At 63.3% G+C, this 223,074-nt stretch carries 215 protein-coding genes, 2 tRNA genes and 12 pseudogenes (1 of these 229 only partly in view); 124 read left to right on the forward strand and 105 right to left on the reverse strand.

All coding sequences use genetic code 11. From position 1 onward, the window contains the following. Window positions 1-162: 162 nt before the first annotated feature. Entirely contained in the window at window positions 163-924 is a 762-nt protein-coding gene (locus tag ACYG9Y_RS24935; protein ID WP_023681263.1) for an ABC transporter permease, read from the reverse strand. After that, window positions 921-1,847 (reverse strand): ABC transporter ATP-binding protein, encoded by a 927-nt coding sequence (locus ACYG9Y_RS24940; RefSeq protein ID WP_023692970.1) that lies wholly within the window; start codon window positions 1,845-1,847, stop codon window positions 921-923. The genes ACYG9Y_RS24935 and ACYG9Y_RS24940 overlap by 4 nt, the downstream gene beginning before the upstream one ends. 269 nt (window positions 1,848-2,116) lie before the next feature. Here ACYG9Y_RS24940 and ACYG9Y_RS24945 point away from each other — a divergent pair, with 269 nt between their 5' ends. After that, window positions 2,117-3,478: a cytochrome ubiquinol oxidase subunit I gene (locus ACYG9Y_RS24945; RefSeq protein ID WP_023739829.1), complete on the forward strand. Its 1,362-nt coding sequence runs from the start codon at window positions 2,117-2,119 to the stop codon at window positions 3,476-3,478. Between the two features lie 108 nt (window positions 3,479-3,586). Then, window positions 3,587-4,591, forward strand: a complete 1,005-nt coding sequence (locus tag ACYG9Y_RS24950; RefSeq protein WP_023739830.1) for a cytochrome d ubiquinol oxidase subunit II — start codon at window positions 3,587-3,589, stop codon at window positions 4,589-4,591. A gap of 246 nt (window positions 4,592-4,837) precedes the next feature. Here the strand turns inward: ACYG9Y_RS24950 and msrA are convergent, their stop codons facing one another. From msrA to ACYG9Y_RS24965, 3 genes are all read right to left on the reverse strand, one after another. Then, entirely contained in the window at window positions 4,838-5,563 is a 726-nt protein-coding gene (msrA, locus tag ACYG9Y_RS24955; protein WP_023681259.1) for a peptide-methionine (S)-S-oxide reductase MsrA, read from the reverse strand. 111 nt (window positions 5,564-5,674) lie between these two features. Continuing rightward, window positions 5,675-5,959 carry a hypothetical protein gene (locus tag ACYG9Y_RS24960; RefSeq protein ID WP_023681258.1) on the reverse strand — a complete coding sequence of 95 codons (285 nt, stop codon included), beginning with the start codon at window positions 5,957-5,959 and terminating at the stop codon, window positions 5,675-5,677. Window positions 5,960-6,038: 79 nt separating this feature from the next. Beyond that, on the reverse strand, window positions 6,039-6,710 hold the full coding sequence (locus tag ACYG9Y_RS24965; protein WP_084014380.1) for a DUF1223 domain-containing protein: 672 nt from the start codon (window positions 6,708-6,710) through the stop codon (window positions 6,039-6,041). A 199-nt stretch (window positions 6,711-6,909) separates the two neighbouring features. Here ACYG9Y_RS24965 and ACYG9Y_RS24970 point away from each other — a divergent pair. From ACYG9Y_RS24970 to lepA, 4 genes and pseudogenes are all read left to right on the forward strand, one after another. Further along, a pseudogene (locus ACYG9Y_RS24970) lies at window positions 6,910-7,885 on the forward strand (IS5 family transposase). 222 nt (window positions 7,886-8,107) lie between these two features. Beyond that, a complete protein-coding gene (locus tag ACYG9Y_RS24975; protein WP_023681256.1) occupies window positions 8,108-8,479 on the forward strand; it encodes an endonuclease domain-containing protein in 372 nt (123 codons plus the stop codon). A 132-nt stretch (window positions 8,480-8,611) separates the two neighbouring features. Continuing rightward, window positions 8,612-9,587 (forward strand): annotated as a pseudogene (locus ACYG9Y_RS24980) (IS5 family transposase). A 209-nt stretch (window positions 9,588-9,796) separates the two neighbouring features. Continuing rightward, entirely contained in the window at window positions 9,797-11,602 is a 1,806-nt protein-coding gene (gene lepA, locus ACYG9Y_RS24985; protein WP_023687530.1) for a translation elongation factor 4, read from the forward strand. Window positions 11,603-11,758: 156 nt separating this feature from the next. Here the strand turns inward: lepA and ACYG9Y_RS24990 are convergent, their stop codons facing one another. Then, window positions 11,759-13,762: an NACHT domain-containing protein gene (locus ACYG9Y_RS24990; protein ID WP_156929796.1), complete on the reverse strand. Its 2,004-nt coding sequence runs from the start codon at window positions 13,760-13,762 to the stop codon at window positions 11,759-11,761. Window positions 13,763-14,182: 420 nt separating this feature from the next. Here ACYG9Y_RS24990 and ACYG9Y_RS24995 point away from each other — a divergent pair, with 420 nt between their 5' ends. From ACYG9Y_RS24995 to ACYG9Y_RS25005, 3 genes are all read left to right on the forward strand, one after another. Then, window positions 14,183-14,332, forward strand: a complete 150-nt coding sequence (locus ACYG9Y_RS24995) for a hypothetical protein (RefSeq protein WP_245260497.1) — start codon at window positions 14,183-14,185, stop codon at window positions 14,330-14,332. 294 nt (window positions 14,333-14,626) lie between these two features. Further along, window positions 14,627-14,974, forward strand: a complete 348-nt coding sequence (locus tag ACYG9Y_RS25000) for a hypothetical protein (RefSeq protein WP_023740306.1) — start codon at window positions 14,627-14,629, stop codon at window positions 14,972-14,974. Between the two features lie 314 nt (window positions 14,975-15,288). Further along, window positions 15,289-15,660 carry a hypothetical protein gene (locus tag ACYG9Y_RS25005; RefSeq protein WP_023710358.1) on the forward strand — a complete coding sequence of 124 codons (372 nt, stop codon included), beginning with the start codon at window positions 15,289-15,291 and terminating at the stop codon, window positions 15,658-15,660. Window positions 15,661-15,854: 194 nt separating this feature from the next. On the opposite strand, the gene ACYG9Y_RS25010 is transcribed toward ACYG9Y_RS25005, so the two are convergent. After that, on the reverse strand, window positions 15,855-16,175 hold the full coding sequence (locus tag ACYG9Y_RS25010; protein WP_023681249.1) for a hypothetical protein: 321 nt from the start codon (window positions 16,173-16,175) through the stop codon (window positions 15,855-15,857). Between the two features lie 163 nt (window positions 16,176-16,338). On the opposite strand from ACYG9Y_RS25010, the gene mbfA reads away from it, so the two are divergent. Continuing rightward, window positions 16,339-17,322 (forward strand): iron exporter MbfA, encoded by a 984-nt coding sequence (gene mbfA / locus ACYG9Y_RS25015; protein ID WP_023681248.1) that lies wholly within the window; start codon window positions 16,339-16,341, stop codon window positions 17,320-17,322. 160 nt (window positions 17,323-17,482) lie between these two features. On the opposite strand, the gene ACYG9Y_RS25020 is transcribed toward mbfA, so the two are convergent. From ACYG9Y_RS25020 to ACYG9Y_RS25030, 3 genes are all read right to left on the reverse strand, one after another. Next, entirely contained in the window at window positions 17,483-17,827 is a 345-nt protein-coding gene (locus tag ACYG9Y_RS25020) for an antibiotic biosynthesis monooxygenase family protein (protein ID WP_023740308.1), read from the reverse strand. Further along, complete coding sequence (locus tag ACYG9Y_RS25025) at window positions 17,824-18,180, reverse strand: NIPSNAP family protein (RefSeq protein WP_023740309.1); 357 nt, start codon at window positions 18,178-18,180, stop codon at window positions 17,824-17,826. The genes ACYG9Y_RS25020 and ACYG9Y_RS25025 overlap by 4 nt, the downstream gene beginning before the upstream one ends. An 85-nt stretch (window positions 18,181-18,265) precedes the next feature. Continuing rightward, a complete protein-coding gene (locus ACYG9Y_RS25030; RefSeq protein WP_023681245.1) occupies window positions 18,266-18,469 on the reverse strand; it encodes a DUF1127 domain-containing protein in 204 nt (67 codons plus the stop codon). A gap of 69 nt (window positions 18,470-18,538) precedes the next feature. Between ACYG9Y_RS25030 and ACYG9Y_RS25035 the strand changes: the two genes are divergently transcribed. Next, on the forward strand, window positions 18,539-19,258 hold the full coding sequence (locus ACYG9Y_RS25035) for an ArsR/SmtB family transcription factor (RefSeq protein ID WP_023740310.1): 720 nt from the start codon (window positions 18,539-18,541) through the stop codon (window positions 19,256-19,258). A 111-nt stretch (window positions 19,259-19,369) separates the two neighbouring features. On the opposite strand, the gene ligD is transcribed toward ACYG9Y_RS25035, so the two are convergent. Next, entirely contained in the window at window positions 19,370-21,880 is a 2,511-nt protein-coding gene (gene ligD / locus ACYG9Y_RS25040) for a DNA ligase D (protein ID WP_023749324.1), read from the reverse strand. An 11-nt stretch (window positions 21,881-21,891) separates the two neighbouring features. Beyond that, the gene (ku, locus tag ACYG9Y_RS25045; protein ID WP_023749323.1) at window positions 21,892-22,758 is read right to left on the reverse strand and encodes a non-homologous end joining protein Ku; all 867 of its coding nucleotides are present in this window, start codon (window positions 22,756-22,758) and stop codon (window positions 21,892-21,894) included. A gap of 344 nt (window positions 22,759-23,102) precedes the next feature. Between ku and ACYG9Y_RS25050 the strand changes: the two genes are divergently transcribed. The 3 genes from ACYG9Y_RS25050 to ACYG9Y_RS25060 all read left to right on the forward strand — a co-directional run bounded on the left by ACYG9Y_RS25050 (window position 23,103) and on the right by ACYG9Y_RS25060 (window position 24,173). Beyond that, on the forward strand, window positions 23,103-23,252 hold the full coding sequence (locus tag ACYG9Y_RS25050; protein ID WP_196813601.1) for a hypothetical protein: 150 nt from the start codon (window positions 23,103-23,105) through the stop codon (window positions 23,250-23,252). A gap of 179 nt (window positions 23,253-23,431) precedes the next feature. Then, window positions 23,432-23,857, forward strand: a complete 426-nt coding sequence (locus ACYG9Y_RS25055; RefSeq protein ID WP_031253426.1) for a thiol-disulfide oxidoreductase DCC family protein — start codon at window positions 23,432-23,434, stop codon at window positions 23,855-23,857. 61 nt (window positions 23,858-23,918) lie between these two features. Then, on the forward strand, window positions 23,919-24,173 hold the full coding sequence (locus ACYG9Y_RS25060) for a hypothetical protein (protein ID WP_023749321.1): 255 nt from the start codon (window positions 23,919-23,921) through the stop codon (window positions 24,171-24,173). On the opposite strand, the gene ACYG9Y_RS25065 is transcribed toward ACYG9Y_RS25060, so the two are convergent. Next, a complete protein-coding gene (locus tag ACYG9Y_RS25065) occupies window positions 24,136-24,597 on the reverse strand; it encodes a RidA family protein (RefSeq protein ID WP_023687546.1) in 462 nt (153 codons plus the stop codon). The genes ACYG9Y_RS25060 and ACYG9Y_RS25065 overlap by 38 nt on opposite strands. Window positions 24,598-24,832: 235 nt before the next feature. On the opposite strand from ACYG9Y_RS25065, the gene ACYG9Y_RS25070 reads away from it, so the two are divergent. Both ACYG9Y_RS25070 and ACYG9Y_RS25075 read left to right on the forward strand, forming a co-directional pair. Further along, the gene (locus tag ACYG9Y_RS25070) at window positions 24,833-25,201 is read left to right on the forward strand and encodes a YciI family protein (RefSeq protein ID WP_023681239.1); all 369 of its coding nucleotides are present in this window, start codon (window positions 24,833-24,835) and stop codon (window positions 25,199-25,201) included. A 7-nt stretch (window positions 25,202-25,208) separates the two neighbouring features. Beyond that, on the forward strand, window positions 25,209-26,453 hold the full coding sequence (locus tag ACYG9Y_RS25075; RefSeq protein WP_352535221.1) for an RNA polymerase sigma factor: 1,245 nt from the start codon (window positions 25,209-25,211) through the stop codon (window positions 26,451-26,453). Between the two features lie 9 nt (window positions 26,454-26,462). Here the strand turns inward: ACYG9Y_RS25075 and ACYG9Y_RS25080 are convergent, their stop codons facing one another. The 3 genes from ACYG9Y_RS25080 to ACYG9Y_RS25090 form a co-directional block, all read right to left on the reverse strand. Next, window positions 26,463-27,089: a glutathione S-transferase family protein gene (locus tag ACYG9Y_RS25080; protein ID WP_023706962.1), complete on the reverse strand. Its 627-nt coding sequence runs from the start codon at window positions 27,087-27,089 to the stop codon at window positions 26,463-26,465. A gap of 199 nt (window positions 27,090-27,288) precedes the next feature. After that, entirely contained in the window at window positions 27,289-28,263 is a 975-nt protein-coding gene (cysK, locus tag ACYG9Y_RS25085; protein WP_023692952.1) for a cysteine synthase A, read from the reverse strand. A gap of 177 nt (window positions 28,264-28,440) precedes the next feature. Beyond that, window positions 28,441-29,058, reverse strand: a complete 618-nt coding sequence (locus ACYG9Y_RS25090) for a LysE family translocator (RefSeq protein WP_023692951.1) — start codon at window positions 29,056-29,058, stop codon at window positions 28,441-28,443. Window positions 29,059-29,237: 179 nt separating this feature from the next. Here ACYG9Y_RS25090 and ACYG9Y_RS25095 point away from each other — a divergent pair, with 179 nt between their 5' ends. Continuing rightward, on the forward strand, window positions 29,238-30,143 hold the full coding sequence (locus ACYG9Y_RS25095) for a hypothetical protein (RefSeq protein ID WP_155927230.1): 906 nt from the start codon (window positions 29,238-29,240) through the stop codon (window positions 30,141-30,143). A 24-nt stretch (window positions 30,144-30,167) separates the two neighbouring features. Here ACYG9Y_RS25095 and ACYG9Y_RS25100 read toward each other — a convergent pair whose 3' ends face one another. The 3 genes from ACYG9Y_RS25100 to hrcA all read right to left on the reverse strand — a co-directional run bounded on the left by ACYG9Y_RS25100 (window position 30,168) and on the right by hrcA (window position 32,945). Further along, the gene (locus tag ACYG9Y_RS25100; protein ID WP_023692949.1) at window positions 30,168-31,517 is read right to left on the reverse strand and encodes a PQQ-dependent sugar dehydrogenase; all 1,350 of its coding nucleotides are present in this window, start codon (window positions 31,515-31,517) and stop codon (window positions 30,168-30,170) included. Window positions 31,518-31,622: 105 nt separating this feature from the next. Then, on the reverse strand, window positions 31,623-31,823 hold the full coding sequence (locus ACYG9Y_RS25105) for a hypothetical protein (protein ID WP_023672050.1): 201 nt from the start codon (window positions 31,821-31,823) through the stop codon (window positions 31,623-31,625). Window positions 31,824-31,859: 36 nt separating this feature from the next. After that, on the reverse strand, window positions 31,860-32,945 hold the full coding sequence (hrcA, locus tag ACYG9Y_RS25110; RefSeq protein ID WP_023681233.1) for a heat-inducible transcriptional repressor HrcA: 1,086 nt from the start codon (window positions 32,943-32,945) through the stop codon (window positions 31,860-31,862). 155 nt (window positions 32,946-33,100) lie between these two features. On the opposite strand from hrcA, the gene rph reads away from it, so the two are divergent. From rph to ACYG9Y_RS25140, 6 genes and pseudogenes are all read left to right on the forward strand, one after another. Continuing rightward, entirely contained in the window at window positions 33,101-33,817 is a 717-nt protein-coding gene (rph, locus tag ACYG9Y_RS25115; protein WP_023726746.1) for a ribonuclease PH, read from the forward strand. A gap of 190 nt (window positions 33,818-34,007) precedes the next feature. Further along, a complete protein-coding gene (locus ACYG9Y_RS25120; RefSeq protein WP_023698063.1) occupies window positions 34,008-34,418 on the forward strand; it encodes a VOC family protein in 411 nt (136 codons plus the stop codon). Continuing rightward, entirely contained in the window at window positions 34,418-35,065 is a 648-nt protein-coding gene (gene rdgB, locus ACYG9Y_RS25125) for an RdgB/HAM1 family non-canonical purine NTP pyrophosphatase (protein WP_023726744.1), read from the forward strand. The genes ACYG9Y_RS25120 and rdgB overlap by 1 nt, the downstream gene beginning before the upstream one ends. Next, a complete protein-coding gene (gene hemW / locus ACYG9Y_RS25130; RefSeq protein ID WP_023740320.1) occupies window positions 35,065-36,222 on the forward strand; it encodes a radical SAM family heme chaperone HemW in 1,158 nt (385 codons plus the stop codon). Before rdgB ends, hemW begins: the two co-directional genes overlap by 1 nt. A gap of 6 nt (window positions 36,223-36,228) precedes the next feature. Continuing rightward, a pseudogene (locus ACYG9Y_RS25135) lies at window positions 36,229-36,548 on the forward strand (low molecular weight protein tyrosine phosphatase family protein). 190 nt (window positions 36,549-36,738) lie between these two features. Beyond that, window positions 36,739-36,873 (forward strand): annotated as a pseudogene (locus ACYG9Y_RS25140) (EamA family transporter); the annotation flags it as partial. A gap of 79 nt (window positions 36,874-36,952) precedes the next feature. Here the strand turns inward: ACYG9Y_RS25140 and ACYG9Y_RS25145 are convergent. Further along, window positions 36,953-37,138, reverse strand: coding sequence for a hypothetical protein (locus tag ACYG9Y_RS25145; RefSeq protein WP_023687558.1), 186 nt, complete (start codon window positions 37,136-37,138; stop codon window positions 36,953-36,955). A 173-nt stretch (window positions 37,139-37,311) separates the two neighbouring features. Between ACYG9Y_RS25145 and rsmI the strand changes: the two genes are divergently transcribed. The 3 genes from rsmI (at window position 37,312) to ACYG9Y_RS25160 (ending at window position 39,992) form a co-directional block, all read left to right on the forward strand. After that, window positions 37,312-38,220, forward strand: coding sequence for a 16S rRNA (cytidine(1402)-2'-O)-methyltransferase (gene rsmI / locus ACYG9Y_RS25150; RefSeq protein WP_023749683.1), 909 nt, complete (start codon window positions 37,312-37,314; stop codon window positions 38,218-38,220). Next, entirely contained in the window at window positions 38,213-38,590 is a 378-nt protein-coding gene (locus ACYG9Y_RS25155; RefSeq protein WP_023749682.1) for a YraN family protein, read from the forward strand. The genes rsmI and ACYG9Y_RS25155 overlap by 8 nt, the downstream gene beginning before the upstream one ends. A 205-nt stretch (window positions 38,591-38,795) precedes the next feature. Further along, window positions 38,796-39,992 carry an IS256 family transposase gene (locus ACYG9Y_RS25160; protein WP_352609019.1) on the forward strand — a complete coding sequence of 399 codons (1,197 nt, stop codon included), beginning with the start codon at window positions 38,796-38,798 and terminating at the stop codon, window positions 39,990-39,992. 122 nt (window positions 39,993-40,114) lie between these two features. Here ACYG9Y_RS25160 and ACYG9Y_RS25165 read toward each other — a convergent pair whose 3' ends face one another. Beyond that, window positions 40,115-40,921, reverse strand: coding sequence for an undecaprenyl-diphosphate phosphatase (locus ACYG9Y_RS25165; RefSeq protein WP_031253734.1), 807 nt, complete (start codon window positions 40,919-40,921; stop codon window positions 40,115-40,117). A 169-nt stretch (window positions 40,922-41,090) separates the two neighbouring features. On the opposite strand from ACYG9Y_RS25165, the gene ACYG9Y_RS25170 reads away from it, so the two are divergent. The 8 genes from ACYG9Y_RS25170 to ACYG9Y_RS25205 all read left to right on the forward strand — a co-directional run bounded on the left by ACYG9Y_RS25170 (window position 41,091) and on the right by ACYG9Y_RS25205 (window position 49,749). After that, window positions 41,091-41,783, forward strand: coding sequence for a glutathione S-transferase family protein (locus ACYG9Y_RS25170; RefSeq protein WP_023672063.1), 693 nt, complete (start codon window positions 41,091-41,093; stop codon window positions 41,781-41,783). After that, window positions 41,764-42,918, forward strand: a complete 1,155-nt coding sequence (gene queG, locus ACYG9Y_RS25175) for a tRNA epoxyqueuosine(34) reductase QueG (RefSeq protein WP_023740363.1) — start codon at window positions 41,764-41,766, stop codon at window positions 42,916-42,918. The genes ACYG9Y_RS25170 and queG overlap by 20 nt, the downstream gene beginning before the upstream one ends. Then, window positions 42,915-43,817: an SDR family oxidoreductase gene (locus ACYG9Y_RS25180; RefSeq protein ID WP_023740364.1), complete on the forward strand. Its 903-nt coding sequence runs from the start codon at window positions 42,915-42,917 to the stop codon at window positions 43,815-43,817. The genes queG and ACYG9Y_RS25180 overlap by 4 nt, the downstream gene beginning before the upstream one ends. Window positions 43,818-43,889: 72 nt before the next feature. Then, on the forward strand, window positions 43,890-44,972 hold the full coding sequence (gene mepA / locus ACYG9Y_RS25185; protein WP_023740365.1) for a penicillin-insensitive murein endopeptidase: 1,083 nt from the start codon (window positions 43,890-43,892) through the stop codon (window positions 44,970-44,972). Window positions 44,973-45,123: 151 nt separating this feature from the next. Continuing rightward, window positions 45,124-46,143, forward strand: a complete 1,020-nt coding sequence (locus ACYG9Y_RS25190) for a glucokinase (RefSeq protein WP_023740366.1) — start codon at window positions 45,124-45,126, stop codon at window positions 46,141-46,143. Window positions 46,144-46,423: 280 nt separating this feature from the next. After that, entirely contained in the window at window positions 46,424-48,283 is a 1,860-nt protein-coding gene (locus tag ACYG9Y_RS25195; RefSeq protein ID WP_023681221.1) for an ABC transporter ATP-binding protein, read from the forward strand. Then, window positions 48,280-49,101, forward strand: coding sequence for a 4-hydroxy-tetrahydrodipicolinate reductase (dapB, locus tag ACYG9Y_RS25200; protein WP_023740369.1), 822 nt, complete (start codon window positions 48,280-48,282; stop codon window positions 49,099-49,101). Before ACYG9Y_RS25195 ends, dapB begins: the two co-directional genes overlap by 4 nt. A gap of 27 nt (window positions 49,102-49,128) precedes the next feature. After that, window positions 49,129-49,749: a 2,3-bisphosphoglycerate-dependent phosphoglycerate mutase gene (locus tag ACYG9Y_RS25205; protein WP_023749686.1), complete on the forward strand. Its 621-nt coding sequence runs from the start codon at window positions 49,129-49,131 to the stop codon at window positions 49,747-49,749. A gap of 76 nt (window positions 49,750-49,825) precedes the next feature. Here ACYG9Y_RS25205 and ACYG9Y_RS25210 read toward each other — a convergent pair. Next, window positions 49,826-51,015: pseudogene (locus ACYG9Y_RS25210) on the reverse strand (integrase core domain-containing protein). Window positions 51,016-51,343: 328 nt separating this feature from the next. Between ACYG9Y_RS25210 and ACYG9Y_RS25215 the strand changes: the two are divergent. Beyond that, a tRNA-Leu gene (locus ACYG9Y_RS25215) sits at window positions 51,344-51,428 on the forward strand. Window positions 51,429-51,529: 101 nt separating this feature from the next. On the opposite strand, the gene ACYG9Y_RS25220 is transcribed toward ACYG9Y_RS25215, so the two are convergent. The 3 genes from ACYG9Y_RS25220 to ACYG9Y_RS25230 all read right to left on the reverse strand — a co-directional run bounded on the left by ACYG9Y_RS25220 (window position 51,530) and on the right by ACYG9Y_RS25230 (window position 52,660). After that, a complete protein-coding gene (locus ACYG9Y_RS25220; RefSeq protein ID WP_023672069.1) occupies window positions 51,530-51,874 on the reverse strand; it encodes a low affinity iron permease family protein in 345 nt (114 codons plus the stop codon). A 198-nt stretch (window positions 51,875-52,072) separates the two neighbouring features. Continuing rightward, window positions 52,073-52,381: a DUF1236 domain-containing protein gene (locus ACYG9Y_RS25225; protein ID WP_023710337.1), complete on the reverse strand. Its 309-nt coding sequence runs from the start codon at window positions 52,379-52,381 to the stop codon at window positions 52,073-52,075. Window positions 52,382-52,429: 48 nt separating this feature from the next. Further along, the gene (locus ACYG9Y_RS25230; protein WP_032903368.1) at window positions 52,430-52,660 is read right to left on the reverse strand and encodes a hypothetical protein; all 231 of its coding nucleotides are present in this window, start codon (window positions 52,658-52,660) and stop codon (window positions 52,430-52,432) included. Between the two features lie 206 nt (window positions 52,661-52,866). On the opposite strand from ACYG9Y_RS25230, the gene ACYG9Y_RS25235 reads away from it, so the two are divergent. The 5 genes from ACYG9Y_RS25235 to ACYG9Y_RS25255 all read left to right on the forward strand — a co-directional run bounded on the left by ACYG9Y_RS25235 (window position 52,867) and on the right by ACYG9Y_RS25255 (window position 59,729). Further along, window positions 52,867-53,166 (forward strand): DUF1236 domain-containing protein, encoded by a 300-nt coding sequence (locus ACYG9Y_RS25235; protein ID WP_023740232.1) that lies wholly within the window; start codon window positions 52,867-52,869, stop codon window positions 53,164-53,166. Between the two features lie 74 nt (window positions 53,167-53,240). After that, window positions 53,241-53,447: a hypothetical protein gene (locus ACYG9Y_RS25240; RefSeq protein WP_023681214.1), complete on the forward strand. Its 207-nt coding sequence runs from the start codon at window positions 53,241-53,243 to the stop codon at window positions 53,445-53,447. A gap of 932 nt (window positions 53,448-54,379) precedes the next feature. Next, entirely contained in the window at window positions 54,380-57,523 is a 3,144-nt protein-coding gene (locus tag ACYG9Y_RS25245; protein WP_050593168.1) for an amino acid permease, read from the forward strand. 233 nt (window positions 57,524-57,756) lie between these two features. Further along, window positions 57,757-59,424 (forward strand): FAD-dependent oxidoreductase, encoded by a 1,668-nt coding sequence (locus ACYG9Y_RS25250; RefSeq protein WP_023740229.1) that lies wholly within the window; start codon window positions 57,757-57,759, stop codon window positions 59,422-59,424. Further along, on the forward strand, window positions 59,424-59,729 hold the full coding sequence (locus tag ACYG9Y_RS25255; RefSeq protein WP_023672079.1) for a UBP-type zinc finger domain-containing protein: 306 nt from the start codon (window positions 59,424-59,426) through the stop codon (window positions 59,727-59,729). The genes ACYG9Y_RS25250 and ACYG9Y_RS25255 overlap by 1 nt, the downstream gene beginning before the upstream one ends. A 39-nt stretch (window positions 59,730-59,768) precedes the next feature. On the opposite strand, the gene ACYG9Y_RS25260 is transcribed toward ACYG9Y_RS25255, so the two are convergent. The 6 genes from ACYG9Y_RS25260 to ACYG9Y_RS25285 all read right to left on the reverse strand — a co-directional run bounded on the left by ACYG9Y_RS25260 (window position 59,769) and on the right by ACYG9Y_RS25285 (window position 65,370). Next, entirely contained in the window at window positions 59,769-59,960 is a 192-nt protein-coding gene (locus ACYG9Y_RS25260; RefSeq protein WP_196814852.1) for a hypothetical protein, read from the reverse strand. A 132-nt stretch (window positions 59,961-60,092) separates the two neighbouring features. Further along, entirely contained in the window at window positions 60,093-61,274 is a 1,182-nt protein-coding gene (locus ACYG9Y_RS25265; RefSeq protein WP_023698084.1) for a trans-sulfuration enzyme family protein, read from the reverse strand. Next, window positions 61,271-62,704: a pyridoxal-phosphate dependent enzyme gene (locus ACYG9Y_RS25270; RefSeq protein WP_023740228.1), complete on the reverse strand. Its 1,434-nt coding sequence runs from the start codon at window positions 62,702-62,704 to the stop codon at window positions 61,271-61,273. Before ACYG9Y_RS25270 ends, ACYG9Y_RS25265 begins: the two co-directional genes overlap by 4 nt. Window positions 62,705-62,931: 227 nt before the next feature. Then, complete coding sequence (locus tag ACYG9Y_RS25275) at window positions 62,932-64,299, reverse strand: FAD/NAD(P)-binding protein (protein WP_023672083.1); 1,368 nt, start codon at window positions 64,297-64,299, stop codon at window positions 62,932-62,934. A 16-nt stretch (window positions 64,300-64,315) separates the two neighbouring features. Continuing rightward, on the reverse strand, window positions 64,316-64,792 hold the full coding sequence (locus ACYG9Y_RS25280; protein WP_023692934.1) for an RrF2 family transcriptional regulator: 477 nt from the start codon (window positions 64,790-64,792) through the stop codon (window positions 64,316-64,318). Between the two features lie 416 nt (window positions 64,793-65,208). Then, the gene (locus ACYG9Y_RS25285) at window positions 65,209-65,370 is read right to left on the reverse strand and encodes a hypothetical protein (RefSeq protein WP_023740227.1); all 162 of its coding nucleotides are present in this window, start codon (window positions 65,368-65,370) and stop codon (window positions 65,209-65,211) included. 232 nt (window positions 65,371-65,602) lie between these two features. Here ACYG9Y_RS25285 and tauA point away from each other — a divergent pair, with 232 nt between their 5' ends. The 4 genes from tauA (at window position 65,603) to ACYG9Y_RS25305 (ending at window position 68,688) form a co-directional block, all read left to right on the forward strand. After that, window positions 65,603-66,616 carry a taurine ABC transporter substrate-binding protein gene (gene tauA / locus ACYG9Y_RS25290; protein ID WP_023710332.1) on the forward strand — a complete coding sequence of 338 codons (1,014 nt, stop codon included), beginning with the start codon at window positions 65,603-65,605 and terminating at the stop codon, window positions 66,614-66,616. A 160-nt stretch (window positions 66,617-66,776) separates the two neighbouring features. Further along, complete coding sequence (locus ACYG9Y_RS25295) at window positions 66,777-67,568, forward strand: taurine ABC transporter ATP-binding protein (RefSeq protein ID WP_023740226.1); 792 nt, start codon at window positions 66,777-66,779, stop codon at window positions 67,566-67,568. After that, window positions 67,565-68,425, forward strand: coding sequence for an ABC transporter permease subunit (locus tag ACYG9Y_RS25300; RefSeq protein WP_023740225.1), 861 nt, complete (start codon window positions 67,565-67,567; stop codon window positions 68,423-68,425). Before ACYG9Y_RS25295 ends, ACYG9Y_RS25300 begins: the two co-directional genes overlap by 4 nt. A gap of 80 nt (window positions 68,426-68,505) precedes the next feature. Continuing rightward, window positions 68,506-68,688, forward strand: a complete 183-nt coding sequence (locus tag ACYG9Y_RS25305; RefSeq protein WP_023672089.1) for a hypothetical protein — start codon at window positions 68,506-68,508, stop codon at window positions 68,686-68,688. 136 nt (window positions 68,689-68,824) lie between these two features. Here ACYG9Y_RS25305 and ACYG9Y_RS25310 read toward each other — a convergent pair whose 3' ends face one another. Next, window positions 68,825-69,112, reverse strand: coding sequence for a GIY-YIG nuclease family protein (locus ACYG9Y_RS25310; RefSeq protein ID WP_023710330.1), 288 nt, complete (start codon window positions 69,110-69,112; stop codon window positions 68,825-68,827). 283 nt (window positions 69,113-69,395) lie between these two features. On the opposite strand from ACYG9Y_RS25310, the gene ACYG9Y_RS25315 reads away from it, so the two are divergent. From ACYG9Y_RS25315 to ACYG9Y_RS25330, 4 genes are all read left to right on the forward strand, one after another. Then, complete coding sequence (locus ACYG9Y_RS25315) at window positions 69,396-70,349, forward strand: sulfonate ABC transporter substrate-binding protein (RefSeq protein WP_023740224.1); 954 nt, start codon at window positions 69,396-69,398, stop codon at window positions 70,347-70,349. A 69-nt stretch (window positions 70,350-70,418) separates the two neighbouring features. After that, window positions 70,419-71,588, forward strand: a complete 1,170-nt coding sequence (gene ssuD, locus ACYG9Y_RS25320) for an FMNH2-dependent alkanesulfonate monooxygenase (protein ID WP_023702435.1) — start codon at window positions 70,419-70,421, stop codon at window positions 71,586-71,588. Beyond that, entirely contained in the window at window positions 71,585-72,361 is a 777-nt protein-coding gene (locus tag ACYG9Y_RS25325; RefSeq protein WP_023740223.1) for an ABC transporter permease subunit, read from the forward strand. Before ssuD ends, ACYG9Y_RS25325 begins: the two co-directional genes overlap by 4 nt. A 7-nt stretch (window positions 72,362-72,368) precedes the next feature. Continuing rightward, window positions 72,369-73,172, forward strand: a complete 804-nt coding sequence (locus ACYG9Y_RS25330) for an ATP-binding cassette domain-containing protein (protein WP_023740222.1) — start codon at window positions 72,369-72,371, stop codon at window positions 73,170-73,172. 320 nt (window positions 73,173-73,492) lie between these two features. Here the strand turns inward: ACYG9Y_RS25330 and ACYG9Y_RS25335 are convergent, their stop codons facing one another. Further along, window positions 73,493-73,678: a hypothetical protein gene (locus ACYG9Y_RS25335; RefSeq protein WP_023740221.1), complete on the reverse strand. Its 186-nt coding sequence runs from the start codon at window positions 73,676-73,678 to the stop codon at window positions 73,493-73,495. Between the two features lie 310 nt (window positions 73,679-73,988). Between ACYG9Y_RS25335 and ACYG9Y_RS25340 the strand changes: the two genes are divergently transcribed. From ACYG9Y_RS25340 to ACYG9Y_RS25355, 4 genes are all read left to right on the forward strand, one after another. Next, window positions 73,989-74,348 (forward strand): septal ring lytic transglycosylase RlpA family protein, encoded by a 360-nt coding sequence (locus ACYG9Y_RS25340; RefSeq protein ID WP_023672096.1) that lies wholly within the window; start codon window positions 73,989-73,991, stop codon window positions 74,346-74,348. Window positions 74,349-74,600: 252 nt separating this feature from the next. Then, window positions 74,601-75,878, forward strand: a complete 1,278-nt coding sequence (locus tag ACYG9Y_RS25345) for a polyhydroxyalkanoate depolymerase (protein WP_023740220.1) — start codon at window positions 74,601-74,603, stop codon at window positions 75,876-75,878. 192 nt (window positions 75,879-76,070) lie between these two features. Beyond that, complete coding sequence (locus ACYG9Y_RS25350; RefSeq protein ID WP_023672098.1) at window positions 76,071-76,688, forward strand: transglutaminase-like cysteine peptidase; 618 nt, start codon at window positions 76,071-76,073, stop codon at window positions 76,686-76,688. A 336-nt stretch (window positions 76,689-77,024) separates the two neighbouring features. Next, on the forward strand, window positions 77,025-77,231 hold the full coding sequence (locus ACYG9Y_RS25355; protein WP_023672099.1) for a hypothetical protein: 207 nt from the start codon (window positions 77,025-77,027) through the stop codon (window positions 77,229-77,231). Between the two features lie 95 nt (window positions 77,232-77,326). On the opposite strand, the gene ACYG9Y_RS25360 is transcribed toward ACYG9Y_RS25355, so the two are convergent. The 4 genes from ACYG9Y_RS25360 to ACYG9Y_RS25375 form a co-directional block, all read right to left on the reverse strand. Then, complete coding sequence (locus tag ACYG9Y_RS25360; RefSeq protein ID WP_023686054.1) at window positions 77,327-77,695, reverse strand: helix-turn-helix domain-containing protein; 369 nt, start codon at window positions 77,693-77,695, stop codon at window positions 77,327-77,329. After that, window positions 77,695-78,213 carry a Smr/MutS family protein gene (locus tag ACYG9Y_RS25365; RefSeq protein ID WP_023740219.1) on the reverse strand — a complete coding sequence of 173 codons (519 nt, stop codon included), beginning with the start codon at window positions 78,211-78,213 and terminating at the stop codon, window positions 77,695-77,697. Before ACYG9Y_RS25365 ends, ACYG9Y_RS25360 begins: the two co-directional genes overlap by 1 nt. Continuing rightward, window positions 78,210-79,310, reverse strand: a complete 1,101-nt coding sequence (mltA, locus tag ACYG9Y_RS25370; RefSeq protein WP_023740218.1) for a murein transglycosylase A — start codon at window positions 79,308-79,310, stop codon at window positions 78,210-78,212. The genes ACYG9Y_RS25365 and mltA overlap by 4 nt, the downstream gene beginning before the upstream one ends. A 79-nt stretch (window positions 79,311-79,389) precedes the next feature. Beyond that, the gene (locus tag ACYG9Y_RS25375) at window positions 79,390-80,094 is read right to left on the reverse strand and encodes a Tim44/TimA family putative adaptor protein (RefSeq protein WP_023672103.1); all 705 of its coding nucleotides are present in this window, start codon (window positions 80,092-80,094) and stop codon (window positions 79,390-79,392) included. 196 nt (window positions 80,095-80,290) lie between these two features. On the opposite strand from ACYG9Y_RS25375, the gene ACYG9Y_RS25380 reads away from it, so the two are divergent. Continuing rightward, window positions 80,291-80,791, forward strand: a complete 501-nt coding sequence (locus ACYG9Y_RS25380; protein WP_023714414.1) for an FxsA family protein — start codon at window positions 80,291-80,293, stop codon at window positions 80,789-80,791. 164 nt (window positions 80,792-80,955) lie between these two features. Further along, a complete protein-coding gene (gene secB / locus ACYG9Y_RS25385) occupies window positions 80,956-81,456 on the forward strand; it encodes a protein-export chaperone SecB (protein ID WP_023672105.1) in 501 nt (166 codons plus the stop codon). Window positions 81,457-81,716: 260 nt separating this feature from the next. On the opposite strand, the gene dnaQ is transcribed toward secB, so the two are convergent. From dnaQ to ACYG9Y_RS25410, 5 genes are all read right to left on the reverse strand, one after another. Next, window positions 81,717-82,421, reverse strand: coding sequence for a DNA polymerase III subunit epsilon (gene dnaQ, locus ACYG9Y_RS25390; protein WP_023698097.1), 705 nt, complete (start codon window positions 82,419-82,421; stop codon window positions 81,717-81,719). Between the two features lie 125 nt (window positions 82,422-82,546). Continuing rightward, on the reverse strand, window positions 82,547-83,131 hold the full coding sequence (gene coaE, locus ACYG9Y_RS25395) for a dephospho-CoA kinase (protein ID WP_023698098.1): 585 nt from the start codon (window positions 83,129-83,131) through the stop codon (window positions 82,547-82,549). Window positions 83,132-83,158: 27 nt separating this feature from the next. Further along, window positions 83,159-83,986: a shikimate dehydrogenase gene (locus ACYG9Y_RS25400; RefSeq protein WP_023740217.1), complete on the reverse strand. Its 828-nt coding sequence runs from the start codon at window positions 83,984-83,986 to the stop codon at window positions 83,159-83,161. Next, window positions 83,979-84,578, reverse strand: a complete 600-nt coding sequence (locus tag ACYG9Y_RS25405; protein WP_023698100.1) for a Maf-like protein — start codon at window positions 84,576-84,578, stop codon at window positions 83,979-83,981. Before ACYG9Y_RS25405 ends, ACYG9Y_RS25400 begins: the two co-directional genes overlap by 8 nt. 58 nt (window positions 84,579-84,636) lie before the next feature. Next, complete coding sequence (locus ACYG9Y_RS25410; RefSeq protein WP_444849057.1) at window positions 84,637-85,551, reverse strand: pyruvate, water dikinase regulatory protein; 915 nt, start codon at window positions 85,549-85,551, stop codon at window positions 84,637-84,639. Window positions 85,552-85,858: 307 nt separating this feature from the next. Between ACYG9Y_RS25410 and hemE the strand changes: the two genes are divergently transcribed. From hemE to yddG, 4 genes are all read left to right on the forward strand, one after another. Further along, entirely contained in the window at window positions 85,859-86,890 is a 1,032-nt protein-coding gene (gene hemE, locus ACYG9Y_RS25415) for a uroporphyrinogen decarboxylase (protein ID WP_023740216.1), read from the forward strand. Beyond that, the gene (gene hemJ / locus ACYG9Y_RS25420) at window positions 86,890-87,432 is read left to right on the forward strand and encodes a protoporphyrinogen oxidase HemJ (RefSeq protein WP_023740215.1); all 543 of its coding nucleotides are present in this window, start codon (window positions 86,890-86,892) and stop codon (window positions 87,430-87,432) included. Before hemE ends, hemJ begins: the two co-directional genes overlap by 1 nt. Before the next feature lie 163 nt (window positions 87,433-87,595). Then, entirely contained in the window at window positions 87,596-88,861 is a 1,266-nt protein-coding gene (gene rho / locus ACYG9Y_RS25425) for a transcription termination factor Rho (protein ID WP_023672113.1), read from the forward strand. 170 nt (window positions 88,862-89,031) lie between these two features. Then, the gene (yddG, locus tag ACYG9Y_RS25430) at window positions 89,032-89,958 is read left to right on the forward strand and encodes an aromatic amino acid exporter YddG (RefSeq protein ID WP_023740214.1); all 927 of its coding nucleotides are present in this window, start codon (window positions 89,032-89,034) and stop codon (window positions 89,956-89,958) included. 278 nt (window positions 89,959-90,236) lie between these two features. Here the strand turns inward: yddG and ACYG9Y_RS25435 are convergent. Continuing rightward, window positions 90,237-90,407: pseudogene (locus ACYG9Y_RS25435) on the reverse strand (DUF255 domain-containing protein); the annotation flags it as partial. A 32-nt stretch (window positions 90,408-90,439) separates the two neighbouring features. Between ACYG9Y_RS25435 and mnmE the strand changes: the two are divergent. The 5 genes from mnmE (at window position 90,440) to ACYG9Y_RS25460 (ending at window position 96,400) form a co-directional block, all read left to right on the forward strand. Continuing rightward, window positions 90,440-91,762, forward strand: coding sequence for a tRNA uridine-5-carboxymethylaminomethyl(34) synthesis GTPase MnmE (mnmE, locus tag ACYG9Y_RS25440; protein ID WP_023740212.1), 1,323 nt, complete (start codon window positions 90,440-90,442; stop codon window positions 91,760-91,762). 317 nt (window positions 91,763-92,079) lie between these two features. Beyond that, window positions 92,080-93,954 (forward strand): tRNA uridine-5-carboxymethylaminomethyl(34) synthesis enzyme MnmG, encoded by a 1,875-nt coding sequence (gene mnmG, locus ACYG9Y_RS25445; RefSeq protein WP_023740211.1) that lies wholly within the window; start codon window positions 92,080-92,082, stop codon window positions 93,952-93,954. Further along, complete coding sequence (gene rsmG / locus ACYG9Y_RS25450; RefSeq protein WP_023740210.1) at window positions 93,951-94,583, forward strand: 16S rRNA (guanine(527)-N(7))-methyltransferase RsmG; 633 nt, start codon at window positions 93,951-93,953, stop codon at window positions 94,581-94,583. Before mnmG ends, rsmG begins: the two co-directional genes overlap by 4 nt. 66 nt (window positions 94,584-94,649) lie before the next feature. Further along, window positions 94,650-95,447: a ParA family protein gene (locus ACYG9Y_RS25455; protein WP_023672118.1), complete on the forward strand. Its 798-nt coding sequence runs from the start codon at window positions 94,650-94,652 to the stop codon at window positions 95,445-95,447. A gap of 62 nt (window positions 95,448-95,509) precedes the next feature. Then, window positions 95,510-96,400: a ParB/RepB/Spo0J family partition protein gene (locus ACYG9Y_RS25460; RefSeq protein WP_023740209.1), complete on the forward strand. Its 891-nt coding sequence runs from the start codon at window positions 95,510-95,512 to the stop codon at window positions 96,398-96,400. A 272-nt stretch (window positions 96,401-96,672) separates the two neighbouring features. Here ACYG9Y_RS25460 and ACYG9Y_RS25465 read toward each other — a convergent pair. After that, window positions 96,673-97,787 (reverse strand): annotated as a pseudogene (locus ACYG9Y_RS25465) (IS256 family transposase). Window positions 97,788-97,964: 177 nt separating this feature from the next. Next, complete coding sequence (gene holA / locus ACYG9Y_RS25470; protein ID WP_023740157.1) at window positions 97,965-99,008, reverse strand: DNA polymerase III subunit delta; 1,044 nt, start codon at window positions 99,006-99,008, stop codon at window positions 97,965-97,967. 512 nt (window positions 99,009-99,520) lie between these two features. On the opposite strand from holA, the gene ACYG9Y_RS25475 reads away from it, so the two are divergent. The 5 genes from ACYG9Y_RS25475 to ACYG9Y_RS25495 all read left to right on the forward strand — a co-directional run bounded on the left by ACYG9Y_RS25475 (window position 99,521) and on the right by ACYG9Y_RS25495 (window position 105,869). Beyond that, window positions 99,521-100,750: a 3-methyl-2-oxobutanoate dehydrogenase (2-methylpropanoyl-transferring) subunit alpha gene (locus ACYG9Y_RS25475; RefSeq protein ID WP_031253617.1), complete on the forward strand. Its 1,230-nt coding sequence runs from the start codon at window positions 99,521-99,523 to the stop codon at window positions 100,748-100,750. 2 nt (window positions 100,751-100,752) lie between these two features. After that, window positions 100,753-101,766 carry an alpha-ketoacid dehydrogenase subunit beta gene (locus ACYG9Y_RS25480; RefSeq protein ID WP_023672171.1) on the forward strand — a complete coding sequence of 338 codons (1,014 nt, stop codon included), beginning with the start codon at window positions 100,753-100,755 and terminating at the stop codon, window positions 101,764-101,766. A 2-nt stretch (window positions 101,767-101,768) separates the two neighbouring features. Next, window positions 101,769-103,172, forward strand: coding sequence for a dihydrolipoamide acetyltransferase family protein (locus ACYG9Y_RS25485; RefSeq protein ID WP_023740155.1), 1,404 nt, complete (start codon window positions 101,769-101,771; stop codon window positions 103,170-103,172). 235 nt (window positions 103,173-103,407) lie between these two features. Beyond that, entirely contained in the window at window positions 103,408-104,796 is a 1,389-nt protein-coding gene (gene lpdA / locus ACYG9Y_RS25490; protein ID WP_023740154.1) for a dihydrolipoyl dehydrogenase, read from the forward strand. A gap of 206 nt (window positions 104,797-105,002) precedes the next feature. After that, window positions 105,003-105,869, forward strand: a complete 867-nt coding sequence (locus tag ACYG9Y_RS25495) for a glycosyltransferase (protein ID WP_023702534.1) — start codon at window positions 105,003-105,005, stop codon at window positions 105,867-105,869. A gap of 162 nt (window positions 105,870-106,031) precedes the next feature. Here ACYG9Y_RS25495 and ACYG9Y_RS25500 read toward each other — a convergent pair whose 3' ends face one another. Further along, window positions 106,032-107,135 (reverse strand): saccharopine dehydrogenase family protein, encoded by a 1,104-nt coding sequence (locus ACYG9Y_RS25500; RefSeq protein WP_023710313.1) that lies wholly within the window; start codon window positions 107,133-107,135, stop codon window positions 106,032-106,034. A gap of 120 nt (window positions 107,136-107,255) precedes the next feature. On the opposite strand from ACYG9Y_RS25500, the gene ACYG9Y_RS25505 reads away from it, so the two are divergent. Beyond that, entirely contained in the window at window positions 107,256-107,714 is a 459-nt protein-coding gene (locus tag ACYG9Y_RS25505) for an Lrp/AsnC family transcriptional regulator (protein WP_023702536.1), read from the forward strand. Window positions 107,715-107,892: 178 nt separating this feature from the next. Here ACYG9Y_RS25505 and ACYG9Y_RS25510 read toward each other — a convergent pair whose 3' ends face one another. The 5 genes from ACYG9Y_RS25510 to ACYG9Y_RS25530 all read right to left on the reverse strand — a co-directional run bounded on the left by ACYG9Y_RS25510 (window position 107,893) and on the right by ACYG9Y_RS25530 (window position 114,211). Beyond that, window positions 107,893-109,926, reverse strand: a complete 2,034-nt coding sequence (locus ACYG9Y_RS25510) for an aldo/keto reductase (protein WP_023740153.1) — start codon at window positions 109,924-109,926, stop codon at window positions 107,893-107,895. 27 nt (window positions 109,927-109,953) lie between these two features. Next, window positions 109,954-111,033, reverse strand: a complete 1,080-nt coding sequence (locus ACYG9Y_RS25515) for an ABC transporter ATP-binding protein (protein ID WP_023726711.1) — start codon at window positions 111,031-111,033, stop codon at window positions 109,954-109,956. A gap of 13 nt (window positions 111,034-111,046) precedes the next feature. Continuing rightward, window positions 111,047-111,883, reverse strand: a complete 837-nt coding sequence (locus ACYG9Y_RS25520) for a carbohydrate ABC transporter permease (protein WP_023672164.1) — start codon at window positions 111,881-111,883, stop codon at window positions 111,047-111,049. Further along, window positions 111,880-112,740, reverse strand: coding sequence for a carbohydrate ABC transporter permease (locus ACYG9Y_RS25525; protein WP_023672163.1), 861 nt, complete (start codon window positions 112,738-112,740; stop codon window positions 111,880-111,882). Before ACYG9Y_RS25525 ends, ACYG9Y_RS25520 begins: the two co-directional genes overlap by 4 nt. A gap of 202 nt (window positions 112,741-112,942) precedes the next feature. After that, on the reverse strand, window positions 112,943-114,211 hold the full coding sequence (locus ACYG9Y_RS25530) for an ABC transporter substrate-binding protein (RefSeq protein ID WP_023740152.1): 1,269 nt from the start codon (window positions 114,209-114,211) through the stop codon (window positions 112,943-112,945). A gap of 106 nt (window positions 114,212-114,317) precedes the next feature. Here ACYG9Y_RS25530 and ACYG9Y_RS25535 point away from each other — a divergent pair, with 106 nt between their 5' ends. After that, a complete protein-coding gene (locus tag ACYG9Y_RS25535; protein ID WP_023706782.1) occupies window positions 114,318-115,187 on the forward strand; it encodes a helix-turn-helix domain-containing protein in 870 nt (289 codons plus the stop codon). A gap of 192 nt (window positions 115,188-115,379) precedes the next feature. Here the strand turns inward: ACYG9Y_RS25535 and ACYG9Y_RS25540 are convergent. The 4 genes and pseudogenes from ACYG9Y_RS25540 to ACYG9Y_RS25555 form a co-directional block, all read right to left on the reverse strand. Further along, a pseudogene (locus tag ACYG9Y_RS25540) lies at window positions 115,380-116,767 on the reverse strand (HAMP domain-containing sensor histidine kinase). Window positions 116,768-116,791: 24 nt separating this feature from the next. After that, complete coding sequence (locus ACYG9Y_RS25545) at window positions 116,792-117,463, reverse strand: winged helix-turn-helix domain-containing protein (protein WP_023740151.1); 672 nt, start codon at window positions 117,461-117,463, stop codon at window positions 116,792-116,794. Between the two features lie 120 nt (window positions 117,464-117,583). Then, on the reverse strand, window positions 117,584-118,204 hold the full coding sequence (locus ACYG9Y_RS25550) for a cytochrome b (protein ID WP_245260308.1): 621 nt from the start codon (window positions 118,202-118,204) through the stop codon (window positions 117,584-117,586). Then, window positions 118,205-118,897: pseudogene (locus tag ACYG9Y_RS25555) on the reverse strand (COG4705 family protein); the annotation flags it as partial. Window positions 118,898-118,953: 56 nt separating this feature from the next. Between ACYG9Y_RS25555 and ACYG9Y_RS25560 the strand changes: the two are divergent. Further along, entirely contained in the window at window positions 118,954-119,586 is a 633-nt protein-coding gene (locus ACYG9Y_RS25560) for a methyltransferase family protein (protein ID WP_023740150.1), read from the forward strand. Here the strand turns inward: ACYG9Y_RS25560 and ACYG9Y_RS25565 are convergent. Both ACYG9Y_RS25565 and ACYG9Y_RS25570 read right to left on the reverse strand, forming a co-directional pair. Continuing rightward, the gene (locus tag ACYG9Y_RS25565) at window positions 119,580-119,795 is read right to left on the reverse strand and encodes a hypothetical protein (RefSeq protein WP_023672157.1); all 216 of its coding nucleotides are present in this window, start codon (window positions 119,793-119,795) and stop codon (window positions 119,580-119,582) included. The two genes, ACYG9Y_RS25560 and ACYG9Y_RS25565, sit on opposite strands and share 7 nt — an antisense overlap. Continuing rightward, window positions 119,792-120,547 (reverse strand): COG4280 domain-containing protein, encoded by a 756-nt coding sequence (locus tag ACYG9Y_RS25570; RefSeq protein WP_023706786.1) that lies wholly within the window; start codon window positions 120,545-120,547, stop codon window positions 119,792-119,794. Before ACYG9Y_RS25570 ends, ACYG9Y_RS25565 begins: the two co-directional genes overlap by 4 nt. Before the next feature lie 59 nt (window positions 120,548-120,606). Here ACYG9Y_RS25570 and ACYG9Y_RS25575 point away from each other — a divergent pair. Both ACYG9Y_RS25575 and ACYG9Y_RS25580 read left to right on the forward strand, forming a co-directional pair. Further along, window positions 120,607-120,793, forward strand: a pseudogene (locus tag ACYG9Y_RS25575) (ABC transporter permease); the annotation flags it as partial. A gap of 90 nt (window positions 120,794-120,883) precedes the next feature. Next, window positions 120,884-121,885, forward strand: coding sequence for a LacI family DNA-binding transcriptional regulator (locus ACYG9Y_RS25580; RefSeq protein WP_023740149.1), 1,002 nt, complete (start codon window positions 120,884-120,886; stop codon window positions 121,883-121,885). A gap of 6 nt (window positions 121,886-121,891) precedes the next feature. Here the strand turns inward: ACYG9Y_RS25580 and ACYG9Y_RS25585 are convergent, their stop codons facing one another. Continuing rightward, on the reverse strand, window positions 121,892-122,953 hold the full coding sequence (locus ACYG9Y_RS25585) for an ornithine cyclodeaminase (RefSeq protein WP_023740148.1): 1,062 nt from the start codon (window positions 122,951-122,953) through the stop codon (window positions 121,892-121,894). Further along, window positions 122,950-123,885, reverse strand: a complete 936-nt coding sequence (gene rocF, locus ACYG9Y_RS25590) for an arginase (protein ID WP_023740147.1) — start codon at window positions 123,883-123,885, stop codon at window positions 122,950-122,952. Before rocF ends, ACYG9Y_RS25585 begins: the two co-directional genes overlap by 4 nt. A gap of 146 nt (window positions 123,886-124,031) precedes the next feature. On the opposite strand from rocF, the gene ACYG9Y_RS25595 reads away from it, so the two are divergent. The 4 genes from ACYG9Y_RS25595 (at window position 124,032) to ACYG9Y_RS25610 (ending at window position 128,667) form a co-directional block, all read left to right on the forward strand. Further along, the gene (locus tag ACYG9Y_RS25595; protein WP_023685065.1) at window positions 124,032-124,472 is read left to right on the forward strand and encodes an Lrp/AsnC family transcriptional regulator; all 441 of its coding nucleotides are present in this window, start codon (window positions 124,032-124,034) and stop codon (window positions 124,470-124,472) included. A gap of 589 nt (window positions 124,473-125,061) precedes the next feature. Continuing rightward, window positions 125,062-126,276 (forward strand): glycosyltransferase family protein, encoded by a 1,215-nt coding sequence (locus ACYG9Y_RS25600; RefSeq protein ID WP_023740146.1) that lies wholly within the window; start codon window positions 125,062-125,064, stop codon window positions 126,274-126,276. A 1-nt stretch (window position 126,277) separates the two neighbouring features. Beyond that, complete coding sequence (locus ACYG9Y_RS25605) at window positions 126,278-127,522, forward strand: glycosyltransferase (protein WP_023740145.1); 1,245 nt, start codon at window positions 126,278-126,280, stop codon at window positions 127,520-127,522. Further along, window positions 127,519-128,667 (forward strand): glycosyltransferase family protein, encoded by a 1,149-nt coding sequence (locus ACYG9Y_RS25610; RefSeq protein WP_023740144.1) that lies wholly within the window; start codon window positions 127,519-127,521, stop codon window positions 128,665-128,667. The genes ACYG9Y_RS25605 and ACYG9Y_RS25610 overlap by 4 nt, the downstream gene beginning before the upstream one ends. Here ACYG9Y_RS25610 and ACYG9Y_RS25615 read toward each other — a convergent pair. Then, window positions 128,645-129,316 carry a class I SAM-dependent methyltransferase gene (locus ACYG9Y_RS25615; protein ID WP_081726163.1) on the reverse strand — a complete coding sequence of 224 codons (672 nt, stop codon included), beginning with the start codon at window positions 129,314-129,316 and terminating at the stop codon, window positions 128,645-128,647. The genes ACYG9Y_RS25610 and ACYG9Y_RS25615 overlap by 23 nt on opposite strands. Before the next feature lie 266 nt (window positions 129,317-129,582). Between ACYG9Y_RS25615 and ACYG9Y_RS25620 the strand changes: the two genes are divergently transcribed. The 3 genes from ACYG9Y_RS25620 to ACYG9Y_RS25630 all read left to right on the forward strand — a co-directional run bounded on the left by ACYG9Y_RS25620 (window position 129,583) and on the right by ACYG9Y_RS25630 (window position 133,762). Then, the gene (locus ACYG9Y_RS25620; RefSeq protein ID WP_023706793.1) at window positions 129,583-132,297 is read left to right on the forward strand and encodes an ABC transporter transmembrane domain-containing protein; all 2,715 of its coding nucleotides are present in this window, start codon (window positions 129,583-129,585) and stop codon (window positions 132,295-132,297) included. A gap of 34 nt (window positions 132,298-132,331) precedes the next feature. After that, the gene (locus ACYG9Y_RS25625) at window positions 132,332-132,799 is read left to right on the forward strand and encodes a cyclic nucleotide-binding domain-containing protein (RefSeq protein WP_023672144.1); all 468 of its coding nucleotides are present in this window, start codon (window positions 132,332-132,334) and stop codon (window positions 132,797-132,799) included. A gap of 111 nt (window positions 132,800-132,910) precedes the next feature. Next, a complete protein-coding gene (locus ACYG9Y_RS25630; protein WP_023740142.1) occupies window positions 132,911-133,762 on the forward strand; it encodes an MBL fold metallo-hydrolase in 852 nt (283 codons plus the stop codon). A gap of 1 nt (window position 133,763) precedes the next feature. Here the strand turns inward: ACYG9Y_RS25630 and ACYG9Y_RS25635 are convergent, their stop codons facing one another. Together ACYG9Y_RS25635 and ACYG9Y_RS25640 are read right to left on the reverse strand one after the other, a co-directional pair. Further along, window positions 133,764-134,522: a polysaccharide deacetylase family protein gene (locus ACYG9Y_RS25635; RefSeq protein WP_023740141.1), complete on the reverse strand. Its 759-nt coding sequence runs from the start codon at window positions 134,520-134,522 to the stop codon at window positions 133,764-133,766. Next, on the reverse strand, window positions 134,519-135,607 hold the full coding sequence (locus ACYG9Y_RS25640) for a glycosyltransferase family 4 protein (RefSeq protein ID WP_023740140.1): 1,089 nt from the start codon (window positions 135,605-135,607) through the stop codon (window positions 134,519-134,521). The genes ACYG9Y_RS25635 and ACYG9Y_RS25640 overlap by 4 nt, the downstream gene beginning before the upstream one ends. Window positions 135,608-135,681: 74 nt before the next feature. On the opposite strand from ACYG9Y_RS25640, the gene ACYG9Y_RS25645 reads away from it, so the two are divergent. From ACYG9Y_RS25645 to ACYG9Y_RS25675, 7 genes are all read left to right on the forward strand, one after another. Then, a complete protein-coding gene (locus ACYG9Y_RS25645; RefSeq protein WP_031253616.1) occupies window positions 135,682-136,860 on the forward strand; it encodes a DUF3095 domain-containing protein in 1,179 nt (392 codons plus the stop codon). A 303-nt stretch (window positions 136,861-137,163) separates the two neighbouring features. Then, the gene (locus ACYG9Y_RS25650) at window positions 137,164-138,504 is read left to right on the forward strand and encodes an adenylate/guanylate cyclase domain-containing protein (RefSeq protein WP_023672139.1); all 1,341 of its coding nucleotides are present in this window, start codon (window positions 137,164-137,166) and stop codon (window positions 138,502-138,504) included. 152 nt (window positions 138,505-138,656) lie between these two features. Continuing rightward, complete coding sequence (locus tag ACYG9Y_RS25655) at window positions 138,657-140,552, forward strand: ABC transporter ATP-binding protein (protein WP_023740138.1); 1,896 nt, start codon at window positions 138,657-138,659, stop codon at window positions 140,550-140,552. Continuing rightward, window positions 140,549-142,447 (forward strand): ABC transporter substrate-binding protein, encoded by a 1,899-nt coding sequence (locus tag ACYG9Y_RS25660; RefSeq protein ID WP_023740137.1) that lies wholly within the window; start codon window positions 140,549-140,551, stop codon window positions 142,445-142,447. Before ACYG9Y_RS25655 ends, ACYG9Y_RS25660 begins: the two co-directional genes overlap by 4 nt. Before the next feature lie 2 nt (window positions 142,448-142,449). After that, entirely contained in the window at window positions 142,450-143,448 is a 999-nt protein-coding gene (locus tag ACYG9Y_RS25665; protein WP_023672136.1) for an ABC transporter permease, read from the forward strand. Continuing rightward, a complete protein-coding gene (locus ACYG9Y_RS25670; RefSeq protein ID WP_031253615.1) occupies window positions 143,445-144,626 on the forward strand; it encodes an ABC transporter permease in 1,182 nt (393 codons plus the stop codon). Before ACYG9Y_RS25665 ends, ACYG9Y_RS25670 begins: the two co-directional genes overlap by 4 nt. Window positions 144,627-144,773: 147 nt before the next feature. After that, a complete protein-coding gene (locus ACYG9Y_RS25675) occupies window positions 144,774-145,253 on the forward strand; it encodes a class I SAM-dependent methyltransferase (RefSeq protein ID WP_023740136.1) in 480 nt (159 codons plus the stop codon). Between the two features lie 15 nt (window positions 145,254-145,268). Here the strand turns inward: ACYG9Y_RS25675 and ACYG9Y_RS25680 are convergent, their stop codons facing one another. Continuing rightward, window positions 145,269-146,684, reverse strand: a complete 1,416-nt coding sequence (locus tag ACYG9Y_RS25680; RefSeq protein WP_023685078.1) for an adenylate/guanylate cyclase domain-containing protein — start codon at window positions 146,682-146,684, stop codon at window positions 145,269-145,271. A 298-nt stretch (window positions 146,685-146,982) separates the two neighbouring features. Between ACYG9Y_RS25680 and ACYG9Y_RS25685 the strand changes: the two genes are divergently transcribed. The 3 genes from ACYG9Y_RS25685 (at window position 146,983) to ACYG9Y_RS25695 (ending at window position 149,832) form a co-directional block, all read left to right on the forward strand. After that, complete coding sequence (locus tag ACYG9Y_RS25685; RefSeq protein WP_023706798.1) at window positions 146,983-147,804, forward strand: hypothetical protein; 822 nt, start codon at window positions 146,983-146,985, stop codon at window positions 147,802-147,804. A 136-nt stretch (window positions 147,805-147,940) separates the two neighbouring features. Continuing rightward, window positions 147,941-148,459, forward strand: a complete 519-nt coding sequence (locus ACYG9Y_RS25690; protein ID WP_023698122.1) for a GNAT family N-acetyltransferase — start codon at window positions 147,941-147,943, stop codon at window positions 148,457-148,459. Next, the gene (locus ACYG9Y_RS25695; RefSeq protein WP_031196757.1) at window positions 148,459-149,832 is read left to right on the forward strand and encodes a hypothetical protein; all 1,374 of its coding nucleotides are present in this window, start codon (window positions 148,459-148,461) and stop codon (window positions 149,830-149,832) included. The genes ACYG9Y_RS25690 and ACYG9Y_RS25695 overlap by 1 nt, the downstream gene beginning before the upstream one ends. A gap of 20 nt (window positions 149,833-149,852) precedes the next feature. On the opposite strand, the gene ACYG9Y_RS25700 is transcribed toward ACYG9Y_RS25695, so the two are convergent. Then, complete coding sequence (locus ACYG9Y_RS25700; RefSeq protein ID WP_023740135.1) at window positions 149,853-151,616, reverse strand: adenylate/guanylate cyclase domain-containing protein; 1,764 nt, start codon at window positions 151,614-151,616, stop codon at window positions 149,853-149,855. 289 nt (window positions 151,617-151,905) lie between these two features. On the opposite strand from ACYG9Y_RS25700, the gene ACYG9Y_RS25705 reads away from it, so the two are divergent. Both ACYG9Y_RS25705 and ACYG9Y_RS25710 read left to right on the forward strand, forming a co-directional pair. After that, window positions 151,906-155,190 (forward strand): adenylate/guanylate cyclase domain-containing protein, encoded by a 3,285-nt coding sequence (locus ACYG9Y_RS25705; RefSeq protein ID WP_023740134.1) that lies wholly within the window; start codon window positions 151,906-151,908, stop codon window positions 155,188-155,190. Window positions 155,191-155,209: 19 nt separating this feature from the next. Further along, on the forward strand, window positions 155,210-155,890 hold the full coding sequence (locus tag ACYG9Y_RS25710; protein ID WP_023672127.1) for a redoxin domain-containing protein: 681 nt from the start codon (window positions 155,210-155,212) through the stop codon (window positions 155,888-155,890). Window positions 155,891-155,910: 20 nt separating this feature from the next. Here the strand turns inward: ACYG9Y_RS25710 and ACYG9Y_RS25715 are convergent, their stop codons facing one another. Together ACYG9Y_RS25715 and ACYG9Y_RS25720 are read right to left on the reverse strand one after the other, a co-directional pair. Next, entirely contained in the window at window positions 155,911-157,938 is a 2,028-nt protein-coding gene (locus ACYG9Y_RS25715) for an SAM-dependent methyltransferase (RefSeq protein ID WP_245260494.1), read from the reverse strand. Window positions 157,939-158,261: 323 nt separating this feature from the next. Next, a tRNA-Gly gene (locus ACYG9Y_RS25720) sits at window positions 158,262-158,336 on the reverse strand. 216 nt (window positions 158,337-158,552) lie between these two features. On the opposite strand from ACYG9Y_RS25720, the gene ACYG9Y_RS25725 reads away from it, so the two are divergent. The 4 genes from ACYG9Y_RS25725 (at window position 158,553) to ACYG9Y_RS25740 (ending at window position 161,194) form a co-directional block, all read left to right on the forward strand. Then, window positions 158,553-159,050 (forward strand): prolyl-tRNA synthetase associated domain-containing protein, encoded by a 498-nt coding sequence (locus ACYG9Y_RS25725; protein ID WP_023672125.1) that lies wholly within the window; start codon window positions 158,553-158,555, stop codon window positions 159,048-159,050. An 80-nt stretch (window positions 159,051-159,130) separates the two neighbouring features. Continuing rightward, window positions 159,131-160,138, forward strand: a complete 1,008-nt coding sequence (gene trxA, locus ACYG9Y_RS25730; RefSeq protein ID WP_023736734.1) for a thioredoxin — start codon at window positions 159,131-159,133, stop codon at window positions 160,136-160,138. Window positions 160,139-160,249: 111 nt separating this feature from the next. Next, the gene (locus ACYG9Y_RS25735; RefSeq protein ID WP_023685086.1) at window positions 160,250-160,921 is read left to right on the forward strand and encodes an LON peptidase substrate-binding domain-containing protein; all 672 of its coding nucleotides are present in this window, start codon (window positions 160,250-160,252) and stop codon (window positions 160,919-160,921) included. Window positions 160,922-160,951: 30 nt separating this feature from the next. After that, on the forward strand, window positions 160,952-161,194 hold the full coding sequence (locus ACYG9Y_RS25740; protein ID WP_023687636.1) for a Trm112 family protein: 243 nt from the start codon (window positions 160,952-160,954) through the stop codon (window positions 161,192-161,194). Between the two features lie 121 nt (window positions 161,195-161,315). Here the strand turns inward: ACYG9Y_RS25740 and ACYG9Y_RS25745 are convergent, their stop codons facing one another. The 3 genes from ACYG9Y_RS25745 to ACYG9Y_RS25755 are packed head-to-tail and all read right to left on the reverse strand — an operon-like array spanning window position 161,316 to window position 167,042. Then, entirely contained in the window at window positions 161,316-164,588 is a 3,273-nt protein-coding gene (locus ACYG9Y_RS25745; protein WP_023740132.1) for an error-prone DNA polymerase, read from the reverse strand. Continuing rightward, the gene (locus ACYG9Y_RS25750) at window positions 164,585-166,063 is read right to left on the reverse strand and encodes a DUF6504 family protein (protein WP_023740131.1); all 1,479 of its coding nucleotides are present in this window, start codon (window positions 166,061-166,063) and stop codon (window positions 164,585-164,587) included. Before ACYG9Y_RS25750 ends, ACYG9Y_RS25745 begins: the two co-directional genes overlap by 4 nt. Then, window positions 166,005-167,042 carry an ImuA family protein gene (locus tag ACYG9Y_RS25755; RefSeq protein WP_023740130.1) on the reverse strand — a complete coding sequence of 346 codons (1,038 nt, stop codon included), beginning with the start codon at window positions 167,040-167,042 and terminating at the stop codon, window positions 166,005-166,007. Before ACYG9Y_RS25755 ends, ACYG9Y_RS25750 begins: the two co-directional genes overlap by 59 nt. A 229-nt stretch (window positions 167,043-167,271) precedes the next feature. Between ACYG9Y_RS25755 and ACYG9Y_RS25760 the strand changes: the two genes are divergently transcribed. Then, window positions 167,272-167,694, forward strand: coding sequence for a metallopeptidase family protein (locus tag ACYG9Y_RS25760; protein ID WP_023702572.1), 423 nt, complete (start codon window positions 167,272-167,274; stop codon window positions 167,692-167,694). A gap of 163 nt (window positions 167,695-167,857) precedes the next feature. On the opposite strand, the gene ACYG9Y_RS25765 is transcribed toward ACYG9Y_RS25760, so the two are convergent. Together ACYG9Y_RS25765 and ACYG9Y_RS25770 are read right to left on the reverse strand one after the other, a co-directional pair. Further along, complete coding sequence (locus tag ACYG9Y_RS25765) at window positions 167,858-168,064, reverse strand: DUF1737 domain-containing protein (protein WP_023673921.1); 207 nt, start codon at window positions 168,062-168,064, stop codon at window positions 167,858-167,860. 63 nt (window positions 168,065-168,127) lie between these two features. Further along, a complete protein-coding gene (locus tag ACYG9Y_RS25770) occupies window positions 168,128-169,024 on the reverse strand; it encodes an HpcH/HpaI aldolase/citrate lyase family protein (protein WP_023740129.1) in 897 nt (298 codons plus the stop codon). Window positions 169,025-169,646: 622 nt separating this feature from the next. Here ACYG9Y_RS25770 and ACYG9Y_RS25775 point away from each other — a divergent pair. The 4 genes from ACYG9Y_RS25775 to ACYG9Y_RS25790 are packed head-to-tail and all read left to right on the forward strand — an operon-like array spanning window position 169,647 to window position 174,646. Next, on the forward strand, window positions 169,647-171,173 hold the full coding sequence (locus ACYG9Y_RS25775) for a DUF4153 domain-containing protein (protein WP_023740128.1): 1,527 nt from the start codon (window positions 169,647-169,649) through the stop codon (window positions 171,171-171,173). Between the two features lie 4 nt (window positions 171,174-171,177). Continuing rightward, window positions 171,178-171,873, forward strand: coding sequence for a response regulator transcription factor (locus ACYG9Y_RS25780; RefSeq protein ID WP_023736741.1), 696 nt, complete (start codon window positions 171,178-171,180; stop codon window positions 171,871-171,873). After that, window positions 171,861-173,456: a sensor histidine kinase gene (locus tag ACYG9Y_RS25785; protein ID WP_023740127.1), complete on the forward strand. Its 1,596-nt coding sequence runs from the start codon at window positions 171,861-171,863 to the stop codon at window positions 173,454-173,456. The genes ACYG9Y_RS25780 and ACYG9Y_RS25785 overlap by 13 nt, the downstream gene beginning before the upstream one ends. A gap of 23 nt (window positions 173,457-173,479) precedes the next feature. Next, entirely contained in the window at window positions 173,480-174,646 is a 1,167-nt protein-coding gene (locus ACYG9Y_RS25790) for an NAD(P)/FAD-dependent oxidoreductase (RefSeq protein ID WP_023740126.1), read from the forward strand. A gap of 203 nt (window positions 174,647-174,849) precedes the next feature. Here the strand turns inward: ACYG9Y_RS25790 and ACYG9Y_RS25795 are convergent, their stop codons facing one another. Continuing rightward, entirely contained in the window at window positions 174,850-175,578 is a 729-nt protein-coding gene (locus ACYG9Y_RS25795; protein WP_023740125.1) for a DUF72 domain-containing protein, read from the reverse strand. Between the two features lie 144 nt (window positions 175,579-175,722). After that, window positions 175,723-176,148 carry a GNAT family N-acetyltransferase gene (locus ACYG9Y_RS25800; RefSeq protein WP_023687647.1) on the reverse strand — a complete coding sequence of 142 codons (426 nt, stop codon included), beginning with the start codon at window positions 176,146-176,148 and terminating at the stop codon, window positions 175,723-175,725. A 167-nt stretch (window positions 176,149-176,315) separates the two neighbouring features. Here ACYG9Y_RS25800 and leuD point away from each other — a divergent pair, with 167 nt between their 5' ends. From leuD to leuB, 5 genes are all read left to right on the forward strand, one after another. Next, window positions 176,316-176,921, forward strand: coding sequence for a 3-isopropylmalate dehydratase small subunit (gene leuD / locus ACYG9Y_RS25805; RefSeq protein ID WP_023694556.1), 606 nt, complete (start codon window positions 176,316-176,318; stop codon window positions 176,919-176,921). A 64-nt stretch (window positions 176,922-176,985) separates the two neighbouring features. Next, the gene (locus ACYG9Y_RS25810; protein WP_023740124.1) at window positions 176,986-177,909 is read left to right on the forward strand and encodes a hypothetical protein; all 924 of its coding nucleotides are present in this window, start codon (window positions 176,986-176,988) and stop codon (window positions 177,907-177,909) included. A 307-nt stretch (window positions 177,910-178,216) separates the two neighbouring features. Then, the gene (locus tag ACYG9Y_RS25815) at window positions 178,217-178,600 is read left to right on the forward strand and encodes a RidA family protein (protein WP_023683820.1); all 384 of its coding nucleotides are present in this window, start codon (window positions 178,217-178,219) and stop codon (window positions 178,598-178,600) included. 13 nt (window positions 178,601-178,613) lie between these two features. Then, window positions 178,614-178,964 (forward strand): VOC family protein, encoded by a 351-nt coding sequence (locus ACYG9Y_RS25820; protein WP_023740123.1) that lies wholly within the window; start codon window positions 178,614-178,616, stop codon window positions 178,962-178,964. Between the two features lie 148 nt (window positions 178,965-179,112). Then, window positions 179,113-180,216, forward strand: a complete 1,104-nt coding sequence (gene leuB, locus ACYG9Y_RS25825) for a 3-isopropylmalate dehydrogenase (protein ID WP_023740122.1) — start codon at window positions 179,113-179,115, stop codon at window positions 180,214-180,216. Between the two features lie 8 nt (window positions 180,217-180,224). Here the strand turns inward: leuB and ACYG9Y_RS25830 are convergent, their stop codons facing one another. From ACYG9Y_RS25830 to ACYG9Y_RS25850, 5 genes and pseudogenes are all read right to left on the reverse strand, one after another. Further along, complete coding sequence (locus ACYG9Y_RS25830; protein WP_245260091.1) at window positions 180,225-180,623, reverse strand: MarR family winged helix-turn-helix transcriptional regulator; 399 nt, start codon at window positions 180,621-180,623, stop codon at window positions 180,225-180,227. 49 nt (window positions 180,624-180,672) lie between these two features. Continuing rightward, entirely contained in the window at window positions 180,673-181,101 is a 429-nt protein-coding gene (locus tag ACYG9Y_RS25835; protein WP_023708789.1) for an SRPBCC family protein, read from the reverse strand. A gap of 193 nt (window positions 181,102-181,294) precedes the next feature. Then, the gene (locus tag ACYG9Y_RS25840; protein WP_023740120.1) at window positions 181,295-182,017 is read right to left on the reverse strand and encodes a DUF805 domain-containing protein; all 723 of its coding nucleotides are present in this window, start codon (window positions 182,015-182,017) and stop codon (window positions 181,295-181,297) included. A 201-nt stretch (window positions 182,018-182,218) separates the two neighbouring features. Then, window positions 182,219-183,408, reverse strand: a pseudogene (locus ACYG9Y_RS25845) (integrase core domain-containing protein). A gap of 265 nt (window positions 183,409-183,673) precedes the next feature. Next, on the reverse strand, window positions 183,674-185,515 hold the full coding sequence (locus tag ACYG9Y_RS25850) for a DEAD/DEAH box helicase (RefSeq protein WP_023738032.1): 1,842 nt from the start codon (window positions 185,513-185,515) through the stop codon (window positions 183,674-183,676). A gap of 422 nt (window positions 185,516-185,937) precedes the next feature. On the opposite strand from ACYG9Y_RS25850, the gene ACYG9Y_RS25855 reads away from it, so the two are divergent. Continuing rightward, on the forward strand, window positions 185,938-186,972 hold the full coding sequence (locus ACYG9Y_RS25855) for an aspartate-semialdehyde dehydrogenase (protein WP_023671698.1): 1,035 nt from the start codon (window positions 185,938-185,940) through the stop codon (window positions 186,970-186,972). Between the two features lie 225 nt (window positions 186,973-187,197). Then, entirely contained in the window at window positions 187,198-187,650 is a 453-nt protein-coding gene (locus ACYG9Y_RS25860; protein ID WP_023671699.1) for a GNAT family N-acetyltransferase, read from the forward strand. A 3-nt stretch (window positions 187,651-187,653) separates the two neighbouring features. On the opposite strand, the gene ACYG9Y_RS25865 is transcribed toward ACYG9Y_RS25860, so the two are convergent. Continuing rightward, on the reverse strand, window positions 187,654-188,061 hold the full coding sequence (locus ACYG9Y_RS25865) for an ACT domain-containing protein (protein WP_023738031.1): 408 nt from the start codon (window positions 188,059-188,061) through the stop codon (window positions 187,654-187,656). Between the two features lie 357 nt (window positions 188,062-188,418). On the opposite strand from ACYG9Y_RS25865, the gene ACYG9Y_RS25870 reads away from it, so the two are divergent. The 3 genes from ACYG9Y_RS25870 (at window position 188,419) to ACYG9Y_RS25880 (ending at window position 189,787) form a co-directional block, all read left to right on the forward strand. Next, window positions 188,419-188,829, forward strand: a complete 411-nt coding sequence (locus tag ACYG9Y_RS25870) for a DoxX family protein (protein ID WP_023738030.1) — start codon at window positions 188,419-188,421, stop codon at window positions 188,827-188,829. A 14-nt stretch (window positions 188,830-188,843) separates the two neighbouring features. Next, window positions 188,844-189,371, forward strand: a complete 528-nt coding sequence (locus ACYG9Y_RS25875; RefSeq protein ID WP_023738029.1) for an SRPBCC family protein — start codon at window positions 188,844-188,846, stop codon at window positions 189,369-189,371. 152 nt (window positions 189,372-189,523) lie between these two features. Beyond that, complete coding sequence (locus tag ACYG9Y_RS25880; protein WP_023683830.1) at window positions 189,524-189,787, forward strand: YMGG-like glycine zipper-containing protein; 264 nt, start codon at window positions 189,524-189,526, stop codon at window positions 189,785-189,787. Between the two features lie 87 nt (window positions 189,788-189,874). Here the strand turns inward: ACYG9Y_RS25880 and ACYG9Y_RS25885 are convergent, their stop codons facing one another. The 7 genes from ACYG9Y_RS25885 to ACYG9Y_RS25915 all read right to left on the reverse strand — a co-directional run bounded on the left by ACYG9Y_RS25885 (window position 189,875) and on the right by ACYG9Y_RS25915 (window position 196,475). Continuing rightward, the gene (locus ACYG9Y_RS25885) at window positions 189,875-190,720 is read right to left on the reverse strand and encodes an acyl-CoA thioester hydrolase/BAAT C-terminal domain-containing protein (RefSeq protein WP_023738028.1); all 846 of its coding nucleotides are present in this window, start codon (window positions 190,718-190,720) and stop codon (window positions 189,875-189,877) included. Window positions 190,721-190,807: 87 nt separating this feature from the next. Further along, window positions 190,808-191,209, reverse strand: a complete 402-nt coding sequence (gene rpsP, locus ACYG9Y_RS25890; RefSeq protein ID WP_023671705.1) for a 30S ribosomal protein S16 — start codon at window positions 191,207-191,209, stop codon at window positions 190,808-190,810. A 104-nt stretch (window positions 191,210-191,313) separates the two neighbouring features. Further along, window positions 191,314-191,640: a chorismate mutase gene (locus ACYG9Y_RS25895; RefSeq protein WP_023671706.1), complete on the reverse strand. Its 327-nt coding sequence runs from the start codon at window positions 191,638-191,640 to the stop codon at window positions 191,314-191,316. Window positions 191,641-191,647: 7 nt separating this feature from the next. Next, window positions 191,648-193,234, reverse strand: a complete 1,587-nt coding sequence (ffh, locus tag ACYG9Y_RS25900; protein ID WP_023671707.1) for a signal recognition particle protein — start codon at window positions 193,232-193,234, stop codon at window positions 191,648-191,650. Between the two features lie 383 nt (window positions 193,235-193,617). Then, entirely contained in the window at window positions 193,618-194,568 is a 951-nt protein-coding gene (locus tag ACYG9Y_RS25905; RefSeq protein ID WP_023738027.1) for a CPBP family intramembrane glutamic endopeptidase, read from the reverse strand. Window positions 194,569-194,715: 147 nt separating this feature from the next. Next, window positions 194,716-195,315 carry a DUF1236 domain-containing protein gene (locus tag ACYG9Y_RS25910; protein WP_023671709.1) on the reverse strand — a complete coding sequence of 200 codons (600 nt, stop codon included), beginning with the start codon at window positions 195,313-195,315 and terminating at the stop codon, window positions 194,716-194,718. Between the two features lie 62 nt (window positions 195,316-195,377). After that, a complete protein-coding gene (locus ACYG9Y_RS25915) occupies window positions 195,378-196,475 on the reverse strand; it encodes a zinc-binding metallopeptidase family protein (protein WP_023738026.1) in 1,098 nt (365 codons plus the stop codon). Between the two features lie 293 nt (window positions 196,476-196,768). Between ACYG9Y_RS25915 and ACYG9Y_RS25920 the strand changes: the two genes are divergently transcribed. Continuing rightward, on the forward strand, window positions 196,769-197,566 hold the full coding sequence (locus ACYG9Y_RS25920; protein ID WP_023671711.1) for a lytic murein transglycosylase: 798 nt from the start codon (window positions 196,769-196,771) through the stop codon (window positions 197,564-197,566). 99 nt (window positions 197,567-197,665) lie between these two features. Here ACYG9Y_RS25920 and ACYG9Y_RS25925 read toward each other — a convergent pair whose 3' ends face one another. From ACYG9Y_RS25925 to ACYG9Y_RS25935, 3 genes are all read right to left on the reverse strand, one after another. Then, window positions 197,666-197,974 (reverse strand): hypothetical protein, encoded by a 309-nt coding sequence (locus tag ACYG9Y_RS25925; RefSeq protein ID WP_023694543.1) that lies wholly within the window; start codon window positions 197,972-197,974, stop codon window positions 197,666-197,668. A 185-nt stretch (window positions 197,975-198,159) separates the two neighbouring features. Further along, window positions 198,160-198,582 (reverse strand): hypothetical protein, encoded by a 423-nt coding sequence (locus ACYG9Y_RS25930; RefSeq protein WP_023710248.1) that lies wholly within the window; start codon window positions 198,580-198,582, stop codon window positions 198,160-198,162. A gap of 139 nt (window positions 198,583-198,721) precedes the next feature. Continuing rightward, a complete protein-coding gene (locus ACYG9Y_RS25935; protein ID WP_023738025.1) occupies window positions 198,722-199,954 on the reverse strand; it encodes an argininosuccinate synthase in 1,233 nt (410 codons plus the stop codon). A 188-nt stretch (window positions 199,955-200,142) separates the two neighbouring features. On the opposite strand from ACYG9Y_RS25935, the gene ACYG9Y_RS25940 reads away from it, so the two are divergent. Next, window positions 200,143-200,784, forward strand: a complete 642-nt coding sequence (locus tag ACYG9Y_RS25940) for a LysE family translocator (protein ID WP_023671715.1) — start codon at window positions 200,143-200,145, stop codon at window positions 200,782-200,784. Here ACYG9Y_RS25940 and ACYG9Y_RS25945 read toward each other — a convergent pair. From ACYG9Y_RS25945 to ACYG9Y_RS25965, 5 genes are all read right to left on the reverse strand, one after another. After that, window positions 200,756-201,223: a hypothetical protein gene (locus tag ACYG9Y_RS25945; RefSeq protein ID WP_023694539.1), complete on the reverse strand. Its 468-nt coding sequence runs from the start codon at window positions 201,221-201,223 to the stop codon at window positions 200,756-200,758. The two genes, ACYG9Y_RS25940 and ACYG9Y_RS25945, sit on opposite strands and share 29 nt — an antisense overlap. After that, complete coding sequence (gene rlmN / locus ACYG9Y_RS25950) at window positions 201,220-202,452, reverse strand: dual-specificity RNA methyltransferase RlmN (protein ID WP_023710246.1); 1,233 nt, start codon at window positions 202,450-202,452, stop codon at window positions 201,220-201,222. Before rlmN ends, ACYG9Y_RS25945 begins: the two co-directional genes overlap by 4 nt. 110 nt (window positions 202,453-202,562) lie before the next feature. Beyond that, the gene (locus tag ACYG9Y_RS25955; protein WP_023671718.1) at window positions 202,563-203,066 is read right to left on the reverse strand and encodes an invasion associated locus B family protein; all 504 of its coding nucleotides are present in this window, start codon (window positions 203,064-203,066) and stop codon (window positions 202,563-202,565) included. A 314-nt stretch (window positions 203,067-203,380) separates the two neighbouring features. Then, window positions 203,381-203,743: a YkvA family protein gene (locus ACYG9Y_RS25960; protein WP_023738024.1), complete on the reverse strand. Its 363-nt coding sequence runs from the start codon at window positions 203,741-203,743 to the stop codon at window positions 203,381-203,383. A 119-nt stretch (window positions 203,744-203,862) separates the two neighbouring features. Beyond that, window positions 203,863-204,159, reverse strand: coding sequence for a 4a-hydroxytetrahydrobiopterin dehydratase (locus ACYG9Y_RS25965; protein ID WP_023738023.1), 297 nt, complete (start codon window positions 204,157-204,159; stop codon window positions 203,863-203,865). A 104-nt stretch (window positions 204,160-204,263) separates the two neighbouring features. Between ACYG9Y_RS25965 and ACYG9Y_RS25970 the strand changes: the two are divergent. Then, window positions 204,264-204,790: pseudogene (locus ACYG9Y_RS25970) on the forward strand (low molecular weight protein-tyrosine-phosphatase). On the opposite strand, the gene thpR reads toward ACYG9Y_RS25970, so the two are convergent. Both thpR and ACYG9Y_RS25980 read right to left on the reverse strand, forming a co-directional pair. After that, window positions 204,694-205,290 (reverse strand): RNA 2',3'-cyclic phosphodiesterase, encoded by a 597-nt coding sequence (gene thpR / locus ACYG9Y_RS25975; protein WP_023738021.1) that lies wholly within the window; start codon window positions 205,288-205,290, stop codon window positions 204,694-204,696. The pseudogene ACYG9Y_RS25970 and the gene thpR sit on opposite strands and share 97 nt — an antisense overlap. Window positions 205,291-205,560: 270 nt before the next feature. Further along, window positions 205,561-206,223, reverse strand: coding sequence for an arylesterase (locus ACYG9Y_RS25980; protein ID WP_444849036.1), 663 nt, complete (start codon window positions 206,221-206,223; stop codon window positions 205,561-205,563). Window positions 206,224-206,309: 86 nt separating this feature from the next. On the opposite strand from ACYG9Y_RS25980, the gene ACYG9Y_RS25985 reads away from it, so the two are divergent. The 4 genes from ACYG9Y_RS25985 (at window position 206,310) to ACYG9Y_RS26000 (ending at window position 211,239) form a co-directional block, all read left to right on the forward strand. After that, on the forward strand, window positions 206,310-207,011 hold the full coding sequence (locus ACYG9Y_RS25985) for an ABC transporter ATP-binding protein (protein ID WP_023738019.1): 702 nt from the start codon (window positions 206,310-206,312) through the stop codon (window positions 207,009-207,011). Next, window positions 207,011-209,560 carry an ABC transporter permease gene (locus ACYG9Y_RS25990; RefSeq protein ID WP_023738018.1) on the forward strand — a complete coding sequence of 850 codons (2,550 nt, stop codon included), beginning with the start codon at window positions 207,011-207,013 and terminating at the stop codon, window positions 209,558-209,560. The genes ACYG9Y_RS25985 and ACYG9Y_RS25990 overlap by 1 nt, the downstream gene beginning before the upstream one ends. 239 nt (window positions 209,561-209,799) lie before the next feature. Then, a complete protein-coding gene (locus tag ACYG9Y_RS25995; RefSeq protein ID WP_023671726.1) occupies window positions 209,800-210,540 on the forward strand; it encodes a Bax inhibitor-1/YccA family protein in 741 nt (246 codons plus the stop codon). Between the two features lie 117 nt (window positions 210,541-210,657). Further along, entirely contained in the window at window positions 210,658-211,239 is a 582-nt protein-coding gene (locus ACYG9Y_RS26000) for a GNAT family N-acetyltransferase (RefSeq protein ID WP_023738017.1), read from the forward strand. Between the two features lie 162 nt (window positions 211,240-211,401). On the opposite strand, the gene ACYG9Y_RS26005 is transcribed toward ACYG9Y_RS26000, so the two are convergent. From ACYG9Y_RS26005 to acnA, 3 genes are all read right to left on the reverse strand, one after another. Then, the gene (locus tag ACYG9Y_RS26005; protein WP_023683844.1) at window positions 211,402-211,788 is read right to left on the reverse strand and encodes a DUF2794 domain-containing protein; all 387 of its coding nucleotides are present in this window, start codon (window positions 211,786-211,788) and stop codon (window positions 211,402-211,404) included. Between the two features lie 609 nt (window positions 211,789-212,397). Next, complete coding sequence (locus ACYG9Y_RS26010) at window positions 212,398-213,177, reverse strand: DUF1223 domain-containing protein (protein ID WP_023683845.1); 780 nt, start codon at window positions 213,175-213,177, stop codon at window positions 212,398-212,400. 420 nt (window positions 213,178-213,597) lie between these two features. After that, a complete protein-coding gene (gene acnA, locus ACYG9Y_RS26015) occupies window positions 213,598-216,288 on the reverse strand; it encodes an aconitate hydratase AcnA (RefSeq protein ID WP_023738016.1) in 2,691 nt (896 codons plus the stop codon). A gap of 285 nt (window positions 216,289-216,573) precedes the next feature. Between acnA and ccmA the strand changes: the two genes are divergently transcribed. From ccmA to ACYG9Y_RS26035, 4 genes are all read left to right on the forward strand, one after another. Further along, window positions 216,574-217,182 (forward strand): heme ABC exporter ATP-binding protein CcmA, encoded by a 609-nt coding sequence (gene ccmA / locus ACYG9Y_RS26020; protein WP_023738015.1) that lies wholly within the window; start codon window positions 216,574-216,576, stop codon window positions 217,180-217,182. 229 nt (window positions 217,183-217,411) lie between these two features. After that, on the forward strand, window positions 217,412-218,077 hold the full coding sequence (gene ccmB, locus ACYG9Y_RS26025) for a heme exporter protein CcmB (protein ID WP_023824364.1): 666 nt from the start codon (window positions 217,412-217,414) through the stop codon (window positions 218,075-218,077). 122 nt (window positions 218,078-218,199) lie between these two features. Next, a complete protein-coding gene (gene ccmD / locus ACYG9Y_RS26030; protein WP_023738014.1) occupies window positions 218,200-218,391 on the forward strand; it encodes a heme exporter protein CcmD in 192 nt (63 codons plus the stop codon). Continuing rightward, window positions 218,388-218,969 carry a DsbE family thiol:disulfide interchange protein gene (locus ACYG9Y_RS26035; RefSeq protein WP_023726030.1) on the forward strand — a complete coding sequence of 194 codons (582 nt, stop codon included), beginning with the start codon at window positions 218,388-218,390 and terminating at the stop codon, window positions 218,967-218,969. The genes ccmD and ACYG9Y_RS26035 overlap by 4 nt, the downstream gene beginning before the upstream one ends. A gap of 185 nt (window positions 218,970-219,154) precedes the next feature. On the opposite strand, the gene ACYG9Y_RS26040 is transcribed toward ACYG9Y_RS26035, so the two are convergent. Then, window positions 219,155-219,322, reverse strand: coding sequence for a hypothetical protein (locus ACYG9Y_RS26040; protein ID WP_023671737.1), 168 nt, complete (start codon window positions 219,320-219,322; stop codon window positions 219,155-219,157). A 286-nt stretch (window positions 219,323-219,608) separates the two neighbouring features. On the opposite strand from ACYG9Y_RS26040, the gene ACYG9Y_RS26045 reads away from it, so the two are divergent. Together ACYG9Y_RS26045 and ACYG9Y_RS26050 are read left to right on the forward strand one after the other, a co-directional pair. Then, entirely contained in the window at window positions 219,609-220,529 is a 921-nt protein-coding gene (locus tag ACYG9Y_RS26045) for an SMP-30/gluconolactonase/LRE family protein (protein WP_023738013.1), read from the forward strand. 165 nt (window positions 220,530-220,694) lie between these two features. Then, window positions 220,695-220,901 (forward strand): tautomerase family protein, encoded by a 207-nt coding sequence (locus ACYG9Y_RS26050; protein WP_023683852.1) that lies wholly within the window; start codon window positions 220,695-220,697, stop codon window positions 220,899-220,901. An 84-nt stretch (window positions 220,902-220,985) separates the two neighbouring features. Here ACYG9Y_RS26050 and ACYG9Y_RS26055 read toward each other — a convergent pair whose 3' ends face one another. The 5 genes from ACYG9Y_RS26055 to ftsY form a co-directional block, all read right to left on the reverse strand. Further along, complete coding sequence (locus tag ACYG9Y_RS26055; protein ID WP_023738012.1) at window positions 220,986-221,534, reverse strand: NADPH-dependent FMN reductase; 549 nt, start codon at window positions 221,532-221,534, stop codon at window positions 220,986-220,988. A 58-nt stretch (window positions 221,535-221,592) separates the two neighbouring features. Continuing rightward, entirely contained in the window at window positions 221,593-222,111 is a 519-nt protein-coding gene (locus tag ACYG9Y_RS26060; RefSeq protein WP_460223149.1) for an MSMEG_1061 family FMN-dependent PPOX-type flavoprotein, read from the reverse strand. Next, entirely contained in the window at window positions 222,074-222,229 is a 156-nt protein-coding gene (locus tag ACYG9Y_RS26065) for a hypothetical protein (RefSeq protein WP_245260380.1), read from the reverse strand. The genes ACYG9Y_RS26060 and ACYG9Y_RS26065 overlap by 38 nt, the downstream gene beginning before the upstream one ends. Window positions 222,230-222,289: 60 nt before the next feature. Beyond that, window positions 222,290-222,961: a septation protein A gene (locus ACYG9Y_RS26070; RefSeq protein WP_023715760.1), complete on the reverse strand. Its 672-nt coding sequence runs from the start codon at window positions 222,959-222,961 to the stop codon at window positions 222,290-222,292. A gap of 61 nt (window positions 222,962-223,022) precedes the next feature. Next, a protein-coding gene (gene ftsY / locus ACYG9Y_RS26075) for a signal recognition particle-docking protein FtsY (RefSeq protein WP_023738011.1) crosses the window boundary here: on the reverse strand, window positions 223,023-223,074 show its final stretch. The gene runs 1,934 nt beyond the window's last position; only the last 52 of its 1,986 coding nucleotides appear in the window; the start codon falls outside the window, past its right edge; its stop codon occupies window positions 223,023-223,025.

Genomic DNA, 223,074 nt, shown 5'->3' on the forward strand with positions numbered 1-223,074 from the left:
TGCCCCCAGCAAAACTGTTGATTTGACCGGCGCACGGGCGATCGCCTATTTGCATGTCGCTCAAAAGTGGTCCCGATTTGAGCAAACGACATGCATAAAAACAAAGACCTAATGCGCGTCGCCTGAGTCCGTTCAAACGCGACGCGCTTTAGAGCGGCAGGGTCAGTTGCGCAGCCGGTAGCCGGTGCGGAAGATCCAGGCGACGATGGCGATGCAGATGGCGAGGAACACCATCGTCATGCCCAGGCTGACGGCGACCGAGACATCGGACTTGCCGTAAAAGCTCCAGCGGAAACCGCTGATCAGGTAGACGACCGGGTTGAACAGCGTCACCGTGCGCCAGGTCTCGGGCAGCATGTTGATCGAATAGAAGCTGCCGCCGAGGAAGGTCAGCGGCGTGATGATCAACAGCGGCACCAGCTGCAATTGCTCGAAGCTTTTCGCCCATATGCCGATGATGAAGCCGAACAGGCTGAAGGTCACCGCCGTCAAGACAAGGAAGGCCAGCATCCAGAACGGATGCTGGATGGTGAGCGGCACGAACAGCGAGGCCGTCGCCAGGATGATCAGGCCGAGGATGATCGACTTGGTCGCGGCGCCGCCGACATAGGCGATGACGATCTCCAGATACGACACCGGCGCCGACAAGAGCTCGTAGATGGAGCCGACGAATTTCGGGAAATAGATGGCAAAGGAGGCGTTGGAGATCGACTGCGTCAACAGCGACAGCATGATCAGGCCGGGCACGATGAAGGCGCCGTAGCTGATGCCGTCGATCTCGGTGATGCGCGAGCCGATGGCCGAGCCGAAGACGACGAAATAAAGCGATGTCGAGATCACCGGCGAGACGATGCTCTGCAGCACGGTGCGGAACGCACGCGCCATCTCGACCCGGTAGATCGCCCATACTGCTCGCCAATTCATGGCTCTTGCCTCAACAGATTGACGAAGATCTCCTCGAGCGAGCTGTTTTGCGTGTCCATGTCGCGGAACTGGATGCCGGCCGTCTCGAGTTCGCGCAGCAGCGATGCGACGCCGGGGCGTTCGCTCTGGTTGTCATAGGTGTAGGTCAGCTGTGTGCCATCGCCCGACAGCTCCAAGGCGTAGTGCGAGAATGCATCGGGAATGGCGGTGAGCGGGTTGCGCAATTCGACGATCAGGCGCTTGCGGCCGAGCTTGCGCATCAGTTCGGCCTTGCCCTCCACCAGGATGATCTCGCCGCGGTTGATGACACCGACACGGTCGGCCATCGCCTCGGCCTCTTCGATATAGTGCGTGGTGAGGATGATGGTGACGCCATCGTCGCGCAGCCGCCGCACCATCGCCCACATGTCCTGGCGCAGTTCGACGTCGACGCCGGCCGTGGGTTCGTCGAGGAACAGGATGCGCGGCTCATGTGACAGCGCCTTTGCAATCATCAGCCGCCGCTTCATGCCGCCCGACAGCGTGATCGCCTTGGCGTCCTTCTTGTCCCACAACGACAGGTCGCGCAGCACCTTTTCGACGAAGCCCGGATTGGGCGCCTTGCCAAACAGGCCGCGGCTGTAGGTTACGGTTGCCCAGACGCTCTCGAACGCGTCGATGGTCAGCTCCTGCGGCACCAGCCCGATCAGGCTGCGCGCGGCGCGGTAGTCTCGGTTGATGTCGTGGCCGTCGACGGTCACCGTTCCCGACGAACGGTTGACGATGCCGCAGACGATCGAGATGAGCGTCGTCTTGCCGGCGCCGTTCGGCCCCAGCAGCGCGAAAATCTCGCCGCGTTCGATGTCGAGGTTGATTTCCTTCAGCGCCTTGAAGCCGGTGGCGTAGGTCTTGGTGACCCCGGAAATCGAAATGATGGAAGGCAAATTAGTGGAAGACATGAGGCCGAAAACGACTGTTTGAAAGAGGCGGGGATTATTATTGCGCTGAATGTCGGTGCGCACGGCGCGAAGTCAATGCCGCTGCTGACAATTGTGAACAAACGTTCCCCTTTTGCCGTTTCGTCATGGGGGTATCGGGGCACTGACGGATTGATCCCATCTGCTGCGACAACGCGCCCCGCGTGACGCCAAGCCGCTTTGACCGGACCGCATCCGCCGCCTATTCTGCGCTAACAACAGCAGCCGGAGCCCGCATGGACCCGCTCATCCTGTCGCGAATGCAGTTCGGGGCGAATATCTCGTTCCACATCCTGTTTCCGACCATCACGATTGCGCTTGGCTGGGTGCTGCTGTTCTTCAAGCTCCGCTACAACGCCACCAATGATTCCGCCTGGATGCGCGCCTATTTCACCTGGGTGAAAGTGTTCGCGCTGTCCTTCGCCATGGGCGTGGTCTCCGGCGTCACCATGAGCTTCCAGTTCGGCACCAACTGGCCGGGCTATATGGAAAAGGTCGGCAACATCGCCGGGCCGCTGCTTGCCTACGAGATCCTCACCGCCTTCTTCCTCGAAGCGGCCTTCCTCGGCATCATGCTGTTCGGCTTCCGCCGCGTCTCCAACCGCGTCCACACGCTGGCGACGGTATTGGTCGCCGGCGGCACCACGCTGTCGGCCTTCTGGATCATCGCGCTGAACTCCTGGATGCAGACGCCGGCCGGCTTCGAGATGATCGACGGCAAGGCGCATCCCGTCGACTGGTGGGCGATCGTCTTCAACCCGTCCATGCCCTACCGTCTGACGCATATGCTGCTTGCCTCCGGCCTGACGGTGTCGTTCCTGATCGCCGGCTTGTCGGCGCTGCGCTACCTCACCGGCGACCGGTCGGAATCGATGTGGAAGGCGCTGCGCACCGGCGTCTTCACCGCCGCCATCCTAATCCCGATCCAGATCTTCGCCGGCGACCAGCACGGGCTGAACACGCTGGAGCACCAGCCGCAGAAGATCGCCGCCATGGAGGCGAACTGGAACACCGGCCCCAACGTGCCGCTGGTGCTGTTTGCGCTGCCCGACGAGGCGGCGAAGGAAAACAAATTCGAGATCGCCATTCCCGACGGCGCCAGCCTGGTGCTGCGCCACGCCACCAGCGGTATCGTGCCGGGGCTCAACGACTATCCCGGCCTGCACCCGCCGGTGTTCCCAGTGTTCTGGGGCTTCCGCATCATGGTCGGCACCGGCATTTTGATGCTCATCGTCTCGTGGTCGGCGACCTTCTTCCTCAAGCGCCGCCACAGCCTGCCGAGGCCGCTGGCCATGCTGATGGTGCCGATGGCGCTGTCGGGCTGGCTGGCGACGCTGGCCGGCTGGTACACCACCGAAATCGGCCGCCAGCCCTGGCTGGTCACCGGCGTGCTGAAAACCGCCGACGCTATCGGCCCGGTCGCCGGCAGCCATGTCGCGCTGACGCTCGCCATCTATCTCCTCCTCTATGTGCTGCTGCTGATCGCCTATCTTGGCGTGCTGGTGCACCTGGCGCTGAAGGCCGCCAAGGACGGCGATACCTCGCCGCTGCCGGGCGTCATGAAGACGGCGATGTCGCAACCGGCCGCAGCGGAGTGAGGAATGGTCCGCGTAGCGGACGAAAAGCCAACGATTTGGCTTTTCGAATGACGAACGCCCGGAGCAATAGCGAAGGGCAGAACCGTTGATGAGAGGGATGACAGACCGATGAGCTTCGACTGGCCAACCGCGCTGCCCCTGATCTTCGCCGGCCTGATGGGCCTCGCCATCCTGATCTACGTCATTCTCGACGGTTTCGATCTCGGCATCGGCATCCTGTTCTCGGTCGCCGAAGATGCCGAGCAGGACACCATGATCGCGGCAATAGGCCCGTTCTGGGATGCCAACGAGACCTGGCTGGTGCTGGCCGTCGGCCTGCTCCTGGTCGCCTTTCCGCTGGCGCATGGCGTCATCCTCACCGCGCTCTACATTCCGGTCTTCGTGCTTTTGGTTGGCCTCATCCTGCGCGGCGTCGCCTTCGATTTCCGCGCCAAGGTGCCCGCCGGCAAGAAGCACCGCTGGAACCGCATTTTCTTCCTCGGTTCCGTCATCGCCTCGCTGGCGCAAGGCTATATGCTCGGCGTCTATGTGCTTGGCCTCGATGTCGGTTTTGGCGGCATCGCTTTCGGGGCGCTGGTGGCGCTCTGCCTGTCGGCGGCCTATGCAGCGATGGGCGCGGCCTGGGTCATCTACAAGACCGAGGGCGAATTGCAGAGGAAGGCGGTGGCCTGGCTGCGCACGGCCCTGGTGCTGACCGCGCTCGGCATGGCGGCGGTGTCGCTGGCGACCCCATTTGCCAGTCCGCGCATCTTCGCCAAATGGTTCGTCTGGCCCGAAATGCTCTATCTGTCGCCGCTGCCGATCCTGTCGGCGCTGCTGTTCCTGTGGCTGTGGCGGCAGACCTTCCACCTGCCCAAGCCCGACGATCGCCACGCGCTGCGGCCGTTCCTGACGCTCGCCGCCATCTTCGCGCTCGGCTTTGCCGGGCTTGCCTGGTCGTTCTACCCCTTCGTGGTGCCCGAGAGGCTGACCATCTGGCAGGCGGCGTCGGCGACGGAAAGCCTGGCCATCATCCTCGCCGGCACGGTGGTCGTGCTGCCGGTGATCATCTTCTATTCGTTCTATGCGTATCGGGTGTTTGGGGGCAAGGCGACGGATCTGACGTATGATTGAAGGGCTCTCTAATCGCGGTTTGCGCGAGGCACCCCCCTCTGGCCTGCCGGCCATCTCCCCCTCAAGGGGGGAGATCAGCTCCTCACTGCGGCCTTCGCCAACCTTGCAAGATGAGCACCGTCAGCGACGCTGCCAATCTCCCCGCATGAGGGGGAGATGCCCGGAAGGGCAGAGGGGGGTGCTGTCCCGCTGGCGTCTCAGGTAGGGCGTCGCCGCTCTCTGCGTCCGGCCAAGTCCTATCGCCCCTCAGCTCTTCCCCGCCAGCACCAGCACCGGTTTCTCGCTGTACAACCCCGGGAACAGCGACTTCAAATTCGCCACCTTGGGCAGGTCGTTGTAGACGATGTAGGGGTAGGTCGGGTTCAGCGTCAAAAAGTCCTGGTGATATTCCTCGGCCGGATAGAAGGTTTTGCCCGTCTCCAGCGTGGTGACGATGGGCTTGGCAAACACCTTCGCCTGGTCGAGCTGGGCGATGTAGCTCTGGGCGATCTTCTGCTGCGCATCGTTCTCGGCAAAGATGGTCGAGCGGTACTGGGTGCCCGAGTCGGGGCCCTGGAAGTTCAACTGCGTCGGGTTGTGGGCGACCGAGAAATAGACCTGCAGCAGCTGGCCGTAGGTCACCTTGGACGGATCGTAGGTGATCTCGACCGATTCGGCGTGGCCGGTGCGGCCGCTGCCCACCGTTTCGTAGACGGCGTCATCCTTGGCGCCGCCGGTGTAGCCGGAGACGGCCTTGGTCACGCCCTTGACGTGCTGGAACACGCCCTGCACGCCCCAGAAGCAGCCGCCGGCGAAGATAGCCTTCTCGCTGCCGCTGGCGGCCTTCTCGTCCACTGCCGGCGGCGGGATCACCACCGCGTCCTCGGCCGAACGCGCCGGGCTCTGCCAGAAGGCAGCCGCCGCGGCGGCGACGATGAGCGCGGCAAGCGCGCTCTTGAAGATCGGCGTTCTCGTCCTTGCAATGCCGGTCATGTCTGATCTCCTTGATGGTGGCGAAGACTATACGACAGAACGTCCCGCCTGGTTTCTCAAATTGCCGTGCGCCGGCCCGGCCATTGTGCGGCCGGGCCATGGGACCAAGCCTTATTGCGCGGGCGCCATGGCGTCCGCCGGCTTCATCGCATCCGTTGCGGGCTTCATCGCATCAACCGGCTTCATGGCGTCGGTGGCGGGTTTCATTGCATTCGTCGCCATTGGGTCGGCGGGCTTCATGGCACCGGTCGCCGGCGCCATGGCATCGGTCACGGGCTTCATCGCATCGGTGGCCATCGCCGGCTTCATGGCGTTGGTCGCTTCGTCGGCACGGGCGCCGGCGGCGAAGCCGGTCATCGAAAGCGCAAGGGCGAGCGCGGTCAGGGTCTTGGTCATGATGGTATTTCCTCCTTGAAGAGGGCGCGCGGATGCGAGCCCGGTTATGCCGCGCTAGCGGCGTTGCGTAGAAAAAGAATCAGTCGGCGGCTGCAGCCAGGATCGGCCCACCACCCGGCGACTGCACCAGCACCGCGGTGCTCAGCCCGCCGCTTGCCGCCGGCAGCGGCAGCGTGGTGGCGTCGCCGCTCCAGCTGCCGAGTTTCTCCAGCGAGTGCACGACATTGGCATGCGGCAGCGTGCGGCCGGTGTTCTCGCCGCGCGCCACCGGCACTTCGACGACGCCCTTGTTGTAGCGGACCAGCCAGACATCGGCGCGGCCGGCCGGCGCGGAACCGGCGCCGATGCTGATCTTGCCGCCGTCGAGCGACAGCGTCGGCCCGTTCGTGTGACCGCTCGCGGAAATCAGCTGCTCGATCTCGCCTGATGCCGCGCCCACCGCATCGGCACCGCCATTGACCACCACCTGCGGCGTGAACGGGCCGGAGCGGCCGAGCGACGGCTCATAGCGCACCTGGCGCTGGGTAAATTCCTCGCGGCCGAAAATGTCCTTCCAGCCGAGATAGTCCCAGTAGGTGACGTTGAACGACAGCGCCAGAACGCCCGGCTGGTCCTTGACCTTGATCAGGTTGGCATTGGCCGGCGGGCAAGACGAACAGCCCTGGCTGGTGAACAATTCGACCACGGTGAGCGGCTGGGCGAAGGCGGCGCCGCCAAGCATCATCAGCGCCGCGCCTGCGGCAACCAGCATGCCGGCGCGTTTTGGGTTAAGTCCAGTCATCGGGGGTCTCCGTTGCGGCGGGTTCATCCCACACTTCGTCGCTGCCCGAGGCTTCGTTACATGGTTCACCGCTTCGTGATTGGGGGCGGACGCGTCGTTGCCTTCTCCCCTTATGGGACTGTTGCAAAATTGGGTGGATGTGATTCCCTGTTGAAACGGGGATTTTGCGATGACGACAAAGCCGAGCGGTCAGTTCAGTTTTGTAGAGGCTCTGCTGCCGCAGGGTCTTGGTCGGAGCGGACGACTGGACCGGCTGTCGTCGCTGGTGAAGTGGTATCGCTTCGAGAAGATCCTGGCGCGGCTGCGCTCGCCAACTGGGGCGGGGCGGCCTGCGTACAATTCGCTGGTGATGTTCAAGGCGCTTCTGCTGCAATCCTTGTATGGGCTGTCGGACAACGAACTGGAGGGAGGCGCTCGCCGATCGGCTGTCGTTCCGCCGCTTCGTTGGACTGACGCTCGAGGAGACGGTGCCCGACCACACCACGCTCAACCGCTTTCGCAATCTTCTCGTGGAGGCCGGGCTTCTGGAGAAGCTGTTTGGCGAACGGGACCATCAACTGGACAAGGCCGGGCTGATCCTGCGGCGCGGCACGATGCTCGATGCCACGGTGATCGAGACGGCGGCGGCACGGCCGCCCAGTGGGGCCGCGCACGAAGCGGGCGATGCCGGCGATCCCGATGCCGGCTTTACACGCCGGCAGGGCAAGCCTGGCTCCTCCTACGGCTACAAGGCCCATGTCGGCGTCGACCAGGGTTCTGGTCTGATCCGCCGGGTGAGGACGACAGCAGCCAACGTCAACGACACGGTCGAGGCGGATCATCTGATCTGTGGCGACGAAGGCGCGGTGCTGGCGGATGCGGCCTATCACACCAAGGCGCGCGAGCTGTCGCTGAGGCAGCGCGGGATCAAGCCGCGGCTGATGCGGCGGGCCAACAAGCATCATCCGCGCCTGCCGGCGCGCCTGAAGCAGTTCAACCAACTGATCGCCCGGCAACGTTTTGCCGTCGAGACGACCTTCGCCACCTTGAAGAACCGCATGCGACTTTGCGCCATCCGCTATCGCGGTCTGGCCAAGGCGGCAGGACAGGTTCTCATCGCCGCCATGGCCTTCAACATGCGTCGCTGGGTGACGCTGGCGACATGATCTAGGGTCGCACTGCGCCCGAAATCCGCCGAATACGCCAACTCCTACCCCATCTGGCCACAAACCAGCGCCGGAAACCACCTCGCATTGCCCTTGCCGTCTCTCTCCACGCCCAAAGCCTATAACGCAACGGGCCCCTTGTGGGAGAAGGTGGATCGGCGCGAAGCGCCGAGACGGACGAGGGGTGTTCCAGCGGAGTGAGACGTTGGTTAATCTAACGTCATGCCACATCAGCCCGTCGCTCCTGCCAAACGAAACTTTGCCCGTTCGCTCCGACGTGAAATGACGGAGGCGGAAGACAAACTGTGGCACGAACTACGTGACCGCAGGCTCGATCGGATCAAATTTCGGCGCCAAGTTCCTGTTGGAAAATACGTCGCCGATTTCGCTTGTCTTGAATCACTCCTCATCATCGAGATCGATGGGAGTCAGCATGCGGACTCAGAGTCAGACCAGGCCCGTAGAACGGAACTGGAGGCGAGAGGCTTTCGTGTGTTGCGCTTTTGGAACGACGATGTCCTGAAAGACATGGACAGCGTCTGCACCACGATAATCGCTTATGTAAGGGATGTCAGTTTGCAGCCATGGCGGTGAAAGAACGCCGGCGTCAAGCTGGAACACCCCTCATCCGTCTCGGCGCTGCGCGCCGATCCATCTTCTCCCACAAGGGGACTGTTGCAAAATTGGGTGGATGTGATTCCCTGTTTTTGAAACGGGGATTTTGCGATGACGACAAAGCCGAGCGGTCAGTTCAGTTTTGTAGAGGCTCTGCTGCCGCAGGGTCTTGGTCGGAGCGGACGACTGGACCGGCTGTCGTCGCTGGTGAAGTGGTATCGCTTCGAGAAGATCCTGGCGCGGCTGCGCTCGCCAACTGGGGCGGGGCGGCCTGCGTACAATTCGCTGGTGATGTTCAAGGCGCTTCTGCTGCAATCCTTGTATGGGCTGTCGGACAACGAACTGGAGGGAGGCGCTCGCCGATCGGCTGTCGTTCCGCCGCTTCGTTGGACTGACGCTCGAGGAGACGGTGCCCGACCACACCACGCTCAACCGCTTTCGCAATCTTCTCGTGGAGGCCGGGCTTCTGGAGAAGCTGTTTGGCGAACGGGACCATCAACTGGACAAGGCCGGGCTGATCCTGCGGCGCGGCACGATGCTCGATGCCACGGTGATCGAGACGGCGGCGGCACGGCCGCCCAGTGGGGCCGCGCACGAAGCGGGCGATGCCGGCGATCCCGATGCCGGCTTTACACGCCGGCAGGGCAAGCCTGGCTCCTCCTACGGCTACAAGGCCCATGTCGGCGTCGACCAGGGTTCTGGTCTGATCCGCCGGGTGAGGACGACAGCAGCCAACGTCAACGACACGGTCGAGGCGGATCATCTGATCTGTGGCGACGAAGGCGCGGTGCTGGCGGATGCGGCCTATCACACCAAGGCGCGCGAGCTGTCGCTGAGGCAGCGCGGGATCAAGCCGCGGCTGATGCGGCGGGCCAACAAGCATCATCCGCGCCTGCCGGCGCGCCTGAAGCAGTTCAACCAACTGATCGCCCGGCAACGTTTTGCCGTCGAGACGACCTTCGCCACCTTGAAGAACCGCATGCGACTTTGCGCCATCCGCTATCGCGGTCTGGCCAAGGCGGCAGGACAGGTTCTCATCGCCGCCATGGCCTTCAACATGCGTCGCTGGGTGACGCTGGCGACCTGATCTAGGGTCGCACTGCGCCCGAAATCCGCCGAATACGCCAACTCCTACCCCATCTGGCCACAAACCAGCGCCGGAAACCACCTCGCATTGCCCTTGCCGTCTCTCTCCACGCCCAAAGCCTATAACGCAACGGGCCCACAAGGGGAGAAGGCAAGGGCACCGCCACCCCGCTTGCCCCTGCAACCCGCCCCTGCTAAAGCCGCCCCATCATGAGCACGCCTCTCGACCACATCCGCAATTTCTCCATCGTCGCCCATATCGACCATGGCAAATCCACGCTTGCCGACCGGCTGATCCAGTCCACCGGCGGGCTGGAGCTGCGCGACATGAAGGAGCAGGTGCTGGACTCGATGGACATCGAGCGCGAGCGCGGCATCACCATCAAGGCGCAGACGGTGCGGCTGAAATACCGCGCCAACAATGGCGAGGACTATATCCTCAACCTGATCGACACGCCCGGCCATGTCGACTTCGCCTATGAAGTGTCGCGCTCGCTCGCCGCCTGCGAAGGCTCGCTGCTGGTCGTCGACGCCTCGCAGGGTGTCGAGGCGCAGACGCTGGCCAATGTCTACCAGGCCATCGACAACAATCACGAGATCGTCGTGGTGCTGAACAAGGTCGATCTGCCGGCCGCCGAGCCCGAGCGCATCCGCGAGCAGGTCGAGGAAGTCATCGGCATCGACGCCTCCAACGCCGTGCTGATCTCGGCCAAGACCGGCCTCGGCATTCCCGATGTGCTGGAGGCCATCGTCCACCAATTGCCGCCGCCGCGCGAAGGCGATGCGTCAGCACCGCTGAAAGCCATGCTGGTCGACAGCTGGTACGACGCTTATCTCGGCGTCATCGTGCTGGTGCGCATCATCGACGGCGTGCTGAAGAAGGGCGCGACCATCCGCATGATGGGCACCGGCGCAAAACATCTGGTCGAGCGCACCGGCGTGTTCACGCCGGCCCGCATCAATGTCGACGAGCTCGGCCCCGGCGAGTTCGGCTTCTTCACCGGCTCGATCAAGGAAGTGGCCGACACCCGCGTCGGCGACACCATCACCGAGGACAAGCGCCAGACCGCGCATGCGCTACCCGGCTTCAAGCCGGCGCAGCCGGTGGTGTTCTGCGGCCTGTTCCCGGTCGACGCCGCTGATTTCGAGGATCTGCGCGCCGCTGTCGGCAAACTGCGCCTCAACGACGCCTCCTTCTCCTATGAAATGGAAACCAGTGCGGCGCTCGGCTTCGGCTATCGCTGCGGCTTCCTTGGCCTCTTACATCTCGAAATCATCCAGGAGCGGCTGGAGCGCGAGTTCAACCTCGACCTCATCGCCACGGCACCGAGCGTCGTCTACCGGCTGCTGCTGACCGACGGCTCGATGAAGGAGCTGCACAACCCCGCCGACATGCCCGATGTGGTCAAAATCTCGGCCATCGAGGAGCCGTGGATCCGCGCCACCATCCTGACCCCCGACGACTATCTCGGCGGCATCCTGAAGCTTTGCCAGGACCGGCGCGGCATCCAGGCCGACCTGTCCTATGTCGGCAAGCGCGCCATGCTGATCTACGACCTGCCGCTCAACGAAGTGGTTTTCGACTTCTATGATCGCCTAAAGTCGATCTCCAAGGGCTACGCCTCCTTCGACTATCATCTGACCGACTACAAGGAAGGCGATCTGGTGAAGATGTCGATCTTGGTCAATGAGGAGCCGGTCGACGCGCTGTCCATGCTGGTTCACCGCACGGCGGCGGAAAAGCGCGGCCGCCAGATGTGCGAGAAGCTGAAGGAGCTGATCCCGAACCACCTGTTCAAGATCCCGATCCAGGCCGCGATCGGCGGCAAGGTCATCGCCCGCGAAACCATCTCGGCGCTGCGCAAGGACGTGACCGCGAAGTGCTACGGCGGCGACGTGTCCCGCAAGCGCAAGCTGCTCGACAAGCAGAAAGAGGGCAAGAAGCGGATGCGCCAGTTCGGCAAGGTGGATATCCCGCAGGAGGCGTTTATCCAGGCGCTGAAGATGGGTGACTAAACTGAAGCCCCTAAAGCGACGATGCGAAAACCCAAACCGAGTCTTTTGAAAGGCTAAGCTCGGCTAACATACGGCCAGCCCGCCCCGACTCGCTCCTGATAGGTATATAGAGATTTCCGCTATCACCTTTTTCTTTTCGAAGCATTTGCTCGCTGATTAATCTAGACAGTATTTTGTCCAGAACGTTTTGCTTAACGAGTTTCCCGAGCCCTCGGAGCAACGCTTCTTCCTTCCTACCTGCCGAATTCGCGAAGTGGTGGCTACAGACGAGTACCCTTCTATCGAATTGTTTCTCAGCCAGACAGGAATAGCGGCAGGACTCGAAATTCCTTCAAGGACGCCAATGACATTCTTCTCAAAGCGCACATTGGTCACCGCGGCACTCGCTATGATGCACCGCTCTATCACGCTGTTGTCTACTTGAATGCCGGTCACGCGAGCATGAGAAAAGTCGACAATCGACGCGTAGCCGCCATCGATATAAATGCCGCCGAAGTCGATATCTGAAATACCACTTAATAATATGGAACAAAATACGTCCAAAATCATCGTCTTATTGTTCGACTCATAGTTTGCCTTGCAGTAGGTTAGGGCATCTTCAATTAAATTTAATTCCAGAAGTTTACGGCCGCAAATTAACAGGCCACTTTCTCCTAATGGATTTGTCCAAGAAAATGACGACGCACGGTCATCTTTTCTGTCGACGATAAAAACAACGTCGATGGCCCGGAGGCCGTCTAGCAGGTAGGTGTCCACAAATCGCCTCTCCTCGCTGTCCGCTGCCGTGCGCCCGAGGCCCGGGAGCCGTTGAAGAAGGGCGCTTGCTTGCTCAATAGGGGCATGGCCGACGACCCTTTCGAAGGCCGCCTGAATATCGGCTAGAGATATCGGGCCTACATTGGCGCTTTTGGTCCGAGTGGCAGAAGCCACCTCAACAAGAATCCTCTTAATCGTCTCGACATCAAACGATGGGTGAATTTTTGCTTCGCGCTCGCATATGGCATTCAACAAAAGATCCCAAAATCGGATGGGGTCGAGCTCGTCGGTCAAACTGGCGCCCGTGTCCCCCAGGACTCTAAGGAAGAACTCGCAACTCAACGGCTTTCGAGGCAGCCATTCAGGGATATCCTCGGCATATCCATTTAGGCTCATAAACTCAGCAATCTCGTCAAATGTGAATTCGTCTTTCGAGCGTATCAATTGTACGGAAGAAACTCCGAGCCCAAACGCCGAAAAAAGTTCATCATTGCTGTCAAAATAGTGGTCTCGACCGCAGATCAGCACGCCTCCCTTTTGATGAGAAATTAGATCTCGTACACCAGCCAGAGCGTCTGATCGGAGGGATCTTAGAGCGTCTGAGTCATCGCTCCAGAGCTGAACCCCAAGCTCATCAAATCCATCGAGAAGCAGGACAAGCATCCCGCTGGTGTAGGCCTTGAAGAACGCGTCTATACTAGAGTTCAAGCCAACGTCTTTGACATGCCGTTGAATTATCTCGTATCTGTCCTTCAGGCCCCAGCATTTTCTGAGATCTATCGCCAACGGAAATTTCAAGTTCGACCAAGCTTCCGTGGCTAAGGTCTTATAAACATGCTCGATGCATTTACTCTTTCCGGTACCATACTCACCAGTTAGAACAACAACCTTGCCTGATGCGACAAGTTTACTGACGTTTGAGGCGTCAAGCTCACTTCCATTCTCAGCGACGAGGCTAACTACAACGTACTGTTTCGTATCCTTATTGCCCGTCGCCGGATCAATCGCGCTTCCGAATGGGGCATTTCGTCGGATGGCGTCGTATGCATCAAATGGCAGGAACCTAGTCTGAAAATCATCTATGCTTAGGATGTCGATATTGATCTGCTTTCCGGCTGCGAGCATCGCTGGCGTCGGTGTATAAGACGTCACGCACAAGCAGTCAGTAGTAATAAACCCGCTATTGAAATTGACATTTCTGACGTGGACTAGTTTATTAATATCTTCCTGGATTTTCTTTATATCTTTCTTCTCCGTAACCTCTATTGCGACATGGTGTTTTTCATCGATGTGGGCATAGGCATCAATTTGGCGTCCGTGCACGAGATTTGATCGAAATTCTCTCCCCCAAATTGCAGCAGCGGACCGACGAACACTTCCTTCAAGGTCTTTCCAGGTAGCCACTGCGATTCTCCATTTTCGACATAAGTTCCTATCAATCCAGACATTGTCAAATGACTCTGAAACGTATTTATCGCCAAGACGCGAAGGGGCCAGTTCCTCTCCGGTGTTTCGGTTCACTTCCGTCCGTCTCACTCCGTTCGAAATCTGCAACAGTAGGCCCATCATGACCTTCCAGGTCATCGCCTCATTGTCGGCGCGATCGTTGCCTGCGTGTTTGGCGTTTCGGGTGTTGGCCTGTTTAAGGCCAGCAGCGGGCTCGATACCGGCGTCGAGGTTGATGCCTGACGCTGCTGCTCGCCGGCAATGCGGCAGGCCTTGAGGCCAGCGTGCCCTCCTATGTCGGCGGCATCTCGCTGTGGGCGGCGGCGCTCGTCCTGATCGGCGCGTCGAGCACTTTTGCGCTGTGGATGCGGCCCACCGGTGCGCCATCCTGTTTGTCGTGACGGTGGCCATGGTGCTGTGGGGCGCGCCCTGCTGCCGACCTCCGCACCGCTGCCTGCCGCCGGCTGTCCGTTCCTGGTGCTGCCGTTTGCCGGCTGGATCTGGACGTTGCTGAAGTCGCCGAGGTGATTGACGCGATCCGGCCGCTGGCGCCGCATGTGAAGTGGGGCAGTAGGGGGCGTAGGGTATCACGAGGCCGCCCCCTCATCCGGCCGCTTCGCGGCCACCTTCTCCACGCTGGGGAGAAGAGGCGAGCACCAGCGCCGAGCGAGCTCCTCTCCCCTCGGGGAGAGGTCGGATTGCCCCGAATTGCCTTTCGCAATTCGGCTGGCAATCCGGGTGAGGGGGACTTGCCTAGCCGTGGCTCTAGGCCCGGCCCTCGCGGCGTGCGACCCTCGCATCTCCGATTCGGGACCGCCCATCATGCTCCGCCTCACCCTTGCCGCCCTCCTCATCGCCACGCCGGCGCACGCCGCCGACATGGCGTTCTTCGTCAAGAACCTGCGTAGCCAGGCGGTGGCGGTGGAGTTGTTCAGCCGTGACCGCAAGATGTCGTGGCCGGGCGGCGACCAGGTGTTTTTGATCGAGCCCAGCTCGCAGAAATCGGTGCCGATCTCGTGCAATTCAGGCGAAAACATCTGCTACGGCGCCTGGGTGAATGGCAATGATGCGATCTCGGCTGGGGTCGGGCCGGACAATGACCAGCCTTGCGACAATTGCTGCTTCATCTGCGTGGAGAAGACGACCGAGACGATCGATCTGGTTGAGTGAGGGGCGGGGCGCCGAAGCTGCTGATCTCCCCCCTCGTGGGGGAGATGTCCGGCAGGACAGAGGGGGGCGCGAAGGATCGCCAGCGTATGGATCAGCAAGCCTAAAATTGAAATGACGCGGCTGCAGGAATGAGAGGTCGGCGGGACAGCGCCCCCCTCTGCCTTGCCAGGCATCTCCCCCACGAGGGGGGAGATCAGCAGTTCCGCCCTTTCCCAATCCCCCCAAAATCAGTCAGCCGCTCCCCTTCAATGTCAGCCGCCATCATGCGATGCTGATTCCCTCGGCCGGGGGGCCGATTTGCCTCGGGGGTTTCAATGTCTTTCACCATCACGCGCCGCATCTTCGTCGCGCTGTCGCTTGCCGCGATGTTTGCGCCGGCCGCGCACGCCGCCGACATCACCTTCGCCGTCAAGAACAGCCATCCCAACGCCATGCGCCTCGAGCTCTACAGCCAGGACCGCGACTATGTCTGGCCGGGCAACGACAAGGATTTCTATCTCGACGATGGCGAGACCAAGCAGATCCCGGTGTCGTGCGACGAGGGCGAGTCCATCTGCTACGGCGCCTGGGTCGACGGCGACGAGGGAACCTATTGGGGCGTCGGCCCCAACAACAAGGAAAAATGCGAGGATTGCTGCTACACCTGCAATGGCGGCGAGACGGAGGAAATTGAACTGACGCCGTAGGGCGGGCGAAGCTGCTAATCTCCCCCCTCGAGGGGGAGATGTCGCCGAAGGCGACAGAGGGGGTCGCCTCGCGTGAAGCGCTAGCCCTCCATCTGCCGCGCAGGACGTCGAGCCCGGTCGGACCGACCCCCTCTGCCTTGCCAGGCATCTCCCCCTCAAGGGGGGAGATCAGATGTCGCTTCGGCTTTCGCCAATTATCCCAGCAACGCCCTCTGCCGCTTCGGCCCGCCCGCCTTGCGCCAGGAATTGAACCGGTGCGTGGCGGCGGCAAACGAGATCTTCATCTGCTGGGCGACCGAATAGCGCGACTTGCCTTCGTCGAACAGGCGGTAGCAGCACTCGACGCCCTCCTCGGTCAGCTTGCCGTCGGGCGCCTTGTTGTGCGGATTGGCGGGGTCGAATTTTTCGACCTGCTGTTCGACCAGGCCTTTCAGCCGCTGCAAATCGGCCTCGATGCTGGCGATAAGATCGAGGACGGGTTTCGGATCGAAGTGGTCGTGCGGCTTTGCCGTCATCTTGCTCATGCCTTTCGCTTGCGTGTCGCGACAATATAGGTGAACATTTGCCGATAATGAAGGGTGCGCTGCAATTCGGCGCTTCAACATTTCTTGACTGGCGATTGACCGCGGAGACTGCAGCGCCTAGTTTAGAATTGTTCTAAACTGGGGTGGATTTCTCATGCTTTCCCGTGTCTTCGGTTTCGGCCGCCGTCCTTTCGAAACGCTGTCGGAACAGGAGATCCTGGCGCTGGCAATTTCGTCCGAAGAGGATGACGGGCGCATCTACCGCGCCTATGCCGACGGGCTGGCGGACAGTTTTCCGCAATCGGCGAAAGTGTTCGAGGCGATGGCGGAGGAGGAGGACGGCCATCGCGATTCCCTGATCGAGCTTTACCGCAAGCGTTTCGGCGAGCGCATTCCGCTGCTGCGCCGCGAGCACGTGAAAGGCTATTACGAGCGCAAACCCGACTGGCTGGTGCGGCCGCTCGGCATCGAGCATGTGCGGCGCCAAGCCGAAGAGATGGAGCGGCAGGCCTATCGCTTCTATGTCGAAGCGGCCAAGCGCACCGGCGATGCTTCGACGCGGAAACTGCTCGGCGACCTGGCCGCGGCCGAGCAAAGCCATGAGAATTCGGCGCATCGGCTGGAGCAGAAACTTGTGCCTGGCGAGGTGAAGGACGAGGAAGCCAGCGCCGAGCAACGCCAGTTCATCCTGACCTATGTGCAGCCGGGACTGGCCGGGCTGATGGACGGCTCGGTTTCGACATTGGCGCCGATCTTTGCCGCGGCGTTTGCCACGCACGACACCTGGCAGACGCTGCTGGTCGGCCTCGCCGCCTCGATCGGCGCCGGCATTTCGATGGGCTTTACCGAAGTCGCTTCCGACGACGGCAAGCTGTCGGGGCGTGGCTCGCCGATCAAGCGCGGACTGACCGTCGGCATCATGACGACGCTGGGTGGCCTCGGCCACGCGCTGCCTTACATCATCCCGCATTTCTGGACGGCGACGGCGGTGGCGGCCGTCGTGGTGTTCTTCGAATTGTGGGCGATCGCCTTCGTGCAGAACCGCTACATGCAGACGCCGTTCCTGCGCGCAGCGTTTCAGGTGGTGCTGGGCGGGGCGCTGGTGTTTGCGGCCGGGGTGCTGATCGGGAATGCGTGAGCGCCAAGCGCCCCCTCACCCAGCCTCCGCTTCGCTCGGCTGACCTCTCCCCGAGGGGAGAGGAGATTTTCGACGCCTGCGCCAGTCTCTTCTCCCCAGCGGCGAGAAGGTGGCCGCGAAGCGGCCGGATGAGGGGGCCTGGCGCGACGCCGATACCTAGTCACCCGTTCACCGCCCTGCTGTCCGCCGGCGCTTCATCCCTCTCCGTCAGCCCATAGTCCCGCACCACATGCGCAATGCGCAGCCGGTAGCCGGCAAAGATTCCGCCACGGCCGGCCTTTTGCGCCTGCCGGTGCTCTTCCGTGTTGCGCCATGCCTCGACCGCTTCCTCGTCGCGCCAGAAGGACAGCGACAGCACGCGGTTCGGGTCGGCCAAGCTCTGGAAGCGCTCGATCGAGATGAAACCGTCTATGCCGTCGAGCAGCGGCCTGAGTTCCGCGGCGATGCCGAGATAGGCATCGCGCTTTCCCTCAGCCGGTTGCACCTCGAAGATGACAGCGATCATATCTCCTCCTTGACCGCGGTCTGGAACAGGTGCCGCGGTCCATGCGGCCCCGACACCAGCTTCAGGAAGATGCGGTCTTCTTTCAAGATGAACTTTTCGCGGCGGGCGAATTCGTAATTGGCCTTGCCCGCGGGATCCGTGGCAAGCCGGGCGCGATAGGCTTCGTAGGCAGCGAGGCTGTCGATGTTGTAGGCGGCGTAGGCGGTGGTGGCCGAGCCCTCGTGCGGGGCGTAGTAGCCGATCAGATCGGCGCCGCAGCGCGGGATCGCCTGGCCCCAGGCCTTGGCATATTGCTCGAAGGCCGGCTTGCCGAACGGGTCGATCTCATAGCGGATGAAGCAGGTGATGGTCATCGTGATCTCCTTGGGTTTCGCGTGGATAGTTCGAGCGGCGTCGAAACGTTATGCCGCAGTGTCTGCTAAGCAAAAGCGCTGGCGGTCAGGCCTGCCAGAAGGATTTTGCGCATTCGCGGCGCACATCCTCACGGGTCAGGCCGAGATCGCGCAGCAGATGGTCGTCGATCTCCGCGAGATCGAGCCGCTGCAGGTGGCGGTCGTACCAGCGGGCGAGCAGCCGCCGTTGCAGCCAGGTGACGAACGGGAACGGCCGGCGGTCGGCGAATGGGGCGGAAGCGGTTGGCATCGGCGTTCTCCTTGATCCCGCCCGACAATAATGCTTATCTGACGAGAATGCTTCGATGGAGACCTAACTATGCGTGAAGGACCCGACATTGCCCGCATTGCCAGCCTGGTCGGCGATCCGGCGCGGGCAAACATGCTGAATGCGCTGATGGGCGGCACGGCTTTGACGACCAGCGAACTGGCGCTGGAGGCCGGCGTCTCGCTGCCGACGGCGTCCTCGCATCTGTCGAAACTGATGGAGGGTGGGCTGCTGACCTTGGCCAGCCAGGGCCGGCATCGCTATTACGGCCTCGCAGGGCCGCAGGTGGCAGGCATGATCGAGGCGATCACCGGGGTGGCCGAAGCGGTCGGCCCCAAGCGCGTGCGGCCCGGCCCGCGCGACGGCGCGATGCGCGTCGCCCGCGTCTGCTACGACCACCTCGCCGGCGAACATGCGGTGGCGATGCTCGACCGGCTCCTCGCGCGCGGCATCCTGTTGCGCGACGACAAGGAGATCAGGCTCGGGGAGATCAGGCCGGGGCAGATCCGGCCGGGGGAGATCAGGCTCGGGCCGTCGGCGGCGTCATATTTTTCGGCCCTCGGTATCGATGTCGGCGTCAAGCCGCGCCGGCCGGTCTGCCGCGCCTGTCTCGACTGGAGCGTGCGCCGCTCGCACCTCGCGGGAACGCTCGGCGCGGCTATTCTGGACAAGATCCTGTCGGAGAAATGGGCAAGGCGGGAGAAGGACAGCCGCGCGGTGGTGTTTTCACCGCCGGGGAAGCAGGCGTTCGAACGGGTGTTTTTGGCGTAGAGGTTCGGCAGCGCTAATTGGGCGACGCTGGCGGGACAGCACCCCCCTCTGGCCTGCCGGACAGAGGGGGGTGTGACGGAACGCTTGCGTAGCAGGTGAGGCGCGCGACGCTCACCCCCGCTTCAGCACCTTCCCCTGCTTGAAAAAGTCCACCCACGGATCGGCCTCCGCTAGTTCCTTCAGCGTCGTCTTGTCGCCGATCGGGAAGGAATTCGGCGCCAGCCCCTTTTCAACCTCCGCCCACGTCACCGGGATCGACACCGTCGCGCCCTTCTTGGCGCGGGAAGAGTAGGGCGCGACGGTGGTCGAGCCCCTGCCGTTGCGGAGATAGTCGACGAAGATTTTTCCGGTGCGCGCCTTTTTCGACAGCGTCGCCGTGTAGCGGTCGGGCGCGGCCTGCTCCAGCGCCTTGGCGAAATCATGCGAGAAGGTTTTGACTTCCTCCCAATCCGCCGAGGGTTTCAGCGGCACCAGCACGTGATAGCCTTTGCCGCCTGACGGCTTGACGAAGTTCGGCAGCGACAGATCGTCAAGCTTGCCTCTGATGTCGAGTGCGGCCTCGCGCACTGCCTTTACGTCGACGCCTTCATCGGGATCGAGATCGAAGATGATCTGATCCGGCCTTTCCAGCTCCTCGATCTTGCAGCCCCAGATGTGGACCTCGACCACGCCGTACTGGACCAGAGCGGCAAGGCCGTCGAAATCGCGGATGAACAGGATTTCCTCGCCATCGGTCGGATCCTTCATCCGGGCGATCTTGTCGCTCATGCCGGCCGAAGCATGTTTCTGGAAGAAGCGCGGGCCGCCGATGCCATCCGGCGCCCTGACCAGGCTGAGCGGCCGGTTGACGATGAACTGCTCCATGCGCGGCCAGACCAGCGCGTAGTGTTCGAGCAAGTCCTGCTTGGATATTTTTTCCTCGGGCCACAGCAGCTTGTCGGGATGGGATAGTTTTACGCTGGTCGTGATCGTCGCGGGCGCCTTAGCCCCGGCGGCCTTGCCGGCGCTGCTTGCCGCCGGCTTTGCCTTGTTCGCCGCCTTCGATGGCTTTTCCTGCACGACTTCCTCCGCCGGCTTGTCCTCGCGCAGTCCCTGGAACGACGCGTGGCGTATTATACGGTCCGAGGTCCAGCTGCGGAACTCCACTTCGCCGACAAGTTCGGGCCTGACCCAGACCAAACCCTTGCCCTTTGGCACCGCGGCGGCAAAGGGCGAGGCGTCTGCCTTCAGCGCATCGAGTTTTTTCTTCAAATCGGTGGCGCTCCTGGCTGTGAAGCCCGTGCCGACGCGGCCGGCATAGTGGAGCTTGCCGCCCTCGTGGTAGCCGACCAGCAGCGAGCGCAGGCCGCGGCCGGTCTTGTCCGAGGGCAGATACCCGCCGATGACGAATTCCTGGCGGGCCGTGCATTTCGACTTCACCCAGCTTGGGCCACGGCCGCTCCGGTAGGGAGCATCGGCGCGCTTGGAGACGATGCCTTCGAGGCCCATGCGGCAGGCGTGCTGCAGCATGATCTTGCCCGGTTCCGCGAAATGGTCGCTGAAGCGAACAGCGGCATTTTCGGCCGTCTCGCCGAGCAGCTCCTGCAGCGCCTGCTTGCGCTCGACCAGCGGCTCGCGGCGCAAATCCTTGCCGTCAAGCCGCATCAGGTCGAACACATAGTAGGTGAAGCGGTCGGTTCGATTGGCGGAGAGATCCTGCTGCAGCAGCGAGAAAGACGAAACGCCGCTGTCGGCGAGCACGACGATCTCGCCGTCGATGATGGCGTCGCTGCATTTCAGCTGGGCGAGTTCCGCGACGATCTCGGGGCCGAATTTCTCCGTCCAGTCGAGGCCGGTGCGGGTCAGCAGCCGCACCTCCGTGCCGGCGATCTGCGCCTGCATGCGGTACCCGTCGAACTTCACCTCATGCAGCCAGTCCTCGCCGGGCGGCGCCTCGCGCTCCAGCGTCGCCAGCTGCGGCTCGACGAAGTCGAGGCGCTTGCCGGCTTTCGCCTTGCTGGATGCCGCGGGCTTGTTGGAGTGCCAGACCTTCGGCTTCTTGCCGTCGGCGGTCTTGCCTTCCGCGACCTCTTCGATGGTCAGGCCGGACTTCACCGATTTCGGTGCGTCCTTCAGGATATCCTCGCCGGGGCGGGCGGCGGCATCCTCGGATTTGATCAGCAGCCAGTTGTCGCGCTTTTCGCCCGGGCGGGGTCTTAACCTGACCAGATGCCACCGCCCATTCAGCTTCTGGCCGTTGAGTTCGAAGTCGATATGGCCCTTCTTCATCGCCTTGGCCGGGTCGATCTCTGGCGTCCATGTGCCTTCGTCCCAGACGATGACGGTGCCGCCGCCATACTCGCCCTTGGGAATGGTGCCCTCGAAGCCGGCATAGTCGATCGGGTGGTCCTCGACATGCACGGCCAGCCGCTTTTCGTGCGGGTCGAGGCTCGGGCCTCGCGTCACCGCCCAGCTCCACAACACGCCCTCATGCTCAAGGCGGAAATCATAGTGCAGCCTGGTCGCGTCGTGCTTCTGGACGACGAAGATGCCGCCGGGCTGCTTGCCGCGCGCGACCTTGCCCGCCGGCTCGGCCGTCTTCTTGAAATCGCGCTTGGACTGATATTGTTCGAGGCTGGCCACGGCGCCGACCCTCAAGCCGACTTGCGCTTGGGCGCAGAAGCTTTCGCCTTGCCGCTTTTTGCCGCCGGCTTGGCCTTCTTCGCCGGGCCTTCCGCCTGGCCGCCATCGGACAGGCTCTTCTTCAGCGCGTCGAACAGATTGACGACATTGGACGGCTTGGGCGCGGCCTGCGCTTTCGGAGCCTTCTTGCCGGCCTTCTTGGCGCGGATCAGTTCGAGCAGCGCGTCCTCAAACTTGTCCTCGAATGTCGACGGATCGAACTTCCCCTTCTTCTTGTCGATGATGCGTTCGGCCATATCGGTCATCTCCTGGTCGGTCTTCACCGCCTTGATGTCGCCGAAGATGCTCTCCGGCTCCCGCACCGTGTTGCCGTAGCGCAAGGTGGTCAGCACCATGCCTTTGCCGCGCGGCTCGATGACCACGGGCCGCTCGCGGCTATAGAGCACGACGCGCGCCAGCCCGGCCATCTTCTTGTCCGCCATGGCATCGCGAATGACGGCAAAGGCCTCCTCCGACACCTTGTCGGCGGGCGTGACATAATAGGGCGTGTCGAGATAGATCTGCTCTATCGAGGCTTTGTCGACGAAGCCATCCAGCGCCATCGTGTGCGAGGACTCGATCTGCACCGCTTCGATCTCTTCGTCCTCGATATAGACGAACTCACCGGGGCTCACCTCATAGCCCCTGATCTCGTCGCCATCGCCCAGCGGCTTGCCGGTTTCAGAATCGACATAGATGCGCTTGACCGTGTTGCCGGTCTTGCGGTTGAGCACCCGGAACGAAACTTTTTCGGCGTGGGTGACGACGTTGGTCAGTTCGACAGCGCAGGTGACCAGCGACATTTTCAGATAGCCCTTCCAGGCGGGGCGAGGTGCCATGGCGAACTCCTGCGCGATGCGGTTCAAGCGAGAACGGGCAAGGCCCGTTCCGGTTCCGGGCGCGCAACCAGCGGCATTTCGGCAGCGGGCATGGAAATTTCGAGAGGCTCGCCAATCTGAAACAGAACCGCGCCCAAGCGACATTCAGACGAAACATATGTGATGCAAAAGTCACAATGCCGGAAATGGCGACGAACCACACCGAAAGACCCCCAAACAGCCGCATTCCGGCCACGAAGCATGGGGTTTTCGACCAAAGATTAACATCGTGTTCACCGACTATTCACGCCTCGACACTATGATCCCCGCAATCGGACGGGACATCCGAAAATCGGGACAGGGACTTGAGTAAAATGAAATTCTGGGGCCACATCGCCGGCTATGCCGCCGCCATCCGCGAGTTCATCGCGCCGACCTATCGGCCGGAGCGCTACTACATGCGCGGCCCGGGTCCGGCCTGCGCCCGTCGCGGCAGCTCGCTCGGCGCGCATTGATCATGACATTCGAAACGCGTCACGACAGCCGGATCTGCAGACCGGAGGCCGATCCCCGCGCAACCACCTATCGCGCCGAGCGCCCCGCGCTGGCCGCGAGAAGCCGTGCGACAACGCCGCGACTTTGATCCCGCTGCCGGCGGGCTTAGTGTCTGAAGACACAAGCTGCCGGACGTCCCGTGACTTCTTCTCCTGAACCCTTCGATGCCAGCCAGCCATTGATCGTTTTCGACGGCGTCTGCGTGCTGTGCTCGGGCTTCGTACGCACGGTGGTCGGGCTCGACCGCAAAAACCGCTTCCGCTTCGCCACGGCGCAGTCGCCCTTCGGCGAGGCGCTGTTCCAGAGATACGGGCTGCGCACCGACAGCTACGAGACCAATCTGGTCCTTGTCGGCGGCGCTCCCTTCATCCGGCTGGACAGTTTCATCGCGGTGATGGCCGAACTCGGCTGGCCGTGGCGGGCGGCGAAGGCCCTGCTGCTCATCCCGCGCCCCTTGCGTGACTGGCTCTACGAACGCATCGCCAAAAACCGCTACGCCATGTTCGGCCGCAAGGACAGTTGCGAGATCCTGTCCGCCGCGATACGTGCGCACGTGATCGGCTAATCACATGTCACCCAAAAGTGACCTCGGTTCCGGGAACGACATACGCAAAAAGAGCGGCGCGATGAGGCTTCTGGTCGTTGGCGGCTATGGCATTTTCGGCGGCCGCATCGTGCAATTGCTGGAGAGCGAGCCACGCCTGATCCTGCTCGTCGCCGGGCGCTCACTGGCCAGAGCCGAGGCCTTGTGCAACGCCCGCACCGGCGCGGCGGCGCAGCTCGTGCCGGCGCGCTTCGATCGCAACGGCGACCTCGCGCAAGGCCGGCCTGTTCGTTCGCGCCTCAGTCCGGCAGCGCCGCGACGGCGACGATCTCGATGACGATGTCTGCCTGGGCAAGCGCTGCGACGCCGATTACCTCCGAAGGCGGCGGATTGTTGTCGCTACAATGCTTCGGACAATGCTCGGCGAAAAACGCGTCCAGCACGTCGAGACGAAAATTAGGCGAGCTGAGGACGCCGCCGTCGGGAAATGGCCCTTTGACGAAAAAGGTCAGCCTGATGAGATGGTCGAGCCCGCTGCCAAGTTCTTCCAGATCCGATTTGATGTTGCCGAGAACTTCCCGCCACTGCGCCGCGGCATCGCCGGCGAAGCCGCCACCCTTCTTGCCGGCCGGATCGTAGTCAGCCGATGTCGCGGTGTTGCCGCAGAGATAGACGGTGCCTTTCGCACCGCTGACGACCGTGCCTTTGCCCCATGGCATCAACCGGCCGTTCTTGAATTTCTTGTGGGTCACGAGTTCCATTCTCTTCTCCCATGCCTCGTGTGACGTGCCCGCCAACGACGGAGGATAGTGCTGTGCGGAGCCACGGCCAGTCCGCTGCCGGTCATCCGCCAGCAGACGGAGGAACATCTGGTCCTTGCGAAATCTCCTGGCGGAGGCGAAAGTTTTTTCTGAAGCCCGTCGAAATCGGCCGCCGCCGCGCGACATACGTCTGGCCCCGCTAGGACGCGGCCTTCGAAACCACGGGAGAAGACCCATGCGATACATGCTTTTGATCAACAGCGACGAAGCCGCGCAGGCGAACACGCCAATCGAGAAGGCTCAGCAGATGAGCGCAGCATATGCCGCCTATACCGAAGCGTTGAAGAAATCCGGCGCATGGCTCGCCGGCGAACGGTTGCGCCCGACCCAGGCGACCACCTCGGTGCGGATCACAGACGGCAAGACCAACGTGATCGACGGCCCCTATGCCGACACCAAGGAGCAGCTTGCCGGCTTCTACATGATCGAGGCGGCCGATATCGATACCGCCATCGACTGGGCGGCGCGCTGTCCGGCGGCGAGCGCCGGCACGGTCGAGTTGCGGCCGATCTGGGAAATGGCCGACTACATGCCCAAGAAATGACACCGTGATGGACAATCGCCCGGAGATCGCGCGGGCGGCGGCCGAAGCGGCCGCCCGGCAGAGTTACGGCAAGCTGGTCGCCTGGCTAGCGGCGCGCACCCGCGACGTGGCCGGCGCCGAGGACGCGCTGGCCGAGGCCTTCGCCGCGGCGCTGGAGCGCTGGCCACAGACCGGCGTGCCCGACAAGCCGGAAGCATGGCTGCTGGCCGTGGCGCGCCGGCGGCGCGTCGACGCGGTGCGCCGTCGGCTGACCAGCGAGGCGAGCCGCGACCATCTCAAGCTGATGGCCGAGGAGATGGAGGCGAGCATGGAAGACGAAGACCTTCCCGACGAACGTCTCAGGTTGATGTTTGCCTGTGCGCATCCGGCGATCGAAGCCAGCGTGCGGGCGCCGCTGATCCTGCAGACCATTCTGGGTTTCGACGCGGCGACGATCGCCTCGGCCTTCCTGGTTTCGCCGGCGACGATGGGCCAGCGTCTGGTGCGCGCCAAGAGCCGCATCCGCGAGATCGGCATTCCGTTCCGCGTGCCGGATCGCGCCGAACTCGGCGAGCGGCTGGGAACGGTGCTGGAAGCGATCTACGCGGCTTTCGCCGAAGGCTGGACCGACCCGGCAGGGACCGAGACGAGAGCGCGCAATCTGGCGACCGAAGGCATCTGGCTCGGGCGGCTGGTGGCATCGCTGATGCCGGACGAACCGGAAGCGCTCGGCCTGCTGGCGCTGATGCTGTTTGCCGAGGCGCGCCGCCCGGCGCGGCGCGATGCGGCTGGAGATTATGTGCCGCTCGCCGAACAGGATTGCCGTCTTTGGGATCACGCGCTGATCGACGAAGCCGAGGCGCTGCTGGGCCACGCCGCCACCATGGGCGTCATCGGCCGCTACCAGCTCGAAGCGGCGGTACAATCGGTGCATGCGACGCGGCGACGGACCGGCCAAACCGATTGGGCGGCGATCCGTAACTTCTACGATGCGCTGTCGGCGATATCAGGCTCGCCGGTGATTTCGATCAACCGCGCCGTGGCGATTGCCGAGGCCGAAGGGGCGGCGGCAGGACTGGCGGCGCTCTACGTGCTGGGCGACGACAAGCGGCTCAACGACTATCAGCCCTATTGGGCCGCTCGCGCCGGCCTGCTGGCCAGGCTCGGCAATGCGGCGCAAGCGGTCGAAGCCTATGACCGGGCGATCGGCCTTGAACGCGACCCCGCCGTGCGCCGCTTCCTGCAGGCGAAACGGGCGATCCTGCGAAATTGAAGCGTCCGTTCAGGCCGGCCACATCTCATGCGTGGTGTTGAGCCGTTTCATCAGCGGATGCGCGCGCAGCGCCGACCATAAGCGTTCGATGTTCGGCCAGTCGGCTCGCGCCTTGTCCATATCGGGGTGCCAGGCCACCAGCATGACGAGGTAAATGTCGGCCAGCGACATCGCGTCGCCGACCAGCCAGCCGCGCCCCTCGAGGGCTGCATCGACAATGGCGAAGCCGCGGTCCATCTCGGCAATGGCTGCCTGCTTGACGGCTTTCTTGCCGTCGGCATCGGTGGTGTAGCGATGGGCATAGTAGAGGCGCAGGATGGCGGGGTAGAGCACCGATGACATGAACGCCATCCAGCGCAGGAAACCGGCGCGATCCGGCGATCCGGCGGCCGGCGCCAGACCCGCCTCCGGATGGCGCTCGGCAAGCAGGATGCAGATCGCCGCCGATTCGGTTATCGATTGACCGTTGGGCAAGGTCAGCACCGGAACCTGGTTCAACGGGCTGATGTCGAGGAAAGCCGGGTCCGGCGGATCCTTCTTGGGCACATCGATCTGGTCGAATTGCGCGTTTGCCAGCGCCAATGCGGCCTCGACGACAAAACCGCCGCTGCCTGGGCGCGTGTAAAGTTTGTACATGAGATTCTCCCCCTGCCCACACGAAGCAGGCCGGGGCGATTTGACCCTGAAGCCGCCTCCCGCTCAAGCCGGTGGCGGACGCCACAGCCGGGTTTTCTGCGGTCCAGCCATGAGACTTCCGATGTCGGAGGGACAGCACCCCCCGATGCCCGGCAGGGCGGAGGGGGATGCGAAGGATCCCCGCTATCCCGTTGAGACGTTAAGCGCCTAGCCCGTCGAACAGGATCGTCGACAGATAGCGCTCGGCGAAGGACGGGATGATCACCACAAGGTTCTTGCCCTTGTTCTCCGGCCGCGAGCCGACGACGATCGCCGCTTGCAGGGCGGCGCCCGACGAGATGCCGACCGGCACGCCTTCAAGGCGGGCGACGAGGCGGGCGTTGGCGACCGAATCCTCGTTGGAGACCTTGACGATCTCGTCATAGATCGAAGTGTCGAGGATCTTTGGCGCAAAGCCGGCGCCGATGCCCTGGATCTTGTGCGGGCCGGGCTGGCCGCCCGACAGCACCGGCGAGGCCTCCGGCTCGACGGCGACGACATGCACCGAGGGCTTGCGTTGCTTCAGCACCTGGCCGACGCCGGTGATGGTGCCGCCGGTACCGATGCCGGCGACGAAGATGTCGACCCCGCCATCGGTGTCGTTCCAGATCTCCTCGGCGGTGGTGCGGCGGTGGATCTCCGGATTAGCCGGGTTTTCGAACTGCTGCGGGATGACGGCGTCGGGCAGGGTGGCGGCCAGCTCGTCCGCCTTGGCGATGGCGCCCTTCATGCCTTTCGGCCCTTCGGTCAGCACCAGTTCGGCGCCGAGCAGCGCCAGCATCTTGCGGCGCTCCACCGACATGGTTTCGGGCATGGTCAGGATCAGCTTGTAGCCCTTGGCGGCGGCGGCGAAGGCGAGCGCGATGCCGGTATTGCCCGAGGTCGGCTCGATCAGCGTCGTCTTGCCGGGTTTGATCCGGCCCGACGCTTCCAGCGCCTCGATCATCGAAACGCCGATGCGGTCCTTGACCGAGGCGATCGGATTGAAGAATTCGAGCTTGGCAAGAAGGTTGGCAACGACGCCCTTCTCCTTGGCGAACTTGTCGAGCCGCACCAGCGGCGTGTCGCCGATCGTCTCGGTGATCGAGTTGTAGACACGGCCGCGGCCGGGCACGCGCGCGGAAGGCTTGTTCATTGGTTTCGCTCCCAAATCAGATCAGGCAATTGGCGTCGGCGGACAGAATAAGGCTTTCGCCCGCGCAAGATAGGCTGCCGGCCGAAAATATCGAGTGGGCCGCTTGCTGAAAACGCTTGCCTTCCGAAGCCGCATTTCCGGATGGACCGATCGGCGGAATGAATTGCCTGAACCGATCTACTGACGTGCGGCAATGGCTGCGGCCGCGCCCACCATGAAGCCAGCGGCGGTGCGGTTCAGCGCCTTCAGCGCGCGCGGCGATTTCAGGAACCAGCGCGCCTTGGCGGCCAGCGCCAGATAGGGCACAAGCACCACGAAGAGCACGATAACGGTGAGCGCGACCAGGATGCCGTAGTCGGCGAGCGTGATGGTCTTCAGGTCGACGATGGTCGGCGTGATGGCGAGGTAGAAGATCATCGTCTTCGGGTTGCCCAGCGTGACGGTGAGGCCGGCAAGGAAGCTCGATACCAGGCCGCCCTTGCCTTTCCTGGCCTCGACAGTCTCGGGCGTGATCCCGGCCGTCCAGAAACGCCAGCCGAGGAAGGCGAGATAGGCGACGCCCAGCCATTTGATGACGAGAAACACCATGCCGAAGCTTTGCGCGACAAAGGCAAGGCCGAGCACCACCGCGGTGAGATAAATGAGGTCGCCGAGCATCAGGCCGAACGACATCGCCAGCGACGAGCGGAAGCCGGATCCGAGCGCCCGCGCCACAAGCGCGGTGACGCCGGGGCCGGGAATGGCGGCGGCGATGCCCAGCGCAGCACTATAGGCAAGGAAGCCGGTGAGGGTCATGACGGTCGCACCTCGTGAAACGACTCTGATGCCATGAAAAGCCTGCAACGGCAAAACGGATTCGATTGCGCCAAGCAGGACATGAAAGCCGGTCATCATCGCCTGAAAGCGAGAGATGGTTCACTTACGCCTCGAAGGCGGTCGGCTATCTCGCATGGCTCCGAACGGCAGGAGCACCCATGTTAGCCAAAAGACTTCACATCCAGCTTATGAAGTGGATGCCCAACAACTATTCCGAAGCACGCGGTCACGTCCACGAGCTGGAATGGTATCTGTGGTTCGAGGGGCGTCAGGCTTTCAGCCTGTTCGACAAGGGCGATAGCGATGTCGTTCCGCAGACTGGATATTTTACCGACAGCCGGGACCCTGGCGCTCACCCCATTCGTCCGATGATCTATCCGCTGGTAGTCAACAACCGGTTCAAGGTGCGACTGGTGGCGATGGAGCGTGACGGACCGCAAAAGATAGACCCCGACGACACCGCCAAAGGCGAATTCTACATCGACCTCGACACCAAATATCCGCCGGTCTCCGACTGGCGCATCATCCCTGCCGATCCGCGCAGTACCGACCTCAACGTGGAAGCGTCGTTCCAGCTGCAATGGCTGGACTATGTCGATACCGCCGAGATTGCCGAGGATGGCCCGCCACGCATCATCGACAAGTCCAACTATCCCTATCCGTGGGGCGCCAATGTGATGGTGTTCGAGCACTGGCTCGGGCTTGGCCGCAAGGCGCCGCTCAAACTCATCGACCCGAACCGCGCATCGCGCCGCGAATACTGGATGATCAATGGCAATGCGGCCCGGCGCATGGTGCAGGACCTCTATCGCTTCAACGTCAACCAGCTTGGCGTCGCCAACGACACCATCAGCAGTGTTTACGTGCCGAAGCTCAATGCCGGCCACGTCACGGTGACGCTTTACGAACACGATTTCAGCGACGGCCGCTTCGCGCAAGGGGCGAAGAAGTCCTTCGGCTCGGTCGGCCTCTTCAATCTCAGGGATACCGGTTTCGATGACCGCGTCTCATCGGCCGAGGTGATCCATACCTATCCCAAGGTGATCCATCGGGACGTGCATTAGGGCCGGATTGCGCTGTTCGCCGGCTCAGGATGGGCCATCGACATGGGTGATGCGCCAGATGGTGCCGTTGCCATCCTCGGTTACGATAAGCGCGCCGTCCTTGGCCACCGCGACGCCGACCGGCCGGCCCCAGACGGCGTCGTCGGAGAGGACGAAGCCGGTGATGAAATCCTGGTACTCGCCGGTCGGCTTGCCGTCGCTGAATCTCAGCCGCACCACCTTGTAGCCGGTCCTCATACCACGGTTCCAGGAGCCGTGCAGGGCGACGAAGGCGTCACCCTTGTACTCTGCCGGGAAATTGCCGCCGTCATAGAAGGCGATGTTGAGCGGCGCCGAATGCGCCTGCATCAGCACGTCGGGCACGGTGACCGAGCCGGCGAGGTCTGGGCGCGCGCCCTCGTGACGCGGGTCCTCGTTGGCGCCGATATAATACCAGGGCCAGCCATAGAAGGCGCCGTCCTTGACTGAGGTGGCATATTCGAACGGCACATCGTCGCCGAGACCGTCGCGCTCGTTGACGACACACCACAGCGCGCCGGTGGCCGGCTGCACGGTCATGCCCGAGCAATTGCGCAGGCCGGTAGCGAGGATGCGGCCATTCTTGCCGTCGGGGCCGAAGGCCAGCACGTCGGCACGGCCATCCTCGGAACCCCAGGTGGCGCCGAGTGGCTGTGATTTTGCCCAGGCGTCAAGGCCGCCCTTCGGTGCCTTCTGCATGCCCTCCGCGACGTTCGATCCGGAGCCGACCGAGAGATACAGCGTCTTCCCGTCCGGCGAGAAGGCGATATCGCGGGTCCAGTGGCCGCCGGTAGGGATGTCGGAGACAATCGTCTCCGGTTCGCCGGAGGCTTTAAGGTCGCCGTCGCGGTAGGCGTAGCGGACCACGCTGTCGTTGTTGGCGACGTAGACCCATTGCGGCTTGTCGCCAGGCGGGTAGAAGGCGATGCCATAGGGCTGGTTGAGATTGTCGGCAAAAATGCCCTCTTCGGCCGGCTTCGCGCTACCCTTGGCCAGCCGATAGACGCGGATCTGGTTGGCGTCACTGTCGGCGACGAACAGGTCGCCGTTCGGCGCCACGCGCACGACCCGCGGATTGGAAATGCCGGAAGCAACCAGTTCGGCCGAAAACCCAGGCGGCAGGACGGGCTTCGCGCCCTCGGGCCGATCGCCGAGGCCGGCGCTGTTGGAGGCGGATCCGGTGATGTTGGGTCTTTTCAGATCATCCGGCCTAATCAGCCGGCGCACACCTGGCTTGTCGGCCTTCCAGTCGCCGAAAGCGTCCTTGCCGGTCAGCAGCAGTTGATCAGCCTGCTGGGCGAAGGCGCTGGTGGCCAGAAGCAGGGCAAGGCCTGCGAAGCCGGCAATCCGGATCATGCTGTTCTCCTCGAACTCGCGCCGTCGGCGCGTCACGACAAGGGAGATATTGTGCGGCCGCCGCAAAAGAGAAGCGTGCGCGCGCAGATTCGACGAGAGAACCGCTCAACTTTCCTCTTCGACGTCCAGATCGTCGTCGAGACGCTTTTCCAATGCGACAAGATCTTCCGGCAGCGGCAATCCCATGGCGCGCATTTCGCGCAGTTTTTCGCGCAGCTGCTCCTGGATTTCGTGCTCGTCCTCCGGCTGGTTGACCATTTCTTCGAGCAGCATGCTGATCTGGGCCTTGAACGATTCAAGCGCCATTCTGCGCCCTCCTTTACGGTGATCACGGCTTCGGAATTATCTTAACATCCGGGTAATCAATTGGGCCGTGTAGTCGACCATCGGCACGATGCGGGCATAATTCAGCCTGGTCGGGCCGATGACGCCGAGCGCGCCGACGACGCGGGCGTCCTTGTCGCGGTAAGGTGCCACGACCAGCGACGAGCCGGAGAGCGAGAACAGCTTGTTTTCCGAGCCGATGAAGATCCGCACGCCGGGGCCGTCCTCGGCGAGGTCGAGCAGCTGGATCAGCCCGTCCTGCGTCTCCAGATCCTCGAACAGGTGGCGCAGCAATTCGATATCGGCCTGGGCGGTGACGTTTTCGAGTAAATTGGCGCGGCCGCGCACGATAAGGCGCGCCGGCAGGCCGCTGTCGGCGCCGGCCCACACCGCCAGGCCTTTCTCGACCAGGTCCTGCGACAACGTGTCCAGCGCTGCCCTGGTCTCGTCCTTGATGCGGGCGATCTCGATGCGCGCCTCGGCGAGCGTGCGGCCCCTGATATGGGCGTTGAGGAAGTTGGAGGCCTCGTGCAGCTGCGAGACGGTGATGCCGGCCGGCAGGTCGACGACGCGGTTCTCGACATCGCCATTCTGCGACACCATCACCGCCAGCGCCTTGGTCGGCTCGAGCTGGATGAACTCGATGTGCTTCAGCGCCACCTCGTTCTTGGTGGCGAGCACCAGGCCGGCGCCGCGCGACATGCCCGACAGCATCTGGCTGGCCTCGGTCAGCATGTGTTCCAGCGTCGCGCCCGAGCCGGAGGCGCGCACCTGCGCCTCGATGACCCGGCGTTCCTCGTCGGAGAGATCGCCAAGCTCCATGAAGGCATCGACGAAGAAGCGCAGGCCGGTCTGGGTCGGCAGGCGCCCGGCCGAGATATGCGGGGCATAGATCAGGCCGAGATGTTCGAGGTCGCTCATCACATTGCGGATGGTGGCCGGCGACAGCGACGACGGCAGGATGCGCGACAGGCTGCGCGATCCCACAGGCTCACCGTCCTTCAAATAGGATTCGACGATGCGCCTAAAAATGTCGCGCGAACGCATGTCGAGCGATTGCAGCGCGGGCGCCAGCAGACTGGGTTCGGTGACTGCCTTGGTCATTCGAGCCAAAAACCTCCGGCTCAAGGATATAGACTTCCATCGCCCCCGCGCAACCCGGCGTCTGTGCCAGATCGCCCGGCCTTTTCCTTTGCGCCATGGGCTGCATGCGTCTACAAGCCGCCGACGCAACCGTAAAAGAACAGAAAGAGGCCTCGATGCGCCCTTCTAAACGCCAAGCCGACGAAATGCGCGCCATCTCCTTCGAGCGCGGCGTCTCCAAACACGCGGAAGGCTCGTGCCTGGTGAAATTCGGCGACACGCATGTGTTGTGCACGGCGAGCCTGGAGGAAAAGGTGCCGGGCTGGATGCGCAATTCCGGCAAGGGCTGGGTGACGGCCGAATACGGCATGCTGCCGCGTTCGACCGGCGAGCGCATGCGCCGTGAAGCCTCGGCCGGCAAGCAAGGCGGCCGCACGCTCGAAATCCAGCGGCTGATCGGCCGCTCCTTGCGCGCCGTTGTCGACCTGCAGGCACTGGGCGAACAGCAGATCACCGTCGACTGCGACGTCATCCAGGCCGATGGCGGCACCCGCACGGCCTCGATCACCGGCGGCTGGGTGGCGCTCTACGATTGCCTGCGCTGGATGGAAGCGCGGCAGATGGCCAGTGTTGCCAAGGTGCTGAAGGACCATGTCGCGGCAATTTCCTGCGGCATCCACGACGCCAAGCCGGTCATCGACCTCGACTATATCGAGGATTCGTCTGCCGGCACCGACGCCAATTTCGTCATGACCGGCAAGGGCGGCATCGTCGAGATCCAGGGCACCGCCGAGGGCGAGCCGTTCTCGGAAGGTCAGTTCGCGGAGCTGATGGGGTTGGCCAAGAAGGGCATTCAGCGGCTGGTGAGCTTGCAGCAGATGGCTGTGGCCTGATTGAATTTAACGTGATGACGTCGGCGATCCTTCACACCCCCCTCTGGCCTGCCGGCCATCTCCCCCGCAAGGGGGGAGATCAGAGGTCGCTACCGTTTTCGCCAACCATCAACGTTGAGACGCCGCCAGCGGAACTGCCAATCTCCCCCCTTGCGGGGGAGATGCCCGGCAGGCCAGAGGGGGGTGCCTGATGCAACCCTCCGCTATTCTTGAGTCAGCGCTTTACGTCACGGATCTCGCCGCTGCCGAAGCCTTCTACTCCAACGTCCTCGGCCTCCCTCTCCTCGGCAAGGTCGACGGCCGCCATCTCTTCTTCCGCTGCGGCCCGGGCGTGCTGCTGGTCTTCAACGCCGAAGCCACCAAAATCCCGCCGGCGCCCGATGCGCGGCTGAAAGTGCCGCCACATGGCACGGTCGGCGAGGGCCATCTCTGCTTTGCCGCAAGTGCGGATGAACTCGCACAGTGGAAGGCGCAACTTGAGGCGAAAAACATCGCCATCGAAAGCGAATTCGAATGGCCGCAGGGCGGGCGCTCGATCTACATACGCGACCCCTCGGGCAATTCGATCGAATTCGCCGAGCCAAGGATCTGGGGCCTTTGATGCATTCTCTCGATGGAAAGAAGATCGTCGTTGCCAGCCACAATGAAGGCAAGCTGCGCGAATTCGCCGACTTGATGGGTCCGTTCGGCTTCGAGGCGAAGTCGGCAAAGGACTACGGCCTGCCGGAACCGGAGGAGACCGGCACCACCTTCGAGGAAAACGCCTACATCAAGGCCTTCGCCGCGGCTAAGGCGACCGGCCTGCCGGCGCTGTCGGACGATTCGGGCCTGTGCGTCGACGCGCTCGACGGCGCTCCCGGCGTCTACACCGCCAATTGGGCCGAAGCTCCCGATGGCAGCCGCGACTTCGGCATGGCCATGCAGCGCACCGAAGTGGCCTTGCAGGAGGTCGGCGCCGCCGAGCCAGCGCAGCGCAAGGGGCGGTTCGTCGCCGTCATCTGCCTGGCCTTCCCCAATGGCGAGGCTGAATATTATCGCGGCGAAGCTGAGGGAACGCTGGTGTGGCCGCCGCGCGGCGAACTCGGCTTCGGCTACGACCCGGTGTTTTTGCCCGACGGTTTCGACAAGACGTTCGGCGAGATGAGCGCTGAGGAAAAACACGGCTGGAAGCCCGGTCAGCCGACGGCGCTGTCGCACCGCGCCCGCGCCTTCCAGAAATTCGCCCGCGCCAGGTTAGGCTCAGCTTAATGTCGCTGGACCGCAGCCCGGGCTTCGGCGTCTACATCCATTGGCCGTTCTGCGCGGCCAAATGCCCGTATTGCGACTTCAACAGCCATGTCCGTCACCAGCCGGTCGACCAGGAGCGCTTTGCCCGCGCCTTCGAGACCGAGCTGAAGACCATGCGCGAGCGCACCGGGCCGCGCGAAGTGACCAGCATCTTTCTCGGCGGCGGCACACCGTCGCTGATGCAGCCGCAGACGGTGGCGGCGGTGCTGGACGCCGTGGCGAAGAACTGGACGGTGCCCGACGGCATCGAGGTGACGCTGGAAGCCAATCCATCTTCGGTCGAGGCCGAGCGCTTTCGCGGCTACCGCGCCGCCGGCGTCAACCGCGTGTCGCTCGGCGTGCAGGCGCTGAACGACAAGGATCTGCGCTTCCTCGGCCGGCTGCACAATGTCGACGAGGCGCTGCATGCAATTGGCCTGGCACGGGACATATTCCCAAGACTTTCCTTCGACCTGATCTACGCCCGCCCCGGCCAGACGCTGGACGACTGGCAGGTGGAGCTCGAACAGGCGATCGGCCATGCCGCCGACCATCTATCGCTCTACCAGCTGACCATCGAGGAAGGCACGCCGTTCCATGCGCTGCATGCGGCGCACAAGTTTACCGTTCCCGACAATGACCGGGCCGCCGATCTCTATGCGCTGACTCAGGAGGTCACCGCGGCGCATGGCCTGCCGGCCTATGAGATTTCCAACCACGCCAGGCCGGGCGCCGAGAGCCGGCACAATCTGACCTATTGGCGGTATGGCGAATATGTCGGCGTCGGACCGGGCGCGCATGGCCGCTTTATCGAGAACGGCCACCGTGTTGTGACGATCGCCGAGCGGATGCCGGAGACCTGGGCCAATCTGGTGGAGGCCAGGGGCCATGGCGTCACCGGCGGCGAGATCCTGACGCGCTCCGAAGAGGCCGACGAGTTCCTGCTGATGGGGCTGAGGTTGGCCGAAGGCATCGCCCTTTCCCGCTACGAGGCGTTTTCCGGGCTCGGCCTGTCGAGCGCCCGGCTGACCGTGCTGCAGGATGAGGGGCTGGTGGCGCCGATCGGCAATGCCAGGCTACGCGCCACGCCAGCCGGCATGATCGTGCTCGATGCCGTGGTGGCGGATTTGGCGCGGTAGATCGCGATGAAGAACGTGCTGTTCGTCTGCAGCCAGAACCGCTTGCGCAGCCCGACCGCCGAGCAGGTGTTCTCCAAACGTAGATCGAGGTCGCGTCGGCCGGCACCAACCACGACGCCCACACGCCGCTGACGCATGAGCTGGTCGCCTGGGCCGACATCGTCTTCGTGATGGAAAAGGCGCACCGCACCAAGCTGCAGAAGAAATTCAAGGAGAGCCTGAAGAAGGCCCGCGTCATCTGCCTCGACATCCCGGATGATTACGGATTCATGGATCCGGAGTTGGTGCGATTGCTGGAGGTGAGGGTGACGCGATACCTAGGCTGACTGATGTGGTTGGGGCGTTCCACGCCCGCGTTCGCCATCCTCGGGCTTCACCCGGGATTCATGCCGCGAGGTTAAGGCGCTGCAGCGGTTCAGAATTCTGCGCCGCTGCATCCTTCGGCAGAGGTCACGGAATGGATCATAGGGTCTGCGCCGCGTCACTTCGCTCCTTGCTTCGCCCTAGGATGACGATGTTGCACCGATCGACAAACTAAGCGTCGTGCTTGAAGCGGCGCTTGCCGCGGTGTTTCTCGGCATGCGCCTCTCCGGTCCGGGCCGGCTTGGCGTCGCTCTTGTCCCGGCGGACGCTGTTCTGGTCGTTCATCGGATGCGGCGGCGCGCCTTCGCGGGCGCTCTTCGTTTCAAGACGGGTGATGAAGATATCGAAACGATTGGGCATCGTACGGTCAGTGCTCCGTCGTGCTGTCCGGTTTGTTGTCCGAAAGCCTGACATTCGTCGGCAAGGCGGTGGCCGCCCGACTGGCCAGGCCGGTGTCGCTTTCGGCGAGCGCACGCTTGCCCTTTCGCGCAGTGAAGCGCTTGCGCTCGGCATAATAGGGCTCGAAAACGTCCTGCAATTCCAGGCTGTCCATCCTGTCCTCCTCCTCAAGAGACTCAGGTATTCAATCCGCCAGCCACGCTTTCGTTCCCCACTGTGGCAAAGACATGGCCGCCGGGTTACATCGGCGTCAGGTTTGGCTCGACGTTCGGGAGTTTTGCAACCCGGCGCAGGCCGTGCCAAACAGGGCGAAATGGAGAGACCCCGGTGACCGGCGAGAAGCAAAGCTATGTGATCGGGCAGACCGAGATCGCGGTCCGGTCGCTGGCGCCGGCGCTGTATCTGGTGGCGACGCCGATCGGCAACCTCTCCGACATCACGCTGCGCGCGCTGGAGACGCTGGCCGCCGCCGACATCGTCGCCTGCGAGGACACTCGCGTCTCGCGCGTGTTGCTCGATCGCTACGGCATCCGGCGGCGCACCACCGCTTATCACGAGCACAACGCCGGCGAGGCCGGGCCGAAGCTGATCGCGGCACTCGAGGCCGGGCAGAGCGTGGCGCTGATTTCGGATGCCGGCACGCCGCTGATCTCCGACCCAGGCTACCGGCTGGTCGGCGAAGCGCTGGAGCGCGGCCTGCGCGTGGTGCCGATCCCCGGCCCATCGGCGCCGCTGGCGGCGCTGACCGCGTCGGGCCTGCCGTCCGACGCCTTCCTGTTTGCCGGGTTTCTGCCGGTGAAATCAGGGCAGCGGATGACAAAGCTGGAAACGTTCAGGGCGGTGCCGGCAACGCTGATCTTCTTCGAGTCGCCACGCCGGCTGGCCGAAACGCTGGTTGCGATGGTCGAGGCGCTGGGTGGTGGGCGCAAGGCCGCCATCGGCCGCGAGCTGACCAAGACTTTTGAAGAGATGCGGACGGGAACGCTGCAGGCGCTGGCCGACCACTATGCGGCGGCTGACACGCCGAAGGGCGAGATCGTCATCTGCGTCGGGCCCGCCGAGATCAAGGCCGATCAACCCGCCGACATCGACAGGCTGCTGCTGTCGCTGGCCGCCGAAATGCCGGCGTCCAAGGCGGCGGCGGAAGCGGCGAAGATGACAGGCGGGCAGAAGCAGTCGCTCTACCGCCGGCTGCTGGAACTCAGGGATGCGGTTGGAGAAGGCGAAGGTGGCTGAGCGCCCGGCCGCCAGCCGCCAAAAAGCCTATCGGCGCGGCCATCGCGGCGAGTGGCTGGCGGCAGCGGCGCTGATGCTGAAAGGTTATCGCATCCTCGCCCGCCGGCATCGCACCCGCTTCGGCGAGATCGACCTGATCGCCAGGCGCGGCGACCTGGTGCTGTTCGTCGAGGTCAAGGCGCGGCGCACGCTGATGGAAGCGATGGAGGCGATCGGCCACGAATCGGAGCGCCGCATCGAAGGCGCCGCCGACATCTGGCTGTCGCGGCAGCCGGACTACGGCAGATTGTCGATGCGCTTCGACATGGTGGCGGTGCTGCCCTGGCGCTGGCCGGTGCATGTCGAGAACGCGTTTTTTGGGAGGAGTTAGCGGCCTTTACCCTCCCCCTTGTGGGGAGGGTCGGTGAGCAAGCGACGCGACGCGTCGTTGGCGAAACGGGGCGGGGGTGTGGCGCCCCCACCCCGATCCGCTTTGCGGGGTAGTGTGCTGAGAGTTCTGCAAATTCGCTGAGAGGGGGCGGTCATGGCAGGCTGGTGATTGTTCACGTCACTGATTCCCGCGAAGGAACGCCACCATGACCAAGACTGAAGTTAAGACCGCCAGCGCTGCCGTCAAAGACATTTTGCTTTCGAACCCGGATGGATTGCACGAAGTGCTCCGTGCGGTGATGCAGGAGGTGCTTGAGGCCGAGATGGACGAGGCGCTGGGTGCCTCGAAGAGCGAGCGCACGCCCGAACGGCTTGGCTATCGCTCGGGCTATTACGGCCGTACCCTTGTGACGCGGGTCGGCAAGCTCGAGCTGCGGGTTCCGCAGGACCGGGCCGGGCGCTTCTCCACCGAGCTGTTCGAGCGCTACCAGCGTTCCGAGCGGGCCTTGGTGGCGACACTGGCCGAGATGTATGTCCAGGGCGTGTCGACCCGCAAGGTGAAGGCGATCACGGAAGAACTGTGCGGCCATGCCTTCTCGGCCTCGTCGATCTCGGCCATCAACAAGCGGCTGGACGAGAGCCTCGCTGCCTTTGCCAGGCGCCCCCTTCAAGAGCCGTTTCCTTACCTCATCCTCGATGCGCGCTACGAGAAGGTGCGTGAAGCCGGTGTTGTCATGAGCCAGGCGGTGCTGATCGCGGTCGGTATCGACTGGGACGGAAGGCGCCAGATCCTGGCCGTGGAGATGGCCAATCGCGAGAGCCGCTCGGCTTGGAGGGACTTCCTCGTCGGCCTCAAGGCGCGCGGCCTCAAGGGCGTCGAGTTGGTCGTGTCCGACGATCACGCCGGCCTGGTGGCAGCGATCGGCGAGGTGATCCCCGAAGCCGCCTGGCAACGCTGCTACGTGCACTTCCTCAGGAACGCGCTCGATCATCTGCCGAGGAAGCACGGCGACGACTGCCTGCAGGAATTGCGCTGGCTCTACGACCGGCGCGATCTCGCAGAGGCCAGGGCTGATCTTGCCGCATGGCTTGCCAAATGGTCGGCACGCTATCCGCGCCTGACAGGCTGGGCCGAGGATGCCATCGAACAAACCCTGACCTTCTTCAGGCTGCCGAGACAGCACCACAAGCATCTCAAATCCACCAACATGCTGGAGCGGCTCAACGAGGAAATCCGCCGGCGCACCTATGTCGTGCGCATCTTCCCCAATACCGAAAGCTGCCTGCGCCTGGTCAGGGCCTTGGCCGTCGAGACCAATCAAAACTGGATGGAGGCCAACCGATACATCAACATGGACGACCTGCGCGAGCACAAGAAGCTCGCTCTGCGCCAAGCCGCATGACCAGCATCATGGCTGCCCCATTTTGCAGAACTTGACGCACACAACCCTTTGCGGATCGACTGACCGGGGCGAGCCGCCTGTCTCGCCCGTCCTTCGGACCCCCACAAGGGGGAGGGTAAAGCTCACCCCCAAATGAAAAGCGCCACCAACCCAACCGCTCCCACCACCAGGCGCCACCAGCCGAACAGCGAATAGCCGTTGCGCGAGACGTAATCGAGCAGGAAGCGGACGACGATCAGCGCGGTAACGAAGGCGGCGATGAAGCCGATGGCGATGACCGGCAGGTCGGCGCTGCTCAGCACGTTGCGGTTCTTGAACAGGTCGAAGGCGAAGGCGCCGACCATGGTCGGGATGGCGAGGAAGAAGGAGAATTCCGCCGCCGCGCGCTTGTCGACGCCCAGCAGCAGCGCGCCGACGATGGTCGAACCGGAGCGCGACGTCCCGGGGATCAGCGACAGGCACTGGAACAGGCCGATCTGCAGGTAAAGCCTTGTCGGGAAGCGCTCGACGTCGCGGTAGACCGGCTGCAGCTTCATGCGGTCGACGGCCAAGAGCACGACTCCGCCGATGATCAGCATGATGCAGATCAGCCTTGGCGATTCGAACAGCACCGTCTTGATGAAATCATGCGCCAGCGCGCCGATGATGGCGGCCGGCAGGAAGGCAATCAGGATGCCGATGACGAAATGCCGCGTCAGCCGATCATGCGGCAGGTCGAGCAGCATCTGCCACAGACGGCGGAAATAGACGCTGAGGATCGCCAGGATGGCGCCGAGCTGGATCAGGATCTCGAACGCCTTGCCGGTGGAATGGAAGCCGAGGAAATGGCCGGCGAGCAGGATATGGCCGGTCGAGGAGACCGGGATGAACTCGGTCAGCCCCTCCAGCAGGCCGAGCAGCAGGGCTTCGACGATGGTGTGGCTATCCATGGCAACCTCGGCATTCAAGGGACGGAAGGAAACGGCTGGCAAAAGGGCTTGCTTGTCACGGCGCGGAAGTCCCCCTATAGGTCGCAGCACCGTGACGGCCGCATGACGGGCCGCCAAGACTTACCGGTGCGGACGGCGATTCGCCAGTGCGCCTTAATATCGCGGAATCATGCTGACGCTTTTCCATCACCCGATGTTCGCCACCTGCCGCTTCGTGCGCCTCGCCTTCGGCGAATATGGCGAGGAGCTGGCGCTGATCGAGGAAAAGCCGTGGACGCGGCGCAAGGAGTTTCTGGCGCTGAACCCGGCCGGCACCTTGCCTATCCTGCTGGCCGAGGGCGACGTGCCGATCGTCGGCGCCATGGTGATCGCTGAATATCTCGACGAAACGCGCGGTGTCCTGAAGCGCGACAAGCGCCTGTTTGCGGAAGACCCGATGCAGCGCGCCGAAATCCGCCGCCTGACCGACTGGTATCTCAACAAGGCCGAGAGCGAAGTGACCCGGCATCTGGTGCGCGAGCGCGTGCTGAAGCCGGTGATGCCGGAAACGGCGGGCGGCGGTTCCCCCGATTCGGCGGCAATCCGCGCGGCGCGCGCCAACATTCGCCAGCACATGAAGTACACCAACTGGCTGGCCGGCACCCGTCATTGGCTGGCCGGCAGCAAGGTCACCTATGCCGACCTGGCGGCGGCCGCGACGCTGTCGGTGCTGGATTATCTCGGCGAGATCGATTGGCGCGAGCATGCCGCGGCGCGCGAATGGTACACGCGGGTGAAATCGCGGCCGTCGTTCCGGCCGCTGCTCTCCGACCGGGTGCGCGGCCTGTCGCCGGTGTCGCATTATGCGGACCTCGACTTCTAGAAGCCAAACCCTGCGCGCGCTGATCGACGCCGAGGCGCGGCGCGCCGGCTTCGATGCGGTTGCCGTCACCACGCCCGATGCGATCCCGCTGGCGCCAGCCAGATTGGCCGAATTCGTCGCCGATGGTTTTCACGGTTCGATGGCGTGGATTGCGGCGACGCTTCAACGCCGCAGCGAGCCTTCGACGCTGTGGCCCGAGGTGCGCTCGATCATCGTGCTGGCAATGAATTACGGCCCCGACCACGATCCGCGTGCGCTGCAGGCAAGGCGCGATCTCGGCGCGATCTCGGTCTATGCGCAAAACCGCGACTATCACGAGGTGATGAAGGGCCGGCTGAAGGAGATCGCCGGCAAGATCGTCGCGCGGGCCGGCGGCGACGTGAAGGTTTTCGTCGATACGGCGCCCGTGATGGAAAAGCCGCTGGCTGAGGCCGCCGGGCTCGGCTGGCAAGGCAAGCACACCAACCTGGTCAGCCGCGAGCACGGCTCCTGGCTGTTTCTCGGCACCATCTTCACCACGGCTGAGCTCACGCCCGATGCGACCGAGGTAGACCATTGCGGGTCCTGCCGCGCCTGTCTCGACGCCTGCCCGACCGACGCCTTTCCGGCGCCCTACCGGCTCGATGCCCGGCGCTGCATCTCCTACCTGACCATCGAGAACAAGGGGCCCATCCCGCAAGAATTCCGCGAAAAGATCGGCAACCGCGTCTATGGCTGCGACGATTGTCTCGCCGCCTGCCCGTGGAACAAGTTTGCCCGCGCCGCTTCGGAAGCCAAGCTTGCTGCCCGCGACGAACTGCGCGAGCCGCCGCTCGGCGAGCTGTTGCAGCTGGACGACACGGCGTTCCGGTCTTTCTTCTCGGGCTCGCCGATCAAGCGCATCGGCCGCGATCGTTTTGTCCGCAACGTGCTGGTTGCGGCCGGCAATTCCGGCGATACTTTGCTGGCTGACCCTGTCCGCACCCTCCTTGGCGACGCCTCGCCGCTGGTGCGCGGCGCGGCGATCTGGGCGCTGGCGCGGCTGGTGACGGCCGCCGAATTCAACGGGCAGGCGGCGATCTACTTGAAAACCGAAACCGACACGACAGTGCAGGACGAATGGCTGTCCGCATTGCCAATTGAGGCGCACGCATGAGCGAAAAACAGGTTTTTATCTTCGGCGCCGGCTATTCGGGCAAAGCCTTTGCACGGGCCAATGCGGAGGCGATTACGATCTTCGGCACCACGCGCTCGGCCGAGAAATTCGAGGCATTGCGTCAGGCCGGCATCGCGCCGCTGCTGTTTCACGGCGCCCTGACACCTGAAATCGGCGAAACGCTGGAGACCACCACCCATCTTGTCATCTCCGTAGCCCCGGAGGAGGCCGGCGACCCTGTGCTTCTCGCCGCGCGCAAGGCGATCGAGGCGATGCCGGCGCTTCGCTGGATCGGCTATCTTTCGACCGTCGGCGTCTATGGCAATTATGACGGCGCCTGGGTCGATGAAACGGCCGAGTGCCGGCCGGTGTCGAAACGCTCGTCGATGCGAGTGGCGGCCGAGCGAGACTGGCTGCAGCTTGGCCTCGATACCGGCAAGCCGGTGGCGATCCTGCGGCTTTCCGGCATTTACGGGCAAGGACGCAACGCGCTGGTCAATCTGGAAAACGGCACGGCGCGGCGGCTGGTCAAGCCCGGCCAGGTGTTCAACCGCATCCATTGCGACGACATCGCCGGCGCGCTCTGGCACCTCATCGGTGGCAATAGAGGCGGCATTTTCAACGTCACCGATGACGAGCCGGCGCCGCCGCAGGATGTCGTCACCTATGCCGCTTCGCTGATGGGCGTCGAGCCGCCGCCGGAGATTCCTTTCGAGACCGCCCAACTTTCGCCCATGGCGCGGTCCTTCTATGGCGAGAACAAGCGCGTCGCCAACGCCGCGATCAAGGCAGCGGGCTACCGGTTCCGCTATCCGGACTACCGCCAGGCGTTCGACCGAATGTGGGCCGACGGCAGCTGGCGCGACGGCGAGCCGCGCAGCCCGATGAACGGCGGATAATCGAAACGCGAGCCCGAGCGTGATATGATTCGGTGTCGCCGACTTTTGCAGCGGGGGTTCATGACGATTTCAATGCGATCCTTGACCGGCAGACGGCCGTTCCTGACGGCGGCGCTGGCGATCGTGGCGCTGGCCGGGCTGGTGGCGGGCGCAATCACGGCCGAGCCACGGGCAAAAGACCTGTTCGGCGCCAAGAAGCTGCCGGCGGTGGCTGCGGCGCAATCCTTCGGCTTCTATTCAAAGGGCTGCTTCACCGGCGGCGTCGCCATTCCGATGGACGGCCAGAACTGGGAGGTGATGCGTCCCTCGCGCAACCGGCGCTGGGGTCATCCAACGATGATCGCGCTGATCGAGAAGCTGTCGCGCGATGCCGCCGCCGACGGCTGGCCGGGGCTTCTGATCGGCGACATTTCGCAGCCGCGCGGCGGCCCGATGCTGACCGGGCACGCCTCGCACCAGATCGGCCTCGACGCCGACATCTGGCTGACGCCGATGCCCGACCGCAAGCTTACGACCCAGGAGCGCGAAAACATCAGCGCCACGCTGATGGTCGACGACAAGACGCATCTGGTGAAGGACAGGCTGTGGAAGCCGATACATACCAAGCTGTTGAAGCGCGCCGCGAGCTATCCGGAAGTCGAGCGCATCCTGGTCAATCCCGGGATCAAGAAGAAGCTGTGCGACACCGTCACCGGCGACCGTACCTGGCTGAGAAAAATCCGGCCGTTCTGGGGCCATGACTATCATTTCCACATCCGCATCGGCTGCCAGCCGGGCTCGCCCAACTGCAAGGGGCAGGAAGCGACGCCCGACGACGACGGCTGCGGCAAGCCGCTGGCCTGGTGGTTTACCGAGGAGCCGTGGCGGCCCAACAAGAACCCGGACGCGCCCAAGGCGCGCGACCTGATGACGATGGCGAACCTGCCGAAACAATGCCAGTTCGTGCTCGACCAGCCCGATGCCGACTCGGCCGAAGCCGTCACCTATCGCGGCGGCGGCGTGCCGATGGCCGCCAGGGCGCCGGAACCCGACGCGCCTCCGCCTATTGCGGGCAATGCGGGCGGCTTGCCTGGCGCAGCCAACGCCTTCACCGCCACGCCGGAGATCGGCATTCCCCTGCCGAGGCGACGGCCGCCGGCAAACGTCGGACAGTGATGGCGAACTGACGCTTTCCCTTTCCGGGGCCATGCGCTAGTCAATCGATTGAACACCGGGCGATTGAACACCGGGCGATTGAACACCGGGCGATTGAACACCGGGCGATTGAAACGGTCGCAACGGCGCCGCAAAGGGGACGAGCAAGAGCATGTCAGGCGACGACGACACCGCGTTGCGGTTTCCAGTGCTGATCGGCGACATCGGCGGCACCAATGCGCGCTTTTCGATCGTGCTCGACGCAAATTCGGAAGCCGGTGAGCCGCATATCGTGCAAACCGCCAATTTCGCCACCATAGACGAGGCGATCCAGGCGGCGGTGCTCGACCGGTCGTCCATCCGGCCGAATTCGGCAGTGCTGGCCATCGCCGGGCCGGTCGATGGCGACGAGATCCCGCTTACCAACTGTCCCTGGGTGGTGAAGCCGAAGCAGATGTTTGCCAATCTGGGCCTGGGCGACATCGTCGTGCTCAACGATTTCGAGGCGCAGGCGCTGGCCGTCGTGGCGCTCGGCGAAGAGCATATGGAAAAGATCGGCGGCGGCGCGCCGGAGGAGAATGCCGGGCGTGTCGTGCTCGGTCCCGGCACCGGCCTCGGCGTCGCTGGGTTGGTTCATGCCCTCCACCACTGGATACCGGTGCCTGGCGAAGGCGGCCATATGGATATCGGTCCGCGGACGCCGCGCGATTTCGAGGTGTTCCCGCATATCGAAAAGCTGGACGGCCGCATTTCGGGCGAGCAGATCCTGTGCGGGCGCGGTCTGGTCAATGTCTACCGGGCGGTCGCCAAGGCCGACGGTAAGCCGGCGCCGTTCGCCACGCCGGCCGAAATCACCGGGGCGGCTCTGGCCAAGACCGATGCGGTCGCCGAGGAAGCGCTGGCGCTGTTCGTCACCTGCCTCGGCCGCACCGCCGGCGATCTCGCACTGGTGTTCATGAGCCGCGGCGGCGTGTTCTTGACCGGCGGCATCGCGCAAAAGATCGTTCCGGCACTGAAGGAGGGCAATTTCCGCGCCGCCTTCGAGGACAAGGCGCCGCACAGCGCGCTGATGGCCTCGATGCCGGTCTATGTCATCACCCACCCGCTGGCGGCGCTTCTGGGCCTTGCCGCCTATGCCCGCAACCCGTCGCTGTTCGGCGTCCAGACCGCGGGGCGGCGCTGGCGGGCATGATCCATTTCGTCCCGAAAACGGGTCTTTTCCTGGAAATGGCTGCCGCTTTCGTGACCCTGACCTCGGGCCGCGATGAAGTTTCGCCATAGGCAAGCCGTAGCCGGGGCGCTAAGAGGGGGCCGAATTCCAGCCTGGCATCCCTAGAGCCGGATGATTTCAGATCGAATCGACCTGAAATCTGAATCCGGCTCTAAATCAAAGAGATAGAGCATGATGTCGTCCGAAAACCGCTTCACACTTCTCGGCATCATGCTCTAGCAAACCACGAAGCGCCCGCGATTTGACCGCTCAAAGTCCACTCAAACTGAAAGTCCAGCCAGCTGAGGTCACTGCGGTGCTGCGCCGCATCCTGGCCGAAAACGGTAGTGAATATCGCTGGACCTATGTCGTTGCCGTCGGCTGCCTGCTGATTGTTTCCGCCACCACCGCCTTCACGGCGTGGATCATGGCCCCGATGATCAACGAGATCTTCTACGAACGACGCGGCGACATGATCGTCTGGATCTGCGCCGGGTTCATGGCCGCCTCCGTGCTGCGCGGCTTCGCCGGTTACGGCCAGGCGGTCGCGTTGGCCAAGATCGGCAACAATCTGGTCGCCCGCTACCAGAAGCGCAGCTTCGACCACCTGATGAAGCTCGGCGTCGACTTCTTCAACGATACGCGTTCCGGTCGGCTGGCGGCACAGGTCAACGAGAATGTCGGGGGCGTTCGCGATCTGCTGTCGCTGACGCTGACCTCCATCAGCCGCGACGCGGTCTCGCTGATCGCCCTCGTCGGCGTCATGATCTACCAGGATCCGGTGTTGTCGCTCAGCTCGCTGCTGATCGGGCCGCCGCTGATCTGGGCCGTCGTCTACATCACCCGCCGATTGCGGCGCATCAACCGGGAATCGGTGCTGATCAACTCGCGGCTGAACGGGTCCGTGCAGGAGGCCACCCAAGGCATTGCCATCGTCAAGGCCTTCACTCTGGAAGCCGAGCTGGCGCGCCGGATCGGCATCATGGCCGATACGGCCGAGCAGCGTAACAACAAGATCGCCCGGGTCGCGGAGCGGCTGTCGCCGATTTCCGAGATTTTGGGCGGTCTCGCCATTACCTCCGTCCTTGCCTATTCCGGCTACCGGGCGCTGGTGCTCGGACAACCACCAGGCGCTGTGTTTTCCTTCATCACCGCGCTGATCATGGCCTACGATCCGGCACGGCGCCTGGCTCGTACGCAGGTCGGTATGGAACGTGCCCTGGTCAACGCCCGGATGATTTACGAGCTGCTCGACCTGGAGCCTAAACAGGGCGATGCGCCCGACGCGGTCGAAGCCAGGATCACCACCGGCGAGGTTCGCTTCGACAATGTGACGTTCGGCTACAGCGCCGACATGCCGGTGATCAGGAACCTGAGTTTCACCGCCGCGGCCGGCAAGGTTACGGCGGTGGTCGGGGCCTCGGGCGCCGGCAAGACGACGCTCGTGGCGCTGCTGCAGCGCTTCTACGATGTCGACAAGGGTTCGATCGAGATCGATGGTCAGGACATTTCCAAAGTCACCAAGCACTCGCTGCGCGGCTCGATCGCCTATGTCTCGCAGGCCCCCTATCTGTTCGAAGGCAGCATACGCGACAACATCCGTTTTGGCCGACTTTCGGCGACCGACGCCGAGATCGAGCGGGCGGCGGTGCTGGCGGCGGCCGACGAGTTCATCCGTCAGCAGCCGCAGGGTTACGACACGCCCGTCGGCGAGGGCGGCTCGACACTTTCCGGCGGCCAGCGCCAGCGCGTCTCGATTGCGCGGGCGATCGTGCGCAACGCGCCGATCCTTTTGCTCGACGAAGCGACCTCGGCGCTCGACAACGAGGCCGAGGCGCGCGTCCAGGAGGCGTTGACCCATGTGATGGAAGGGCGCACCACCATCGTGATAGCGCATCGCCTGTCGACGGTCGTCAACGCCGACCACATTATCGTGCTTGAAGAGGGGCGCCTGGTCGAGGAAGGCACCCATGCCGCACTGATGGCCGATCCAAACAGTGTCTACGCCCGCTTCCACCGCATTCAAGGCAAGAACGGACTGGGGCTTGTCGACGACTCGAAGCCCGTCCAAACTCCGGTCCGGCGCAGCCGCGCCAAGAAGGCGGTGGGGAGAACAGCATGAGCGAATCCGGCGAAATGGGCCTGGTGGTGGTGGGGGCGGCCGGCCGCATGGGCCAGACGCTGATCCGCGCCATCCATTCGATCCCCGGCGCCCGCGTCGTCGGCGCGGTCGAACGAACCGGATCGCCCTATCTCGGCAGGGATGCGGGCGAGCTTGCCGGCATCGGCATCATCAATGTGACGATCGGCGACGATCCGCTGCCGGTGTTCGCCAAGGCCGACGGCGTGCTCGATTTCACCATGCCGGCAGCCACCGTCGAATTCGCAGGCTATGCCGCGCAGGCACGCATTGCCCATGTCATCGGCACCACCGGCTGCTCGGCGGAAGACGACGCCAGGATCGAGGCCGCGGCGCGCCACGCGACGATCGTCAAATCCGGCAATATGAGCCTCGGCGTCAATCTTCTGGCGGTGCTGGTCGAGCAGGCCGCGCGCGCGCTCGGTCCAGAGGATTTCGACATCGAGATCCTCGAAATGCACCACAAGCACAAGGTCGACGCGCCCTCGGGCACCGCCTTGCTGCTCGGCGAAGCGGCGGCGGCGGGACGCGGCATTTCCCTTGCCGGCAAAGATGTGCGGTCACGCGACGGCCATACCGGCGTGCGCAAGCCAGGAACCATCGGCTTTGCCAGCTTGCGCGGCGGCTCGGTGGTCGGCGACCACAGCGTCATCCTGGCCGGAACCGGCGAGCGCATCACGCTGTCGCACCATGCCGAGGACCGCGCCATCTTTGCCCGCGGCGCCGTCAAGGCCGCGCTCTGGGCGCGCGGTAAAAAGCCCGGACTTTATTCCATGCGGGACGTGCTCGGCTTGAGCTAAACTATCCATAATTTGGAAGGAGCAAACATGTCGGGAACTCTCGTGCTCGTGCGCCACGGCCAGAGCGAATGGAACCTGAAGAACCTGTTCACCGGCTGGCGCGATGTCGACCTTACCGAGCAGGGCCACAAGGAGGCCAAGGAAGCCGGCCAGAAGCTCAAGGCACGCGGCTTGAAATTCGACATTGCCTTCACCTCGGCGCTGATCCGGGCGCAGAAGACCTGCCAGCACATTCTCGACGCGGTCGGCCAGAGCGATTTGAAGACGATCCGCGACCAGGCGCTGAACGAGCGCGACTATGGCGATCTCTCCGGCCTCAACAAGGACGACGCGCGCCAGAAGTGGGGCGAGGAGCAGGTGCACATCTGGCGCCGCTCCTACGACGTGCCGCCGCCCGGCGGCGAAAGCCTGAAGGACACCGGCGCCCGCGTCTGGCCCTATTACCTGCACGACATGCAGTCGCATGTTCTGAAAGGCGGCACCGTGCTGGTCGCCGCGCATGGCAATTCGCTGCGCGCACTGATCATGGCGCTGGACGGCAAGAGCGGCGAGGAGATCGTCAAGCTCGAGCTCGGCACCGGCGTGCCGGTGATCTACGAGCTCAACGCCGATTCCACTGTGGCGTCGAAGGACGTGCTGGAGGGGTGAGGTTTTCGGCCAACTCATTCGCCGAGTCGGCGCTGCCCCTCATTGAACCGGATACATAGGTGACACTTCTCTCCCCCTATGCGTCCGCCGCAGCGCCAAGCGGATTGGTTGGCGCGGCGCTGCGGCGGACAAGCTTCATGTGCCGTGTGTCGATGAAGCCGAGCGGGTGGGCATGGAATGAGAGTGTCCATTGTCCGTCTTCGGTCTCCAACGCAGCGACCGGTTCGCCCGCCAGCGCTTGCGAGACATATATGAAGCCGCCATTCCATCGGATCTCGCCATTGTGGCGCACGCGGCGGACCGAGGCCTCGGCCGGATAGACGGGCTCGGGTGGTGTCCTGGGCATGGCGCGCTGTGAGGACCGGTAGTGCTGGGCGGGCGTATCCATGCCCAGCGCCTCATGGGGACGTTCCTCATTGTAGCTGTGGCGGAAGGTCTCGAAGGCCTGGCCCTGTGCCGTTCGGTCGGCTTCCGGTGCCTCGGCCATCGGCAGCATGGTCAGGTGAAAGCGCTCGTGACGTCCGTTCTGCTGTGGCCTGCCGGGTGCGATCCGCTCAAGGTGATGCCGAGCTTGATGAAGCGCACGACAAGCGGCGTCAGTCCGGTGACGCCGGCCGATGCGAAGGGTGGGCCATTGTCGCTTCTGAACCGATCTGGCAGGCCATGCTCTTCAAACAGCCGCTCAAACACCGGCCAGGCTTCGCTATCGGCCGTCGACCCCGTCGCTTCGAGCGCCAGGAGGTAGCGGCTCGACGCATCCATCACCGTCAAGGGTTCGCAACGCCAGCCGTCGCGGGTCCGGAACCAGCCCTTGTGATCGCCAGTCCACACCGCGTTCGGTTCTTGCGGCTGTGGCCAGGGTCCATTGCCGCAGGCCCGTAGCCGTGGCCGCTTGCGGGCGCGGACAAGCCCATGCCGCGCAAGGATCGCGCCGACCGTCGAGGCTGAAGGCCACATGAACTCGGGAGCCGTGCGCCTGAGCCGTGCCACGATCTTCTTTGGACCCCAGAGCGGATGCAGCTCCTTGGCCGCCACAATCCGCTCAACCAGGTCCTGAGCTGTCGCCCGGCCATGATTGAGCGGGGCTCGCGGCAGGTCGTGCAAACCCTCAGGCCCAAACGTCCGATAGCGTCCTAGCCATTTGTAGCCGTTCTTGCGTGAGATCCCGTAGGCCGCACAAAGCGCAACCATCGTCTTATCCCTAGAAAGACACTCCACAACAAACCGTAGCCGCTCGTCCATGATGCCAGTCTCTCGCCAAACCATCGCCGGTCCTCCGGCGGACAAGAAAACTGTCACCCATGCTATCGGTCCATTCTGGTACCTATCTATCCGGTTCGGACACCGGGCATTTCTCCCCGTATAGTGACGGAGAGAAAGGGCTGGCCGCAGCCTCGGCGCTCTTCTTGTGACGCGGGTGACTGGCGAAAATTCATCGATGAGAGCGCCCCTCTTCCCGTCACTGAACGGGGAGAGGATGCCGGCAAGCGGGTGAGGGGCGGCGCTGACCCCCGGGAAACTAAGCCGGCAGGCAGCGGCCCTCGAAAAAGCGCGTTGACACATATCGTTTGCCCGCTTACATGAGCCCGCACCAGCCCAGATGGCGGAATTGGTAGACGCGCACGGTTCAGGTCCGTGTTCCGCAAGGAGTGGAGGTTCGAGTCCTCTTCTGGGCACCAAATTCCCGTTTCGGATAAGTCCGAAATGATTTAGACGCGAAGCAAAAAAGCCCGGTTCCCGGGCTTTTTTGCTGATGGATGACAGATAGTCCAGCGGAGGGTCAATGCGGCGGGCGAACCGCTTTCATTGCTTCTTCTTCGAGTGTCTGGAGCTTCTCCCGAATCTCCTCCGGCTCGGCATGCTCCAAGCCGACGACATCGTTTCTGGTCTCATTCAGCGAAACGATAATCTCATCAAGCTTGGCGTGAATGGCGGCCGTGTCGCGGTAACCCTGGATCAGCACAACGCCGGTGATCACGATGGCCGCTACCGACAATGCGTAGGTGACCACATTCGTCAGGCCGAATGGCACCAACGCAGTACAGAGCAGCATGGCTACAAGAAGGACATAGAAGCCCGGTGGCCGGGATAGAAAGTCGCCCATCACAAAGAGGAAGCGGTTCATATCCAGGCCGCGGTCAAAAATGCCACGAGTGCGGTGACGGCTACGCAAATTGGAATTGCCGCGAGTAAGGCAGCTTCCAGGACCCAAGTTTCCTTGTCGCTAAACATCAGACATCCTCCCGTTGAGAAAAGGCTGCCCGTAGACTTTCACAGGGCAGCCACAGCCCGCCGCTCCAGACCGGAGCGGCGGGCTCGCGCGTTATTCGATGATCTGCACGACCTTGCGCGTGTCGGGATCGACGAGAACCGCATGATCTCCGACAACCGTATACTTGTAGCGGACATCCGGAACGTCGATTGCGTGGAGCTCGACAGTGTCTGGAAGTGCCGTGCCGACATTGAGTTCGACGCCGAGCAAACTGACTGAGGCCAGCTTCTGCTTATGGATATATTCGCGAACGACCGTCTGTTGTTCGGGCTTGAGAACAATAACGTCCTCGGCAAACGAGGTGCCGATGCCCGCCATAAGGAGGAGGGCGCCGGTGGCGCTGACGAAATATTTAGTCATGGGAATTTCCTTTTCATAGGTCAGTTCGGAAGCGTGGATACGAGCAGATCAGCCGCCACTCGCAGGGGCTGGGGCAGGTGCCGCAGGCTTTGCGGGTACAGCCGGAGCTTCCACCTTTGGCGCTTCAACCTTGACGTTGATATCCTTGCCGCCGTCGCCGCGGATATTGATGACGCCGGTAAAAATAAGCAATACTACGACTGCAATAAGTGCAAGAACAACGGCAATCGCAGTGCCGCCACCACCACCAGAATTAACAACAGTTGGGCCGTCGGCCATGTGTTCCTCTCCTGTTTTATTTAGTTGCATTTGGGAAACGCCTGCCCCACTTGAACGTTCCGCCTCGGGACTTGGGTCTTAGCTGATATCCGACTTTGGTCTGGTTCGCCGCAGACTGAAGTCACAGGAACAATCTGGCTGATCTCAAGTTCGGTCCCTCGGCGAACAGGCGTGGTGCCGTCGCCGGATTACGCGAGGAGAAAACCATGAAAATCCACTTTGCAAGTGCCGCTGCAGGCTTGTTGCTTTTGGCTGGCGTCGGCAGCGCCGCAGCTCAGGATGTCGTCATCACACCGGAGCAGGATACGGTCGTCCGCGAATACGTAAAAAAGCAGCCGCTGGCTTCGGTGAAGATCCCGGGCGTGGAGCTGAACGTCGGCAGTGCCTTGCCTGATACGGTCGAGCTGCACGAAGTTCCCAACGTCAAATACCGCTACGTCGTGGTCGACAACCGCACCGTCCTGGTCGATCCCAGCACCCGGAAAATTGTGAAGGTCTACGACTGATCGAATAGCTGCCGCCCGCCGCCGGCCATGGCGGCGGGCAGCGGATTTCACATTGCGCTCCAGGATGATCGAAGATGATCGATGACGTCGAGACATCGCCAGCCCTTGATACCCGCTTGGGTTCTCTCAGGGCGAGAATGCGCGATGCGCGCATAACAGAGGCCGACATGAAGACCTTTCAGAAAGTCGCATCCATCATGGTTGGCGGCAGTGGCCGCATCAGCGGCGATGACCTGATTGCAGCGTCGTTCGTCCTCGAGGACCAGCCGGAAGGCTTGTGAGGCGGAGTACTCACGTGTGCAGGCTCCCGCAACGCTGATCCCAAGTGTTCTGGTGCTGAACACATTCCTGCTACGGGCCGGCGTCGAAGGCGTGCCCGCTGGCGAGGTCGCGTCGCGCTCAAGCATCGTCCAGAACACCATGTCGCCGCATGTGACGATACTCGGCCATGCTAGCCGATGCGGGCGCCATAGAAAATCACCGCGGCCGGCAGAACCGGGCAGGCCGGTCCAGAGCGTCGCCACGCCTATGGTCAGAAATGTCACCGAGGCCAGTTTGGTGCAGATCGGATGATGGTAGCGAGCGATCGCCATATCGACCGTACGGGCGCCGGCCTGGGAAGGACCCACCAGCGCGCCAAGGCCGACCGCCGCGCCCAGCGTGGTCGGCGCGCTGTTTGCCCTGCAACGCGGGGCTATGCGGCGTGCTCGCACAAGTTAGCTCCAACTTGAGGCACGGCGTGAAGTCTCGGTGCTTGCCCCCACGATGGCGAGGTACGAAGTCAACAGCGGTCAATGTGCTTAGCGATCTACAGTCGACTTCAGCCGCCGTTTCGAATGATGGCGCCCCGCAATCACGAGATTTGTCGATAATAATCAATATTAGGCTGTATTCGCGACTATCCCTCATAGTGGGCGATTAGATAAAATTGATATGTATCCCGGATCGGAGGAGATCGATCCATTCGGGCCGGCATCAGCATGATTGAACCGCAGCTACCGCAAGTTGACAGCGATCATCGGGCGGATCTGGTTTGGTACGAAGTCTTAATACGTCTCACCTAAGGTCCAACTTTGACTTCGGGAGCGCGACGTTCGACAGACATATCTCCGCAGGTTACATTCGCCAGTCAGACAGCGCTCCGCACTCGAATGGATGTCTCTGAATGCCGGGCCTCACGCCTTCACGACCGCACCCGAGAACCTTGGGATGGATGGGCACGACAGCGCTCGCCATGGGTGGCAGCAATCAAAGCCTGTTTCTGATTGCCGCCCTTTTTGTCGGTCAGGGGAATATTCCCGGTCAAGGAAGCGCTGCGGTTCCTTTGCTCGTTGTTGGTCTGCTTCTAGGCTGGGCCGCCGCGCCTGCGTGGACCGAATTGGTTCTCATGTGGCCAAACCGCGTCGGCGGTATCTCTGCAGCGTGCGCCGAAGCCTTCCGACCTTACAGTCCCGTTCTCTCGGCTCTGACGGGCACCTGCTATTGGTGGGGTTGGGTGCCGACCTGCGGACTGACAGCGGTTCTTTCAGCGTCTGCAATCCAGCAATGGTACCTGCCGGGCCTCCCCGTGGAGGCGGTCGCCTGCGGGCTCATCGCATTCTTTACGGCGGTCAACCTGTGTGGAATCAAGTGGGTGGTCCAACTGGCGATCCCGATCGCCACTGCCTCCGCGACGCTTGCGTTTCTCTCATCCCTCGTCCCGGTCATCAGTGGCTCGGTCGACTGGCGGCAGGCGACGGATTTTGCCCTGACCAGCCCGTTTACCGGCCTGTTCGGCGATATCACGTCGGTGATGGCGGGACTGTACCTGATCGGGTTTGCCGCACCGGCATTTGAGGCTGCAGCCTGCCATGTTGGCGAAACCATCGATCCCAACCGCAACATTCCTCTGGCGATGTGGGCCAGCGCCGCAATGGCCGGCGTCTATTTCCTGGTCCTGCCGGTTGTCTGGCTGGGTGTGCTCGGGCCGGAGCCGCTCGGCACCGACCTCGCCATAGCTCTCGGGCCCACCTTTGCGCCCTTGTTGGGGAGTTTCGGCAAGGCGGCCGCCATCTGGCTCATCATGCTGAACATGTTCCATGGAACGTTGCAGCCATTGGCAGGCGCCGCGCGGACCCTTGCGCAGCTGAGCGAAGACGGCCTGCTGCCGAGCTTCCTGGCCAGGCGCACCTCAACAGATTGTCCCTGGGCGGCAACGCTGCTCACAGCTGCCGCGGCAATCGGCTTCATGCTGTGCGGGTATCCGCTCTGGATGATCGCCGCGGCCAATTTTACGTACCTGATCAGCATCTGCATGCCAAACATCGCAGTCTGGCTCTTGCGCCGTGATAGTCCCGAAGCCGAGCGACCCTTCCGGGCTCCCAGGGGAACGATCATCCTTGGCGTAGGCGCGGCTGCAATATGGCTGTTGACCGCCATACTGGGATTTCAGCAATTTGGCCTTCCTACCGTCCTGTTCGGTCTGGCTTTGGCATATTCGGGTGCTGCGCTCTACGCCTGGCGCGCTATGGAGGATCGATACGCACTCGGTCTACCCTTGCTGCCACATACGCTTCACCTGAAGCTTACCGGAGCCATGCTTTTTGTGCTCGTGCTTGACGGTGCCGGCTATTTCCTGGCGATCGGCAGCGTTCCCCAAGGCGACACTTCATTGGTAGCCGCGCTGGAGGACATTTTTGTCGTTGTCGCGCTGCTGACCATCAGCGTTGGCCTGATCTTGCCGGGAATGATCACCCATTCGGCGACCGAGGTGAGCAACGCGGCAAAGCGTCTGACATCCGGAACGCTGAAGGATTTCTCTCTCGCCATGGTCGCCCTGGGGCGGGGAGACCTCGCTGCGGCGCATGCCTCCGTGAATATCATGCCGGTTACGGTAAACTCTCGTGACGAACTTGGAGAGATGGCCGAAAGCTTCAACCTGCTCCAGGACAAGGTGAGGGAAGCCGCCCACGGCCTGGACGACGCGCGCGAGAACATGAACGTAGCGCGCACCGAACTGATGGCACGGCACGAGGAAATCGCGCATCTCGCGCACCACGATCCGCTTACCGGCCTGGCGAACCGAGCCGCGCTTGCAGCACACCTGGCCACGACGCTCGAGCGCGCAAAAGCAACGCACGCCAGCTTTGCCGTCTTCAGCATCGACCTTGACCATTTTAAAGAGGCGAACGACGTTTTCGGGCACGCCGCCGGCGACGATCTGCTTTGCACCATTTCCCGGCGTCTCCAAACCGCGGCGCCTGAGGCCTTTATCGCGCGCATGGGTGGCGACGAATTCACGGTTGTCCTGGCCATGGATGACCGGTCCGCGAGTGCCAAGGACGTTGCGGACCGTCTGTTCGAATCGGCGGCAGGCAAATTCGAAATCCGGGGCCAGCACATTTCGATCGGGGTGAGCATCGGGGCGGCGATCTATCCGAAAGACGGAGAGAATGCAGCGGCGCTGATGGCAAATGCCGACGCAGCGCTCTACCGGGCCAAGGCGGACGGTCGTCGAATGGTGCAATTCTTCGATCCTGAGATGGATAAGCGGCTAAGAGAGCGCTACGCCTTGCAGCGAGATTTGCGCTCTGCGGTCGCCCATGGCGAACTTGTGCTTCATTATCAGCCGCAAGCCAGGATGGACGGCGAAATCTTCGGCTTCGAGGCACTCGCCCGATGGCACCATCCAAAGCATGGGCTCATCTCCCCAAACGCGTTTGTCTCGCTTGCCGAACAGGATGGCACGATCGTTGAGATAGGTGAATGGACGCTCAGGCAGGCGTGCAGAGACGCGGCCTCCTGGCCCTCACCGCTGCAGATCGCCGTGAACCTCTCTCCCGTGCAATTCCGTTTCGGGGACCTGGTAGGCCTCGTTCACTCTATCCTCTACGAGACCGGCCTTGCTCCAGGGCGGCTGGAACTGGAAATCACGGAAGGGGTTCTCATCCGCGACCGGGCAACTGCCTTGTCGGTTTTGCGGAGGTTGAAGGCGTTGGGCGTCAGGGTCTCGATGGATGATTTTGGCACGGGATATGCCTCGCTGTCCTCGTTGCAGGCGTTTCCATTCGACAAGATCAAGATAGATCGCAGTTTTGTTTCGGGTGTCGGTTCGAATGTCCAATCGGCGGCCATCGTGCGCACGATACTCAGCCTGGGGAATGCGCTGACCTTGCCTGTCATCGCGGAGGGTGTCGAAACAGAGGACGAGCGTGCCTTCCTGATGAAGGAAGGATGTCCCGAAATCCAAGGATATCTGGTGGGGCGCCCGCATCCGATAGCGCTCTACAAAGATGTGACGAATGGGATTTCGCCACGATCTGCCTTCGGGGAGCCCGAGGATACCACCGCACCTCAGGCGCTTGGCGTAACGCGATAGCCCGGCGCCGACCGTCGGCGCGCTGCTCTTGCAGCATACTGGTGAGCGAGGACTGCTGGCGGTACTGCTCGGGCTCGCCCTTATAAAGGTCGCACTGGTCGGCGCGCTGTTTGCCTTGCAGCGCGGGGCCATGCGAAGCTCCGAACCAGCTGGCGCGGGAGCCACCTCCCCTTCCGGCCAGTCCCCCAACAAACCACTTCAAACCCGGCGGCCGTGGCGCTACGCTCGCACCTATGGCCCCACCCACCCAGCCGATCACCGTCACCCGCCGCGACCAGATGTTTCCCATCCTGGGCGACGCCGATATCGAGCGCATGCGCCGGTTCGGCGAGGCGAGTTCCTATGCCGCCGGCGAGCACATCGTCACCGCCGGCACCGTGGCGCCGGGGCTGATCGTCATCCTGTCGGGCACGGTCGATATCACCCAGGATGCCAGGCCCGGCCGGCGCGAGACCATCGTCACTCATGGTCCCGGCAATTTCATCGGCGAGCTGGCGCAGCTTTCCAGCCGGCCGTCGCTGGTCAATGCGGAGGCGGCCGAGCCGGTCGAGGCCTTCGTCATCCCCTCGCAGCGGCTGCGCGACCTGCTGGTGCAGGAGGCAAGCCTTGGCGAGCGGATCATGCGGGCGCTGATCCTGCGCCGCGTCGGGCTTCTGGAAAGCGGCTCGAGCGGGCCGGTCGTCATCGGCCCGGCCGGCAATGGCGACACGCTGCGGCTGCAGGGATTTCTGCGCCGCAGCGGCCAGCCGCACCGCGCGCTCGATTCCGACAGCGACCCGTGCGCCAAGACGCTGATTGAGCATTTTCATGTTGACCCGCACCATCTGCCGATCGTGCTCTGCCCCAACGGCAAGCTGATGCACAATCCCGGCGAAACCGAACTTGCCCGCTGCATCGGCCTGCTGCGGCCGATCGATCCCGACATGGTCTATGACGTCGCCATTGTCGGGGCCGGGCCGGCGGGGCTGGCGGCCGCGGTCTATGCGGCATCCGAAGGGCTGTCGACCATCGTGCTCGATTGCCGCGCCTTCGGCGGCCAGGCCGGCGCCTCCGCGCGCATCGAGAACTATCTGGGTTTCCCCACCGGCATTTCCGGCATGGCGCTGATGGCGCGCGCCTACAACCAGGCGCAGAAATTCGGCGTCGAAATAGTCATCCCCGACGAGGCCAAGCTGCTCGGTGCAGCAGGCGAGGGCTACACGCTTACCGTCGGCGACGGTGAAAGCCTGCGCGCACGCACGGTGGTGATCGCCAGCGGCGCGCGCTACCGCCGCCTCGACATCGCCAAGCTGGCCGAGTTCGAGGGCACGTCGGTGCATTACTGGGCCTCGCCGATCGAGGCGCGGCTATGCACAGGGCAAGAAGTGGCGCTGGTCGGCGCCGGCAATTCGGCGGGGCAGGCGGCGGTCTATCTCGCCAGCCAGGTGCGCAAGGTGACGATGCTGGCGCGCCGCGGCGGCCTCAGGGAAACCATGTCGCGCTATCTGGTCGAGCGTATCGAGGCGCAACCCAACATCGAGGTGCTTGGCGAGACCGAGATCGAGGCGCTGGAAGGCGAAGGCGGCAATCTCACCCAGTTGCGTTGGCGCAACCCCGGCGGCGTCGAGATGCGGCCGATCCAGCATCTCTTCCTGTTCATCGGCGCCGACCCCAACACCGATTGGCTGGCTGGGTGCGATATCGCGCTCGACGCCAGGGGCTTCGTGCGCACCGGCGCCGACATAGGGGCGGGCCAGATGGAGACCAGCCGCAGCGGCGTGTTCGCCATTGGCGACGTGCGCTCCGGCTCGGTCAAGCGGGTCGCCGCCGCCGTCGGCGAAGGCGCCCAGGTGGTGGCTGCCTTGCACGCCTATCTCGCGCGACCCGACGCAGCAGCGCCCGAACTGGCCAGGAGAGCATAATGGATGAATGCAAACACACGCGCGACATCAAGACGGTGACGCCGAGCGCGCTCGGCTGCGAGGAATGCCTGAAGAGCGGCTCGATGTGGGTGCATCTCAGGCTCTGCCGCACCTGCGGCCATGTCGGCTGCTGCGACGACTCGCCCAACCGCCACGCCACCAAGCATTTCCACGCCACCAAGCACCCGATCATCGAAGGCTACGACCCGCCGGAAGGCTGGGCCTGGTGCTTTGTCGACGAGGCGTTCATCGATCTGGAAGGCGACGTGACGCCGCAGAACGGCCCGATCCCGAAGTTTTTCTGAGGCGGCCGTTCCCGGGCAGGCAAGCCGACGGCCGTGCCGCTATTTCACCGAGCCCGTAACCGTGCGGTCGAGGGCGTCGGAACTGTGGTCGTTGCCGGCAAGAGCGGCAATGATCAGAAGGCTGGCGACGACCGGGACAAACAGGATGGCCACGCGGGCCTGCACATAAAAAATGGCGCGCCATTCGCTGCGCTTTTCCGGGTTGTTGTCCATCACACTCACTCTCGCCATGCCTCCCCGGGGCGGGACATAGCGGCGAAGAGTTAAGCAAAGGCTGCTGAATGTGTTAACGCGCGGCGGATTGGGATTTAATCTCGACGGTCAGCGCCGCCCCTCATTGTCATCGGTACGCATCCGGTACGCCTACCCCCGCAGCGCCTGGTCCAGGTCGGCGATCAGATCATCGCCATCCTCTATCCCCGCCGACAACCGCACCAGCGAATCCGAAATGCCGATTTCCGCGCGCTTTTCCGCCGGGATCGAGCCGTGCGTCATCAGCGCCGGGTGTTCGATCAGGCTTTCGACGCCGCCGAGGCTTTCAGCCAGCGTGAACAGTTGCGTCCGTTCCAGGAAGCGTTTGGTGCCGGCGAGGTCGCGGTCGAGGTCGACCGAGATCATGCCGCCGAAGGCATGCATCTGTTGGACGGCGATGGCGTGCTGCGGATGGCTGGCCAGGCCGGGATAGACGACGCGGCGCACATCTTTTCGCGCCTCCAGCCACTGCGCAATCTTCAGGCCGTTCGTGGAATGCCGCTCCATCCTGAGCGCCAGTGTCTTGATGCCGCGCAGCGCGAGAAAACTGTCGAAGGGACCGGAGATGGCTCCGATGGCGTTCTGCAGGAATTTCAGCTGGGCGGCGAGGTCCTTGTTGTCGCCGACGATGGCGACGCCGCCGACCATGTCGGAATGGCCGTTGAGATATTTCGTCGTCGAGTGCACGACGATGTCGATGCCGAGTTCCAGCGGCCGCTGGATGTAGGGGCTGCAGAACGTGTTGTCGGCGACCGTCAATACGCCCTTGCGCCTGGCGAGTGCCGCAACGCCTTCGAGGTCGACGATGCGCAGCAGCGGATTGGTCGGAGTTTCGACCCAGAGCAGTTTTGTCTCCGGGCGAATCGCTGCTTCCACCGCCGCCAGATCGGTGAAGTCCACAAAACTCACCTGCAGATTGGCCGAGCGCTTGCGCACCCGCTCCATCAGCCGGAACGAGCCGCCATAGATGTCGTCGGTTGCAACGATATGGGCGCCGCTGTCGAGCAGCTCGAGCACGGTCGAGATCGCCGCCAGGCCGGACGCGAATGCAAAGGCGGCCGAGCCGCTTTCGAGATCGGCCACCGCGCGCTCGAAGGCGAAGCGGGTCGGGTTTTGGCTGCGGGCGTACTCGAACCCCTTGTGCACGCCGGGCGACTGCTGGCCATAGGTCGAGGTCGCGTAGATCGGCACCATCACCGCGCCGGTCAGCGGGTCATGGCTCTGGCCGCCATGGATGGTGCGCGTGGAAAAAGCCAGGCGGTTCTTGCCCGATGGGGGTGTTTCAGCAGTCATCGTGCGCGCCTCAAATGGTTGATCAGGTCGATACGGGTTATCAGGCCGACGAACTCGTCGCCATCGAAGATGATGGCGACCTCGTTGCGGTCGAACACCGGCAGCAGCGCATCCAGCGTCTGGCTGGCCTGCAGCGTGTGCAGATTGGAGGTCATGGCGGTGCGCACCGGAGCGTTGAAGCGGTCCCAGCGGCCTTCATAGGGGCCGTCGACCTTGGCCAATATATCGCCCTCATCGATAATGCCGACCAGCTTGCCATTGTCCAGCACCGGCAGCTGCGAGACATCGGAGCGGCGCATGCGGCCATAGGCGTTGAGCAGGCTTTCGTCGGGGCCGACATAAACGGTGTCGCCGGTGCGGTGCGAGCGCATGACGAGGTCGCGCAGATCGCCATGCTGTTCCTGTTCGGCCAGCCCCTGCTCGGCCAGCCAGAAATCGTCGAACACCTTGGACAGATATTTGTTGCCGCTGTCGCAGACGAAGGTGACGACGCGTTTTGCTGTCGTCTGCTCGCGGCAATAGCGAAGCGCGGCCGACAGCAGCGTGCCGGAAGACGAGCCGGCGAGAATGCCTTCCTTCGAAAGCAGGTCCCGCACGGCCAGCATGCTCTGCTTGTCTGGGATGGAATAGGCTTTCCTGACCAGCGACAGATCGGCATTGGGCGGCACAAAATCCTCGCCGATGCCTTCGACGGTCCAGCTGCCGGCCTCTTCCATCTTGCCGGTCTTGATCAGCGGCGCCAGCACCGATCCGACGGGATCGGCCAGCACCATTTCGGTCTTCGGCGATGTTCTGGCGAAGTAGCGGCCAAGCCCGGTCAGCGTGCCGCCGGAGCCGACGCCGGCGACCACGGCGTCGAGGTCGCCGTCGAGCTGGGCAAGGATTTCCGGTCCGGTGGTGGTCTCATGCGCCTCGGGGTTGGCCGGGTTGGCGAACTGGTTGGCGTAGAAGGCGCCGGGCGTTTCCGATGCGATCTTCTCGGCCATGTCCTGGTAATATTCGGCATGGCCCTTGCCGACATCGGAGCGCGTCATGCGCACTTCGGCGCCGAGCGCGCGCAGATGCTGAATCTTTTCGCGCGACATCTTGTCGGGCACGACGAGGATGATGCGGTAGCCCTTGGGGATGCCGACCTGGGCGAGGCCGAGGCCGGTATTCCCGGCGGTCGCCTCGACGATGGTGCCGCCGCGCTTGAGCTTGCCTTCCTTCTCGGCCGCGGCAATCATCGACAGCGCAATGCGGTCCTTGATCGAGCCGCCTGGATTCTGGCTTTCCAGCTTGATGAACAGCCGGCACTTGCCGGTGTCGAATTTGGTCAGTTCGACCACCGGCGTCTGGCCGATGAGGTCGAGCACCGAGGCGTAGGGCGGACGCAGGCGGGATAACGCGCCGTCCGAACTGCCTGGCGCAGCTATTCCGTGCTCGCTCATATCGATGTGCTCCCTTGAACAAGCGACCGCCTCGGGGGCAGAGCGGCAGCGTAGCTTCTTTTCCGGCCGTTTGCAGTCGGAAAGAAGGTAGATCGTGCCAATCAACCGGCGAGAGGGGGAATGGAATTCCAGTTTTAGGCCGGCTTTGGACTCAAGCCCAACACCCTCCGTAGCGATCCTTCCCACCCCCCTCTGAGGGGCGTGCTATCCCGCCGACGTCAACAGCTTTACCCTAGCAGCTGCTTGCTCAGCCTAGCGCATTGCACGCGGATGTCGGGGATGGCGTCGATCTCGAAGAAGGTGCCGCGGGTCAGCGGCCCGACGGCGAGGATCTTGGCCGATGCGGTGCCGTCGCCGGCGATGATTTCGCACTTGGCCGTTACATCGAGGCCAAGCCGCAGCGGGTCGGGCCGCGCCAGGCCGCGGTCGACCAGCGAGCGCACGACGCTGTTCGACGTCGTCGAGATGTCGCGGGCGATGCCGGTGCAATCATAGATGCGGGCGACCTGCAGCGTTTCCAGCGCCTTTGTGTGGCGAGACTGGATGCCGACGGTGAATCCATCGCCAGCCTCGATGCCGACGACACGGCCGGCGACCGGGCGGATGCGGCCGGTGCGCACCGCCTCGGTGACGCGGGCATGCACCTCGGGCGCCAGCCGATGGCGATGGATGTCCCACCAGGCCTTGGTGTGCTCGACGAAGCGGCGCTTGGCCGAGGACGGCCAGTTCTGCCAGATCTTCTGGTTGAAGGGTCGCAGCCCATCGACGACGTCGCGCCAGTCGATGCCGGCCTTCTGGTTTTCGCGGATCAGGTCGCGGAACCAGCCGACGAAATAGGAGAGCTGCGTGCCGAGCGGAATGTCGGCGACGTCGAGCTTGATCGGGTTGCCCTTGCGGTGGGGCGACGGCAGCAGGCCGCGCCGCGACACGGCGACGATCTCGCCGCGATGGCCGCGCTGCTCGAGCGACAGAAAGGCATCGACCATGCTGAGCCCGGTGCCCAGCACCAGCACGCGGGCTTCAGGATCGAGCGCGGTGTCGGCCTCGGTGCCCATGCGGATTGCGTGCCCTTGGCCGGCGCCGGGCTGCTCGTCATGGCCGGTGGCAAGCACCGCCAGATGCGCGACGACGCTGGTGCCGTTGGCCAGCACAACTTCGACGCCGGACGATGTCGGCGAGATCGACAGGCTTTCCTCGCGAATCAGCCTGAGACGGCCGGTTTCCTTTTCGCGCGCTTCGAGCTCGTCGAGCACTTCCTTGAGGTAGCGGGCATAGACGCTGCGCGGTGCATAGAAGGGTGTCTGCGGCGTCTGTTCCTGGCTTATCAGGCCGCGCCCCTGCAACCAGCGCCAGAAATTCAGGGGATCGTCGGCATAGGCGCTCATCCCCGCGGCGCTGACATTCAGCACGTGCGCCGATAAGAGCGTCGAATAGGCGATGCCCTGGCCGAAATGCGGACGCTTTTCGATCAGCGTGACGCGAAGGTCCGGGTTGGGCGACTTCAGCAGATGCGCGGCCAACACGACGCCGCTGGCGCCGCCACCGACGATGATGATCGAGCTGCGGATGATCGAATTGGCGCGCGCGACGCTCATGCGAGCACGCTCAGGATCAGGCGGGGACCTTTTGCGCCGGCGCAAGCTCGTCGATGTCCCTCGCGACCGGAAGGTCGTCGAGGACGATGTCGCGCATCTCGGCCAGCGTGCGCTGGTCGAGCACCTCGGCGATCGCCTGCCGGACCTCGAGCATCAGATGTCGGACTTGGCATGTCGCCTCATTGCAGTCTTCACAGCGCTGATACTGAGTGCGGCTGGCGCAGGGGATGGGCGCCAGCGGTCCGTCGAGGACGCGCACGACATGGCCGACCTTGATCTCGTCGGCCGGGCGCGCCAAGCGATAGCCGCCATCCTTGCCCTTGCGGCTCTGGACGAAACCGGCATTGCGCAATTCGCCCAGAATGGCGTCGAGGAATTTCTTCGGAATGTTGTTGCCGCTGGCGATGTCGCCGACAAAGGCGAGCTGTCCCGTCGGCAGTTGCGCCAGATGGACCAGCGCCTTGAGGCCGTACTTGCCTTTTTTGGTGAGCATAGACCGAATGTTTCTCTGTCAGGCGATGGCCCAAAACCATCGGTTGCGAAACGCCTGACGTGCCTCCCCGCCGCGTGCAAGCTGCTTCGACACATAAATTCTACTGACATGATATACAAGCCGAGAAACCTTGATTTTGCTTCGTTTTCACGCCGCAGGGGCCACTTTGGCAAGGCTTTGTGCCGTTAAGGTCACAGCCAGCCGCGAGCGATAGCGGCGATGAGCGGCGGCTCCTGCTCCCAATGTCGATAAGATTACTATACTTACCGTCGAACACGCGGAACGTGTTTTCAAATCAACCGTCTTTTACAGCATGGATTTGCGCCATTTGGGGCTTTGCCAGGAATTTTGGGTCGCAGCCCGCGGATCGGCGAAACATGACTCCCGACAACTCGGGCGCCGCCCTGCGCCCGATATCAGGACGCCGCGTTGTCGCTCTGAGACCGGGCGGCCTTGGCGGCCACCGGCACGCCGCTTGAGCGCAGCATCCAGCGGTGGCCGTCGCTGCGGAAGTCGGTGAGGCTCAACGGCTCGACATCGATCCTGCGGCAGGCCGCAAGCGGCGCGCCGAGCACCAAATCAGGCCTCTTCCGTAGCCAGGGTTGGCAGGACCACCAACTCTTCAGCACCTTTCGGGCGCCGTTTGCGTTTGCGCACGGTTCGACACGGGCCGGTCACCGCGCCCGCATCAGCCGGTGGTTTTTTTCTAACAAGTGCTTCTTGCTTGGAAGGATTTAACTCTACAAGAATGATAGAATTAGCTGACTATGAACAGGCATCCGGTTTTTCTCATTTTTCATGGAGCCTTTCATGTCCAGCATTTCGCGACGCATTGTCCTCCTGTCGTCGGCAGCTTTGGCGGGTGCGGCCTTCCTCGGCCCGGCCCAGGCGCAGGACCTCAACATCACCATCGGCTACCAGACGGTGGTCGAACCTTCCAAAGTAGCGCAGGCCGACGGCGCCTATGAAAAGGCGACCAAGGCCACGATCGACTGGCGCAAATTCGATTCGGGCGCCGATGTCATCGCCGCCGTTGCATCCGGTTCGGTCGATATCGGCTATGTCGGCTCGAGTCCGCTGGCCGCGGCCGCCAGCCGCGAACTGCCGATCCAGACCATCTTTGTCGTCGGCCTGATCGGCCAGTCCGAGGCGCTGGTCGCCCGCAATGGATCCGGCATCGAGAAGATCGCCGACCTCGCCGGCAAGAAGGTGGCGGTGCCGTTCGTGTCGACCACGCATTACAGCCTGCTTGCCGCGCTGAAGCACGAAAACGTCGACCCGAAGTCGGTCGAAATCCTTAATCTCAGGCCACCGGAAATAGCCGCCGCGTTCGCTCGCGGCGACATAGACGCGGCCTATGTCTGGGATCCGGCGCTCGGCCAGATCAAGACGACAGGCAAGGTGGTGCTGGATTCCTCGCAGGTTGCCGCCTGGGGCGCGCCGACCTTCGACGCCTGGATCGTGCGCACCGACTTCGCCGAAAAGAACCCGGACGCCGTGCGCGATTTCGTCAAGGTGACCGGCGAATCCTATGCCCAGTTCCTGGCCAAGCCCGAGGCATGGTCGGTTTCGTCGCCGGAAGCGGCCAAGATCGCCAAGATCACCGGCGCCAAACTGGAAGAGGTGCCGCAGCTCCTCAAGGGTTACGTCTTCCCGACATTGGAAGAGCAGGCTTCCGACAAATTCCTCGGCGGCGGCACGGTCAAGGCGATCGAGGCAGCTTCGGCCTTCCTCAAGGAGCAGGGCAAGATCGACGCCGTGCTGCCCGACTATTCGAAATACGTGTCGTCGAAATACGTGACCGAGGCTCTGGCCTCGAACTGATCTTCTGTTTTACGCAATTCCGGACGGAAAACCGCTTCACACTTTTCCTGGAATGCTCTGAACACGCGCGGTTTCCTCTTCCCTGACGCCGCGTGCTGCCTGTCCCGGATCCGCTTAACGAGGGCCGGGGCAGGCTGATTTTCTTCCGGAGCCCCTTTTCATGCCGCATCTCGTACTCGACCCGCATCTCGTACTCGACAAGGTCTCGGTTCACTATGACGGCCAGGCAGCGCCGGCGGTCGACCGAGTTTCCATCGATGTCGCCAAGGGCGATTTCGTCGTGCTGGTCGGCCGCTCCGGCTGCGGCAAGACCTCGCTGCTCAATGTCACCGCCGGCCTGGTCGAGCCCGCGCGCGGAGTCGCCACGATCGGCGGCAGGCCGATCACCGGCCCAGGCTCCGACCGGGCGGTCGTGTTCCAGAACGATGCGCTGTTTCCCTGGCTGACGGCTCGTGAAAACGTCGCCTTTGCGCTCAGGCTGCGCGGCGTGCCGCGAGCCGAGCGGGCGCGCCGCGCCGACCAGTTGCTGGCGCTGGTCAAGCTTGACGGCGTCGGCGACAAACGCATCTGGGAATTGTCCGGCGGCATGCGCCAGCGCGTCGGACTCGCCCGTGCACTCGCCGCCGAACCGGAATTCCTGCTGCTCGACGAACCGCTCGGCGCACTCGATGCGCTGACGCGCGAGCGCATGCAGACGACGCTGCTCGACCTGTGGACCGCAAGCCGGGTTGGCGTGCTGATGGTCACGCATGGCATCGAGGAGGCGCTGGTGCTGGCCACAAGCATCGTCGTGCTGGCGCCCGGACCGGGCCGCGTGGTGCGGACATTCGAGACCGGTTTCAGCCGGCGCTATGCCGCAGGCGAGCCGATCCGCGCCATCAAGGCCGATCCAGCCTTTGCCGCGGCGCGCGGCGATCTGACCGATGCGATCTTCGAAGGAGAGGCGGCATGAGCGTCACCTCCTACAGCGAGCGGCCAGCCACCGGGACCGGCGAGGCCGATGCCATTTCGGTGCCGTGGTCGCGGCCGGTGCGGAAGCGGCGCGGGGTTTCCTCGCGGGCGATCAGCGCCGTCACCATCCTGGCCGCGCTGGCGGCATGGGCGCTGTCTGCGCGCCTGCAACTGGTGTCGCCGGTGTTCCTGCCGTCGCCCGCTGCCGTGTGGACCAAGTTCATCGTGGTGATCAAGGACGGCTTCGTCGACGCGACTTTGCTCCAGCACATCGTCGCCAGCCTCGGCCGCGTGTTCGCGGCGCTGCTCGCGGCCATCGTCATCGGCGTTCCGGCTGGGCTGGCTATGGGCATTTCGACGGTCGGGCGCGGCATCTTCGATCCCTTGCTCGAATTTTTGCGGCCGATCCCGCCGCTCGCCTATCTGCCGCTGGTCATCATCTGGTTCGGCATCGGCGAGCCGTCAAAGATCCTGGTGATCGCCATTGCCATGCTGGCGCCCGTGGCGCTGTCGACGGCCTCGGGCGTGCGCGGTGTCTCAAAGGAGCGCATCGATGCGGCCCGTTCGCTTGGTGCGACGCAGCGCCAAGTGGTGCGCCATGTCATCCTGCCCAGCGCGCTGCCGTCGATCCTCACCGGCCTGCGCATCGCGCTCGGCGCCGGCTGGTCGACGCTGGTTGCAGCCGAGCTGGTGGCGGCAACGCGCGGCCTCGGCTTCATGATCCAGTCGGCCGCCCAGTTCCTGGTCACCGATGTCGTGGTGATGGGAATAGTGGTGATCGCGACAATAGCCTTCGTGCTGGAATTCATCATCCGCCGGATCGAGCGTCAGCTGGTTCCGTGGGCGGGAAAGGAATGACAACAAGTTTCTGCCGGTTTGACCGGCTGCTTCCCTTCGCAGCACGGCGACCGCCGATCCGGAACAGAAGGAGTGATGTCATGACCCAGTCCACCGCGGTGCTGTTCGCCCACCTCGGCAACTGGCTGCTCGCCTGGCGGGAGAACTCGTCGTCACAGCCGCAACCGAAATCGCCGGCCCCCGTGCAACTCGACGCCGAACGCGACCGCCTGCCGCCACGCGACGAGGGATTTTACTGGGCCTGGCAGTATTGGTCGCAGTGAGGTGATGGTGATTAGCGCCAGCCTTCGCGATTTCGTCATCCTAGGGCGAAGCAAGGAGCGAAGCGACGCGGCGCAGACCCTAGGATCCATGCCGAGACGCTGATGCTACGCTCCAGGGGAGCAACAAACCGGGCGCCTACCACCCGGTTCCGCGAAACAGCTCAAACCACTCCGGATTGGCCTTCTCTATCAGTTCGATCTTCCACTGTCTCGGCCATCGCTTCAGCGACTTCTCGCGTTGAATGGCATCGGTGATGTCGAAGAATTCCTCATACCAGACCAGCCGTTGAACACCGTAGCGGCTGGTGAAGCCTGCGCCCTGGCCGGATTTGTGTTCAGGCATGCGGCGGGCGAGATCGTTGGTGACGCCGATGTAGATCGTGCCGCGTTTTTGGCTTGCAGTCATGTAGACGTAGCCGGTCATGGTTTCAGGGTATCGAGCCTCGGTTCGCGCACAAGCGACATTCTGATCCGTTCCACTCTACGGCAAACGTCACGGCATGGATCCTAGGGTCTGCGCCGCGTCGCTTCGCTCCTTGCTTCGCCCTAGGATGACGAGCGCTGGGTTCTGAAGAAAATATTTCCACGTCAAGCAGCCAACTCGCAAAATCGTTTCTCTACTAAATTTATAGACCTACCTAGCCTTGTCTCTCATCCACGGCAGGGAGCCCTTCCCGGCGCCGGTTCGCAGCGAAGGAAGAGGGATCATGTTCAGCCTGACCAGACGCGTTTTCGGCCTTGGCCTTTTGGCGGCGGGCATTGCTGCCTCGCTCAGTGCCTCGGCGCAGGAGTTGAAGCAGCTCAACATCGGCTATCAGAAGACCGGCCTGCCGGTCATCGCCCGGCAGCAGCAGGCGATCGAGAAGGCGCTGAGCGACAAGGGTGTCGCGGTGAAATGGGTCGAATTCACCGCCGGCCCGCCGCTGGTCGAGGCGCTCAATGTCGGCGCCATCGATGTCGGCTGGACCGGCGACGCACCGCCAATCTTCGGCCAGTCGGCCGGCGCCAACATCGTCTATGCGGCGGCACTGCCGGCCAATGGCGACGGCGAAGCGATCTTCGTCAAGCCGGCATCGCCGATCCAGTCGCTCGCCGACCTCAAGGGAAAGCGCATCGGCGTCGGCAAAGGCACCAGCGCGCACAATCTGCTGGTCGCGGCACTCGAAAAAGCAAACATCCCCTTCGACCAGATCACCCCGGTCTATCTCAGCCCGGCCGATGCTGCGGCGGCTTTCGCCAGCGACCAGATCGATGCCTGGGCGGTCTGGGATCCGTTCTACGCCATCGCCGAGACACGCTACCAACCGCGCGTGCTGGCGCGCTCCAGCGAGGTGCTGAAGGTGAACACCTATTTCCTCGCCAACAAGGATTTCGCCAAGGCGCATCCGGAGACGATCGCCACGACGATATCGGCGCTCGGCGTGGCGGCGAAATGGGCGGACGCGAACCGCGACAAGGTTGCCGCGGCGCTGCATGAGGTGACCGGCGTGCCGCTCGATGCACAGACGATCGCGGCCAACCGCACCAAATTCGGCATCTTCCCGATCACCGACGAGATCATCGCCGGCCAGCAGGCGACAGCCGATCGCTTCTACAAGCTCAAGCTGATCCCGAACGCGGTGCGCATCTCCGACGCCGTGTGGACCGCACCGGGCAATTGAACTTTCTTGTGTGGCGCCGGGCGGAAAACGCCCGGCGCCTTTGCCGTTTCAAGCTTCAGGGATTTCGCCATGACCGCTTCATCAAGCCCGCAAGCCGGCCCGCTCGATTTCTTCTGGTTCATCCCGACGCATGGCGACGGCTCCTATCTCGGCTCCGAACAGCAGCAGCGGCCGCCGGAGTTCGCTTACTTCAAGGAGATCGCACAGGCCGTCGACCGGCTCGGCTTTCCCGGCGTGCTTTTGCCGACCGGGCAGAATTGCGAGGATTCCTGGATCACCGCCTCCGGCCTTGCAGCGCTGACGGAAAAGCTCAAATTCCTGGTGGCGCTACGGCCCGGCGTGACGTTGCCCACCTTCGCGGCGCGCCAGACGGCGGCGCTCGACCGGCTGAGCAATGGCCGCCTGCTGCTCAATGTCGTGGTCGGCGGCAACCCGACCGAGCTTGCCGGCGATGGCGTGTTCCTGCCGCATGACGAGCGCTATGCGCAGGCGCAAGAGTTCCTGACCATCTGGCGCGCGCTGGTGTCGGGCGAGAGCGTCAACTTCAACGGCAAATATTACCGCGTCGACAATGGCCGCCTTGACCTTCTGCCGCAACAGGAGCGGCCGCCGCTCTATTTCGGCGGCTCGTCCGATGCCGGCCAGGAGCTCGCCGCCGATCTCGTCGATATGTACCTGACCTGGGGCGAGCCGCCGGCGCAGGTGGCGGAAAAACTCAGCGCGGCGCGCAAAAAGGCTGAACGGCGCGGCCGCAAACTGCGTTTCGGCATCAGGCTTCATTTCATCGTGCGCGAGACCGAGGAAGAGGCCTGGCGCGCCGCCGACCGGCTGATCAGCCACGTCACCGATGCCCAGATCGAAAATGCCCAGGCCCGCTTCACCAGGGAGATGGACTCTGTGGGACAGCGGCGCATGGCCGAACTGCATGGCGGCCGCCGCGACAGGCTGGTGGTTTCGCCCAATCTGTGGGCCGGCGTCGGCCTGGTGCGCGGCGGCGCCGGCACAGCTTTGGTCGGCTCGCCCGAGCAGATCGTCGAGCGCATCCGCGAGTATCAGGCGATCGGCATCGACACCATCATCGGCTCCGGCTACCCGCATCTCGAGGAAGCCTACCGCGTCGCCGAGCTTCTGTTCCCGCGTCTCGGCCTGGGCACCAGGCGGGCACGGGCGCATGAGAACATCGCCAATGAATTCGCCGTCGGCTTCCACGGCGCCAACCGCCTTCAGGCGTCGTCATGAGCCTGGCTCAACGGGTCAAACAGAACGGCATCGGCTGGCTGCTGCCGGCGTTGGTCATGCTTGGCTGGGAAGCCGCCAGCCGCGCCGGCGTGATGCCGGCCAATGTACTGCCGGCGCCGAGCGCGGTGGCCGAGGCCTTCTGGCGGCTGACGCTGTCGGGCGAGCTGATACAGAACATCGGCGTCAGCACGCTGCGCGCGCTGGCCGGCTTTGCCATCGGCGGCTCGATCGGCTTTGCACTCGGCCTTGCCAACGGGCTGTCGGCGCTCAGCCGCGGCCTGACCGACACGACGCTGCAGATGATCCGCAACATCCCGCATCTGGCGCTGATCCCGCTGGTCATCCTGTGGTTCGGCATCGACGAGGAAGCAAAACTGTTCCTGGTGGCGCTCGGCGTGTTCTTCCCGATCTACGTCAACACGCTGCTCGGCATCCAGAGCGTCGACCCGCATCTGGTCGAGATGGGCCGGGTCTACGGCATGGACCGCCGCGCGTTGTTTTTTCAGGTGATCCTGCCCGGCGCGCTGCCGGCGATCTTCGTCGGCCTGCGCTATGCGCTGGGCATCATGTGGCTGACGCTGATCGTTGCCGAAACCATCTCGGCCAGTTCCGGCCTCGGCTACATGGCCATGCAGGCACGCGAATTCCTGCTGATCGATGTGGTCGTGCTGTCGATCCTGATCTATGCGCTGCTCGGCAAGCTTGCCGACAGCTTCGCCCGCCTGCTCGAGCGGCTGTCGCTCGGCTGGCATCCCGCCTTCCAGAACGCCTGAGGGTTCGATGCCAACCGCCAGCCTGACCGCCATCCGTTCCTTCGTCGCCGCGCCGGAACCGTCACGGCCGGAGGAGGCCGTCGAAAGGCAGCGCGCCTTTGCCTTCAAGGGCATGGAAAAGCGCTTTGGCGACAAGGTCGTGCTCGACGGCATCGATCTCGATGTGCCCGTCGGACAGTTTGTGGCCGTCATCGGCAAGAGCGGCTGCGGCAAGAGTACGCTGTTGCGGCTGCTGGCCGGGCTCGATCGGCCAACCGCTGGATCCCTTACATTCGGGCCGGAGGCGAAGGCCGGCGCCGGGGAAGAGAGCCGCTTCATGTTCCAGGAGCCGCGGCTGTTGCCCTGGGCCAGCGTGGTGAAAAACGTCGAGGTCGGGCTGACCGGGCTTGCCACCGGTGCGGAAGCCAGGCGGCGCGCGCTCGCCATCCTGGGTGAAGTCGGCCTCGCCGACCGCGCCGACGAATGGCCCTCGGTGCTGTCGGGCGGCCAGAAGCAGCGCGTGGCGCTGGCGCGCGCCCTGATCGGCCAGCCTCGGATCCTGGCGCTCGACGAGCCGCTCGGCGCGCTCGATGCGCTGACCCGCATCGAAATGCAGCAGCTTCTGGAACGCATCTGGCTGGAGCAAAAATTCACCGCGGTGCTGGTCACGCATGACGTCGCCGAGGCGGTTGCGCTCGCCGACCGGGTGGTGGTGATCGAGGACGGCCGCATCGCGCTCGATCTCGACGTGTCGGTGGCGCGGCCGCGCCGGCGCGGTTCGGTCGAGCTTGCCAGGCTGGAGGGCAGGATTCTGGATCAGCTGTTCGGGTAGTGCTGTCGCGGGCAGGGCATTCTATCCGAACCGGATAGATAGGTAACAGAATGGACCGGCAATATGGGGTGGCTGTTTTCTTGCTCGCCGGGTTGGCCCTGTTTGCGACTGCGGGTTTGACCAGCGCCTTCCCCCACTCCGTCACCGCTTCGCGGCGCCACCTCTCCCCCCTCCGGAGGGAGAGGTGGGGAGCCAGGCCGCATAAGTTCGCGCCCCTGCAAGGCTCGCGCCTTTCCTCTCCCCCGTCGATCGGGGGAGAGGTGTCGAGCGAAGCTCGACGGAGTGGGGGTCGATCTGTGGCGGTCGACTTTCGTCGCAACTCACCCCGGCGAACGGCTCGCCCATACCAGCCCGGCGAAACCGACCAGCATGGTCACGATGCCGATATAGAGCCATTGCGACTGGCCGGTCATGAAGCTGCCGCCGACCACGCCAATGCCTTGCAGCGACCACAGCGCGCCGATGGTCAGTACGATCAGAGCCAGCAGATATCTGAACAGTCTCATCGCCAAGATTCCTTTCCGAAGTCGATCGTCAACTGCGCCATGACCGTGATGACAGAGCGAAAGGACGGCGCCCAATCGCGCTCTCTTCTACTTGTACTATAACGTCCTGCCTTGCTCACGGAATCTGTGAAACAGCTCGCAATATCGCCGGCGATACGGCCGCGCCACACGAAAGATGCCTGACAAACTGTTTCCCAGCGACTCCAAACGTGTGCCGGTGCCACGGAACTGCCCGATGCTTGCCGCATTTCCCGCCTTATTCGGCACTTAACGGCTGGGGTCTGTCGAAAACGGAGCCAATCCCCCCAACATGAAGAAAACAAACCAGACCGCGCTTGTCGCGGTAACGATCGCGGCTGGCCTAATGGTCGGTGCATCCGCCTCCTCCGCCGCCGGCCAGTGCGGCCGCGCCTCCTGGTACGCACTGCATTCCAGGACCGCCAATGGCGAACGCATGAATCCGTCGGCGCTGACCGCCGCGCACCGCAGCCTGCCTTTCGGCACCAAGTTGAAAGTGACCAACCAGAATAATGGCCGCAGCGTCATCGTGCGCATCAACGACCGCGGCCCGTTCATCAAAGGGCGCGTGCTCGATCTGTCCAAGGGTGCCGCCGGCCAACTCGGCTTCATCGGCTCCGGCCATACCTCGGTGTGCATGGCGCGCGTCTAGATCTGTCCAAGTCCGGCCCGATCGGGCCGGACACATCCTGCCCCGTCGTCCAACAGCCTTGCATTTTGCAGTGCACATTGAGCCGGCTGCACCCGCCCAACGCGGTTTCTCAAGGCCTTGGACGAAAAATTGGCATATGTCACGCCACGTGACGTATTGCATCGCAGCAATATCTTGTTAACCTCCGCGCGAGACATTCAAGGCTCGGCGCTGTCCGTCGTCCCTTCGGTCACGGCAGCTGCGGAGTACCTGATGTTCTATCAGCTCTATGAAATGAACCATGCCGCCTTGCAGCCCGCGCGGCTTTATGCCGATGCAGTGCGGCTGTTCTACACCAACCCGCTCAATCCGTTTTCGCATACGCCGTGGGGCCGCTCGGTCGCTGCCACCGCCGAACTGTTCGAGCGCACGACGCGCCGCTACAGCAAGCCGCATTTCGGCCTGAGCAAGACCGTGGTCGACTGGAAAAGCGTCGAGGTCAGCGAAAAGACCGTGTGGTCGCGGCCGTTCTGCAATCTCACCCGCTTCGAGCGGTCGGTGCCCGACGGGCGCAAGGCCGACCCCAAGCTTCTCATCGTGGCGCCGATGTCGGGCCATTATGCGACGCTGCTGCGCGGCACGGTCGAGGCGATGCTGCCCTATGCCGACGTGCACATCACCGACTGGGTCGATGCCCGCATGGTGCCGGTGACCGACGGCCATTTCGACCTCGACGATTATATCGACTACATCATCGACATGCTGCATGCGCTGGGGCCGGACACCCATGTGATGGCGGTGTGCCAGCCTTCGGTGCCGGTGCTGGCGGCGGTGGCGCTGATGGAAAAGCGCGGCGATCCCTTCGTGCCCTCGACCATGACGTTGATGGGCGGGCCGATCGACACCCGCCGCAATCCGACCGCGGTCAATCTTCTGGCCAAGGAAAAGGGCATCGACTGGTTCCGCGACAACGTCATCATGCACGCGCCCTGGCCGGTGCCGGGCTTCGGCCGCGAAGTCTATCCGGGCTTCCTGCAGTTGTCGGGCTTCATGAGCATGAACCTCGACCGGCACATCACCGCCCACAAGGACTTCTTCATGCACCTGGTCAAGCATGACGGCGACAATGCCGAGAAGCACCGCGATTTCTACGACGAATATCTGGCGGTGATGGACCTGACGGCGGAATTCTATCTGCAGACCGTCGACACGGTGTTCGTGCGCCATGCGCTGCCCAAGGGCGAGATGACGCATCGCGGCGAGGTTGTCGACACCAAGGCGATCCGCAATGTCGCGCTGTTCACGGTCGAAGGCGAGAACGACGACATTTCCGGTCTCGGCCAGACCCAGGCCGCCCACGATCTCTGCCCCAACATCCCGGCTGACCGGCATGCGCATTACATGCAGCCGGCCGTCGGCCATTACGGCGTCTTCAACGGGTCGCGATTCCGCTCGGAAATCGTGCCGCGCATCGTCGATTTCATCACAAGCTACGGCCGCCAAACACGCGTAGCGGTGAAACCCAAGCTGGTCCGCTCCGCCAAAGGCTGAGGCTCGATCCGGCTGCAGCGTGCATTGCCCGCAAAAGCGGGGCGATTTTGCGCGCCACAGGCGTTCTGTTGCACAATAGACGCTGTTGGGCGGGCGCGGGTAACCATGCCGAAGAATCTGGCTCCCCCGATAATTGACACGGAGTGTAAATCCCCTTTAACCTTTCGTTAAGAACAAGGGCGAACGGGGACAATGACTTCCTCACCGATGGCACGGACGCTGCGCTTGTGGGCGGCAGCAGGGCTGGCGATCTCTGCGTGCTGGGCAGTGCCGGCACTTGCAGGCGGCGCCATGGCGACGGGCGGCATGACCTCGCAGCCGATCGGCCACTATGATTTCTGTAAAACCCAGCCCGGCGAATGCTCGATCCGGCCGAGCAACCTCAACCCCGCCGCGATGACCGACGCCTTCATGCGCAAGCTGATCAACGTGACGTCAAGGGTCAACGCCGCCGTCAAGCCGATGAGCGACTACGACATCTATGGCAAGGACGAGGTCTGGGCCTATCCCGACAAGGGCGTCGGCGATTGCGAAGACTATGTGCTGGAAAAGCGCCGCCAGCTCTCGCGCTCTGGCGTGTCGCTGGCCGATCTCTTGATCACCGTCGTGCGCAAGCCGGACGGCGAAGGCCATGCCGTGCTGACGGTGCGCACCGACAAGGGCGACTACGTCCTCGACAATCTGACCGACAAGGTGAAGATCTGGGACGCCACCGGCTATCGCTTCCTCAAGCGGCAGGCCATCGACAACACCGGCCGCTGGGTCTCGATCCGCGGCGGCCAGCAGGTGCTGGTCGGCGCGGTTCAGTAAATAAGGACGATGCATGTGAGCGCGTCGCTGCGAACAGCTTCGTGGGAAGCCCGCGGCTAATAACTTTCACGAGATAACCGCAAGTCGGCGCTGCCCCTCATTGCCCTGCCGGGCATTTCTCCCCGTATAGTGACGGGGAGAAAGATGCTGCCATCGGTGATTTCGCCAATCGTCAACGTTGCAAAATAGGCGCAGCGCGGCGGATGAGGGCAGCGCTGACCTCGAAATCTTATCTCTCGAAACGCCTCCTCAAAAAGTTTCGCTACCTGCGTGAACCAAACCGTCTCCAGCGGCGACACACAGCCGTAAACAGAAACCCAACCATGGAGACTTCAAATGACTGCTTTCCTGCGTAATGCTTTCCTCGCCGCCATCGCGGTATCGTCCCTGGCCGGATCCGCTATGGCCGACCAGACCGGCTGCGCCAAGAACAACCAGTGGGGCAATCGCTGTTGCGATCTCACCTCGGACTGCCTGGGTGGCGGCCGCGGCGGCGATCATGACAGCACTGGCGGCCGTGGCGGCCAGGCCGGCGCGAAGTAATCTCGCTATATGCCCGCTGGCTAACGGCCGGCGGGCATCGCCTTCAGGATGAAATGCCGGCGCTATTGATGAGCATTCGTGGCCTTGGCGCCGCCCTACTTACGCCGCTCCAGTGCGGCCCGGATCGAGGCGGTGATGCGGGCAAGCTCGGCTTCGCTCAGCTTCTCGATGTTCTCGGCCAGGAGATTGGCCAACTCGGTGGCGGCAGGACTGAGGCCGGACGTATCGAGTCTCACCCGCGGATGTGAGGCCTCGGCCAGACGCGCCAGCTCTTCGGCATCGTCCCAGATGACGTTGAAATAGCCGATGATCTTCTGGATCAGCGTCCAGGTCGGCGCGCCGCGGCGGCCATGTTCCAGCGCCGACAGATAGGCGGCGCTGACTCCGATCGCCTGCGCCATGTCCTTCTGGCGCAAGCCGCGCTCGGCTCGAAGCGCCCGCAGTTTTTCGCCGAACGGCGTCATCAGCGGGTTCGCCTGAGCCGAACGTAGAGCGCGCCCGAACCGCCGTGGTTGCGGGCGGCGTGATCGTGGCTGGAGACCAGCGGCCGGAAGGCAGGCGTCGACAGCCAGGCAGGCACGGCGCGCCGCAAGACGCCGTCGCCGCCCAACGACGACCCTTTTCCCGTAATGACGAGGACATAGCGGATGCCGCCGGCATGGGCCCGGTGCAGGAACGAAAACAGCAGCGAATAGGCCTCGTCCTGGGTCATGCCATGCAGATCGACGCGGCCTTCGATCGGCAGCCGGCCTTTCCTAAGCTTGTCCAGCGTCGGTTCGTCCAGCGCATGCGAAACATGCTGCGCCTTCGGCTTGGCGGCGAGGACCGGACCGACAGCGACCGGCGTCTGTGCCGGCTTAGGGTCGACGACGATGTCGGGAATGTCGACCGCGGTCCGGCCCTTCAGCGGTCGGGCGGTGCGCGCCACCAGGTTCCACAGCACCCGGTCGTCTTCATTGAGTTTATCGGGACGCTTGCTCATCGATTCGATTCCGAAACGAGAGCGCGTGGAACCAAGGCATAGAAATCGGCCGCGTTGCGAACGACGCCGGCGATCTCGCCGGCCGCATCCCCGGAGCCGGCGAACAGATCGCCCCGCGCCGGTCCGGTGATGGCCGAGCCGGTGTCCTGCGAAATCATCAGCCGCCGGAACGGTTTTCCGTCGAAGGCGGTCAGCGACGGAGCGTCGATGTAGAAGGGGGTACCGAATGTGTGCAGCAGCCGGTCGACCGCGAGCGAACGGCCCGGCGTCAACGGCACCTTGGCGGCGGCGATAGGACCGAGTGCGGCATCGTCGACATCGGCTTCGCGAAAGAAGATGTAGGAGCGGTTCTGCCAGAGGATCTCGTCGATGCGGTCTGGATGCGCCCTGAACCAGGCGCGGATAGACTGCATCGTCACTTTTTCCAGTGGGATTTCGCCGAGTTCGGCGAGAATCTTCCCCGGACCGCTGAAACGTTGGCCGGATTTGGCGGCGTAGGTGACGCGGCAAAGCCGGCCGTCGGTCATCTTCAGCCTGGCCGCACCTTGCACATGGATGAAGAAGACGTCGACCTTGTCGGCAAGCCAGGCGATTTCCAGGCCTTGGCCGGCCAGCGCGCCTCTCTCGATCTCACTGCGGTCGAAATACTCCACCAGGCCCTGCGGCGTATCGCGGGCGAAGGCGAGATAGTCGTCCATGCCCTTGGGGCGGTTGGCATCATCGATGTCGACGAGATCGGAAGGCCGCGCCAGCAGCGGCACCGTGAATTCATCCGTGCGCACTGGTGAGGCCTCGACTTCCGGCTCGTAGAAGCCGGTGACCAGGCCGGGGTTTTCGGATCGAATCTGGACCGGGGCGAAATGGCGCTCGAAAAAACCCTTGGCCGCCGACCGATTCGCCGGCGAAACGGTACGCGCCTCGTCATAAGCGCCGGCAAACGCGTCGAACCGGACGCCCAACGAACCGGTGCGGTAGGGCTTGTTCAGGACATGAAAGGCCGAACGGCGGAAGGCTTCGAAAGCGGGCAGATGGTCATCGGAATTCCAACCGGGAAGATCATCGAAGGACTTTTCCACGAAAAGCGGCGAGAGCGACACCTCAGCCTCGCCACTGCCCATGTTTGCCTGCATGTCGCTATCCCAAAAAAGCTGCCCGCGCCGGGCGACATGCATAGGCTCAGTCTTCTTCCTCGGTGGCGACCAGCTTCCAGTTCGGATCGCGCGAGCGTGTGTCGCGTGCGAAGGTCCAGACATCCTTGACCTCGGCCACCGTCTCGGGATCGCCATCGATGACGGCACCCGCCTTGTCGCGGGTCGCCGAAATCAGTTCGCTCACGATGCGCAGCGTGATGTGGGCCTCGCCGCCCTTCATCTCGGCCGAGACGATGTCGGCCTTGTCGATGCCGACGAAGGAGGACTGGATCTTTTCGGCTTTCGCCTCGCGGTCGCCAATCGCGGCAACGAAGCCGTCAAAAACCTCGCGCGACAACAGGTTCTTCAGCGTTTTTCGGTCGCCATCGGCATAGGCCATGACGATCATCTCATAAGCCATCTTGGCGCCGTCGACGAAGACTTTGGGGTCGAAGGAGGGATCATTATCCTTGATCGCGCGCAGGCCCTTGTTGAGGTCGGTGTCGGGCTTTGCGAAGGCATCGATGGCCGCATAGGTCTCGGCAGCCGTCTCGCCCGGCATGCGCTTGCGTGGCAGCGAAACCACATTTTCGGGCTTCTGGGTCGCGTCCTTCTCGGTGCGGCTGGCCGTGTACGGATCGAAGGGCGGGCGCTCGCTGCCCGTGCGGCGGCCAAGCACGTTGCGCAGCTGGAAAAAGATCACCACCGCCGCAATCAGAAAGAAAATGGTGCCGAAGTCGAAGAATCCCATATCTTTCGCCAATCAATCCCTGACCTGGCCGGGACCGCCAGCCAATCGGGCGGCGGTCGCATGGCGTTAAACATGCAAAGCATATAGAACGCATGGCGCAATCATTCAAATCAAAGGCAGGCATACCTATCTAACGGCCTCAGTGCCAGCGGCGATTATGCGCCGCCCGGCAAACATGGAAACGATCGGTCAAGACTTGCGCATTTCCTTCCTTCCTCTGTTCCTGCTTGCGCTGCCGCTGCTGGAAATCGCCGGTTTCGTCATTGTCGGCCGCGAGGTCGGGGCGCTCGCCACGGTCGGCCTGGTGCTGGCTTCAAGCATTGCCGGCGTGCTTCTGCTCCGGCACCAGGGTTTTGGTGTCATGGCGCGGGTCCGCGCCGAGATGGCCGGCGGCGGCGACCCCAGCCGCCAGCTCGCGCATGGCGCCATGATCGTGGTCGCCGCCATCCTGTTGATCATCCCCGGCTTCATTACCGATATTATCGGCCTGCTGCTGTTCCTGCCGCCGGTGCGCGACCTTGCCTGGCGCAGGCTCAAGGGCCGCATCGTCGTCGCGACCGATTTCACCGCCGGCGGTTTTCGCGGCAGGTCGCGCGACAAGGTCATCGACCTCGACGACGGCGACTATTCGCGCGAGGACGATTTCAAGCGCGGTCCCGACCATAACTCGCCGTGGCGCCGCCTGAAGGACGACTGACCGTCGCCTTGAGGACGACTGACCGTCGCCTTCAGGACGACTGAGGCTACATCGACCCCTTCGGCCTGAAGGCGGCAAACCTTGTCTTGTCATGCCGACCATGCTAGCCAACGCCCGATTTCAATTCGGTCAGCGCTGCTGTCCAGGCAAAAGGAACAAGGCTCATGGCCAGCAAAGATGACGCGCCGGTCGGCGCCGCCAACGGCAACGGCGAAACGGCGCAGCCGTCGCTCAACGTGCTTGCCCAGTATGTGAAGGACCTGTCCTTCGAAAGCCCCGGCGCGCCGAACTCGCTGCGCGGCCGCGACAAGGCCCCCGGCATCGCGATCAACGTCAATGTCAATGCCAACCCGCTCTCCGACAAGCAGTTCGACGTCAATCTGACCTTGAACGCCAAGGCGTCCTTCGACCAGGAAGTGCTGTTCAATGTCGAACTGGTCTATGGCGGCGTCTTTGCCATCGCCGGCTTCCCGCAGGAGCACATGCTGCCCATCCTGTTCATCGAATGCCCGCGGCTTTTGTTCCCGTTCGCCCGCCAGATCATCGCCGAAGCCACCCGCAATGGCGGCTTCCCGCCCCTGATGCTCGACCCGATCGATTTCGCCCAGATGTTCCAGCAGAAGCTGGCCGAGGACCAGGCGGCATCCAAGGTCAAGGTGAGCTGAAGGCTCGCGTCGCGCGCATGAATTGAAAGTCCGGCTTCGTGCCGGGTTTTGTCTACTGAGATGCTGGCGGGACAGCACCCCCCTCTGCCTTGCCAGGCATCTCCCCCTCAAGGGGGGAGATGGCCGTCATCGCGACCTTCGCCAACTTTAGACGTTGCAGGAATGGGCTGGAGCGGCGAAGCTGCTGATCTCCCCCCTTGAGGGGGAGATGGCCGGCAGGCCAGAGAGGGGTGTGACGGAACGCTACCTCCGCGATCCGCTCACCCCGCCGCCACCTTCAGCCACAGCGCCTTTTCACCGAGCGTCGCCACCAGCCCCGCATGCGCCGCTCGCTCGCCCTCGGTCAGGCGCGGCGGCAGGGCAATTGGCCTGGCGGCGATCGAGATGTCGATATCGGCAACGTCGCCATTGCTGTTGAGCTGCACCACGACGGCGTCGAGGACAAGTGCGGCCTGCTTGCCGCCGATGAGTTCGATGTAGACTTCGGCCAGGAGCTCGGAATCGAGCAGCGCGCCGTGCTTGGTGCGGTGGCCGTTGTCGATGCCGTAGCGGCGGCAGAGCGCGTCGAGCGAATTGGGTCCCATAGGGTGCTTGCGCCGCGCCAGCGCCAGCGTGTCGACGACGCGCCCGGTGTCTATGGCCGGCTGGCCGAGCCGCCCGAATTCCGTGTTGAGGAAGCCGATGTCGAAACTGGCGTTGTGGGCGACGAGCTTGGCGCCGTCGGTGAAGGCGAGCCATTCCTCGGCGATTTCGGCAAAGGTCGGCTTGCCGACGAGGTCGGCGGCGCTGATGCCGTGCACGGCTTGCGCCTCGACATGGACGGCGCGCCCCTGCGGATTGATGAATTTGTGGAAGGTGCGGCCGGTCGGGAAGCGGTTGACCAGCTCGACGCCGCCAAGCTCGATGATGCGGTCGTCGCGCATGTCGAGTCCGGTGGTTTCGGTATCGAAAATGATCTCACGCATAGAATCAACCTACTCCTGGAGGAGTAGAATCATGGAGCGGAACAAAATGGCAATGGGTAATGCCGACAGCCTGCCGTCAGGGGCCTGATGGGCGCGACTTATCCCCCAGGAGTTAGCAGGCGAGCTCAGCGTCCTGAGAGCTCGGCAATGATCGCGCCGACCGCGGTGCGGGCGGCGTCCATGCCTTCACCGGTGTCGATGACGAAATCGGCCTGCCGGCGCTTTTCGGCGTCGGGCACCTGCTTGGCCAGGATTGCCGCCAGCTTTTCCTCACTCATGTCAGGACGCGCCAGCACGCGGGCGCGCTGGATATCGGCCGGCGCGGTGACGACGACGACCTTGTCGACACGGTTGCGGCCGCCGGTTTCGAACAGCAGCGGAATGTCGAGCACGACGAGCGGCGCGCCGGCGGCGCGGTGCCTTGCCAGAAAGGCATCGGCATCGGCCCGCACCAGCGGATGGACGATCGCCTCCAATGTCTTCAGCGCAGCAGCGTTGCCGAGCACGCGGCGCGCCAACTCGGTGCGGTCGACCGAACCGGCAATCACGGTGCCGGGAAAGGCCGCCTCGACGAGAGGTGCTGCCTTGCCGGCATAGAGGCGATGCACGGTCTCGTCGGAGTCATGCACCGGCACGCCGGCGTCGACGAACATTTTCGCCGTCGTCGACTTGCCCATGCCGATCGATCCGGTGAGGCCGAGCACGGTCATCATTTGGCGCCCATCATTTGCGACCCATCATTTGGCGAGGATGTCGGCGACGATCATCTGTCGCAACTCAGGCGTGACCTGCGGCATCTTGCCGAACCAGCGTTCGAAACCGGGCACAGCCTGGTGCAACAGCATGCCGAGCCCGTCGACCGTCTTCAAATTTCTCGCGCGGGCAGCGGCAAGCAGCGGTGTTTCCAGCGGCACATAGACGATGTCTGCGACAATGGCGTGAGCTGGCAGGCCGGCCGGATCGGCGGCCAGCGTCGCATCGCCATGCATGCCAAGTGCCGTCGTGTTGATCAGCAAGCCGGCATCGCCAAGCAAGTCGCCGACCGCGCCATGCGCCGAGACGCCGGCCCCGAAGCGGTCGGCGAGTTCTTGCGCCCGCGCCAATGTGCGGTTGACGATGCGGATATCTTTAATGCCGCGCACTTTAAGCGCGTGGATGACCGCGCGCGAGGCGCCACCGGCGCCGAGCACCACGGCCGGAGCGCTTCTCTCCCAGCCCGGGGCATGCTCGTCGAGATTGCCGGCAAAGCCGATCCAGTCCGAATTGCCGCCCCACAGCACGCCGTCGTCCAGCCACAGCATGTTGACCGCGCCGATCATCTCCGCCGCCTCGTCGCGGCGCTCGACCCGGGCGAAGGCGACTTCCTTGTGTGGAATGGTGACGTTGCCGCCCTGATAGCCATTGGCCTCGAGCGACGAGAGGAACTCGGGAAAATCGGCCGGCGCGACATCGATCGCATAATAGCTGCCGTCGATGCCGTATGTGTTCAGCCAATAGCCGTGGATCTTCGGCGAGCGCGAATGCGCGATCGGATGGCCGGTGACGAAAGCTTTTTTCTCAACCATCGATGGCTCCGAGCGCACGCAATTCCGCCAGCACCGGTAACAGCGGCAGGCCGACAATGGTGAAATAATCGCCTTCGATCTTTTCGAACAGCTGGATGCCTTCGCCCTCGATCTGGTAGGCGCCGACGCTCGACAACGCCTTGGCGCCGACGCGGGCCAGGTGCCGGCCGACGAAGGCCGGATCGAGCTTGCGCATGGTAAGGCTGGCGATGCCGACATGGCGCCACAGCACCTTGCCGTTGCGGCAGAGCACGGCGGCGCTGTTCAGCTGATGCGTCTTGCCTGACAGCGCCAACAGATGGCGGCGGGCGCCTTCCATGTCGGCCGGCTTGTGGAACACTTCATCTCCCAGTGACAAAGTCTGGTCGCAGCCGAGCACCAAGGCGCCCGATCTGCGTTCGCTGACCTCGGTCGCCTTGGCTTCGGCGAGTATCAGGGCGACATCTTCCGGCGACACACCGCTGTCCTGCAACGGCGCCTCGAGCGCACGCTCGTCGACATCGGCAGGCACCGCTTCGATGCCGAGCCCGGCATTGATGAGCATTGCTTTGCGGAACGGGCTGCCGGAGGCGAGGATGATTTTTTCGGTCATGGGTTCTGGGCCTGGTCGATAGTGGTTGATTGGGGCAGGAGGTCGCGTTGCCATCCCATCATCTATTCTTCCCCCGCAGGGCAACAATGGCTGCCGCGGTCTCTTCGATCGAGCGGCGGCTGACGTCTATCATCGGCCAATTGTGGCGGGTGCAGATCTGGCGGGCATAGGCGAGCTCTTCGGCGATCGAGGCACGGTCGACATAATCGGTCGCTTCGTAGGTGCTGCTGTTGCCGAGCACGCGGTTCTGCCGGACATGCGAGATGCGTTCGGCGGTGGCGATCAGCCCGACGATCAGCGGCTTGGTGGCAGCGACCAGGCTTTCGGGCACCGGCACGCCGAGCACGATCGGGATGTTGGCGGTCTTGATGCCGCGGTTGGCGAGATAGATGCTGGTCGGCGTCTTCGATGTCCTGGAAATGCCGATCAGCACCACATCCGCGTCGTCCATATTGAGCGGCAGCTGGCCGTCATCATGCTCCATGGTGAAATTGAGTGCGTCGATACGGTGGAAATAATCGGCGTCGAGCACATGCTGGGCGCCGACGCGGCGGCCGGCCGGCGTGCCAAGATAGGACTGGAAGACGGTGAGGACCGGCTCCAGCACCGAAACACAGGGCAGCCCCATGGTGGCGCAGCGCTCGTCAATGCCGCGCGCCAGCTTCTGGTCGACGACGGTGTAGAGGATGATGCCCGGTTCCTCCTCTATGTCCTCGAAGACTTTCGCCACCTGCTTTTCGGTGCGGATGAGCGGATAGATATGCTCGATGGCGCGCGCATCCTTGTATTGCGCCGAGGCGGCGCGGCCGGCCGCCAGCAGCGTCTCGCCGGTGGCGTCGGAGATCAGGTGCAGGTGAAAGAAGCTCTGGGGTTTGTTCACAGGGGGCGCCTCAGGCTGTGGGCTTGTGTGGATAAATAGGGACCGCAAAGGCGACCGGCTGGAGGCGACTGTATCAGAAGGCCAGTTGTCCACAATTCGATGCGCTGTCAGCTCCACGGTGCGGCTGGGACAAATCTGGGGACGGGCGTTTTTGCCAGCGCTTCATCCACAGAGGCGGTTTTTCAGCGGCTACGCCAAACCATTGACGCCAGTGATGGAATCCTGGTCATCCACACTCTTTGCCAATCCCGCGGAAGAAGCACGCGACAAAATGCTGGCTGGTCTTTTCCAGGGCAAAGCGGGACAGGTGACAACCACCGATACCAACAGACTCTTAGAATCAGAAGATTCTAGAAATAAACTATTTAATTATAGAGAAGGCAGGGGAAGAGAGCGCTCAATGCCCGAGAACCGCATCGTGCTGGACGTGCTGAGAGGCGAGGCAGCATTTCCGCCGCCGCTCTGGATGATGCGCCAGGCCGGGCGCTATCTGCCGGAGTACCGCGAGACCAGAAAGCGCGCCGGGTCCTTCCTCGATCTTTGCTACAATCCTGATCTGGCCGTCGAGGTGACGCTGCAGCCGATCGAGCGCTTTGGCTTCGATGCCTCGATCCTGTTCTCGGACATTCTGGTCGTGCCGCATGCGCTGGGGCGCGATGTCCGCTTTGAGGAGGGCCGCGGGCCGCTGCTGACGCCAATCACTGCAGATGAGATTTCGGCTCTCAACGGCGAAACGTTTCACGTGAATCTCGAACCGGTCTACGAGACGGTTCGCCGGCTGCGGGCAAGATTGCCTGACGAGACCACGCTGATCGGCTTCTGCGGCGCGCCGTGGACCGTGGCGACCTACATGATCGCCGGCCACGGCACACCCGACCAAGCGCCGGCGCGGCTGTTTGCCTATCGCGAACCGATGGCCTTCAAGCATCTCCTGAAAGTGCTCGCCGATCACTCCGCGGCCTATTTGATCCGCCAGATCGAAGCCGGTGCCGACGTGGTGCAGATCTTTGATTCCTGGTCCGGCGTGCTTGATGATGCGTCTTTCGAGCAGTTCTGCGTGCAGCCGGTGGCGGAGATCGTCAGGCAAGTTCGTGCGGTTTATCCCGATGTTCCGATCATCGGCTTTCCCAAGGGCGCCGGCGCCCGCTACGAGACCTATCGTGAGAAGACCGGGGTGACGGGGCTGGGGATCGACTGGACCGTGCCCCTGGCGGCTGCGAACGAACTGCAGCATTCAGGGGCGGTCCAGGGCAATCTCGATCCCTTGCGCCTGGTGGCCGGCGGCAAAGCCCTGTCGGACGGCGTCGATGCGATCCTCAAGGCGCTGGGAGACGGACCGCTGATCTTCAATCTCGGCCATGGCATCACGCCGGAGACACCGGTGGCGCATGTCGAGGCGATGGTGAAGCAGGTGCGGAGCGCGACACGCTGATGGCTCAATCAGATAATACGGGCGGCAACAGCACTCGTGGGGCGATGATGCGGATGACCATCGGCATCGGAGTGCTGGTTGTTCTCACCGCACTTTTGTTTTTCTTTGCGCCTGAGGGTTTCTTTCCCTGGGCGAAGGCAATCCATATCCTGGCCGTCATCTCCTGGATGGCCGGCATGCTCTATCTGCCGCGATTGCTGGTCTACCACGCCGACACAGAGAAGGGGTCCGTCCAATCGGAGACCTTCAAGGTGATGGAGCGGCGTCTGCTGCGCGGCATCATCAATCCGGCGATGATCGTCACCTGGGTGTTCGGGCTTTGGCTTGCCTGGAAAGTGTTTGGCTTTCACGGCGGCTGGCTGCACGCCAAGATAGGCTTGGTGCTGTTGCTGTCGGGCGTGCATGGCTATCTGGCCGGTGCTGTCAGGAAATTCGCCGAGGACCGCAATGAAAAACCGGCGCGGCACTGGCGAATCGTCAATGAGATCCCCACATTGCTGATGATCGCCATCGTCATCCTGGTTGTCGTCAAGCCGTTCTAGGCCCATTTCGGTCGACAAAACGCAGCTTGCTCTTTCCCCCGACCGACGATAAAAGACGGGTCTTCCTTCCCGTCATGCGCCGCCCTTGATTGCTTTCGGCCGCGCCCGGCATTTATCGCATCCAGCCGATATATTTTCCCCAAAGCAGATTCAGAGTCCGTCTATGCAAGAAATGAAACTCGCAGAGTTCAAGAACAAGAAGCCGCCAGAGCTGATCGCCTATGCCGAATCGCTCGAAGTGGAAAACGCCAGCGTCATGCGCAAGCAGGAACTGATGTTTGCCATCCTGAAGAAACTGGCCGCCCAGGACGTCGAGATCATCGGCGATGGTGTGGTCGAGTTGTTGCAGGACGGTTTCGGCTTCCTGCGCTCAGCCAACGCCAATTATCTGCCGGGTCCCGACGATATCTACATCTCGCCCTCGCAGATCCGCCGCTTCTCCTTGAAGACCGGCGATACCGTCGAAGGGCCGATCCGCAGCCCAAAAGAGGGCGAGCGCTATTTCGCCCTTCTCAAGGTCAACACGATCAATTTTGACGATCCCGAAAAGATTCGTCACAAGATCCATTTCGACAATCTGACGCCGCTCTATCCGACCAAGCGGCTGAAGATGGAGATCGACAATCCGACCGGCAAGGACATCTCGTCGCGGGTGATCGACCTGGTGGCGCCGATCGGCAAGGGACAGCGCGCGCTCATCAACGCGCAGCCGCGTACCGGTAAAACGGTGCTGATGCAGAATATCGCCCACTCGATCACGGCCAATCATCCGGAATGCTATCTGATCGTACTTCTGATCGACGAACGGCCAGAAGAAGTGACCGACATGCAGCGTTCGGTGAAGGGCGAGGTCGTGTCCTCGACCTTTGACGAACCGGCGGTGCGCCACGTCCAGGTCGCCGAAATGGTCATCGAAAAGGCCAAGCGCCTGGTCGAGCATGGCCGCGACGTCGTTATTCTGCTCGATTCGATCACCCGCCTCGGCCGTGCCTACAACACCGTTGTGCCGTCCTCCGGCAAGGTGCTGACCGGCGGTGTCGACGCCAACGCGCTGCAGCGGCCGAAGCGCTTCTTCGGCGCGGCCCGCAACATCGAGGAAGGCGGCTCGCTGACGATCATCGCCACCGCGCTGATCGACACCGGCAGCCGCATGGACGAAGTCATCTTCGAAGAGTTCAAGGGCACCGGCAACTGCGAAATCCAGCTCGACCGCAAGGTCGCCGACAAGCGCATCTACCCGGCCATGGACATCTTGAAGTCAGGCACCCGCAAGGAGGACCTGCTGGTCTCCAAGCAGGATCTGCAGAAGATCTTCGTCCTGCGCCGCATCCTGGCGCCGATGGGAACCACCGACGCGATCGAGTTCCTGATAGACAAGCTGAAGCAGACCAAGACCAACGCCGATTTCTTCGATTCAATGAACACGTAAGCAGTTTCACCGGATCATCGGTCATGCATGAAACCCCGTTCCGGGAAACCGGGACGGGGTTTTTCATTGCGGGGGCAAACAGGTCGCATTTCCGACAGGGCGTGGCCTTGGGCGGCAATTTCCATAGCTGTCGTCATGCGAGTAATCGCGTCTCAAAGATCGGAAGCCGCATGGAGAAAACAATCCCGACCCTGATCGGCTTCTCGGCCATCCTGACATGGTCCTTCCTGGCGCTGCTTTCGACGGCGGCGGGACCGATTCCGCCCTTTCAGCTGGCGGCGATGACGTTTCTGCTTGGCGGGCTGGTCGGCGCGTCGAGCTGGCTTGTCCGTCCGGCGGCGATCAAGTCGCTGCGCCAGCCGTGGCAGGTCTGGGCGCTCGGCACAGCGGGGCTGTGCATCTATCACTGCGCCTATTTCTTCGCCATCCAGTCGGCGCCGCCGGTCGAGGTCAGCCTGATCGCCTATCTCTGGCCGTTGCTGATCGTCGTCTTTGCCGCCTTCCTGCCTGGAGAAAAGCTTAGGGCCCATCACATCGCCGGCGTCATGCTCGGCCTTGCCGGCGCCATTGTGGTGATCACCAAGGGCGGCACGATCGGACTGGCCAATGGTGTGATGAAGGGGCATGTCATCGCGCTGTTCTGCGCTTTCATCTGGGCCGGCTATTCGGTTTTGTCGCGCCGCTTCGGCAAGGTGCCGACCGATGTGGTCGCCGGTTACTGCTTCATCACGGCTGCGGTCGCCTTGATGCTGCACCTCACCCTTGAGACCACCGTCTGGCCACAGACGGCGACGCAGTGGAGCGCCATCGTCATCTTGGGCGTAATACCGCTAGGCGCCGGCTTTTACGCCTGGGACTATGGCTGCAAGCACGGCGACATCATGATCCTCGGCGCCCTCTCCTACGCGGCGCCCCTCTTCTCGGTCATCGTGCTTCTGCTGGCAGACTTTGGTGTGTTTCACTGGTCGGTCGCTGTTGCTTGCATCCTGATCACGGTCGGAGCGGTGGTCGCGGCCAAGGATTTGCTGTTCGGGCCGCGGCCGCCATCCATTGATTTGACGGCGCTTCCTTCGACCTGGGACGGAAACACGGGTTGAGCTACCGGCGTCGCAACAGCGGCTCGACTCCTACGGATCCGGCCCCACGGGCAGGATAGCCGGTGCATAGCTCCGGTCTGCCGGTCGGCGGCCGGATGCCACTGGCCAATGTTCGGTCGATTCGCATGCATTCCGATGAGGGCGACAATATCGGCGTGACGCGGGTCGGGATTCTGTTTCGCAGCCGGAACGAAGGCTGCGGGGGGCGATGGGGCTCCAGCTTCACGGTTCCGGGCCAGGCACAGGCGTTAACGATGCGGCCTGCGTAGGGCTTGCTGGCCCGCCCAGAACTGCTTGGCATCGAATTAGGACCATGGTCAGCTGTTACCCGCCTGCTCGCCCATGGATGACAAGGTGGCAATACAGATTTGGTAATCCGGCCGCTCCTCGCGATCGACCTTGATATTGACGAACAGCCGGTTCATGACGGCCGCGACACTGTGGGATTGTTGACACCTAGGCGACCGGTGAGAACGGGCAAATGATTTCAGGCGATTCGATCGTTGCGCTGTCCAGCGGGCGCCTGCCCGCCGGCATCGCTGTCATCCGCATTTCCGGACCGAGGACTCGATTCGTTGTCGAAACGGTGGCCGGTGGCACGGTCAAGGACCGGGTTGCGACCCTGCGCAAGCTCCGAACGGTGGACGGGTCGCTTATCGACAACGGCCTGGTGCTGTTTTTTCCTGGGCCGAACAGTTTTACCGGCGAGGATGTCGCCGAGCTCCACGTCCATGGCGGCCGCGCCGTCGCCGGCAAGATGCTGGAGATCGTCGCCGGCTTTGACGGCCTGCGTCATGCGGAGCCTGGGGAATTTACGCGCCGGGCTCTTCTCAACGGCAAGCTGGATCTGGTCGAGACGGAGGCGTTGGCCGATCTGGTCAACGCCGAAACCGAAGCGCAGCGGCGCTTTGCCGTGCAGAATGCCGAAGGAGTGCAAAGCGAACTCTATCTTAGCTGGCGCCATCGCCTGATCCATGCACGGGCCATGATCGAGGCGGAAATCGACTTCGCCGACGAAGACGACGTGCCCGGTTCCGTTTCGGACACGGTTTGGTCCGATGTGCGCGCGATGGTGGGGGAGATCGGCCGGCATGTCGATGGCTTCCATGCCGCCGAGATCCTCCGTGACGGGTTTGAGGTTGTCATCCTCGGTGCACCGAACGCCGGCAAATCCAGCCTGTTTAACGCGCTGGCCAGGCGTGAGGCAGCGATTGTTACCGACGAGCCCGGCACGACGCGGGACTTGCTCGAAGTGGTGCTGGATGTCCACGGAGTGCGGGTCAGGGTAACCGACACCGCGGGCCTGCGCGAGGCGCCCGGCAAGATCGAAGCGATCGGTATCGAAAAGGCGCGGGCCAAGGCGCACACGGCTGACCTGGTGCTGTTGCTGGAAGATCTGGCGGACCCGAGTGCGATCGGCAACATGCCTCTTGAGGCCCCGGCTTTGAGAATCGGCACTAAGGTCGATCTCTTGAAAGGCTCGCCGCGATTGGAGGCGTATGATGCGTTGATCTCGACGGTGGACGGCACTGGGTTGGCTGAACTCCTGGCCGAGATCGGCAGGCGCGCCGCGGCTGCTATCGGCGATGCCGGTGACATCCTGCCGTCTCGGTTGCGGCATGTGGAGCTGCTCAATGAGACCAGGCGCTTTCTGATCTCGGCTTTGTCGGGGCAAGAGCGCGGCCAGGAGCTGCGGGCGGAGGAGCTGCGTCTCGCGGCGGACCGGCTCGGCCGGATTGTCGGCGCCGTGGATGTCGAGGACCTGCTGGACGTAATCTTTTCGCAGTTTTGCATTGGGAAGTGACTCACGTGAAACATGACGGGGCGCTGGTATGAGTGACTCACGTGAAGGGGGGCCGCCCAAGTGCGTTTCACGTGAAACGAGACGTTTAACAAAAGGGCAACTGGCCACCGCCCCTCATTGTCCCCGTTCATGGGGAGAAGATGCCGGCAGGTAGATAAGGGCCAGCGCCAACCGAGGCTTCGCTGCTTCCATGACTCACGTGAAACACCTCTGCGGCTTTCAGCACTCCGTTCCCCGTGAACGAATCAACCTGCAATCCTTGACAGCGTCCTCTCGTGGGGACATGTGTCGGGAAATCTCTGAATCTGGAAGGGACAATGATCGATCACTATGATGTGGTTGTGGTGGGCGGTGGCCATGCCGGGTGCGAGGCTGCGAGCGCTGCCGCGCGCGCCGGTGCCAGGACCGCGCTGATCACGCTGCGCTTCGACACGATCGGTGTCATGTCCTGCAATCCGGCGATCGGCGGCCTCGGGAAGGGCCATCTGGTGCGTGAGATCGACGCCATGGACGGGCTGATGGGCCGCATCGCCGATGCTGCCGGCATCCAATTCCGCCTGCTTAATCGCCGCAAAGGCCCTGCCGTGCGCGGGCCGCGCACGCAGGCCGACCGCAAGCTTTACCGGCTGGCCATGCAGGAAGCGATTCGGCAGCAGAACGGTCTCGACGTCGTCGAAGGCGAAGTCTTGGATTTCGAGATCGAAGAAGGACGGATCGCCGCTGTGCTCCTGGCCGACGGGCGCCGGTTGGCGTGCGGTGCAGTCGTCCTGACCACCGGCACTTTTCTTCGCGGCCTCATCCACATTGGCGACAGGAAGATTGTCGCCGGGCGGATGAACGAGCAAGCCAGCCTTGGCCTGTCGGCGACGATGAGCCGCGCCGGTTTCGCGCTTGGACGGCTGAAGACCGGCACGCCGCCGCGGCTCGATGGCCGCACCATCGACTGGGCGTCGCTGGAAAGCCAGGCGGCCGACGAACATCCAGTGCCGTTCTCGCTGCTCACCGACACAATCAAGAATCCGCAAATCCATTGCGGCATCACGCGTACGACGCCGGCGACGCACGCGCTGATCCGCGCCAATATCGGCCGCTCCGCCATGTATTCCGGCTCGATCGAAGGCGTAGGTCCACGTTACTGCCCGTCGATCGAAGACAAGATCGTCAAGTTCGGCGATCGAGAAGGTCATCAGATATTCCTGGAGCCGGAAGGGCTGGACGATGACACCGTCTACCCCAATGGCATCTCGACCTCCCTGCCCGAAGACGTCCAGCTCGACATTCTGAAGACGATCCCGGGCCTGGAACGCGCGACCATGCTGCAGCCCGGCTACGCCATCGAATATGACCACGTCGATCCGCGCGAGCTCGAGCCGACGCTTGAGACCAAACGTATTGCGGGGCTTTTCCTCGCCGGTCAGATCAACGGCACCACCGGTTATGAAGAAGCCGGCGCGCAAGGCCTGCTCGCCGGGCTCAACGCCGCGCGCAAGGCGGCGGCCGATGACCAAATCGTGCTCAGCCGCACCGAAGCCTATATCGGTGTGATGGTCGACGACCTCACCAGCCGCGGCATTGCCGAGCCCTACCGCATGTTCACTTCGCGGGCGGAGTTTCGCCTATCGCTGCGCGCCGACAATGCCGATGAAAGGCTTACGCCGCTGGCAAATCGGCTTGGTATCGTGTCGCCGGAGCGGACGCAGCGGTTCAATCAAGTCACACAGGATCTTGATAGGGCGCGCGAACTCGCAGTTGCGACGACGATGACGCCCAACGAAGCGGCGCGGCATGGGCTGGAGATCAACAGGGACGGCGTGCGCCGCTCCGCCTATGAATTGCTTGCTTATCCCGGCGTCGATATCGCTTGGCTGGCCCGTGTTGTGCCGGCCTTTGGCGCAATCGACCCCAAAACCGCCGAGCGGCTCGAAACGGAAGCGAAATATTCGGTTTACCTCGATCGCCAGCAGGCAGATGTCGCACAAATCCGCCACGAGGAAAGCCGGCTGATCCCGGCGTCGGTGGATTTCGCCGATGTTCCCGGCCTGTCCAATGAGCTGAAGCAGAAGATGCTAACGCGTCAGCCGCGTTCGATCGCTGACGCGCAGCGTATGGAAGGCATGACGCCGGCGGCGCTGGCAATCATCGTCGCGCACGTCCGCAACGCTGAATCGGCCGCGCAAAGGGCCGTTGCGTGAGCGCTGCCTCATGGGCGAGCCTGCAAGAGGCCGCGGGACCGGTTTCACGTGAAACATTCGATCGGTTGGTGACGTTCGAACAGTTGTTCCTGAAATGGAACCGCAGCATCAATCTGGCCGCGCCGTCGACGCTGGACGACGTCTGGGGCCGCCATATTCTGGATAGCGCGCAACTGGCGCGAATCGCCCCGCAGGCCAAACGCTGGGCAGATCTCGGTTCGGGCGGCGGTTTTCCGGGCCTGGTGCTGGCTTTCCTGCTGGTCGAACGCGACGGCGCGTCGATCTATCTGGTTGAGAGCAACCGCAAGAAAGCATCGTTTTTGCAGGCGGTCATTGGCCAGTTCGGTTTGCCGGCACGGGTCGTCGCCCGGCGCATCGACGACAGCTATGCGCTTGTTTCCGCACCGGAAATCATCACGGCGCGGGCGCTGGCCGCGCTGCCGGCGCTGCTCGATCTGTCGGCGCCGTGGCTGACCAAGGGATCGCGGGCGCTGTTCCACAAAGGCCGGGATTACCGCTCCGAGGTGGAAGAAAGCACTCACCGCTGGGCTTTCGATCTGGTAGAACATCCGAGCATGACCGACGCCCATGGCGTCATCCTCGAAGTGACCGATCTGCGGACGGCGTAAGCTCTCCTTCGCAACCTTGGCGACGCAAATGAATACCTGGCCCACATGAATACCTGGCACAGACCCATGAAAACCGGACCTCGCATCATCACCGTCGCCAACCAGAAGGGCGGCGTCGGCAAGACTACCACCGCCATCAATCTGGCCACGGCGCTGGCCGCGATCGGCGAAAAGGTGCTGATCGTCGATCTCGACCCGCAAGGCAATGCCTCGACGGGTCTCGGTATCGACCGCAAGGACCGCACCGTCTCCTCCTACGATGTGCTGACCGGCGAACTCGGCCTGGAAGAGGCCGCCATTCCAACGGCGGTGCCCGGCCTGTCGATCGTGCCGTCGACGCTCGATCTGCTCGGCATCGAGATGGAAATCGCCTCGGCGCCGGATCGCGTGCTTAAGCTGCGCAACGCGCTGCGCGCCGCCACCGAGCGCGGTGCGCCGTTCGGCTATGTGCTGATCGACTGCCCGCCCTCGCTCAACCTTTTGACTTTGAATTCAATGGCGGCAGCCGATTCTGTTCTTGTGCCGCTGCAGTGCGAGTTCTTCGCGCTGGAAGGGCTAAGCCAACTCCTGGAAACGGTGGAGCAGGTGCGTCGTTCTATCAATCCAGACCTGATCATCCAGGGCATCGTGCTGACCATGTATGACGGCCGCAACAACCTCGCCAACCAGGTGGTGCAGGACGTGCGGGCACACATGGGCGACAAAGTCTACGAGACGATCATTCCTAGGAATGTGCGGGTGTCCGAGGCGCCGTCCTACGGCAAGCCGGCAATCCTCTACGATCTCAAGTGCTCAGGCAGCCAGGCCTATCTGCAGCTGGCGTCCGAAGTGATCCGCCGCGAGCGCAAATTGCGCGCCGCTTGATTAGGCAGGGTCGATAAACAAAGCCGATCCGTCACCGAAACGATCAAGAATCTGGAATTGAGATGAGCGAAGACCTTTCGAGAAAGAGACTGGGGCGTGGACTGGCGGCGCTGATCGGGGAGATCGACCGTCCGGTGGCAGCGGCCGAAAAGCCGGGCCTGAATGCCGACGGCAAGGTGCCGATCGAATTCCTGAGCCCGAACCCGAAAAACCCACGCCGGCACTTTGGCGACGCCGACCTGACCGATCTCGCCCAGTCGATCCGCGAACATGGCGTGGTGCAGCCGGTGGTGGCGCGGCCTTCGCCGACGCAGGCCGGGCGCTATGAGATCATCGCCGGCGAGCGACGCTGGCGCGCCGCGCAGCGCGCCGGGCTGACCGAGATTCCGATCATCGTGCGCGACGTCAACGACCGCACGGCGCTCGAACTGGCGATCATCGAGAACGTCCAGCGCACCGACCTCAATCCGGTCGAGGAGGCGCTCGGCTACCAGCAGTTGATCGACGATCACGGCTACACCCAGGCCGATCTCGGCAATGTCATCGGCAAGAGCCGCAGCCACGTCGCCAACACGCTGCGGCTGCTGAAGCTGCCCGACGTCATCCGAGACTTGCTGGTCGACGGCGCGCTGTCAGCCGGTCACGCCCGCACGCTGGTCACGGCGCAGGATCCAGCTGGGCTCGCCAAGCAGATTGTCGAGGAGGGGCTTTCGGTGCGCCAGGCGGAAGCGCTGGCGCAGATGCCGGCGGGCGGCACGCCGCCCAAGGGAAAACCGGCACACGGCGTATCGGGCAAGGATGCCGACACGCTGGCGCTGGAAAAGCTGATGACCAACACGATCGGCATGATCGTGACCATCGAGCACAAGGGCAAGGGCGGCGCGATCCGCGTGGACTACCGCAGCCTGGAGCAGCTCGACGAGCTATGCCGGCGGTTGAAGGACGAGCGGTAGAAGGTTGAGGTTGCGCCATATCTAGCCGGCGAATGAAGTTCTGGCTTAGGATGAAGGGCTGGCGGTGCCGGCCCTTTCTTTTGCGACGTGGAAACAGCCAATCTCCCCCCTTGTGGGGGATGCCCGGAAGGGCAGAGGGGGGCGCGAAGGAATGCCAGCCTGCTCTCGGATAAACCGATCACGATGTTCTCTGGGATACCCGAAGTGTCATTGCGGGTCGCTGGCCGGTTGTGTGCGTCAAGTTCTGCAAAATGGGGCGGCCATGATGCTGGTCATGCGGCTTGGCGCAGAGCGAGCTTCTTGTGCTCGCGCAGGTCGTCCATGTTGATGTATCGGTTGGCCTCCATCCAGTTTTCATTGGTCTCGACGGCCAAGGCCCTGACCAGGCGCAGGCAGCTTTCGGTATTGGGGAAGATGCGCACGACATAGGTGCGCCGGCGGATTTCCTCGTTGAGCCGCTCCAGCATGTTGGTGGATTTGAGATGCTTGTGGTGCTGTCTCGGCAGCCTGAAGAAGGTCAGGGTTTGTTCGATGGCATCCTCGGCCCAGCCTGTCAGGCGCGGATAGCGTGCCGACCATTTGGCAAGCCATGCGGCAAGATCAGCCCTGGCCTCTGCGAGATCGCGCCGGTCGTAGAGCCAGCGCAATTCCTGCAGGCAGTCGTCGCCGTGCTTCCTCGGCAGATGATCGAGCGCGTTCCTGAGGAAGTGCACGTAGCAGCGTTGCCAGGCGGCTTCGGGGATCACCTCGCCGATCGCTGCCACCAGGCCGGCGTGATCGTCGGACACAACCAACTCGACGCCCTTGAGGCCGCGCGCCTTGAGGCCGACGAGGAAGTCCCTCCAGGCCGAGCGGCTCTCGCGATTGGCCATCTCCACGGCCAGGATCTGGCGCCTTCCGTCCCAGTCGATACTGAGGTAAGGAAACGGCTCTTGAAGGGGGCGCCTGGCAAAGGCAGCGAGGCTCTCGTCCAGCCGCTTGTTGATGGCCGAGATCGACGGGGCCGAGAAGGCATGGCCGCACAGTTCGCCTTCACCTTGCGGGTCGACACGCCCTGCACATACATCTCCGCCAGTGTCGCCACCAAGGCCCGCTCGGAACGCTGGTAGCGCTCGAACAGCTCGGTGGAGAAGCGCCCGGCCCGGTCCTGCGGAACCCGCAGCTCGAGCTTGCCGACCCGCGTCACAAGGGTACGGCCGTAATAGCCCGAGCGATAGCCAAGCCGTTCGGGCGTGCGCTCGCTCTTCGAGGCACCCAGCGCCTCGTCCATCTCGGCCTCAAGCACCTCCTGCATCACCGCACGGAGCACTTCGTGCAATCCATCCGGGTTCGAAAGCAAAATGTCTTTGACGGCAGCGCTGGCGGTCTTAACTTCAGTCTTGGTCATGGTGGCGTTCCTTCGCGGGAATCAGGTGACGTGAACAATCACCAGCCTGCCATGACCGCCCCCTCTCAGCGATTTGCAGAACTCTCAGCACACTACCCTGGGGCGTCGGCGGGACAGCGCCCCCCTCCTGGCTTGCCAGCCATCTCCCCCACAAGGGGGGAGATTAGCCAAATCGTCTTATCGCTGCGCCAGCCTCGCGCTCTCCACCGCAATGCTGAGCAGCGCCTGCCGTGCCAGCGCTTCCGACAAATCCGGCCTGCGCCTGGTCTGCAGCACGGCCGATTGCAGCCGGTTCAGCGCGCGGCTGAGCGCCTCGACGTTCCAGCGCTCCAGCGCCTTCTCCACCAGCTTGCGCCGCGAGAAAAACACCGGCGGACGGGCGCCGGCCATGGCCGAGGCGGCGTTGCGGCCGGCGGTGTCCATCTGGCCGCGCATGACCTGAAGCTGCTGCAGCTGCCGCATCGCCGAGGACAGCACCAGGAAAGGATGGCCGCCGGACAGGCAGTGGCGGGTGAAGGCGGTGTCGAAGTCACCGATCTTGCCTTCCAGCACAGCATCGACCGCGTCGTCGAAGGAGGCGCCGGAAACGTCGCCGGACATCGCCCTGACGTCATCGAGGCCAATGTCCTTCTGGCCGTGGGCGTAAAGCACCAGCTTTTCGATTTCACCGCGCGAGGCCAGCCGGTCGCCCCCGAGATTGCGGCGCAGCGCCTGGCGTGCGTCGAGCGCCATCGACATGCCGGCCTTGCGCAACTCGTCGTCGATGACGCTATCGATGTCGCGGGCTTCATCGGCGTAGCAAGGCAGCGCCATGGCGGTGTCGGCGGCCTCGACGATCGCGCGCAGTCCGACGCCCTTTTTCAGGTCGCCGGCCTCGATGAGAATGATGGCGTCGCGCGCGGGCTCCGCAGTCAGCGCCTTCACGTCGTCGGCCAGCGCCTTCTGGCCGCTGGCGTTGCGCACCCACAGAAGCCGCCGGTCGGAGAACATCGGCACGGTGCGGGCTTCGTCCAGCAGCCGGCCCTGGTCGCGATCGACCTCCGCGCCGTCGAGCCGGACGACGGAGAACGGATCGTCGAGAGGCAGGCCGGTTTTCGCGGCAAAGGCCTTGGCCCGCTCGGCGACCAAGCCGCGGTCGGGTCCGTAAAGCAGGACGATCGATATGCGCGCGTCAGGCTTCGCCAGCCACGAATCGACCTCATATCCTTTTTTCTGCGCCATGGAGGGTGGTTAGCATGATGCGGTCGCTGAGTGAACGTTCTCCAGAGAGTTCGAGACCCTAGCGCCCTTCCTCTCCCTCCGGAGGGGGGAGAGGTGGCTCGGCGAAGCCGAGACGGAGTGGGGGAGCCACCTGGCAATCGCCGCGAACGGACAAAGGAAGGGCACTATCTCAAGCATTGCCTAGGGCCCCAAGGGTCGACCCCCACTCCGTCGAGCTTCGCTCGACACCTCTCCCCCGATCGACGGGGGAGGAAAGCGCGAGTTCGCCGACCTTGGTGCCTTCATCTCTCCCGGAGGCCGTGAAGTGACTATCTGCCGGAAATCCTGCAAAACTTTGCGCCTAATTGCGCGCCGCTCCCCAACATCGACAAGAAATTTCGCCGACATATCTGCATCTTGCGGTCGCCTGCCGGCCGGGACGCCGGATCGGTTCCGGCGCCCCATGAATTGGCGCTGTGCCGGGCGCGCGGATGTGCAAATATCGACGCCAGGCAAATGGGAGGACCATGGTCATGACCTCTGGGATGTTGCGGTTTCATGTGCCGGAGCCGGAAGTGCGGCCGGGCGGAACGCCCGACTTCTCCAATGTGCCTATCCCCAAGGCCGGCTCGGTGCCGCGACCGGACATCGATGTCGATCCGCGCACCATCCGCGACATGGCGTTTTCCATCATCCGTGTGCTCAACCGCACCGGTGAGGCGGTCGGGCCGTGGGCCGGGCTGCTCACCGACGAGGAGTTGCTCGAGGGGTTGCGCCACATGATGACGCTGCGCAGCTTCGATGCCCGCATGCAGATGGCGCAGCGCCAGGGCAAGACATCGTTCTACATGCAGCATCTGGGCGAAGAGGCGGTGAGCTGCGCTTTCCGCAAGGCGCTGGCGCCGGGCGACATGAATTTCCCGACCTATCGGCAAGCCGGCCTGCTCATCGCGGACGCCTATCCGATGGTCACGATGATGAACCAGATCTATTCCAACGAGGCCGATCCGCTCAAAGGGCGGCAGCTGCCGATCATGTATTCGTCGAAGGAGCATGGCTTCTTCTCGATCTCCGGCAATCTGGCGACGCAATACATCCAGGCGGTCGGCTGGGCGATGGCTTCCGCTATCAGCAACGATTCGAAAATCGCGGCGGCGTGGATCGGCGACGGCTCGACGGCCGAATCCGATTTCCATTCCGCACTAGTGTTCGCCTCGACCTACAAGGCGCCGGTCATCCTCAACGTCGTCAACAACCAGTGGGCGATCTCGACGTTTCAAGGCATTGCGCGTGGCGGCTCCGGCACCTTTGCCGCGCGCGGCCTCGGCTTCGGCATTCCGGCGCTGCGCGTCGACGGCAATGATTATCTCGCCGTGCATGCCGTGGCCAAATGGGCGGCGGAGCGGGCGCGGCAGAATCTCGGGCCGACGCTGATCGAATATGTCACCTACCGTGCCGGCGCGCATTCGAGCTCGGACGATCCGTCTGCCTACCGGCCGAAAACCGAATCCGACGCCTGGCCGCTCGGCGATCCGGTGATGCGGCTGAAGAATCATCTGATCCTGCGCGGGGTCTGGTCGGATGAGCGCCATGCCCAGGCGGAAGCCGAAATCCTCGACACGGTGATCGCGGCGCAGAAGGAAGCTGAAGGCCACGGCACGCTGCATGCCGGCGGCAAGCCGTCCACGCGCGAGATGTTCGAGGGCGTGTTTGCCGAGATGCCGCCGCATCTCAGGCGCCAGCGCCAGCAGGCGGGAGTCTGACCATGCCGAGACGGACCATGATCGAGGCGATCCGCGACGCCATGGACGTGTCGATGGCGCGCGACGAACGCGTCATCGTCTATGGCGAGGATGTCGGCTTCTTCGGGGGTGTCTTCCGCTGCACGGCAGGCCTGCAAGCGAAGTACGGCAAGACCCGCTGCTTCGATGCGCCGATCAACGAATCCGGCATTGTCGGCTCCGCCATCGGCATGGCCGCCTATGGGCTGAAGCCATGCGTGGAAATTCAGTTTGCCGACTACATGTACCCGGCTTACGACCAGCTGACGCAGGAAGCAGCACGCCTGCGCTACCGCTCGAACGGCGATTTCACCTGTCCGATCGTGGTCCGCATGCCGACCGGCGGCGGCATCTTTGGCGGACAGACGCACAGCCAGAGCCCGGAAGCGCTGTTCACCCATGTGTCGGGGCTGAAGACGGTGGTGCCGTCCAATCCTCATGATGCCAAGGGGCTGCTGATCGCGGCGATCGAGGATCCCGATCCGGTGATTTTTCTGGAGCCGAAGCGGCTCTATAACGGACCGTTCGATGGCCATCACGACCGACCGGTGACGCCATGGTCGAAGCATGAACTGGGCGAGGTCGCCGACGGCCATTACACGGTGCCGCTCGGCAAGGCGGCGATCCGCCGGGCGGGCTCGGCCGTCACCGTGCTCGCCTACGGCACCATGGTCTATGTCGCGCAGGCGGCCGTGGAAGAAACCGGCATCGATGCCGAGATCATCGATTTGCGGACCCTGCTGCCGCTCGATCTCGACGCGATAGTCGCTTCGGTGAAGAAGACCGGACGCTGCGTCGTCGTGCACGAGGCGACACTGACCTCCGGCTTCGGCGCCGAGCTGTCGGCGCTGGTGCAGGAAAATTGTTTCTACCATCTGGAAGCGCCGGTGGCGCGCGTCACCGGTTGGGACACGCCCTACCCGCATGCGCAGGAATGGGATTATTTCCCGGGGCCGGCCCGTGTCGGCCGCGCGCTTCTCGAAACCATGGGAGCCTAGGGATGGGCGAACACATCATCAAGCTGCCGGACGTCGGTGAAGGCGTCGCCGAGGCCGAACTTGTGGAGTGGCACGTCAAGGTCGGCGACCTCGTGCGCGAGGACTCGGTGCTTGCCGCCGTCATGACCGACAAGGCGACGGTGGAAATACCTTCGCCGGTCGATGGCGAGATCCTGTGGCTGGGCGCCGAGATCGGCGACACGGTGGCGATCGGCTCGCCCATCGTGCGGCTGAAAGTGGCGGGGGAGGGCAATGTCGCCGAAGGCTCGAAATCGTCAGAGGTCACGGCGGCACCGACCCCCACCCCTGCCGGGGCGAGCCACGGGTCTCGCCCGTCCTCCGGACCCCCACAAGAGGGAGGCGTTTCGGCCACGAAATCCGACGCCAAGTCGCCACCACCTGCACCAGCAGCCAAAAGCGCACGGGCACCTGAGACTGAATCCCCCTCCCCCTTGTGGGGAGGGGCCAGGGGTGGGGGTACTGCGCCGACATCTAAAGGTGCGGCACCCACCGGCGCGCCGCGCCCGGAGGGCGAAAAGCCCTTGGCGTCGCCCGCCATCCGGCTCAGGGCGAAGGAGGCGGGGATCGATCTGCGCCAGGTGTCGGGTACCGGCCCTGCCGGCCGCATCAGCCACGAAGATATCGAGGCATTCCTGGCACGCGGACCGCAGGTAGCGAAGGCGTCGGGTCTGGCGCGCAATGACAGCGTCGAGGATATCAAGGTCATCGGACTGCGGCGCAAGATCGCCGAAAAAATGTCGCTGGCGAAGTCACGCATCCCGCACATCACCTATGTCGAGGAGATCGACGTCACAGCACTCGAGGAGTTGCGCGCGGCGCTCAACAAGGAAAAGCGCAAGGGTGTGGAGAGGCCGAAGCTGACGCTGCTGCCGTTCCTGATGCGGGCGATGGTCAAGGCGATTGCCGACCAGCCCAACATCAACGCGCTGTTCGACGACGAGGCCGGCATCATCCATCAGCATGGCGGCGTCCATATCGGCATTGCCGCGCAGACGCCGTCGGGCCTGGTGGTGCCGGTGGTCAAGCACGCCGAGGCGCGCGACCTCTGGGATTGCGCGGCCGAGCTCAACCGCCTGGCCGAAGCGGCGAAGTCCGGCACGGCCAGCCGCGACGAGCTGTCGGGATCGACCATCACCATTACCTCGCTCGGCGCCATGGGCGGCGTGGCGACGACGCCGGTCATCAATCATCCTGAGGTGGCGATCGTCGGCGTCAACAAGATGATGGTGCGGCCGGTCTGGGACGGCACCCAGTTCATCCCGCGCAAGATGATGAACCTGTCGTCGAGCTTCGATCACCGGGTGGTCGACGGCTGGGATGCGGCGGTGTTTGTGCAGCGGATCAAGGCGCTGATTGAGACGCCAGCGCTGATATTTGTGGATTGAGGGGCGGAACGACCGAGATGACGGCGGGACAGCGCCCCCCTCTGCCTTACCAGGCATCTCCCCCACAAGGGGGGAGATTGGACGTCACGCAGGGTTTCGCCAATCTCCATCGTTGCAGGAATGAGCGAAGCGAAGAAGCTGCTGATCTCCCCCCTCGTGGGGGAGATGTCCGGCAGGACAGAGGGGGGCGCGAAGGATCGCGACGGAACATTCCCTCGCATCAAAGGGTCACGCCATGAAAGAAATCTCCTGCAAGCTGCTGGTCATCGGCGCCGGGCCCGGCGGCTACGTCTGCGCTATCCGTGCCGGCCAGCTCGGCATCGATACGGTGATCGTTGAAGCCGGCAAACCGGGCGGCACCTGTCTCAATGTCGGCTGCATCCCGTCCAAGGCGATGATCCATGCGGCGGAAGAGTTCGAGAAGGTCGCGCATATGGCCGGCGGCAGCAGTCCGCTCGGCATCTCGGTAGCAGCGCCCGTGCTCGATCTCGGCAAGACGGTTGCGTGGAAGGACGGCATTGTTAGCCGGCTGACCGGGGGCGTTGCCGGGCTACTTAAGAAGGCCAAGGTCAAGACCGTCTATGGCTGGGCGACGTTCCGCGACGGCAAGACCGTCGCGGTCGAGACCGAGACCGGCACCCAGATCATCCGCGCCGAAACGGTTGTGATCGCCACCGGCTCGGCGACGGTGGAACTGCCGTTCCTGCCGTTCGGCGGCCCGGTGATTTCATCCACAGAAGCGCTGGCTCTCGGCGAGGTGCCGAAAAGGCTCGCCGTGGTCGGCGGCGGCTATATCGGGCTGGAACTCGGCATGGCGTTCGCCAAAATGGGCGCCGCGGTGACCGTGGTCGAGGCGCTGCCGCGCGTGCTGGCGCAGTATGATGCGGAACTGACCCGGCCGGTGGTGAAACGGCTGGCCCAGCTCGGCGTCGAGGTGATGCTTGGCGCCAAGGCCAAGGGGGTCAAGGGCGACGCGCTGCTGGTCGAGACCGCGGACGGCAAGAGCACCAAAATCGCGGCAGACAAGATCCTGGTCACGGTCGGCCGCAAGCCGGTGACGGAGGGCTGGGGCCTCGATCAGATCGATCTCGACATGGCCGGCAAGTTCATCAAGATCGACGACCAGTGCCGCAGCTCGATGCGCGGCATCTATGCCATTGGCGACGTCACCGGCGAGCCGATGCTGGCGCACCGGGCGATGGCGCAAGGCGAAATGGTGGCCGAGATCGTCGCCGGCCACAAGCGCAGCTGGGACAAGCGCTCGATCCCGGCCGTCTGCTTCACCGATCCGGAGCTGGTGACGGCAGGGCTAACGCCGGAGGAGGCGAAGGCTTCAGGCGAAATCAAGATCGGCCAGTTCCCCTTCGCCGCCAACGGCCGGGCGATGACGAAACTCGGCGAGGACGGGTTTGTTCGTGTTGTCGCCCGCGCGGACAACCATCTGGTGCTGGGCATCCAGGCGGTCGGGCAAGGCGTGTCGGAACTGGCGGCGGCGTTCGGCCTGGCGCTGGAAATGGGCGCGCGGCTGGAGGATATCGCCGGGACCATCCATGCGCATCCGACGCAAGGCGAAGGCTTCCAGGAAGCGGCGCTGAAGGCGCTGGGCCACGCGCTGCATATTTGAAGTGCGCTTACCCTCCCCCTTGTGGGGAGGGTCGATCCGCGTAGCGGAGCGGGGTGGGGGTCCTCGCCGACCGTCAGCGCTCACCCCCACCCCGTCTCGCCATCTCCGCTTCGCTCCGACCGCGAGCCGACCCTCCCCACAAGGGGGAGGGTGGCCGCCCAGCCGTTGGTTGTCGCAGATCAGCGGAATGTACTAAGTGTCGGTCCATGGACACCGGCCTGAAGAAATACATCGCCATACGCTACAACATCGCCGCTGGCTTCAAGCCAAGCCAGTGGGACGGAAAGGGCCGCGCCAATCTCGACCCGGTCTGGCTGGTCGAGCGCCTGGCGTTGTTCGACACCTATTGCGCGTCGTCGCTCGAAGGCCAGTCGCTGAAGGATTTTACCGTCCTTGTGGCGTTCGATGCCGATACGCACGAGAACTATATTCGCACCGTGTGCAGCTGCGTGGCCGGTGTCGACGTCAGGCCGATCCTTGTCGAGGCCGGCGACGATTACAACAATCGCTTCAATGCTTTCGTCCACGACGACAGCGATGCCGAGTATGTCTCGCTAACGCGGCTCGACAGCGACGACGCGCTGGCGCCGACCTTCATGGAGCGCGTCGACCACTACGCGCGCCGGGAGATCGAAAAGCGTGTGGTGGACCTGCAGCCGCTCTACATTGCCTTTCCGGACGGCCAGAATTTCGAGACGGCAAGCGGACGCTACACGCACCACGACTATGTCACGTCGGCGTTCGGCACGCTGGTCGAAAGGAGATCGCCGGCGATGAGCGGCGTCTACAGCGAGCACCACGCAAAAATGGCGACGCGCTTCAACACCGTCGTGGCGGCATCGAAGGGCGCGCAATGGTGCATCGTCATCCATGACAACAACGCCGCCAACGTGTTGAGGGGGAAGCCGGTCTCGGGGCCCTCCTTCACGGTGGGCCGACCGGGTGTCGAACCCAAGGTGCCAGCGCGAAGGCAAAGCGCGCCACGACAGGCGACGCAGCCCCGCATGGCGCCGCGGACCGCGGGCAACTTCATCCGGTTTCTGCTCGGACGACCGATGGCTCTGCGGAAGTAGCGGGCGCTTTACCCTCCCCCTTGTGGGGAGGGTCGATCCGCGGAGCGGAGCAGGGTGGGGGTCCTCGCCAACCGTCGGCGCTCACCCCCCACCCCGTCTCGCCATCTCCGCTTCGCTCCGATTGCGCGCCGACCCTCCCCACAAGGGGGAGGGTGAAGTAGCTCAGCTCGCCAGCCGGCTCACCATCTCGTGCTGCGCATAAGCGCGCCCAAAACGATTGGCGAGAAACGCATCCAGCGCGATGTCTTCCTGCTTGACGAAACCGGTCGCCGGCAAGGTGCCGTCGGCCAGCATGTCGAGCACGGCGCAGATGCCTGAGGCAGTGGTGATCTGGATTGCGCTGCGCACCTGGCTGCCAATGCGCTGCGAATAGATCTTGTTGGCGTAGGTTTCCTGCAGCAGGCGGCCATTGCGGCGGCCCGAGACGGTGACGAAGACGATGACCACGTCCTGCAGCGTTGCCGGCAGGGCGCTCTCGAAAATGTCCTTCAGCACGTCGCGGCGGTGGCGCAGGCCGAGATCGTTGAGCAGCGCCTTCATGATCGCCGCGTGGCCGGAATAGCGGATGGTGCGGTAGTTCAGCGTGCGCACCTTGCCCTTCAGCGTCTCGGCCAGCGTGCCGAGACCGCCGGAGGTGTTGAAGGCCTCATAGGTGACGCCGTCGAGCGAGAACTCTTCGCGCTCCTCCAGCGGCGGCACCTCGATCAGCTCGCCCTCGACGATCGCCTCGCAGGGTTCGCAATATTCGTTGATGACGCCGTCGGTGCTCCAGGTCAGATTGTAGTTCAGCGCATTGGACGGGTATTGCGGCAGCGCGCCGACGCGCATGCGAACGCTTTCCAGCGTGTCGAAGCGGCTGGCGAGATCATTGGCGACGATCGAGATGAAGCCCGGCGCCAGGCCGCATTGCGGAATGAAGGCGCTGTTGCCCGACTTGGCCAGCTCCTTGACGCGGCGGGTCGAGACGACATCCTCGGTCAAATCGAGATAGTGCACGCCGGTGGCGGCGGCCGCTTCGGCGATGCGCGTGGTCAAATGGAAGGGGGCGGCGCTCAGCACGGCGAAGGCGCCGGCAAGGGCGGCCTCGAGTGCGCCCGGCGCTGCGATATCGAGCTCCAGCCCCTCGACGCCGGCGGGAAGTTCGGCCGCGGCAAACTGCGCCGCCGCGCGGTCGACAACGGTGACGTGGTAGTCGCCGCTGTCGGCGAGCATGCCTGCAATGGTGGAGCCGATCTTGCCGGCGCCGACGACGATGATTTTCTTCATGACCTTGCCCCTCGTGAAAACTCTTTGGCCCAGACCGCCGCGCGGTGGACGCGATGCCTTCAAGAATCGCAGCTTGCCTGTCGAAAGGAAGCGTGGGATCGTTTGAAATGAACCCTGCACTTGAACGATACGCCGACGAGGTTCGTCGAAATGCTCAGTGACGCCGAACAAAAACTGCTTTCCCTGCTGCGCGCCAATGCCCGCGCGTCGACCACTGAGCTGGCGCGCCAGCTCGGCGTTTCGCGCACGACAGTGCAGAGCCGGATCGAGCGGCTGGAACAGCGCGGCATCATCACCGGCTATGGCGTGCGGATGGCGCCGGACTACGAGCAGGGGCTTGTGCGGGCGCATGTGCTGCTCACCGTCACGCCCAAGCTCGCCGACAAGGTGGTGCGGGCGCTGCAGGCGCTGCCGCCGGTACGGACGCTGCACTCGGTGAGCGGCAATTTCGACATGATCGTCATCGTCGACGCGCCGTCGATCAGGGATCTGGATGCGTTGCTGGACGAGATCGGGGCGATGGACGGGGTCGAGCGGACGTCGTCGTCGATTATTTTGTCGACACGGATCGATCGGTAGGTGGAACGCATGAGCTGCTAATCTCCCCCCTTGCGGGGGAGATGGCCGGCAGGCCAGAGGGGGTCGTTCGACTGGGCTCGGCCTACCTGCCGCTGCAGAAGGAGGTTAGCGCTCCACGCGAGGCGACCCCCTCTGTCGCCTTCGGCGACATCTCCCCCTCAAGGGGGGAGATTAGCTGCTAAGCCCGCCGCCTTTCCGGCCCGCTATCCAGCCACGCCACATCCTCCGCCGACAGCTTGATATCCAGCGCCTTCAAACTGTCCTCCAACTCGTCCAGCGTGCGCGGGCCGATCAACGGCACCGACGGAAAGGGCTGCGCCAGCACATAGGCGAGCGCGATGTGGATCGGACTTTTGCCCAGGCGCTGCGCCAGCTCGATGGCGCGGTCGCGGCGGCCAAAGTTCTTCTCGGAATACCAGACCCGCACCAGCTCCTCATTGTCCTGCTTGTCGCGGCCGGCGCGGTCGGTGAAGAAGCCGCGGCCCTGGCTCGACCAGGCGAAGTTGGGCATCTGCCTTTTCGTCAGCCAGGATTTCCAGTCGTCGGTCGACGAGGTGATGCAGCCGGCCCAGATCGGCTCCAGCATCTCGGCCAGCGAGAAATTGTTGGAGAGCACGCCGGGCTTCTGCTTGCCGGTGCGCTCGGCATAGGCAATCGCCTCGTCCATGCGCGCCATCGTCCAGTTCGAGCCGCCGAACGGGCCACGGATGCGGCCGGCCTTGGCCTCGGCGTCCATGGCGTCAACGAACTCGCCGACCGGCACATCCGGGTTGTCGCGGTGCATGAAATAGAGGTCGACATGGTCGGTCTGCAGCCGGTCCAACGACTGGGCGAGCTGCTTGCCGATGACATCGGGATAGCAGAGCGGCGAGTGGGCGCCCTTGGCGATGATCACCGACTGCTCGCGCACGCCGCGATTCCTGAGCCACTGGCCAAGCAGCGTTTCGGTGTAGCCGCCGCCGTAGACGTAGCCGGTGTCGAACAGATTGCCGCCGGCCTCGAAGAAGGCGTCGAGCAGGATTGCGCCCGACGAGAAGGTGCGGAAATCCTCGAAGCCGAGCGCCACCACGGAGGCCGGCTTCGACAGGCCCGGAATCTTGCGCTTGCCGATGGCGGTGCCGCCGGTGCGCAGCGGCCGGCCCGAAAGGGTGTTGGTTCGCTTAGCCGGCTTTTCGATTTCATATTCGAGCCCTACGGCAGCGCGCCATTTGTCGAGCACACGCAGCGTGCCGAGACTGTCGGCCCAGCTCATGCCCGGCCAGGCGAACTCCTGTTTGCCGGCCAGGATCGCCTCGCCGGCGGCGTCGACCTCGAAGGAATAGAGATGGCGGGTTTCGTTGACGCTGATGGTCTCGCGCGTGTCGTCGGCGAGAATTACATCGATCCGGCCAGGGCCGCCATCGCGGTTGCCGCCGCCGGCGAACCAGAAATCCGGCACCTCGATGCGGCCCTTGGTGCCGAGGATGCGCAGGACATTGTCCTGTTTGAGCGAGATGCTGCAGGATACCTCGGCGACGATGCCACCGGGAAAATGCAGCAGCGCCGAGGCCCATTCGTCGACGCCGGACTTGCCGAGATGGGCGGTGCCGACAACCTTGTCCGGCTCGGCAAAGGGTTTTCCAGTCGCAGCCCCGGCAATCAGCCGCACCATCGAGACGGGATAGCCGCCAACATCGAGGATGCCGCCGCCGGCGAGATCGTTGGCGTAGAGCCGGTGCTCGGGCATGAAGCCCGGCATGGCGAAGCCGAAGCTCGACTTCATCAGCCTGACATCGCCGATGACGCCCGACTTGATGAGTTCCACCAGCTTCGCCGTCTGCGGGTGCAGCCGGTACATGAACGCTTCGCCGAGGAAGGTGCCGGCCTTGCGCGCAGCATGGATCATGGCGTCGGCCTCGAAGGCGGTCAGCGCCAGCGGCTTTTCGCACAGCACATGCTTGCCGGCTTCCGCCGCCTTGATTGCCCATTCGGCATGGCCGGGATGCGGGATGGCGATATAGACGGCATCGACCTCGGGGTCGGCGAGCAGCGCGTCGTAACCGTCGAGGATGCGGGCGCCGGGAAACGTCTCGGCCAAGCCTGCCTTGCCGGGATTGCGGGCGCCGAGCGCCACGATCGTGCCGGTGCGCGAGCCTGCCACGCCGCGGGCGAACGCTTTGGCGATGTCGCCGGGCCCAAGTATCCCCCAGCGGATGGGCGCGGTTGCAGTCATGATCATTCTCCTTGCATAGCTGGAAGGTCAGCGCAGCCGCTGGCCGTTTTCATCGAACAGATAGGATTTGCGGATGGACACGGTGATCTCCTGGGTGTCGGGGACCTTTGCCGCGTCGCGCTGGATCACCAGGTCTTCGCCATGGGCGGTCCTGGCATAGATGAAGCTGGTGCCGCCGAGATGCTCGACCACGTCGATGCCGACAGTGAGGTCGGCGTCGCCTTCGCCGCCATTGCCGAAATGTTCGGGCCGCACGCCGACAATGACCTTGGCTCCTGTTTGCGGCACGGCGCCGGTCAATGGTTGCATAATGCGGGTCTTTTCCTCGCCCACCAGCTCGACGGTGACGCTGCTCGTGTTGCGCCCGACGACGCGGCCCTTGATGAAATTCATCTTCGGCGAGCCGACAAAGCCGGCGACGAACTGGTTGTCGGGATTGTCGTAGAGATCGAGCGGCCGGCCGATCTGCTCGACATGGCCACCGCGCAGCACCACGATCCGGTCGGCCAGCGTCATCGCTTCGGTCTGGTCGTGGGTGACATAGATCATCGTCGTGCCGAGCTCCTTGTGCAGGCGCGAGATCTCGACCCGCATCTGGACGCGCAGCTCGGCGTCGAGATTGCTCAACGGCTCGTCGAACAGGAAGACTTGCGGTTCGCGCACGATGGCGCGGCCAATGGCAACGCGCTGGCGCTGGCCGCCGGACAATTGCCTGGGCCGCCGCGCCATCAACTCTGTGATGCGCAGGATTTCGGAGGCCCGCTTCACCCGCCGCTCGGTGTCCTCCTTGGGGTTGCCGGTCATCCTGAGGCCAAAGCTCAGGTTCTGCTCCACGCTCATGTGCGGGTAGAGCGCGTAGGACTGGAACACCATGGCGATGCCGCGCTCGGCCGGCTCGACATCGTTCATCACCTTGCCGCCAATGGCGATCTCGCCGCCGCTGATATCCTCCAGCCCGGCGATCATCCTGAGCAGCGTCGATTTTCCACAACCCGACGGGCCGACAAAGACGACGAACTCGCCATCGGCGATATCGATGTTGGCGCCATGGATGATCTCATAGACGCCGAAGCGTTTTACGACATTGGTGAGGGTGACTGCCGCCATATCGCTGTTGTCCCTACTTGACGGCGCCGGCGGCGATGCCGGCGATGAAATGGCGCTGCAGCAGAACGAAGACGACCAGCATCGGTACGGTCAACATGACGGCGCCGGCCATGATGCCGCCCCATGAGACCTTGGTCAGGCCGATCAGCGTGCCGAGCGCCACAGGGGCCGTCATCGCGCCGGGCTGGCTGTTGATCAAAAGCGGCCAGAGATAATTGTTCCACGAGGCGAGGAACAGGATGATGGCGAGCGCCGCCAGCATCGGCCGCGCCAGCGGCAAAGCGACGAACAGGAAGATACGCCATTCCTTGACGCCCTCGACACGTGCCGCGTCGAAAAGGTCGGCCGGCATCATCGAGAAAGCCTGGCGCATGAACAGCACGCCCAGCGAATTGAACAAGGGTGGCACGATCAGCGCAATCCAGGTGTTGGCGAGCTGGAAGTCGCGCGCCACCATGATGAATTGCGGGATCAGCACCACCGCATAGGGCAGCGTAATGGTGCCGAGGATGATCGCCACCACCGCGCCCTTGCCGAAGAACTGATAGCGGGCGAGCGCCCAGCCGGCCATCGAGGTCAGCAGCACCGAGAAGAAGGTGTAGGTCACCGCCACCGCCACCGAAATACCGATAGCGCCGACGAAATTGGTGTCGCGCTGCAGGTTGTTGAAATTGTCGACGAAATTGCCGTGCGGCAGAAGCTCTATGCCGGGGCTGAAAATGCCGTTGTCGGGCATGGTCGAAAACACCACCATCATCCACAGCGGAAACAGCCAGATCACCGCCAGCGGTGTCAGGACCAGATGCAGCAGGACGCTGCGGCCGAGCCGGCGTTGCGACAGCGAACTCATTTCGGCTCTCTTGTCAGCCACAGCTGCACCAGCGTGATGGCGATGGCCAGCCCCGCCATGGTGTAGGCGACGGCCGAGGCGTAGCCGAAATTGAGCGAGCGAAAACCCTGGCGGTAGAGCAGCAGGCCAAGCGTCTCGGTGCCGCCGCCGGGGCCGCCGCGCTCCGTGATCAGGAACGGCTCGGTGAACAGCTGCATGGTGCCGATGATCGACAGCACGGCGCAAAACACGATGACCGGCTTGAGCAGCGGCAGCGTTATGTAGAAGAACTGCTTGAGCTTGCTGACGCGGTCGAGCGTCGCTGCTTCATAGACGTCCTCGGGGATCGACTGCAGGCCGGCGAGCAGGATGATGGCGTTGTAGCCGGCCCAGCGCCAGGTTACCGCGATCATGATCAGCGCCATGGCCGGTGTGACGTTGGAGAACCAGTCGATCTTGGCCAGGCCGACGCCGGCGAGGAGCTTGTTGATGATGCCGAAATCCAGGTTGAACATCAGCCGGAACACGGCGGAATAGGCGACCTCGCCGACCACCACCGGAGCGAAGAAGGCAAAGCGGTAGAGGCCACGTGCTTTCAGCAGCGGCGAGTTCAGCAGCACCGCCATGATGATCGCCAGCGAGATCATCACCGGCACCTGGATGACGAGGATGAGCAGCGTGTTCTTCAGCGCGTTGAAGAAAGCGGGGTCGCCGATCAGGCGGCCCCAGTTGAACGTCGGCGCAAAGCGCCAGGGCACCGTGCGCGTCGCCTGGAAGGAAATCATGAACGAGGAGATGATCGGCCACACCCAGAAGATGGCGAAGATCAGGAGGTAGGGCGTAAGGAAGCGATAGGCCGTGGCGTTCTGGTAGCGCATGGTTTCCTCCTCCTTCCTCTTTCCCGGCTGATATCCGGCGTGTTGTTAGCCGGCGGACGCCGCCGGCAATTGGCGCACTGTTGGGCGAGAGCGTCCCTTTCCCCGCCACTATACGGGGAGAGGATGCCGGCAGGCAGGTGAGGGGCAGCGCCAACAGTCCGGCAAATTGCCCTATATCTGGCCGCCAGCATCACCGCCTTGGTCACTTGATCGGCAGTCCCGTCGCCGAAGCGATCTGGCTGGCGGCGTCGTCGAGGGCGGCCTTGGCATCGGGATAGCCGCCGCCGAGATATTTGGTCTGCACGGCGCGCATGATGATTTCGGCGTCGCTCTGGAACGGCGTGCCGCGGCTCGGCACCACCTTGGGCAGCGTGGCGAGAATGTCCTTCCACACTGCCTGGCCGCCCCAATAGGGCAGGCCCTGCGAGACGTAGGGGTCGTCGAGGGCCGAGATCAGTGACGGCACCAGGCCGAAATCCCTGAGCATGGTAATCTGGCCTTCATTGGTCTCGAGCGTGTATTTCAGATAGGCGTAGGCGGCCTCCTTGTTCTTCGAGGATGAGGTGATGGCGAGCGACGAGCCGCCGAGATTGGCCGCGCGGGGGCCGTCGGCGGTCAGGCTCGGCATCAGATAGACACCCCATTTGCCGTTTTTGCCGGCGGATTCGGTGCGGATGGTGCCCTCATACCAGCCGCCATAGACCTGGGTGGCGACGGTGCCGGCGGTGTTGTTGGTGATCTTGGTGCCCCAGTCGGCCGACGAGATGATGCCGGCGTCCTTCATGTCCTTGATCTTGGCCAGCGTGTCGACGCATTTCGGCTGGTTGACGGTGATCGACTGCCCATCGGCGGCGAAATAGCCGCAGCCCTGTTCGTTGGAAATCATGCGGAAAAATTCGGTGTCGCCGTTGAAATCGGCATTGGTCATGGTGACGCCGGGATTGGCGGCCTGGACCTTCTTGCCGGCGGCGATGAAATCGTCCCAGGTCTTGATCGAGGCCGGATCGACGCCAGCCTTCTCGTAGAAGTCGCGGCGGTAGAAGGCGGCTACCGGGCCGGAATCCCACGGCATGGCATAGGCCTTGTCGCCGACCTCCAGTTCGGTGCGCTTGAAGTCCGGGAATTTCTTCTGGTCGTCGGCGGTGTAGCCCAGCGTGTGCAAATCGACGAAGCAATCGGGGAACTGGCTCCAGTAATTCTCGGCCTCGCCGTTTTCGATCGAGACGATATCGGGCAGGCCGACGCCGCCGGCCGCGCAGCCGGCGATCGACTTGTCATAGGTCGGCTGGTTGCCGAGATCCTGAACGGTGACCTTGACGTCGGGATGCTGTTTGTTGAAGCCGGCCACCGTCGCCTTCAGCGACGAAGCGGCGATATTCCAGCTCCAGATCGTGATTTCGCCGGACTGCGCCAAAGCCGGGGTTGAGCCCAGGCCAAGCGCCAGCGCGGCACAGATCAGTGTCGTGCGCATTGAAATCCTCCCATTTCATTTGCTCTCTCTTCGCGAGCATGGCTAGACTAGGCGGCGCGGAAGGCTTGTCCCTGACAACGGGAATAAAAGATGGGCGGAAAGTAAGATGCCGGAACGGCCGTTTTACCAGCCTGGCGCCAGCAGCGTCGAAGGCCTGCCGATGGCTTTGCAGATGTTTCACAACCATCCGCTGGTGATGCTGAAGCCGCATTGGCATGCCCAGGTCGAGGTCAATTTCATCGTCCGCGGCAGCGTGCACTACCGCATGAACGAGCACGAGATCGCGCTCACGGCGGGCGACATGTGCCTGTTCTGGGGCGGGCTGCCGCACCAGATGGACGATCTCTCCGACGACGCCATCTATGCCGGCGCGCATCTGCCGCTGGTGCATTTCTTCCGCCTGCACCTGCCGACGGATGTCCGCCACCGGCTGATGACCGGCGCCACGCTGGTGACATCGGCGACCGACCAGGCCGACCATCACAATTTCGAACGCTGGAACCGCTATTTCCGCTCGGGCGATCCGGCGATAACCGAGCACGCCGTGAACGAGCTGCTGCTGCGGTTGGAGCGGGTGCGCTTCGAGCCCTACCGGCTGGTGCCGGAAACCGCCATCGGCCAGGAACCCGGCGGCCCGTTCGACCAGCAATCGCTGCGCAATGTCGGGCGCATGTGCGACTTCATCGCCGAGAATTTCCTCTACGACATAGACTGCGTCGACATTGCCGCTGCCGCCGACATCCACCCCAAATACGCCATGAGCATTTTCAAGAAATCGACAGGCATGACGCTCAACGAATATATGAATCTGCTGCGGCTGAGCTACGCGCAGGCGCTGCTGATGCATGAAGACGCCAATGTGCTGCGCGTCGCCATGGATTCAGGCTTTGGCTCGCTCAGCGCCTTCAACAAATCCTTCCGCAAGCTGGCAGGGATGTCGCCCTCGGATTTTCGCCGGGGTGCGGTGGGGCGATAGGTTCGACGGTCATCTTGATCAACCCGCAGCCGTTCCGGGTGGAAACATGTGCAAGGCTAATCGCGACCGCCTTTGTCGGATGCGACCATCAACTTGGAGAAAGTTGTCAGCGACTTCGCGTTTCATGAGCGCCTTCCCCCACTCCGTCGCTGCTTCGCTCGACGGAGTGGGGTCGACCTGGCTCTGGCGTTGTCATTTCAAGCCGGGACCGGTGCCCTCCGCCCGAGGAAACCCGACAATTACCGCCAGCCCAGGCCGGCGATCCTCCAGCGCAATCGTTGCACCATGCAGGTCGGCGATGGCCCGCACCAGGCTGAGGCCCAAGCCGCTGCCGGGCGTGGTGCGGCTGGAGTCTAGCCGGTAGAGCCGCTGGAACACTTTTTCGCGCTCCTGCGCCGGGATGCCGGGGCCATTGTCGGCGACCTCAGCCAGAATGCGGTCGCCTTGCCGCCGCACCGATAGAAGGATTGCCGTGCCATCGGGGCAATGCCGCAGCGCGTTCTCAACCAGATTGGCAAACAATTGCGTCAGCAGGTCGCGGTCGCCGTGGACCAGGCATGGGGTGCCGTGGACGATCGTGGCCGACAGCGACTTGCCGTCATCCTCGGCGACACCGGCGTAGATTTCGGCAATGGCATCGATGACGCCGGTGAGGTCGAGATCGACAAAGCGCGCCTTGCGAGCGCCGGCCTCGATCTGGGCAATACGCAACAGCGCATCGAAAGTATCGTTGATCTGCAGGCTTTCCCCACGTGCCTCCGCCAGCTCATCGGCAACGGCCTCACCCCGCGCGGTCCTGTCGGCCGCAGCTTCCAAAATCATCTGCAGCCGGTTGAGCGGCGTCTCAGATCATGCGCGATGTCGGCGCTGACCTGGCGCATGCCGTCCACCAGCGCCGCCAGCCGCTCCAGCGCGGCGTTGACCTGGCGCGAGACGCCGTCAATGTCGTCGCCATTGCCGAGCAGTGGAATGCGGGCGTCGAGCCGGCCGTTGGAGACATCGTCCATGGTGGCGGCAATGCCGTCGAGGCGACGCTGCACACGCGACGCCAGCAAGGCGCCGCCAGCCACCGCCAGCCCTGAAATGATCAGGGTGGCCCAGCCGAAGCTCATCAAAACGATGCGTTCCAGCTCCTCGGTTTCGGAGAGCGAGAAGGCGATTGTCAGGCTGTTGGGCCCGACCGAACCGGTCCAGGCGCGGTACATAGTGTCCGGCGCAACGCCTGGCAGGGAAGCGGCAAAATCCGAAAAGCCATCGGGAAGGTCGGCGGCGGTGAAATTCCCGGCCAGGCGATTGCCGGCGGGATCGGTGAGCGAGAACAGCTGTTCCTTGCTCGGGCTGAGCGCGGCGTGGCTGTCGACTGCCGAAACCAGATCCTCCCGGTCGTTTCCGGCATAGGTCACCGCCACGACCGAATAGGTCTCCTTGACCGACTGGTCGAGCTGCTCGGCAAGATCCGCGCTCATCAGCTGGTAGACGATGGCGCCTGACAGGATGAAGGCGAGCACGAACAGCAAGGCGAAGGTCAGGGCCAGCCGAAACGGCGTGCTGCGCAGCAGGCGAGAGCCTGTCTCAGTCATAGCAAGTTTCTGTCATGCCGCGCCTCAGTCGTGAACACTGTAGCCAGTGTTGCGCACGGTGTGGATCAACGTGGTTTCGAACGGCCTGTCGATCTTGGCGCGCAGCCGGCTGATATGGGTTTCGACGACGCTGGTCTTGGGGTCGAAGTGAAAATCCCAGACCCGTTCCAGAAGCATGGTGCGGGTGATGACGCGGCCCTCGCCGCGCATCAGCACTTCGAGCAGGCTGAATTCGCGCGGCTGCAGGTCGATCGCCTGGCCCTGCCTGGTGACGCGGCGCTGGATCAGGTCCATTTCGAGGTCTGCGATGCGCAGCGTCGTCTTCAGCTCCTGCACCGCAGGGCGACGGCCGAGCGCGTTGATGCGGGCGAGCAGTTCGGAAAAGGCGAATGGCTTGACGAGATAGTCGTCGCCGCCGGCCTCGAGCCCTTCAACCCTGTCGTCGACGCCGCCGACCGAGGTCAGAAAGATCGCCGGCGTGCGCACGCCCGCCGCCCGCACCGCCTTGATCATCGACAGGCCGTCGAGGCCGGGCAGCATGCGGTCGACGACGATCACGTCATAGGCGTCGCGTGTCGCGGCAAACAGCGCGTCATGCCCGTCGCGCAACAGATCGCAGACATGCCCGGCTTCGCTCAGGCCCTTGACGACATAGTCTGCGGTCCTGGGGTCATCCTCAACAAGGAGAAGTCGCATCTCTGTTCCGGTCTGTTGCCGAGGCTTTGCCAGAGCGGCATGCTAGCACCGGCGGCGGTCCGTTCCTAGAATATCCGCCGGCGCCTGGTCGCTCTTGGTCGTTGCACATGTCCATAAGTGTCATCCGACCGGATCGCGCGCAGGGACAAGCATCCTGCGCAGCACGGCGTCTTTCAGAATAAAATGATGGAAGAGTGCCGCACCGGCATGAATGCAGATCAGAACGATGAATACCGGCTTTGCCCAAGTATGGACATCGCCCATCCAGCTCCAAACATAAAAGGCCAGAAGCCCGGAAACAGGAGCGGCAACGAGAAGGCCATAGAACAGCGCATGCGTTGTGCGTGAGGCGAAAGCCATCCATTTCGGCATTGTGGATTGCGGCTTGGGCGCACCGATGAAGAGGCGGACGGCCAGTCGCACGAACACCAGCAACAGGATCGCCAGGCCGACCCAGTAATGGGCGGACCCCATGGTCTGCCCGTAGGACGACAGTTGGCGTCTGTCCGCTGCCGCATCGACATAGATTGTCATGTTTTCGCCGAACAGGAGCTGGAACAGGACAAGCGCCGCTATCATCCAATGCAGGCTAATTTGGAGGCCGCTATAACCGGATTTCCTGGAGTTCATTCTTCCGTCCATGAGGTGAGCGCGATAGCTGCCCAGGGCGACCCACGGCAGGGATCCATTGACGTTTTGGCGCGTTCTCGTCGCGTCAGGCGGGCGTGCAGGTGCTTGCATCTACTCCGATTCAAGCAGGATTTTGTCGGCCTCGCCGGTGCCCTTCTTCAGACTCATATAGAGAACGAGGGCGACGATGCAGCCCAGGAAGATCATGCTGGTGAAGGTGGTGCCGAAGCCGAGGCCGCCATATTCGACCGGCTGCGACAGCAGGTCGCCGAACGAGGCGCCAAGCGGCCGCGTCAGGATGTAGGACAGCCAGAAGGCGAGGATGGCGTCGAGGCCGAAGGCGAAATAGCCGAGGGCGATGAAGACGATGACCGCGCCGAACAAGAAGCCAGTCGTGAGATAGCCAATGTCGAACGTCTCGGCGACAAGGTCGCCGGCCGCGGTGCCGAGCGAAAAGGTGAACAGGATAGCCAGCCAGTAGAAGATCTCGCGCCTGGTGGTGACGATCGTATGGATGGAGAGCGTTCTTTCGCTGGCGTACCAGACCGCGAATGTCGCGGCGAGCAAGACCGTGAAGGCAATCGTGGTGGTTTGCAGACGGACGCCCAAATTGTCGACCAGATTGTCGGTGATCAAGGTGCCGACGACGCTGATCAGCACCACCGCCAGCCAATAGGCCCATGGCACATAACGCCTCTGCGCGAATTGCAGCGCCAGCGCGACGACAAGGATGCCGGTCATGATCAGCGAGGTGACGGTCAGTCCGAAGCCAAGATTGACGGCCAGATAATCGGCCGCCGTCTCGCTGGTGAGTGGCGAGACACCGGCGCTATGAGCCCTGCCGGAGTGCAGGAACTATGATGAGCTACGCTCCCCCCAAGCCGGCAGCGAAGGCGTTCGACCAGCACAAGCGCCTGCTCGTCATACAAGTGGCGGCAGCCCTCGCCGTCATGCTGTTGCTGTTCACCAAGCCCTTTCTCGTCGAAGGCTCGGACGGGCACGAATACATCGAGGGGCTGGGCATCGGCTTCGTGCTGGTCTGCTTCCTTGGCCGTCTGTGGAGCATTCTCTATGTCGGCGGCAGGAAGAACGACGAGCTGGTCACCATCGGCCCGTTCTCGATGAGCCGGAACCCGCTCTACTTCTTTTCCACGGTCGGCGTCGCGGGCGTCGGGTTGATGTACGGCTCGGTGCCGGTGGCGGCGGCGCTGGCTCTGGTGAGCTACCTGGTGTTCCGGGTGACGGCGCGCAAGGAAGCCGAGTTCCTGTTTGGAAAGTTCGGCCCCGCCTACAGCGTCTATGCCGAACGCACGCCGCCTTTCTGGCCGAACCCGCTGCTGTTTCACGATGAAGCCGAACGCCGGTTCTCGACAAAGGCGTTGCGGCGGACATTCACGGACGGGCTCTATTTCCTGGCGCTGTTCCCGGCCATCGAGACGATTGAGCAGTTGCGGATCAGCGGCATGCTGCCGGTGTTTTTCACCCTCTACTGACCGGAGCGCCGTGCCGCGCGGCGCACGCTGTAGAGCAGGATGACGAGGCAGCCGGGCAGAAGCAGGACGCCGCCGGCAAGCGGCGGCAACGCCAGCAGCTTCACTGCCGCGGCAATCGCCACGATCAACAGCAGCGCCAGCGTCGCAAGGCTGCCGTCGTCGATGAACATGCCGACGAGCTCCTTTAGAATGAGGCGGACGACGTTCATCGAGCAACTCCTTGTGCAGCCTTGGGGTAGCTGGCGCGCAACCAGCGCACCATGGCGAAGCACGCGACGGCGATGATTGCGAAGATGGCCAGCAGCGCCAGATCGGCGCCCGGCCAGTCGGTGCCCAGGCCTTCGCCGGTCCAGAAAATGCCGAAGCTTGTCAACATCAGGCCGACGGCGAATTTGAGCGCGTTTTCCGGCACCCGCGTCAGCGGCCTGTGCACCGCAAGGCCGATGATCGTTACCAGGATGAAGGCCGCCAACGCGCCAAGGCTGGCATAGAAGGTCTGTGCATGCGCGGCGCCGACGGCAATGACGATGAACACCACCTCGACACCTTCGAGCAGCACCGCCTTGAAGGCCGCGAGCCCGGCCAGATAATCGGCGCGGCGGTCATTGGCCTGCTGCTGCAAAGCGGCGGTTTCCTTTGAAAAGGCCGCGTCCTCGTCATGCAGGGCGATGACGCCGACACTGCGCAAAATGGCCTTTCTCAACCAGCGCATGCCAAACAGGACCAGGAGCACGCCGACTACGAACTGCAGCACCGCAATGGGAATCAGCGCCAGCAGCGGTCCGAAGGCCAGCACCAGAGCCGCCAGCACCGCCAGCGCCAGCGCCGCGCCTGTCAGCGCTGGCCGCCAGCTGCGGGTGACGCCGACCGCCAGCACGATGGTGAAGGCCTCGACCACTTCGACGAAGGAGGCAAGGAACGAGGCGGTCACGGTGGAAAGTATGGGCGTCAGGCCGTTCATGAAGGTTTCCTGTCTGCGGGAATCACTAGCCTGAGAAGGATACAGCGCTCCGGCGGAAGGGAGAACGCGCCGGCATCGTCGCCATGGTCTATCTGTTGCGTCAACATCGGTGGCCCGGTCGCCGGCGTTCGCTACGAGCTGCTCGGTGTCGGCGACAATTTCAAGCCGATCGTGCTAGGCCTTGTCATTGTGCTCGCCGTCATTCTGGATGCCTATCGGGAAAAGCTGTTGAGGGTGATCCGATAAAGCGCGTCGCGCTTTTTGGTTTTTGTTTTATGGATGTCATTTTCCCAGATCCGCCGGACACTCCGGGCGACATGCACTAGGGGACAAGAAATGACGACGATTGCCGATGTCGCGCGCCATGCCGGAGTGTCGGTCGCAACCGTCTCGCATGTGATGAACCGCACGCGCCATGTCGAGCCGGAGACGGCCGAGCGCGTGCATTCGGCCATCGCCGCCTTGCGCTACAGTCCGAACACGCTGGCGCGGAGCCTGAGGCGCGGCGAGACCAAGACCATCGGCCTGCTGCTGCCGGACAATTCCAACCCGTTCTTCGCCGGCGTGGCGCGCCAGATCGAGGATGCCGGCTTCCTTGCCGGCTATACTGTGATCCTGTGCAACTCCGACGGCAGCGCCGAGAAGGAGGAGCGCTACCTCCAGGTGCTGATGGCCAAGCAGATCGACGGGCTGATCTTCGCCGGCTCGTCGGATCATGCGCGGGTGTTCTCCAGCCTTCTGCCCGGCGTGCCGGCGGTGCTGATCGACCGCGAGATCCATTCGGTCAATGTCGATTCCGTGCTGGTCGATCACGATCATGGCGGCTATCTCGCCGGCCGCTATCTGGCCGGGCTCGGCCACGAGAAGATCGGCGTCATCGGCGGCCCGCGCGATTCCAGCTCCAGCCCCGCCCGCCTGCGCGGCTTCGCCATGGCGCTGCAGGAAGCCGGCCTCGACCTGCCGCCGGCCTCGGTGGTGGATTCCGACTACCACTTCGCCGGCGGCCGCATGGCGATGGAGCGGCTGATGGCGCAGGCGCCGGGGATCACGGCGCTGTTTGCCTGTAACGATCTGATGGCCATGGGCGCGCTGACAGTGCTGCGCGGGCGCGGATTGCGGGTCCCCGGCGACATGTCGATGATCGGCTTCGACGACATACCCTATGCCGTCACCACCTGGCCGCCACTGACGACGATCGCACAGCCGGTCGAGAAGATCGGCACGCGGGCGGTCAGCCTGCTGCTCGAGCGGGTTGCCGAGCCGGCGGCGCATTCGCGCCGCGAAGTGCTCACCCCGGTGCTCGTCGAACGGGAGAGCTGCGCGCCGTTGCGCGGCTGAAGCCCCTCAGGCGGCTGCCGGCTGCAGCGCTGCCCTGAGCAGCATGCCGAAGAGGTCGCGCGGCTCGTCGGGATCGGCGAGCAGGTCGAGCTCCTCGTAGAGGCCGGTGGCCTGAAGCTGGTCTCTGATATAGCGCAGTGCGGAAAAATCCTCGGTGGCGAAGCCGACGGAATCGAACAAGGTGATCTGTTCCGCCGTCTTGCGGCCTTCCGCCTTGCCGGTCATCACCTGCCACAACTCGGTCACCGGATGGTCGGCGTGGAGCTGCTGGATTTCGCCCTCGATGCGCGTCTGCGGCGAGAACTCGACGAAGATGTCGGAGCGCAAAAGGATGTCGCGGTGCAGTTCCGTCTTGCCGGGGCAGTCGCCGCCGACCGCGTTGATGTGCACGCCGGAACCGACCATGTTGTCGGTGAGGATGGTGGCGGACTGCTTGTCGGCGGTCACCGTGGTGATGATGTCGACTCCTTCCACAGCATCCTGGCCGGTGGCGCAGATGGTGATGTCAAAGCCTTTGCCGGCGAGGTTGCGGGCGCATTTTTCCGAAGCCGATCGGTCGATGTCGTAGAGCCGCAGCCGGTCGATGCCGAGCAGCGCTTTGAAGGCGACAGCCTGGAATTCGGACTGGGCGCCATTGCCGATGATGGCCATTGAGCGCGCGCCCCTGGGCGCCAGATATTTGGCGGCGACGGCGGAGGTGGCCGCGGTGCGCAGCGCCGTCAGGATCGTCATTTCGGTGAGCAGCATCGGATAGCCGGAACCGACATCGGCGAGCACCCCGAAGGCGGTGACGGTCTGGCGCCCCTCGCGCATGTTCTTGGGATGGCCGTTGACATATTTGAAGCCGTATAGCCGGCCGTCGCTGGTCGGCATCAGTTCGATGACGCCGTCATGGCTGTGCGAGGCGATGCGCGGCGTCTTGTCGAACAGCTCCCAGCGGCGAAAATCCTCCTCGATATAGGCGGCGAGTTCGGTGAGGAACCGCTCGACGCCGATGGTCAGCACCAGCTTCATCATGCGGTCGACGCTGACGAAAGGGACGATGGCAAGGCGGGAAGGCTGGGTCATGCAATGCTTCCGGAATGGCTGCGGGTCGGGCGGTCCATGATGCGCCGGCCCATCAGGCTGGCGGCGAGGTCGACAATCAGCGTGGCGGTGCGGCCGCGCTCGTCGAGGAACGGGTTGAGTTCGACCAGATCAAGGCTGGAGACCAGGCCGCTGTCGGACAGCATCTCCATCACCAGATGCGCCTCGCGGAAGGTGGCGCCGCCGGGCACGGTGGTGCCGACGGCCGGCGCGATGGAGGGGTCGAGGAAGTCGACGTCGAGGCTGACATGCAGCAGGCCGTTTGCCTTTTCGACGATGGCCAGGAAGGCGCGCAGCAAAGGTGCGACGCCGTGCTCGTCAATGGTGCGCATGTCGTGCACGGTAACCCCCGCTTCGCTCAGCGCCCGGCGCTCCGCCGGATCGACGCTGCGCAGGCCCATGACGCAGATGTGGGCAGGGTCGACGGCGACAGGCAGGTCCGGGAAATAACCGTTGAAGCCCGGCCGGCCGCTGGCATAGGCGAGCGGCACGCCGTGCAGATTGCCGCTGACGGTGGTATCGAGCGTGTGGAAATCCGGATGCGCGTCGAGCCACAGCACGAAGAGCGGCCGGTCGCGTTCGGCGGCGCGGCGGGCTATGCCCGACACAGTGCCGGCCGATATCGCGTGGTCGCCGCCAAGGAAGATCGGCATGGCGTCTCGCGAAGCCGCATAGGCGGTCTCGGCAATTGCCGCCGTCCAGGCGGAAATCTCCGGTAGGGCCTTCAGCGCGAGATTGCCATGGACGATTGCGCGCACGGCGGCCGGTTGCACTGCGCCCCAGTCCTCGACCTCGTGGCCGAGCTCCGACAGCACCGAGACAAGCCCGGCGGTGCGCAGCGCGCTTGGCCCCATCTCGCATCCCATCCTGCCGGCGCCGTCCTGCACCGGCGCGCCAACGATCCTGCAGCGCATGGCTTTTGTTGTCCTTGTAAATTGATTGGGCGGTTGATGCGTGGAATGAACCATCCCGGCCCGGCAGTATGAACAGGCGAAATTGGCATTTCGAGAAGAATGATTTATCAATTCGATAAGTCAGTTTGGTCAAAGTGGATAGAATCATGGACTTGCTCGACGAAAGGCTGGTCACGCTGCTCAGGCATGATGCCCGGCGCAGCATCTCCGATCTCGCGGTCGATCTCGGGGTGTCGCGCGCCACGGTCAGGGCGCGCATGGAGCGACTGGAAAAAACGGGCGAGATCATCGGCTACACGGTGGTGCTGCGCGCCGACGCGGTCGACCAGCGGATACGCGGCGTGATGATGATCGAGATCGAGGGCCATGCTGCCGACCGCGTGGTCCGGGCGCTTGGCGGCCTCGCCGAGGTTTCCACCATTCACACCACCAATGGCCGCTGGGACCTGGTGGTCGAACTCGGCACGGCCTCGCTCACCGATTTCGACGCGGTGCTTAGGCGGATACGGCTCATCCCCGGGATAACCGGCAGCGAGACAAGTCTGCTGCTGGCAACGCCGAGGACGACAAGGGCTCGGCTGGCTTAGCCGCCGTTCCGGCCGGCGTGTTCACGCAAAGCTTTGTGACGGATCTGGCGAATGGGGCGCCCGGCCTGCGAATCTCATTGAGGGCGAAGCTATCCTCCACATGGCGGAGCAAGCCGGATGACGCGAGATTGCACCAGCTTGAACGGTGCAAGGACCGGACGCTTGCCACAGGCCAAGGCTGATGGCAGGATAAAAGGCCGCAACGTGCGGCCTCTGGCGGCCGTTGTGTTTCGATGGATTATGAAGCATTTTCCCAAGGTGCGGGTTCTCCTCACAATGTGCGGCAGCCTCGTTTCGCCTTGGTCGCCCTTGATTTTTCGCAATGTGCGCTTTGCCTGCCTCAGGCCGCAGGGCATTTAATTCCACGGGGTCAAGCCTCATGACAGAGATTTGTGCTCGGGCCGTCTATCGTCGGCGAAGACAAGGCATGGCGCCACAATCAGCGCCCCTGGCATTCGTGACCTGGTGAAGAATGCCGTTGCGTACCTCTCGCCCCCATGTTTCAAAACAGGTCGATAGACCCGCGAGAATGGTTTCGAAGCCTGCGGGGTTGCCCACGGTCCGGCGAGAATTCTAAAAGACGTTCACAATGACACAGCACGCAAAAGACGCACGAATTCTCATGTACAGCCACGACACGTTCGGGCTCGGCCATTTGCAGCGTTGCCGAACGATCGCTCATTCGCTGGTCGGGGATTTCCGCGGACTTCAGGTGCTAATCATTTCGGGTGCGACCATCGCCGGCGCCTTCGACTACCGCGCCCGCGTCGACTTCGTGAAGATCCCCAGCGTCATCAAGCTACGCAACGGCGAATACACCTCGCTGGAAAAGGACATCGATCTGCATGAGACGCTCAGGATGCGGCAGTCGATTATTCGCCACACAGCCGAGAGCTTCCGGCCGGATATCTTCATCGTTGACAAGGAACCGCTGGGGCTGCGCGGAGAGATCGAGGATACGCTGTCCTACCTCAAGACGCGGGGCACCACGCTCGTGCTTGGCCTGCGCGAGGTGATGGACGCGCCGCATTTGCTCGAAGCGGAGTGGGCACGCAGGGATGTGATGCGCAAGATTGGCCTGTTCTACGACAAGGTCTGGGTCTATGGCCCGCCGGATTTCCACGATCCGTTGACCGGCCTGGACGTGCCGCCGGCGGTCAGGGCAAAGATGAAGTTCGTCGGTTTCCTGCAACGGAGCCTGCAGCAGAACCAGTTGCCCGGCCACCGGCCCGAGGGCGACTATATCCTGGTTACCACCGGTGGCGGCGGTGACGGCGCCGACCTGATCCACAACGTCATCGAGGCCTATCAGCAGGATCCGCGATTGCAGCACCGGGCGCTGATCGTGCTTGGGCCCTACATGCCGGCGCGCAAGCGCAACAAGCTGGTCAGGAAAGGGGCCAAGATCCCCTATGTCAAGATCATCGAATTCGACAACCGCATGGAAGAGCTGATTGCCGGCGCCAAGGCGGTGGTGGCGATGGGCGGTTACAACACCTATTGCGAGATATTGTCTTTCGACAAGCCGGCGCTGATCGTGCCGCGCGTCACGCCGCGCGAGGAACAGCTGATCCGGGCACGGCGCGCAGCCGAACTCGGCCTCATCGAGATGCTTTTGCCTGAGGAGGCCGAGGATGCCCAGCGGTTCGCCGATGCGCTGCAGGTTTTGCCGGGCCGGCCCCGCCCATCGCAGAGCAATGCGCATCTGACGCTGGAAGGGCTGCCTCATATTTCCGAAATCGTCGCGGAACTGCTCGACCGGCGGGCCGGCCATCACCTTTCGGTCATTGAAGGCATGAACTGAGTTGCAACACCGCAAGATCGTCGTGGTTCTGAAGGGCTACCCGCGGCTGTCGGAAACCTTCATCGCGCAGGAGCTGCTCGGTCTGGAGCGTGCGGGGTTCGACCTGATACTTTTCGCGCTCAGGCGGCCGACCGACGCAAAACGCCATCCCGTGCACGATGAGATCAAGGCCCCCGTCCACTATCTACCGGAATATCTGCACAGAGAGCCGCTGCGCGTGCTTCGGTCGCTGTTTGCCTGTCTGCCGCGGCCTGGCTTCTGGCGCGCGCTCAAATCGCTGGCTGCCGATATCCGCCGCGACTTTACCCGCAATCGCGCGCGCCGCTTCGGGCAAGCGCTCGTGTTGGCCGCCGAATGGCCGCAAGACGCGGGATGGCTGCATGCCCATTTCGCGCACACGCCGGCATCTGTGACGCGCTATGCCAGCCAGCTTCGTGGCTTGCCCTGGAGCTGCTCAGCCCATGCCAAGGACATCTGGACGTCGGCGGACTGGGATCTGGCCGGCAAGCTTTCCTCGGCGCGCTGGACGGTCACGTGCACGAAAACCGGCTTCGACCATCTGAAAAAACTCGCCAACGGCAGTTCGTCCGTGCATCTGAGCTATCATGGGCTCGACCTTGACCGCTTCGGCAGTTTCGGCGAGGCGCGAAAACAGCATGACGGCTCGGCGCCGGCCGAACCGGTCATGATCTTGAGTGTCGGACGCGCCGTTGAAAAGAAAGGCTATGATACGTTGCTCGAGGCTCTTGCCCTCTTGCCTGGCGATCTGGCGTGGCGTTTCGAGCATATCGGTGGCGGCGAGGAACTGAAACGGCTGAAAGCGCTGGCGCAAAGGCTCGGGCTGGAGGGGCGCGTCTCCTGGAAAGGCGCGCTGGCGCAGGAGGAGGTGCTTGAGCACTACCGCAGCGCCGACATTTTCGCTTTGGCCTGCAGGATCACCGCGGACGGCGACCGGGACGGCCTGCCGAATGTTCTGGTGGAGGCGGCCAGCCAGCGGCTTGCCTGCGTGTCGACCGATATTTCCGGCGTGCCGGAGCTTTTATCGTCGGATGAAACCGGGCTGCTGATTCCCTCGGAAAACCCGACTGCCCTGGCACAGGCGCTGGAGCGCCTGATCCGCGATCCCGTCCTGCGCGCCCGCCTCGGCGACGCCGCGGAGCGGCGCGTGCGAAGCAATTTCGACCATGTGGCAGGCATTGGACAGCTCAAGGAACTGTTCGAGCGGGAGTGGCGGGTCGCCGAATGAAGCGGCTGCGCGCTTTCTTCTATGTTCAGCACCTGCTCGGCATCGGCCATCTCGCGCGCGCCAGCCGCATTGCGGCGGCTCTGGTCGATGACGGGTTCGACGTCACCGTCGTGACCGGCGGAGCGCCGATCGCGGGATTTCCGGGATCGGGTGTAAAATCCGTGACCCTGCCGCCTGTCACCTCCGGTGACGAAGGGTTTTCCGGACTTGTCGACCTGCAGGGCAAAGCCATCGACGATGATTTCAAGACGCGGCGCTCAGAGATGCTGCTGCAGGCTTTCCGGAATTACAGGCCCGACATCGTCATTATCGAGGCGTTTCCCTTTGGACGCCGGCAGATGCGTTTCGAACTCTTGCCACTGATCGAGGCCATCGAAGCGACATCGCCCAGACCGCTGCTGGCGGCGTCCGTCCGCGACATCCTTCAGGAGCGCGTGAAGCCGAGCCGAAACGAAGAAACGGTCGATCTCGTCAACAGGCATTTCGATCTTGTCATGGTCCATGGCGATCCGGCTTTCGCAACCATCGACAAGACATTTCCGCTGGCTGGGGCGATCAGGGCCGAGGTCGCCTACACCGGGCTCGTTGCCGCGCCGCCGGCGCAAGCGGCCTCAGAGCGCTTCGACGTTCTGGTGTCGGTTGGCGGCGGGGCGGCCGGAAAGAGCCTTGTCAGATCCACCGTCGCGGCGGCGCGAAATGCCGATAACGCCTGGACATGGTGTTTGATCACCGGCCCAAACCTGCCGAAGGACGAGTTTGACGCGATTTCACGCGATGCCTCCCCACGCCTGTCCATCTTCCGGTTCCGCGAGGATTTCGCCAGCCTGCTGACCGGCGCCCGCCTGTCGGTCTCGCAGGCGGGTTACAACACGGTCTGCGATGTCATGCGCGCGGGGTGTCGCTCGCTGCTCGTTCCATTTGCAGCCGGCGGGGAAACCGAGCAGACGCGTCGCGCTCTGATGCTCGAAGAGCTCGGTCTTGCAACGGTGCTGACGGAACAGGACCTGACGCCTGAAGGTCTGGCGCATGCGATCGAGCAGGCGCTTGCCGGACCGCCGCCAGCCGCGCATCGTCTCGATCTGGAAGGGGCGCGGCGCTCGGCGCAAATCCTGTGCGAGCGCTTCAAACAGCTCCGATCAGCATGAAGCGTGTATAATTTTTTGTCGGCAATTCGCCGGAGAACCTGATCTGCCGCAGCGCCGCCATGGCTTCGAAGGCTGCAAGTGACGCCACGCAGTTGATGTGCGTCGGCTCGCTGAAATAATCGTTCGACTGCAGCAGCACGTTCGTACCCCGCGGAAGCAGGGCAAGCCAGGCGCTGAGATCGGCTATGTGTTCGCAGCTCGTATTGACCACCAGGTCAGGCCCGCCGGCGGCATAGTCGAGTGTGTACATATCTGCCGTCAGCGCTTGAAACCGCTCGCCGGCTTGCCGGTTGAGTGTCCGGGCGACCGCGCCGACTTCGGGATCGATGTCGATGCTGTCGATCGCCCCGATGTCGAAGCGGGCGTCATTGAAAAGCATCGCCGGCAATACGCCGTACCATCCACCCAGAACCCATATGCGCTCGAACCGGCCGCCGCAGCTTTCGAACAGCCTGTCGAGCGCCCACATCTTGCAGGCGACCTGCTTGTGGTTGAAGGCATTGGCGATATCGGCCTGCGGATGCTTGGCGATGACGCGCGCCAGCCCGGCCACGAGAGGGTGGTCGACATAGGCGGCAATTCCCCGCGTGAGGTCCAGGGCTTGCTCATGCCCACCCATGCCGGCATTGCGTGGTTGCGTGACATCCATCATATTCGTCTTCTATGTTGGGATTTCGGGCGACACAACGCAATCTTGCCTCTTGCAAGCCTGTTCGACTTGCGGACGCGACTGTGGCGCAAGCCGTTTCGCCATTGACCGGAGGAGGCCGATTGCATTTGTCCGGACCATCGGCGCCCATCCGTCTGGCGCGCAGCTGCCGCTTCGAACTGGTCGATGGCAGCGAAGACATGGCCGATACACCATTCGCCAGCAGGTGCCTTTACATTCTGCATCCTTCAAACTGACAATCGCATATGGAAACCAGCCTAGCCCGCTATATCTGGACGCACACCAGGAAGCAGCAGCTCTGGATATTGATGATCGTCGTGCTTTCGATGGTCCCGTATTTCATGTCGTTCGACCTGCCGAAGCTGATCGTCAACGGCCCGATCCAGGGCAAGGGGTTCGAGCAACCGGGCGCGACCCTGCCATTCATGAGGTTGCACTATAACCTGCCGTTCATCGGCGAGGTGCAGTTCTTCTCCGGTTTTCAGCTCGACCGCACGTCGACGCTGCTTGCGCTCAGCCTTGTTTTCCTCTTGCTGGTCGTCATCAACGGCTTGTTCAAGCTCTACATCAACACTTACAAGGGCCGGCTCGGCGAACGCATGCTGCGGCGTATTCGTTTCGATCTGGTCGATCGTGTGCTGCGGTTTCCGCCGGTTTACTTCAAGCGGGTGAAATCCGCCGAAGTGGCGACCATGGTGAAGGACGAGGTGGAGCCGCTGGGCGGCTTCATTGGCGATGCCTTCCTGCAGCCGGTGCTGCTCGGCGGCCAGGCGCTGACGGCCATGCTGTTCATCATGGTCCAGAACGTCTGGCTCGGAATGATAGCGGTCGTGATCGTGGCGATCCAGATCGTGCTTATCCCGCGAATGCGGCGGCGGCTGCTCGTGCTCGGGCGCCAGCGGCAGTTGACGGCGCGCGCGCTTTCAGGCCGGGTTGGCGAAATCGTCGACGGCATCGGCGCGGTTCACGTCCACGATACGTCGAACTACGAGCGCGCCGACATAGCAGCCCGGCTCGGGCTCATCTTCAAAATCCGCTTCGATCTTTACCAATGGAAATTCATGGTAAAGTTCCTCAACAATTTTCTCGCGCAGCTCACGCCCTTTCTGTTTTACATGATCGGTGGCTATCTGGTCATCCAGGGGAGGTTGGATGTCGGCCAGCTCGTGGCCGTGATCGGCGCTTACAAGGACTTGCCCGGACCGATGAAGGAACTGATCGACTGGGATCAGGACCGGCAGGATGTCCAGGTCAAATATCAGCAGGTCGTCGAACAGTTCACCGTCGAGAATATCATCGCGCCGGAAATCGGAGCACTGACGGTCGACGATCCCGATCCGATGACCAAGCCGCTGTCGGCGGTCAGCCTGTCGATAGCAGACGATGGCGGCGCAATGCTCCTCAATCGCATCTCGCTCGAGGTCAAGCCGGGTGAGACGGTGGCTCTGGTCAGCACCGCAACAGGGGGAGCGGAGGCGCTTGCGGAAGCCTTTGCGCGGCTGACCTGGCCGGACAGCGGAAGGATCGTTTCGGGCTCCGATGACTTGCTTGATCTCCCCGAAGCCGTGACCGGCCGGCGCATGTCCTACGCTTCGTCGGATGTTTTCCTGTTCCAGGCAAGCCTGCGCGACAATTTGCTCTACGGTTTGAAGCATGCGCCGCTGACATCGGTGACATATGACGGCGCAGCGGCGGACCAGCACCGTTGGAATATCGACGAGGCGCGCCGGTCGGGCAATCCGGATCTCGATATCCGCAGCGACTGGATCAACTATGCCTCCGCCGGCGCCACCGGCCCGCACGACCTCTTCGAAGCCGTGCGCCGGGTGCTCGACGCGGTTCTTCTGTCGCGCGACATTCTGGATCTTGGCTTGCGCTCTTCGGCCGACCTCAAGCGCCACACGAAGCTTGCCGAGCGGATCGTCGAATTGCGTGCGGCGCTGCGAACCCGGTTGGAGGAAGAAGGCCTGAGCGCGCTGGTGGTTCCTTTTGAACCGGGCGCCTACAACAAGGAAGCGACGATCGGCCAGAACCTGCTCTTCGGCGCCGCGGCCGGCCCCGAACTGGCTCACAAGGCACTGGCGTCCAATCCCTATTTTGCTTCCGTGCTGAAGCAAGCCGGCCTCGACCGCACGCTCTACGAAATGGGCATGGAGATCGCCGAACAGGCGATCGAGCTGTTTGCCGACCTGCCGCCCGAACACCAGTTCTTCCAGCAGCTCGCCTTCATGAGCGCCGAGGAGATACCCGCCTACGAAACCTTGCTGCAACGGCTCAAGAATCGCCCCTACGATGCGGTTTCGGAGAACGACCGCGCCATGATGGTCACCTTAAGCTTTGCCTATATCGAGCCCCGGCATCGCTTCGGCCTGTTGACCGACGAGCTGATGAGCAAGATCATCGCTGCACGCAACCAGTTCTATGAAAACCTGCCGGCCGAGCTGGAGAAAGCTGTCGAACGGTTTGACCCTGCCAAATACATCGCCGCGGCCACCGTCATGGACAACGTCCTGTTCGGGCGTGTCGGCAACAACCATCCCGACGCGCCGGACCGCATTCGCTCCATCGTCTATGATATTCTTGACGAACTGGGGCTTTATGCCGAGCTTCTGGATGTCGGCCTGGACTTCAACGTCGGCGCCGCCGGCAGGCGGCTGACCGGCGGACAGCGACAGAAGCTCGATGTTGCCCGCGCCTTGCTCAAGCGTCCCGATTTCCTCATTCTCAATCGGCCGCTGTCGGCGCTCGACCAGCGCGTGCAGGACAAGGTGTTGCGGAATGTGCTCGACGAAGCCAGACGCGACGGCCATTCGCCGGCAATTGTGTGGGTGGTGACGAATCCGGCAATGGCGGCGATGTTCGATCGGGTTGTGGTCTTTGACTCAGGCCAATTGGTGGAAGACGGAACACACGAGACACTCTTGGCGGGAAACGGTATCTTCAAGGAACTTGTGTCATAGTCTGGCAAACGCGAATTCAGGAAGGTTTGCGACAATGCTGCTCAAGGATGAAGTTGGAATGCTGCAACGCGTTCCCTTGTTCTCTGGCATCGAGCCGACAAAGCTCAAGCTGCTCGCGTTCACGTCCGATCGCGTGAACTACAGTGCCGGCCAGATTCTTTTCCGGCAGGGCGACGAGGCAGACGCCGCCTATGTCATCCTTTCGGGCAGCGCGGATATTCTCGTCGATTCCGACAATGGGCCGATCAAAGTTGCCGAATTGCTGCCAAATTCGATCGTTGGCGAGATTGCCATATTGTGCAACAGCTCCCGTACTGCCACCGTCAAAGCGGCAAGTGAGCTGGAGGCCTTGAGAATCCGCAAGGACCATTTCCTGAGGCTTATGAAGGAGTTTCCCGAAATGACCATCGAGATATTGCGGGTTCTTGCCGATAGGCTAAGCAGTACGACCGCGGACCTGATCGACGCACGAACGGCCGAGAGCGATTCACAGTTGCACTGAAGCGGCGAGCCGCTCTGTTTCTTTGTTTTGATGCAGTTTCCGGAACCGTGTCACACCTTTCCTGGAACGACTCTGGCAGCAGTTGGTTGGCTACGATGGGCGAAAGGGTGCATGGACGACGATTTCTTCCTTGTCAGGTTTTGGGGCGTGCGCGGCAGCATTGCGGTGTCGGGGCCAGAATTTGCTCGCTATGGCGGCAACACGATCTGCATCGAGATGCAATGCGGCAAGCATACGCTTCTGTTCGACGCGGGCTCCGGCTTGCGGCCTGCCGGCAGGACGCTTCGGGCGGCGGGCGTCACCGATTTCGACCTGTTTTTCACCCATTGCCACTACGACCACGTCATCGGGCTGCCGGCTTTCAAGCCTATTTATGAACGAGGCATCAAAGTTACGCTTTGGTCCGGGCATCTGGCTGGACGCATGACCACGCGGCAGATGGTCGATGAATTCATTCGGCCGCCATGGTTTCCGGTGACACTCGGTGTCTGCAAGGCGAGCCTCGACTGCCGCGATTTCGCATCCGGAGACGTGCTTCGGCCGCGCGAAGGAGTTGTTGTGCGGACCGGTAGTCTTACCCATCCGGGCGGCTGCATCGGCTACCGGGTCGAATGGGGGGGCCGCGTCGTGGCGGTCATCACAGACACCGAGCACGAGCCGGGCAAACTCGATCCGGCGGTGCTCGGCCTGATCGAGAATGCCGACCTCGTCATTTACGATTGCACCTACACCGAGGAGGAAATGGAGCGCTACCGCGGCAACGGGCACTCGACATGGCAACAGGGCGTCAAGCTCTGCGAGGCCGCCGGCGCGTGGGGGCTTGCGCTGTTTCACCACGATCCGGCACGCACCGACGATGAGCTGGACGAGATGGAGAAACTGGCCAAGGACAGATTTGCCGGCGCTTTTGCGGCGCGGGATGGCCAGACGCTCACATTTCCAGTCTTGCACAAAAAGCGCTGAGCTATTTTCCGGCGCTGCGTTCTGTCAGTGTGCTGATCGGAAGCCATGCGCAGGCTTCGGTCCGCGCGGTGATCGTGAACAGCCGTTCGAGGAAAAGCCATGCCGATTCATCATGGACGAGATGGTGGGTGAGCAGGCCGACCGGTTCGCCGCCGTCGAATGCACGCTGCAATTGCGCGACGATGGCCTGAACCAAGAGACCATGATCGCGGCAGCCGCGCGTGCCATGCCAATCCATGATGTCGACATTGCTGTTGATGACCGCCAGGGAAGCCGGCCTTGGCGGCCCGAACACCGACAATGCCGCAAATCCTATCGATCCGAGGTCGGGTACCAGGCCGGCGTCGATCCGGTTCCAGGGCGGCACCAGCATCGGAACCGCACGTGCGCCGTGCAGGCCGCTTACACGCGACAGCCCGCCGGCCAGCTCATCCAGCACCACCTCGCGTGGCCGATGCGCGCCAAGCTCCTGCTTTTTTTGACCCTCGGGCGCATGATTTCGGTGCGCCCAGCCATGAATGGCGACCGTGGCATGCGGCGCCGCGTCAAGCCGGACGACAAGCTTCCCGTCGGTCTGGGCCGGAATGACGGCCAGAGTGACCGGAACCGCGAAGTCACCGGTGAGGTCGAGCAAGCGATCGAGTGCCGGCGTTGGATCCACGGCGTCATCGTCGCGCAGCCAGAACTCTGCCTTGCGGCCCGCCCGTTGCCGGTGCGCCAGCTCGTCCACCAGGGGCTGCCAAGTCGGGTCGGATGTCATGACAACGGGATCATCTTGAGAAGTTCGGCCAGGCGGGCCTTTGCAGCACCGAGAGAGCGTTCTTCGAGAACGAAACGTCTGGCCTCTGCAGCCATGATGGTTCTTTCATCATTATTGGCCAGAAGCCTTGCAATTGCGGAAGCGAACGCCGCCACATCGCCTGGCGGGGTGAGAAACCCGGTCTGGCCATGCCGCACGACCTCCGGCACGCCGGCAATGTCCTGAGCCACCACCGGAAGGCCGGCGGCCTGTGCTTCAAGATAGGCAATGCCATAGGCCTCGCCGTAACCCGGCCAGACGTAGATTCCCCCGCGATAGAGGACATCCGGCACGGCGACCGGCTCAATCGCGCCAAGCCATTCGATACGGTCGGCGGGCAAGCCGGCGAATTGCGCCTTTACCTCGTCACGGGCAGGTCCGTCCCCGACGACCGACAGCGTCCAGGGGAGGTGGCCGATCAACCCGAGCGCCTGCGCCAGCATGCGATAGCTCAAGACCTTGTCGCCCGGGCGCATCATGGCGATGGTCACGAGGCGCGTCGGATAATCCAGTACCGGCATTTCGTGGAATGCCGATGTGTCGATGAAGGGTGAAAGCATACCGAGAGCGGCGTGGGGAACAGCATCCGCCAGCCCCTGGCGATCCCTTTGCGTGAAGCAGATGTTCAGCGCCGCCTGCTCGATGGCTCGCGCCACCAATGCCTGGCTATCGGCCCACGAACCGGCGTTGCGCCGTTCGGAATAGGAGGCTTCGGCCGTCACATAGGGGACAGCAAAGGCCAACGCCAGCTCGGGCCCGATCAGGTCGGGCGCCTTGTAGTAGGGATGATAGGAGAACCAGAGATCGGGCTTGCCGTCACGGTCCCAAAGCCTTGTCAGTCGCGCGGCTTCGTCCCGGGCCTCGATCATGAGCGCATCGAAACTTTTCGGTTCCGGCTGGCGTAGATAGAAGCGCAACTCCGATGCCAGTTCGACGCTATGCCCGCCATGCTGCAGCGCCTGGACCAGCATCCGTGCCATCTGGCGGTCGCCGGAGACAACGGGATGATTGGGCGACTTCAGCGGGGCGTAGAAGGCAATTCGCATCGCGCGATCCTATCATCGCAAAGCCTGCCCAAGTCAATTTCGAGGCATGATCGACTTCACCTTCAAGCGCTGGAATGTGCTATCTGATGCTTATGGAAACAGCAGTCGCGTCCGACCCGTTCGTCGCTTCTTTGCCGGTCTTCGCAAAGTTCGAAAGCGTTGCCGATGTCGATAACTATCGGCCTCTCCCCGATGGCTGGGCGCTGGCCACCGCCGACATCGTCGGCTCGACCAAGGCGATCGAAGCCGGGCGCTACAAAACCGTCAATATGGCCGGCGCCAGCGTCATTTCGGCGCTGCTCAATGCACTGGGCCGGCAAGATCTTCCCTTCGTCTTCGGCGGCGACGGCGCGCTCGTGGCGTTTCCCGGCTCGGCGCTGGAGATCGCCCGTAACGCGCTGGCTTCTGTCCAGAGATGGGTGGCGGACGAACTGGACCTGACCTTGCGTGCCGCAATCGTGCCGATAAAGGACATAAGAGCGCAAGGCCTCGACGTTCGCGTGGCGAGGTTCCAGGCCTCCGAAGCAGCCTTCTATGCCATGTTCGCCGGCGGTGGCGGCAGTTGGGCGGAAGCCGAAATGAAGGCCGGGCGCTACCGCGTCGACCCCGCCCCGGCCGGCGCGCGGCCGGATCTGACCGGCCTCTCCTGCCGCTGGAACCCGATCGAAACCCGGCATGGCGAAATTGTCTCGATCATAGCCGTACCGGGGGCATCGCGCGACTTGCGTGGTTTCCAGTTTCTGGCTTCCGACATCATCGCCCTTGCCGGCAGGCAGGAGCGCGATGGCCACCCGGTGCCGGTGGACGGTCCGGCCTATAGTCTCTTGCCCGCCGGTCTCGATGTCGAGGCACGGGCCACGGCGCCGCCGGGGCGGCGGTGGCTGGCCAAGCTGTGGGTGATCTTCCTGATGACGCTTACGGCCGTCACCGACAAATTGGGCTGGACGATCGGTGGTTTCGATCCGAAGGTCTACAAGCGCGAGGTGGCCAGCAATTCGGATTTCCGCAAGTTCGACGACGGCTTGAAGATGACCATCGACGTCGACGCGGATGTGTTGCAGCGGATCGACAACCGGCTGAAACAAGCGGAAGAGGCCGGCATCTGCAACTATGGCCTGCACCGCCAGAAGTCGGCCTTGATGACATGCCTCGTCATCTCGCCGCTGCAGCGAGATCATGTTCACTTCATCGATGGCGCCGCCGGCGGCTATGCAATGGCTGCCGCAAGCCTGAAGGCGAAGGCGCCAGTCTGATGACGGCTTGGGGAATCGATTTTCCGCAATGCGCCGCGGCCATGGTTCTTGAGACCCGGCGAGCCCAACGGTGCCTGAGCCGACCAATTATTTGCGCGATGTCAGGATCGGGATTGCACTTCGCCGGCAGCCTCGCCACATAGTGTTGCAGGTGATTTGTGCGGTCGACGTCTGCTTGCTTCCTGCAAGGACAGTCATTCGGGATATTCTTCGCCGGCTTCTGCCCCCGAAGCCGGCTTCATTGACTTCGAGAATTTTGCGGATCAAAGGAGATGGCTCGTCTTCGACGGGTTTCGAGATAGCATGAGCACAGCGCAAGCAGAAATTTCCAACATTCTCATGGATAAGGTTGCCGATTGGCTGACCCAATCGGCGCTGGCGGGCGACGACCTGGAAACATTGGTCAAGGGTTTTTGTGAACGGCTGGCTGCTGCCGGCCTGCCGCTGAAGCGGGTGCATTTGAGCTTTTCGATGTTGCATCCGCTTTATGACGCGCTCGGTTTCACCTGGATTCGCGGCCAAGGCCTGGAAGTGGAAGGCTTCCGGAGTGAGAACGGCGTCCATTCCGACAGATTCCTAACCAGCCCATACTACCATCTGCTCAGCAACAAGCTCGACCATCTGCGGCGCCGGCTCGACCCGTCGGTGCGGTCGGAGTTTCCTGTTTTCGATGAGCTCAGGCTTATGGGCGTCACCGATTACATGGCTTTCGTCCATCCCTTCAATGGCGATACAAGTCAGGGCATGTTGGGGTCCTGGTCCACCGACAGTGCTTCAGGCTTCAGCGACAGCATGATTTCGGCGCTGCTGCGGATCCAGAACCATCTCGCCATAGCAAGCAAGATGGCGGTGCTCACCAAGCTCGCCGACAACATGATGACCACGTATCTCGGCGGTGACGCCGGCAGGCGCGTGCTGGACGGCCAGATCAAGCGCGGCGAGGGCGACACAATCCGGGCCGCGCTGGTGATGGGCGATATGCGCGGGTCGACAAGGCTCGCCGAAACCTCCGGCCGCGAAGTCTATATCGATACGCTGAACCAGTTTTTCGATGCCATCGCAGCACCATTCAATCGCAAAGGCGGGCAGATCATGAGTTTCCTGGGGGATGGATTCATTGCCGTCTACCCCTGCGAAAGGCACCGCGCGCAGTCAGAGATCGCCTGCCAGGCTGCTCTTGCGGCTGCGCACAAGGCCAGCATGCGCATGATGGAGCTCAATCTGCGCAGAAAAGAGCAAGGACTGGGCGACATAAAATTTGGTATCGGCCTGCATGTCGGCAATGTGATGTTCGGCAATGTCGGGCTTACCGACCGACTCACATTCTCGGTCTTCGGCTCGGCTGTAAACGAGGTCCAGCGTCTCCAGACCCTGACCAAGAAATATCCGCACAGCGTTCTCGCCAGCAAGGACTTCGCCGGCTATTGCGGGGCCAACAGTTGGCTGACGCTCGGCGAGGAGGAACTGGCGGGCAGCAAGCAGAAGCTGACGGTGCTTTCACCCGATCTGTCGGGTGCTCTCGCACTCGATGAAGACGCTGCGCTGCAGCCGTTTCACGATCGGATATCGGACGCCGAGCAGGTCATGCTGCTTCATCGCGATGCCGCGCGGCTGTCGGCGGGCGACCGGAGGAAGCTCCAGTAGTCACCACCATCCGATCTGGACGCCCTGGTATGCTGTCCGGCCGCCGGTCGCCGGGGAATTCGTTTCGAATCCAAGTTGCTCTGCGCTGACAATGCGCTAGTCTTGCTTTTTTGGGGCCGGTCGGGAGGCGCCAGATTGGGGCTGGTGTGGGAATGGATGCAGGCGTTGATCTGCTGCGGATCGAGGATGTTGGCATCTCTTTTGCCATTGTCGGGGGACCGTTGCATGCCGTCAGGCGGGCAAATCTTCGCGTCCTGCCCGGCAAGGTCACCGCACTTGTCGGTGAGTCCGGTTCCGGAAAATCGGTTCTCAGCCAGGCCGTGATGGGCATCTTGCCGAACACGGCCCATGTTCGCGGCCGTATCCTGTTTTCCGATCCCAAAAAGCCCGGCACGACGCAGGATATCCTGCAGATGCCGCGCGACGGACCCGAAATCCGGGCGTTGAGAGGCAGCCGCATCGGCAAGATCTTTCAGGAGCCGATGACATCGCTGTCGCCGCTGCACACGATCGGCAACCAGGTCAGCGAATCCCTGCAGATTCATACGCACATGGATCGGACGGAGCGCAAGGCACGGACCGAGGAAATGCTCGGCCTCGTCGGGTTCCCCAATCCCAAGCGCGCCTACGACATGTATCCGTTCGAACTTTCGGGAGGATTGCGGCAACGCGCCATGATCGCCATGGCGCTTATCTGCCGGCCCGCTCTGTTGATCGCCGATGAGCCGACGACGGCGTTGGACGTCACCATCCAGGCGCAAATCCTGCAATTGCTGCGCGGGCTTCAGACCAAGCTCAACATGGCAATGCTGCTGATCACGCACGACCTCGGGGTGGTTGCCAATGTCGCCGACGAGGTGGTGGTCATGTACCATGGCGAGATCATGGAAGCGGGCCCTGTGGAGGCAATATTCCGCCGGCCAGGCCACCCTTACCTGAAGGGCCTCATGGCAGCCGTCCCGCATTTCGACCTGAAGCCTGGCGAAAGGCTGAAGGCGCTCCGCGAGGTGCCGGTGAATGTCGGGACCCTGCTGGGCAAGCAGACGGCGCCGGAAGCGAAGGGGCCGGACGACATTCTGCTGTCGGTCAGGGATCTGAAAAAGGTCTACACCATCCGCAACTCCGGATGGTTCAGCGGGAGCCATCAGACCTCTGTTCGCGCCGTGGACGGCGTCAGCTTCGACATCAGGCGAGGTGAGTGCCTGGGCCTGGTTGGCGAAAGCGGCTGCGGCAAAACTACCGTCAGCAAGATCCTGATGCGGGCCGTCACCCCTACCGGCGGCTCCGTGATCTTCAACGGCCGCGACGGACCGATCGACGTCCTGGAAGCCGAGGGAGACGCCCTGCGCTTGCTGCGGGCGAAACTCCAGATGGTTTTCCAGGATCCGGTCTCGTCGCTTTCGCCTCGCATGACCGTGGAAAACATCTTGAGCGAGCCGCTGGAAATCCATCAACGTGGCAATGCCGCGTCCCGGCTAGCCACGGTCAAGAGCCTGATGCAGGCAATCGGGCTCGATCCGCGCTTCATCCAGCGTTATCCCCACAGCTTCTCCGGCGGGCAGCGTCAGCGTATCGGCATCGCGCGCGCGTTGGCGCTGGGGCCTGAACTGCTGATCTGCGACGAGCCGGTTTCGGCGCTCGATGTCTCCGTGCAGGCGCAGATCCTGAACCTTCTGAAGGACCTGCAGAAGGAACTGGGCCTGACCTACCTGTTCATATCCCACAATCTGGCGGTGGTGGACTACATGGCGGACCGCATCGCGGTGATGTGCGGCGGGCGTATCGTCGAGCTTGCACCGCGCGAAATTCTGCTCAGGAAACCGATCCACCCCTACACGCGCTCACTGCTCGCCGCAGTCCCCTTCCCTGATCTCGACCGGCCGATGGATTTCAAGATGCTGAAGCTCGGCGGCGCTTCCGACACCAGCGCATGGGGACCGCAATTCCACGACGAGGGTGAGGAGGATACGCTGTCGCCGATCGATCTTGGCGGCGGCCACCTCGTGCTGGCCCGACGTTCGGCCGATATCAGCGAGCTACGCCATTGATCAGTCGTCGCACCGTCCTTGGACTGATGGCTTCGGCACTTCTTCCGGGCACGGCGCGTGCCGGAGATCTGGAGCCGGATTTTCTTCAGCCGCAGCTGACGGCCAAGGCGTTGCCGGCACTCGCTGAGCGCTTGCCCAAGAGCCCGCGCGCGTTGAACCTCGCTGCGATGGGCCGGCAGCCCGGCCAGTATGGCGGCACGCTGCGTACGATCATCGGCAGCCAGAAAGACATCCGGATGATGACGATCTACGGGTATTCCCGGCTGGTCGGTTATGACGAAAAACTTAACTTGCATGCCGACATTCTCGAAAGTTTCGACGTAGCGGATGATCGCATCTTCACTTTCAAGATACGGGAAGGCCATAAATGGTCCGACGGCAGCCTGCTGACGCCGGAGGATTTTCGCTATTGCTGGGAAGATGTCTGGCTGAACGATGAGCTTTCGCAAGGGGGGCTCGCCCCGACCCTGCTGGCGGACGGCCAGCCGCCGCGCTTCGAGATCGTCGATCCGCTGACGGTGCGCTACAGTTGGGACGCGCCCAATCCCGACTTCCTGCCCAAGCTCGCTGCTGCCGCGCCGATATCGCTCGTTCTGCCGGCCGCCTATCTCAAGCAGTTCCACAAGAAATACCAGGATCCATTCCGGCTCGCCGGCCTGATGAAGGAGAACCGGGCCAAGAAATGGACGCTCCTGCATATCCGCATGTCGCGGCAGTATCGCCCAGAGAACCCGGAATTGCCGACGCTCGATCCCTGGCGGAACCGGACCAAGCCGCCAGCCGAGCAGTTTATCTTCGAGCGCAACCCGTTCTTTCATCGAATAGACGAGAATGGCCGGCAACTGCCCTATGTCGACCAGATCATCATGAATGTCAGCTCGTCGGCGATCATCTCGGCCAAGACCGGTGCGGGGGAGAGCGACCTGCAATGCATGGGAATTGACTTCAGCGATTACTCCTTCCTGAAGGATGCGGAGAAGCGCTACCCGGTGAAGATGCATCTATGGAAACGCACTCAGGGCTCGCGGCTGGCGCTGCTGCCCAATCTGAATTGTGCCGACCCGGTGTGGCGTGCCCTTTTGAGAGACGTGCGCGTGCGCCGCGCACTTTCGCTTGCTGTAGACAGGCGTGAGATCAACATGGCCGTGTTCTATGGATTGGCGCAGGAAAGTGCCGATACGGTGTTGCCGGAGAGCCCGCTCTACCGGCCGGAATACGCGAAAGCCTGGATCGCCCATGATCCCGACAAGGCCAATGCCCTGCTAGACGAGGTCGGGCTTCAGGCCCGTGACGATGACGGCGTGCGGATGCTTCCGGATGGACGCTCTGCGCAGATCATCGTGGAAACGGCCGGCGAAAGCACGCTGGAAACCGACGCGCTCGAACTTATCACCGATCACTGGCGCAAGATCGGCATCGCTTTGTTCATCCGGACTTCGCAGCGCGACATCTTCCGCAGCCGCGCGCTTGGCGGCCAGATCATGATGTCGATGTGGTCGGGCATCGACAATGGCGTGCCGACCGCCGACATGAATCCGTACCAACTGGCCCCCACCATCGACGACCAATTGCAGTGGCCGCTCTGGGGTGCTCACTATCTGTCCCATGGCAAGATGGGTGAGGCGCCCGATCTTCCTGAAGTGGTCGAGTTGATGGCTTTGCTCAAGCGATGGAACGGATCGACCGAAGCCAGCGAGCGCGCCGAAATCTGGAACTCCATGCTGTCGATCTACACCGATCAGGTGTTTTCAATAGGCACGGTGAACGCAACGCATCAGCCGATTCTGGTATCCTCGCGGCTGCGCAACCTGCCTGACAAGGCACTTTTCGGCTATGACCCGACCTCCTATTTCGGTGTCTACATGCCGGACACATTCTGGCTTGGAGGCTCCTGAGCGTGCTTCGATATCTTGTCTGGCGCATCGCCGTGATGGTTCCAACGCTGCTGGTCATATCGGCGCTGGTGTTCACCATCATCGAACTTCCACCGGGCGATTATTTCGACAGCTATGTCGCTGAGCTTCGGGCCCAGGGCGAAGCGGTGGATTCCGACCGCATCCAGATGATGCGCAAGGAATATGGTTTCGACCAGCCGCCGGTCATTCGCTACTTCTACTGGGTGGGCGGGATGCTGCACGGCGATTTCGGCTATTCCTTCGAATATGAGCTGCCGGTTCGCGACGTCGTCGGCGACCGAATGTGGCTGACCGTGCTGGTTTCCTTCGTCACGATCATCTTCACCTGGCTCATCGCCTTTCCGATCGGCATGTACTCCGCCACGCATCAATACAGCTGGGGCGACTACGGCCTGACTTTCTTCGGCCTTCTCGGCCTTGCCATTCCGAATTTCATGCTGGCGCTGATCCTGATGTATTTCGCCAACATCTGGTTCGGCACGTCCATCGGCCACCTCATGGACCAGCAATATCTCGGCGAGCCGATGAGCTGGGCCAAGGCGAAGTCGATCCTCGCCCATCTCTGGATCCCGGTCCTGATCATCGGCACCGGCGGCACGGCGAGCATGATCCGGCGGCTGCGCGCCAATCTGCTCGACGAACTGCACAAGCAATATGTCGTTACGGCGCGCGCCAAGGGCCTGCATCCGTTCAAGGCGCTGGTCAAATATCCGCTGCGCATGGCGCTCAACTTCTTCATTTCCGACATCGGCTCGATCCTGCCGGCCATCATCTCCGGCGCTGAGATCACGGCTATCGTTCTGTCTTTGGAAACGACCGGGCCGATGCTGATCAAGGCGCTGCAAAGCCAGGATATGTATCTGGCAGGGTCATTCCTGATGTTCCTCGCCTTCCTGACGGTTATCGGCGTGCTGATTTCCGACCTGGCGCTGGCGCTGCTTGATCCACGAATTCGTTTGCAGGGTGGCAGCACCAAATGAAGCAGGACTCGCCGCTGCCCGCTCCGGGTGCTCCACTGCAACACTACATTTCCGGCGCGTCCTTCGACCTGCAGTCGGTCGAGGCGATGACGCCGGAGCAATCGAAGGTCTTTCAGGCATCGCAGTTGCGGCTGATGTGGTGGAAATTCCGCAAACACCGGCTTGCGCTTATATCCGGCATATTCCTGGCAGTGCTGTATTCCGGGATACTGATCTGCGAGTTCCTGGCGCCCTACAATCTGCACTCGCGCAACATGGACTACATCTATGCGCCGCCGCAGCACGTGCACCTGTTCCACAATGGCGAGTTCGTCGGGCCGTTCGTCTATGGCCGCCAGATGACGCTGGATATGGACACGCTCAAGCGGAACTACATCGAGAAGCACGACGATGTTCAGCGGCTCCGTTTCTTCTGCAAGGGCGACACTTATCGGTTCTGGGGCCTGATCGAAGGTGACAGGCATTTTGTCTGTCCTGCCGAAAACGGGCAGCTGTTTCTGGCCGGCACCGACAGGCTGGGGCGCGACGTGCTCTCGCGCATGATCTATGGCGCACGCATTTCACTGACTATCGGCCTCGTCGGCATCAGTTTCAGCTTCCTGCTCGGCATCGTCATCGGCGGGCTGGCCGGCTATCACGGCGGTATCTTCGACCTGATCGTCCAACGGATAATCGAAGTCCTGCAATCGATTCCCAGCATTCCGCTATGGCTGGCCCTGGCGGCGATCATGCCGATAACCTGGAGTCCGATCCTGATCTATTTCGGCATCACCGTCATCCTCGGGCTGCTCGACTGGACCGGACTGGCGCGGGCCGTGCGTTCAAAGCTTCTGGCCTTGCGCGAGGAGGATTACGTTCTGGCGGCGCAGTTGATGGGCGCTGGAAGCAGCCGCATCATCAGGCGGCATCTCATTCCCGGCTTCATGTCGCATCTGATCGCGACGGCGACGCTCTCCATCCCTGGCATGATCCTGGGCGAAACGGCGCTGAGCTTCCTCGGGCTCGGCCTGAGGGCGCCGATAACCAGCTGGGGCATCCTGCTCACCGAGGCGCGCAGCGTCAGCGTGATCGCGTTCTATCCATGGCTGCTTTTGCCGATGCTGCCCGTCATCCTCGTCATCATGGCGTTCAACTTCCTCGGCGACGGCTTGCGGGACGCCGCAGACCCCTACAAGTGATATCGCTGTTCCACCGCGCGGCCTGCCGAACACTCCACCCGGTATGACGCTTGTCGGCGGCCGGTTGCGTTATTGCAGGGTTCGTCGTTCGCCATTATATGCAGCAAGCCTCGAGCGGGGCTGCTGGTTCAGGACACACAATCGCATATGAGTCGCCTCGATAATTTCATCAGCAGGATGACCGCGCAGCGCGACATTCTCAATCGAATCTGCCCCGAGGTGGCTAAGATGGAGGGGCTTGTGCTTGAGCTCGGCCTCGGCAATGGCCGGACATTCCACCATCTGCGCGAGCTTCTGCCCGGGCGCCGGATCGTGGTGTTCGACCGCGAAGTTGGCGCGCACACTAGCTCAATTCCCGAAGCTGAAAACCTCGTGCTCGGCGAAATACGCGAGACGGGCCGCAAGTTCATTGGCATCGAAGCCGCCCTTGTTCATGCCGACATTGGCACCGGCTATGACCATCGCGATGCAGTGACCGCTACCTGGCTTCCCGATCTGATTGCGAGCCTGCTTCGCGTCGGCGGCTTCGCGGTCAGTGGCACGCCGCTCGATCACCCGCTGCTGCAACAGCTCCCGGCGCCCACTTCGGAGCCCGCCGACCGTTATTTCCTCTGCAAGCGCGTGTGAGCGGCAGAGAACTCTTCAGGGGATCGTATAAACCGCAATCTCCCGCTCGATGCCGCGCAGCGAGACCTCGTGCGGCACGGGCGTCAGCGCGTTCCTGTGCAACAGATCGGCGGTGAGATTGTCGTCGACCACCGCACGCGTGGCGAAGATCGCCTGTGCGTTGGCGAGGTTCTGGACCCGCGAAGCAATGTTGACCGTCTGGCCGAAATAATCCTGCCGCTCGTTCATGGACACGGCTATGCAGGGGCCGGCGTGAACACCGATCTTGAGCAGAAGGTCCTCGCGCCCGCTTTTGTCATTGAGGGCCCGCATGGCGTCGCGCATCCGCAGCGCCGCGGCAATCGCACGGTCAGGCGTCGCGAAGGTCGCCATCACCGCATCGCCGATCGTCTTCACAACCGCCCCTGCCTCCGCCGCGACGATCTCGTGCAGAACCTGGAAGTGCTCGCGTACGAGATCGAAGGCTGAAAGATCGCCCACCCGCTCGTAAAGCTCGGTCGATCCGCGCAGATCGGTGAACAGGAAGGTCAGGCTGGTGATCTTCAGGCGCTGGTTGATGTCGAGCGTATCCGTGCGATAGAGATCCCGGAACGTCTGGTTGGTGAGCAGGCGCTTGGCGGTCACGAAGGGCCGGCGCTTGCCCAGGAAATCATGCAATACCGGGCAGGCGATGAAGACCGTCGGCAGCACGCGCGTGTCGGTCCTGTTTTCCAGCGAAATGCGCAATGGGCCGGGCTGCATCTCCAGCGTCTGGCTCTGGACATGGTCGCGGTCGAAGGCCAGAGAGAGGTTTCGCCGCTCTTTTGCCGGTTCGCCCTTCGCGTCGATGAACTGGGCCGAATGCGTGACCGGCTCGAAGACGATGATGAATTGGGGCGGAAGCTGGATGTGCAGAACCGCCTTTTCACCGGGCGCAAGCTCGATATCTTCCAGCGAGAACGCTTCCATCTTTTCCGCCAGATCCTCGTCCGGCAGATCGGCCCCGGACGCCCAGTAGATCTGGCGGTAATATTCCACCAACGGCAGTTCGTGTGGATTGTGGGCGGCAATCCTGCGCACGCGGGGACTGACGGTGAATGTCACCTCGACCATCTCGTCGAGGGTCGGCGAATAGCCCTGGGAGCACAGCGCGCAGGTGTATTCGTCCTTCTGCATGGTTTTCAGCGTGGCGTTGGTGTCGAGCACGCCGCCACAGCCGGGGCACAGAACATTCCAGGAAATGTCGAAGATGCCCACCCGCGCCGCATGGAGAAAGGCGCTTATGGTGCGTTCCTCGTCGAGGCCATGCTTGCTGGCGAAGGCCAGCGCATTGATGCGGCAAAGTTCGCGGTCCTTGCCCTCGGCGATGGTTTGCCGGATTGCGTCGATTGCCTGCGGATCGACATCGGTCGATTGCCGCAGAAGCGAGAACAGATCCTGAGCTTCGGTCATCGTGCAGGCTCCGGAAATTGCGCCGCTAGAGCATGATGCCGAAAAGTGTGAAGCGGTTTTCGGACGACATCATGCTCTTCCTGATTCAGAGGCGGATTCAGATTTCAGGTCGGACAGACCTGAAATCATCCGGCTCTAGGCGTGTTGGCCGGACCGATCTTCGACCCGAACGCTCCATCATACTGCTAAACGGACCGGACGGCCATTCGAATGGACAAGCCTGGTGACAGGTCAATTTCCATTTGTTGAATTCCAAACTATGATAGCCCATGGGGCATTCATCTCTGGGGTTTTCTCCATGCCGACACGCGACAACCCGCCATTTCCGGCGGCCCTGCGCCTTTTCTCGGCGGGGGTCATCATCGTCCTGATCGTCGGGGCCGGCCTGTTTTTCGCGCCTGCGCTGGTCAAGCCGCGCTGGCCCTGGGCCGTCACGCCGTTCAATGCCCGCTTCCTCGGCGGCTTCTACACCGCCGAAATGGCAGTGATGGCGGCGCTGCTGGTCTGGAATCGCTGGTCGCCCGGCAGGCTCGTGCTGGTCATGGCCTTCATCTTCACCGTCATCGTGTCGGCGGCTTCGTTCATCAATCTCGGTTATTTCAACTTCGAGCGCAAAGCCCCCTGGCTCTGGTTTCTGGTCTATCTTGCGTCAGCCGCGGTATCCGGGCTGTTCCTGTGGCGGGCAAGGGCCCGCCCTTCTGCAAAAGGCGTGATCTTGAACCCCGCATGGCGCGCCTACCTACCGGTGGAAATGACGATTCTCGGGGCCTACGGCGTCGGCCTGTTGCTGTTTCCCCTGACATTCGGTGGCTTCTGGCCATGGCCGATCGATGCCTTCCACGCCCAGGTCTACAGCGCCATCTTCCTCGCGGGTGCAGGCGGCACCTATCTCGTCTGGAGAAGTGCGCCGCGTGAGGAATTGCTGGTGCTCGGCCTGGCGCAGTTTCTGGTTGGCCTGCTTGCCGTCCTTGGCCTCGTCATCACCGACGCCGCCGTGCACCGGATCGACTGGACGGCGGCCGGGACATTGTGCTGGCTCGCCCTTTTCGGCTGGATCGGCGTCAGCGGTATCCTCAAACTCTACGCCGCCCCCCGGCATTTTGCCGCGCAATCGGCATAGGTCGCAGAGACGGCTGGATTTTCAGGTGACGTCCGGTGCATCGTGCCGGGCATATTGCCTCTGTCATTTGTTCTGACGCAATTCCGGACGGAAAACCGCTCACACTTTTCCTGGAATTGCTGTAGCCGGAAAAGCCATGACCAGCACGCCACCCCTAGAGAAAATCCAGCCGCAGCTCCGGGCCGTCCGGCCAAGCGATGCCGAGGCGCTTTGCGCTATCTTCAATATGCCGGGCTTCCGCTGGGGCACGCTCAGGATGCCGTTCGAGATGGTGGAGCAGGTGGAGCGGCGCATCGCCAAGTCCGGCCCGGAAACCACCTGGATCGTTGCCGAGTTGGACGGCAAGGTTGTCGGCCACGGCAGCCTGGTCGCGCAGGGTTCGCCGCGCCGCTCGCATATCGGCGAGATCAATATCGGCCTCGACGATGGCTTTGTCGGCAGAGGCATCGGCTCTGCCATCCTTGGCGCGCTGCTCGACGTGGCCGACAATTGGCGCGCCCTGAAGCGGGTCGAATTGAGCGTCTATGCCGACAACGAACCGGCCATCCGTCTCTACACAAGCCACGGCTTCGAGGTCGAAGGCCGGCATGTGAAGGCCGGTTTTACCGACGGGCAGTACCACGACCTCCTGAGCATGGCCCGGCTGCGGTTCTGATGACCACCGTCCCTGCCCTTGCCCCTCCGGTGGACATTTTGGCCGTGCTGTCGCTGCTCTGCCCGGAGGTCGTGCGTGACATCGAGCAGAACTGGAATGCACCGGTTTCCGATTACGCCCGCCATCTGTGGCGGCCGGTGGCAAGGCCTGGATCGGCCCCGTCGATCGCTGCCCGCTCGATCCTGCGCGACGTCCTGCAGCAGCGCCTCGGTGCGATCATGCAGCCTGAAGCGATCGGCAAGGCCCTCGACGAATTCGACCACAGACCGGTTATCCAGTCCGGCCTGCACTGCCTGCTTCTGATGGATCGCATCACCTTCGATGCCCTGCTGCTTGCCTGGCTCGGCGCGGTCGAAAACGGGCTGTCGGCTTTTTTCGGCTTCATGGGAACGACCATGACCATGGAGACAACCGGCCGGGAGGGGCCGGGATGGCTCGATGTCGGCGACGACAAGGTCAATTTGTTTGGCATGGGGCGCCACAAACTGTGCCGCAAAAGCGCCTGCGCGGCCGGTCCCGTCACCCTCAACGGGCGCGCGCTCGAAACGGTGGGCAATGAGACGGATGCCAGAAGCTGGCTGGGCACGCTGCTTGCCAGCCAGGACAAGGTGTTTGCAACCGCCGCCGATGCGCTGACAGAACTCAACGAGCATCTGGTCGCCGATTGGGATCGTTCCGGCATGGCCCGGCCGGTTTTCATCGATGATAGGCTGGCCGCGACTGTCGTGGCGCGGCATCTGGAAGATGAAGGCAGTCTTCTTTCCAGGCTGCTCCTCGAGCCCGCAAGGCGCCGGCGTCTCGACCATGCCTTGCAAGAAGCCGCATCGGGCCCATTTGGCAGGTTCCTGCCCAATGCCACGGCCTATTTCTGGGGCATCCGCGAGCAGCGCGTGCGCAAGCTCGTCCTCGAGAACGGGCGGCTGATCGAGCCTGACAGGCCGCATGGTCTTTCCATCCCGTTCGAGCGGCCGCATCTCCAGCAGGCACTGCTGGACGGCATGCTTTTGCCGGACTTGTTCCTGATGTTCCTTGCCCTTGCCATATTGCCGCGCGTGCGGGTTGTGGGCGGCCTGAGACAGATTGGCTATGTCGCGCTTTTCCACTCGATCCTGCTGGCTGCGCTTGATGAAAACGCGCCAGAAGAGCGCGATCTGGCCGCCGAGCTGCAGGTTCGGGAAAATGCCTGGGGCATGCGGGTCATCGATGAACAGATCTCGGTCCGCGAGCAGCTTGCCGGACTGCCGGAAGGGGCGCTGTTCCCGGACCTGCTGCGGCAATACCGGTTGCGGACATTTGCCGAGACGACCGATGACCTGAAACCGGTTCGCGAAAACGCCCGATGGCGCAAGATCGGCCGGGCCTCAGGCCTCTGATCCGGCCGGGCTTTAGCCCGTCATTGCACCACGCCGGCCTTGCGGAGCCCCTCGACCATGAGTTCGAAATCGGCAGGGTTCTTGTAAGGCAAGACTTTGCGACGGTGTTCCAGCGAATAGGCGGGATTGACGCGAAGCAGGTCCTGCCATGCCGCATGGGCCTGCTCCAAACGGCCCAGATGGCCGTAGCATGCCGCCAGAAGCGCACGCGAGACGTCGGTGACAGCGTTGCGAGCCAGCCGTTGCAGCAAGAGGTCGACGGCCTCTTCGTACCTTCCCAGTTGAAACGATGCCAAAGCCTGGAAGTGCAGAAGCACATCCGGAAAGTATGGATTCAAGGTCTTTCCCCGGGCGAAACTCTCTAGCGCCTCCGCGGGCCTACCCGAATAATACAGCGCCTCGCCGCGGGCGACGTGCGCTTCGGCGAAGTTCGGATTGAGGGCTATCGCGCGCTCGACCTCGCCGATGGCTTCATCGTGCCGTCGTGTGTAAAGCTTGGCCGATGCCAGCGCCCAGTGCGCCCAGGGATCGCTGTCATCCAGCGTTACCGCTCGCGTTGCTGCCTCTTCCGCTTGCGCCATCGAGTCCAACGCACCCCACCTGTTGAGGTAATCGAGCCCGTGCGTGAGGGCTAGGAAAGCGTGGGCAGAGGCAAATTTCGGGTCCAGTTCGATGGCCCGCTGCAAGAGCTCGCGGGCCGCGACGTTCGTGTCCTTCGTCAGCCGGTGCCATAGCTCCCGGCCCCGCAGGAAACAGTCATACGCCTCCGGGTTGCGCTGGTGTTCGGGCGCCAGCCGCAGACGGTCATCCTCGGTCAGATTGAGCGCCAGTGCACCGACGATGTGCTGCGTCACGTCATCCTGCACGGCGAAAATGTCGGTCAGATCGCGATCGAACCGCTCCGCCCAAAGATGGCCGCCTGAGATTGCATCGATGAGCTGCGCGGTGATGCGTACCTTGTTCCCCGACTTGCGTACGCTGCCTTCAAGGACATAGCGCACGCCGAGCTTCGTGCCGACATCCTGCACATGGACGTTCTGGCCCTTGAAGATGAAGGACGAATTGCGAGCGATGACGAAGAGCTGTGACAGTTTGGACAGCGCCGTGATGATGTCTTCGGAGATGCCGTCGGCGAAGTAGTCCTGTTCGGCATCACCGCTCATGTTGGCGAACGGCAGCACGGCGATCGACAGTTTCGGCGGCGCTGCCGCAGCCGGAGGGCTCGTCGGGGTTTGCGAGGTCACGGCCACCTTGGCCCCGGCGCCGACCTGCAGCGAATACACCCGGATCGGCTCGGCGATGTTCTTGAGCTGTGTGCTGCCGAGATCGCTGACCGAGAGGTCAAGCCTGGCCTTGACCTGGCGATAGGCATCCTCGGACAGGCAGATGGCGCCGGGCGCCGCAACGCCCTCCAGACGCGAGGCGATGTTGACGCCGTCACCCATCAGGTCGCCATCGCTCTCTTCGACCACGTCGCCCAGATGGATGCCGATCCTGAACTCGATGCGGCGCTCCTGCGGTACGCCGGCATTGCGCTCAACCATACCGTTTTGAATCTCAACGGCGCAGCGCACGGCATCCACCACACTGCGAAACTCAACCAGCGCCCCATCTCCGGTACGCTTGATAACCCGCCCGTGGTGCACTGCAATGATCGGATCGATCAGGTCGCTGCGCAGTGCTCGCAACCGCGCCAAGGTACGATCTTCGTCCGCGCTCGCGAGCCGGCTGTATCCGACCACATCTGCAGCCAGGATTGCGGCCAGCTTACGGTTCTCGCTCATGGGTCGCCTCCTCATCTCCATCATAGCAGGAAGACGGCGGGACGAGGGAATTTTCGCAAATCACGGCCACGCGGCCGCCCGTATCGGCAGTGCTCCACCGCCAACCCAGACCGATGCCCATTTGTGCTGCCGCTTGCCGGTTGACGACTATCGGTTCATCCTTGTGAATACCCCGGCCGTGACGAGCGTGGCGAGATCACGCGTCATGGCCCAAGGTCAAAGAGATAGAGCATGATGTCGTCCGAAAACCGCTTCACACTCTTCGGCATCATGCTCTGGTGAGGTGTCCATGAACTGCTCTGGCTGCGGTTTCGAGATCGAGGGCGGTTACGCCTTCTGTCCGAAGTGTGGCCGCCGCCAGCCCGTGCCATGCGCCAGTTGCGGCTACGCCTGCGCACCTGATTTCGAGTTCTGTCCTAAATGTGGGGCAAGCGTGGGTGCGTCCGCAAAAGCTGCCGAACGGCCTGCTCCGACACCAAGCCGCACCATTGCGCAGCCCTCTCGAGCTCCGTCGCCGAACATCGAAAGCGAAGAGGGGCCGCATTCCGTCTCCGACGCCGATCGACGAACGGTAACGGTGCTGTTCGCCGATCTCTGCGGCTTCACGACACTCAGCGAGCAGCTCGACCCCGAGGTCATGCAGGCGCTGCAGAACGAACTGTTCAAGGAATTGACGGCGGCCGTGCAAGGCTTTGGTGGTTTCGTCGACAAATTCATCGGCGACGCTCTGCTCGCCTTGTTCGGTGCGCCGGTCGCGCATGAGGACGATCCGGAACGTGCGCTTCGAGCCGCTCTCGACATGATCGCCCGGACGGCGCGGCTCGGTGAAAGCACCCGCCACTCCGGCTCGCCGCTGCTGCTCCACATAGGCATAAACACGGGTCCGGTCGTTACTGGCGGATTGGGCATCGGCACCGCCAAATCCTATTCGGTGACCGGCGACACGGTGAATACGGCGCAACGCCTGCAATCGCTGGCTGCACCGGGTGAGGTGCTGGTGGGCGAACTCACGCACAGGCTGACCCGGCATGCCTTCTCGTACGAGTCGCTGGGCGATGTCGTCTTTCGCGGCAAGGCTGGCAGTGTGCTCGTCCACCGACTGGATGCACCGCTTGCGGCGCCGCGTGCAGCGCGCGGGCTCGAGGCGCTCGGCCTCAGTGCGCCCATAATAGGTCGTGATGCGGAGCTCAACAGAATGCTGGCGAGCCTTGACTTGGCGTGCGGCGGCTCGGCCCAGCTTGTCCGCCTCGTCGGCGAAGCCGGTATCGGGAAGTCGCGGTTGGTGAAGGAGTTCGTCGCCCGCGTCGGCGACGAGGATCGTTTTCGCAACGTCGCCGTGCGGCAGGCCACGTGCTCACCGCTGGGTGAACAATCATTTGGCGCCCTGGGTGCAGTGGTGCGCAGCGCTGCCGGGATGATGCAAAACGACAATGGGGACGAAATGTGGGGCAAGCTCGCAGCCTTGCTTGCCGATCTCGGCCTGCAGGGCGAGGAGGCGAAGCGGCTGATGCCTTTGCTCTACCATGTGCTTGGCCTCGGCGACCCCGATGCCACCTTGCAGCATGTCGAGCCCGAGCAGCTGCGGCGGCAAATTCTCTACGCGGTCCGCACAATCATGGAACGGCGGCTTGCGTTGTCGCCGCTGTTGATTGTCGTCGAAGACCTGCACTGGGCCGACTCCGTCTCGCTCGAGGCACTGCGTTTCGTGATGGACAGACTGGAACGCACGCGGCTGATGTTGCTGGTCACGCATCGTCCGGCGTCGGACAACGACCAACTCGACTCAAGTCGGGTCAGCCACACAGCGCTCAGGCTTTCGCCGCTCGACAGCGATGACGGACGCCGCCTGGTGGCGGCGCTTTTCGGCGAGAGCTGGGTAAACGCCGCAGGAGGGCTTCTCGACCAGATCCTCGAGCGCGCGGGCGGCAACCCGCTTTTCTTGGAGGAGATCGTTCGCGGCCTTATCGATCGCGGTGTATTGGTGCGCGAGGGCCAGCAATGGCGGACCGTGGCAGGCGAAGTCGCAACCGGCATCCCCGCCACGATCCAGGCAATGTTGCTTGCTCGCGTCGACCGGCTGCCGCAAGGGGTGCGCCGGTTGGCCCAGGAAGCCGCGGTAATCGGCCCGCGCTTCGATGCCACGCTTCTGAAAGCCGTGGCAGCCGACCCCGGCCGACTGGAAGCGGGCTGCGAACTGCTTTGCGATGCGGAAATCATCGAGGAAGTTGCCGGATCAGGCTCGGTCTCGTCGCAAAGCTACCGCTTTACACAAACATTGCTGCAGGACGTGATCTACCAGAATCTGCTCCTGCAACGCCGGACCGACATCCACGGCCGGGTAGGTGCCGCCCTGGAGCAACTGTGCGGCGACAAGCCGGAACGGTTCGAGGATCTGGCCGTGCTCGGTCACCATTTCGCTCAGAGCGCCGAGCGGGAGAGGGGCGCGCATTACCTGCAGGCGGCGGGAGATCGCGCTCGCATGATATACGCCAATGACGACGCCCTTCGTTTCTACGAGCGAGCACTGACTGCGTTGGGCGCGATCGGGCAAACACCGCTCAAACTGGCAATTGCAGAGCGCATTGCCGATTTGAGCGGCCCGGCAGGCCGCCGCGAGATTGCACACCGCCACTACGAGGCGGTGCTGCAGGCCTATCGCGAGTCAGCCGATCGTGTCGCGGCGGCGCGCGTTTTGCGCAAGATCGGTCGGCTGTTTTGGGACGTGGGCAAGCGGGACGACGCGGAATCGCGCTACGCTGAAGCGGCAGCGCTCCTCGATGGAGCGGATGCCCCGATCGAGCAGGCGCATCTCTGGCAAGAACGTGGCCGACAGGCGTTCCGCAGCGGAGATCACACTCTCGCGGCAAAATGGGCAGACGCGGCGCTGGATTGCGTACGCTCTCTGACAACGGAACATGTCTCCGATGATGCCACCCTCGTGACCGCCGAGGCACTTAATACCAAGGCTGTTGCGCTGGCTCGCCTTGGGCGAAACCATGAAGCCGTGCGTGAGGTTGAGCGCAGCATTGAATTGGCCGAAGCCGCCGGTCTGCTGGGCGCGGCCTGCCGCGGCTACACCAATCTCGGGGTGCTCTACACGACCATCGATCCGGCGAAGGCGATGGAGGTCTGTCGGCGCGGTCTTGAAGTGGCGCGCCGTATTGGCGATTTGGGTTTCCAGGCGCGCCTCCTCGCCAATCTGGCGGTAGCTTGTTGTACTTTCACGGATCGCTGTCCAACGGAGGGCGTGCCTGCTGCCGAGAAGGCCATCGAGATTGACCGGGCGCTCGACCAGCGCGAGCACCTGCCAGTGCCGTTGATCGTGCTTGGGCAGATCCACCAGTGCAACGGCCATCCGGAACTGGCGATCGGCTTGTTCCACGAAGCACTGGAGGTAGCCCGCGAAACGGGCGAGCCCCAACTGCTGTTTCCGTGCTATGATGGACTCGCAACGCTTAATCTCGACCTCGACAATCTGGCCGAGGCCGAACGCTACTTTTCCCTGGCGCAGGGTATATGCGCCCAGCACGGGCTCGACCCGGAAGCGCTTGTGGTGCTGCCTTTTCTCGACTAGCCGGGATAGGGGGTTGGACATGTCCGCGCCTAGTGGATTGATACCGCTTCAACCGGGCGACCGGGCGCCGAACCTGATACTCGACGCCATTACCCAGGAAGGCAAGATTGCGCTTGACGACTTTCGCGGGCAAAAACCGGTGCTGGTCGGCCTGTTTCGAGGTCTGCATTGTGCGTTTTGCCGGCGCCACATCGCCGCTCAGGCGCGTCTCGATCCGGAGCTGCGCGAAAAGGGCGTGGAGAGCCTGACGGTGGTCAACACGCCGATCGAACGGGCGCGGCTCTATTTCCGCTACCATCCAATGCCGAACCTGCTTGCGGCGTCGGACCCGGAACGCGCTTCACATCGTGCTTTTGGACTGCCCAATCTCGAATTCACCGAGAACGAGACGAACTGGCCGTACAAGGTCGCGATGGCAGCGGCACAGGACATGCGGGTCGACATACCTGGCGAATTGCCCGGTCCCATGGATCCGATGACAGCCGCCGCAATCCTCGACAAGAAGGACCACTACGAACTGACCGAAGCCGACGAGCAGATGATGGCCACGGGACACGGACAACTGGTTGGTCAGTTCCTGCTGGACCGGCAGGGGATCGTCCGCTGGAGCTTCACGGAGGTCCCGGAGGGTGGGCGATACATGTTTGGCGCCCCAAACCCGAAGGAGCTGATGTCAGCCGTGTCGCAAGTCGCCCAATAATGAACTGACAAGTTCACCGTTTATCCGAGCACGGCCTCGACAGTGGCGACAAAGTCATCGAGCGAGCGGTCGCCGCGAATCTCGATGCGCGGAAGGTCGATGAGATCGCTATGGAGGTCCGCCGGCCCGTGCCTGCGGCCGAAGCCTACTCGATAGCCGCACTCCCTAGCCAGCCGGCCAAGCCGTCGGTCGGTGACGGAGAAGGGGGCCGCGAACGCCCTGGTTGGCCGGCCGGTCCAGCGTTCGATGAACAGACGAGAGCGCAGGAGCTCGGCGGCCAGGTCAGCGCTCGACAGACCATCTATGGCGCGATGCGTCGCCATGTGGCTGCCGAAGAAGGCGCCTTCGGCAGCGAGGCGTCGCACCGTCCCGGCGCCCATAAGCGGCGTCGGCGGACCGATGTCGGTGTCCCACTTTGCACTTTCGCCCACCAGGTCCGTCACCAGGAACACTTCCGCGTTCAGGTCGTTGGCGCGCAAGATCGGCCAGGCATGGTCGGCGAAGTTCTGGAAGCCGTCATCGAAGGTGATGAGCACCGGGCGGCCGACGAAAGGCTGACGGTTGGCGATGGATGCTTCCAGCTGCTCGGAGCCAATGGCGTGAAAGCCATTGGCGCGCAGCCATCCCATCTGGCTGGCGAATGCGGCGGGCGTGAGCCGAAAGCGAGCGAGCGCGGCCGGACCTTCATCGGCAACGCCGTGATACATGAGGACAGGGATATGCTGGCGCTGCTCGTTACGTGCGACGTCGCGGCGCAAGGCTCGCGCCCCACCCCAGACGATATTTCGCGCGACGCCGATTTCGATGGGCGCGCGGATCGGCACATGATCGATCACCGGGTCCGTCGCCACATCGCCCGGCGATAGGCGGCGGAAGCGGTCTATGCGGTAGAGCTCGGTCTGGATCGATTGCTCGAGCACCAGGCCTTCGGTCGCTGCCAGCGTCTCGGAGATCGCCTGGGCACCGAATGTGTTCCAGTCGAAGCCCGTCTTTTCGACATTGTCACGCAGCACGAATGCGTGTGCGCTGATGAAACTACCGCCAGGCGCCAACGCCTCGGCGAATTTCTTGGCGATGCGCCGCAACTCGGCGAGATCGTCCAGATAGTAGAGCACCTCCGAACAGAAGATCAGATCCATCTCACCCGGCAGCGTGTCGGCAGCGAAATCGAGTACGCCGAACTCGACATTCGCCTGATTGTTGCATCGGGCGCGGGCTCGCTCGATGGCTATGGCGGAGATGTCGGTTGCGGTCAGATGGCCCACGCGCGGCGCCAGCTGCCGCGTGAAATGGCCCTCCGCACAGGCCAGCTCAAGCGCCCGGCCGATGGGACCGGCAGGCAGGATCTCGATCTGCCGCTCATATTTTTCCTGCTCATAGAGCGAGCTGTAGTTCCAGGGATCCTCGGTCGCGAAATAGCTGTTCCAGAACGCCGTGCGATCCTCGTCGTGCTTGTCCGCGACCCGTGCGCGGCGCGGCGTAACAGGCTCTGACGGTTCAGCGCTCGACCGAACCAGGTCATGCGCCTGTGCGGCCAATTGCGCGAGTTTGCCGAAGTGGCTGTCCTGATCGGGCTCGCTTCCCGCCATGGCAAACGATACCTCGGCTGCAGGCGTGTTTGACGTGGTCGCGCCGGCGCCCTTTTGCGGTCCAGGCGATCCTCCCGCAAGCCGCTCAGCAGGCACTACATCCAGGATCAATTCAATCCAATGATCGCTCGTCACCGTCCCGAGTGCACCGAACTGCACGACAGCCTCGATCCGGCCATCCAGCATCAGATGGGCATAGATCTGATCGATGCCTTCCGGCAGTTCGGTCGCGGTCGGATTGCGAGCGTCGACGCGAATTCCGAGCGTTCGCGCCAGCCTGCGCGGCGTGGCAAGATCGTCGGGTTCGAGAAGCATTTGCTCAAGCTGGTACTGGACGCGGCGAGCCGCTGCGGGATTGTCCCAGATCTTGCCGAGTTCGATGATCAACGCGGTGGTTGCGCTGCCGAACCTCGCCCATCCGGCAGCCAATTGCGCCGGCACCGACAGGCTTCCTGCCATGAGGCCATCGAAGATTACCTTGGCAATCTCATGCGCCCACTTGCGTCCCGCCGGGAGTGCGCGCAGGGGCTGCGGGTTGATCAAGCGCGAGCCTGAGCCGCATTCGGACGCGGCGTTCCGCAACGCCAGCCAAGCAAGCGCTTCAGATGCGGTGCCGCCTTTCGCCGAAATTGAACCCGAGGGATTGTGCGCCACGCCGTCTTACCTGCGCCTGGTTCTGAGGGAGAACAAGTGTTCCGCAACGCGCTTACATCGCCGGTCTGGAAAAAGCAAAAGGCGCCCCGAAAGGCGCCTCTTCATCGCTTGATTCCCCTAGAGGAAACTGGAGCGGGTGAAGCGATTCGAACGCTCGACCCCAACCTTGGCAAGGTTGTGCTCTACCCCTGAGCTACACCCGCTCACACGGCCCTTTGGCCGCAAGCCGGGCCTATATGGCTGAAGAGCGCGGCGATTGCAACAGGGAAATGACGGGCTTTTTGGTCGCGCCAAATCGCTTGGCGGAACCTTGTCGGCCACGCGGGTGGTTCATCGACTTCCCGCATGACGGTCTTGTCTCGGCGGCATCATTGGCCGTAAACGGCTTTGCCGCGCGCCGATACAGGGAAAGACCACCAATGCCGAAGACCGAAGCCGAGCTTTTCGCCTTTCTTGCCGATCTCGGCATATCAGTGTCGACCGTGCGCCATCCGCCGCTCTATACGGTGGCCGATTCGCAGTCGCTGCGCGGCGAGATACCGGGCGGGCACACGAAAAATCTGTTTCTCAAGGACAAGAAGGACAATTTCTTCCTGGTCAGCGTCGGCGAGGAGGCGGTCGTCGACCTGAAGCAGATCCACACGATGATCGGCGCCGCCGGCCGGGTGTCGTTCGGCAAGCCGGAGATGCTGATGGAGCTGCTCGGTGTCATTCCGGGCGCGGTCACCGTGTTCGGGCTGATCAACGACACCGAAAGACGGGTCAAAGTGGTGCTCGACCAGGATTTGATAGCACATGCGACAGTCAACGCGCATCCGCTGACCAATGAGGCGACGACGTCGATCGCGTCCGCCGACCTCATCAGATTCGTCGAGGCAACCGGACATGATGCTGCTATCTTGAAAGTCTCGGCTTGATCGCCACATGGATGGCGAAAACTGACCTCTAGTTAAGGACGTCGCGCTGCTCCGCTGGGCGCGATCGGAAGGGCGACGACATGAGCGACAACAACAATCCGTTTGGCGGCCAATTCGGCGGCAATTCTGGCCAGTACACCACGTCCGTGCAATATGGCGGCGCCGAGCCGGCCAAGTCGGCACTTGGCCCGACACCCGGCGCAGCACCTGCCGCTGGCGAGCTGATCAAGGACACCACGACCGCCACTTTCGCCGCCGACGTCATCCAGGAATCGCGCAAACAGCCGGTACTGGTCGATTTCTGGGCGCCGTGGTGCGGGCCCTGCAAGCAGCTCACGCCGCTTCTGGAAAAGGCGGTCAAGGCCGCCGGCGGCAAGGTCAAGCTGGTCAAAATGAACATTGACGATCATCCCTCGATCGCCGGCCAGCTCGGCATCCAGTCGATCCCGGCGGTCATCGCCTTCAAGGACGGCCAGCCTGTCGACGGCTTCATGGGCGCCATCCCCGAGAGCCAGATCGCCGAGTTCATCACCAAGGTCGGCGGCAAGGGCAATGGCGCGCCGCCGGTGGCCGAAGCACTGGCCGCGGCGGCGGAAGCGCATGCGGCGGGCGATGCGCAGACCGCAGCCGACATTTACGACGCCATCCTGGCGCAAGCGCCGGAGACGATCGAGGCGATTGCCGGGCTGGGCGAGCTTCTGTTCGAGGCCGGCGACAGCGACGGCGCCGAGGCGCTGCTGGCAACGGCGCCGGAGGCCAAGAAAAATGCGCCGGCACTTGCCGCGCTGCGTGCCAAGATGACGCTGGCTGCGGAAGCGGCAGCACTTGGCAATCCAGCTGAATTCGAGCAGCGACTGGCCGCCAATCCCGGCGACCACCAGGCGCGTTTCGACCTCGCCATGATCCAGAACGCCAGGGGCGAGCGCCATGCGGCGGCCGACAATCTTCTGGCGATTATAAAAGCCGACCGGACGTGGAACGAGGACGGCGCCAGGGCGCAGCTGCTGAAACTGTTCGAGGCCTGGGGCATGACCGACGAGGCGACGCTGGCGGCACGGCGCAAATTGTCGTCGCTGCTGTTTTCCTGAGCCGTTTGCCGGCCAAATTGCCGGGGCGTGGCTGTCGGGCCTTGCGGTCGGCGGCCGCCGCGCCAGATTAGGCCGATAACATCGCGCCCGAAGCGGGTCGGAGGAGTGAAGGTGCAGGTCGGAAACGCATTTTACCGGGTCGGCAAGGATCTGCCGGCAACCATTCCGGTGTTTCCGCTTGCCGGCGCGCTGCTGCTGCCGGGCGGGCGCATGCCGCTCAACATCTTCGAGCCGCGCTACCTGCAGATGGTGGATGAGGCGATCGCCGGCGCGCGGCTGATCGGCATCGTCCAGCCCAGCCTCAATGGCGCGTTGCGCGCCGACGGGGAGCCGGAACTGTGCAATGTCGGCTGCGCCGGGCGCATCATCTCGATGGCCGAGAGCGGCGACGGCCGCTATCTGGTTTCGCTGCAGGGCGTCTGCCGTTTCCGCATCACCAGCGAATTGCCGGTGAAGACGCCTTTCCGGCAATGCAAGCTGGCGCCGTTCCTCACCGATCTTGCCGAAGACCAGGCGGCAAGCGAGGTCGACCGGCCGGCGCTGTTGAAAGCGTTTCGCGCTTATCTGCAGGCCAACGATCTCGAAGCCGATTGGGAAAGCGTCAGCCGCGCCGAGAACACCATGCTGGTCAATGCGCTGTCGATGATGGCGCCCTACGGACCGGCCGAGAAACAGGCGCTGCTGGAGGCGCCCGACCTGAAAGCCCGCGCGGAGACGCTGATCGCCATCACCGAAATGGCGCTGGCGCGCGAGAATGAGGACTTTGGCTCCAGCCTGCAATAAGGGCTGAGCCGATGGCTGAAGGGGGATCCAATGGCTGCGGATGGGCGTGACGGCAAGTCGGTCAATGTCGATCCAAAATTGCTGGAGCTGCTGGCCTGCCCGCTGACCAAGGGGCCGCTGGCCTGGGACCCGGTGCGCGGCGAGTTGATCTCGCGGATCGCCAAGCTCGCTTATCCCGTGCGCGACGGCATCCCGATCATGCTGCCCTCGGAGGCGCGGACGATTTCGGCGGAAGACGTGCTGTCGCCGCCGCGATTGGGTGGGCCGGGCTGAGGGACCAGGGGTGGTTCAAACGGACCTCAGCCTAAGAAGCCATTCTGTTGGCGATCCTTCGCGCCCCCCTCTGCCCTTGCCGGCATTAATGTCATGGGCTCCCGACCGCCCTGCACTTGCCCTACTGAAAATTCCGCCCCTTGGGCATGACCCTTTCAGCTTTGTCCGAGAGGGTGGCAATGTCGGGCCGGGCAGCCGGCGTCATCTCTTCCAGCAGCACCGTCAGCCACGGTGTCAAATCCTCGATCTTTTCGGCGACGATGTGGATGACGTCGGATTCCGACTGCAGCTTGCCGGTGACCTTGACGAAGCGCGCGCCCATGACGATGGGCCGGAAACGGGTAAAGGTCCGCTCCCAGAAAATGACGTTGGCGACGGCCTTGTCGTCTTCTAGCGTCAGGAAGATCGCATTGCCCTTGCCGGGCCGCTGCCGCACCAGCACCAGGCCGGCGACCGAGACCCGCCTGCCGTCGCGCACCGAGCCGAGATTGGCATTGGGAATGACGCCGGCGCGGTCGAGCCGCTCGCGCAGAAAGGCGACCGGATGCGCCTTCAGCGACAGGCCGAGCGCGCGGTAGTCGTGGATGACGTGCTCGCCGAGCGGCATTGTCGGCAGTTTTGTCTCGGGCTCGAGTTCGCGCAGCCGGATCGCCGGCTGGTCGAACAGCGGCAGCCGTTCGGCGGCGCTCTTGCCATCCAGCGCGCGCACCGCCCACAAGGCTTCACGACGATCGAGGCCGAGTGAGCGGAAGGCGTCAGCCTGCGCCAGTCTTTCGATTTCGCCGACATCGAGGCCCGAGCGCAGCCAGACATCCCTGACGCTTGTATAGCCGGCGCCGCGCCGCGCGGTGAAAGCTTCCATACGCTTCTCGGCCAAGCCCTTGATCTGACGGAAGCCAAGCCGGACGGCGTACCGGGTCTTGATGACACCGCGCATTTCGGCATGGCGCGCCAGGATGCGGCCCGGATCGAATTGGGCTTTCTCCAGGGTGCAGTCCCAGTCGGAAAAATTGACGTCGACGTCGCGGATGTCGACGCCATGGTCGCGCGCGTCGCGCACCAGCTGGGCCGGCTGGTAAAACCCCATCGGCTGCGAATTCAGGATCGCGGCGCAGAACACGTCGGGATAAAAGGTTTTGAACCAGCAGGAGGCATAGACGAGCAAAGCGAAGGAGGCGGCGTGGCTTTCGGGAAAGCCGTATTCGCCGAAGCCTTCGATCTGCTTGAAGCAGCGCTCGGCGAAGTCCTTGGTGTATCCCTTGCCGACCATGCCGTCGATCATGCGCTGGCGGTAATTGCCGATGGTGCCGGTGCGCTTGAAGGTGGCCATGGCGCGGCGTAGTTCGTCGGCTTCGCCGGGTTTGAAACCACCGGCGACGATTGCAATATTCATCGCCTGTTCCTGAAACAGCGGCACGCCGAGTGTCTTCTTGAGAATAGCCTCCAGCTCTGGCTTTTGATATTCAGCCGCTTCCTTGCCCTGCCGACGGCGCAGATAGGGGTGCACCATGTCGCCCTGGATCGGGCCGGGCCGCACGATCGCCACCTCGATGACCAGGTCGTAGAATTCGCGCGGGCTTAGACGCGGCAGCATCGACATCTGCGCGCGCGATTCGATCTGGAAGACGCCGAGCGTGTCGGCGCGGCAGATCATGTCGTACACGTTGTTCTCTTCCGGCGGCAGGGTGGCCAGCACATAGGGTCGGCCGTAATCATCCCGGGCCTTCGGATAATGGTCGGTGAGCAAGGTGAAGGCGCGCTTCAGGCAGGTCAGCATGCCAAGCGCTAGAATATCCACCTTCAGGATCTTCACCGCGTCGAGATCGTCCTTATCCCACTCGACCATCTTGCGCGCCTCCATCGCCGTCTTGACGATGGGGACGATCTCGTCGAGCCGGTCGCGGGTAATGACGAAGCCGCCGACATGCTGCGACAGATGCCGGGGAAAGCCCATGATCTCGTTGGCGTGGGCGATCACATGCCTGGTCGAGGTCTCGTTGCGGTCGAGGCCGCCGGCATGGGCCTCCTTCTCGCCGAGCTCCGAGGTCGACCAGCCCCAGATCGAACTGGAGAGCGCACTGCGGACATCGTCCGACAGGCCCATGGCCTTGGCCACCTCGCGCAGCGCCGAGCGGCCGCGATAGCTGATGACGGCGGCCGCCAGCGCGGTGCGCTTGGCGCTGTATTTGGAGTAGATGTACTGGATCACCTCCTCACGCCGCTCATGCTCGAAGTCGACGTCGATGTCGGGCGGCTCGTTGCGTTCCTCGGAAATGAAGCGCTCGAACAACGTGTCGATGCGCTCGGGGCCGACCTCGGTGATGCCGATGCAGTAGCAGACGATCGAGTTGGCGGCCGAGCCTCTGCCCTGGCACAGAATGCCCTCATTGCGGGCGAACTGGACGATGTCGTAAACGGTCAGGAAATAGCGCGCATAATTCAGACGCTCGATCAGAGCGAGCTCCTCACTGATGCGCTGCAAGACGGAAGCGGGGACGCCCGCCGGATAGCGCGTGGCGGCCCCCTCCCTGGCCAGACGCTCTAGCTCGGCCTGCGGCCCAAGCCCTGATTGCGTCGGCTCGTCGGGATAATTGTACTGGAGGTCGCTGAGCGAGAAGGTCAGTTCGCCGGCAAAGCGCAGCGTCTCGGCCAGCGCCCGTGGATGGGGGCGGAAGAGACGGGCCATTTCCAGCGGCGGCTTCAGATGGCGCTCGGCGTTGGCCGTCAGCTCCACCCCGACCTCGGCGACCGGCAAATTGAGGCGGATGGCGGTGAGCACATCTTGCAGCGAGCGGCGCTCGGCGCTGTGATAAAGCACGTCGTTGGTCGCCATCAGCGGCACGCCGACGATGTCCGCCATGCCCGCCGCCTGCTCGATGCGGAAACGGTCATTGCCGCGATAATCCGGCGCCATGCCTAGCCGCAAATTAGCGCCGAAACGGTCTTTCAGTTGACGGACCAATGCCAGGGGATCGTCGGCATTCGCCGAGAGATCCGGCAGCACCGCCAGCGACAGCAGGTCGCCCCATTCGAGCAGGTCGCTGCGCTGGAGAAGGGTCGCGCCCTTCTCGTTTTCATCGCGCAAATTGGCTTGCGTCAGCATGCGGCAGAGATGGCCCCAGCCCTTGCGGTTCTGCGGATAGGCGAGAATGTCCGGCGTGCCGTCGCCGAACACCAGGCGGCAACCGGGGTGATAGGCGAGCTTCTCGACCTTGGCCTGCTGCCAGGCGCGCACGACGCCGGCCACCGTGTTGCGGTCTGCCAGTCCGATCGAGGAAAAGCCGAGGAATTTGGCCGCCACCACCAGCTCCTCCGGCTTGGAGGCGCCGCGCAGGAAGGAGAAGTTCGACTGGATGCCGAATTCCGCATAGGGGATGACGGTCAGCGCGTTCATGCGAAGACCCCATGCATGAACCAGCGCGGCGGCACCTGCGGGTTGCCATAGAGGCCTTGCCGGTAGAGCCAGTAGCGGCGGCCGTCGGCATCCTCGATCCGGAAATAGTCACGCGTCGATGTGAGCGGATCGCTTGACGTTTCACGCCACCATTCCGGCGCGATGCGTTCCGGCCCCTCGGCGCGCGCGACCCGGTAGAGCGCGCGGCGCCAGCGGAAATTCATCGGCGGACCCTCAGGCATTTCGGTGGCCGGCACCTCGATCGGCTCGGGCGAACGGAACAGCCGGATCGGCCGTTCCGGCGGGAAGATGGTTGCGCGCGGCGCGTCTTTCGAGCCCGGCTTCCTGAGCGGTGTTTTGCGTTGTGGCGCTTCCGAGAACGGGATGGTGGCGATGGCGCGCTCCGGCAGATGGCTCTCGAGGGCGACCGGTTTCAGCACCGCACTGTCGCCGAGCCTGGCGCGGATGCGGTCGGCAAAGAGTGCCATGTCGGCGCCGTCATCCTCGGCCTCGCCGGTCAAATCGGCCTGCTGCATGTCGAAGCCGGCGGCCGCCAGCACCGAAAGCCGAACCAGGTCGAAGCCGTAGCCGGCATCGATGTCCTGTTCGAGCGCGGCCAGCCGCTCATGGAACAGGCGCTGGATCAGCTTCGGTTCGCGCAGCGGACGCGAGGTGCCGACAGCGATGCGGCTGACGGCGCCGTCGACGCGAAACAACAGCAGCGCCAGCATCCTTGCGCCCTCGCCGCGGCGTTCGAGATCGGCCTTCAGCGTCACCGCCAGCAAGAGCACCAGCCGTTCGATCTCGGCGGTCAGCACGACCGGCTCGGCCAGGTGGCGTTCGACCGAAAGCGAGGCCACCGGCAGGCGCGGCGATACCGCCTCGTCGAGGCGGCCGAGCGCCTGGTCAAGACGCAACAGCAAGGTCGCGCCGAAACGGCGGGCGAGCGGCGCTCGCGGCGCTGCCATGACCGCGCCGGCGGTGCGCAGACCGACGCTTTCCAGGCTGGCGCGGATATCGGCCTCGATGCGCAGTGCGGCCAGCGGCAAGGGGGCGAGCAGCGCTTCCTCCTCGCCGGAGACAACGATGCGGTCGCCGCAAAAGCGCGCTGCCGCCCAGGCTGCACCCGGCGTCGCGGCCAACCCGGCGCGGACATCGAAACCCTGCTGGAAAAACCGCGCAAGGATGTCGTCCAGCATGGCGCGCTCGCCGCCGAACAGGTGGGTACAGCCGGTGACGTCGAGATAAAGCCCGTCGACGCCGTCAAGCGCCACCAGCGGCGTATAGCGGTCGCACCAGTCGGCGAGGCCTTCGAGCAGCCGGCGGTCGGCCTCCGGATCGGCCTCGACAATGTCGATCGAGGGATGCATGGCACGGGCGTCGGCAATGCCCATGCCAGGCTTCAGATGCAGCGCCTCAGCCCGCTCGTCGAGGGCCGATATGCGCTGGGCGTTGCGGTCGCGATGGCTGATCACGAGCGGGAAATGATCCGAAGGCCGGGAACGCCACGACCGTCCCAGGCGCTGGCGCAGGATCCGTTCGGCCGCCAGATGCGGGAACCACAGCGACAGAATTCTCTGGCCGTTTTTCGCGGGGCTTTCTTTCTTCGAATGCGTGTTCATCGGGGTTCCACTCCAGTGTGAATTGTCCAGGCAGAGCGGTGCGGCTCTTGCCGATGCTGACGGTGAAGGCAGGGTGGCCGATCGACCCGGCAAGCGGCCCGGCGATCGTCCGGCGCGATGTCGCTGGTGCAGCCGACACGATGAGGCGCACCGGGGCGGCGGTCGGCTCGGCTTCGCCGGCCTGGCGCAGCAGGAATACCGGCCGGCCGGCGTTTTGGGCGCGCGCGTGCAGCCGGCGCGTCGCGGTGAGGTCGAGCCGCTGCGGGCTGCCACGGATTTCGAGGATGATTGCGGCGAGCGCCGTCATCTTGGCGGCCTCCTCGGCTACCCACAGCGCATCGGTGAGTTTCGGCGCCTCGGAAAACAGCAACTGCTCCGGTGCGATACCGAACATGCCCTGCAATCCCCTGGCATAGGGAAAGCCGGCCTCGCGAAAAATCTCCGACGTGCCGATCCACAGCACGGGCAAGGGCTGGCCCTTGAGGATCAGGCTGACAAGCGACAGCACAAAGCCTGCGACGGCCCCGGCATTGCGGGTCTCAAGGCCATGGATTTCGCTCAAGGCAGCTTTCGGAAGGCCGCCGCTGAGGGCCGCATCGAGGCGTTCGATGCCGGTGGCCAGGAAAGCATCCGGCGAAGCTGCGGCAAGCCCGCGCCGGATGATGGTAACATCGGAATCGGGTTCAGGCGCGGCGTGGAGACAGCCCTCAGCACGCGCACGAGGTCGCTCGCCGGCCGGCACGGCCAGGCGCTCGGGCAGCGTTCCCTCGATCTTCGCGATCTGGCGGCGCAGGGCAAAAACAGTCTCCCGCGCCACGGCTGATGTCGCCATGACGGTCAATTTCTCTCATAATTGTTCCTGTTATGTTCCTATAGATTCCAGAGGGTGCCGAAAGAGTCAAGCGGAGTCAGAAGGAATTTATTCCTTGATCAAAGGTGGCGAGGCCAACCTTGGACTTTGGTCGCAGCCATTCGGCGCAAAGAAACAGTCATCGGCCAGGTACCCGTCCATTTGCCGAGTCCGGAGGGAAAGCCTATATGCCGGGATCAAAGGACAAAGCATGGCCCGCATCTACAAGACCCGCACCTGGCACGATGAACTCTCGCCCTCGATCGAGGAGATGGAGTTTCTGGCGCTGGAGGCGTACGCGCATCTGCCCGACGATTTCCGCAAGCTGACCGGCGAGATCGTCATCATGATCGCCGAATTCCCGACCGACGAGATCATGGACGATCTGTCGCTGGAGACGCCGTTCGATCTGCTTGGCCTGTTCGAGGGCCGCGGCATCGCCGAGCGCTGGAACCCGCAGACCGGCGAAGGCCCGAACCGCATCACCCTCTACCGCCGCGCCATCCTCGACTACTGGGCCGAGAACGAAGAGACGCTGGGCGACATCGTCACCCACGTGCTGATCCACGAGATCGGCCACCATTTCGGCCTGTCGGATGATGATATGGAGAAAATCGAAGAGGCGGCGGAGTGAGGCTGCGCCGATATTCAGGTGAAGCCGGCCTGCGAACGGCAGCTTCCTGCGCTTCCGGTGCTCGCGTACTTTAAGTACGCTCCGCTCCGGTTCTCGGAAACCACTGTTCTCGGCTCGGCCTGACCTGAATCTCGACACAGCCTGCGTCCGTGCCTGGCAAAGCCTACCAGTCGCTCAGCTTGGTATCCGGCCCGTATTCCTGGCCGTCGATATCCTTCACCACCGCCTGGCCGCAGCGCATCGATTTGGTCTTCTTGTCATAGGCGTAGGTCGGCGAGCCGTACAAATGCCAGCCCTTGTTCAGCGCCGCGGTTACCTTGTGACAGAAGGTGGAATCATCGGGGGCGGACAGAAAGCGGTAGAGTCTCATGGGTCAGGTCCTGTCGTAAGTTCTGTCTTGTAGGGCGGGGTATTCCGAAGCCGGCTTAGGCAATCATGCGCCGATGGCGGCGGCCTTCGCCAGCAATTTCTCGGCCTGCGCCAGATGCAGCCGCTCGACCATCCTGCCGTTCAGAGCAATCACGCCCTTGCCGGCATTTTCCGGCAAGGCGAAGGCATCCTTCACCGCATGCGCCTCGGCGAGAGCTTCGGGCGCGGGCGCAAAGGCGCGGTTGGTGGTTTCGATCTGGGCGGGGTGGATCAGCGTCTTGCCATCGAACCCCATGGCAGCGGCTTCCGTGCATTCGCGCGCAAACGCGTCGAGGTCGCGAAAATCGTTGGAGACGCCGTCGAGCATGTCGATGCTGCCGGCCCGCGCCGCCAGCACCATCTGCATCAGCCAGGGCACAAGATAGCGGCGGTCGGGCGTCGCCAGAATGCCGGTTTCCTTGACCAGATCGTTCGTTCCGGCAACGAAACAAACTAAGCGCGAGGCCGGGTCGCGGCCGAGTTCGGCGATGGCGCCGATGTTGAGCATCGCCTTGGGCGTCTCGATCATCGCCCAGAGCTTGACGCTGTCGGGGGCAAAATTATCGTCGAGCACGTCGCCGACTTCCAGAATGTCGCGCGGCGTGGCGACTTTGGACAACAGGATGCCGTCGGGCTCCAATTTTGCCGCGGCGAGCAGGTCTTCAGTGCCCCATTCGCTGGACAGCGCGTTGACGCGCACGATCATCTCGCAACGCCGCCCATGGTGATTGGCAACTGGCCGGCTGGCGAAGATGCCGGCCAGTTTGTCCCGCGCCGCAATCTTGTCGGCGGGCGCGACGGCGTCTTCGAGGTCGATGATCACGGCGTCGCAGGCCAGCGTCGCGATCTTGGCCAGCGCCTTGTCGTTGGAGGCCGGGACGTAAAGCACCGAGCGGCGCGGGCAGTAGAGTTCGCTTGTCATCGCCGATCTATGCCGCGTGGGGGCGGGTGAGGCAAGAGTGCGGACGACCGGTTCCTGATATCGAGCCAACCGCGAAAGCTTGCGCTTGCCCCGCCCGTCCCGCAGCAGTTGCGGAAGGGGGCCTTTCCTCTCCCCCGTCGATCGGGGGAGAGGTGTCGAGCGAAGCTCGACGGGGGTCGACCCTTGGGCGCAAGGCGAGCAATGCGCTCAGTGCCCTTCCGATGTCCGTTCGCGGCGATTGCCAGGTGGTTCCCCCACTCCGTCTCGGCTTCGCCGAGCCACCTCTCCCCCTCCGGAGGGAGAGGAAAGGAGCCTGGCTGGGACAGCGCCAACGTCCGGAAAGATGGCGGGCAGCGCCCCGGCCGTAAGCGCAGGTCCTGCACGAAAACTGCACATCCCTGCGGAAAACCTCCTCCGCTCCGCCCCGCCGTTTCCATGCGAGCCCGCGACAAGGCGGCATGCAACAGCGAAACCGTTGGTCCTTGCCCTATCGCCTGCGCAGCGAAAGCTGGTGGTTGGTGGATCCGCCCCGGACGGAGGCCCGCCCTTACCTGGAAGCGAGCCTGCTCCCTTTTATCCGCCCACCGGCCGAGCGGACCAAGCCCGTCAGGAAAATCCGCGCATGACATCGTTTGCAAGCTTTTCCAGCCGCTTCGGCATCGCCGTCCTGCTCGTCGCCCTGGCGGATTTTTTCTTCTATGGCCAGCCCGCCGGGATCACTGTCCTGCTGTTTGCCATCCTGATCGCCGGCGCGGTGGTCGCTGTGCATCCTGCCGCGCTGAATTCCACCCGACCCTGGCTCAAGCTGGCCGCTTTGTTCGTCGCGCTGCTGCCGCTGGCCGAGAACGTCAGCCCGCTGTCGGTGGCGATAGCTGTCGTGGCGCTGGTGGTGTTTGCGCTGTCCCTGTCCGGGCGGCTGCGGCACGGCATCGCCCGCATTGCCGGCCAGGTCGCGCTGTTCCTGCTGGCGGCGCCGCTGCGCCTTATCCGTGACTTTTTCCAATGGCGCCGCACGGTGCGCCGGCTTGGCGGCCGCCGCATCCGCCTGGCGTCCATCATCGTCTGGGTGATGCCGGTGACGCTGGGCGCGGTGTTCCTGCTTTTGTTCGGCACCGCCAACCCGGTTATCGAATACTGGCTGTCGCTGATCGACCTGATGAAGCTGCTCGATCTCATCCAGCTGGCGCGGATCGTCTTCTGGCTGCTCGTGCTCGCCGGCGTCTGGGCTTTCCTGCGGCCTCGCCTGCCGCGTTTCCTGCGCCGCCTTCCACCTTTGACGCCGCCTGCAGCCGTGGCCGCACCGGCCGCGACTAAACCAGCGACAACGATCGAGGCCGTCGTCTTCGGCAAGGCCGCGATCCTGCGCGCGCTGATCGTCTTCAACGCCTTGTTTGCGCTGCAGACCGGGCTCGACGCAGCCTATCTCTGGGGTGGGGTCGCCCTGCCGGACGGGTTGAGCTATGCCGCCTATGCCCATCGCGGCGCCTATCCGCTGATCGCCACGGCGCTGCTGGCCGCCGGCTTCGTGCTGGCGGCGCTGCGGCCGGGCAGCGAAACCTCAGGCGATCCGCTGATCCGCCGGCTGGTCTATGCCTGGGTGGCGCAGAACATCGTGCTGGTCATCTCGTCGATTCTCAGGCTCGATCTCTATATCGGCGTCTATGCACTGACCTACTGGCGCATCGCCGCCTTCGTCTGGATGGGGTTGGTGGCGTCAGGGCTTGCACTGATCATTGCCCGCATCGCGCTTGGAAAATCCAACGAATGGCTGCTCTCCGCCAATCTTCTGACGCTATCGGCGACGCTTTATGCCTGCTGCTTCATCAACTTCGCCGCAACGATCGCCAATTTCAATATCGACCATTCCCTTGAAATGACCGGCGACGGCACGCCTATCGATACCGAATATCTGCGCTCGCTCGGCGCTGCCGCCATGCCGGCGCTGGACCGCCTCTACATGCACCAATTCGGAAACCAAACCACCTATCTGGCCGACCAAATGATGATCGACGACACTATCGCCGAGCAGAAGCAGTGGCGCGCCTGGAGCTTTCGCGGCTGGAGGCTCGTGCAGGTTCTCGACAAGAGAGGTCCGCTCGTGCTTCCTCCACCTACCCAGCCCTCGCAACCTTCAGTGCCGGACCGTTAGATCCATGCCGCATCAGATCCTGGTCGCCGACGACGATCCGCACATACGCGAGATCATCTGCTTTGCGCTGGAAAAGGCCGGGATGAAGACGCAGGCCGTGTCCGACGGCGCCGCGGCCCTGCAGGCGATCGAGCGCCGCGTGCCCGATCTCGTCGTGCTCGACATCGGCATGCCGGAGATGGACGGGCTGGAAGTCTGCCGGCGGCTGAGGCAGCGCTCCGACGTGCCGGTTCTGTTCCTGTCCGCGCGCGACGAGGAAATCGACCGCATCCTCGGGCTCGAAATGGGCGGCGACGACTACGTGACGAAACCGTTCAGCCCGCGCGAACTGGTGGCGCGCGTCAACGTCATCCTGCGCCGCGCCCGCCCGGTGGCGCCCGACCCCGCCGACGACAAGAACTTCGCGCATGGCAAGCTCAGCCTGGCGCCGGCCAGCCACGGCGCCAGTTTCGACGGCAAGGCGCTGGCGCTGACGGCGATCGAATTCTCGATCCTCAGGGGATTTCTGGCGCGGCCGGCGCATGTGCTGGGGCGCGATCTGGTGGTGGCCAGCGCCTATGCCGCCAACATCCATGTCGCCGACCGTACCGTCGATAGCCACATCCGCAACATCCGCGCCAAGCTGGCGGCGGCAGGCTGTCTCGACGCCATCGAAACCGTGCATGGCGTCGGTTTCCGGCTTGGCCGATGCGGCGCCTGAGCGACGCCAAATGGATCGGCACCAAATGGCGGCCAAGGCTGGCCACGGTGGTCCTCGCCATCCTCATCATGGTGCTGGCGCTGCCGCTGGTCGGCTTGTTCTTCTTCCGGCTTTATGAAAACCAGCTGATCCGCCAGACCGAGGGCGAGTTGATCGCGCAAGGCGCCGTCATCGCCGCCATCTATGCGCAGAATATCAGTGACGCCGCCATTGCCCCGGAGAAGCTTGGGGTGCCGATGCAGGCTGACAGCGGCGAAGCCAGCCGCGGCGACGACACGCCTTACCAGCCGATCGAGCCTACCCTCGATCTCGCCTCCGACTATTTGCTGCCGACCCGGCCCGCCGGCGTCGCTGCCGCCACCGATCCGGCCTTTGCAGCGATCGGCGCGCGGCTGTCGGGCATTCTCGACACCACGCAGAAAACCACCCTGGCCGGCTTCCGGCTGCTTGACCCGCATGGCGTCGTCATTGCCGGGCGCGACGAGGTCGGCCTGTCGCTGGCCCTTGTAGAGGAGGTGCGCACCGCCCTTACCGGCCACTATGCCAGCGCGCTCAGGCAACGAATTCCCGACCAGCCGCCACCGCCGCTCTATTCGGTCAGCCGCGGCACGAAAGTTCGCGTCTTTGTCGCCATGCCGATCGCGGTCGACGGCCATATCGCCGGCGTGATCTATCTGTCTCGAACGCCGAACAACATCGTCAAGCATCTCTATGGCGAACGCGGCAAGGTGACGCTGGCGGCCATCGCCATGCTGTTCGGCACGCTGCTGATCGCGCTGGTCTTCCTGCGCACCGTGAGCCGGCCGATCTACGCGCTGATGAAGCGCACGAGGCGCATCGCCGCCGGCGACCGCGACGCGATCCGGCCGCTCGACCATCACGGCACGCGCGAAATGGCCGAGCTGTCCGCCGCCTTCCTCGACATGGCGGAAAAGCTGCAGGCGCGCTCCGACTCGATCCAGACCTTTGCCACCCATGTCTCGCACGAGCTCAAATCGCCGCTGACGGCGATCCAGGGCGCGGCCGAACTCTTGCGCGATTCCGGCGAGGCGATGGACGCGGCAGAGCGCAAGCGGTTTTCCGGCAACATCGTCAACGATGCCGGAAGGCTCAATCTGCTGGTACGGCGCCTGCTCGATCTGGCGCGCGCGGAAAACCTGGCGCCGAGCGGCGAAAGCACATCGCTCGATGCGGCGCTGGCATTGCTGCCGGTGGACGGCAGGCTGGCGGTTCGCGTCGAGACGGGCGGCGAAACCGGTCTGCGCATCTCGGCCGAGAATGCGGCGATCGTGCTTGCCAACCTGATCGACAATTCCGCCAGGCACGGCGCGACCCAGGTTTTGCTGGCGGCTGCCAGCGCCGACGGCAAAGTGACGATTGCGATCAGCGATGATGGCGCCGGCATTTCGCCGAGCAACAGGGCGCGCATTTTCGAGCCGTTTTTCACCACGCGGCGCGAGTCCGGCGGCACCGGCATGGGCCTCGGCATCGTGCTGGCCCTCCTGAAAGCGCATGATGGCACGGTCGCGCTGGTTGACTCCGGGCGCGGCACGCGCTTCGAGATTTCCTTGCCAGCCGCGTGAGGGCTGGTGGATCGGAGAACAAAGTGCGCTACGACATCGTCATCATCGGCGGAGCCATCGTCGGCTCCTCGGTCGCCTACTACCTTCGCGAGGAAGGCTTTTCCGGCTCCATCGCGCTGATCGAACGCGACCCGCAATTCGCTCATGCCGCAACGACGCTGTCCATGGCCTCGATCCGTCAGCAATTCTCGATTCCGGAAAATATCCGGCTGTCGCAGTTCACGCTCAACCTGTTCCGGCGGCTGAAGGAGACCTTCGGCACCGACGCCGATATCGGTTTTCGCGAAGGCGGCTATCTCATCCTGGCCGGCGACGCCGGGTTGCCGATCCTGAAAGCCAACCACGAGGCGCAGGTCGCCGAGGGCGCCGACATTCTGCTCGAGGACGCCGACCAGCTGGCAAAGCGCTTTTCATGGCTGTCGACCGAAGGCATCAGCGCCGGCGCCTTCGGCCGTACCGGCGAGGGCTGGTTCGACGCTCATGCCATGTTGACGCTGTTTCGCAAGGCATTGCGTGACAGACAAATAGATTTCATCGCCGCCGATGTCACCGGCATTGAGAGGCAGGGCAACCGCGCCACCGGAGTGGACCTCGACAATGGCGAAAGACTGCAAGCCGGCATCGTCGTCAATGCCGCCGGGCCGAATGCCGGCAGGGTGGCCGGCATGGCGGGACTCGCGCTGCCGGTCGAGCCGCGCAAGCGCAATGTCTTCGTCTTCGAGGCGCGGGAAAAATACGCCGACATGCCGCTGCTGGTCGATCCCTCCGGCATCTATGTCAGGCCGGAAGGCTCGGTCTATCTCACCGGCGGCGCCGAACCGGAGGAGGGCGATGGCCCCGCCGACCCCAGGGATTTCGACGTCGACTGGCCGCTGTTCGAAGAGGTGATCTGGCCCGTGCTGGCAACCCGCATCCCCGCCTTCGAGGCGATCAAGCCGACCCGCGCCTGGGCAGGCCATTACGACTACAACACGCTCGACCAGAACGCCGTGATCGGGCCGCATCCAGAGGTCGGCAATTTCATCTTCGCCAACGGATTTTCCGGCCACGGCCTGCAACAGGCGCCGGCGGTCGGCAAGGCGCTGGCGGAGTTGTTGGTGCATGGCGGGTATCGGACGGTGGATTGCTCGGCGTTTGGGTACGCCAGAGTGGCTGAGGGAAGGGCGTTTCGGGAATTGAACGTGATTTGAGGCGGCAAAAGCTCACTGTCGAGTTCCCGCCCACCCCCTCTGCCCTGCCGGGCATCTCCCCCGCAAGCGGGGAGATTGGCAGCTTCGGCGAAGGCGCCATTCTTGCAACGTCGGCGATTGGCGAAAGCGGTCGCGGCATCTGATCTCCCCCCTTGCGGGGGAGATGGCCGGCAGGCCAGAGGGGGGTGCTGTCCCGCGAGAGTCTAAGCAACCATCGCACTGACAGCCATCGCGTTGCCCAGCGCATGCCCGTTGGCCGTATTGTCAAAAATCCCCCACACCTCGGCGCCGGAATCTGCTGCTGCTTCCACTTGCCGCGCAAACCGGTCGAGCGTTTCGGCATCGTAACCCGAATAGTAGATCCGCGGCGCGCCGTGCCAGCGGAAATAGGCAAGGCCGGGCCAGCCACCTGGCCCTGCTGCCTCCGGAACCGAAGCCGGGTCGGCGGCGACCCGTGCGACCTGGTGACCGGCCAGCAGTGCGTCCGCGGCACCGAACCAGGTGGGATGGCGCGGCTCGCATGCCAGCCTTGCCCGGATACGCCTGCCCAACATGTCGAAGAAGCCGCCGGCGACCTCCGGCTCGAAGGGCAAGCTCGGCGGCAGCTGCACCAGAAGCACGCTCAGCTTTTCGCCGAGACCTTCGACCTGCCCGAGAAAGTCCTCTGTCAGCCCCTCGCAATCGGCGAGGCGATGATCATGGGTCATGTTCTTCGGTGCCTTGACCGCGAAGCGGAAGTGCTCCGGCACGGCGTGCGCCCAGCGCTCATAGGTCTCGCGGCGGTGCGGCTTGTAGAACGTGGTGTCGATCTCGACGGCCGGAAAGCGTTTTCCGTAACGTTCGAGATGCGAACCGGATTGCGGAAAGTCAGCCTTGTATCGAGACGGAATTCCCCAGCCGGCGGTGCCTATCAGAGATCGGCGATTTCCCATCCTGCGGATTTGGACCGGATGAAGCGCGGGTCAAGGGCGACAAAGGAGGCGTTGCTCCGCGGTGTCCTGAACACCGTTCCGCATTGCCGAGAACCTTGCCCGCCTTGACTGCCCAACCCGATCGGCAATTGCGCTCGACGCTCGTCAGCCCTCGCGGGAGAACCAGAACGCGTCGGCCATTCGCGTCATGCCGATACGCTCATAGAAGCCGACGGCGTCGGGCATCGAGATCAGGCTGATGGCGACCGAAGGCCCAAGCTGCCGGCGGGCCGCGTCCATCAGGCCCTTGCCGATGCCGAGGCCTTGCGCAGATTGGGATACGGCGAGCTCTGAGACATAGCACACCCAGGAAAAGTCGGTGATGGCCCTGATAACGCCTATCAGCGGCCTGCCTTCGATGTCGAGCCGCGCCGTCAGCACCAGGTTCGCGGCCGAAAGCATCGCCTGCAGCCGGGCGTCGTCATCGACGGGGCGTGTTTCGCCGAGCGTGGATTCGACCAGCACGCGGCGGAATTCGGCGACGTCGAGCTCAGGCTCCCGGGCATAGATAATCTTCGATTGTGCGGTCATGGGCGTAAGGTGCACCAACGGCAGCTGGTTTTAAAGACAGTGCCGCGCCGATCTTTCGATCGGGGCCGCGCACCAACAGTTGCCTTTTATTTGCCGGCGGCTTTGTGTAAACCGGGCGCCAGCAAACCCTGACGCAACGAATTATCGATCAAGAACGGGCAAAAGCCATGGAAAAATTCACCAAGCTCACCGGCGTCGCCGCACCGATGCCGATCGTCAATGTCGACACCGACATGATCATCCCCAAGGATTATCTCAAGACGATCAAGCGCACCGGGCTCGGCAGCGGCCTGTTCGCCGAAATGCGCTACAAGGACGATGGCTCGGAAAACCCCGACTTCGTGCTCAACAAGCCAGCCTACCGCAAGGCGCAGATCCTGGTCGCCGGCGACAATTTCGGCTGCGGTTCGAGCCGCGAACACGCGCCGTGGGCGCTGCTCGATTTCGGCATTCGCTGCGTCATCTCGACGTCGTTCGCCGACATTTTCTACAACAACTGCTTCAAGAACGGCATCCTGCCGATCACCGTCAGCCCCGAAGACCTGGAGAAGCTGATGGACGACGCCTCGCGCGGCTCCAATGCGACGGTGTCGGTCGACCTCGAGGCCAAGGAAATCCGCGGCCCCGACGGCGGCGTGGTCACCTTCGACCTCGACGACTTCAAGCGCCACTGCCTGCTGAACGGTCTCGACGATATCGGCCTGACCATGGAGAAGGCCGGCGCCATCGCCTCGTTCGAGAAGAAGAACGCTGCCGAGCGTCCTTGGGCCTGAGTGGTACGAGATGGCCCGGCCGCCACAAAGCCGGGTTCGTGGCGGCTGAACGGAGGGGACAGTCATGACACGTTTTCTTCTTGCCGGCGCCTGCGCGCTGGCGTGGATGCTGATGCCGGTGGCCGGCGCGCAAGCACAGACCGACACGGTCCTCGTGCCGGCAGAAGATCCGTCCGCCGCCGATCCGGGCGCGTCGAGCAATGCGGCCCTGGCGGACGATGACAGCCAGGGGCCGGTCCCGTTCGAGGGCGGGCAGCTGACCATTACCGAGCCAGAGCAGGATGGCGAAAAGGTGCTGGCCTATGACGGCAAGCAGCTGGCCAGCAATTACGACGTGTTCTTCGACAGAACAGTCAAGGTCGGCGGCGTCAACGTGGCGCTGGTCGATGTTGGCGACGGCGGCAACCAGTGCGGCCCGGCCAAGGTCATCGTCTGGAAACCGGAAGGCGGCGAGATACAAAGCCTCAAGGTCGAACAGGACGAATGCGGCGCGCCGCCGGCGGCGGTGGCCGACAACGCCATCTATTTCGTGCCGTATCTGTTGCCGGGCGATACGAAGCAAGCGCTGCAATGGTCGCCCAGCGATGGGCTGACGATCTCGGGCGACCTGACCTACGCGCCGGAGCCGGGTACGGACTGGAAGGACGTCGATCCGGCCAAATACCAGAACATCATCGACGCCTTCCACAATGAGGCCGTCTACAAGGCGGCGCAGACGCTGCTCGGCGACACCATGCCCGACATGGCGACCAGCCTGCTGGTCGGCGGCGGCACCGAAAAGACGGCGTCGGGCGCCTTCTACGCCACCGGCTGCGTGCCGCACGCATGCGGCAGCAATGACGGTTTCATGGCGGTCGACCCGGCCAAGCACACGCTCTACTTCGCCCGGCGCGGCGACAATGGCGAGCCGCAGGCGTGGCCTGACGTGAAGACCTGGCCTGCGGATGTGAAGGAAGCAATGGACAAGGCGCAGGAGTCGGGGAACTAGAGTTCGCGGCAGCGCGGCGAACACTCGGTGTTCATGCTTGTTTCGTCGCGATCCGTCACACGCCCCTCTGCCCTGCCGGGCATCTCCCCCTCAAGGGGGGAGATCAGACGTCACTCTGGCTTTCGCCAATCGCAAATGTGGAAAGCGAGAAAGGCGTCCGAACTGCTAATCTCCCGCCTTGAGGGGGAGATGGCCGGCAGGCCAGAGGGGGGTGCTGTCCCGCCGACGACCAAGATTTGCACCTGACTTGGCCCATGGCCTAGCCGGCCCTTTCCCTGCAAAGTGTCCGAAACCACAGCGAGGCTCCATGCGCACACTCATCTCCACCGGTTCGCCCTTCGAAAAAACCGCCGGCTATTCGCGCGCGGTGGTGCAGGGCGACTGGTGCTTCGTGTCGGGAACGACCGGCTACGACTATGCGACGATGACCATGCCGGAAACGGTGGAGGCGCAGACGCGCAATTGCCTGGCGACCATCGCGGAGGCGCTGAGGGATGGCGGCTTCGACATGGCCGATGTGGTGCGGGCGCATTACTACATCACAGACCGGGCCATCGTGGACGTCGTCTTCCCCATCCTCGGCGAGGCTTTCGGCGAGATCAGGCCGGCGGCGACGATGATCGTGTGCCAGCTCAACAAGCCGGAAATGAAGATCGAGATCGAAGTCACGGCGCTGCGGCGCACGGCTTGAGGAGGCCAAAGCCATGACGGTCCGGCGCATCGTAGCCAATATCGGGACGCAGGACGCGGCGGCGGCGAAACGCTTCTATCAGGACGTGCTTGGCCTCGATGTGCTGATGGATCAGGGCTGGATCGTCACCTACGGGTCCGACGAACGGATGCAGGTGCAGATCAGCTTCATGGCCCAGGGCGGCTCCGGCACGCCGGTGCCGGACCTCTCCATCGAGGTCGACGATGTCGATGCGGCGCTGCAAGGCATGAGGGCCGCCGGCTTTGCCGTCGAATACGGTCCGGCCGACGAGCCGTGGGGCGTACGGCGGTTTTATGTGCGCGATCCGTTCGGCCGGTTGGTGAATATTTTGTCGCACAAGTGATTTGTTCCTCTCCCCCGCCTCTGGCCACGGCGAGGAACCCAGGTCTTGAGAGGCGGGCGCCGTCGTAGCGTTCTTCATCCCCTTGCGCCGCAAGCTCTTGGCGTTTAGCAAGGCCGCGGTTTCTCCAAACAGCATCGGACGGTTCTCCATGGCTTCGAAAAATCTTCTCCTGCTCGCCGGCGACGGCATCGGCCCCGAGGCGATGGCCGAGGTGAAGAAGCTGATCGCGGCCATGAACGCAAAGCTCGGCAGCGGTTTTGCCACTGATGAAGGCTTGGTCGGCGGCTGTGCCTACGACGCGCATGGCGCGGCGATTTCGGATGGCGACATGGCAAAGGCGATGGCTGCGGACGCCGTGCTGTTCGGCGCCGTCGGCGGGCCGAAATGGGACAAGGTGCCTTACGAGGTGCGTCCCGAGGCCGGGTTGCTACGGCTGCGCAAGGATATGGAGCTGTTCGCCAATCTCCGGCCCGCCATCTGCTATCCGGCGCTGGCCGCGTCGTCCTCGCTGAAGCAGGAAGTCGTCGAGGGCCTCGACATATTGATCGTGCGCGAGCTTACCGGCGGAGTCTATTTCGGCGAGCCGAAGCAGATCATCGATCTCGGCAACGGCCAGAAGCGCGGCATCGACACGCAGGTCTACGACACGTTCGAGATCGAGCGCATTTCCGGCGTCGCTTTTGAGCTGGCGCGCACGCGCAAGAACCACGTGACATCGATGGAAAAGCGCAACGTGATGAAATCCGGGGTGCTGTGGAACGAGGTCGTCACCCAGACCCACGCAGCCAGATATGCCGACGTCAAGCTCGACCACATGCTGGCCGATGCCGGCGGCATGCAGCTGGTGCGCTGGCCAAAGCAGTTCGACGTCATCGTCACCGACAATCTGTTCGGCGACATGCTGTCCGACATCGCCGCCATGCTGACCGGATCGATCGGCATGCTGCCGTCGGCCTCGCTCGGCGCGCCCGATGTGAAGACCAGGAAGCGCAAGGCGCTGTACGAGCCGGTGCATGGCTCGGCGCCCGACATTGCGGGACAGGGCATCGCCAACCCGATCGCCATGATCGCGTCGTTTGCCATGTGCCTGCGCTACTCCTTCGGCATGGTCGATGAGGCCGACAAGCTCGAAGGCGCCATAGCCGCCGTGCTCGACGACGGGCTGCGGACGAAGGATATTTTGTCCGAGGGCATGACCGAAGTCGGCACTGTCGCAATGGGCGATGCCATCATCGCCAAGTTCCTGGCTTAGCGGCCGACTCAGCGGATCTCGCCGGCCAGCCGTTTCAGCAGGCCGACGAGTTGCGCCTCATCCACGGTTGAGAAAAAAGCAGCGTCGGCGGCTTCGACGGCGACGATAGCGCGCTGGACTGCGGCCGTCCCCGTCGTGGAGACGCGGATCACCTTGGCGCGGGAATCCCGCGGGTCGGTGTCCCGCACAATCAGTCCCTTTGCCTCAAGCCGGGCGACGACGTCCGACGTCATCTTCACCTCGGTGCCGGCCTGGGCGGCGAGTTGGACCTGGTTGGGCGGCTCGCCATAGCGGCCGAGCCACATCGCCGAAGCCAGCAGCACGAACTGGACATGGGTAAGGTCAAGCGGGGCCAGCGCCGCCGTCATGACGCGCTGCCAGCGCATGGTGGTTCGCCAGAGCAGCAAGCCGGGGCTCTCGGATGGTCCGCTGAAGCGCGTGTTCAGATCCCCTTGATCAGCCACCGTTCGCCAACACCATTGCCTGCTCGAACAGTTTGGCCATCGAAGTGTCGAAATCGCCGCTGATCTGCGGCCCGAGCTCTGGTCCGACCTCGGCGGCCGATGGGCCGGAAATCTCGAGGCGATGAGTCACTTGAGTGCCACCCTCGACCGGCGTCAGCGTATGCCTGAACAGCAGTTTCGTGTCGCCGAACGAGGTCTCGTCGGCATAGGTTACAGCGTCGACGAGGTCGACGATCGTCGATTCGAAGGTGTCCTGCCCGACGGGCGTTACAGAGACGCGGGTGCCCTTGGCGAACGGGCCGTGCAGCACGAAGGTATCGGACCCTTCGTAGGTGAGGCGGCCTTCGTGCAGCGCCTTGAGCGCGTTCCAGATGGCCTGCGCCGAAAGGGGGGAAATTGCGGTGTACTCGTTGGTCCACATTTGTCTTGGCTCCATCATCCGTTTTCGATCGTCGATTTGATGATTGCACAGATTATCTATGCACAGACTAAATGGCAAGAGAAATATTTCGTTCGTTCGGTCAAAACAGCAGCTGCCTTCCCGGCTGCGACCTAAGCCATTGTTATAGCACGGCTGTCCGCAAACAGCCGGCTGCTCATTTCTTGGTGCGGGTCTAGGCTCCGCCTCCTCCAGGCACCGGCCCCCACTGGTTTTCGTGGGCCTGGGTCGGGATCAATCCGAGTATCAGCGCGAGGATCAGCGTAGCCGGAGCGAACATGAAGGTGATTGCGAAGTAAGGTATTGCCAGCCAGCCGGTCAGGCCGATGTCGTGCAAGCGGCGCACGACGAGCCCGACCCAGGGCAGGAACGTCGCTAGCCAAAACAGCCCCCAGACGCCGATCATCACAATCGGCCAGTTGCCGGCATCGAAATTGCCGACGGCCTGGTCGGCGAGGGCGCCGGCAATTCCGACCAGGATGAAGCTGACGGTCCAGAACAGGCAGTAGCCCCAGAATTCCTTGCGGCGGGCGCGTTCGGCGAAGTTGATGTAGTTGCGCGTCACGCCTCGCCAGAAATAACCCGGCAGTCCGCTATCGCGAACCGCGCCGTCTTCCGCCAGGCGGCCGAAATGCTGTGGGGCGGCTGAACCGGCAGCCGCCTTGGGCGGCGCGGCGCTTGCCGCTGGCGCAGCGGTGGCGGGACTGGCGGGCTGGGCGCGGATTGAAAAAACGTCGCGCGCCTGACCGCTTGCCGGCAGAAACTCGACCACAGCGCCGTTCGCGATCACGGTATCACGGCGCAGATCCTCGCGCGCGAAGGTGTAGCGGTTGCCGTCCGCCCCGGTGATGAAGCCGAAACCCTGGGCCTCGTCATAGTGAAGAACTTCGCCGCGCATTTAGCCTCGCCCCCGTGCAGGCACAGACTGTTCAAAGTTGCGGCGGACTGCAAGGGGGTGGACGAAATGGAGGGCGAACGGTTCAGGCATGAGTTGCTTTATTTTCCGGTGCGTTGGCGCTGCCCCTCACCTGCCTGCCGGTGTCCAGCCGATAGATGGGTAACACTTTGAACCGGATACATAGGTGACACTTCTCTCCCCCTATGCGTCCGCCGCAGCGCCAAGCGGATTGGTTGGCGCGGCGCTGCGGCGGACAAGCTTCATGTGCCGTGTGTCGATGAAGCCGAGCGGGTGGGCATGGAATGAGAGTGTCCATTGTCCGTCTTCGGTCTCCAACGCAGCGACCGGTTCGCCCGCCAGCGCTTGCGAGACATATATGAAGCCGCCATTCCATCGGATCTCGCCATTGTGGCGCACGCGGCGGACCGAGGCCTCGGCCGGATAGACGGGCTCGGGTGGTGTCCTGGGCATGGCGCGCTGTGAGGACCGGTAGTGCTGGGCGGGCGTATCCATGCCCAGCGCCTCATGGGGACGTTCCTCATTGTAGCTGTGGCGGAAGGTCTCGAAGGCCTGGCCCTGTGCCGTTCGGTCGGCTTCCGGTGCCTCGGCCATCGGCAGCATGGTCAGGTGAAAGCGCTCGTGACGTCCGTTCTGCTGTGGCCTGCCGGGTGCGATCCGCTCAAGGTGATGCCGAGCTTGATGAAGCGCACGACAAGCGGCGTCAGTCCGGTGACGCCGGCCGATGCGAAGGGTGGGCCATTGTCGCTTCTGAACCGATCTGGCAGGCCATGCTCTTCAAACAGCCGCTCAAACACCGGCCAGGCTTCGCTATCGGCCGTCGACCCCGTCGCTTCGAGCGCCAGGAGGTAGCGGCTCGACGCATCCATCACCGTCAAGGGTTCGCAACGCCAGCCGTCGCGGGTCCGGAACCAGCCCTTGTGATCGCCAGTCCACACCGCGTTCGGTTCTTGCGGCTGTGGCCAGGGTCCATTGCCGCAGGCCCGTAGCCGTGGCCGCTTGCGGGCGCGGACAAGCCCATGCCGCGCAAGGATCGCGCCGACCGTCGAGGCTGAAGGCCACATGAACTCGGGAGCCGTGCGCCTGAGCCGTGCCACGATCTTCTTTGGACCCCAGAGCGGATGCAGCTCCTTGGCCGCCACAATCCGCTCAACCAGGTCCTGAGCTGTCGCCCGGCCATGATTGAGCGGGGCTCGCGGCAGGTCGTGCAAACCCTCAGGCCCAAACGTCCGATAGCGTCCTAGCCATTTGTAGCCGTTCTTGCGTGAGATCCCGTAGGCCGCACAAAGCGCAACCATCGTCTTATCCCTAGAAAGACACTCCACAACAAACCGTAGCCGCTCGTCCATGATGCCAGTCTCTCGCCAAACCATCGCCGGTCCTCCGGCGGACAAGAAAACTGTCACCCATGCTATCGGTCCATTCTGTTACCTATCTATCCGGTTCGGACACCGGACATTTCTCCCCGTATAGTGGCGGGGAGAGGGGTCGCTGTTATCGACGATTCCGCCAATCGCCAACGTTGCAAGAGAGCGCCAAGGCTGCGGTCAGCCCTTTCTCCCCGTCACTATACGGGGAGAAACGCCCGGCAGGGCAATGAGGGGCAGCGCCTGCATCTGTAATTGGCCGATAAGAGCCTCAAACCGGCCGCTTCTTCGGTTTCTTGTTCTTCGGCGGTCCAGCCTTGTCGAATTTCGGTTTCCCGGCCCAAGGCTTTGCATCGCCGGGGGGCCGTTCCCGCTTCTCGAATTTCGGCTTGTGTGCGCTTTGCGGCGCCTCGAACGGGCGCTTGCCGCGATGCGGCTTCTTGTCGGGCTTCGGCGCCTGGTAGCCGGCCCGCGACAGGTCGGGCGTGCCGTCCAGGCGCTTCACCGCAATGTTGCCCTGCAATTTCTTGTCGGGGCCGACGGCGGCGAGGAAGCGATCGGCCCAGTCGGCCGCGATCTGCACGTAGGTCTCATCCTGCTGCATCTTGATGGAGCCGATCTCGCGCTTGGAGATGTTGCCGGTGCGGCACAGCATCGGGATCAGCCAGCGCGGCTCGGCATTTTGCTTGCGCCCGATCGACAGCGAGAACCAGACACTGTCGCCGAAGTCGTCGCGCCGGCTTGGCGCTTCATCGCGGGGCTCGAATTTTTCGCCCGCCGGTTTGTCACGCGAAGGCGTGAACGGTGCGACATCCGTAAGCTCCTCGGGCGCCGAGCGGCTGGCGCGGCATTGGCGCACGAAGGCGGCCGCAATCTGTTCGGCGCCATGCCTGGCCAGAAGCGTGTCGACGAAACCGCGCTCGTCCTCGGCTACCGGCTCGTCGAAGACTGGATCGGCAAGGATGCGCTCGTCATCGCGCTTGATCACGTCGTCGGCCGAGGGCGGGCTCGCCCATGTCGCCTTCAGCCCTGCATTCTGCAGCAGGCGCTCGGTGCGCTTGCGGGCGCCGTTGGGCACGATCAGCGCGCTGACACCCTTGCGGCCGGCGCGGCCGGTACGGCCGCTGCGATGCAGCAGCGTTTCGGGATTGGTCGGCAGATCGGCATGGATGACCAGTTCGAGATTGGGCAGGTCGATGCCGCGCGCGGCGACATCCGTGGCGATGCAGACTTTGGCGCGTCCGTCGCGCATCGCCTGCAGCGCGTGGGTGCGTTCGTTCTGGCTGAGCTCGCCCGACAATGCGACGACGGAAAAATTGCGGTTGTTGAAGCGTGCCGTCAGATGATTGACGGCGGCGCGGGTGTTGCAGAACACCAGCGCGTTCTTCGCCTCGTAAAAGCGCAGCACGTTGATGATGGCGTTCTCGCGGTCGGGATAGGCGACATTCAGCGCCCGGTATTCGATATCGAGATGCTGCTTTTCCTCGCCGCCGGCCGAGATGCGTACGGCGTCGCGCTGATAGCCTTGCGCCAGCGTGGCGATCGAGCGCGGCACGGTGGCCGAAAACATCAGCGTGCGGCGCTGAGCCGGTGCGGCATCGAGGATGAATTCGAGGTCCTCGCGAAAGCCGAGGTCGAGCATCTCGTCGGCCTCGTCCAGCACCACGGCTTTCAGCGCCGACATGTCGAGGGAGTTGCGGGTGATGTGGTCGCGCAGGCGGCCGGGCGTGCCGACGACGATGTGGGCGCCGCGCTCCAGCACGCGCCGTTCGGAGCGCATGTCCATGCCGCCGACACAGGACGCGACGGTGGCGCCGGTCGGCGCGTAGAGCCATTGCAGTTCGCGCATCACCTGCAGAGCGAGCTCGCGTGTCGGCGCCACGGCCAGCGCCAGCGGTGCGCCAGCCTGGTCAAAACGTTCGGCGCTGCCCAGAAGGGTCGGCGCCAAAGCGAGGCCGAAGGCGACGGTCTTGCCGGAGCCGGTCTGCGCCGACACCAGAGCGTCGGACTCGCCGAGCTCCAGCACCGCCTTCTGCACCGGCGTCAGCTCGGTATAGCCGCGTTTTTCCAGCGCCTCTGCCAGCGCAGGAACAATAGCTTCGAAATTGGACATCTCACTCTTTCGGAATTCAGGGTCTGGGCTCATCATGGAGCACATGCCGGGGCTGACGCACGCCAGCCAAACACTATTTGGGCGTTCGTACTTCTTGCGGCCGCTATTGTACAGAGCAGGCGTGTGCCTCCCGCAATTGACTCCTGACGCAAACCGCGTAAAAGCCGGCATCGAACGGGATCATTTTCGATGCGCGGCCTTCTGATGGCTCTTCTTGCATTCGACTTCCCCGGCCACAATCATGGGGCCGGGCGCGTTGGCGCGTCTTACCGTTCCAGCAAAACTATGGCCAAAACCACCACCAAAACGGTGTGATTCCCTTGGGCTAACCACCCTCTCCCGGGTCCGGCCCGGGGGACGAAACCCGCATTGGCCGGCGGGTTTTCTCCAAAAACCAAGCGGAGAGGGACAGGAGATTTCTGATGAGTTTCAAGGTTGCGGTAGTCGGCGCCACGGGCAATGTGGGTCGCGAAATGCTCAACATACTGGAAGAGCGCGGCTTTCCGGTAAGCGAAGTCGTGGCGCTGGCCTCGCGGCGCAGCCAGGGCACCGAAGTGTCGTTCGGCGACCGTTCGCTGAAGGTCAAGACGCTCGACCAGTATGATTTTTCCGACACCGACATCTGCATCATGTCGGCCGGCGGCAACGTCTCGAAGGAGTGGTCGCCGAAGATCGGCAAGCAGGGCTGCGTCGTCATCGATAACTCGTCGGCCTTCCGCTACGACCAGGACGTGCCGCTGATCGTGCCGGAAGTGAACCCGGATGCGATCTCGCTGTTCACCCGCAAGAACATCATCGCCAATCCGAACTGCTCGACGGCGCAGCTGGTCGTGGCGCTGAAGCCGCTGCACGATGTCGCCACCATCAAGCGCGTCGTCGTCGCCACCTATCAATCGGTATCCGGCGCCGGCAAGGAGGGCATGGACGAACTCTTTACACAGACCCGCGCGGTGTTCGTCGCCGATGGCGTCGAGGTCAAGAAGTTCACCAAGCGCATCGCCTTCAACGTCATTCCGCATATCGACGTCTTCCTCGACGACGGCTCGACCAAGGAAGAGTGGAAGATGGTCGCCGAGACCAAGAAGATGCTCGACCCCAAGATCAAGCTGACGGCGACCTGTGTGCGCGTGCCGGTGTTCATCGGCCATTCCGAAGCCGTCAACATCGAGTTCGAAAAGCCGATCACCGCCGACGAGGCACGCGACATCCTGCGCGAAGCGCCAGGCTGCCAGGTCTTGGACAAGCGCGAGGATGGCGGCTACATCACGCCGCTGGAATCGGCCGGCGAGGACGCCACCTTCATCTCGCGCATCCGCGAGGATTCGACCATCGACAACGGCCTGTCGATGTGGATCGTCTCCGACAATCTGCGCAAGGGCGCGGCGCTCAACGCGGTGCAGATCGCCGAGCTTCTGGTCGAGCGCGGCCTGATCCAGCCGAAGAAGAAGGCGGCCTGACGGCTGGTTTGTTTTCGCTCACGGGGTTCGGCCTTCGGCCGATTCCGTTTATCGCTCACGGGCCGTATCGCCGCTGCCGCGGCTGGCCCTCCGCGGGGCGCCGGAAAGCCGGCGGCCCGTAGTCGCGGGCTCGGCCTTCGGCCGAAGCCTTCCTTCTCCCCGTTCACGGGGAGAAGGTCCCGGCAGGGGGATGAGGGCAGCGCTGACCTCTGTTGAGAAACGCCTTTGAACGATCCCACCAAAATCGTGCTGCGCCCCGCCACGGCTTTGGATGCCGCGACCATCGCCATTGTCATGCGGGCCGCACTTGGCTCGTTCTCCTGGATGCCGGTCATCCACACGCCGGATGAGGATCTTGCCTTCATCCGCGAGATCGTGCTGTCCCGGCAGCAGGTGACGGTCGCCGAGGCCGGCACCGGCATTGTCGGCTTCATTGCCCTCAGCGGCGATTGGGTGGAACAGCTCTATCTCGACCCCGCCTGGACGGGGCAAGGCATAGGCAGCCGGCTGCTGGTGCAAGCGACCGCCGCGCTACGGATCGTTAAACTGCATTGCTTCCAGGCCAACACCGGCGCGCGTCGCTTCTACGAGCGCCATGGCTTTCGCCCCGAGGCGTTCGGCGCGGGCACCACCAACGAAGAAGGCCTGCCGGATATTCTCTACGTGCGTCGAGCTTGATATTCAGCCGGCGTTATCCTTGGCCAGTTGGCGCAATAACTCCATCGCTTCCTCGGCCCGCTCAGCGGGCACGAACAGATGGTCATGATAGAAAGCAGAGACCGGATTGACGCCCATGCCGGCGGCGGCCAGCCGGGCGGTGATGGCGACGAGGAAGCCGACGGCTTCTAGCGAGGAGTGGACGTTCAGGGTGATCATGCGGCAGCGGAACGAAGCGGTCAGCCCGGCCGCCCGTGCCGCGTCCTCGGTCACGATCAGTGTCACACCCTCGCGCTCGCGAAAGACCATCACGGGATCGAGGCCTGCCTGCCGGCTGATTCCAGGTGTGAGCGTAGCGAACACGTAGACGTCCGGCAGCAGTTCCGGCGTCATCGCCGCCAGCAGCTTTTTCAGATCAGTCTCGCCGGCCATTCGCTCGTCTCTCGCCCAGCCCTATCAATAGCCGTGACTGGTGGATGTCGATAGTCCGTCAAGGTGGAGGGACAGCGCCCCCCTCTGCCCTGCCGGGCATCTCCCCCGCAAGGAGGGAGATCGGCGGTTTCGATGCTCCGCTCATTCATGGAACATTGCCGGAGCGGTCGAGCGTGTAATCTCCCCCCTTGCGGGGGAGATGGCCGGCAGGCCAGAGGGGGGTGTGAAGGATCGCCACGCAGCGGCTTTTGCTTGCTGCTACCCAAAAAGAATCCGCACCCTGTAGGATCGCCGCCCCATCGCTCGTCCTTGGTCCGAAGCCAGCAAACGGCTCGAACCACTTAGGAGGGAACACCCGTGAGTATTTCTCAAACCATGCCCGTCTCGTCGGGCGCCCTGTGGACCGGCCGCGTGCTCAGCGGCCTCATCATCCTGTTCATGATCTTCGATGGCGTCATCAAGCTGCCGCCGCTCGATGTCGTCACCCAGACCATGGTGTCGCTCGGCTGGCCGGCCGATGTCAATGTCGCGCGCACGCTCGGCATTATCGGGCTGATCTCGACCGCGCTCTATGCGCTGCCCCGCACCTCGGTGCTCGGTGCCATCCTGCTCACCGGCTATCTCGGCGGCGCCATCGCCACAAATATGCGCGTCGGCAGCCCGTTGTTTTCGCACACGCTGTTTAGCGTCTATCTCGGCATCATCCTGTGGGGCGGTCTCTATCTGCGCGACCCAAGCGTGCGCGCCCTGATCCCGTTCAGCCGTTAAGCGAGGAGAAAAACATGCTCAGCACCATTCTCATCCTCCTGGTCGTCATCATCGCCGCCGTGCTCATCAATGCGGCGACGAGGTCGAATGATTTCGTCACCGCCCGCACCGCCAGCATCAAGGCCGCGCCGGAAGCGATCTTTCCGCTGATCAACAATTTCAAGCACTGGCCGGAGTGGTCACCCTACGAAAAGCTCGACCCGCTGATGAAGCGCACGCAGTCGGGCGCTGATGCCGGCAAGGGCGCCGCCTACGCCTGGGAAGGCAATGCCAAGGCCGGCAAGGGACGCATGGAGATCGTCAATTCCGTGCCATCCTCGCTGGTGTCGCTGAAGCTCGACTTCGAGAAGCCGTTCCGGGCCAACAACAGCGTCGACTTCACCCTGAAGCCCTCGGGCGACACCACCGCAGTCACCTGGGCAATGCGCGGCAGCCGGCCCTTCATTGCCAAGCTTTTGGGCCTCTTCATGAATTTCGATACGCTGATCGGCAAGGATTTCGAGGCTGGCCTCGCCAATCTGAAGAAGGCCACTGAAAGGTAAAACGTCCTGCATTTCAACAAGCTCGGCGGCGGTCGGCACGAATGTGACAGGCGCGCGCACCGGGATCTCTCACGTCTTCGGGATCAAATCAGCTGTCTGGGAGTTAGAGCCGTGGCGGCGAGGACGGCGATCCGCGTGAGAGAGGAACGACAATGAAAAAAGCGATGATCATTCTGGTACTGGCGACCGCACTGGGTGCGTGCTCGCAAACCGAAAAGGGTGCCGCGGTCGGCGGGCTCGGCGGCGCGGCGGTTGGCGCAGCTGTGGCAAATGATCCGGTTCAGGGCGCCGTCGTCGGCGGCGCCGTCGGCGCCGTAGCCGGCGCGCTGATCGGCCGTGCCAGCGAAAGCGGTCAATGTCGCTACCGCGGCCGCAACGGGCGCACCTATATCGCCAGCTGCCCCGACGGTTATTGAACACAGCCAGGTCCAACATCGGAAACCGGCGGCTATAGATCGCCGGTTTCGCTGTTGCCCAAGGCAGCTGGACCATGGCTGCCTGCGCTACAGCAATCCCCGGATATGCTCCCAAGCCAGGCGGCCCAGGCGTGTGTCGGCGTCGTCATTGCCGCCATGGGCGTGCAGCCCCGAGCGCGGCGTGTTTTCGCCCGGCAGCAGAATGCGGTGGCCGGCGTCGGGCACTGAGACGAGGCAGGTGGTCATTGCTGTGTCCTGGCGACGCCGAACGATCGACTGGGCAAAATCCAGCGATGGCCATAGCGCGTCGTCGCCGCCCGCAACCAGAACAATGTCGGCTGAAATAGCTTCGGCGGGAATGGCAGCCTTGGCCGCTGCGTCCTTGAAGGTTTGCAAGGCACGCTGGAAGAGCCCCCGGTAGGACACCAGACCGTCGACATACTCAGCGTTCCAAGCGGGATTGCTTGGGACAAACGGCAAAGGAATCCCCTCGAGCGTCCACGACGATCGTTCCGGCCAGCTGACGCCGTCGCGGCCCGGCCCGATATTGCCCCAGACCACCGATGTCGGGCTGATCGCAACCACGAGGCCGATGCGTGGATCGTGAGCCGCCGCAAGCAGGGAGGCCTCGGCGCCTTTCGAGGTCCCGACATAGACGATGCGCCGGCATCCCATCTGGACAAGATAGTCGGTCGCCGCGAAAAACGTTTCGAGCGGGATCTCGCAAATGCCGGGCACCTGACCTTCGCCGCCAAACCATTGCAGCGCGAGAGCGGATGCTCCTTCCTTGGCAAAGAGCCGGGCGCGGGTGACGTCGATGCGGCCGCTCGATCCGCTGAGCACGACGACGCCTGTCGTGGCGCCGGCGCATCGCAACAGCGTTCCGGCTACGCCGCCGAAAAGGGTCTCTTCCGTGACGGTCCGCTCAGTCATCTTTCGTTCGAACGCATATGACATCGCCGCACATTAGCAAAACGGCGGGCACAGGCCCGCCGTTTTGTCGATGCGATGACGCGATGCTTATTCGGCGGTGGCGGCTTCCGCTTCGGCCGGGGCTGCAGCAGCGGCGGCAACGGCGGCGGCAGCGTCTTCCTGGGCCTTCTTCAGCAGAGAGGCGCGTTCCTGCGCCTTCTTGCCGGGCTCGGCCTTCTTCGGGTTGGAGCGGGCTTCGCGCTTGAGGAGGCCGGCCTCATCGAGGAAGCGCAGCACGCGGTCGGTCGGCTGAGCGCCGTGCGACAGCCAATGCTTGACGCGGTCGGCGTCGACCTTGACGCGCTCGCCGTCCTTGGGCAGCAGCGGGTTCCACGAGCCGATCGACTCGATGAACCGGCCGTCGCGCGGCGAACGGGCGTCGGCAATGACGACGTGGTAGTAAGGGCGCTTCTTCGAGCCCGCACGGGCCAGTCTGATCTTCAAGGGCATTTCATTTCTCCTAAATTTCTGATTTCAGTGTTGGGTTAATGGCTTTGTCTGGTGCAGGTCGTTGTCCCAAAACCGCTGCGCACTTTTGGGCGACATGCACTTTGTTAGCCGGTTTTGCTTGCGCCGTTGGACGCGGCGATCTGCTCGTGATGGCGGATCACTTCGCGGACGACGAAGTTGAGGAATTTTTCCGCGAAATCGGGGTCGAGATGAGCGTCCTTCGCCAGCTGGCGAAGGCGGGTGATCTGCTCCTGCTCGCGCGCCGGGTCGGCGGGCGGCAGGCCATGCTCGGCCTTGAGCACGCCGACCGCCTTGGTGCAGCGGAAGCGCTCGGCCAGCATATGAATGAGGGCGGCGTCGATGTTGTCGATCGAGGCGCGATAGCCGGCCAGGATGGTGCGTGCGTCGGCCATGTCTTTTTCTTCGTTCATAGCGTCCTCACTTCTTCTTTCCGAGGCCGGGCAGACCACCGCCGCCAAGGCCGGGAAGCTTCATGCCGCCGGGCAGACCGGGCAGGCCACCGCCGCTCGGGGTGGGCGGGCCCTTCATGCCGCCAAGGCCGGGCATCTGCTTCTGCAAGGCTTCGAGCTGCTTGGGATCCATCTTGGAGAGGTCGGGCATGCCGCCACCCATCATGCCGCCGGGGCCACCCGGCATCATGCCGCCGAGGCCCATCTTGGAGGCAAGGCCGCCCATCATGCCGCGCATCAGGCCGCCGCCTTTGCCCTTGCCGCCCATCGCCTTCATCATGTCGGCCATGCCGCGATGCATTTTCAAGAGCTTGTTGATCTCGGCCGCATCCGTGCCTGAGCCGGCGGCGATGCGCTTCTTGCGCGAATGTTTCAGCATGTCCGGATTGGCGCGCTCGGCCTTGGTCATCGACGAGATGATGGCGAGTTGGCGGCCGAACATCTTGTCGTCGAGGCCGGCGGCCGCCATCTGGTCCTTCATTTTGCCCATGCCGGGCATCATGCCCATGATGCCGCCCATGCCGCCCATTTTCGACATCTGCTGAAGCTGGCCGGCAAGGTCGTTCAGGTCGAACTTGCCCGACTGCATCTTTTTGGCCATCGCCGCCGCCTGCTCGGCGTCGATGTTTTCGGCGGCCTTTTCGACCAGCGAGACGATGTCGCCCATGCCGAGGATGCGGTCTGCAATACGCTTGGGGTGGAATTCCTCCAGCCCGTCCATCTTTTCGCCGGTGCCGATCAGCTTGATCGGCTTGCCGGTGACGGCGCGCATCGAAAGCGCGGCACCGCCACGGCCATCGCCGTCCATGCGGGTCAGCACCAGGCCGGTGATGCCGACGCGCTCGTCGAAGCTTTTGGCAAGGTTGACGGCGTCCTGGCCGGTCAGCGAATCCGCGACCAGCAGGATTTCGTGCGGGCTCGACATCTTCTTGATGTCGGCCATCTCCACCATCAGCGGCTCATCGATATGGGTGCGGCCGGCGGTGTCGAGGATGACGACGTCATGACCGCCGAGCTTGGCTGCCTGGACGGCGCGCCTGGCGATGTCGACCGGGTTCTGGCCCGCAATGACAGGCAGGGTCGCGACTTTGACCTGCTCGCCGAGCTGGCGCAGCTGCTCTTGCGCCGCGGGCCGCCGCGTGTCGAGCGAGGCCATCAGAACCTTCTTGTTCTGGCGCTCGGTCAGGCGCTTGGCGATCTTGGCGGAGGTCGTCGTCTTGCCGGAGCCCTGCAGGCCGACCATCATGATGACGACCGGCGCCGGCGCATTGAGGTCGATGGCGACGCCCTCGGCGCCGAGCATGTCGACCAACTCGTCATGGACGATCTTGACGACCATCTGTCCAGGCTTGATCGACTTGACGACGGCGGCGCCGACGGCCTTCTCGCGCACCTTGTCGGTGAAGGAACGCACCACTTCCAGCGCAACGTCCGCCTCGAGCAGCGCACGGCGCACCTCGCGCAACGCCGCCGAGACATCAGCCTCCGACAGCGCGCCGCGGCCTGTCAGGCCGTTCAGGATGGAGCCAAGGCGCTCCTGAAGTGATTCAAACATTGGTCAACCCGCCGCGCGAGAGCGCCTTGGATTCATGGTGATCCCTGTCGGGCCGATGGCCCGCCACGCCTCTTGTGCGCTCCTGCAGCGATTCAAACATTCCGTTTCCTTTTTCTCAGGCACCCCGATGGTGCCCGAGAGGTAGTGCGTTCGCGCCGCTCATCCAAGCAAAGCTCAAAACCAAAAAGCACCCGGGGGCGCTCAGCGCTGCCGGGTGTTGGCCTCCAGGATCTGTTTACAGCACCCACCTCAAAAGGTTTTGGCGTCCTGGTCGGCTTGCTCGGAGGGATACTCGTCGCGGATTTCGGGGCTGTAGACAGGAAATCGGCCGAAGAGTCAAGACAAGGGCGGCTTCCCGGTCTCTGGATCGGTCCCTGTTTAGTTCACCCTGCATCCCGAGGGTCGGCCGTAACCTTCAGCGGCGAGCGCGGGTGCAGAAGCAGCAGGATCGTCAGCAAGGTGCAGACGATACCGATGGCGGCGATGATGACGGCATCCGTCGTCGTCCAGTCCGGACCTTCCAGCGGCTTGGCGTTGAACAGGGCGAAGGAATTGTAGTTCTCCTGATGCGAGATCAGCAGGAAGCCGGTGAGATTGTTGCCGAGATGGGCGCCGAAGGCGGCGCCGAGATTGCCGGTGACATAAACCACCAGCGTCAACAGCAAGGCGAAGGCGGCGATCGAGGCCAGCACGCAGGCGTTGATGGCGGGGCTCGAGCCCGGGCTCCAATGCAAGGAGGTGAACAGCAAAGCGGGCAATAGCGCCCACACGTAAGGGCTCTCGAAGCGCTTGGCCAGGCCGCGCAGCAGATAGCCGCGAAACAGCATCTCCTCGGACGAGGTCTGCAGCAGGGTCAGCGCCACGATCGGGAGCAGGAACAGCAGCCAGGTCGACAGGTTGATCGTGCCGCGGGCGATTTCGGGCTGTAGCCAGTAGAGCAGGATTTCGGAAAGCGCCGATGTGATCAGCACCGCAACCAGGCCCTTGAGGAAGCCCGACAAGGACACGCGGCGACTGGCGCCGAAAAGCGCCGAGAGCGGCTCGCCATGGACGAAACGCATGGCAAGCCAGAGGCCGAGCCAGATGCCGGTAAACGAGGTGAGTGCGGTGAGTATGCCGATGGGCGAGGCCAGAAAGCCCTGAAGCGGCCCGCGCGGATCGTCCGGCAATACATGCCAGACGATCGCGACATAGGTGCCGCCAAGCACCACAACCAGGGTGATCGCCACCCAGAACAGGACGACGACCGCCGTTCCAATTATCAGCCGCGGCAGGTTCGTCTTTTCGGTGGCCGTGTTGCTATAGCGCTCGAAGGCGGCTGGATCTGATATCACGCGAGTTCCTCTGCCGAACGCATCGGGTCGCATGATCTAGGGGATCGTCGGCTCTCGCGCAATTGCTGCTGTTCAGCGACCCTTTTGCCGCCCTCAGCCTCGGCAGGAGGGCGGCACGAGTTCACTTGTCATCCTTTCCAGGCAAAATCAGCGCACGACGTACATGATGCGCCGTGTCTGCGGGTCGACCAGCGCCTGCTGGCCATTCACATAGACGTAGCGGTAGCGGTAGTCGGGGATTTCGCGCAGTTCGACCGTGTCGGGCAAGGTGGCACCGGTCACCACCTCGCCCTCGAGATAGACAGGATCGAGCCGGTGCGTGCTGACATAGGTGCCGACTTCCGCCGGTGGCCTGTCGATGGCGTCGACGGGGCCGTCGTCGGACAGAATCGCACCGGTATAGGTATCGGGATAATCATCCTGCGGCGGTGTAACCACGGTGATGGCGGCGTTGGCGGGGCGGCGTGTCAGAACGACCCGGTTGCCGCCGAAATCGGCCGTGACATAGTCGGAATAGACCCAGCCCTGGCCTCCGGCTTCCGCAATGGTGCACCATTTGCTGTTTTCGATGCAGCCATTGAGCGTCGCCGACTGGCCGGCGGCGAGCACGCCGATCACAGGATATTGCGGGCCGGGGCCGGCGCGCACATTAAGATCGGTGACGGCCGAGACGGCGGTATCGGCGAGTGCCGCACCCGACATCGCGACAAGCGCCCCGGCGACGGCCGGAAACAATATGCGTCTCATGGTTTCTCTCCCTTTCATGGTCCCTCGCGACACCAAACGAAACCAGAACGCATGCGTTCCGGCTAAAATACCGACGCCAGCTCACGATTTGTTCCGGTTTCTTTCGGCAAACCGGTCAAAAGCTCATGCACGAAGCTGAGTTTCTGCGCCGTCACGTCCGAAATGACGAAGGGATAAAGGTCGGGCAGGCCCATGCAGCGGTTGATCGAGTTGGAGGCTTCCGAGAGTACCAGCCAGCGGGCCAGAATCTTTTCGAACGGCTCGGGCACGGCGTCAGGTTCCGCGGGCGCCGCCTGCAACCGGCCGCCGGTGTCGCCTTGCGGCAGCACATTGGTCTCCATCGTCTCAAGCTGGCCGAGTGGAAAATTCAGCGCGTGCACCATCTCCAGCGTGTCGGTGATGTGGAGATGGTGCGCCCAGGTCTCGGCCCAGTCTTCCCATGGATGCGACGTCGCATAGGCGGAGATGTGGTTCTGCTGCCAGTCGGGCGCAGCGCCATTGGCGTAATAGGCCTTCAGCGCCTGCTCGTAGTCGGGGCGTTCGTCGCCGAACAGCGCCCGGAAGGCATCGAGCCGTTGCGGCTCGTCGCGGATCAGCCGGTCCCAGTAGTAATGGCCAAGCTCATGACGGAAATGACCGAGCAGCGTGCGGTAATTTTCGCCCATCTCGACGCGACGCCGCTCGCGCTCGGCCGAGTCCGCCTCGGCGACGTTGAGCGTGATCAGGCCGTTGTCGTGGCCGGTAAGGATGCGTTCGCCGCCGGGACCGCCGCCGATCGGATCGGCAATGAAGTCGAAGGCGAGGCCGATTTCGTCGCCGTGCTTGTGCTTGGGCGCGACCGGAAGGCCGAAGGCGAGCAGCGAATAGACGGCGCGCTTCTTGGCCGCCTCGACGCGAATCCAGCGGCGGCGGTTGCCGTCGACGGAGAGGTCGGGGATCAGCTGGTTCAGCACGCAGGCGCGGCAGTAGGTATGACCCGGTTCGGCCATCCAGTTGCAGGCGCATTCATCCGCATTGCTGCAGTGGAAGATGCCGTCGACGTCAGACAAGGCAAAGCGCGCATGCTCGGGATCGTAAAGCACGAGACTCCCGCAATTCAGGCACTGCGCATTCTCGAAGTAGAGGCGGTGGCCGCAATGCGGGCAGTCGAACAGTTTCATGTCGATCTCGATGCGTCAGGCGTTGGCGTATGGCGTCAGAGGAGGAATATGGTGCGGAGCGGCGCCTCGCCCAAACGCCCGCCACGGGCCGCCGTTCCATGCCCCCGTCACCTCTTTTTACCCGAGCAGCGAATTCGCCTGCCCGGCGCCGGGCGTTTCGGCCACAATAAGCACTTGATCGTAAGCAAATTCCGCTGCATTGGCCAGGGTAGCGCCGGGGGTACGGTGACAATGGCGCGTTTCGCTGGCAAGTTCGCAACCGGGACGTGATTCAGGCAATCAGGAGAGAAAGCATGGCATTGCTTGCCAAGGGAAAGATTATTGCTGCCGCGGTGGTCGCGGTACTCGCGCTGGCGACGGGCGCGCAGGCGGCGGCCAGCTGCGGCAAGACCGGCGCGGGCTTCGAAGCGTGGAAGCAGGACTTTGCCGCGCAGGCCAGGTCCGAAGGTGTCGGCGGGAAGGGTCTGGCTGCTCTGGCCGGTGCCAGCTACGCGACAAAGACAATCTCCGTCGACCGCGCCATCCACAAGGCGTTCAGCGGTTCGGTGGACGCCTTCATGAAGCGCCGTGGCGGAGCTGCGATCATTTCCAGGGGCCGTGCGCTGAAGAAGTCGAATGCGGCGATGTTCGACAGGATCGAGAGCAATTACGGGGTGTCGCCGGGCGTGTTGCTGGCCATCTGGGGCATGGAAACCGGCTTCGGAGCCTCCCTGGGCAACCAGAACACGGTCTCCGCCATTCTGACGCTTGCCTATGATTGCCGTCGCCCGGGGTTCTTTTACCCGCACGCCATTGCGGCGCTGAAGCTGGTCGATCGCGGCGCGCTGAGCGCCTCGTCGGTCGGCGCTGCGCATGGCGAGATCGGCCATACGCAGTTCCTGCCCGGCAATGTCCTGAAGTATGGCGTCGGCAACGGAAATCTGCGCGACAAGGCGACGGCCTTGGCTTCGACGGCCAACTTCCTCAAGGCTCATGGCTGGCGGGCGGGTGCGAGCGCGAGTGCGAATATGGGGGCCATCGCCGGCTGGAATTCCGCCAGCGTCTACCAGCAGGCCATCGCCCAGATCGCCGACGCGATCGACGGCGGCTGATAGAAATATCCAGATCGAAGAACGGAAAGCCCGGCCATGCGCGGGCTTTTCTGCAAGGACTGGAGCTTTTGGCGGTCAAACCGTTCAGCAGCCAAGCGGCTAACCGCCTTTTATGACCTTCCAGATGTCCGTGGACTGGTCGAACTGGAGGCGGTTTATGTCGGAGAAGGTCAGCCGGCCGGTCTTCATGGCATCGACAAGGCGGCGGCACAGCAGTGGCGGCATGCGCTCCAGGGAAACGCCCATAAAAGCGGCGATCTCGTGTTTGGCCGATATATTCGATATGGCCACCTTGCTGACGCAGCGATCGAATGCCGCCTCGGGATCCTGTCTCACTTGCTCCTGCCCAGTCTGGCAACCGGCCAGCATGACGACCATTGCAGGCAGGGCCACAAACCACGGCTTCATTGTCAGCTGCCCCCATCGATTGTGAGGAGGCTAGATAAGGGCCCGAAAAGATCAAGCAGGAAAAGCACTGAGTTCTTTGCCGCCGCTCTATTTCTTTGTTTTTACGCAGTTACGGACAAAGTCGGGCATGCTCTTTCTCGAATTGCTCGATCGTTGGCGCAAATGCCGGCTGAGCGCCTGGGCTCTCAATAATGTGCGTAGCCGCTCAACGGGCACTTCTGGGAAATAGGAACCTCGAAGGCGCCTTCAGTACCTTTGCAGCTCCGGAATTTGGAGTTGCGCAGCACCGGCGCGGCCCTGGCAGCCGCCTTTGACTTGCCCTTGATGACCAGCCATATCTCGGTCGGCAGGTCTAGCTGCACTCTGTTCAAATCGGAGTAGCTGATCCGCCCGCTGCGTACTCCTTCGGTGATGCGCTGGCAGAACAGGGCCGGCATGCGCTCCTGCGAGACGCCCATGAAAGAGGCGATTTCGTGCTTGAACGTGATGCTCCATAGATGGACGGCGGAGATGCACCCGTCCTGCTCGCGTTTTGCGGCCGCCTGCGAGGACTGGCATCCGGTAAAGACGATGGCCGCCGCAAGCATGAGAAAAATGGCGTTTTTCACGATCAGAATCCCTCCGTCCCGCGAAGGAATTTAGATGAGGCTTTTAAAAGGTCAACGGAAACCATGTCAGCCAGCTTGGCCTCTTATATTAGAGGTACCAAATAAAAACCCTGCGTGACCGCCGGGTTTTCCTGGAACACTAGTTTGGTTCACCCTTGCGGCTCCTTGCCGCCAGCGTCCTCAGCCGCAGCGCATTGAGGCGGATGAAGCCGGCGGCGTCCTTCTGGTCGTAGGCGCCGCGGTCATCCTCGAAGGTGACCAGCGCGTCGGAATAGAGCGTCTTCTTGGATTTGCGGCCGGTGACCATGACATTGCCCTTGTAGAGTTTCAGGCGCACCGTGCCTTCGACGTCTTCCTGGCTCTTGTCGATCATCGCCTGGAGCATCAGCCGCTCGGGCGAGAACCAGAAGCCGTTGTAGATCAGCTCGGCGTAGCGCGGCATGAACTCGTCCTTGAGGTGGCCGGCGCCGCGGTCGAGCGTGATCGATTCGATGGCGCGGTGGGCGACGATCAGGATGGTGCCGCCGGGGGTCTCGTAGACGCCGCGCGATTTCATGCCGACGAAGCGGTTCTCGACCAGGTCGAGCCGGCCGATGCCATTGTCGCGGCCAAGATCGTTGAGCGCCGTCAGCATCTCGGCCGGCGACAGCTTCTTGCCGTTCAGCGCGATCGGGTCGCCCTTCAAGAATTCGATTTCGATCTCGGTGACCGCGTCCGGCGCGTCCATCGGCGAGACGGTGCGCTGATGGACGAATTCCGGCGGCTCGCTCCACGGGTCTTCCAGCACCTTGCCCTCGGAGGACGAGTGCAGGAGGTTGGCGTCGACCGAGAAGGGTGCTTCGCCGCGCTTGTCCTTCGCCACCGGGATCTGGTGCTGCTCGGCGAAGTTGATCAGGTCGGTGCGCGACTTGAACGACCAGTCGCGCCACGGCGCGATGACCTTGATGTCGGGATTCAGCGCATAGGCCGACAGCTCGAAACGGACCTGGTCGTTGCCCTTGCCGGTGGCGCCATGCGCAATGGCATCGGCCCCGGTCTCCCTGGCGATCTCGACCAGGTGTTTGGAGATCAGCGGCCGGGCGATCGAGGTGCCGAGCAGGTAGGTGCCTTCGTAGACGGCATTGGCGCGAAACATCGGGAATACGAAGTCGGCGACGAATTCCTCGCGGACATCGACGACGCGGATATCCTTGATGCCCATCATCTCGGCCTTCTTGCGCGCCGGCTCCAGCTCGCCACCCTGGCCGAGATCGGCGGTGAAGGTGACGACTTCCGCGCCGAGCTCGGTCTGCAGCCATTTCAGGATGATGGAGGTGTCGAGACCGCCGGAATAGGCGAGCACGACCTTCTTGACGTCTTTTGTCTTGGGCATTGCTGGGGACATTTTGGCGGTTCCGCGCGTGAGTTTCGCGGGCGAGGTATCACGGCATTTCCGGCCAGCGCAAGGGATGAACGGGCGCCGGCCGCCGCAGCCGCTGGACCAGATGCCACGCTAGTCAGTTGCTGGCGTGAGCGGGGAGGCTGCGTTATAGACCGACGATCATTCGCCAGGGGCCACCGATGTCCTTCATTCCCGACACCACAACACTGATCCAGTTCGCCATCGCCACCATGATCCTGGCGATCACGCCGGGGCCGGATATGACGCTGTTCGTCTCGCGAACACTGAGCCAGGGCCGCGCCGCCGGCTTTGCCTCGCTGGCGGGTGCTCTGTTCGGAACGCTGATCCATACAACTTTGGTGGCGGTCGGCATCTCGGCGCTGATCGTCGCCTCGCCGATGGCCTTCCTGGTGCTGAAAATCTTCGGCGCCGTCTATCTGGTGTTCCTGGCCTGGCAGGCGATGACCAAGGGCTCGGCGTTTTCACCGCAGAAGAAGAATGGCCCGCAGATTTCGCTGTTCCGCAGCTGGGCCGCCGGACTCGGCGTCAATTTGCTCAACCCGAAGATCATCCTGTTCTTCATGACGTTTCTGCCGCAGTTCGTCTCGGCTCACGATCCGAACGCGCCGGGAAAACTGTTCTCCCTCGGCCTCATGTTCATCGTGCTGTCGATCCCTGTGACGGCGCCGATGGTGTTTGCCGCGGAAAGGTTTTCGGCGGCGATGAAGGCCAGCCCGCGCGTAACGCGGGTCGTCGACTATCTCTTTGCCGGTGTGTTTTCGGCCTTCGCGCTCAAGATCCTGACCGCTCAGGCGAAGTAGCGGCCTGCCACCAGCTTCCGGCCCAGCGGCCGGCGCTTAGCCAGTAGAAGATGCCGCCGACCATGCCGCAGCCGATCACCGCGGCGATGGCGCGCGGTTCGGTGACGTCGAAATCCACGTTCTGGTGGACGAAGCCGAGGAAGGCCGCGGCCACCAAGCCGCCCGCGAGTGCATAGAACAGCCAGTCGCGGCGGCTGAGGACCTCGGAGATCAGGATTGCGACCACCGCCGGTATGAAAGCGAAATAGGCGACAAACAGCGCCACGAACGGGATCGAAAAATACAGCGCCGCGGCCGCCGCTGGGTGCGCATCGTCCGGCATATAACCGACGGAAGCCAGGAACAGCACGTTGAGAAAGGCGCTCGCCGCCAATGAGGCGACGACATAGCCGAACAGGATGACAGCGAAACGGAGGATATAGGCGAAGAGGCGGCTCACGCCTCGCCATGCCCCGCAATCATCATGGCTTCCAGCGCCAGGCGGTCGACCTTGCGCATGCGTTCGGAGTCGGATTTGAGCTGCCCGCAGGCGGCCAGGATGTCGCGGCCGCGCGGCGTGCGGATCGGCGAGGCATAGCCGGCATTGTTGATGTAGTCGGCAAACTTCTCGATCGTCTCCCAGTCCGAGCACTGATAGTTGGTGCCCGGCCACGGGTTGAACGGGATCAGATTGATCTTGGCTGGAATGCCTTTGAGCAGCTTAATCAGCCCCTTGGCGTCCTCGATGGAATCGTTGACGTCCTTCAGCATCACATATTCGAAGGTGATGCGCTTGGCGTTGGACAGGCCGGGATAGGCGCGGCAGGCCTCGATCAGTTCCTTCAGCGGATACTTCTTGTTGATCGGCACAAGCAGGTCGCGCAGATCGTCATTGGTGGCGTGCAGCGAGATCGCCAGCATGACCCCTATCTCCTCGCCGGTGCGGAAGATCTCGGGCACCACGCCGGAGGTCGAGAGCGTAATGCGGCGCTTCGACAGCGACAGTCCGTCGCCGTCGGAGGCAATCAGCAGCGCCTTCTTCACCGCCTCGAAATTGTAGAGCGGCTCGCCCATGCCCATCATGACGACGTTGGAGACTTTTCTGCCCTCGGCAGGGACGATGGCGCCGTCGGGTGTGTCGCGGTCGGGGAAATCGCCGAGCCGGTCGCGGGCGGTGAGCAATTGCGCCAGGATCTCTTCCGCCGTCAAATTGCGCACCAGCTTCTGCGTGCCGGTGTGGCAGAACGAACAGGTCAGCGTGCAGCCGACCTGCGAGGAGATGCAGAGCGTGCCGCGGCCTTCTTCGGGGATGTAGACGGTCTCGATCTCGACGGGACGGCCGGCACCGCGCGGCGGAAAGCGGAACAGCCACTTGCGCGTGCCGTCGGAGGAAATCTGCTCCTCGACGATTTCGGGCCGGGCGACGGTAAAATGCTTGTCGAGTTCGGCGCGCAGATCCTTGGAGATGTTGAACATGCCGGCAAAATCGGAGACGCCGCGCACATACATCCAGTGCCAGAGCTGCTGGGCGCGCATTTTCGCCTGGCGCTCGGGCACGATGCCGGCACTGACAAGGGCTTCACCGAGCTCGGCCCGGGTCAGGCCGATCAGCGACGGCTTCTCGGGCGTGGCGCGAGCGCGCAACGCGTCGCGTGCGCCCTCAGTGGTGAGATCGAAGGAAAGGGTCATATCAGCGCCAATATAAGCGAATTGCGGCCGATTTCATCCATCGTGCCGAAAAGAAGCGCGGCGCATAGCACAGGTTGCGGCGAGAGTCATGCGGCGGGAACCGCGCCAGCCTACTTGCACTTGGCGATCGACGTCAGCGCGGCCGAGATGCCTTTCAGCGAAAACACATAGGTCGTCGGATTGCCGCGGCCGGACTTCGCCGAGACCTTCATGTCGGTGCCGGTCTTCATGGCGGCGATCAGCACCGGCTCTTCGGCGGCGTTCTCGACCCAGGCCGACTTGCCCCGGGTGAACATCGAGAACGTCTTCTTGTCGATGGTGACGGTGGCCTTGGAGCCTTCCTGGAATGTGTAGCCGGCGATGAATTGCGGCTCGTAGGACACTTGCTGGCCCGGCCGCTGGCTGACGAAGAAGAACATGTCGCCGTGATCGAGCGTCGGCGGCTGCTTGTCGGTCGGCACGGTGAGCACATAGCAGACCTTGCCGCCCTGCGCCTGGTAGCTGTAGGTGCCCCAGGCATTGTGCTGGCCGATCTTGGTCGCCTGCTGCGCCAGCGCCGGCGCGGCAAAAGCCACCAGGACCAGGCTCGAGACTAGTGCAATCAATCCGCGCATCGCTTTTCCCGTATTCCAAATGGTGCGGGGCAGGCCGGCTTGGCGTCCTGCCCGTCGCTTCATTTTGATTTAATCTGGGTTACCAAACGGTGAATTTCCCTCGGAAAAGGACATTCACCCATGGAAACCACCGCCATTTCCGCGCCGCTTCTTGAAAAAACGGCTTTCGCAATGTCCCTGCGGCGACTTGGAGGCCACGAAAGCGGCAAGAGTTTGACTTTTCCAACGGCCGCAGCGGAACCCGAAGCCAAGCCGCTATCGTCCTGTTTGAGCGGAGGATTTCTTCTGAACCCAGTTGCCAACGCGACGCCGATTCAGCTCTTGTCGGCGATCGCCGCCTTGGCGGCCTTGCGGTGCGCAGGGGTGATATGGGCGCTTACCGTGGAGATCGCGGCGGTCAGCACGGCGATGTCGTCGGTGAAGCCGAGGCCGAAGACGAAATCGGGTATGACGTCGACCGGCAGCACGAAATAGCCAAGCGCTGCCAGCAATATGCCCTTGGCACGCAAAGGCGTCTTCCTGTCGAGCGCGCAATAATAGCCGGCGACGACCTCTTCCATGAACGGAATCTGCCGGGCGGCCTTCTTGGCCGTGCGCCAGAATTTGGCGCGCACTTCACTCTCGTCGCCGAGCTTGCTGCCGAAGCCGAAGAAATCAAAACCGGGCTGCTGCGCCATCAATCCTCTCCTTGCCGGCCGTCGCGCTACGCGTTGCGCGCGGCCGCCACGGAAAATGTGGTGAAAGTCCCGGTCCACTGCAAGAGGATGGCGCCGATTTGGCGTTGCCGCCCCAGCGTTCAGCCGCCAGCATACCCATTCATCTTCTTGGCCAGCGCGATGTCGAGCGCAGTGACACCACCGGCATCATGGGTGTTGAGCGTCACGTCGACAGTCTTGTAGACGTTCGACCAGTCGGGATGATGGTCCATCTTCTCGGCGGCCAGCGCGACGCGGGTCATGAAGGCGAAGGCTTCGGAAAAATTCTTGAAGTCGAAGCTGCGCTTGATGGAGGCGCCATCGGCTGCCTGCGACCAGCCGGCCAGTTCGGCCAGTGCGCCGGCGATGGCGTCCTTGCTGAGTTTCTCTCTCGTCATGATGATTTCCCGTGCTATCCCAGATATCGACCCTCACCATAATGCAAGTCGCCCAAAAGTCCTTTGCGTTTTGGGCTTCCAAATGCACGAACGGCGCATATCGAATGAGCGTAAAGCCGATAAATTCCATACTCTTCGTCTGCCTCGGCAACATCTGCCGCTCACCCCTGGCCGAAGGCGTGTTCGCGCCGTGCTGGCGGAACGCGGCCGCGACATGGTGCTGGACGACATCGTGCTGGACTCTGCGGCGACCGGCGGCTGGAACCTCGGCGAAGCGCCCGACCCGCGCTCGATCGCGATTGCGGCCCGCCACGGCCTCGACATATCAGGGCAGCGGGCACGCAAGGTCAGGCCGGGGGATTTTTCGCGCTTCGACCTGATCCTCGGCATGGATCGGCAAAATGTCCGCGACCTCAAGGCGTTGGCGCCGGCCGGTGCCCGCGAACGTATTCATCTCTTGGCAGAGTTTGCGCAGGGCAAAACCCGCGACGTGCCGGATCCCTATTATAACGGGGCCGAAGCGTTCGCTTCGGTCTACCGCATGATCCGCGAAGCGTCGGAGGCGCTGGCGACGAGATTGGTGGCGCGGGCGTCGACGCCGGAGAGCGGCCACGCCTCCTCGACAATGTAGGGACCGCCGCCGACCGAATCGCGCGACGACATCAGCACGAAGCGGCCGACGCGAAACGGCAGCGTCGAAAAATTGCCGCGCGCCGACAGGTACTGCGCGACGTCGAGCGGGCTCGAATTGCGCAAGCGTGCCAGCGTAACATGCGGGGTGAACTTGCGCGGGTCGGCAAGCAAGCCGAGCCGCTGGCAGATGCGGTCGATTTCGCTCTGCAGCGCCGAAAGGTCGGGCGAGGCGAAGACGCCGGCCCAGACGGCGTGCGGCTTCTTCTGGCCGAAAGCGCCAACTCCGGACAGGGTGAGCGAGAAGGATGGGCGGTGCACCCGGTCGAGCGCGTTGGCGATTTCGTCGGCGATATGGCCTTCGACGTCGCCGATGAAGCGCAGCGTCAGATGGTAGTTTTCGACATCGATCCAGCGGGCTCCGGGCAGGCCGCCCCTGAGCAGGGACAGCGAAAGAGCGGCGTCACGGGGTATTTCGAGGGCGGTGAAAAGACGCGGCATGGTGAGCCTCCCTTCCTCGAATCGAACTGTGCCCCTAGCGAATCATCGATAGTCAAACGGGGCAAGTGGTTTGTTGGTTGCAGGCATTTTTACGAACAGGCGACCCGGGCCCTCTGCAGCCCGGTCTTTTGTTTCAAAGTTCGCGCGAGGCGAACAGCGTCCTCTCTCTTGATGATAATGGCCATATGACCCTCCTTTTGGAGGCTATATGTCCTTTTTGGCCACACCGGTCAAAATGATCGCCGCGTGTTATTCTCGTCACGCCGGCGTTCAACCGCCACCCTGAACTGCCGCAATCGCGTTCTCCACGGCGGGCAGGATGCGCTTGACCATCGCTGCGACGCCCTTCGGATTGGGATGCAGGCCATCCTCCAACTGCAGGCCGGACTGCCCGGCGACGCCATCGAGAAAAAACGGATAGAGCGGCACATCGTATTTCGCGGCAAGCTTTGGATAGATCGCATCGAAGGCGTTCTGGTAGTCGGCGCCGAGATTGGGAGCGGCGCGCATGCCGGCCAAAAGCACCGCGATCTTGCGCGCTTTCAGCTTCGCCAGCATGTCGTCCAGGTTCTTTTCCGTAATGCTGGGCGAGACGCCGCGCAGCATGTCGTTGGCGCCGAGTTCGAGGATAACCAGCCTTGTCCCATCCGGTACCGACCAGTCAAGCCGTGCCAAGCCGCCGCTCGAGGTGTCGCCTGAAACGCCGGCGTTGGCTACGGTGACGTCATGGCCTTTGGCCCGCAGCGCAGCTTGCAATTTGTCGGTAAAGCCATCGCCAGGCCCGAGGCCGAAACCGGCCATCAGGCTGTCGCCGAACCCGACGATGGTGAACGTCTCGGCGCGTACCGACGAAATGGCGCCGCAAAGGGTGACGAAAAAGACGAGCCCTGCGGCATTCAAGCGTTTGAAAGATATCTTCCGTTTGAAAGACATGTGGCAGGCCCCATATACCCGAGGAATTCTTCCGGCGACGGCTTCCGGCAAGCAGAGCCTTCATCCTGATATAGGACGCTTTAATTGTGACAGAAGCCGTCATCGCGCTGAAAGACATATCCCTGACCCTGGGCCAAGGGGCTTCGTCTGTGCATGTGCTGAAAGGCGTCAGCCTTGACGTGACGCGCGGCGAGGCGACCGGCATTGTCGGCCCTTCGGGTTCCGGCAAGTCGACCTTGCTGATGGTGCTGGCCGGGCTGGAGCGGGTCGATTCGGGCACGGTGCGCATTGCCGGCGAATTGCTGAACGGCCAAAGCGAGGACCAGATCGCCTCGTTTCGGGGCCGAAACATAGGCATCGTCTTTCAGTCCTTCCATCTCATTCCCAACATGACGGCGCTCGAAAATGTCGCAGTGCCGCTGGAACTGGCCGGCCATGCCGATCCGTTCGGCGTCGCCGCGCGCGAGCTGGCAGCGGTGGGCTTGAGCGACCGCGTCACCCACTATCCGGGCGAGCTGTCCGGCGGCGAACAGCAGCGCGTGGCGATCGCCCGCGCGCTGGCGCCGTCGCCGCGCATTCTCATCGCCGACGAGCCGACCGGCAATCTCGACCAGGCGACGGGGCGGCAGGTTGCCGACCTTTTGTTCGCCAAAGCGGCCGAGCGCGGCATGACCTTGGTGCTGGTCACGCACGATCCGGCCCTTGCGGCGCGCTGCTCGCGCCAGGTGTCGATGCGCTCCGGCCGCATCGAGGATGCGCCGGTAGCGCAGGTGAAGGTGCCGGCCTGATGCCACTGTCGCAGACGCTGAAGCTCGCGTTCCGCTTTTCGCTGCGCGAGATGCGCGGCGGACTGTCCGGCTTCATGATCTTCCTTGCCTGCATCGCGCTCGGCGTCGCTGCAATCGGCGGGGTCAATTCGGTGGCGCAGGCGATCACCGCAGGCGTTGCCGACCAGGGCCAGACGCTGCTTGGCGGCGACTTGCGCTTCCAGCTCAACCAGCGCGATGCGACGCCAGCCGAAAGCACCTTCCTCGACCGCCTCGGCACTGTGTCGCACAGCGCCAATATGCGCTCGATGGCGCGGCTGGAAGACGGCTCCGACCAGGCGCTGGTCGAGGCCAAGGCCGTCGACGACGCCTATCCGCTCTATGGCGCGATCGAGACCGCGCCGCAGCTTGGCAGAAAGGATTTGTTCGGCGAGAAATCAGGCGTCTTTGGCGCCGCCGCGCCCGACCTGTTGTTCGACCGGCTGAATGTGGAGATCGGTGACCGGCTGAAGGTCGGCAGCGCGACATTCGAATTGCGGGCCAGGCTGGTGAGCGAACCGGATGCGGTGTCGGACGGTTTCGGCTTCGCGCCGCGGCTGATGGTCTCGACCGCGGGGCTTGCCGCGTCCGGCCTGATCCAGCCGGGCAGCCTGGTCGAGAATGCCTACAAGGTTCGGCTGCCGGCCGGCGCCAGCCAAGCCGATCTCAAAGCCATCCAGGATCGGGCGGCGAGCGATTTCCCTGAAGCCGGCTGGTCGATCCGCACGCGTTCCAATGCGGCGCCGGCGCTGTCGGCCAACATCGAGCGCTTCTCGCAATTCCTGACGCTGGTCGGGCTGACGGCGCTGGTGGTCGGCGGCGTCGGCGTTGCCAATGCGGTGCGCGCCTATCTCGACGGCAAGCGCGGCGTCATCGCCACCTTCAAGAGCCTTGGCGCCTCGGGCGGCTTCGTCTTCACCGTCTATCTCGTGCAAATCCTGATGATCGCCGGCCTCGGCATCGCGCTTGGCCTCATCCTCGGCGCCGCCATGCCGTTTGCAGCCAGCGCTGCGCTCCAGTCGGTCATTCCGGTGCCGGCTGAAGGCGGCTTCTATCCCGGTGCGCTGGCTCTTGCCGCGCTGTTCGGGCTGCTGGTGACGCTGGCCTTCGCGCTGTTGCCGCTCGGCCGCGCCCGCGATGTGCCGGCGACCGCGCTGTTTCGCGAAATGGGTTTTGAGGGCCGAGGCTTTCCACGCCTGCCCTATCTTGCCACGGCGGTCGGCATCGCGCTCGCTTTGGCGGCTTTGGCCATCCTGTTTTCTGGCGACCGGCGCATCGCCTTGATCTTCGTCGGCGCGACGATCTTTGCCTTTCTGGTGTTGCGCCTGGTCGGTGCTCTGGTGCAGTGGGTGGCGCGCAAAAGCCCGCGTGTGCGCTCGGTCGCGCTTCGGCTCGCCATCGGCAACATCCACCGGCCCGGCGCGCTGACGCCGTCCGTCGTGCTGTCGCTCGGGCTCGGGCTGACGCTTTTGGTGACGCTGGCGCTGATCGACGGCAATCTCAGGCAGCAGATCTCCGGCAGTCTGCCGGAACGGGCGCCGAATTTCTTCTTCGTCGACATCCAGAATAGCGAGGTCGATGCCTTCTCGACATTGATCGGCAAAGAGGCGCCGAAGGGAACGCTGGTCAAGGTGCCGATGCTGCGCGGCCGGGTGATGGCGCTGAACGGCGTTAGTGTCGACAAGGCCAATGTGCCATCGGAAGGCGCCTGGGTGCTGCGCGGCGATCGCGGCCTGACCTACGACGCCAAACAGCCGGCCAATGCGACACTGACCGAAGGCATCTGGTGGCCGGAGAATTACAGCGGCGAACCGCTGGTTTCGTTCTCCAACGATGAAGGCAAGGCGCTCGGCCTGAAGCTTGGCGATACCGTCACCGTCAATGTGCTCGGACGCAATGTGACGGCCAGGATCGCCAATTTCCGAGAGGTGCAATGGGAGACGATGGGCATCAACTTCGTCATGGTGTTCTCGCCCAACACTTTTGCCGGCGCCCCGCATGGCTGGCTGGCGACGCTGACCGAAAAGGATGCCACGGCAGCAGAGGATGCCCGCCTGCTGAACGCCGTCACCCGCGCCTTCCCGGCGGTGACGACAGTTCGGGTCAAGGACGCGCTCGATGTCGTCAACCGGCTGGTCGGCCAGCTCGGCACGGCGATCCGGGCCGCGGCCGGCGTTGCCTTGATCGCTTCGGTGCTGGTGCTTGCCGGCGCGCTCGCCGCGGGAAATCGCGCCCGCATCCACGATGCCGTGGTGCTGAAGACGCTGGGCGCCACGAGGCGCACGCTTATCGCGGCGTTTTCGCTGGAATACATGCTGATCGGCCTGGCCACCGCGGTGTTCGCGTTGGCTGCCGGCGGCGTCTCCGCCTGGTACATCGTTGCCCGCATCATGACACTGCCGTCGCATTTCATGCCGGAGGTGGCAGTGGCGACCTTGGTGTTTGCGCTGGTGATCACGGTCGGCATCGGCCTTGCCGGCACTTGGCGGGTGCTCGGCCACAGGGCGGCGCCGGTGCTGCGCAACCTCTAGGCCCCAAGCGGCAAGGTTGGCCGAATCTGCCGTTTCCGATTAAATCTTGGTAATGTGCAGTCATGGAAGCCCAAGAAAACCGGCTTCCGGAGATTCACCAAGCGTTGCAGCCCGTTACGGTCTTGTTCTTGACGTCAAGAACCATCATATTTCGCCACAGGCATGCTGGAGCCCCGCCAGCGGCGCCCAGGTCCGAAAGGGCCTGACACCGTACGGGGCAGAAGCAACAGAGGATTCCAATGGCTGAGCCCATTCGCAACTACCAGACTTCGGCCGTGCCGGGCGCGCGCGCCGACATTGACCAAGGCCTGCGCACTTACATGCTCAAGGTCTACAATTTGATGGGGCTTGGCCTCCTCATCACCGGCGTCGCCGCCTGGGGCGCTTTCCAGCTCGCCGTCACCGGCGACGGACAGCTGACCGCTTTCGGCACGCTGATCTATGCCAGCGCCTTCCGCTGGGTGGTCATCCTGGCTCCGCTCGCCGCCGTCTTCTTCCTGTCGTTCAGGATCCAGTCGATGAGCGTGGCCGCGGCGCAAACCACCTTCTGGGTCTATTCGGGCCTGGTCGGCCTGTCGCTGTCGACCATCTTCCTGGTCTACACCGGCGCGTCGATCACCCAGACGTTCTTCGCCACGGCGGCCGCCTTCGGCGCGCTGTCGCTCTACGGCTACACGACCAAGCGCGACCTTTCGGCCTTCGGCTCGTTCCTGGTCATGGGCGTGGTCGGCCTGGTGATCGCCATGCTGATCAACATCTTCCTGCAATCGTCGGCGCTCGGCTTCGCCATCTCGGCGATCGGCGTGCTGATCTTCGCCGGGCTCACCGCCTATGACACGCAGACCATCAAGGAAATGTACTACGAAGGCGATCAGGCCGACGTTGCCGGCCGCAAGGCGATCATGGGCGCGTTGAGGCTATATCTCGACTTCATCAACCTGTTCATGTTCCTGCTGCAGTTCATGGGCGATCGCCGCTAGGCGGTCTTCCCATCAGGCAACTGGACCAGCTGATATCAAGAGGGCGGCCAACGGCCGCCCTTTTCTTTTGTGCCGGCCTTTGCTGTCATGGAGGCAGATGAATCGTCTGCATAAATCATGAGCACTATTTCCATCCGCGCGGCCTTGGAAGGCGACCTCGGCCGAATCACCGAGATCTACGGCGATGCCGTGACGCATGGCACCGCGAGCTATGAGCTGGAGCCGCCCAGCCGCACTGAGATGGGTGGGCGCTTCGACAGCCTGACGGCGGGGGGCTTTCCCTATCTGGTGGCGGAACGAGGTGGCGCGCTGCTCGGCTACGCCTATGCCGGCGCGTTCCGGCCGCGCCCGGCCTACCGCTTCATCGTAGAGGATTCCGTCTATGTCGCGCCTGATGCGAAGGGCCAGGGCGTCGGGCTGCTGCTGATGCAGGCGCTGATTGAAGCCTGCCGTATGGCGGGCTTTCGCCAGATCATAGCTGTGATCGGCGACGGCCATGCAGACAGCGCCTCGGTGCGGCTGCATGAAAAGCTCGGCTTTCGCCATTCCGGTCGCCTGGAAGGCTCCGGCTACAAGCATGGGCGCTGGCTTGACACCGTGTTCATGCAGCTGTCGCTGAATGGCGGCGTAACGGTTCCGCCCGATCCGCATTCGCTGCCGGAGCGGAAGTTTCGTGAGAGCCTGAGGAGGGGGAATTGAGGAGTTGAAGAACTGAAGAATTGAGGAGTTGAAGAACTGAAGAATTGAGGAGTTGAAGAACTGAAGAATTGAGGATTTGAATAGCTGAGAACAAACCCGGCGGTATTTCGACCGTTACATCCTCTTTTCAATTCTTCAGTTCTTCAATTCCCCAATTCTCAATTAGGCCTGGACAATCTTCAGCTTAGCATCGAAGACGTTGAGCACGCGACCGAGTTCTTGGCCGCGCTTGAGGATTCGGCCGCCGGCGGCGATGACGGCGAAGGCGCCTTGCCGGCGCGCCAGTTTCGGATCCTTGACGATCTGGAACAGCGGCACTTCGCTGGCCCGGCGGAACACTGAAAACACAGCCCGATCAGACAGATGATCGATGGCATAGTCGCGCCATTCGTTGGCGGCGACCATGCGTCCGTACAGCCTCAGGATCTCGTCGAGTTCACGCCGGTCGAAACGGACCGGCTGGTCGAGGCGTTCGCGTCGCGCCTCGTGCAGCGGGATCAATATTGCGGATGCGTCCCCATCCTCCGTCCCACCGCTGCGATCGGTCATCCCGCGATCCCTTTGAAAATGAATCTCGCTTGCAGAAGTTGGCGTGTTCGCCGTGGAATTGCAAGGCCCGGCTAACCATCCCGGGACCGCGCTGTTTTCGCAACGTCCAGTCACTTTTATAAAACGCGGTGTTTGAATTGGTGATGCCTCGCCACATTTCCGCCTTTTTTTATCCGCGCTCATGCCCCAATGTCCGACGAATTTACCGGCGTTGCCTGAGACGGTTCGGTCCGGCACCGGCTCGTAAACCCCAAGCCCCCCGCCCACGGGTCTGCGTCGGATCGAACCAACCTCGGACTTTCCTCAGGGAGAGACCGGGTGCGACGATCCCAAAGCCTAAATGACCGACGTCAGAAGCAAGCTGACGTCGGTTTTTTTGTTGGGCGGCGCCAGACACTTGTCGTCGTGATCCTTCACACCCCCTCTGTCCTGCCGGACATCTCCCCGCAAGGGTGGAGATCAGATTTCGCGTTTGCTTTCGCCAATCTCAAACGTGGGACAGGATGGCGGATGTGGCGAAGCTGCCAATCTCCCTCCTTGCGGGGGAGATGGCCGGCAGGCCAGAGGGGGGTGCTGTCCCGCCGATATCAAAAGATATGGACCAGCCTCTTAAGGCTTGTGAATAAACGCCGCGCCCAGAATAGGCCCCGGCAGGCCGTCCTTGCCGACCGATTGCAGCAGCACGGCGCAGCCGCCTTTCTTGGCGATCTCGGTCATCGGCAATTCGTAGCGCTGCGCCTTGCCGTGCCACATGCCGGCGGTCTGGATGCCGGTGACGGCGTTCCAGTAGGTCATGCTGCGGCCGGTGTTCTCGCCCTTGGCGATGGTCACCGTCTGCGGTGGTTCGAAATAGACGATGACGACATGGGCGTCGCTGGGGCCGCTACCGGCGTCGCCGGCATCGATCATGACGCGATCGCTGGTGCGGCTGACCTTGACGCTGACCCGCATGCCTTCACCGGATTTCTCCATGCGGGCAAGCGCGCCGTCGACCTCCTTGCGGCTGGCGCCGTTGACATGGCTGCGACCATTGATGACGGCTTGCGGCGTGTAGACGGAGCGGGTGCCGAAGGCGCGCATATAGTCATATTGCCGGTCGGTATTGTCCTTGCTGCTCAGCGTGTCCTGCCAGCCGAGATAGTCCCAGTAATTGACGTGGTAGGCGAGCGCGACGACGTTGTCCTTGGCCGCCAGCTCGGCAAAGAAAGCGTCCGCCGGCGGGCAGGAATTGCAGCCCTGGCTGGTGAACAGCTCGACCACGCCCAAGGGCCTGTCAATCTGCGGTTTGTCGGTCTGGGTCGTTCCCGATTCCTCGGCGAACCCGGTCCCGGCAAGCGCCGAGAAGGCCAGCGCAAAAGCCGCAAGCCGGAGAGGGTGTCGAGGTGCCATGATCGTTCCGATTCCCGCCGGTGACGCCGGCCTTGTTCTGGTTGCCCAGATTTGTGGCAGAAGCGACAGTCAACGGGAAGTCACGTTGCGGTGAAATTTTTGCTGCCGCAACCATGGGTATGGCCATCACAGGGGGAGCACTTCACCGCCCGGTTCGATCGGGAGCATGGCATCAGGAGCGTGGGGCAGATCTTGCTGAGCCCAGCCGGTTTTTACTCCTGTCGTACAGGGCGGGGCTTCGATCGGGTCGGGCAATGCTTTGGAAAGACTGGGAGTAGGGAGTAGGGAGTAGGGAGTAGGGAGTAGGGAGTAGGGAGTAGGGAGTAGGGAGTAGGGAGTAGGGAGTAGGGAGTAGGGAGTAGGGAGTAGGGGATGTCGTTCCCCGCTACCGCCCAATCCCTACTGCCTAAGCCCTGGCCGCTACGCGGCCAGATCGCGCAGCACGTATTGCAAAATGCCGCCATTCTTGAAGTAGTCGAGTTCGTCCAGCGTATCGATGCGGCAGATGATCGGCACGTTCTTCACGGTGCCGTCGCCATAGGTCACCTTGGCGATCATCGTCTGGCGTGGCTTGATGGTGCTTATGCCGTCGATCTCGACCAGCTCGTCACCCTTGAGGTTGAGCGAGGCCCATGAGGTGCCTTCCTCGAAGACGAAGGGGATGACGCCCATGCCGACCAGGTTGGAGCGATGGATGCGCTCGAAGGACTGGGCGATGACGGCACGGACACCGAGGAGATTCGTTCCTTTAGCTGCCCAGTCGCGCGAGGAGCCGTTGCCGTATTCGACGCCGGCGAAGATGACCAGCGGCACGCCTTCCTTTTTGTACCTCATCGCCGCGTCGTAGATCGATTCCTCTTCCTTCGACGGGTAGTGGATGGTGTAGCCGCCCTCGCGGCCGTTCTCGCCCAGCATATGGTTGCGGATGCGGATGTTGGCGAAGGTGCCGCGCATCATCACCTCATGGTTGCCGCGCCTTGTGCCGTACTGGTTGAAGTCGGCAACGCCGACGCCATGGTCGGTGAGGTATTTGCCGGCCGGGGAAGCGGCCTTGATCGAACCCGCCGGTGAGATGTGATCGGTGGTGATCTTGTCGCCGAACAGGCCGAGCACGCGCGCGCCCTTGATGTCGCCGATCTTGCCGAAACCGGAGGTCATGCCGGCGAAATAGGGCGGGTTCTGCACATAGGTCGAGTTGTCGTCCCAGGCATAGGTCTGGCCTTCCGGCGCCTTGACGTTCTGCCAGTATTCGTCGCCCTTGAAGACGTCGGCATATTTGCGGGCGAACAGCTCACGTGTGACGTTCTTCTCGATGAACTCCTGGATCTCGGCCGAACTCGGCCAGATATCCCTGAGATAGACCGGCTTGCCGTCGCGGCCTTCGCCGAGTGGCTCGGTGGTCAGGTCCTTGGTGACGGTGCCGGCCAAAGCATGGGCTACCACCAGCGGCGGCGACGCCAGATAGTTCGCCTGCACGTCAGGTGAAACACGGCCTTCGAAGTTGCGGTTGCCGGAGAGCACTGCGGCGGCGATCAGGCCCTTATCGTTGATGGTCTTGGAGATCGGCGCCGGCAGCGGGCCGGAATTGCCGATGCAGGTGGTGCAGCCGAAACCAACCAGGTTGAAGCCGATCTGGTCGAGCTCCTTCTGCAGGCCGGACTTTTCCAGATATTCGGCGACCACCTGGCTGCCCGGCGCCAGCGAGGTCTTCACCCACGGCTTCTGCTTGAGGCCGAGCCGGTTGGCGTTGCGCGCCAAGAGGCCGGCGCCGATCAGCACGCTCGGGTTGGAGGTGTTGGTGCAGGACGTGATGGCGGCAATGACGACATCGCCATGACCGAGATCATGGTCGGTGCCTTCGACGGCATAGCGCTTGTGGATTTCGACAGCCTTCTTGTACTCGGTTTCCATCGCCTTTGCGAAGCCGGCCGGAATGCCTTCGAGCGGAACGCGGCCTTCGGGGCGCTTGGGACCTGCCATCGACGGCACGACGCTGTCGAGCTCGAGTTCGAGCAGGTCAGTGAAGACAGGGTCGGCCGAGCCGGCGTCACGCCACATGCCTTGCGCCTTGGAATAGGCCTCGACCAGGGCGATGCGGCTTTCCTCGCGGCCCGACATTGTGAGGTAGCGGATGGTCTCGCCGTCGACCGGGAAGAAGCCGCAGGTGGCGCCATACTCGGGCGCCATATTGCCGATGGTGGCGCGGTCGGCCAGCGTCATGTTGGACAGGCCCGGGCCGAAGAACTCGACGAACTTGCCGACGACGCCCTTCTTGCGCAGCATCTGGGTGACGGTCAGCACCAGGTCAGTGGCGGTGATGCCTTCCCTAAGTTTGCCGGTGAGGCGGAAGCCGATGACTTCGGGCAACAGCATGGAAACCGGCTGGCCGAGCATCGCCGCCTCGGCCTCGATGCCGCCGACGCCCCAGCCGAGCACGCCAAGGCCGTTGATCATGGTGGTGTGCGAATCGGTGCCGACGCAGGTGTCGGGATAAGCGGTGGTTTCGCCGTCTTCCGTGTAGGTCCAGACGACCTGACCGAGATATTCGAGGTTGACCTGATGGCAGATGCCGGTGCCGGGCGGCACGACGCGAAAATTGCGGAACGCCTGCTGGCCCCATTTCAGGAATTTATAGCGCTCTTCGTTGCGCTCATATTCGAGCTCGACATTCCTGGCAAAGGCCAGTGGCGTGCCGAATTCGTCGACGATGACGGAGTGGTCGATGACGAGGTCGACCGGCACCAGCGGATTGATCTTCTGCGGATCGCCGCCGAGCGCCTTGAGGCCGTCGCGCATGGCGGCCAAGTCGACCACCGCCGGGACGCCGGTGAAATCCTGCATCAGGACACGCGCCGGGCGATAGGCGATCTCGACGCCGGCGGTGCCCTTGTCCGTCAGCCAGCCGGCCACAGCCTGGATAGAGTCCTTGGTGACGGAGCGGCCGTCTTCATTGCGCAAAAGGTTTTCCAGCAGCACCTTCATCGAATAAGGCAGCTGGGCAATGCCGGTGAGGCCGTTCCTCTCGGCCTCGACCAGATTGTAATAGACATAGTCCGCGCGACCCACGGTGAGGGTGCGGCGGCAATTGAAACTGTCGAGGGATTTTGACACGTGCGGTCCGTCCTTGTCTGTTCAGCCTGAAAGGGAACGGACGCCGATGGGCATGCAATCACGCGCAAAGGTGCGGGTACGGCCATTTCCGCTGTCCGTTCCCAGCCAACCCGAGCCGTTCAAGGCGGCGCGTGCGCTGGTTCGGCGCAAATTCTGTTCCCGTGCCGACCGCTGGCACGGATGTCCCGCATATAGAGAATTTTCTGGAATAGTTCTAGACAGTTGCGGAGCAAATTTGTGCGATGCGGCAGCTATCGCGCGGTAAAGTTTTCGGGACGGGCAGGCATGCGGCTGATTGCCGAAAATCTGGGCGGCGAACGCGGCGGCGAGACGGTCTTTTCCGGCATCGGTTTTGCGCTCGACAAGGGCCAGGTGCTGGTCGTCACCGGGCCGAACGGTTCGGGCAAATCGACGCTGCTCAGGGTCATCGCCGGGCTGCTGCCGAAGGTGCAAGGCGACGTGCGCATCGAGGGCGGCGGCGAGACGTTTCCGACGATCGCTTCGGCGGTCCACTATCTCGGCCACCTCAATGCAATGAAGACGGCGCTCAGCGTGGCGGAGAATCTGCGCTTCTGGCGCGATTTCAACGGCGACGGGCAGTCGGGTGTGGGGGAGGCGCTGGAGACGGTTGGTCTCGGCGGCATCGGCCATCTGCCTTTCGGATATTTGTCGACCGGGCAAAGGCGGCGGGCGGCCATTGCGAAATTGCTGGTCAGTCATAAGCCGCTGTGGCTGCTGGATGAGCCGACGGCTGGGCTGGACAAGGCCTCGGAGGCGCGGTTTGCGGGGCTGATGACGAGGCATTGCGCGGAGGGCGGGATGATTGTCGCGGCGACGCACTTGCCGCTGGGATTGGATGGGGCGAAGGAATTGAGGATGGGAGCAACAGGGTGATGTCGGCATTCCCGCCCACCCCCCTCTGCCCTACCGGGCATCTCCCCCGCAGGGGGGGAGATCAGATGTCATGCCGGCTTTCGCCAATCACCGGCATTGAAAAAGAGGCGTCAGCAACGGAACTGCCAATCTCCCCCATTGCGGGGGAGATGTCCGGGAGGACAGAGGGGGGTGTGACGGAGCGCCACCTTCGGCGAGAAGGCGATCGAACCTTAAGGGCGGCTCGCCAATGCTAGCCCTCTTCCTGCGCGACGTCCGTCTCTCAATCCGTGCCGGGGGCGGGGCGCTCACCGGCGTCATCTTCTTCCTCGCCGTCATCGCCACCATCCCCTTCGGTGTCGGACCGGACCTGAAGCTGCTCGCCCGCATCGGTCCGGCGATCCTTTGGATCGGCGCTCTGCTCGCCTGCCTGCTCGGCCTCGACCGGCTGTTTCAGGCCGATCGCGAAGACGGTTCGCTCGATCTTCTGGTGCTGGGCAATGACCGCCACATGCTGGCGCTGACGGTGCTGGTGAAGTGCCTGGCGCACTGGATGGGCAGCGTTCTGCCGCTGGTAGTTGCGGCACCTCTGCTCGGCCTGTTCATGAACATGGAGCCGCTCAGCATCGGCGCCACCGCGCTCACGCTGCTGGTCGGCACGCCGGCCATCACTTTCATCGGCGCGGTCGGGGCGGCGGTGGCGGTGGCGCTGCCGCGCGGCGGGCTGCTGATCTCGGTGCTGGTGTTGCCGCTGACCATCCCGGTGCTGATCTTCGGGGTGTCGGCGAGCTACGGCGCGGTGGCCGATCCTGATCCGTTCCTGCAGCCCTTCCTCATTCTTGCCGCGCTGACGCTGTTTCTTGCCGTGCTGGGTCCGGTGGCGGCGGCGCTGGCGCTGCGGCATGGAACGGATTGATATGACCGCTCCGGCGCGACGATCAATTGCGAAGCCCCAGCCGCAAAGCTAAGAAGGCCGCAAAGCCATGGGAAGGCCATGATCGAGCACGACGAAGTGACGGTGGAAGGGGAGCGAAGCGCATGAGTGCACACGCACTCTATGTCGCGGCCGCCTATGGCATCACGGCGATCGTGCTGGCCGGGCTGATCGGCTGGATCCTGCTCGACCAGCGGACCCGCAAGCGCGAACTGGCAGACCTCGAAGCGGCCGGCGTGCGGCGTCGCTCGGACAAAGCCGGTACTGGGGCCAGCACTGGGGCCAGCAAGCCATGAGCACGGAAAGCGAAACGCCGGCGTCGCCGCGCCGCCGCCTGATCGTGCTGTTGCCGTTGCTGGTTTTTCTCGGCCTCGCCGGATTGTTCCTGTCGCAGCTTTTGTCGGGACGCGACGAGGCGGCAGTGCCGTCGGCGCTGATCGGCCTGCCGGCGCCGCAGACCAACCTGCCGGCGCTGGAAGGGTCAAACCTGCCCGGGCTGGATTCGAAAGCCTTCGCCGGCAAGGTAACGCTGGTCAACGTCTTTGCATCGTGGTGCGCGCCGTGCCGGGAAGAGCATCCGGTGCTCTTGGCGCTGTCGCAGGACAAGCGCTTCGTCATGGCCGCGCTAAACTACAAGGACCAAGCGCAAAACGCGCGCCGGTTCCTTGGTGATCTCGGCAATCCATTCCAGGCGATAGGTGTCGACGAGGCTGGCCGCACGGCCATCGACTGGGGCGTCTACGGCGTGCCGGAAACGTTCGTCATCGGCAAGGACGGCAAGATTGCCTACAAGCATGTCGGGCCGCTGACAGGGGAGTCGGCTAGGGATGTTCTGTTGCCGCAGATTGAAAAGGCGCTCGCGGCACCGGGCTGACGTTGGCGCCATGCCCCCTCATCGGGCCGCTACGCGCCCCCTCCTCCCCGTGGGGGAGAAGAGGGAAGCATCGGCACAGGCTAGCTCCTCTCCCCGGGGGGAGAGGTCGGATTGCCCGAATTGCTCATGCAATTCGGTTTGGCAATCCGGGTGAGGGGGCGGTGCCCCGCTGAGGTCTGAAATGCTCAGCCGTAGATCTGCCTGTGGACCTGGTAGAGCATTTCCGAGCGGTCGGCGCGCAGGTCGGCCAGATCGCGGCTCGTCAGGTTTTCGATTTCCGCGACGAGGCGGTTGTAGTGGCGGCGCTTGGCCATGGAGGTGCGCGCGCGGGAGAAGAGGTTGTCAAAAGCCATAGCAAGGGTCCTTTCGTGCCGCATATCAGCGGTGAATTTGTTCCTCCCTTGGTCGTTCGCACCATGACATAGGAATGGTGCGATGCGAAAAGAAGATGTTGCAATGCACCATTGCACAGGGCGCATAGCGGGTTAATACAGCGCTACAGCACCATAAACGGCCGGACAGGCTGGCGGGCCATGCCGGCCGGGCACCTTTTGTCTTACAAATTGCGCCTGCGCCACCTTGCCATCGCGCCCGCAGGCTGGCTTGATCCGCGCGTCACGTGATGCCCGGAGGAAATGCATGGCGACCGCAGACTATTACGAAATTCTCGATCCGCGTTTCGCGCGGCTATTCAACGGCAACGCCCAGGTGGAAAAGCTGTTTACCGGATGTCAGTGGGCGGAAGGGCCGGCCTGGTTCGCCGCCGGCCGCTATGTCGTCTGGTCCGACATCCCCAACAACCGCATGCTGCGCTATGACGAGACCGACGGCAATGTCAGCGTGTTCCGTCAGCCCTCCGGCAATTCCAACGGCAACACCGTCGACCGCCAGGGCCGACTGGTGACGTGCGAGCATTCCGGCCGCCGCGTCAGCCGTACCGAGCATGACGGCTCGATCACCACCATCGCGGCCGAATGGAAAGGCAAGCGGCTGAACTCGCCCAACGACGCAGTCGTGAAATCCGACGGCTCGATCTGGTTCACCGATCCGAGCTACGGCATCGACACCGACTATGAGGGCGACAAGGCCGAAAGCGAGATCGGCGCTTGCAATGTCTACCGGGTCGATCCCGACTCGGGCGAGGTCGAAGCCGTCATCACCGACATGGTCCGGCCGAACGGGCTTGCCTTTTCACTGGATGAAAGCCAGCTCTATGTCGTCGACACCGGCCGCACCCATGGCGCGCAGAACCCGGCGCATATGCGGGTCTTCAACGTCGGCAAGCACGGCAAGAAGGTGTCGGGCGGCAAGGTGTTCGCCGACTGCACGGCCGGCCTGTTCGACGGCTTCCGGCTCGACGAGGCCGGCCGCATCTGGACCAGTGCCGCCGACGGCATCCATTGCTACGAACCCGACGGCACGCTGATCGGCAAGGTCAAGGTGCCGGAAGTGACCGCCAATTGCGTGTTCGGCGGCAACAAGCTGAACTGCCTCTACATCGCCGGCACCACGTCGCTCTACATGGTGCGGCTGATGGTGAACGGGGCGAAGACGTATTGAGGCTGCTGGAAACGCTTCTCTGGCGGCCCTTGATGGCGTTTCTGCGCATGTCCGCGGCGCCTGTTGCGCGGCGGCCGCCGGAACCGCCGCCAAGCGGTTCGCCGGAGCGGATTTCGAAGCCGCCCAGCGGCGGCGGTATCAGACACAATTCAAGGGGAGGACGTCATGCCATTCGTCAACATCCGCATCGTCAAGGAAGTGATCGCCGCTGATCCCGCTGGCAAGAAGGCCGACATCGCCAAAAAGGTCACGGCGGCCATCATGGACGCCACCGGGCTTAGCAATGACGACGTCTGGGTGGTGTTCGAAGAGGTCAACGCGCGCGACTGGTATGTCGGTGTGACCGATGTCGAGACGTTGCGGAAGGGGTAGCACAGCGGCACGTTGGGGTGCGGCCGCACCCTTTCGTTCGTCATCCTAGGGTCTGCGCCGCGTCGCTTCGCTCCTTGCTCCGCCCTAGGATGACGAGGCAACGTTTGCGCGTATAAAACTCGCGAAAACCTGCACCGCTTCGCGCATGGCCCGCAGGTTCTCGTCCTCTCCCAGGATCGCTTCTATCTCCGGCGGTTTCTTGCCGAGCAAGGCAATCTCCAGAACCGCATTCTCACAAAGCGCGAACGACATGGTGCGCATGATCTCGGCCAGCGCGGCGCGGGCATAGAGCGAGCGCGCGGAGGCGTGGGCCAGCATGGCGGGCTTGCCGACGGCGGCGTCGCGCGAGACCAGCCAGTCGAGCGCGTTTTTCATGCCGCCGGGCACGCCATGGGCATATTCGGGGCAGGAGACGATGATGCCGTCGGCGCTGGTGACGGCCTCGATCAGCCGCATGGCCTCGGCCGGTGTGCGCTCGCCTTCGTCATCCGGGTTGAAGATCGGCAGCAGGCCGAGCCCGTCATAGACAGTTACGCGGCAATCCGAATGCGCGTTCGCGGACAGCGCCGCCAGCAGCGCCGAATTGGTCGAGGCGGCGCGCAGGCTGCCGGAGATGGCGAGGAGTTCGATCACGGGGAAACAGGGCTAGGGAAACCGGCAAAGGACTGCAATGGCGAATCGTACGCGAAATCTACCACAGGGTCTTGCTGTAGGCCTCGTCCAGCGAGCCGTCGAAATCGTCGGCAGTTTCGGTATACGCCATCTGATCGGACAGGATCTTACCCAGCGTCGGCAATGTGGCGCGGTTGTGCCAGCTGTCCGGCTTCCACAATTCGGAGCGCATCAAGGCCTTGGCGCAGTGCATGTAGGCGGCCTTGACGCTCACCACGACGACGCTTTGCGGTTGCCTGCCGTCGACGGCGAGGCGCTCGCGCAAACCGGCACCGACGGTTATGCGGGCATCGCCACTGATGCGCAGCGTCTCGTTCATGCCGGGGATGAGAAAAAGCAGGCCGACCGAAGGATTGAGCAGGATGTTCTCCAGCGTGTCCAGCCGGTTGTTGCCGGGCCGGTCGGGAATGGCGATGGCCTTGTCGTCAAGGACAAGGGCGAAGCCGGGCCTGTCGCCTTTGGCGTCACGTCGGCATTGCCGGCGCCGTCGGAAGAACCGATCAGCACGAAAGGGCTCTTGCCGATGAAGGAGCGGCAGTGGCCTTGAGCGCCTTGAGCTCCTTGAGCTCCTTGAGCTCCTTGCGCATCGATGCGTCGGTCGGCCGCGGCGTCTTGTAGATCGCCCTCATTTCATCGCGCGTGGTAACGAATTCCATGGCCGTCTCCGTTTATTCGGACGCAATTCCGGACGGCTTCACACTTTTCCTGGAATTGCCCTACTTGCCGGCTTCTTCCACCTTCTCGGTCTTATCCTCGATCGAATGGTGCAGGATCAGCGGCATCTGGCTGAAGGTGAACAACAGGGTGATCGGCATGATGCCCCAGACCTTGAAGGTAACCCAGAAGTCGGTGGAAAAATTCCGCCACACCACTTCATTGGCAAGAGCCAGGAACAGGAAGAACAGGCCCCAGCGGAAAGTCAGCTTGCGCCAGCCTTCGGCATCGAGGCGAAAGGCCGAATCGAAGACATAGCCGAGCAGCGATCGGCCGAAATACAGACCGCCGAGCAGCACGCCGCCGAACAGGGTGTTGACGATGGTCGGCTTCATCTTGATGAACACGTCGTCCTGCAGATAGAGCGTCAGCGCGCCGAAGATGAAGACGACGACGCCCGAGACCATCGGCATGATCGGCAAGGTGCGCAGCAGCAGCCAGGAGGCGATCAGCGCGATCGCCGTCGCCGCCATGAAAAGGCCGGTGGCGACGAAGATCGGCCCGCCGAATTCGGCCAGGACAGGAAATTTCTGCACCAGCCAGGCGCCGCGTGCATTGGCGAAGAAGAACACCATCAGCGGCCCGAGTTCCAGCACCAGCTTGAGCAGCGGATTGACGCTTTCTTTCTTCTTTCGCGGGTCGGACGGGTCGCGTTCGAGGATGGGTGGGTTCATGACTTCCTTCTGACGCATGATCTTGTCCAAAAAGCCGTCAGCTCTTCGGGATCATTGCCTGTTACGCTACGCCGGCGATCGCCCTGGCGAATTCGCCGGCCGAGAATGGTTCG

The organism is Mesorhizobium sp. W050, from assembly GCF_054719535.1.

Coding starts and splice junctions, on each gene's coding strand:
- ACYG9Y_RS24935 (WP_023681263.1), bottom strand. CDS start 924: ATGAATTGGCGAGCAGTATGGGCGATCTACCGGGTCGAGATGGCGCGT.
- ACYG9Y_RS24945 (WP_023739829.1), top strand. CDS start 2,117: ATGGACCCGCTCATCCTGTCGCGAATGCAGTTCGGGGCGAATATCTCG.
- ACYG9Y_RS24950 (WP_023739830.1), top strand. CDS start 3,587: ATGAGCTTCGACTGGCCAACCGCGCTGCCCCTGATCTTCGCCGGCCTG.
- msrA (WP_023681259.1), bottom strand. CDS start 5,563: ATGACCGGCATTGCAAGGACGAGAACGCCGATCTTCAAGAGCGCGCTT.
- ACYG9Y_RS24960 (WP_023681258.1), bottom strand. CDS start 5,959: ATGACCAAGACCCTGACCGCGCTCGCCCTTGCGCTTTCGATGACCGGC.
- ACYG9Y_RS24965 (WP_084014380.1), bottom strand. CDS start 6,710: ATGCTGGTTGCCGCAGGCGCGGCGCTGATGATGCTTGGCGGCGCCGCC.
- ACYG9Y_RS24975 (WP_023681256.1), top strand. CDS start 8,108: ATGCCACATCAGCCCGTCGCTCCTGCCAAACGAAACTTTGCCCGTTCG.
- lepA (WP_023687530.1), top strand. CDS start 9,797: ATGAGCACGCCTCTCGACCACATCCGCAATTTCTCCATCGTCGCCCAT.
- ACYG9Y_RS25000 (WP_023740306.1), top strand. CDS start 14,627: ATGCTCCGCCTCACCCTTGCCGCCCTCCTCATCGCCACGCCGGCGCAC.
- ACYG9Y_RS25005 (WP_023710358.1), top strand. CDS start 15,289: ATGTCTTTCACCATCACGCGCCGCATCTTCGTCGCGCTGTCGCTTGCC.
- ACYG9Y_RS25010 (WP_023681249.1), bottom strand. CDS start 16,175: ATGACGGCAAAGCCGCACGACCACTTCGATCCGAAACCCGTCCTCGAT.
- mbfA (WP_023681248.1), top strand. CDS start 16,339: ATGCTTTCCCGTGTCTTCGGTTTCGGCCGCCGTCCTTTCGAAACGCTG.
- ACYG9Y_RS25020 (WP_023740308.1), bottom strand. CDS start 17,827: ATGATCGCTGTCATCTTCGAGGTGCAACCGGCTGAGGGAAAGCGCGAT.
- ACYG9Y_RS25025 (WP_023740309.1), bottom strand. CDS start 18,180: ATGACCATCACCTGCTTCATCCGCTATGAGATCGACCCGTTCGGCAAG.
- ACYG9Y_RS25030 (WP_023681245.1), bottom strand. CDS start 18,469: ATGCCAACCGCTTCCGCCCCATTCGCCGACCGCCGGCCGTTCCCGTTC.
- ACYG9Y_RS25035 (WP_023740310.1), top strand. CDS start 18,539: ATGCGTGAAGGACCCGACATTGCCCGCATTGCCAGCCTGGTCGGCGAT.
- ku (WP_023749323.1), bottom strand. CDS start 22,758: ATGGCACCTCGCCCCGCCTGGAAGGGCTATCTGAAAATGTCGCTGGTC.
- ACYG9Y_RS25060 (WP_023749321.1), top strand. CDS start 23,919: ATGAGGCTTCTGGTCGTTGGCGGCTATGGCATTTTCGGCGGCCGCATC.
- ACYG9Y_RS25065 (WP_023687546.1), bottom strand. CDS start 24,597: ATGGAACTCGTGACCCACAAGAAATTCAAGAACGGCCGGTTGATGCCA.
- ACYG9Y_RS25070 (WP_023681239.1), top strand. CDS start 24,833: ATGCGATACATGCTTTTGATCAACAGCGACGAAGCCGCGCAGGCGAAC.
- ACYG9Y_RS25075 (WP_352535221.1), top strand. CDS start 25,209: ATGGACAATCGCCCGGAGATCGCGCGGGCGGCGGCCGAAGCGGCCGCC.
- ACYG9Y_RS25080 (WP_023706962.1), bottom strand. CDS start 27,089: ATGTACAAACTTTACACGCGCCCAGGCAGCGGCGGTTTTGTCGTCGAG.
- cysK (WP_023692952.1), bottom strand. CDS start 28,263: ATGAACAAGCCTTCCGCGCGCGTGCCCGGCCGCGGCCGTGTCTACAAC.
- ACYG9Y_RS25090 (WP_023692951.1), bottom strand. CDS start 29,058: ATGACCCTCACCGGCTTCCTTGCCTATAGTGCTGCGCTGGGCATCGCC.
- ACYG9Y_RS25095 (WP_155927230.1), top strand. CDS start 29,238: ATGTTAGCCAAAAGACTTCACATCCAGCTTATGAAGTGGATGCCCAAC.
- ACYG9Y_RS25100 (WP_023692949.1), bottom strand. CDS start 31,517: ATGATCCGGATTGCCGGCTTCGCAGGCCTTGCCCTGCTTCTGGCCACC.
- ACYG9Y_RS25105 (WP_023672050.1), bottom strand. CDS start 31,823: ATGGCGCTTGAATCGTTCAAGGCCCAGATCAGCATGCTGCTCGAAGAA.
- hrcA (WP_023681233.1), bottom strand. CDS start 32,945: ATGACCAAGGCAGTCACCGAACCCAGTCTGCTGGCGCCCGCGCTGCAA.
- rph (WP_023726746.1), top strand. CDS start 33,101: ATGCGCCCTTCTAAACGCCAAGCCGACGAAATGCGCGCCATCTCCTTC.
- ACYG9Y_RS25120 (WP_023698063.1), top strand. CDS start 34,008: ATGCAACCCTCCGCTATTCTTGAGTCAGCGCTTTACGTCACGGATCTC.
- rdgB (WP_023726744.1), top strand. CDS start 34,418: ATGCATTCTCTCGATGGAAAGAAGATCGTCGTTGCCAGCCACAATGAA.
- hemW (WP_023740320.1), top strand. CDS start 35,065: ATGTCGCTGGACCGCAGCCCGGGCTTCGGCGTCTACATCCATTGGCCG.
- ACYG9Y_RS25145 (WP_023687558.1), bottom strand. CDS start 37,138: ATGGACAGCCTGGAATTGCAGGACGTTTTCGAGCCCTATTATGCCGAG.
- ACYG9Y_RS25160 (WP_352609019.1), top strand. CDS start 38,796: ATGACCAAGACTGAAGTTAAGACCGCCAGCGCTGCCGTCAAAGACATT.
- ACYG9Y_RS25165 (WP_031253734.1), bottom strand. CDS start 40,921: ATGGATAGCCACACCATCGTCGAAGCCCTGCTGCTCGGCCTGCTGGAG.
- ACYG9Y_RS25170 (WP_023672063.1), top strand. CDS start 41,091: ATGCTGACGCTTTTCCATCACCCGATGTTCGCCACCTGCCGCTTCGTG.
- queG (WP_023740363.1), top strand. CDS start 41,764: ATGCGGACCTCGACTTCTAGAAGCCAAACCCTGCGCGCGCTGATCGAC.
- ACYG9Y_RS25180 (WP_023740364.1), top strand. CDS start 42,915: ATGAGCGAAAAACAGGTTTTTATCTTCGGCGCCGGCTATTCGGGCAAA.
- mepA (WP_023740365.1), top strand. CDS start 43,890: ATGCGATCCTTGACCGGCAGACGGCCGTTCCTGACGGCGGCGCTGGCG.
- ACYG9Y_RS25190 (WP_023740366.1), top strand. CDS start 45,124: ATGTCAGGCGACGACGACACCGCGTTGCGGTTTCCAGTGCTGATCGGC.
- dapB (WP_023740369.1), top strand. CDS start 48,280: ATGAGCGAATCCGGCGAAATGGGCCTGGTGGTGGTGGGGGCGGCCGGC.
- ACYG9Y_RS25205 (WP_023749686.1), top strand. CDS start 49,129: ATGTCGGGAACTCTCGTGCTCGTGCGCCACGGCCAGAGCGAATGGAAC.
- ACYG9Y_RS25220 (WP_023672069.1), bottom strand. CDS start 51,874: ATGAACCGCTTCCTCTTTGTGATGGGCGACTTTCTATCCCGGCCACCG.
- ACYG9Y_RS25225 (WP_023710337.1), bottom strand. CDS start 52,381: ATGACTAAATATTTCGTCAGCGCCACCGGCGCCCTCCTCCTTATGGCG.
- ACYG9Y_RS25230 (WP_032903368.1), bottom strand. CDS start 52,660: ATGGCCGACGGCCCAACTGTTGTTAATTCTGGTGGTGGTGGCGGCACT.
- ACYG9Y_RS25235 (WP_023740232.1), top strand. CDS start 52,867: ATGAAAATCCACTTTGCAAGTGCCGCTGCAGGCTTGTTGCTTTTGGCT.
- ACYG9Y_RS25240 (WP_023681214.1), top strand. CDS start 53,241: ATGATCGATGACGTCGAGACATCGCCAGCCCTTGATACCCGCTTGGGT.
- ACYG9Y_RS25245 (WP_050593168.1), top strand. CDS start 54,380: ATGGGCACGACAGCGCTCGCCATGGGTGGCAGCAATCAAAGCCTGTTT.
- ACYG9Y_RS25250 (WP_023740229.1), top strand. CDS start 57,757: ATGGCCCCACCCACCCAGCCGATCACCGTCACCCGCCGCGACCAGATG.
- ACYG9Y_RS25255 (WP_023672079.1), top strand. CDS start 59,424: ATGGATGAATGCAAACACACGCGCGACATCAAGACGGTGACGCCGAGC.
- ACYG9Y_RS25260 (WP_196814852.1), bottom strand. CDS start 59,960: ATGGCGAGAGTGAGTGTGATGGACAACAACCCGGAAAAGCGCAGCGAA.
- ACYG9Y_RS25265 (WP_023698084.1), bottom strand. CDS start 61,274: ATGACTGCTGAAACACCCCCATCGGGCAAGAACCGCCTGGCTTTTTCC.
- ACYG9Y_RS25270 (WP_023740228.1), bottom strand. CDS start 62,704: ATGAGCGAGCACGGAATAGCTGCGCCAGGCAGTTCGGACGGCGCGTTA.
- ACYG9Y_RS25275 (WP_023672083.1), bottom strand. CDS start 64,299: ATGAGCGTCGCGCGCGCCAATTCGATCATCCGCAGCTCGATCATCATC.
- ACYG9Y_RS25280 (WP_023692934.1), bottom strand. CDS start 64,792: ATGCTCACCAAAAAAGGCAAGTACGGCCTCAAGGCGCTGGTCCATCTG.
- tauA (WP_023710332.1), top strand. CDS start 65,603: ATGTCCAGCATTTCGCGACGCATTGTCCTCCTGTCGTCGGCAGCTTTG.
- ACYG9Y_RS25295 (WP_023740226.1), top strand. CDS start 66,777: ATGCCGCATCTCGTACTCGACCCGCATCTCGTACTCGACAAGGTCTCG.
- ACYG9Y_RS25300 (WP_023740225.1), top strand. CDS start 67,565: ATGAGCGTCACCTCCTACAGCGAGCGGCCAGCCACCGGGACCGGCGAG.
- ACYG9Y_RS25305 (WP_023672089.1), top strand. CDS start 68,506: ATGACCCAGTCCACCGCGGTGCTGTTCGCCCACCTCGGCAACTGGCTG.
- ACYG9Y_RS25310 (WP_023710330.1), bottom strand. CDS start 69,112: ATGACCGGCTACGTCTACATGACTGCAAGCCAAAAACGCGGCACGATC.
- ACYG9Y_RS25315 (WP_023740224.1), top strand. CDS start 69,396: ATGTTCAGCCTGACCAGACGCGTTTTCGGCCTTGGCCTTTTGGCGGCG.
- ssuD (WP_023702435.1), top strand. CDS start 70,419: ATGACCGCTTCATCAAGCCCGCAAGCCGGCCCGCTCGATTTCTTCTGG.
- ACYG9Y_RS25325 (WP_023740223.1), top strand. CDS start 71,585: ATGAGCCTGGCTCAACGGGTCAAACAGAACGGCATCGGCTGGCTGCTG.
- ACYG9Y_RS25330 (WP_023740222.1), top strand. CDS start 72,369: ATGCCAACCGCCAGCCTGACCGCCATCCGTTCCTTCGTCGCCGCGCCG.
- ACYG9Y_RS25335 (WP_023740221.1), bottom strand. CDS start 73,678: ATGAGACTGTTCAGATATCTGCTGGCTCTGATCGTACTGACCATCGGC.
- ACYG9Y_RS25340 (WP_023672096.1), top strand. CDS start 73,989: ATGAAGAAAACAAACCAGACCGCGCTTGTCGCGGTAACGATCGCGGCT.
- ACYG9Y_RS25345 (WP_023740220.1), top strand. CDS start 74,601: ATGTTCTATCAGCTCTATGAAATGAACCATGCCGCCTTGCAGCCCGCG.
- ACYG9Y_RS25350 (WP_023672098.1), top strand. CDS start 76,071: ATGACTTCCTCACCGATGGCACGGACGCTGCGCTTGTGGGCGGCAGCA.
- ACYG9Y_RS25355 (WP_023672099.1), top strand. CDS start 77,025: ATGACTGCTTTCCTGCGTAATGCTTTCCTCGCCGCCATCGCGGTATCG.
- ACYG9Y_RS25360 (WP_023686054.1), bottom strand. CDS start 77,695: ATGACGCCGTTCGGCGAAAAACTGCGGGCGCTTCGAGCCGAGCGCGGC.
- ACYG9Y_RS25365 (WP_023740219.1), bottom strand. CDS start 78,213: ATGAGCAAGCGTCCCGATAAACTCAATGAAGACGACCGGGTGCTGTGG.
- ACYG9Y_RS25375 (WP_023672103.1), bottom strand. CDS start 80,094: ATGGGATTCTTCGACTTCGGCACCATTTTCTTTCTGATTGCGGCGGTG.
- secB (WP_023672105.1), top strand. CDS start 80,956: ATGGCCAGCAAAGATGACGCGCCGGTCGGCGCCGCCAACGGCAACGGC.
- dnaQ (WP_023698097.1), bottom strand. CDS start 82,421: ATGCGTGAGATCATTTTCGATACCGAAACCACCGGACTCGACATGCGC.
- coaE (WP_023698098.1), bottom strand. CDS start 83,131: ATGACCGTGCTCGGCCTCACCGGATCGATCGGCATGGGCAAGTCGACG.
- ACYG9Y_RS25400 (WP_023740217.1), bottom strand. CDS start 83,986: ATGGTTGAGAAAAAAGCTTTCGTCACCGGCCATCCGATCGCGCATTCG.
- ACYG9Y_RS25405 (WP_023698100.1), bottom strand. CDS start 84,578: ATGACCGAAAAAATCATCCTCGCCTCCGGCAGCCCGTTCCGCAAAGCA.
- hemE (WP_023740216.1), top strand. CDS start 85,859: ATGCCCGAGAACCGCATCGTGCTGGACGTGCTGAGAGGCGAGGCAGCA.
- hemJ (WP_023740215.1), top strand. CDS start 86,890: ATGGCTCAATCAGATAATACGGGCGGCAACAGCACTCGTGGGGCGATG.
- rho (WP_023672113.1), top strand. CDS start 87,596: ATGCAAGAAATGAAACTCGCAGAGTTCAAGAACAAGAAGCCGCCAGAG.
- yddG (WP_023740214.1), top strand. CDS start 89,032: ATGGAGAAAACAATCCCGACCCTGATCGGCTTCTCGGCCATCCTGACA.
- mnmE (WP_023740212.1), top strand. CDS start 90,440: ATGATTTCAGGCGATTCGATCGTTGCGCTGTCCAGCGGGCGCCTGCCC.
- mnmG (WP_023740211.1), top strand. CDS start 92,080: ATGATCGATCACTATGATGTGGTTGTGGTGGGCGGTGGCCATGCCGGG.
- ACYG9Y_RS25455 (WP_023672118.1), top strand. CDS start 94,650: ATGAAAACCGGACCTCGCATCATCACCGTCGCCAACCAGAAGGGCGGC.
- ACYG9Y_RS25460 (WP_023740209.1), top strand. CDS start 95,510: ATGAGCGAAGACCTTTCGAGAAAGAGACTGGGGCGTGGACTGGCGGCG.
- holA (WP_023740157.1), bottom strand. CDS start 99,008: ATGGCGCAGAAAAAAGGATATGAGGTCGATTCGTGGCTGGCGAAGCCT.
- ACYG9Y_RS25475 (WP_031253617.1), top strand. CDS start 99,521: ATGACCTCTGGGATGTTGCGGTTTCATGTGCCGGAGCCGGAAGTGCGG.
- ACYG9Y_RS25480 (WP_023672171.1), top strand. CDS start 100,753: ATGCCGAGACGGACCATGATCGAGGCGATCCGCGACGCCATGGACGTG.
- ACYG9Y_RS25485 (WP_023740155.1), top strand. CDS start 101,769: ATGGGCGAACACATCATCAAGCTGCCGGACGTCGGTGAAGGCGTCGCC.
- lpdA (WP_023740154.1), top strand. CDS start 103,408: ATGAAAGAAATCTCCTGCAAGCTGCTGGTCATCGGCGCCGGGCCCGGC.
- ACYG9Y_RS25495 (WP_023702534.1), top strand. CDS start 105,003: ATGGACACCGGCCTGAAGAAATACATCGCCATACGCTACAACATCGCC.
- ACYG9Y_RS25500 (WP_023710313.1), bottom strand. CDS start 107,135: ATGAAGAAAATCATCGTCGTCGGCGCCGGCAAGATCGGCTCCACCATT.
- ACYG9Y_RS25510 (WP_023740153.1), bottom strand. CDS start 109,926: ATGACTGCAACCGCGCCCATCCGCTGGGGGATACTTGGGCCCGGCGAC.
- ACYG9Y_RS25515 (WP_023726711.1), bottom strand. CDS start 111,033: ATGGCGGCAGTCACCCTCACCAATGTCGTAAAACGCTTCGGCGTCTAT.
- ACYG9Y_RS25520 (WP_023672164.1), bottom strand. CDS start 111,883: ATGAGTTCGCTGTCGCAACGCCGGCTCGGCCGCAGCGTCCTGCTGCAT.
- ACYG9Y_RS25525 (WP_023672163.1), bottom strand. CDS start 112,740: ATGCGCTACCAGAACGCCACGGCCTATCGCTTCCTTACGCCCTACCTC.
- ACYG9Y_RS25530 (WP_023740152.1), bottom strand. CDS start 114,211: ATGCGCACGACACTGATCTGTGCCGCGCTGGCGCTTGGCCTGGGCTCA.
- ACYG9Y_RS25535 (WP_023706782.1), top strand. CDS start 114,318: ATGCCGGAACGGCCGTTTTACCAGCCTGGCGCCAGCAGCGTCGAAGGC.
- ACYG9Y_RS25545 (WP_023740151.1), bottom strand. CDS start 117,463: ATGCGACTTCTCCTTGTTGAGGATGACCCCAGGACCGCAGACTATGTC.
- ACYG9Y_RS25550 (WP_245260308.1), bottom strand. CDS start 118,204: ATGCAAGCACCTGCACGCCCGCCTGACGCGACGAGAACGCGCCAAAAC.
- ACYG9Y_RS25560 (WP_023740150.1), top strand. CDS start 118,954: ATGAGCTACGCTCCCCCCAAGCCGGCAGCGAAGGCGTTCGACCAGCAC.
- ACYG9Y_RS25565 (WP_023672157.1), bottom strand. CDS start 119,795: ATGAACGTCGTCCGCCTCATTCTAAAGGAGCTCGTCGGCATGTTCATC.
- ACYG9Y_RS25570 (WP_023706786.1), bottom strand. CDS start 120,547: ATGAACGGCCTGACGCCCATACTTTCCACCGTGACCGCCTCGTTCCTT.
- ACYG9Y_RS25580 (WP_023740149.1), top strand. CDS start 120,884: ATGACGACGATTGCCGATGTCGCGCGCCATGCCGGAGTGTCGGTCGCA.
- ACYG9Y_RS25585 (WP_023740148.1), bottom strand. CDS start 122,953: ATGACCCAGCCTTCCCGCCTTGCCATCGTCCCTTTCGTCAGCGTCGAC.
- rocF (WP_023740147.1), bottom strand. CDS start 123,885: ATGCGCTGCAGGATCGTTGGCGCGCCGGTGCAGGACGGCGCCGGCAGG.
- ACYG9Y_RS25595 (WP_023685065.1), top strand. CDS start 124,032: ATGGACTTGCTCGACGAAAGGCTGGTCACGCTGCTCAGGCATGATGCC.
- ACYG9Y_RS25600 (WP_023740146.1), top strand. CDS start 125,062: ATGACACAGCACGCAAAAGACGCACGAATTCTCATGTACAGCCACGAC.
- ACYG9Y_RS25610 (WP_023740144.1), top strand. CDS start 127,519: ATGAAGCGGCTGCGCGCTTTCTTCTATGTTCAGCACCTGCTCGGCATC.
- ACYG9Y_RS25615 (WP_081726163.1), bottom strand. CDS start 129,316: ATGGATGTCACGCAACCACGCAATGCCGGCATGGGTGGGCATGAGCAA.
- ACYG9Y_RS25620 (WP_023706793.1), top strand. CDS start 129,583: ATGGAAACCAGCCTAGCCCGCTATATCTGGACGCACACCAGGAAGCAG.
- ACYG9Y_RS25625 (WP_023672144.1), top strand. CDS start 132,332: ATGCTGCTCAAGGATGAAGTTGGAATGCTGCAACGCGTTCCCTTGTTC.
- ACYG9Y_RS25630 (WP_023740142.1), top strand. CDS start 132,911: ATGGACGACGATTTCTTCCTTGTCAGGTTTTGGGGCGTGCGCGGCAGC.
- ACYG9Y_RS25635 (WP_023740141.1), bottom strand. CDS start 134,522: ATGACATCCGACCCGACTTGGCAGCCCCTGGTGGACGAGCTGGCGCAC.
- ACYG9Y_RS25640 (WP_023740140.1), bottom strand. CDS start 135,607: ATGCGAATTGCCTTCTACGCCCCGCTGAAGTCGCCCAATCATCCCGTT.
- ACYG9Y_RS25645 (WP_031253616.1), top strand. CDS start 135,682: ATGTGCTATCTGATGCTTATGGAAACAGCAGTCGCGTCCGACCCGTTC.
- ACYG9Y_RS25650 (WP_023672139.1), top strand. CDS start 137,164: ATGAGCACAGCGCAAGCAGAAATTTCCAACATTCTCATGGATAAGGTT.
- ACYG9Y_RS25655 (WP_023740138.1), top strand. CDS start 138,657: ATGGATGCAGGCGTTGATCTGCTGCGGATCGAGGATGTTGGCATCTCT.
- ACYG9Y_RS25670 (WP_031253615.1), top strand. CDS start 143,445: ATGAAGCAGGACTCGCCGCTGCCCGCTCCGGGTGCTCCACTGCAACAC.
- ACYG9Y_RS25675 (WP_023740136.1), top strand. CDS start 144,774: ATGAGTCGCCTCGATAATTTCATCAGCAGGATGACCGCGCAGCGCGAC.
- ACYG9Y_RS25680 (WP_023685078.1), bottom strand. CDS start 146,684: ATGACCGAAGCTCAGGATCTGTTCTCGCTTCTGCGGCAATCGACCGAT.
- ACYG9Y_RS25685 (WP_023706798.1), top strand. CDS start 146,983: ATGCCGACACGCGACAACCCGCCATTTCCGGCGGCCCTGCGCCTTTTC.
- ACYG9Y_RS25690 (WP_023698122.1), top strand. CDS start 147,941: ATGACCAGCACGCCACCCCTAGAGAAAATCCAGCCGCAGCTCCGGGCC.
- ACYG9Y_RS25695 (WP_031196757.1), top strand. CDS start 148,459: ATGACCACCGTCCCTGCCCTTGCCCCTCCGGTGGACATTTTGGCCGTG.
- ACYG9Y_RS25700 (WP_023740135.1), bottom strand. CDS start 151,616: ATGAGCGAGAACCGTAAGCTGGCCGCAATCCTGGCTGCAGATGTGGTC.
- ACYG9Y_RS25705 (WP_023740134.1), top strand. CDS start 151,906: ATGAACTGCTCTGGCTGCGGTTTCGAGATCGAGGGCGGTTACGCCTTC.
- ACYG9Y_RS25710 (WP_023672127.1), top strand. CDS start 155,210: ATGTCCGCGCCTAGTGGATTGATACCGCTTCAACCGGGCGACCGGGCG.
- ACYG9Y_RS25715 (WP_245260494.1), bottom strand. CDS start 157,938: ATGGCAGGAAGCCTGTCGGTGCCGGCGCAATTGGCTGCCGGATGGGCG.
- ACYG9Y_RS25725 (WP_023672125.1), top strand. CDS start 158,553: ATGCCGAAGACCGAAGCCGAGCTTTTCGCCTTTCTTGCCGATCTCGGC.
- trxA (WP_023736734.1), top strand. CDS start 159,131: ATGAGCGACAACAACAATCCGTTTGGCGGCCAATTCGGCGGCAATTCT.
- ACYG9Y_RS25740 (WP_023687636.1), top strand. CDS start 160,952: ATGGCTGCGGATGGGCGTGACGGCAAGTCGGTCAATGTCGATCCAAAA.
- ACYG9Y_RS25745 (WP_023740132.1), bottom strand. CDS start 164,588: ATGAACGCGCTGACCGTCATCCCCTATGCGGAATTCGGCATCCAGTCG.
- ACYG9Y_RS25755 (WP_023740130.1), bottom strand. CDS start 167,042: ATGGCGACATCAGCCGTGGCGCGGGAGACTGTTTTTGCCCTGCGCCGC.
- ACYG9Y_RS25760 (WP_023702572.1), top strand. CDS start 167,272: ATGGCCCGCATCTACAAGACCCGCACCTGGCACGATGAACTCTCGCCC.
- ACYG9Y_RS25765 (WP_023673921.1), bottom strand. CDS start 168,064: ATGAGACTCTACCGCTTTCTGTCCGCCCCCGATGATTCCACCTTCTGT.
- ACYG9Y_RS25770 (WP_023740129.1), bottom strand. CDS start 169,024: ATGACAAGCGAACTCTACTGCCCGCGCCGCTCGGTGCTTTACGTCCCG.
- ACYG9Y_RS25775 (WP_023740128.1), top strand. CDS start 169,647: ATGACATCGTTTGCAAGCTTTTCCAGCCGCTTCGGCATCGCCGTCCTG.
- ACYG9Y_RS25780 (WP_023736741.1), top strand. CDS start 171,178: ATGCCGCATCAGATCCTGGTCGCCGACGACGATCCGCACATACGCGAG.
- ACYG9Y_RS25785 (WP_023740127.1), top strand. CDS start 171,861: ATGCGGCGCCTGAGCGACGCCAAATGGATCGGCACCAAATGGCGGCCA.
- ACYG9Y_RS25795 (WP_023740125.1), bottom strand. CDS start 175,578: ATGGGAAATCGCCGATCTCTGATAGGCACCGCCGGCTGGGGAATTCCG.
- ACYG9Y_RS25800 (WP_023687647.1), bottom strand. CDS start 176,148: ATGACCGCACAATCGAAGATTATCTATGCCCGGGAGCCTGAGCTCGAC.
- leuD (WP_023694556.1), top strand. CDS start 176,316: ATGGAAAAATTCACCAAGCTCACCGGCGTCGCCGCACCGATGCCGATC.
- ACYG9Y_RS25810 (WP_023740124.1), top strand. CDS start 176,986: ATGACACGTTTTCTTCTTGCCGGCGCCTGCGCGCTGGCGTGGATGCTG.
- ACYG9Y_RS25815 (WP_023683820.1), top strand. CDS start 178,217: ATGCGCACACTCATCTCCACCGGTTCGCCCTTCGAAAAAACCGCCGGC.
- ACYG9Y_RS25820 (WP_023740123.1), top strand. CDS start 178,614: ATGACGGTCCGGCGCATCGTAGCCAATATCGGGACGCAGGACGCGGCG.
- leuB (WP_023740122.1), top strand. CDS start 179,113: ATGGCTTCGAAAAATCTTCTCCTGCTCGCCGGCGACGGCATCGGCCCC.
- ACYG9Y_RS25835 (WP_023708789.1), bottom strand. CDS start 181,101: ATGTGGACCAACGAGTACACCGCAATTTCCCCCCTTTCGGCGCAGGCC.
- ACYG9Y_RS25840 (WP_023740120.1), bottom strand. CDS start 182,017: ATGCGCGGCGAAGTTCTTCACTATGACGAGGCCCAGGGTTTCGGCTTC.
- ACYG9Y_RS25850 (WP_023738032.1), bottom strand. CDS start 185,515: ATGTCCAATTTCGAAGCTATTGTTCCTGCGCTGGCAGAGGCGCTGGAA.
- ACYG9Y_RS25855 (WP_023671698.1), top strand. CDS start 185,938: ATGAGTTTCAAGGTTGCGGTAGTCGGCGCCACGGGCAATGTGGGTCGC.
- ACYG9Y_RS25865 (WP_023738031.1), bottom strand. CDS start 188,061: ATGGCCGGCGAGACTGATCTGAAAAAGCTGCTGGCGGCGATGACGCCG.
- ACYG9Y_RS25875 (WP_023738029.1), top strand. CDS start 188,844: ATGCTCAGCACCATTCTCATCCTCCTGGTCGTCATCATCGCCGCCGTG.
- ACYG9Y_RS25880 (WP_023683830.1), top strand. CDS start 189,524: ATGAAAAAAGCGATGATCATTCTGGTACTGGCGACCGCACTGGGTGCG.
- ACYG9Y_RS25885 (WP_023738028.1), bottom strand. CDS start 190,720: ATGACTGAGCGGACCGTCACGGAAGAGACCCTTTTCGGCGGCGTAGCC.
- rpsP (WP_023671705.1), bottom strand. CDS start 191,209: ATGCCCTTGAAGATCAGACTGGCCCGTGCGGGCTCGAAGAAGCGCCCT.
- ACYG9Y_RS25895 (WP_023671706.1), bottom strand. CDS start 191,640: ATGAACGAAGAAAAAGACATGGCCGACGCACGCACCATCCTGGCCGGC.
- ffh (WP_023671707.1), bottom strand. CDS start 193,234: ATGTTTGAATCACTTCAGGAGCGCCTTGGCTCCATCCTGAACGGCCTG.
- ACYG9Y_RS25910 (WP_023671709.1), bottom strand. CDS start 195,315: ATGAGACGCATATTGTTTCCGGCCGTCGCCGGGGCGCTTGTCGCGATG.
- ACYG9Y_RS25915 (WP_023738026.1), bottom strand. CDS start 196,475: ATGAAACTGTTCGACTGCCCGCATTGCGGCCACCGCCTCTACTTCGAG.
- ACYG9Y_RS25920 (WP_023671711.1), top strand. CDS start 196,769: ATGGCATTGCTTGCCAAGGGAAAGATTATTGCTGCCGCGGTGGTCGCG.
- ACYG9Y_RS25925 (WP_023694543.1), bottom strand. CDS start 197,974: ATGAAGCCGTGGTTTGTGGCCCTGCCTGCAATGGTCGTCATGCTGGCC.
- ACYG9Y_RS25935 (WP_023738025.1), bottom strand. CDS start 199,954: ATGCCCAAGACAAAAGACGTCAAGAAGGTCGTGCTCGCCTATTCCGGC.
- ACYG9Y_RS25940 (WP_023671715.1), top strand. CDS start 200,143: ATGTCCTTCATTCCCGACACCACAACACTGATCCAGTTCGCCATCGCC.
- rlmN (WP_023710246.1), bottom strand. CDS start 202,452: ATGACCCTTTCCTTCGATCTCACCACTGAGGGCGCACGCGACGCGTTG.
- ACYG9Y_RS25955 (WP_023671718.1), bottom strand. CDS start 203,066: ATGCGCGGATTGATTGCACTAGTCTCGAGCCTGGTCCTGGTGGCTTTT.
- ACYG9Y_RS25960 (WP_023738024.1), bottom strand. CDS start 203,743: ATGGCGCAGCAGCCCGGTTTTGATTTCTTCGGCTTCGGCAGCAAGCTC.
- ACYG9Y_RS25965 (WP_023738023.1), bottom strand. CDS start 204,159: ATGACGAGAGAGAAACTCAGCAAGGACGCCATCGCCGGCGCACTGGCC.
- thpR (WP_023738021.1), bottom strand. CDS start 205,290: ATGCCGCGTCTTTTCACCGCCCTCGAAATACCCCGTGACGCCGCTCTT.
- ACYG9Y_RS25980 (WP_444849036.1), bottom strand. CDS start 206,223: ATGTCTTTCAAACGGAAGATATCTTTCAAACGCTTGAATGCCGCAGGG.
- ACYG9Y_RS25990 (WP_023738018.1), top strand. CDS start 207,011: ATGCCACTGTCGCAGACGCTGAAGCTCGCGTTCCGCTTTTCGCTGCGC.
- ACYG9Y_RS25995 (WP_023671726.1), top strand. CDS start 209,800: ATGGCTGAGCCCATTCGCAACTACCAGACTTCGGCCGTGCCGGGCGCG.
- ACYG9Y_RS26000 (WP_023738017.1), top strand. CDS start 210,658: ATGAGCACTATTTCCATCCGCGCGGCCTTGGAAGGCGACCTCGGCCGA.
- ACYG9Y_RS26005 (WP_023683844.1), bottom strand. CDS start 211,788: ATGACCGATCGCAGCGGTGGGACGGAGGATGGGGACGCATCCGCAATA.
- ACYG9Y_RS26010 (WP_023683845.1), bottom strand. CDS start 213,177: ATGGCACCTCGACACCCTCTCCGGCTTGCGGCTTTTGCGCTGGCCTTC.
- ccmA (WP_023738015.1), top strand. CDS start 216,574: ATGCGGCTGATTGCCGAAAATCTGGGCGGCGAACGCGGCGGCGAGACG.
- ccmB (WP_023824364.1), top strand. CDS start 217,412: ATGCTAGCCCTCTTCCTGCGCGACGTCCGTCTCTCAATCCGTGCCGGG.
- ccmD (WP_023738014.1), top strand. CDS start 218,200: ATGAGTGCACACGCACTCTATGTCGCGGCCGCCTATGGCATCACGGCG.
- ACYG9Y_RS26035 (WP_023726030.1), top strand. CDS start 218,388: ATGAGCACGGAAAGCGAAACGCCGGCGTCGCCGCGCCGCCGCCTGATC.
- ACYG9Y_RS26040 (WP_023671737.1), bottom strand. CDS start 219,322: ATGGCTTTTGACAACCTCTTCTCCCGCGCGCGCACCTCCATGGCCAAG.
- ACYG9Y_RS26045 (WP_023738013.1), top strand. CDS start 219,609: ATGGCGACCGCAGACTATTACGAAATTCTCGATCCGCGTTTCGCGCGG.
- ACYG9Y_RS26050 (WP_023683852.1), top strand. CDS start 220,695: ATGCCATTCGTCAACATCCGCATCGTCAAGGAAGTGATCGCCGCTGAT.
- ACYG9Y_RS26065 (WP_245260380.1), bottom strand. CDS start 222,229: ATGGAATTCGTTACCACGCGCGATGAAATGAGGGCGATCTACAAGACG.
- ACYG9Y_RS26070 (WP_023715760.1), bottom strand. CDS start 222,961: ATGAACCCACCCATCCTCGAACGCGACCCGTCCGACCCGCGAAAGAAG.